Origin of the sequence: Uniformispora flossi (assembly GCF_049534875.1) — a bacterium.
Taxonomy (GTDB): Bacteria; Actinomycetota; Actinomycetes; order Streptomycetales; family Streptomycetaceae; genus Yinghuangia; species Yinghuangia aomiensis.
The window spans coordinates 112,666-336,798 of sequence record NZ_JBMULZ010000002.1; the positions used below are offsets into that span (position 1 = coordinate 112,666).

A 224,133-nucleotide genomic window follows, 5' to 3' on the forward strand; every position below is an offset into this window, starting at 1 on the left:
AGGCGCCGTAGGGGAACGTGGTGTCCGCGACGGTGAAGGTTTCCTTGCTGAAGTCGCCGACGGCGCCGGTGGCGACGCCGATGAGCGGGGTGAGGAACGCGGTGACGAAGCCGGTCACGACGGCGGTGAAGGCGGCGCCGATGACGATGCCGACGGCGAGGTCGACCACGTTGCCGCGCAGGAGGAAGGCGCGGAAACCCTTGAACACCGGGTACTCCAGGGGGGTGTAGTGGGGGGTGTGCGGGCGGGTGGGCCCGGGGCGGCCGTGCGGTAGCCCGGCGGGCCATGCTGCCGATCTCGGCGTCGCGGGTCCATCCGGGTAACCGTTACGAGTGATATGTCGTATTGATCGTTGGGTGTTCGGGGGTGCGGTCGGGCCGGGTCGGCGTGGTGCCGGCCCGGCCCGGTGGGGACGCGGGGTGTGGGTCAGTCCTTGGGGATGTAGGCGTCGCAGGTGGAGAACGCGTTCTGCTGGACGCAGAGGAACAGGGCGTTCCACTTGCTGCCGGTGTCCGCGACGGCCTTGGCGAGGGTGTCGGCGCAGGTCTGGTCGGCCAGGCCCCAGAGCGATCCGTCGGGCCAGCCGGCTTGGGCGGTGCGGCTTTGGATGGTGTCGAGGCATTCGGTCGACGGGTCGTATGTCTTGATCTGGTTGAGGAACTCCAGGTACTGGGGGTTGGTCGGGGCGGCGGCGAGCGCGTTGAGGGTGTTCTGCGCGGCGGCCTTGTCCTGGGGGGACGCGGTGGGGCTGTTGACGGTCTGCAGTGCGGTGGTGGTCTGCTGCATGACCTGCTGGATCTTTTGCTTGTCCTGCGGCTTGACCGGTGCGCTCTTGGGGTCGGCGAGGGCGACGAGGCCGCCGCTGACGATGTTCAGGGCGTTCAGGAGGCGCTGCCGGTCGACGGCGGAGAGCTTGGGGTCTTGGAGTTGGGCGGTGGCTTCGGCGATGCTGCGGCCGACGCCGAGGTAGAACTCGCGGTCGACGGGTGAGGTCTTGGGGTCCTGGGCGAGTTGGAGGGCGGCGCGGGCGCCGTTGACGATCTGCTGGTAGCCGGCGCGGTCGGCGGCTGGGGTGTTGGGGTCGTTGAGGGCTTTCATGGCCGCGTTGACGCCGTCGATGATCTTCTGGTTGGCGATCTTCTCGGCGGCCGGGGTGGTGGGGTTGTTGACCGCGGCGACGGCCTTGTCGAGGGCGTCTTTCAGTTTCTGCTTGTCGGCGGCGGAGATGTTGAGTTTCGCGATGCCGTCGTCGATCTGTTGCTGGGTTTCCGGGGGCACGAGGTTTTTGATGCTGCCGGTGGCGGTGCCGCCGGTGGGTGTCTTGGTGCCGGTGCCGGTGCTGCTGTCGGGGGGCTTGTAGGGGTTGGAGGGGGTGCCGGTTCCGCCGGTGGCGGTGCCGCTGCCTGGGGGCTTGTAGGGGTTGTTGGGGGTGTTGGGTTGGCCGGTGGTGCCGCCTCCCCCGCCTCCGCCTCCGCCGCCTCCGGTGCCGCCTCCTCCGCCGGTGGGCGGTGCGGTGGGGTCGCCTGGTGCGGCGGGCCGGTCCTGGACGGGGGCGCCTACGGCTGCGGCGGCCGCGGCGGGGAGGGCCATGGCTGCGGCGAGGCAGGAGACGCCGATGATGCGGGGGATCCGTTTCCCGGTGGTTTTGGACATGCGTGTTCCAGGTGCGTGCTGGGCGGAGTGTCCCTGTCCGGGTTCACCGCCGCTGCGGGGCGGTGTGGCGGTCACCGGAGGTGTGGGCCTCGAACGGTGCGCGTGGGACAAAACCCACTCTTCGCCTCTGGGAGGGCGGTCGCAACTGCTGGGCTGTTCGGGCTTGGTCGGACACAAGTGCTTGGTGTGTACAGGTTGTCCGCGGGTTCGCCGAGCGCAGTCCGATTAGCGACAAATACCCCCATTTGGTGGCTCCCCAGAGCGTGAGCAATTTGTCACGATAAGACCACTTTCTGTGATGTTCGTGGCGTCGTGTGACCGTCGTCGTCCCCCGCACCAAGTGCACCCCCGCGTGCACCGCCCCCAGGAGTCACCGTGGTTCTGTCCATCTCCGGAGTCCTGCTGCTCGGCGTCATCGCCTTCCTGTTCTTCCGCAAAGACGGAATGAAGGCATCCCACGCCATCGTCTGCGCACTCTTCGGCTTCTACCTGGCCAGCACTGCGATCGCGCCGCACATCAAGGCGAGCGGCAACAGCCTCGCCAGCCTGCTGTCCGGCATCAACTTCTGACGCGCCGCCCCCGGCTCGCTGCCGAAGCGGCACCCCGAACCCTGTCCCCGCCCCGCGGCACCCGCCGGCCGGTCCCCCGGCCCCAGGCCCCGACTCCATGGCGAGCCGGGGCCTGACGGCGTCCCCGCCCCCCGCTTCGCACACCCCTTCGATCGCACATCCGTACCGATGGGAGACCCGCTGTGCCTGCCCCCCTGCCGCCCACCACGCCCGCGCTGTCCCGCCGCATCGCCGACGCCACCCGCACCGGCCTCGGCCACGCCCGCACCGGACTGGCCGCCTCCCGAGCCCACGCCGGACGCGTCCGCGGACACGCCCGCGACATGTTCGCGCCCCTCCTCCATCTCGGCCGCGGCTTCCGCCGCGAAGTCGCCTGGGCCCGCACCTGGTGGAAGGAAGCCACCCCCGACCGCCGCAAAGGGGCCCTCGTCGGCGCCGTCGCCGTCGGCATCCTGCTCTACTTCCTGCCCTACGGCCCCCTCCTCGCCCTCGGCGCCCTCATGGCCGGCGCCGCCTGGCTCGGCCGCGACCGCACCCCGCCCCCGCCGCCCGGCCCCCCGCCCGGCGACAACCGCCTCCAAGCCATCTACAACGGCCTGGTCCCCCACCTCGCCGACACCCACGACCCCGACGCCCGCTTCGAAGCCGGCGCCGCCCACAGCAAGGCCTTCGAACACCACGAATTCGACGGCGACCAGCTCACCCGCCTCGAACTGCGCTACTCCCCCTACTTCGCCGACGACGACCCCGAAGCCCGCCACCGCGTCGAACGCGTGATCGAAGCCAAGGCCGGACGCGCCCGCGAATACCTCTACGGCTGGGACACCGAAGCCAACCGCCTCACCGTCGCCGCCCTCCCCCCGCTCCCCGGCCCCGTGCCCGCCCAGCCCTACGTCACCGCCCCCTGCGAAATCGTCCTCGGCTTCACCGACCCCACCTCCACCAACCGCCTCATCCCCGTCACCACCTCCACCACCGCCGCCGCCGACCCCGACGGCACCCAACTCCCGCCCGTCGTCTGGCGCACCGGAACCCGCACCAACGCACCGCACCTCCTCGCCGTCGGCGGACCCGCCTCCGGCAAGACCACCCTCCTGCGCACCATCGCCGTCCAGACCCTCCGCGACGGCGACGTCCTCGCCGTCGACGCCACCGGCTCCGGCGACTTCGCCTGCCTCGCCGGCCGCGCCGGCGTCCTCCGCGTCGAAACCACCCAGAACGGCGCCCGCGAAGCCCTCACCTGGCTCCGCGAGGAAACCGCCCGCCGCGCCGCCGCCATCGCCGAAGCCAAACGCTCCGGACGCGCCGCACCCGAAGACGCCCGCCGCCCCCTGTGCGTCCTCCTCGACGAACCCGCCGACCTCGCCGACCCGGACGTCCACACCCTCCTCGACCTTCCGCTGCGCCTCGGCCGCACCACCCACATCAGCATCGTGGCGACCGCGCGCCCCGCCCAGCTCGACCGCCTCCACCCCGGCTTGCTGTCCGAGACCCACACCCGCGTCGCCCTCGGTCCCCTCGACGCCGCAACCCGCGCCGCCGCGCTCGGCTCCGCCCCCGGCATCGCCGGCGGCGAGGGCGTCCCCGCCGGCCGCGGCTACGCCCGCGTCGGCGGCGGCCCCGTCATCCGCCTGCAGACCCCGTACACCCCCGACCCCCTCGAAGACGACACCCCGGACGCCGACCGCGCCCGTGTCCTGGCCCTCCTGCCGCCGGTCGCGGCGCAAGGCGTGCTGCCGGCACACGGGACCGAGACGGCAGCCGCGGCGACCGCACCGTCGCTGGTGAAGACGATCTGACGAAGACCCCGGTGCGTCCGCGAGCGCACCCGGGCGACGACACCGTGGAGCCCCTGCCGACCGGACGTGGTCGACAGGGGCTCCACGGTGTCCATGCGGCCCCAGAGCCGACTGGAACCGGCACGCGAACGACGCAGTCCCGACCGGCGCCGGCCCCGCGTTCTGCCGCTGCGCCGTCCGGACCAGTTCAGACGATGAGACCGGTAAGCCAGGGCGGGGACTTCCACCCGCACCCCGCACCGCCACGGCCCGCACGGCGCAGCGGAAGCGCGAACACCCGGCGCGGCGGCGGCCGTTGGATCAGAGCCTGTCCTCGGGACGCAGCAGGGCCGTGAGCACGATGTGTTCGTGTTCGGCCATCTGGTCGAGGAGGTGCAGGGCCCGGCTTCGGACGGGCACGTCGGGCAACGTGCCGCGGAAGTCGTAGTCGGCTTCCCAGCCCGTGTAGTGCTCGACAGCAGCCGCCATGGCCGCGTTGTCGCCGTGGATCATCACGGCAGCGAAGTCGAGGTAGTCGGAGGCGGTGCTGTTCCGCAACCGGTCGGCCAGTGCGCGGACGCGGTGCCCGGCCTCCGGTCCGGCTTCCCGGGGGAACGCGGCCGCGAGTTGGGCCAGGGCGATGCGCACGGCGGTGCATTCGTCGTCCCATCGGGCGAACACGTCCTCGACGACTGCTTCCACCGCTCGGTGTGCGCGGGCTTCGGCGGCGGGGTTCGTGTGCGGGGGTCGGTCGGGCCAACTGGTGGCAGTGTGCCGCTCGCCGACTGTTCCTGTGGCGAACAGGAACTCGACCAAGCCCATCCGATTCCGCGCCGGCACGCGGTCGTCGACGGCCGGCCAGGCCACAATCTCGACACCGTCGGCCGTGGAAGGGCTGCAAGTGTCCTGATGCAGGATCTCGTTGGTGAAGAAGCCGAGGAAGTCGCGGTTGTCGTGGAACGGGCCAAAGGCGGGGTCGTACAGCACCAGTGCGCTTGCGGGGATCGGGCCCGTGCCTATGCGGTCGTCGGCGACCCGGCGGAAGACGCGGCGTATCTCGGGCCCGAGTTCTTGCTCGAGCAGCCAAGCGCGGTCGGCTGGGGAGACGGGTTCGTCGGGCACGGGCGGGAGCGTAGCGGGCGGCCGTGTGTCGGCCGGGGGCCGGGCAACAGGCGTGACTCTTTCGGGGATGGGCTGTACGGGTGATGTCTGGTGGGGTGTGTGCGCCGTGGGGTGCGCCCCGCGTACGCCCATTGGGGCACGAATGAGCCAAACGTCGCGCAAGAGGCCTTGGTGGGGGCCATGATGGTGCCGCACGAGCGGCGGCGCGGCCTGCGGAACGGGGGCGTGTGCGGCTGTGTGGCCCCGCGCGCGGGGGCCGTTGCCTGTCGATTATTTTGAGCCCGACGATCCGCCGGTGCCTGGCGCGCGGTGCGGCGCGTGCGGCCGGCCGGGGGCGGGGCCGGCAGCCGAGGACGTGGCGCCGGTGTTCGACCTCGCGAAGCTCTCCCCCAGCGACGTGGTCGTGTGCGGGTCCGATCTGCGGCAGGCCGCGGCGCGGGCGTCGACCGCGGAGGAGGCCGCGGTGTTGGTGGCCCGCCAGTTGCGTGCGGTGTTTCTGGAACCGCCGGTGGAGGCCCCGGAGTCCGTGCCTGCTGCGCCGGCCGGTTCTGTGCCGGCCTCGGGAGCCGACGCTACGGCGGCGCAGCCGGGGAGTGCGGACAGTGCGCTGCATCCGGCGGTTCCCGCTCCGCCGACGGGGTTAACGGGTGTCGGCGGGGCCGACGTCCTGCCGCGGCCGGTGCCGGGCGGGACCGAGGGCGGGGGCTTGGCAGGCTCTGCCGACGCCGTCGTCGCTGATTCCGCGGGCGTGGCGGTCGCACCCGGGCCGCTCGGTGCGACCGCGCCGGGAAGCCGGCCCCCGTCGGTGCTCCGGGCATCGTCCTGGGATGCTCCCGCGGTGTCGGCTCTGGCCGAGCCGGTGTTCCCTCCTGCACCGTCCGCCGTGCTGCCCACGGTGTTCCCTCCCGTCGCTCCCTCGCTTGGTGCCGGGTCCTTCGCGGGTCCCGTCTCTCACCAGGTCGCCTTGGCCCGCGTCTACACCACCGTTCGCGAGGAGGCGGGTACCCGCGCTCTGGTTCTGCTGGCCGGCGACGGTGGCGCTCCCGAGCCGACGCATCCCGGGTTTCCTGCCCGGATTGCGTTGTCGGGTCCTGGTGCGCCGCAGGCGGTGCATCCGGCGTTGGCGGCGGTGTTGGACCGTCTTGGTGTGGAGGCGTGCGGGGGTGCGGGGTGGGAGGCGGAGCGGTGTGCGATCGCGCATATTCCGGATCCGCATGCGGCGGTGCACGGGGTGCGGACGGTGGTGGGGTTCGGGGGGCCGTTGCCGGACGGCGAGGTGTTCGCGGTGTTGTTGTTCTGCGGGGTGCATGTGCCGGTGGGGGCGGGTGAGGCGTTGCGGGGGTTGGTGCCGGCGGCGCGGTTGGCGTTGATGCCGGCGCCGTGGGCTCCGGTGCCCTCGCCGCGGGGGACGACGGGTGTGGTGGCGGTGGAGTCGGGGGTGACCGGGGCCACGGGGGTGGTGGACGGTTTTGCGGCGGCGGCGCGGCTGGACGCGTTGGAGCAGTTGCTGGCGGTGGCGGAGGACACGACCGTCGAGCAGGCGCGGACGGTGGAGACGTACCGGGGGCGGGTGCGGACGCAGGCGGAGCAGCTGCGGTTGAAGCAGCGTCGTCTGGAGCAGGAGACGCAGATTGTTCGGACGCTGTACCACGTGGGTCAGAAGTTGTCGCGGAAGTTGGATCTGGACGAGTTGGTGCTGGCGGCGACGGAGGCCGCGGTGTCGGTGATCGCGGCGGAGCACGGGTTGCTGCTGTATCGGGATTGCGGTGCGGAGGAGGGGCCGGACGGGGACGACACGATCCGGTATGCGTCGGCGTCGCGGGACGAGCCGGGGGACGGCGGGGTTTTGCATCCGTTGTTGCCGCCTGCGGGCTTGCGGTTGCTGCCGTCGCATTTGCTGACGGATGTGGTGCGGTCGGGGGATGTGGCGGATTTCCCGGGGGTGTTCGCCGGGGAGGGGCATCGGGCGCCGTGGGGGTCGGCGTACGGGGGTGGGGTGCGGTCGTATTTGGCGGTGCCGGTGGTGTCGCGGGAGGGGGATGTGCTGGGGTCGTTCGCGTTTTCGCATGCGAAGCCGGACGTCTTCACGGAGCGGGACGAGCAGTTGGCGTTGGGGATTGCGGCGCAGGCGGCTGCCGCGATCGAGAACGCGCGGCTGTACCGGAACGTGCGGGATATGGCGGTGCGGTTGCAGCGGTCGTTGCTGCCGCCGGAGGTGCCGGATATCGACACGTTGGAGATTGCGTGCCGGTATTTGCCGGGGGCGCGGGGGACGCAGGTGGGGGGTGACTGGTTCGACGTGATTCCGTTGTCGGCGGGGCGGGTGGCGTTGGTGATCGGGGATGTGATGGGCCGCGGGTTGGGGGCGGCGGCGGTGATGGGGCAGTTGCGGACGGCGGTGCGGGCGTATGCGGTGATGGATTTGCCGCCGGCGCAGGTGATGCGGCATTTGAACCGGTTGGTGGCGGGGATGGGGGCCGAGGATCAGATCACGACGTGTGTGTATGCGGTGTACGACCCGGGGGCGGGGTCGATGCGCTGGTCGAATGCGGGGCATCTGCCGCCGGCGTTGGTGAGTGCGGGCGGCGGGGTGCGGTTGTTGGACGACGATCTGGGGGTGCCGTTGGGGGTGGCGGCGGCGTCGGAGGGGACGGCGTTCGACGATGCGGAGGTGTCGTTTGCGGCGTCGGACCGGCTGCTGCTGTACACGGACGGCCTGGTGGAGCGGCACGACGTGTCGTTGACGGATCGGCTGGGGGATTTTGCGGCGCAGATGGGGGGCGCGGCGCGGCGGGTGGACGGTGTGCAGGACACGTGTGACCGGTTGTTGGGCGGGATGCTGACGGGTCGGGAGCACGACGATGTGGCGTTGCTGCTGGTGCGGGCGCGGGAGGGCCGGGACCGGGTGGCGTCGGTGGAGTTGCCGCCGACGGCGAAGGCGGCGCGGGAGGGCCGGGCGTTCGTGCGGTCGGTGATGGCGCGATGGGGGGTCGCGGACCGGGCTGCGGGTGCGGGGCTGTGGGTGGATGCGGCGTGTTCGGTGGCGACGGAGTTGGTGGCGAACGCGGCGGAGCATGCGCGGACGCCGATGGAGTTGGGGCTGCGGCTGCGTCCGGGGTGCCTGGTGGTGCAGGTGGCGGATCAGGACGGGCGGTTGCCGCGGCGGTTGGCGGCGTCGGTGTCGGAGGAGCGGCACCGGGGGTTGGCGATCGTGGGGGCGTTGGCGTCGGACTGGGGGGCGCGGCCGACGGATTCGGGGAAGGTCGTGTGGGCGGAGTTGCCGGAGCCGGGGGTGCGCCGGGCGGGGTGACGGCGGCGGGTCGGGTGGTGGTTTTCGGTGTCGGGGGCGGCGTGGGGGTTTGGTTCGGTTCGTACGGGTGATCGATGAGGGGGCGGTGGGGCGCGCGGTGGTGTGGAGGGGGTGAGGGACGGCGCCGCGGCCGGGCCGGTGGTTTATCCAAAATGTGATGAAAAGCCCGAATTGGGGTAGTACCTGGGCGGTGCAGGCCGGGGTGCCCACCGCGCCGCGAGGACGCGGGGAACACCTCCGGAACATCCCGGGAATCTTCGGGCCCTGCCGCACGTTGATCGAGCGTTATCAGAACCAGGCAGCCTCGGGCTGTCGCAGTGGACTTTCAAGCCCAGGAGGCACGATTTCATGAGTGAACGAGCTCTCCGCGGCACGCGCCTCGGTGCCACCAGCTACGAGACCGACCGTGGAATCGACCTGGCCCCCCGCCGGACCGTGGAGTACGCGTGCCCGCGCGGCCACCGGTTCGAGATGCCGTTCTCCGTCGAGGCGGAGATCCCCTCGGTATGGGAGTGCCGCAGCTGTGGCCTCGTCGCCCAGCTGGTGGACGGCGCCCCGCCGGAGGAGAAGAAGAACAAGCCCGCGCGTACGCACTGGGACATGCTGATGGAGCGGCGCACCCGCGAGGAACTCGAGGAAGTCCTCGCCGAACGCCTCGCCGTACTGCGCTCCGGGGGTATCGACCTGCACCACGACCCGCGCGACAACCGCAAGACGGCCTGACCGCCGGCCGCGCAACGAGCGGTACGCGCAGGCACCGACCACAGACGCACGAACACAACGTCGAACGGCGTGGGCCGCACCCCGGGCAGGGGGTGCGGCCCACGCCGTTTCCGCATGCCGGCAACAGCCCGACAGTTCGACAGCCCGGCTCGGCGGCCAGGCCCGGGCGCAGCGCGTGGGGCGGCACGGCGGGCGGGCGACGCGGCGGCGCTACCATCCGTCGATGGTCCGCCGTGCGAAGAAGCCGCGCCGTCTCACCGTCGGCACCGACACCTACCTGTGGTCCGTACGCCACGCCCACGGCCCGGTGACGCGCGACGCGGCCGGCGCGTTCGTCCGCGTCGGCGAAGACGCCTGCCGCGAGACCCTCGCGCTGCGCCCCCTCGGCCGCGCGGGCGGGCTGCGGATCGAGTTCCGCAACGGCCCGGGACGGCTCGTCCCCGACGGGTGGCTGCCGTCCGGCACGGTCGGCACCGACCTGGACGCGCTGCTCAACCTCCACGAACCCGGCACCGTCCGCGCCCTCCTCGACGAAGCCCTCGCCGACGGCTGGGACCCGGACCACCCGCGCGTGGCGTTCGTCGACGGCTGGACGCTGTTCGACGGCGCCCGCACCCGGCGCAGCGCGGGCGCCGCGGGCTGACACGGGCTTACGCCCGTGCTGCTCCCCCGCCAGGCCGCGGGGCCCCGGGGTTACGGCAGGTAGTGCGGTCCGCCGGTCGGCCCGCCGTGGTTGCCCGGGTCGCGGCGCGGCGTGCCGTCGGGGTCGACGACGTCGCCGTGGACGACCTCGCCGGACACGACCTTCCCGTCCGGGCGGTGCATGCGCATCTGCTCCTGCGCCTGGCGGGCCTGCCCCATCGCGGCGCCGAACCGGGTCCGGCGCGCCACCTGGCTGCCGACCGCCCCGCCGATCAGCTTGCGCACCAGCGGCCGGGTGAACGGCAGGAGGCACAGCAGACCGGCCACGTCCGAGATGAACCCGGGAATGATCAGCAGGATGCCGCCGAGCACGACCAGCCCCGCGTCCGCGGCGGCCCGCCCGGTCCGGGAGGCGTCCACGCCGGGTCCGGCCTGGCCCTGCGCCGCGGCGGATTCCGCGGTGGCGGCGTCGCGCAGCCGGGTCAGCGCCCGGCGGCCTTCGTAGCGGATCGCGAGCGAGCCGGCGATCACACCGGCCAGGAGCAGCAGCACGGTGTCGCCCGCGCCGATCGCGGAGCCGACCCGGCTGATCAGGTAGATCTCGGCGATCGGCCAGGCGATCAGAGGAATCAGGACTGCGGCGCGGCGCATGGGGTGCGGGTTCTCCTTCCGGCCCGGGTCCGGGGCGGGCCGCGCCGTGCGGGGCGCGGACCTACCGGATCGGGCTGCCGCCACGGCGGGCCTTGCACGGTCCGTGTGGCGGGTGATGCGTGGGGGGACGGTGGTGCTGCCGGGACGCCCCGCGTCGTGCCGGCCCGGTGCCGGGTGCGGGATGTCCTTGATGAGAATGACGCCCTGGGAGCGCGGAGTGTTCCCGACACGGCGGGTCGGGCGCTTCCGAGCGCGGCGCCGGGGGCGGTGCGGCACGGGGCGGGTGGGTGCCGGCCGGAGTGTCGGTCGGGGGTGTCAGCCGGTGTCGGAGGCGGCCAGGACGGCCAGGCGGCGTCCGTCCGGGGAGAGTGCGGCCAGGCCGATGTCCCAGGCGACCTGCCAGTACCAGGCGGTGTCGGCGTCGAAGACGAACCAGGTGCAGGCCTGCGCGCGCGTTTCGATGGCGTCGAAGGGGGCGTCGTCGGGGCAGCCGGCGAGTGCGGCGATGGACTGCCACGCGGCGAGGCGGCCGTACGCGCCGTAGACGCCGGAGTTGTAGGCGCCGCCGTTGGCCGCGGCGCCGAACAGGATGCGCCAGGCGTGCGCGGGCGGCTGCGCGGCGATCGCCCAACCGGCGCGGTCGTGGACGCCTTCCAGGCAGGCCAGGCCCAGCGCGGGCAGCACGGCCGGCACCGCGGCGGTGTCCAGCGGGCGGGCGAAGGCGAAGACGCGGGCTTCGGCACCGCCGTTGGACTCGTCGGCCCAGTTCGCCACCGCCGCGGCGATCGCGTCGGCCACGGCAGGGGTCGTGACCTCCGTGGCGGGTGGGGTGTCCGCCGGGGCGGCGGGCGGGCGTTGCGTGTGGGCCGACGGGCCGAAGGCGATCTCGAAGCTCAAGCCGCCGACGCTGTGCACCGGCACGTCCGGCTGAGCCTCCGGCTCCCCCCGGGTCAGCGGCAGCCGGGCCAGCGGGTGGTCGCGCCACTGCGGCGACGTCAGCCACGCGGCGATCCCCGGGGTCCGGGTGACGTCCACGTCCCGCAGCACCAGCTCGTGGACCAGGCACGTGCGCAGTTCGACGGACCCGAGGCCGGGCGTGGGATCCGGCGGGGGGTCGGGGAACACCGCGGCGAGGTCCTCGGGCGGGTGGCCGGAGGCGAGCAGTGAGGCCAGGTAGCGGTCGCCCCGGCGCGGGTCGCCACCACGGCGGGCGGCGGCCAAGCGCAGCAGGAGGGTGACGCTGTCCTGACCCGGGGTGGTGCCGAGGAGGCGGACGACGTGGTCGACCGTGCTCGCGTACTGCCACACCCGCGGCTCGGTGGCGCGGGCGTCGGCCTCGGCGGCGGCCAGGGCCAGGTCCGCGACGAAGCGGACGTCGCCGTCGGAGGCCCGCTCGTTGAGTGCGGTGAGCAGGTCGCCGATGCGGTCGGTGCCCGGCAAGCCCGCCACGATGTCCGCTATCCGCTCCCCCGCCATGGCCCGAGCGTACGCGGGCCGAGGACGCGCGATCACCCGAATATCGCCGGGCGCGGCTACCCGCCGGACAATCCGGACGGGGCCGGCCCGGGGTGGGCGCGGCCCCGTCGGTGAGGCGGGCTGGGTTACGGGCGTTCGGCGGGGCTGTCCGGGCGGGCAGCGGACGCCGTGGCGGCCGATTCGGTGGCGTCGTCGCCGGTGGTACCGGTCGCCTTGGCGTCAGCCTCAGCGTCGGCGTCGGCCTTGGCTTCGGCTTCGGCCGTGGCGGGCTTCGCCGACGCGTCCGCTGGGTCGTCGGCCGGGGCCGGGTCGCCCTGCACGGCGTCGGCGGCGGTGTCCGCCTTGGCCGGATTGGCCGGAGCAGCCGGCTTGGCTGCCTTGGCGTCCTTGGCGGGCTCCTTGACGAGGCCCTGGACCGGCTCGTGCGGTTCGGCCGCGGGTGCGGTCGGCGCGGCGGTCTCGGCGACGGTGTCCGTGCCGGGGAGCGCGGTCGCGGTGTCCGGTCCGGTCGTCTCGTCGTCCGGCGCGTCCGCGTCGTCGGGCTTGCGGCCGCGGACCTTGTCGATGCCGCGGCCCGCACCCCAGGCGGTGACCCGCCACAGGGCTTCGGCGAGGATCGCGCGGCTCATCTTGCTGTTGCCGCGTTCGCGTTCGACGAAGGTGATCGGGACCTCGACCACGCGGAAGCCGTTGCGGACCGCGCGCCAGGCCAGGTCGACCTGGAAGCAGTAGCCCTGCGACGCGACCGAGTCCATGTCGATGCCGAGCAGGGTCTCCTTGCGGAACGCCCGGTAGCCGCCGGTGACGTCGCGAATGTCCAGGCCCAGCATCATCCGCGAGTAGGTGCTGCCGCCGCGGGAGATGAACTTCCGCGACGCGGGCCAGTTCACGATCGCGCCGCCCGGCACCCACCGCGAGCCCAGGACGAGGTCCGCGTCGCGGATGGCCTCCAGCAGCCGGGGCAGCTGCTCGGGCTGGTGCGAGCCGTCCGCGTCCATCTCGACGAGGATGTCGTAGCCGCGGTCGATGCCCCAGTGGAACCCGGCCAGATACGCGGCGCCGAGGCCTTCCTTGCCCTTGCGGTGCATGACCTGCACGTGCGGGTCGTTCTCGGCGATCGCGTCCGCGATGGCGCCGGTGCCGTCGGGGCTGTTGTCGTCCGCGACCAGCACGTCGACACCCGGCGCGGCGGCGCGCACCCGGGCGACGATCCCTTCGACGTTCTCCGACTCGTTGTACGTCGGGATGATGACGAGGACCTTGCCCAGGTCGCCGAACTCGGCCGCGCCGTCGGCCGGGGCTGCGGGCTCGTGGGCGCTCACATCGTCTCCTTCGTCACGCGGCCGGCCGGGACGGTCCCCGAGATACGGCGTACCCGGCCCGGGGCCGGGGCGGAGGCGGCAGGACGGTGCGGGGGCGCTGCTCCCCGTGCGTGCGTCACGTCGTGGTCTTCCTCGTCGTCTTCGTCGCCCCCGTGCCGCGCCGTGCGGCCGCGTCGGAGGCGTGGATCGCGGTGGTGCCCCGCCCCGGACACCGCCGGCCCGCGCCCCGCGGCGAACCCCGGGCACGGCCCGGCGCCGTGCGCGGCGGGAAGGCCTGTCGGCTGTGACGGTACAACGTGCGGGCCCGCCGTGGGGTTTCGCGGTACGCCACGCGCCGCGGCACCGGACCCGCCCGGCCCACCCCGCCGACGGACACGTTGGCCCGTGGAAAGGCGGCATGGTCGGTGGGGCCTTGGCGCGGCGGGAGATTGGGCCGGACCGGGCCCGCGCCGGCGCGGCAGGGCCGGGATTGCGGGCGGTGGCGGCGCAGCGGGGATCGGGCGGGTTTGGGCGGTCCCGGGCGCGACACGCCGCCGTTGCGGTGTTCGCGGCGGATGGGCGAGGTGGGGGCGTGGGGTGCGGGCGGGGTGGCGGGGGCGTGTTCGAGGGCTGGTGTCGGGTGCTCGCGTGGACCGCGCGGATGGGACAAGGCTGTTGCGTAAGTGCGCCCGAATGGAGCAACACGGAGGAGTGGTGGCCGGGTGTGGGTGGTGCGGCGCCGGTGGGGTGCGGTGTGTGCGGCGTGGGTCGGGCTGCCCGCTGTCCACCGCTGCGCCGGGCGGTCCGTCCCGCCGGACGTGGCGGCTGCGGTGCTCGGCCGACGTCGGCGGAGTCTCGGGCTGTCTTGGCGGCGCCGCGGTCGGCCCGGGGCCGGACCCGGGGGAGGTGGTGCCGGGCGGGCGGCGTCGGGATTCCCTCCGACGACCGCAGTTGCGAGGCCTCGTCGGGGGCGTCTACCTCTCCCGCCGGGCGACAGACGGATCCGGCCGGTCGTCGACGGGGCTGCATGGGTCGGCGGGAGACGCCGGAACACCGGTCCTCCGGCCTCGGGCCCCTGCTCCACGCCGCGCGGCCGTCGGCGGCTGTGCACCGGGGCGTGGCGGGCCCGAGGCCATGTGGACGGAGGCGTTCAAGGGGGCGGCGGTGGCGCGGACGACGGTGCCGTCGGCGTACGCCGGTCGTGACGGACGGGCGGGCGGGCGGGCGGGGCGCAGCGTGGACGCGGTGGGTGACGGCTCCGGCCGCCCTTGTCGCGCACGCCCCACCGGCGGCGTGACGGCGGCGCGTGACGGCGACAACCGTGCCGGGCCACGCTCGGGCCTTGCCTCCCGGGGCCTCGGGTGTGGGCCTTCCCTCGGCGGTCTGCGCCTACCGGATGCTCGGCGAATCGACGGGGAAGCAAGCGGAGGTCGGTCGTCTGGTCATCCGTTGCCCGACCGCAGACGGCCCGCAGTCGGGGTTCCGGTGTCGGGGGGGGCTGCCGTTCGGGCTGTGTGTGTGGGGCTCCCCGTGTCGGGGGTGCTGCGAGTGGGTCCCGGCCGTCCTTCGGGCCGGCCCCGGACGCCGCTGGCTGCGGGTCGCGGTGGCCGTTGTCTACTGGGCGGCCGGGTACCCACCCGGGTCGCACCGTCCGCCGGGTTCCGCCGCGCGCGTCGTGCCGGGGCGGGCGCACGGGTGCCGCCCCGGTCCGGCGCGGCCGCGCGGGGCGGCGTCCCGGGCGGTACGCGCGCGGGGCCGGGTCTGGCTGTCGGCGGCAGGTGCCGTCGGGCCCGGTGGTGCGCGTGCCGTCCGGGGGGCGTGGCCCGGTCGGTCGTCCTGCGGTGGACATGAGCGAACGTAGTGGGCCGGGCGGGCGGGGTGTCAACCGTGCCTTGACCTGCGAAGTTGTGGTGTTTCGCCTGGTCAGGCGGGTGAGGGGCGGGGCGTGCGGGTGGTGGGCGGAAGGGCATCCACCCGCCGGTCGGCGTAAGCGCCCACCCGTTCGGGGGCGGGCGGGCTGCGGGACGTGCTGCCTGGGGCGAAAGGCCGCCCGGCCTGCAGGGATCCGGGCACGCTGCCGGGCGACGAATCGGTTGCGCCGACGGGCTCGGTGGTGTTCGCTGACCGCCGACCCGACGGGCCGCCGATGCCATCCGTGTCCGTCGGCCGCCCCGAGAAGGGGTGCCCCTCGGAGCAGCCGACGGCTGTTGTCGGCGGGCCTTCGACCCGCCTGACTTTCGCGCCCTGGGGGCCTCCGTGTGGACGGTCGGGTCAGGCGGCGAGGGGCCGCCCGGCGCGGGGGCCCAATCCCCGTTCGTGCGCGTGTGCTCGTCCTGGGCCCTGCCGCGCGGCAGTAGCTCGTTGCCGCGCGGGGTCCGGTGCGCGCGGCCACAACAGCGACCTGATCGTCCGCTGGTTCGCCGATGCGTTCCGCCCCGCCTGGTCGGAGCTGTCCGCAGGACACCCGCTCGCACGGCCGCCGACCGGTCCGCGGCCGTGCGGTGTCGGTCCTGGCGGGCAGCGGCACGCGCGTCGGTGCGGCGTTCGGCTTGTGGGTTGGTCGTGGCGGGACCGTCGGCGAGGCCTCCGGCCCCGCTGCGCCCCGCCCTTCCACGCCTCCTCAGGCCACGCACCCGGTGAATGCCGGTGTCAGCCCCCCGTCCCCGCGAGCGCGCCCGGTTTCCGCGGCGGCGAGCGTGAGGCGGCGGACGGCTTCGGTGAGGGTCGGGGAGTCGAGGGTGTAGGGCAGGCGGACGTGGCGTTCGAAGGCGCCGGTGGTGCCGAAGAGGGTGCCGGGGGCCAGGCGCAGGCCGTGGCGGGCGGCGGCTTCGGACAGGACGGTGGTGGAGAGGTTGTCGGTGCGTACCCACAGGGACAGGCCGCCGGGCGGGTGGTGGTGGGTCCAGGTGGGCAGGTGGGTGGCGAGTTCGGCGGCGAGGTGGGTGCGGGCGGCGCGGACGGTGGGGATGCGGGCGTCGAGTATGGCGTCTTCGTGGTCGGCCATCAGGTAGTGGACGACGAGTTGGTCGAGGACGGGTGCGGCGACGTCGAGTCCGGCGCGGGTGGCGGTGAAGCGGCGGATGAGTTCGGGGGTGGCGCGGATCCAGCCGATGCGCAGGCCGCCCCAGAAGGACTTGGCGGCGGAGCCGAGGGTGACCACGGTGCCGGCGCGGTCGAATGCGGCGACGGGTGCGGGGTGGTCGGGGTGCGGGGGCCTGGGGGTGTCCAGGGCGAGGTCGGCGCAGGTTTCGTCGACGACGAGGACGGTGCCGGTGGCGCGGGCGGCGTCGACGAGGGCGCGGCGGGTTTCGGCGGTGGCGAGGTGGCCGGTGGGGTTCTGGTAGTCGGCGATGACGTAGGCGAGGCGGGGGCTGGCGGCGCGCAGGGCGTCGCGCCAGGCGGGCAGGTCCCAGCCGTCGTCGGCCATGGGTACCGGGACGGGGCGGCCGCCGCCGGCGCGGACGGCTTCGATGGCGTTGGCGTAGGTGGGTGATTCGACGGCGACGCGGTCGCCGGGGTGGACGAAGGTGCGCAGCAGCAGGACCCACGCGGACAGGGCGCCGGAGGTGACGAGGATCTGGTCGGGGGTGGTGGGGGCGCCGCGGCGGGTGTAGCGGGCGGCGATGGTTTCGCGCAGGAGGGGCAGGCCTGCGGGGTGGTAGCCGTGGGCGGTGGTGTAGGCGGGCAGTGCGTCGGCGGCGTCGGCGACGGCGCGGTGCAGGGGGCGGCCGGGGCCGGGGAGTGCGGCGACGCCGAGGTCGATGATGCCGGTGATGGAGGACGGGACCAGGGCGCGGGTGGGCGGTTCGGGGTGGTGGTTGGGCAGGGCGGTCCAGGAGCCGGAGCCGCGGCGGGAGACCAGGTAGCCGTCCGAGCGCAGGAGGTCGTAGGCGGCGGCGACGGTGGTGCGGGAGACGCCGAGCCGGTCGGCGAGGCCGCGTTCGGCGGGCAGGCGGGCGGTGAGCGGGACCCGGCCGTCCAGGACGAGCGCGCGGATCCGGTCGGCGAGTGCCCGGTAGGCGGGGGTGGCCGGGCCGGACGGGCCTGCCGGTGCCGGGCCGGGCAGGGAGGCGGCCGCGGTGGGGGCGGCGGTGCGCTGCCAGGGGTCGAGGAGGTCGGCGAGGCGGGTGCTGGTCACGGTCAGATGCCGACTGCTCATCAGTCCACTCCTGTGCGATTGGCTCTGGATCGACAATCCAGTTTTCCGGATTCTCGCATCAGTGGCTCTTTTTCGGGAGCCTGTTTCGGGGAGGACACGAACCGGTGGACTGGTTGCTGGCACGCCGCATCGTCCAGCTGTACGCGGGACTGGCCCTGTACGGCTTCAGCATGGCGCTCATGATCCGCGCCGGACTCGGCCTCGACCCGTGGGACGTCTTCCACCAGGGCCTGCAGGAACGCACCCCGCTCAGCTTCGGCATGGTCACCGTCGCCGTCGGCGCCGCGGTCCTGCTGCTGTGGTGGCCGATCCGCCAGCGCCCCGGCCTGGGCACGGTCTCCAACGTCGTCGTCATCGGCCTGGCCGTCGACGCGTCCCTCGCGTTCCTGCCCGACGCGCACGGGATCGGGTGGCAGGCGGTGTTCATGGTCGCGTCCGTCGTCCTGAACGCCGTGGCCGGCGGCGCGTACATCGGGGCGCGCTTCGGCCCCGGCCCCCGCGACGGCCTCATGACCGGCCTGGTCGCCCGCACCGGCCGCTCGGTACGCCTGGTCCGCACCGGCATCGAGCTCGCCGTGCTGGCCGCCGGCGTCCTCCTCGGCGGCTCCGCCGGCATCGGGACCGTCGTGTACGCCCTGGGCATCGGCCCCCTCGTCCAGGTGTTCCTGCCCCTGTTCACCGTCCCGCACGGCGACAAGGAACGCGCACGGGTCGCGCGACGCGGAGACAAACGCGCCACCGGCCCCCGCACACGGCCGCACGAGACCCCGGCGGTGGCGGCAGCCGCGAGCGCAGCCGAGTAGGCGGCGCAGCGAACCGTCCCGTGCGCGCAAGGCCGCAGTCGGCCCGGGCGCCGGGAGAACACGGCAGGGGGCGCGGATGTCCGCGCCCCCTGCCGTGTGGTTGTGCCGTGCGGGTCTACTCCGCGTCGTCCGCCCGATGGATCGTGCGCCCGCGGACGACCGTGTGCAGGCAGACCGGGAGCGGTGCGCCCGGGGTGAGGTCCGGCAGGCCGGGCGTTCCGGAGCTGGGGTCGGTGGACCACGCGGACAGGCGCGAGTCGGGGGCCTGGACGGTCAGTTCGCCGGTACGCCACACCGCGTAGGTGGCGGGGGCGCCGGGGACGAGGACGCCGTCGGCGTCCCGGCCCAGGGCGCGGTGCCCGCCGCGGGTGTGCGCGGTGAACGCGGCACGGACCGAGATCCGCTCGGCCGCGGTCCGGTGGAAGGCCGCGGCGCGGACGGCGGCCCACGGGCCCAGGGGGGTGACCGGCGCGTCCGAGCCGAACGCGAGGGGGACCCCGGCCCGGTTCAACGTGGCGAACGGGTTGAGGGCGGCCGCGCGTTCGGCGCCGAGGCGGCGGGCGTACATGCCGTCCGGGCCGCCCCACGCCGCGTCGAAACCGGGCTGGACCGACGCCACCAGGCCCAGTTCGGCGAAACCGGCCAGGGCGTCGGCCGACACCATCTCCGCGTGCTCGACCCGGTGCCGCAGCGCCCGCACCGCGGCCGCGCCGTGCCGGTCCGCGGCGGCGCGGGCTCCGGCGACCACGGCGTCGACCGCCGCGTCGCCGATGGCGTGGAAACCGGCCTGTACGCCGGCTTCGGTGCACGCGGCCACGTGCACGGCGACCTCGTCCGCGGTCAGGTACGCGCGCCCGGACGTGCCGGGGCGGTCGTCGTAGGGGGCGTGCAGGCAGGCGGTGTGCGAGCCGAGGGCGCCGTCGGCGAACAGGTCCCCGCCCAGGCCCCGGACACACATCGCGGCGGCCAGGTCCCGGGCCTCGCCCGCGGACGTGACGGCCTGGCCCCAGTACGCGTCCACGTCCGGCCCGGCGCCCTCCGCGGCGATCGCCAGCAGACCGGCCAGGTCGTCCGCGCCGGAGATGTCCGGGCCCGCGCACTCGTGCACGCCGCCGATGCCGAGCGCGGCCGCGCGGGCGAGCGCGGCACGCTGCGCCGCATCCCGCTGCGCCGGGGTGACGGCGGCGAACGCGGCGGCCCGCACCGCGTGGTGGGCTTCCCCGGTCAGGGGGCCGTCGGCGTCGAAGCCGGGCAGGCCGGCCACGTCCGGCACGAGGGCGCGCAGCGCGGGCGACGCGAGCGCGGAGTGCACGTCGACGCGCGACAGGTACACCGGGCGGCCGTCGGCGGCGCGGTCCAGTTGCGCGGCGGTCGGCAGGCCGTCGGGGAACTGCGGGTCGTCCCAGCCCTGGCCGAGCACGACCGCGCCCGCGGGCTGTGCCGCGGCGAACGCGGCGACGGCGTCCAGGGCCCGGCCGGGGGCGCAGCCGGACAGGTCGAGTCCGGTCAGGGCCAGGCCGGCGCTGGTGGTGTGGACGTGCGCGTCGACGAACGCCGGGGCGACGAGGGCGCCGCGCAGGTCGACGACCTCGTCCGCGGCGGACAGGTGCGCTTCGGCGGCGCCTTCCGCGCCGATCCAGGCGACGGTGCCGTCTTCGACCACCATGGCGGTGGCGAACGGGTCCGCGGGACTGTAGACGGCGCCGTTGCGCAGGAGGATCACGGTCATGGGGGGTAAGTCTGCCGCGTGTGGCCGCGCGTTCCCGCTACGGCCCTCCGGATCCCCGCGGCGGACGCGGATTCGGGGGGCCGCGCGCCGTCCGGCCGCGGCTACCAGGCCGGGCGTGGGTCGCGCTGGTCCGGCGGGGTCTGCCGGGGCAGCGGTCCGCCCCGGTCGGTGCGCATGAGGTATCCCGGGCTGGGCGGGAATTCGTCGGTGGGCGGGGCCGGGGAATGAAACCGCTCCGTGCCCGGGAGCGGAACTTCCACCAGCTTGCCGTCCTGGAGCATCCACAGCCCGAAGCAGTCGTCTTCCTCGTCGTGGATCAGGACCTGGACACTGCCGGGATACGGCCACGGCAGCGACTCCAGATGCCGCAGCAAACCGGTGCGGTTGCGCATCCGTATGAACTCCGTGGCCCACCCGTAGGCGAACGAGCCGCCGAACTGGCTCGCGATCGGCACGAACCGCCCGTGCCAGGTGCGTTCCTCGTCGTCTCGGGTCAGCGGCTCCATGACCTCGTCGGCATGCAAGGCAAGCACGACGACCTCGGCGATTCTGCTCATGCGGGAGTATCGCCGGGCAGGCGGCCTGCGCCGCAACCGATTTCGCCGACGCAGGGCCCGGACCCTCCGCCGATCCCCTACAGGTTCGGCGGCCGTCCCTCGTACGGTGTGCTCAGCACCACCGTCGTGCGGGTCGACACGTTCGCCGCCGCACGGATCTTCGCCAGGAGCGTCTCCAGGTCGCCCGGGGCGCCGACCCGCACCTTGAGGATGTAGCTCTCCTCGCCCGCCACGCTGTGGCAGGCCTCCACTTCGTCCAGGCCGGCCAGCCGCTCGGGCGCGTCGTCGGGGGCCGCGGGGTCGATGGGTTTGACGGAGATGAACGCCGTCAGCGGCAAGCCGAGCGCCTCCGAATCCACCACGGCCGCGTAGCCGCGGATGACCCCGCGCTGCTCGAGCCTGCGTACCCGCTGGTGCGCCGCGGACGTGGACAGGCCGGTGGCCTTGCCCACATCGGTGTAGCTCATCCGCCCGTCGCGCACCAGCAGCCGGACGATCTGTCGGTCGAGGTCCTCCACGCGCCCCAACCTAGGGCATGACCGGGCCTCTCCACCCGCTCGCCCCCGCCCCGACACCACGACCGGACCACCACCGGCCGCCGGAAACCGCGATCGGCACCGACCAATTCGCGTGTCCCCGGGACCGGCCCGTTATGCGCCACTACGCTGGATGCCCATGACGACCGCAGGCCGCCCGCCCGTGCTCGACCAGCTCGACCGCGCCCTCCAACGCGCGCTCGCCCGCGACGAAACCTCCCCCGCCCGCGCCCGCCAACTGCGCTGGGTCGCCGGCGAACTGCGCCGCGCCCTGGACACCGACGGCTTCCCCGAACAGGCCCGCGACTCCCTCACCGACCTGTTCAAAGCCGGCCCCCTCACCGCGTACGTCACCCTTGCCTCCCGCGGCGACCTGCGCACCCGCGCCGCCCCCGGCAGCCCCGCCTCCACCAACGCCAGCATCCGCATCCGCCTGGACTGCCTCGACATCCTCGCCCGCGCCGGCACCGTCCCCATCGAAGCCCCCGAACGCCCCGCCCTCCCCGAACCCAAAACCCCCGTCGGCCCCCGCCAGCGCTCCCTCCTGCACGGCTGGCTCGAAGCCGGCGCCGACCGACCCGGCGCCGACCCCGGCCGCGTCCGCCTCTTCGCCCTCATCGGCGTCGTCCTCGACACCGGCGCCCGCGCCGGCGAACTGTGCGCCCTGCGCACCCGCGACCTCACCGCGGACCTCGCCACCGTCACCATCGTCCGCAAACCCCAGGCCCGCTCCATCGCCCCACCGGTCACCGAACACCACCACCTGACCGCCCCCACCCGCATCGCCCTGCGCCAATGGCTCACCGTCCGCGAGGACCTCATCCGCGAAGTCCAAGGCACCGCCACCGCCTTGTGGGTCTCCGTACGCGGCAATCACGCCGGCCTCCTCGACGCCGCAGGCCAAGCCCAACTCCGGCCCGCCGGAATGCCGTTGATGCCCCGCGGCCTCGCCCGCGCCTACACCCGCACCGTCGTCCAGGTCAACGCCGACATGCTCGGCCAACCCGGCTGGGAACCCCTCCCCTACCGCCTCGAACAACTCCGCCGCGCCATCGACCCCCACCCCGAACCCGAGACGGAACCCACACCCCCGCCGACCGGAAAGACCCGCAAGACAGCCAAGACCGCCCCCTGACCGAACCCGGCCGCAAGCCCCCTCCCGTCACCGGCCCGCCCGGGCCGACCCACCCGCCGTGCCCGCCGCGCAACTGTCCGCTGTCACCCGCACGTTCGTCCCCGCCAGGGGCTGCACAGCAGCCCACCCCGGGGGCTATGGTCGGCGCAGCGGCACCACCGAGGCCCGCCGGACGAACGGGCCTCCTCCGCGGACGCGACAGGGGGGAACCACCCGCATGAGCAGCATCGCCCTGGACATCCGCGACGCGGCCGACCACCCCGACACCCCGCCCGCCGGCCCGGCCCCCGCACCGGACGACGACGTCACCGCCAGACCCGCCACCCCGGCCGCCCGCACCGCACCTGCCCGGGTCCGCTGCGCCCACTGCGGCACCGTCCTGGCCACCGACCCGGACCGGCCCACGGACGCACGCGAGGCGACGGACACGGCAGGGGACTTCGCCGATCCCGACGTCGAACCCGACGACAACGGCTCCGCGCCGCCCGCCGAAGAAACCTCCGGACGTCGGACGGCCCCAGGGGCACGCGCCGAAGAAGCGGCCCCGACGGCGATCCCCGTCCACGCCCTCGACCCGGCCCCGGCCACCCCCTTCACCGTCATGACCTGCCCCGGCAGCGGCCGCGGCGCCGACCCGCGCACCGGCGACGTCCCCGAGACCACGCCCGACCCGGCCCCGGCACCCGCCACCGCACTGCCGCCCGGACTCCACTGGCGCGGCCAGCCGTTCTCACACCGCGGCTACTGACCGCCCGCGGCGACGGCACCCGGACACGAACCCGCGCCCCCGCACGACCCCGCCGGGCCGGTGCCGCCGCGACGGCTATATTCACCGCGTGGACGCCACCCCCCAGCCCGGCACCGACCTCGACCCCGCCGAGTTCACCGCCGCCATCGAGGACTTCAACCGCGTCTACATCCGCCTGCCCGCACTCGAACAGCATCCGTTCACCACCTTGTCCGTCCTGGACACGCTCGCCACCGCCGAGCGCCCGCTGCGCCTGACCGAACTGCTGCGCACCGAGCAGATGACACAGCCGGGCATCACCCAGCTCGTCACCCGCCTGGAACGCGAAGGGCTCGTGGAGCGCCGCCCGGATCCCACGGACAAACGCGCCGTCCTCGTGCACATCACCGACGCCGGACGCGGCATCGGCCGGTCCCGCACCGCGGACCGCACCCGCCACCTGACCCCGCTGCTGGCCGCACTCACACCCGCGGAACGCGCCGCCCTCGCCGCCGCCTTGCCGGCCCTCACCCGGCTGGCCGCACTCGGCCGGGAACGCGGCTGAACACCGTGCATGCACCCACCCGGCCCGGCACAGCCCCGGCGGCGCAGCCGGGGGTTGGCTAGGGTGCCGGTCCCATGACCACGAACACCGCATCCGGCACCCCACCCCGTGCCGGGACCGACCCGCAGCTGGCCGTCACCGCGGCCCTCGCGGGCGCCGACATCGTCCGGTCGCTGTGCGGCACGCACGTGTCCCGGGTCGACAAGGGCGCCGGAGACTTCGCCACCGCGGCCGACATGGCGGCCGAACGGGCCATCGTCGACCTGCTGCGCAGCGCACGCCCCGACGACGCGGTCACCGGCGAGGAATCCGGCCGCACCGGAGCCGACCGTGCGGAACGCCGCTGGCTCGTCGATCCGCTGTGCGGCACGCTCAACTACGCGGCGGGCAACCTGGCGGTCGCGGTCAACGTCGCACTGCGCACCGGCGACCGCACGACCGCGGCCGCGGTCGCCGACCCGTTCACCGGGGACGTGTTCTGGACGGACGGGACCGGCGCGTACGTCCGCCGCGGCGCAGCGGCGACGTTCGGCACTTCGGCAACTGCGGGCGGCGGCGCTTCCGAGACGGCGGTGCCGTCGCCCGGCACGTGCCTGGTCGATGTGAACCTCGACCCGCCGTTCCCGCACGCCCCCGCGTTCCGCGGCGTCGACCTGCTGGCCGCGCCGGGGTTCGCCGCCCGGTTCCGGCCGCGCGTGGTCTCCACGACGCTGGCGGTGGCATGGGTGGCGTCGGGGCAGCGCGCCGGTTATGTCACCGACGGCGGCGACCTGCGCGGCAGCGTCCACTTCGCTGCGGGGATCGCCATGTGCGAGGCGGCGGGCTGCGTCGTGACCGGTATCGACGGCCGCCCCTTCGGCACGAGCACGGGCGGCCTGATCGCCGCCGCGGACGCCGACACGCACGCCGCGCTCGTCGAGGCCATCCGCAGCGGGGAGCGCCGCCGGTCGGGCGCGTAGAGTCGTCGGCCGGGGAACGCGGGGGCGTGCTACGCCTCGATCATGAGGGCGATGCCGTCTGGCAGCGGCTTGAGACCGAGGGCGAGCAGGCGTCGAAGTCGAGGTCGTAGCCCTCGGGCGGCGGCCACCGGGCGGCGCTCGCCGGGTACGAGGAACGCATGCGGCCCGTCGTCGCCGGCGACCAAGCCCTCGCCACCGAGAACCTCGGCGGGACCGCTGCCGAAGGAACGCGCCACGAGCGTGATCACGCTCGACGACTGAAGCCCCGCGACGGACACCGGCCATGCGGCCGCGCCACCCTGTGGGGGAATGGGCCGTCAGGCGGGCTGCCTGGTGGGTGCCGGCCCGGGGACCGTGCGGGCCGTGCCGGTCTCGCGGAGGATCAGCAGGCCGGTGCCGGTGATCAGCACCGCGGTCAGGCCGTGGATGCCCAATCCGGCGGCGAGCGAACCGTGGTGGGCCAGGACGTTGATCATGTCGCCGAACGGGGCGACCGCCTCCATGAGCAGGACCCAGCCCAGGGCGCGGCGGTGGCCCGTCACCAACAGGATGCCGACGACCAGGCCCATCGCGAGTTCGCGGGTGCCCTTCATGACGAGGTAGCCGTCGCCGCCGCCTCCGGGCCACTTCGGTAGGCCGACGCCCTGCGTGGACGTTTCCGGGGCCAGGATGAAGGACAGCCCGAGATAGAGGGCGAACAGGGCGGTGGCGGTGGCCAGGACGGTGTTGAGGGTCTTCGGCGACATGGTGCTTCTCCTTCGGCGTTCGGACGGGGCAGGGGCGTGCGGAGCGGTGTTCCGTGAGGGTGGCGTCCGCCTCACGATCCGGCGCCGCCCGGGGTGAGGATTTCCATGAGGTGCCCGTCGGGGTCGTGGAAGTACGTGCCCCTGCGGCCTTCGGTGTGGGTGCTGCGGTAGATCCGCCCGATCCCTTGGCAGGCGGGATCGCTGTAGTGGGTGATTCCGCCGCGTCGGAGGCGGGCGAGGGCAGCGTCGAACTCCCGCTCGCCGAGCATGAACGCGTAGTGGTGCGGCTCGAACGCGTCGAGTCGGTCGTAGTCCAGGCTGATGCTGTTGGCCAGCGCGACCGGCGTGAAGTGCGCCATCGGCGGATCGACACGCAGGCCGAGGATGCCGGCCAGGAACCGCGCCGAGGCCTGCGGGTCACGGGCGGGGACGATGGTGTGGTGCAGTGCCACGGCCACGGGGGGCTCCTTGGGATGGGGGGATCAGCTCGAAGTCGGCGCTCCGCGGGCGGTGCGGCGCCGGGCATCGGTCACCGCGGTCGCCATCCATCGGCCGCCAACGACGCCAACAAGCGTTGGCCAACGTTTGTTGGCAAACGTAGGGCGGCGGATCTGGACTGTCAACACCCGTTGGCCTACATTCGTTGGCATGACCGGCAGCACGGAGAACCAGCAGGCCACCCGGCGTTCCGACGCCACCCGCGCCGCGATCCTCGCCGCGGCCCGCGAACGGTTCGCGGCGGACGGCTACGAGAAAGCGACCATCCGAGCCATCGCACGCGACGCAACGATCGACCCGTCGATGGTGATGCGCTACTACGGCAGCAAAGCCGACCTGTTCGTCGCCGCAGTCGCGATCGACCCCCGCCTGCCGAGCCTGCCCGTCGAACCACACGACACGATCGGCCGCACGCTGGCGCGCCACTTCCTCACCCTGTGGGAGGAGAACGAGGAACTCACCGCGCTCATGCGCGTCGGCGTCACCGACCCGACCGCCGCCGACCGCATGCAGAGCGTGCTGCGCGACCAGTTGACCCCCCTGGCCCGGAAGGTCGGCCCTGCGCCGGACCAGGCCTCGGCGCGGGCGGCCCTGTGCGCCTCGGCCGTGCTGGGACTCGCACTGACGCGCTACGTCCTACGGTTCCCTGCCAGCGTCGAACTCGACCGCGAAGAGATCGTGGACTGGCTCGGACCCACGATCCAGCGGTACCTCACCGACCCCACGCCCTGAACAGCGCGCAGCTCCACACCAGCCAACGTGCGGCCGGAAACCCTCGGGATGTTGCGGGGGACGGCCCGGCAGGGACGGCCATGGCCGCCGGCACTCAGGACGGGGCCGACACACCGGCGAGGACGAGCGTCGCGGAGGATCGGTCCAGGTAGGCGGCTGCCCCGTTGGACGACCACTGGGCGGGCGCGGGGACGAGCGCTCGCAACGCGGCAGGCATCTCGAGCAGTTCGGGTGCGCCGGTCGGCTGCCACGGGCCCCAGGCGTCCGCGGCGTCGGGGTCCGCGAGACGGACGACGCCGTAGAACACCCAGTCGTGCGGGCCCGGCACCGACACCCGGGACGTGCCGGGCGTGCCGAGGGCCTGGACGCACCATGTGGCGGACGCCAGCGGCCCCATGGGTCGGACCCGAGCCGCCAAGTCCGATGCGTCGGAACTCAGCGGCGCACAGCGGTGCGCCGCCTGCTCGGCGTCGGCATCCGACGAACCTCCGAAGCTGTCGTACGCGATGAGCACGCCCGCCAGCACGGCGAGCCCTCCCGTGACCGCTGCCGCCTTGCTCCTCCGCCGAGCCACATGCACGCGCCGCCCCGCTCCCACGTCGACACCGACGCCCGAGTCTGTCGCCGGAACTTCCCGCCCACATCCGACTTCGGACGTACTTCCTCCGGCGGGGGCGCAGGAGATGGCGCGGTAAATAAGGAATGGACGCCCCACACCCGAGAGTGCAAATATATGCCGCATGACGCATGATCATGCATCCTCTGGGGAGGCCTCCCCGCCCGGCACGGGCCCGCTGACCTGGCCGACAGGCTTCCGCGCCTACACCGGGCACGGCGGTCTGCGCGCGCACGGCGACGACATCTCGGTCGTCGTCTCCGACCGGCCCGCCGTCAGCGCGGCCGTGTTCACCCAAAGCCTGTTCGCCGGACCCGCCGTCGTCCTCAGCCGCACCCACGCCGCCGGACAGCGCCTGCGCGCGGTCACCACACTCGCACAGAACGCCAACGTCGCCACCGGACGCCAAGGACACGAAAACGCCGCCGAAGTCGTCCGCCGCGTCGCCGCCATCGCCCAGGTCCCCGACGACGAAATCCTCATCGGCTCCACCGGCGTCATCGGACGCCCCCTGCCGATGGACACCATCCGCGCCCACTTCGACACCGCCGCCGCACCCGGCCTCGCCGCCTTCACCGCCGCACCCCTGGACGTGGCCCGCGCGATGATGACCACCGACACCCGACCCAAAACCGCCGAACGCACCGTCGGCCAAGCCCGCATCGTCGGCGTCGCCAAAGGCGTCGGCATGCTCGAACCGAACATGGCGACCATGCTCGCCTACCTCGTCACCGACGCCGAACTGCCGCCCGCCGACCTGGACATGGCGCTGCGCACCGCCGTCGACCGCACGTTCAACTGCCTGAGCGTCGACACCGACACCTCCACATCCGACACAGTGACGGTGATCGCCAACGGCGCCGCCGGCCCCGTCGACCCGGCCGCCTTCGCCGCCGCACTCGCCGACCTGTGCCTGGACCTCACCCTCCAACTCGCCCGCGACGGCGAAGGCGCCACCAAGCTCCTGCGCGTCACCGTCACCGGCGGCCGCGACCACACCCAGGCCAAACGCATCGCCAAGAGCGTGGTGAACTCGCCCCTGGTCAAGACCGCCGTACACGGCGCCGACCCGAACTGGGGCCGCGTGGTCATGGCGATCGGCAAGAACACCGACGACACCGACATCGTGCCGGGCAACGTCACCGTCCGGTTCGGCGACGTCGAGGTATACCCGGAAGAACCGGCACCCGGCACCCTCGACACACTCGCCGCGATCATGCGCCAGCCCCAGGTCGACATCGGCATCACCCTCGGCATCGCAGACGGGGAAGCAACCGTGTACGGCTGCGACTTGTCGGCCGGCTACGTCCGCGTCAACGCGGACTACACGAGCTGACCACGCCCAGCAGTCCACCGGAACACCGGCCGGTCGCCGGGCCGGGCCGGGTCACTTCGGAGCTTTCCTGCGGATCATCGTGCGGACGGATGATCCACACCGCCACCGCCGGCACCGCCGGCGTGCCGTCCGGGACCCGAGAAGTTTCGCGATGGCGGCGATGGCGCGGCCGGGGTCGGGCAGGGTCGCGGACGGCCTGGATGACCTCAGGGGTGGCTACCGTGGGCCGCCCCCCCGGCCCGTCCGCCGGCGCGCGGGCGCGGCTGCCGAATATGTCGCGGCGCCGGTTGCCGTGCTGGTCCCGGCGCCGGCGTCCGTGCCTCTCACCCACGCCGCGGCCCTTCCCTTGGCCGGCCTGACAGCCTGGCAGGCCGTCTTCGAACACGGGAAGGTGACCGCGGGTCAGCGCATGCTCGTCAACGGCGCGGGGGGAGGGGTCGGCAGCTTCGTGGTACAGCTCGCCAAGCATGCCGGCGCCGAGGTGATCGCCACGGCCGGCGCCCGCAGCACCGAAGCGGTTCGGCGCCACGGGGCGGACCACGTGATCGACTACACGGCCAAGCCGGTCGCGGACGCGCTCGACGACCCGGTGGACACTCTGCTCAACCTCGTTCCCCTCAGCCCCCACGACGCCGCGGCATTGGCATCCGCGGTACGGCCGGGCGGGCGGATCGTCTCGATCGCGACCCCCGTCGAACCACCCGCCGAATCCGGGGTGGCGGCGATGCACATGGTCGCGCGCAACGATGTGACACACCTGGCGGCGCTCGTGGCACTTGTCGACGCAGGGAACGTCACCCTAGACATCAGCGCATCCCGCCCGCTGACCGACCTCGCGGATGTCCACCGCCTCAGCGAAGCCGGCCGAGTCCGCGGAAAGGTCCTCATCATCCCCTGAAACCGGCGCCCTTCTGCCGAGACGTCGATGCGCCCGGCCGGCGGGGAAATCCGCATCGTGTCCAGCCGGCGACGGTCCTTCGACCCGACACGAAGATCAAGCCCGGCCGGGTCTCACATGGAGTCGGCGTATGCGGCCTCGGATCCTCGGATCGACGGCCACGGTGACCCGTTGGGCCCCGCGCAGTACGCTCCTTTGATGATCACTCCCCCTGTCCACCCGCGACCGGCCCCCGGGGCAACTTCGAGCCGCGCGGGGCGCTGACATGCCGCCCTTCATCTACCGCATCACCCCGTACGACCCCGCCGACCGCAACCAGCACGGTCGCCCCCGCGAACTCCGCGGGGCCTTTCCCGACCTCGACGCCGCGGTCACCGCCTGCCTCGGTGCGCTGGGTGAGTTCGTCCGCGACATCGGCGCCGACGAACTGACGATCGACAACCCGATGCTGGACGGGTTCGCGTACTTCCACCCGCACAGCGGAACAGAGGACCACGGCCTTGCCGGCCTGTTCCCGGAAGACCATCGCGGCTACCACGACGGTGCCCGTGTCCACAGCGCCGTCGCCATGGGTCTGGTCCGCACCATGTTGCGGCGCATCGGCGCCTGGTGCCGCCTGCACACTGACGACGAATTCTTCGTCCACGTCGGACCCGACCTCGACATGTACATCGGCAGCGACCGCCGCCGCGATGCGGCGGCCGCGCGCGCCCGCGGACTCGGAGTGCGTGTCAGCCACACCGACACGTCGCCATACGACCCGGCAACCGATCAAGCCGACGAACAGCCCGCGGCCGACGACGCGTTCTGGGCCCGACTCACACGCCTTGCCGACGAACACGCAGGGGTGCTGCTGGAAGAGTGCTACGTGCGCAACGCGTCACGCTGGCACCGCCTCACCTCCACCAACATCGAAACCGTGCGGGCGAAGCTCTCCCCGCGCGCACGCCTCGCCGCGTGGCCGGACTTCACCGACGAAACCGGCGCCGCTCGCGCTGTGCCGAGCCGCGCCGGTCGGCTCGAACTCCTCGTCGTGCAGCAGCACAACGGCCGGGTTTTCACCAGGATCGCCGAGCCGTGGATGTTCACCCCGGACAACCGTGCGCGTACGTTTGTGCAAGGGGACCTGTCGACCGTGGTTCCTTTGCTGCCCGCCGAGCGGCATCCGCTGCTCGCAGCTGTGCTGCCCGACGCCGACGGCGTCGTGCGGGCCCGATGGCGGACGAACCCGACGCGCGCCGACGAACGCCGGGCGTACCTGCGGACCCTGCGCCGCGGCGAGATCCGCGCCGGCGTGGTCGCCGCGACGCCGCAGTTCGGGGTGTTCGTCGAGTTGGAGGGCTCGCGAGGCGAACCCATCGGGTTCATCAACATCCCCGAGCTCACCTGGGAGCACATCGACCACCCGTCCCAAGCCGTCCAGGTCGACCAGCAGATCCGCGTCGAAGTGCTGGGAGTGGACCTGGAACGCGAACAAGTCGCGCTCTCCCTCAAAGCGCTGCAACCGGATCCGTGGCAGCTCTGGGCCGACACCATCCGCACAGGACAGGTCATCCCCGGCACCGTCACCAAACTGGTCCCGTTCGGCGTCTTCGTCCGCGTGGCCAGGGGCATCGAAGGGCTGGTCCCCCTCACCGAACTCGCAGCGCACGACGTCGCGTCGCCCGAAGACATCGTCCGACCAGGCGACGAGATCCTCGTCAGGATCACCGAGATCGACCGTCAGCACCGCCGCATCAGCTTGTCACTGCGTCGAGCGGACCCGAGTTTCGAACCGTCGTCTCCGACCCCGACAAGCGATCCTGCACGCCCCAGCGATCCTGCACGCCCCGACACAGCTCAGGTGCGGAGCGGCCCTGCTCCGCGAGGTGCCTGAGACCGGAGTGCCGCAGCTCGTGCCGTGTGCAGCCCGTCCCCCGCCTCCCACCCGGAACCCCATCACGGCCGTACCGCCACAATCCGTTCCGATCCCCCCGCCGGCCGTCTTACCCGCGGTCGACTCCATCCTGGTCAGCCCGCCGCCGCGCACTCCTCCGCCTCCGCCAGATACCGCGCGACCGGGCCCAGGGTGAGCATCCCGCTTGCCGCACCGGCGTCTTCCGCGCGGGCGTCACGCAGGGCAGCGGCCGCCTCGGCGGCGATCCCGGGCTCGCCGAGGCGTACCGCGGCACGGGCGGTCAGACACCACAGCGCCTCCTGCATGTGGTCATGCGGCGGCGCGGGCAGCGCGGCCAACGCGGCCCGGGCTTCCTCCCCGCGGTCCCGGGCGAGCAGGAGGAGAGGCGTTGCCCAGGGCCGGTACGGACCCCAGTCGAGGTACGGGTCCGTCGGCGCGGGCCGGTCGTGCAGCAGGCGAAGTCCCAGGAGCGCAAGCGGGAACAGGCCGCGGTGCAGCCCCGGCATCCCGGCCGCCTGCAGGGCTTCCTCGGCGGTGCGGTACTGCGCGGCCACGGTCGCGGCGGTCGGTCCGCCGGGCTCGGTGCTGCGCGCGGCCGCGGCCCGGGCCCGGAACCACCCGGTCAGGACCGGGACCAACGGTGCCTCGGTGGCCGCGGCGAGCCGGTCGGCGGCATCGGCGTGCGCGGCCGCGGCGTCGAGGTCGCCGACCGCCGACGCGGACTGCAGGCGGATCAGCCGGCCGAGCACGGCGAAGGTCGCCAGCTCGTGCCGGGTGGCCACGTCGAGGATCTCCACGCCGGTTCGGTCCCGTACCGCGGCGAGACCGGGACGGGTGAAGGACTGGAGGAACACCCCGTTGAGGGCGAACGCCAGCAGCGCGGGATCGGCCACCTCCCGCGCCAGCTCCTCGGCCTGACGCGCCGCCTGCCGCGCCCGCACCAACTCGCCCTCCGCGAGATCGGCGGTACGGCTCTCCACGGCGACCGTCGCCAGCAGCCGGGCACGCAGGTCCGCGGGGCCGTCCGGGCCCAGCCCGGCAAGCGTGCGCTCGGCGGCCGTCACCACCGCACGCGACTGCTCGGGATCGTCGGCCCGGCTCCACAGCGCGGGCACGTCGTAGGCACCGATGATCCGCGCGGTCAGGAACAGGTCTCCGGTGCGCTGCGCCGCCCGGATCGCGGCGAGCCGGTCGCGCCGCGAGCGGACCAGCGCGTCGCCGCCCGCCGGTGCGAGGGTGCGGGCCAGATCCACGGTGGTCCGCGGGCCGAGCCGGACACCCGGACCGCCCCACCCGGCCTCCGTCCCTTCGGACGGCACGGACCCGTTGAGGATGTCCGTCTCCAACCGTCGAAGGCCCGCGCCGGGATCGAGTCCGAGCTGGTCGACGAGCATCGTGCGGGCGCGGCGCAGCGTGGCCAGCGCGTCGGCCCGGCGGCCCGCCCGGTACAACGCGCGGGCCAGCAGCTCCCAGGCCGGCTCACGCCACGGGTGCTCGGCGACATGGGCACCCAACTCGGCAACCAGGTCGGCTCCTTCGCCCGCATCGAGGAGGATCCGCGCACGCAGCTCCACCGCCTCCAAGCGCAGCTCCTCGAGCCGGGTCCGCTCGCGCTGCGCCCACACGGAACCGGTCACGTCCGCGTACGCGGGTCCGCGCCATCCGGCGAGTGCCGCGGTGAGGCCGGCCACCGTGTCGGGGCTGCGGCGGGCGCGGGCCAGGGCGTCTTCGAACCGCTGGACGTCCACGTCGTCGCGCGGCAGGCGCAGCGCGTACCCGGGGCCGTCGGTGACGATCAGGCGCGGCGGGGTGCGGGGCGGCCGGTCGGGTTCGAGGGCGCGGCGCAGCGCGGCGACGAACGTCCGCAGCGCGCCCACGGCGCGGGCGGGCGGGTCGGCCCACAGGTCGTCGACGAGGGTGTCGGTGGTGACCGTGCGCCCGTCGGCGGCGACGAGCCGGGCGAGTACCTCGCGGTGGCGGGGCCCGCCCAGGTCGACGGTGCTGCCGTCGTCGCGCAGGGCCCGCACCACACCGAGGACGTCGATTCGCATGCCCCCATCCTCCGTGCCGGGGCCCGGTCGCGCCGCACGGTACTGATCGGCTGCTGATCGCCGTCGCCGACGCTGGTCCGGTCAGCCACTCCCGACCGACAAGGACGGTCCGACATGACGCTCGCTCTTCCCGGCTTCGACCACGTCCGCGTGCCCGGCGCGGACGGTGTGGAGCTGGCTGCCGCCGTCGGCGGCAGCGGCAGCCCGCTCGTTCTCCTGCACGGCTTTCCCCAGACGCACCTGATGTGGCGGCACGTCGCCGAGCGGCTCGCCGGCGAGCACACGGTGATCTGCCCCGACCTGCGCGGCTACGGCGCCAGCGACAAGCCGGCCGCCACGGGTCCCGAGGTGTATGCGAAGCGGACCATGGCCGCGGATGTCGTGGCGCTGGCGGCGGCGCTCGGGCACGAGCGGTTCGCGCTCGTCGGCCACGACCGCGGCGCCCTGGTCGCGTTCCGGGCCGGGCTGGACCATCCCGAGACCGTCACGCACCTGGGCATCCTCGACGTGGTGCCGACGCTCGACATGTGGAACGTCCTGCACGGTGTCTCGGCGGCGGTCGGCTACCACCTGTTCCTCATGGCGCAGCCGCCCGGCGTGCCCGAGGCGATGATCGCCGCCAGTGCGGAGGTGTTCTTCGGCTCGTTCCTCGACGCCTGGGCCGGCGACCCGGCCGCCTTGCCCGAGGACGTGCGCGCCGAGTACCTGCGCGCGAGCGCCGCGGCCGTCCCGTCGATCGTCGCGGACTACCGGGCCTCGGCCGGCATCGACATCGCGCACGACCAGGCGGACCTGGACGCCGGGTCGCAGCTGGCCATGCCCGTCACGGTCCTCCAGCAGGACTGGGGCGCACAGCTGGGCTACGACGCCGCCGGCGTGTGGAAGGCGTGGGCCCCGGACCTCGACCACCGGCTGACCCGGGCGGGCCACTTCATGGCGGAGGAGGCCCCGGACGAGATCGGGGCGGCGATCCGGGACCTGCTGCGCCGCTGACAGGGGCGTGCTGCGGGGGCCGCGGTCGCTCCGTGCGCGTGCGCCTGTGCTTGCGAGGGACGCGTCGAGAGCGTTTCGCGGCCTCCCGCCGCTCGGTGCTCCGCGCGCTGAGCGATTCCTGGAGAACCCCCTACTTACGTAACGCAGATCAGCCATCCATGGATGCTGTTACGAAATACGCAACATAGCGGGAATTATGTTGCACGCCGGCGGAGGGGGGTCAGATAGGTGCTTCGCCCTGATTTGGGGGTTTTCCGGTTCGTTAACGTGTTGTCGTTAACGGTAATTCGATAATTGGGGTGCATGGAGGTCGGGATGAACGCCTCCGCGAGGTTCCGCCTCGCACGCGGTGACGCGGCCCCGGACTGCTATCTCTGTCCTCAGGGGCAAAGTAGCGATCTGTGATGCTCAGTCCGTGGGGTCGGTGACATCGTCCTCGGCGAGGATGCGGTAGACGGTGGCCACCGAGTGGCGTTTGCCCTGGTTCTTGCCCGCGGTGATGACCAGCTTGCGGGCGATCTCGGGGATGGGCACACCGTTGGCCCGCAGACTGCGGGCGTAGGCAGCCATGTCGTTGTCGACGACCTTGGGGCGTCCGCCGTGGCGGCTGCGATCGCGGGCGGATGCCTGGCCTTCGAGGGACTTCTCTCGGATGTACTCGCGTTCGGACTCGGCCATGCCGGCGAAGAACGCGAAGACGGCGGCGCCGCCCCGCCGAGTCGGGGGCGGGACCGCCGGTCGGAGCCCGAGCCCGCTTCCGCTCCGCCCGCGCGGGACGCCGGGCCCCGCCCCGGGCGGCAGCGGCGCGAGGTCCTGGGACACCCTTCCGTCCCAGCTGTGATTCACGTCACTGCCGGCGGCTCGGTGCAGCACCCGGCCCCGTTCCACCGTCATGGGGGCAGTGATCGGGACGGGACGAGGAGAGGAGGTCGGCGGGTGAGGTTTCGCAGGAGCGGTCCGGGCAACGGATTCACGGAGTTCGTCGCACAGCGGTCGGGAGCGTTGTTCCGCACCGCGTATGCGCTGACCGGTGACGTGCACGTGGCCGAGGATCTGGTGCAGGAGGCGCTGGAGCGGGCGTGCCGACAGTGGCGGAAGGTCGCGGTGGCGGACTCGCCGGAGGCGTACGTGCGCAAAGTGCTGGTCAACCTGGCCAACGACCGCTGGCGGCGGCTGTCGCGCCTGGGCGAGCGCCCCGGGCTGTCGGGGGTGCCCGAGACGGCCGACCCCCGGGACCGGTTCGGGCAGGTGGATTTGCGCGCGGAACTGATCGAGGCACTGCTCGGGCTGCCGATGGGCATGCGCAGCGTGGTGGTCCTGTACTACCTGCACGATCTGGACGCCCGGCAGGTCGCCGACGTCCTGGACATCTCTTCGAGTGCGGTGAGGTCCCAACTCGCCCGCGGCCTGGCCAAGCTGCGCGATTCCGTATCGGGCGCCCAGGCGCCGCACACGCCGTCGGCCGCTTTCGGAGGTACGAAGTGAGGACCACGTCGTCCGGACCGGCCCCGTTCGAGCCGGGCCTCGAAGCCGAGCTGCGTGCCGCGGTGGCCTCCTTCGCCGACGGGCCGACGGCGCCGGTCTTCGACGTGGCCGCGATCGAGCGAGTCGCCAGCCGCAGCCGCACCCGCCGGGCGCTCCTCGGCACCGCTGCGGCGTGCTGCGTGCTGGCGGGCGCCACGATGGGGTTCTCCGCGCTGAAGCCCGTGCCGCCCGCGCCCGGCGCCTCCCCGTCCCTGTCCCCACCGGCGAACGGGGCGTGCACCCCGCTCGCCACCGGCACCCCCAAGAGCGGAAGCGCCGATGCGACTCCGACACGGGAGCAGGAGCAGACCGCGGGAGCGGGCATCGCGCTGCCGGACCTGGCCGGCATGCCGGTCGAACAGGCCGGAAGCCTGCTGCGCGGACTCGGACTGAGCTGCACGATCATGCGGCACACGGACTGGAACGCTCCCGCCGGGCAGGTGATCAGCAGTGCCCCCCGGGGCGGCGCAGAACCGGTGGCACCGGGCTCGTCCGTCCTCCTGCTGGTCTCGACGGGCAAACCCGGCAGAACCTGAGCGACCGGGCCCTTCGGCCCGCGCACCGGCGGACGGCGCCCCGTCCTGCCGGGCAGGGGAGCCACCCGGAGTGGGGGAACGGCTGCGGGTGGCGGGCTCCGATGCCGTCAGCCGCGCAGCTCGCTCGGCATCGTCCGGGCCCACCGCTGGTGGGCCCGGCGGCTCGATCTTCCTCGCCCGGCACTCCGCCCGCAGGGCATCGCGCTGCCGGTCCTCCACCAGCTCGACCGGACACACCTCGTCCGCCAACCACATGATCAGCTGGTCCTCATCCGCCCGTGTCGCGGGACGGAACTTCAGCGCCTCCCGGATCTGCTTGCGGTGGTTCTCTGACTATCCGAAAGCTACCCGGTGGTTACTTTTCCCCTGGGGGAGAGGTAGGCCGGGGCCTTCTCCTACGCGCCCGACGGCATCATCCCGGCGACGGCCCAGCCGTTCGCGACGGTCGTCACCAAGGACTCCCCCGGCGACGAGGCATCGCACCTGGACCGGCCGGACACCTTCCGCGTGAACATCGCCGCCGGGAAAGAGGCGTTCATCGAGTGGACCGGCCACGCACCGCGTGAACCGGCGCCCGCCGAGGTCGACGCCGGCGCGACCGACACCGTCATCGCGCACCCCGTCTACGGCAGCCTCGGCTGGCTGGCCGTGGTCAACCCGGGCGCGCGCACCGAAGCGTCCACACGCGAACTGCTGCAAGCAGCCCACCGCCTCGCACGCGTGCGTCATGAGCGACGTGCCGAACCGACCGCATGACGACGGCCGTACGGTCCGCGGCGGAAGCGGACGCAGGCTCATCCGGGTCGCGCCGGCCGGTGTCCGCCAACCTTCCGGGGTGCGTGTCGATGATCGACTTGTAGGTTGATCGCCATGACTTCCGCATGGCCTTCGCACCTGCCCGTCGGTGCGGTCCGCTTCGCCCGGCCCACCGCCCGCTACGACGCCGTCGTCGCCTTCTACGAAGACGCGCTCGGCCTCCCGGTGCTGGGCCGGTGGCGGGGCGACGACGGGCACGCCGGGTACGACGGCGTCCTGATCGGGCTGCCCGGCGCACCGGTCCACCTGGAGATCACCCAGCACGGCAACCCGCCGCGCATCCCCGAACCCCACCCCGAGAACCAGCTCGTCCTGTACCTGGCCGGCGCGGAGGCCGTCGGCGACGTCGCCGCGCGCTTGCGGGAGCACGGGCACGAGCCCGTCGAGGCCGCCAACCCGTACTGGCCGGAACGGGGTTGCGTCTGCTTCACGGACCCCGACGGCTGGGTGGTCGTGCTCGCGCCGTGGGTGTTCGGCGTCGACCCGGTCCCGGCCCCCGTCCCGGCCTCCGCGAGCTGAACCGCCGCTCGCCGGGAGCCGGGACCGCGAGGCTCAACTCCCGGCGAGGGCCTGGCGCCAGACCGGGCCGGCGAAGCAGTGGTTGTCGTACGTCCGCGAGCTGCCCTGGATGTCCCGGACGGTGGCCTCGCCGCGGTTGACAGGGCGCTGCTCGGCGTTCGCCGTCATCGGGGTCTCCGGGGGGATGGCGGACAGGGCTGCCGGAACCGACCGGGCCTCACTGCTGCGTCTCCTTCATCCCTTTCGTCTCCTTCGCTTCCGGCGCGACCTTGGCCGCCACCGCGTCGAGGACCCAGTCCAGGCCGACCGCGAACGACTCGTCGGCTTCGATGTCCGTGCCGTCGTACACCAACTTCGACAGTGCCGGGAAGCGGCCCGTCTCCAGCATCTTCGCCAGGCGCGGTCCGGACGCGCGCTGCCACTCGTGCGTGGACAGGCCTGTTTCCCGTTCGGCCCGCAGGTTCGCGATCTCGCGCCGGATCGCGCCGGTGAAGTACGCGCTCACCGTCTCCACCGCGCGCATCGCGGTGTCGACGTCGGTGAGTCCGTCGAGCGCGGACAGCGTGGACTCGGCCACGGCAAGTCCGTTGGGGCCCAGTGCCGGACGGCCGCCGAGCAGGTCGGCCAGCCACTCGTGGCGCAGCGCGGCCTGCCGGGTGCGGTGGGCGTGCAGCCGCAGTGCTTCGCGCCAGTCGTCGGGCGGGTCGGCGGGGAGGATCTCGGCGTAGACCTCGTCGAGCATGAGGTCGAACAGTTCTTCCTTGGTGGCGATGTAGCCGTACAGGCGCATCGGGCCGACGTCGAGCCGGGCGGCGACCTTGCGCAGCGACACTTCGGCGAGGCCGCCTTCGTCGGCGAGCGCGAGGGCGGCGGCGACGATGCGTTCGCGGTCGAGCGGTGCGGGTCGGGTCGGCGGCTCGGGGCGGTCCCAGACAGTCATGGCCTCACCGTACTGTTGCGATACGTCGTCTCATGAAAATACAGTGTATCGCCATGAGACAGCGCATCGCCGTGGTCGGCGGCGGCCCGGGCGGACTGACCCTCGCCCGCGTCCTGCACCGGCACGGCCACCCCGTCACCGTCCTGGAACGCGACCCCTCCCCCGACGCCCGTCCCCCCGGCGGCACCCTCGACCTCCAGCAAGGCCTCGGCCAACTCGCCCTGGACAAAGCCGGGTTGCTGGCGGACTTCCGAAAGCTGGCGCGGCCCGAGGGGCAGGCCATGCGCATCCTGGACCCGAACGGCACGGTCCTGCGCGACTGGCAGCCCGGTCCCGGCGACCATGCCAACCCCGAGATCGACCGCGGACAGCTGCGCGACCTGCTGCTCGGCCCACTGGAGGTCCGCTGGGGCCACGGCGTGACGCGGGTGGTGCCCGAGGGCGGGGACGGCGTCGCGGTCCACTTCGCTGACGGGCGGCAGGAGACGTTCGACCTCGTCGTCGGCGCGGACGGCGCCCGGTCCCGGGTCCGCCCGGCGGTCTCGCCGGCGCGGCCGGGCTACACCGGCGTCACCTACGTCGAGGCCTCCCTCGACGACGTCGACACCCGCCACCCCGACCTCGCCCGGCTGGTCGGCGACGGCTCGGTGGTGGTGTTCGGCGTGAACAAAGCGCTCGTCGGGCAGCGCAACAGCGGCGGCCACGTCAAGGTGTACGCCCAGTTCCGCGCACCGGCGGACTGGCACGCGGGGCTTGACCTGTCCTCCGCCGAGGCGGTGCGGTCGCGGCTGCTGGCGATGTACGACGGCTGGGCGGACCCCGTCCTCGATCTGCTGCGCCGCGGCACCGGGTTCGTCCACCGCGCGCTGTACGTCCTGCCGGTGTCCCACACCTGGACCCACGTCCCCGGCGTGACGCTCCTCGGCGACGCCGCCCACCTGATGCCCCCGCTCGGCGCGGGCGCGAACCTCGCGATGGTGGAGGGCGCCGAACTCGCCGAGGCCATCGTCACCGGGCCCGGCGACCCGGACGCGGTGGTGCGCGCGTTCGAGGAACGGATGTGGGAGCGTGCCGGGCGGTGGGCGCGGATGACGACGGCCGGCCTGGAACGCCTGGTGGGACCGGACCCGGCGCAGGCCGTCGCGGTTTTCGACGACGTGCACGCGTCCTGAGCTCGTCGACTGCGTCGACCGCGGCGATCAGTCTTCGGCCGGGCGGCTCGTCCCGTGCTGCGCGGCAGGCCCGCGAAACGGCCGCCCGGGTCCGGAAGTCCGGAAGACTGCACGCATGACATCCGCTCCCCTGGAACGCACGGACCACACGGCCGCTTTCGCCGCGGCGTTCCCCCGGTTCCTCGTCGACGACGTGCTCGTGGTCGCGTCGACGATGCCGCCGCACCGGCTCGGCCCTGCGCAGCCGTTCTCGGTCGAGGTCGTCGGCGAGGGCGTGGCGATCCCCGAGCGCGTATACAACGACGAGCCGGACGCTGCGCTGACGGCGTCGTTCTCGGCGCGGCAGCGGACGGTGTTCCACTGTCTCTACTCGCGGCACCACGACGGGCGGGTGCGCCAGCGGCACGTCGAGCAGATCGTCTCGCTGACGGAGCCGTGGGTGGTGCCGTTCGTGGTGCGGCTGGTCGGCGAGTACGTGGCGCAGATCCAGCGCGTCATCTGGGACGGGCTGGTCGACATCGACATCCCCGGGACGGCGCAGCACGACGTGTACGGCGCGTTCCTCGCCGCGAACCCGGCCTTCCTGCAGCGGACGCGGCAGCAGGTGGCCAGCTACTGGGACTGCTACTACCGCAACCGGTGGCCGCGGAAGTACTACCCGGGGACCGTCATCGTGGAATCGCTGCGTGATGCCGCGCTGCATACCGTCGGCCGCGGGGGGCCGGCAGCGGTTCGGTGACGCGACGTTGGGACGGGAGGAGCGCGCTCCGACACGGGGGCACCTGTGCGGTGCGCCGGACCGTGCCGCGTGCGTCGTGATCCCCGAGCGGATGCCGCACGAGGCCGAGGCCGTCGGGGACGCGCGGCCCCGCAGCCCGACGACGTCGACGCCTTCGGCCTTCCGATGCACCGGTTCCACGTCACGGGCCCTGCCGGTCCCGAAGCGGAGCGGCTGAGAGCGCAGCGGGATGCGGCGATTGCCGAGATGCTGCCCAAGCGAGTGTTCCGGAGGGACGGCGACCGGTTGGTCGAATCCGGCGGGGTGGAGCGCGGGGCGTTGCCGAACCGGGGGTCACCGCGGCGGCTCGGCCACCGGGGGCTTGCCGGTCTCGGTGTCCGCGCCGTCCCGCTTGCGCCGGTAGTGGCTGCGGCCCTTGGCCGCGTTGCCGCAAGTGGCCATGTCGCACCAGCGGCGGCGGCCGGCGCGGGAGGTGTCGACGAAGACCCAGCCGCAGCGCAGTCCGGGGCAGACGCGGGTGCGCTCGCGGGGGAGGGCGCGGAGCAGGTCGAGGGCACGCAGCGCGAGGTCGTGGGTGAGGTAGTCCAGTCCGGACGTCGCCACGTCGAGACGGAGGTGCGGGGTTCCGCCGTCGAGGGTGAGGCGGGATCGGGCGGCGGCTTGCTTCCAGTGGTTCTCGACGCGGACAACGGACTCGGCGCCGGGCGGAAGTTCTCGGGGAGCCGGGGCGACGGCCCCCGCTTCGTCTCCGTCGCCGTGGACGACCCCCACCAGCACGTCCCGCACGGCCTCCCGCAGTTCCCGTATCCGCTCCAACGCCCGTGCCGCCGCGCCGGGCTCGGCGTCGGCCCGCGTCCGCAGTTCGGTGAGGACGTCGGGAGCGAACTCCCCGGTCAACGCGGCCCATTCCAGCAGACGCGGGTAGCCGTCCAGCCAGTCGACCGGCTCCGCGTCGCGGGCGGTGACGGTGTTGAGCAGGTCGACGACGACGTGTCCGCCGACCAGGTCGCGGGGCTGGAAGGTGTGCGCCTGGATGGTGCCTGTCACGCGTGACCGCCTCTCGTGCTCTCGTCCGGTCCCATGCTCTCGCGCGCGGGACTGTCGGGCCTTGCCGCGCTTGCGCCCGGCTTTCCAACCGGTGTACTGATGTTATCCGGTTAGATTACACCTGGCCGTGCCGAAAGGACCCCCATGCCCGTCGACCTCATCACCGCCCCCTGGAACCTCGGCCTACGCCCACCCCGCCCCGACCGCCACGAGCCCGGAACCTGGCGCGCCCCGCACACCCTCCGCGCCGCCGGCCTCGACACGCGGCTGCGCCCCGCCCGAGTGGTGGAACTCGACCGACCGCCCTACGCCTTCGACCCGCAGCCCGCGACCCGGATCCGCAACGGGGTGACCCTCCGCGAGCACACGCTGCGCCTCGCCGACGCCGTCCACGCCACGCTGGCCGAGGCCGGCCGGTTCCCCGTCGTGCTCGGCGGGGACTGCAGCATTCTGCTGGGCTGCCTGCTCGGCGCCCGGCACGGCGGACGCTGCGGGCTCGTCCACGTCGACGGCCACAGCGACTTCCGGCACCCCGGCACCTACGACGCGGGCGCAGCGCTCGGTTCGGCGGCGGGCATGGACCTCGCCTTGGCCACCGGGCGCGGCGAACTGCTCCTGACGCACTGGCCGCAGGTCGGCCGGCCGCTGGTCGCGGACGAGGACGTCGTCCAGGTCGGCGACCGCGAGGACGAAGAGGTCCCGCCCGTCACCCGGTTCACCGCGCGGGAGATCCAGCGGATCGGCATCGCCGAGCTGGGCGAGCGCGTCGCCCGCCGCCTGGCCCAGCGCGGGCTGGAGCGTGTGTGGCTGCACGTGGACCTCGACGTCCTCGACGAACGCGTCCTGCCCGCCGTCGACACCCCCGGGCGCCCCGGCCTGGACTACGACCAGCTCGCCCGCCTCGTCGAGACGCTCCTCGGGACCGGCCGCGTGATCGGCCTCGACGTGTCCGTCTACGACCCCGAACTCGACCCGGACGGCACCCACGCCGCCCGCATCGCCGACTGCCTGGCCACCGCACTCGCCCCGATCACCGCCACACCAAGCACCACCACGACCGCTGCAGCGAGCACCGCCGCAGGGAGCACCGCATGAAGACCCTGTTCGCCGACGGCCCCGACCCCCGCTACGCCGCCGAGCTCGACGAGTTCGGGCGCCTGGCCGGGGAGTGGCGGACCCGGATCACCTACCATCCCGCCGACGGCGCCCCGCCGTATTCCGTGAACGGCGCATGGGAGTTCGGCTACGCCCTCGACGGCCGCGCCGTGATCGACGTGTGGCGCCGGCCCGCCCCGAAGACGCCCCCGCCGAAGGCCGCGCCCGACCAGGAGTCCGGGTTGTGCGTCCGCATCTGGGACCCGCGGCTGCAGTTGTGGCGGTTCACCTTCCACGGCACCGCCCACGGCGACGTCGTCCCCATGTACGCGCGCCGCATCGGCGACGAGATCGTCATGGAACGCGCCCACGGCGGCACGCTCGTCCGGTGGACCTTCGCCGATGTCACCGCCGACGCCTTCCACTGGCGCAACGAGCGCTCCACCGACGGGGGACGCACCTGGCACCTCGACCAGGAAGTCCACGCCCGCCGCCGGTGAACAACGCCGCGCCCGCACCGGCAGGCCGACGCGCACCCGCCGTTGAAACGCCTGCGCACCCCGGCTACCTTGAGCCCCCGACACCACATGTCGAATATTCGACATGTAGGGCAATGCGGTCCGCTCGAGACACCACCGGAGCCCCCATGACCACCCCCGCACCCGACCGACTCGCCGACATCGAAGCCCTCAAGCAGCTCAAAGCCCGCTACTTCCGGTACATGGACACCAAGGACTGGGCCGCGCTGCGCACCGTCTTCACCGACGACGCCCACATGGACATCGACGGGTTCGGCAGCGACGGCGGCGACGCGATCATCGCCTTCATGTCCGGCGTCCTCACCCCGCTGCGCACCGTCCACCACGGCCACATGCCGGAGATCACCCTCACCGGCCCCGACACCGCCACCGGCATCTGGGCGATGTTCGACTACGTCCAATTCCCCGCCGACGGCGCACCCCAGGGCTTCCACGGCTACGGCCACTACCACGACGAATACCGCAAGCAGGACGGCACATGGCGCATCGCCTCCACGACCGTCGCCCGCCTGCGCATCGACCCGCTCCCCGGCGGCCTCCCGCAGAACCCGGCCTGAGCACCACAACCGGACCGGGCCTCGGGAAGTCGCCGACGGGGCCACGCGCCCCGCCGGCGACTCCCGGCGTTCGGTCCGGTGCCGGAAACGGCACACCCCACCCGAACCCCCGCCGCTACGCTCCCGCCGGCCACGTCGACAACGCCCGGTGCAGCGCGTCCACCACCTCCGGCCACGACTGCGCCGGACTGCGCGCCGCCAGGAAACCGCCGTGCGACTCCACCAGGACGAACCCGTGGAACGCACTGCGCAGCAGCCGCGCCGCATCGGTCACCGCCGGCTCGGACAGGCCGTAGCCGCGCAACAGGGCGTACGTCGCCTCGATCCCGCGCAGGTCGCCCCCCAACTCCGCCCAGCGCTCCGGCGCCACGGCCAACTGCTGCGCCTGGTAGCGGCCCGGGTACGTGAGCGCGAACGTGCGGTACGCGTCCGCGAACGCCATCAGCGCGTCACGGCCCGAGCAGCCCATCAGCGCGGCGCCCACCCCGTCGGCCAGTTCGCCGGCCGACCGCACCGCGACACGCTCGCGCAGGTCCTGGAGGCTGCGGATGTGCGAGTACAAGCTCGCGTCCTTCACCCCGAACCCGCGCGCCACCGCCGACACCGTCACCCGGTCGAAACCCACCTCGTCCGCCAGGTCCGCGGCCGCCTCGACCACCCGCTCCACCGTCAGCCCCGCACGCGCCAACACCGCCCCCTTCGCCCGCCGGCGCATCCGATCGCCCCGGCCCACCCCAACCTAACCATAAAAGTCATTTGCCTAGGACTCCTAGGAAACTCTAACGTCACCCCATGCAGCCCCTCACCGACCGCGACATCCGCGCCAGCTTCGTCAACTGCACCCAAGGCGAAGCCAAGCGCCTCCACACCCCCCGCGACCTCCCCCAACTCCCCTGGGCAGACCTCGACTTCCTCGGCTGGCGCGACCCCGCAGCCCCCGACCGCGGCTACCTCGTCACCCCCCACCACGACACCACCGTCGGCATCGCGCTACGCGCCACCACCAACACCCGCACCTTCCAACACCGCGGCCTGTGCTCCATCTGCCTCACCACCCACCCCGGCAGCGGCGTCGCCCTCATGACCGCCCGCAAAGCCGGCCGCCCCGGCCGCGAAGGCAACTCCGTCGGCATCTACATGTGCACCGACCTCGCCTGCCCCCTCTACGTCCGCCGCATCAAAACCACCAAAGCCGTCGGCGGCCGCGCCACCGAATCCCTCACCCTCGACGAACAGATCACCCGCACCCGCGACAGACTCGCCGCCTTCGTCAACAAAGTCCTCACCTGACACCCAACCCCCGCCGGCAACCACCCGGGCCTGCCAGCCTGAGGCAATGACCCCCACACCCCCACCCGCCGACCGGGACCTCTTCACCGCCGCGCTGCGCCTCACCCACCACGCCGCCCGCACCGCCGCCACCGCATTCCTCGACGCCGCCTGGGCCGGCAGCCGCAAACCGGACGGCACCGAAGTCACCGACACCGACCGCGCCGTCGAAGAACACCTCCGCCGCGAACTCGCCCGCCTCACCCCCGACGACACCATCCACGGCGAAGAAACCGGCACCACACCCGGCACCAGCGGCCGCCGCTGGACCATCGACCCGATCAACGGCACCGGCTACTTCACCACCATCGCCGCCGCCCGCGGCCACGGCTGCTGGATCCTCGAAGGCCCCGAACCCGACCTCGCCACCGCACGCCCCGCCCGCGTCACCACCCGCACCCGCCTCACCGGAGCCCGCACCCAGGCCCACAACATCGCCGGATGGCCCGAAGCCCTGCTCACCACCCTCCACCACCGCGTCCACCTCACCCACTCCACCGGCATCACCGCCGCCCTCGTCACCGGCCACGCCGACGCGGGCATCATCGCCGGGCCACCCATGGGACCAGAGGACCTCGCACCGATGGCAGTGATCGTTCCCGAGGCGGGCGGACGGATCACCGACCTGGACGGCAGACCCGTCCTTGCGGGAGACACCAGCGTCCTCGCGACCAACGGGCACTTGCACGACGCCTACCTGACACTCCTGCAAGGACTGCCGCCTGCCGAACGCTGCCCGGCACCACGGCGCCCACCGTCGCGGACCAGGAGGCTGAACCAGGAGGCTGAGGAACATCGGAACGAACACCGGCGCTAAGGCGTCCGCGCGTCTGCGCGGGCTTTGACCGGCGGTTCTCGGGCCGCAGCCTTCGGCAGCCGCGTTGGCCGGCCGCGCGGAGGCCCGGGGTTCCGGTGGAGTTCCGACGGATGAGCGCCCGGCGGATGCGCCGGCCGAGGTCGTCGACTACGCCGCCGAACCGCTCGGCACCGGTGACGCGTCGGCGGAGCACCCTGCCCGCGCTGCCGACGACGGTCAGCGCGCAGGGCTGGACCTGTCGTCGGCGGCGTCTGAGGGTGCGCCGGTCTCCGAGTCGGACCGGCCGCGGAGATCGCCGTATGGGCATTGGGCGGCGTGGACATGTCCGCGATACCGCCCGCCCATTGGCGGAGTTGACGCGGGACCGGGTGGACGACCGGAAAGCCTGGTTACTGCGGCGGCACGCCGACGCACGCACCTTCGCAACATTGCTGCCAACCGCGATGTATCCGGCGGAGCGGGCCGTGGACAACGCGCGGGACCTGCTGGACGTGCGGGTGGCGACGAAACCATCGGCGAAAGCCGAGCAGGACAGTTCGCAAACGACGCCGGCGGGGCCAAGGGGCCCTACAGGGCGAAGCAGGAACGGGTCAGGCCATGCCCGGCGCCCCGGCGCCCCGGCGCCCAGGTGGGCGGGTGCTCACGGGGTGACGAGCCCTCTCCGGTAGGCGGCGATGACGAGTTGGGCGCGGTCGCGGGCGGCGAGTTTCGCAAGCAGGTTCCCGATGTGGGTCTTGACCGTCTTGATGGAGATGGTGAGGGTGCCGGCGATCTCGTCGTTGGACAGGCCGTGGGCCACGAGGGTGAGAACCTCCGTCTCCCGTTCCGTGAGCGGAGGCGGGGTGCGCGGCGGACGTACGGCGGGCCGGTCGAGGTAGTGCTCGACGAGGCGAGTGAGGATGCTCGGCGCGAACAGTGATTCCCCGGCATGGGTGCGGCGGACGGCGTCGAGCAGGTCGTCGGGCCGGGCGTCTTTCAGGAGAAAGCCGCTGGCACCGGCCCGTAGTGCGGTGTAGACGTACTCGTCGAGCTCGAACATGCTCAGGACGAGTACTCGCGTGGCGGTGAGGCCGGGCTCGCCAGTGATGCGGCGGGTGGCTTCGATGCCGTCGCCGTCCGGCATGCGAATGTCCATGAGCACGACATCGGGCGCGAGCTCCCGGGCCCGGGCGAACACGTCGTTGCCGCTGGCCGCTTCGCCGACGAGGACCAGGTCGGGAGCAGCATTCACGAGCAGGGACAGGCTGTGACGCATGAGCGGCTGGTCGTCCGCAATGAGCACACGGATTGCGGTCACCGCCGCACCTCGCCCGGCCGCTCCGGCAGCCGGGCGCTGACGACGAACCCGCGGTCCGTACGGCCGGCGTGGAGCGAACCGCCGAGCGCGGTCACCCGCTCACGCAGTCCCACCAGGCCGTACCCCGCACCTGCGGCCGGCTGCCAACCGGGCACAGGGCCTCGGTCCCGAACCGTCACGACAAGCCCGTCACCCGAACCGGTGACGGACACCTCCGCGGTGGTGGGACCGGCGTGACGCAGGCAGTTGTGCAGCGCCTCGCGCACCACCGCACAGACGGCCAGCTGTACACCCGGCGAGACATCGCCGCCCGTGCCGCCGGGGGCGAGTCGGACGTCGAGCCCGGCGTCCCGGGCGCTCTGGACGATCGCGGGAAGGTCGGTCATCGATTCGACCGGGCGCAACGGGACCGACTCCTCGCCGCCCTCGCCTTCGGGACCGCGCAACAGGGTCAGCATGCGGCGCAGCTCCCTGGTGGTCTCCCGGCTGACCTCCTCGATGTCGGTCAGCGCCGCGAGGCTCTCCAACGCGTCGCCGGGCGCGGCCGCCCGGGCGGACGCGGCCCGCACCGTGATGAGTCCGAGGCCATGGGACACCAAGTCGTGCCCCTCGCGTGCGATACGCAGTCGCTCGCCCTGCGCGGCGCGCTGCCCGGCCCAGGACGTCAGACGGCGCTCGAACTCCCGTTGCTGCCGCCGCGCCCGCAGCACCGCCCACACGGACACCGTGACGGCGAGTACGACCACCGCGACGGCGGTGACACCCGCGGCCGGCCCGTTGCCGCCGGACAGGACAAGTGCGACCGCGACGCTGCCGAGAACGGCGGCCACGGTGATGCCGACACGCGAACCGCGCGTCGGCCGGACGATCTCCATCCCCCGGAGTCTAGGGAGGCCGCTCTCCCCCCACATCGGACCCAGGTCCGAGGGACCACGGACCGAACCCGCCCCGTCGAGCCCCGCCTACGGTCCGATGACTCCGCCGCCCGCCGACCGATCGGATAGAGGGCATGCTGTCCGTCGACAACCTCGTGAAGCAGCGCCGGTCCCGGACGATCCTCTCCGGCGTGACCTTCCGCTCCGCACCCGGCAAAGTCACCGCCTTTCTCGGCCCCAACGGCGCCGGCAAGACCTCGACCCTGCGCATCCTCCTGGGACTGGACCACCCCACCTCCGGCACAGCCCTGATCCACGGCCGCCCCTACCGGACCCTCCGCAACCCCCTGCGTACGGTCGGGTCGATGCTGGACGGCTCCGGCGCCCACCGTTCGCGCTCGGCACGAAGCCACCTGTCCTGGCTCGCCCACAGCAACGGCATCCCGCGACGGCGCGTGACCGAGGTGCTCGAACAGGTCGGGCTGGCGGCCCACGGCCGCACCCGGGTCGGGCGGCTCTCCCTCGGCATGAGCCGACGGCTCGACCTGGCCGCGGCGCTGCTCGGCGAACCGGAAACGCTCGTCCTGGACGAGCCGGTCAACGGCCTCGACGCCGGCGGGATCCGCTGGATTCGGCACCTGCTGCGCACCCATGCCGATGCCGGCGGGACCGTCCTGCTGTCCAGCCACCTGATGGGCGAGGTCGCGGAAATCGCCGACGATGTCGTGGTCATCAACGGCGGGCAGGTCGCCGCAGCCGGCCCCCTTCCACACGTCACCGAGGGGTACGCGAACCTGGAGGACGCGTTCTTCGCACTGACCGCGGACCCGCGCAAGGACCGGGCACGATGACGCTCCTTCGTTCGACACGGGCAGAGTTGTACAAACTCGCCTCACAGAAGGCCACCGCGACCGCACTCGTCGTCGCCGTTCTCGGACCGGCCGTCTTCACGCTGCTCAACGCGCTCTCGGCACGGAACACCCCGTCCGCCCCGGCCGACCCCGCGGAAGCGGCGTTCGCAACTGTGCCGCTCGGCACCGTCGGGGCGGTCATCCTCGCAGTGGCGGCGATCAGCAGCGAATACGCCGCGAACCCGTCCGCCGGCGGGCACCAGATCACCGCCTCGCTCACCGCCACGCCCCGCCGGATGTCGCTGTTGGCGGCAAAGGCCCTCACCGTTGTCCTCGTCGTCGCAGCCACGGCAGCCGCGGCGCTCCCCCTTGCCCTCCTCGTGGCACACACGGCCGCCGGGAACACAGAAGCCGCCCCGATGACGACTCGCGAGATACAGAACCGCTGCCTCGGTGCCGCCCTGTATTGGACACTCACCGCACTGATCGCCCTGGCGGTCACCGTGCTCACCCGCACCGGGATCGTCCCGCTGACCGTGCTCGTCACCAACAGCTCGCTGGTCTCCCTCTCGCTCCTGCTCTCCAAGATCACACCTGCCGCAGTGGCGCTGCCGGACTTGGCGGGAACCCGGCTGTTCATGAGCAAGGAGCGCGTCGCCGTGGCGAACCCACTCGATCCGCTTGCCGCAGGCCTGGTCATGAGCGCCTGGGCAGCAGGACTTCTCGCCGTCGCCACGATCGTCTTCTGCCGGCGCGACGCATGACCCCTCCCATATGCCGAGCCGCCAAGGCGGAACTGGCCAAGCTGGCCACCCTGCCCGCCTTCCGGTGCGCCGCACTCGTCATGACCGCCGCAGGGGTGGCCCTGACCACGCTGCACTCCACGGCGCCGACCGGTGAAACAACCGCCGCGGCGGCGGTCGCCCGCGCGGTTCCGTTCCTCCAGGTCGGCCCGATCCTGCTCGGCGTCCTGGCCGCGGCGACCGAGTACGACGGCGGGCAGATCCGCACAACCCTGACCGCCGTCCCGAACCGGACCACAGCCCTGACCGGAAAGGCGGCCGCCTGCCTGGCCGCAGCCGGCGCCACGACCACAGCCACCGCCGCCCTTGCGACGGCACGACTCGCCGCCGATCCCACCGGGCGCGAGCCGACGTCCCTCGGCTCCCCCTGCACGATCGTGGGCATCGTGGCCTACCTCGTGCTGATCAGCCTGCTCGCCCACGGGCTCGCCATCACCTTGCGATCGGCGATCCCGCCCCTGGCCATCATGCTGACCCTCGTCCTCATCGCCTCACCCCTGCTCAGCGAAGTCACCGACTACGCCCGCTGGTTGCCCGATCAGGCCGGGAAACCGCTCTACCAGCCCTCCCCGACCCCCTGCACCCCGTGGAACAGTGCGGTCATTCTCCTCCTCTGGACCACCGCCACCAGCCTCGCCGCCGCCACCACCTTCCTCAAACGCGACGCGTGACGGTCGAGAAACCGCACACAACCATGCGCAGCCGCCCCACGGCACTGCCATGGGGCGGCTCCCGGCCCGGGACACCAGGTCCCGAACCGGCCGCCTCCGCCGCCGGGCCCCATCGCCAACCCCGGCGTCACACCCGACCCCACACGTCCGCGTCACCCACAACCCAACCAACCTCATACGATCAACCCGCCATGACCAACCACCCAGCCCCCACACCCCTCGGGCCCATCCGCACCTACCTCGCCATCGGCGACTCCTTCACCGAAGGCATGTCCGACCCCGATCCCCACAACCCCCACGCCTACCGCGGCTGGGCCGACCTCCTCGCCACCCGCCTCGCCACCACCAACCCCGGCCTCCGCTACGCCAACCTCGCCGTCCGCGGCAAACTCATCCGCCAAATCACCACCGACCAAACCCCCCACGCCGCCACCCTCACCCCCGACCTCACCACCCTCGCCGGCGGACTCAACGACGTCCTCCGCCCCCGCTGCGACCTCCCCGCCGTCAAAGCCACCCTCGAACAAGCCGCCGAAACCCTCGCCGCCCACAGCGGCCACCTCGTCCTGTTCCGCAGCACCGACCCCACCCGGCGCCTCAAATCCAGCGCCCGCCTCATGCCCCGCATCGAACAACTCGTCGACTTCGTCGACGAACTCGGCACCCGCCACCACGCCACCGTCGTCGACCTCTTCACCGCACGCGCCTTCGACGACCCCCGCCTCTGGGCCACCGACCGCCTCCACCTCAGCACCGAAGGCCACCGACGCGTCACCGAAGCCGTCAGCCAAGCCCTCGGACTCCCCCACGACCCCGACTGGGCCACCCCCCTCCCACCCGCACCCCCCGCACCCTGGCTCACCCAACGCAAAGCCGACGCCCAATGGGCCCGCACCCACCTCGGCCCCTGGATCGGACGCCGCCTCACCGGCCGCTCCTCCGGCGACAACCGCCCACCCAAACACCCCCAACCCACCCCCTGGCCCCCCACCCCCGCAAACTGACCGGCAACAACCCGCCCCCACCCGGGTAGACCCCCTAAGAACCACCGTCCGCCACACCCCCGGGGGGCCACCCGTGACCGGACACCACAAACTCCACACCACACCCACCGACGACGACGCCATCGACGTCCCCAGCGACCTCATCGACTTCTACTGGCACCACACCGCACCCCGCGAACGCGCCCACGCCGCCGTCCGCGCCGTCGGCGCACTCGACAACACCGCCGGCGAATTCAGCTGCGCCGCCTGCACCTCCACCCGCGTCCACCGCGACGTCATCGGCGACCTCGTCTGCGCCGAATGCCAAGCCCGCTGGCGCCCACCCACCACCGCCGACAGCCCCACCTGCCCCGCCTGCGGCTCCGGCAAAGTGAACAAAACCGGCTACGGCGACTGGGTCTGCCGCGACTGCTCCCGCCAATGGCGCCCCGACTGACCCGCCCCCAAAGCCGCCGAGCTCTTCTGCTCCACGCACGTCTCCCGAGGCCTCATACAGATACACGTGGTGCCGCCGCCCCGGACACTGCCAGGGCAACGGCACCACGCATCGGGCGCAAGACTCGGAAGGACCCACACGCCGGTCCGTCCCACAGGTCAGGCGTAGACGGCAGCGAACGAGTGCACGAGCTTCTTGCCGTCGCGGACGATGACGGTGTCCGCCGCAAACTTCGCGATACGGCCTGGGTCTCTTCCACGGACATGCGTTCCTCCCGAGGCCCGCGATGGTCTGGCGCGGCGGTGCGGCCCGGGGCCCACGCCGCCGAGGCGAACACAACCGCGGCTCCACGCCTACCGCCCACGGTGGAGCACCGAACGGCGGACAACGCCGCCCCCCTCACCCAGGTGGCCGCCACGTCTCCACGGCCTGGGAATGCCGCGGACGCTCCGACCGTTGTGCTGATCGGTCGGTGAGTCCGGTGTCCCCGGGCCCTACCTATCGCCGCCGAGGAATACCGGTCCGGCCGGAGCCTCGGTGAGCCACTCGCCGAGAGGCGACCCGCTCACCGGCCACCCTTCGTCGTCGGCCCCGCGCAGCACTGCGCGGGGCCGACATGATTCAGCGGCAGCACGCCGCGCCCGCCACACGGTCGACGTAGCCGTGGAATCCCGCGAGGACCGGCAGGGCAAAGCCGGGCCCTCGCCCCCAAACCGCGCGACACGGTTGCGCGGCTCGGAGTCCGTCAGCGGGACAAGGTGCCCGACCCGGCAACTCCTGATGCGTTCACTCTGCTTCTGGTGACAGCGCGGCCATGGCGTTGATGTCGGCTGTGCTCAGCGTCCGGCGGGGTGCTCCGGCGCGGACGGTCCGGATCATCGCTCGTCCGATGCTCGTGCTGCTCGTGATGTGACGCGGGGCGATGCGGCGCAGCAGCGGGGCCGGCGGCGTCAGGACCCGGTAGAGCAGCGTGTACGCCTTGGTCTTCGCCGTCGTGCCGGGCAGCGGCGTGATCAGGCCCGGGCGGAACATACGGGCATGCGGGCTCAGTTCGAGCAGCGCGTTCTCGGTCTCGCCCTTCACCCGCGCCCACATCATGCGGCTCTTGCCGGTGGGATCGGTACCGGCGCCCGACACGTAGCAGAAGGCGGCATCCGGACTCGCCGCCAGCAGCGCGCGAGCGGCGGCCAGGGGGAAGTCGTAGGAGACCACCCGGTAGTCGGCTTCGCCCATGCCCAGGGCCGAGGTGCCCAGGCAGTAGAAGCAGCCGTCGTATCCGGCGAATTGCTCCTGCACCGCGGTGAAGTCGGCGAAGTCCTCGTGACGGACCTCGCGGAGCTTGGCGTGCGGACGGCCGGTCGGGGTGCGGCCGACGACCAGGACGCCGGTGACCGCGTCGTCACGCAGACAAGCGTCCAGTACTCCCTGGCCGACCATGCCGGTGGCGCCGAAGACGATGATGCGCACAGTGCTCCGTTCTGTCGCGGGGCCGGCCGAGTGTGGGTCGGCAGGCGTCTGAGATGCCACGCGGTGGCGCAGCGGCGGTCTCGGAAACGGCCCGGGGACAGCAGACGACCGCATCCCCGGACCCCTCACCTCGCCCGGCCAGTTACTCGGCTTCCAGCGCCCCGTCCACCCGCGCCAAATCCCGCAGCCACGCCTGCGCCGTACCGTCCGACGGCGCCCGCCAGTCACCCCGCGGCGACAACGAACCACCCGCCGACACCTTCGGACCGTTCGGCATCGCCGACCGCTTGAACTGCGAGAACGCAAAGAACCGGCGGCAGAACACCTCCAGCCAACCCCGGATCTCCGCCAAGTCGTACGCCACCCGCTTCTCCACCGGGAACCCCGGCGGCCACGCCCCCGCCCCCGCGTCATGCCACGCATGCCACGCCAAGAACGCGATCTTCGACGGCCGGAACCCGTACCGCAGCACATGGAACAACGTGAAATCGTGCAGCGCATACGGGCCGATCTTCGACTCCGTCGACTGCAACTCCTCCCCCGGCACCAACTCCGGACTGATCTCGGTGTCCAGGATCGCCCCCAACACCCGCGCCGTCTCCGCGTCGAACTCGCCGTTCCCCATCACCCACCGGATCAGGTGCTGAATCAACGTCTTCGGCACACCCGAGTTCACGTTGTAGTGGCTCATCTGGTCACCCACCCCATAGGTGCACCAGCCCAACGCCAACTCCGACAAGTCACCCGTCCCCAACACGATCCCGCCCCGCTGGTTCGCCAACCGGAACAGATAGTCCGTCCGCAAACCCGCCTGCACGTTCTCGAACGTCACGTCGTACACCGGCTCACCCGACGCGAACGGATGCCCCATCTCCTCCAACATCAGCCGCGCCGTCGGCGTGATGTCCAACTCCGCGGCGGTCACCCCCAACGCCGCCATCAACGCGTGCGCATTGCCCTTCGTGTGCTCACCCGTCGCAAACCCCGGCAACGTCCACCCCAGGATGTCGCTCCGCGGCCGCCCCGCCCGGTCCATCGCCCGCGCCGCCACGATCAGCGCATGCGTCGAATCGAGACCGCCCGACACCCCGATCACGACCTTCGGCCCACCGATCGACGCCAACCGCTGCTGCAGACCCGCAACCTGGATGTTGTACGCCTCGTAGCAGTCCAACGCGAGCCGTTCCGCATCCGCCGGCACGAACGGAAAACGCTCCACCCGCCGCCGCAGCCCCAGATCCACCACCGGCGGATCCAACCGGAACCCCACCCGCCGGAAATCCCCCGTCCGCGCCGCATGCGCACGCCGGTTCTCGTCGAACGTGCCCATCCGCTGCCGCTCCTGCCGCAACAGGTCCAAGTCCACATCGGCCACGGCGTACCGGTCCGCCACCGGGAAACGCTCGGTCTCCGCCAGCAGCGCACCGTTCTCGTAGATCATCGTCTGCCCGTCCCAGGACAGATCCGTCGTCGACTCCCCCAACCCCGCCGCCGCATACACATACGCCGCCAGACACCGCACCGACGCCGCCCGGCACAGCAACCGCCGGTCCTCCGCCCGGCCCACCGTGATCGGACTCCCGGACAGGTTCGCCAGCACCGTCGCACCCGCCAACGCCGCCTCCGTACTCGGCGGCACCGGCACCCACATGTCCTCGCAGATCTCCGCGTGCACCACCAGGCCGGGGACGTCGACCGCCTCGAACAGCAGATCCACCCCGAACGGCACCGACTCCCCGAGAACCCGGATCGAACCGCCTCGCTCGTCCTCACCCGACGCGATCTGCCGCCGCTCGTAGAACTCCCGGTAGTTCGGCGGATACGACTTCGGCGCCACCCCCAGCACCCGCCCACGATGCACCGCCACCGCGCAGTTGAACACCCGGTTCCGGTGCCGCAGCGGCGCACCCACGATCAGCACCGGCAGCAGATCCACCGACCCGGCCACGACCGCGGACAGCGCCTCCTCGACATCGTCGAGCAGCGCGTCCTGCAGCAGCAGATCCTCGACCGAGTAGCCCGACAGCCCCAACTCGGGGAACACCGCAACCGCGACGCCCTCCTCCGCACAGCGCCGCGCCTGCCGCAGCACCGCCTCGGCATTGGCCCGCGCATCCGCGATCACGGTGTGACCGGTGCACGCCGCGACACGCGCAAAACCCTGCTGATAGATCGACCAGAAGTTCAACGCGACTTCCCCAAGTGGAACGGACACAGTTCGGTCCCTAGCTTGCCCGGCCGGACCCGGAACGGCGCGACCGGCTCCCGGGTACGGGACGGGTTCCCGCGGCGGGGGCGGTTCACCCCGGGCGGTGGCGGGGGTGACGCGGCAGGCAGCGCGGACGGATCGCCCCGGGCATGCATTGGCTCGGCCTGCCGCCGTAGGCCCGACAGCGTGTCGAACCCGGCCGAAGGCGAACGATCGCAGCGTGCGCACGCGGCGCGAACGCCCGAGACCGCCACGGCGGCGTCCCTCGACATGCCGGGCCTGCTCACCGCCCACCTGACCGGCCGACGACACCGCGATCCGCGCCGTACGCGCCGAAGGCCGAGCATCCGCGGCGGGAGGGCCGCTCCGTTGCGCGTCACTGCGCCGCCCGCGCTGCACCGGGCGGCGCTGAAGCCGTGCGTCGCCGTCGCCGGGGTTGTCGGCACACCGTGTGGGTGCAAGGCGTACCGCGCCTGCCCCCTGCGCCGACCGGATCCCCGCCGCAACACAGCCCACCTGAAGACAATCGGCGGATTACCGCCGACGCCGACCACGGAAGCCCGTTTCGGGCGCACGCCCGGTCGCCCCCTCAACTCCCCAACCCACCACCGAGCGACGGGCTCCCGCGCCCAGGCGCGGGTCCTTTTGGGTAGGTAAGGAGACAGAGAAGCAAGGGCCCGTTATTGATCGATTATCTTGCGATTCGATCATTTATTCGATTCAGCTCATGTCTTCATATGACAGAACGCCGTCATTGCTGACAGACCCGCGCAGCAGGAACGATGGGGGCATGTCCACGACCCGCCGTATTGTCATCGCGGTCTTCCCGGACGTCGACCTCCTCGACGTCACCGGCCCCGCGGAGGTCTTCGCGCTGGCCAACCGGGAGACCGGCGGCCGGGCCGGCTACCGCGTCGAACTCGCGGGCCCCGCGTCCGGCGTCGTCACCACGTCGGCCGGGGTCCGCCTCCTCGCCGACACGGCGTTCGCCGACGTCGACGGCGCCGTCGACACCCTGCTGGTACCCGGTGCGGTCGACATCCTCCCCGACGGCCCCGTCGCCCGCATCGACGAAGACGTGGTGGCCTGGGTCAAGAGTGTCGCGCCGCAGGCCCGCCGGGTGGCGTCGGTCTGCGTGGGCGCGCACCTGCTCGCCGCGGCGGGACTGCTGGACGGACGTACCGCCACCACCCACTGGTCCACCGCCGCGCAGCTCGCCGCCGATCATCCGGCGGTCGTCGTGGACCCGGATCCGATCTTCGTCCGCTCCGGGAACGTGTGGACGGGCGCGGGTATCAGCGCCTGCATGGACCTGGCGCTCGCCCTGGTCGCCGACGACCTGGGCGAGGACGTCGCGCTCGCGGTGGCCCGCCACCTCGTGATGTACCTCAGGCGGCAGGGCGGGCAGAGCCAGTTCTCCGTCCCGCTGAGCCGCCCGGCCTCGTCGCGCCGCGACATCGACGATCTGCGCATGCACATCGCCGACCATCCCGAGGACGACCTGTCCACACCCGCGCTCGCGGCCCGGATGTGCCTGAGCGAACGCCACTTCGCCCGCGTGTTCCGCCAGGAGACCGGCACCACACCGGGCGCGTACGTCGAAGCCGTCCGAGTGGAAGCCGCCCGCCGCCTGCTGGAGAACACCGACCAGCCCCTCGACCACATCGCCGCCGCCTGCGGGCTCGGCTCGGTGGAAACCCTCCACCGGGCACTGCGCAAGCAGATCGGCACCACGCCGGCGGCCTACCGGCGACGCTTCCGCGTCACCGGCTGACAACCGGCGGACAACCAACCCCCTACCGCGCGGTCCGACCACGACACCGGCCGGTCCGGCGCTGCCCCCTGCCCGAAAACCCGGGCGAACCCAACACAAACAACAAGGAACCCCGCATGAGCACCCACGCAACCACCACCCCCTCCCCCACCCTGCGCACCGTCATCGGCCTCGACAACGACCTCCCCCGCCTCGCCGACGCCGCCCTCGTGATGATCGACTTCCAGAACACCTACACCACCGGCGTGATGGCCCTCGAGGGCGCCGAAGCGGCGCTCGACGCCGGGGCGCGGCTCCTCGAGGCCGCCCGTGCGGCGGGCATACCGGTCGTGCACGTGGTCAACGACGGTGGCACGGACACCCCGTACGACATCCGTGCCGAGATCGGTGCCATCCACGACCGGGTCGCTCCCGTCGACGGCGAGCCGGTCGTGGTCAAGCAGGTCCCCAACGCCTTCCACGACACCGACCTGGAGAAGACGCTCCGCGACCTCGGCGCGGGCACCGAACTCGTGCTCGCCGGGTTCATGACCCACATGTGCGTCGCCTTCACCGCACAGGGCGCGTTCCAGCACGGCTATCGTCCGACGGTCGTCGCGGAAGCGTGCGCCACCCGCCCGCTCACCGCGCCCGACGGCTCCGTCGTGCCGGCCGCGGCCCTGCACACCGCCGCACTGACGACGATCGGCGACCTGTTCGGCGTGGTGGCCCCGACCGCGGAGGCGCTCACCGGGCGCTGACGCCGGGACACCGAACGCAGGCCAGAAACGCCGGGGATCAGTGCCACCGCACGAAATGCGCACGGACGGCGTCGAGCAGCAGTTCGACGTCGTCCCGCCGCGGTGCGGGGATGCTCGCGGCGAACGCCGCCGCGAGCCGGTCCGCGCTTGGGAACATCAGCAGGACGCGCTGGAGTTCGCCGCCGAGTTCCGCGAGTTCCTCGCAGTCGGGATGGTTCATCGCGACGAGCGCGTCGCACGCTTCCTCGACCGTGTCTCCCATGACGCCGTCGCGCAGCGACGAGGTGTACGACGCGGTCAAGTCGAACCGCAGCAGCGCCTCCCGCTGCGACATCGGCAGCTCGGCGAGCGTCGGCACGTCGTACGCGTGCTCGCGCAGCAGCGCGGCGAGGGCGTGGAGGAGGTCCGCGGCCGGCTCGTCGCCGGCCGCCCGCGCCGGCTTCGCGCGGTAGGCGGGCGGGCGCGTGGCGAACACCGGGGTCGTGGTCTCGTCGGCGAGGATGTCGAGCAGCGAGGCAGTGGTCATCAGCAGGTTCAACGCCAGGTGCGACCGTGAGCTGTGCATGACGCGCACGAACCGCCGGATCTCGTCCTCCAACGGAGGCAGCTTCGGGTTGTGCGCCCGCACGGCCGAGTCCAGGAGTCGGGTAACGAGCCTGTGGGCGAACAGCTCGTTCGGGCGAGCCATCACGGCGGGCACGGTAATCGCCGGGCGCGGCCCGGCGCACCGGGATTACGCGCAGGGGACACGACCGTGCCCCCACGGCGAGGGCGGTTCCGCACGGTCAACCAACGGAACCGCCCGCGCCTGCGCGGCCGCGGATGCGGACGAGCAGCCGCGTCACGCCCCCACGTACTCCGCCAAGTGCCGTCCCGTCACCGTCGCCCGGCCGGCGACCAGGTCTTCCGGGGTTCCTTCGAACACCACGCGTCCGCCGTCGTGGCCTGCCCCCGGGCCCAGGTCGATGATCCAGTCGGCGTGCGCCATCACCGCTTGGTGGTGTTCGACGACGATCACCGACTTGCCGGAGTCGACGAGGCCGTCGAGCAGACCGAGGAGTTGTTCGACGTCGGCCAGGTGCAGGCCCGCGGTCGGTTCGTCGAGGACGTACACGCCGCCCTTGTCGGCCATGTGGGTGGCGAGCTTGAGGCGTTGGCGTTCGCCGCCGGACAAGGTGGTGAGCGGCTGGCCGATCGTCAGGTAGCCGAGTCCGACGTCGGCGAGCCGGCCGAGGACGGTGTGTGCGGCGGGGGTGCGTGCGTCGCCGGTGCCGAAGAACTCCTCGGCTTCGGTGACCGGCATCGCCAGGACTTCACTGATGTCGCGCCCGCCGAGGCGGTATTGCAGCACCGACGCCTCGAAGCCCTTCCCTTCGCATTCCTCGCACGGTGTCGCGACTCCGGCCATCATCGCCAGGTCGGTGTAGACGACGCCGAGGCCGTTGCAGTTCGGGCACGCGCCCTCGGAGTTCGCGCTGAACAGTGCGGGCTTGACCCCGTTGGCTTTTGCGAACGCCTTCCGGATCGGTTCCAGCAGGCCGGTGTAGGTCGCCGGGTTGCTGCGCCGGGATCCGCGGATGCCGCTCTGGTCGATCGACACGACGCCCGCGCCGACCGGGATCGACCCGTGCACGAGGGAGGATTTGCCCGATCCGGCGACGCCGGTGACCACGACGAGCACGCCGAGGGGGATGTCGACGTCGACATTCTGCAGGTTGTGGGTGTCGGCACCGCGGAGCTCCAGCGTGCCGGTCGGTGTGCGGACTTTGTCCTTGACCTTGGCGCGATCGTCGAGGTGGCGGCCGGTGACGGTGTCGGAGCGGCGCAGCTCGGCGACGGTGCCTTCGAAGCACACCGTGCCGCCGCCGGCGCCCGCGCCGGGGCCGAGGTCGACGACGTGGTCGGCGATGGCGATGAGTTCGGGCTTGTGTTCGACGACGAGGACGGTGTTGCCCTTGTCCCGCAGCTGGAGCAGCAGTTCGTTCATGCGCTGGATGTCGTGCGGGTGCAGGCCGATCGTGGGCTCGTCGAAGACGTAGGTGACGTCGGTCAGCGACGAGCCGAGCTGCCGGATCATCTTGACGCGCTGCGACTCGCCGCCGGACAGGGTCCCGGAGGGCCGGTCGAGGGAGAGATAGCCGAGTCCGATCTCGACGAACGAGTCGAGGTTGTGCCCGAGCGCCGCGAGCAGCGGCGCCACGGACGGGTCGTCGACGCCGCGGACCCAGGCGGCGAGGTCGCTGATCTGCATCGCGCAGGCGTCGGCGATACTGACGCCGTCGATCCGGGACGTGCGGGCGGGCTCGGCGAGCCGGGTGCCGCCGCAGTCGGGGCAGGCGGTGAAGGTGACCGCGCGGTCGACGAACTCGCGGATGTGCGGCTGCATCGCCTCCTTGTCCTTGGCGAGCATCGACTTCTGGATCCGCGGGATCAGACCTTCGTAGGTCATGTTGATGCCCGCGATCTTCATACGGGTCGGCTCGTGGTACAGGAAGTCGTGGAGTTCCCGCTTGGTGAACTTCCCGATCGGCTTGTCCGCCGGGTAGAACCCGGACTCGCTGTAGAGCCGGTAGTTCCAGCCGCCCGCCTTGTAGCCGGGCACCGTCAGGGCGCCTTCGTCGAGGGACTTGGCGGCGTCGTACAGCTGGGTGAGGTCGAGGTCCGTCACCGAACCCATGCCTTCACAGCGTGGGCACATGCCGCCGGCCCGCGAGAAGGACTTCTTGACGGCCTTGGACTTCTCGCCGCGTTCGACGGTGATCGCCCCGCTGGCCCGGACCGACGGCACGTTGAAGGAGAACGCGCTGGGCGGCCCGATGTGCGGGTCGCCGAGCCGGCTGAAGAGGATCCGCAGCATCGCGTGCGCGTCGGTCGCGGTGCCGACGGTGGACCGCGGGTCGGCGCCCAGGCGCTGCTGGTCGACGATGATCGCGGTGGTCAGTCCTTCGAGGACGTCGACCTCGGGGCGCGCGAGCGTCGGCATGAAGCCCTGGACGAACGCGCTGTAGGTCTCGTTGATCAGCCGCCGCGACTCCGCCGCGATGGTGTCGAACACCAGCGAACTCTTGCCCGACCCCGACACTCCCGTGAACACGGTCAGCCGCCGCTTCGGCAGCTCGACGCTGACGTCCTTGAGGTTGTTGACCCGCGCGCCGTGCACGCGGATCAGATCGTGCCGGTCGGCGGCGTCCGGCGTGGAAGCGGCCGTCTTCTTCCTGCTCGCGGTGCTCATCGTCTCTCCCCGACCGCGTCTGCGGTCCTCACGGCTCGGCCCGGCGTGGTCTCGGTCCGGCAGGTCTCGGTCCGGCATGGTCCGGGTCCGGCCCTGCTGCCCGGTTCGGCCCTGCTGCCGGTTTTCAGCTCTGCTGCTGGATGCGGACCAGGTTGCCCGCGGGGTCGCGCACCGCGCAGTCGCGGACGCCGTACGGCTGGTCGGTCGGCTCCTGGACGATCTCCACGTCGGCGGCCTCCAGCCGGGCGAACGCACCGTCGACGTCCGCGGTCGCCATGAGGATCATCGCGAAGGTGCCTTTGGCCATCATCTCCGTGACGGTCCGCCGTTCGTCGTCGGTGATTCCCGGGTCGACGGCGGGCGGGGCCAGGACGATGGACATGCCGGGCTGGTCGGCTGGGCCGACCGTGATCCACCGCATCGCGCCCTGGCCGACGTCCTTGCGGACCTCGAACCCGAGGGCGTCCCGGTAGAAGGCCAGCGAGGCCTCGGGGTCGTCGTGCGGCAGGAAACTCGCGTTGATCGTCACGTCCATGCGGACGAGCCTAGGTGCGCTGCGTGCGGTCTGCTTCTCGATTCCTGACGGGCCGTGTGGCGTGTTTGGTGACGCAGTACGGCATCTCCTCGTTGCCGGTTTTGTCGGCTTCCCGGCGCTGGTAGCTGCTCGGCGGGACACCGACGAGTTCGGTGAAGCGGGTGCTGAAGGTGCCCAGCGACGAGAACCCGACCGCGAAGCACACGTCGGTGACGCTCAGGTCGCCGCGGCGCAGCAGCGCCATGGCGCGTTCGATGCGCCGGGTCATCAGGTAGCGGTACGGCGGTTCGCCGTAGGCGCGGCGGAACTGCCGGCTCAGGTGCCCGGCCGACATGTGCACGCCGCGGGCGAGCGCTTCGACGTCGAGCGGCTGGGCGAACTCGCGGTCGATCCGGTCGCGCACCCGGCGCAGCCGGGCCAGTTCGCGCAGGTGCTCCCGGTTGTCGGCGCCTCCGGGGCTGTCGGGCTTGCTGGTCACGGCCCGATGCTGCCATGCCGCGCCGACGTCCGGCGGCGGCCGCGGGGTGCGGCGCGCCTCGGCGGCGCCGGAGGCCCGGCGGGGTTCCGGTGGGGTCCGGCCGGGGAGTCGGTCCCGGGCCGGTCCGGGGTCCGCTGCGGGGTCCGCTGCGGGGTCAGGCGCGTCGGATCGTGATGTCCCCCAGTGCGGTCCCGGCGCGGACCTCGACGGTGGCGTCGCTCTTGGCGGCGGGGTCGGAGGCGGACAGCATGTTGTGCACGGTGCCGAAGTGCGAGCCGACGTCGAGCCAGGCGGCGGTGCCCTTGCGGATGCCGATCTCGATGTCGCCGCGTGCGGTCTCGAGGACGGCGCTGCCGTGGCCGACGTCGCCGATCCGCACGTCGCCGTTGGAACTCTTCGCGACGACGCTGCTGTCGGCCCGGTCGACGACGATCTCGCCGTTGGACGCCTTGGCCCGCAGTTCGCCGCGCACATGGCCGAGGCGGGTGGCGCCGTTGGCGTTCTTGACGACCGCGTGGCCGTCCACCGCGGCGAGGTCCACGGTGCCGGTCCCGGTGCTGGCGAACGCTTCGCCGGCCACGTGTTCGGCGCTGATGGCGCCGTACGACGATTCCGCGTGCAGCGCGCCGGTCCGGTCGACGCGGACGTCGCCCATGCTGGTCTTGAACCGCACGTCGCCGAGGGTTCCGTCGGCGATCAGGTCGCCCATGCTGGTGTTCCCGACGACGCGGGACCCGGCGGGCAGGTCGATGGTCACCTCGACGACGCCGCTGCGCCGGAAGGAGCGGCGCTGCTTGGGGCATTTGACGGTGAGGGTGCCGTGCGCGAAGTCGACGGTGGTCTGTTCGGCGGCCTTGACGTCGACGTCGCGGGCCGGGTTGGCGGGTCGGATCTCGACGGTGGTGGTGGCGTGACCGTCGTGGGCGACGAGGCGGAGGGTGCCGGCGTCGAAGTCGGCGGCGACGGAGATCGGTTCGGGGGTGTCGAAGCTGGGCATGGCGGTGTCGTCCTCAGGGTCGGCGGCAGCGGTGCTGCCGGGTCGGGTAAGGCATGCGGCATCGGCCGCGAGACGTGCGGGCGGTGGCATCGAGCGTGGCGCCATTGTTGGCGCTAGTTGGCGCCAGTTGGCGCCGTGACGGCGTGCGGTCGGGGTGGGGTCAGCGGACCCAGCCCGTGAAGTGGTCGGCGCCGTAGCGCCGGGAGCGCTGCGGGGTGGCCTGGCGGGCCGGTTCGGCCGGTGCCAGGGCGGCGTTGGCGGCGCGGACGAGCCAGGCGTTGACGGACAGGCCTTCCGCGGCGGCGGCTTCGTCGATACGGCTCTTGAGGGCCGCGGGGACGCGGAAGTTGATGCGGGCGGTGCCGCCGTCGTCGTCCGGCTCGGGCGCGGGCAGCCCGTGGCCCGGTCCCGCGGCCTGGTCGGGGGCCGCGGCCGGACGGCCGGCGGGGCCGGTATGGCCGGTATGGCCGGTCAGGGGGCCGTCGTATTCCACGGCGACGCCGGGGTTGACGACGAACTCGGGGTTGAGTCCGCGCAGGCGGAGGTCGACGGAGCCGGGGGCGAGTTCGCGGGTGATCTCGTCGGCGGCGTCCGACAGGGCGCTGAGCAGGGTGAGGCGGGCGGCCGCCTCGAGCGGCGAGGTGAGTCGTTCGGCCAGCGCACGGGCCTCGTCGCCGCCGGCGTCGGCGGCCACGACGAGTTCGATGCGGAGGTTCTCGACGTAGGGCGAAAGGTCCATGACGCCATCATGGCGCCATTGATGGCGCCACGCAAGAGTTTATGGCGCCATTAATGCAATCGGGTGGCGTCATACCGGCGCCACGATCCCTCGGGTTGCCGGGCCCCGGTTGCGGGCACAGGCTCGTACCGATACGGGCGCGCGCTCCGGCACGCCCGCGCCGTCCCCGAGGCACCGCGGAACCGCCTCGTCCGGCACCCCGCCCCGAACCACCGACGGAGCTTGCACATGACCGACAGCGTGATCCCCCTGTCCGAGCTGACCGGCACGTACACGATCGACCCGACGCACTCGCGGATCGGGTTCTTTGCGCGCCACGCGATGATCACGAAGGTGCGCGGGGCGTTCAACGAGTTCACGGGCACGATCACCCTGGACGGCGACAACCCGGGCAAGTCGTCGGCGCACGTCTCCATCCGGGCGGACAGCATCGACACCCGCAACGACCAGCGCGACGGGCACCTGCGCACGAACGACTTCCTGGACGCGCCGAACTTTCCCACGCTGGAGTTCGTGTCGACCGGCGCCGAGCAGCTGTCCCCGTCGACGTACCGGCTCACCGGCAACCTGACGATCAAGGGCGTCGCGCGGCCGATCAGCCTGGAATTCGAGTACACGGGCGCGGCCCGCGACCCGTACGGCAACCTGCGGGTCGGCTTCGAGGGCACGCAGGTCGTCAGCCGCAAGGACTACGGCATGACGTGGAACGCGACGCTGGAGACCGGCGGCGTCCTGGTCAGCGACAAGGTAACGCTCGAGTTCGAGATCTCCGCGGTGAAGAACCCGTAGCCCTGGCCCACCCGGCGAAGCCCCCCGCACCCGCGGGGGGCTTCGCCGTTTCCGAGGCTTCGCCGAACGCCGACGTTCAGGGCCCGTCCGAACGTCGGACAGGCCCAGGCCCGTCCGACACTTCGCCCCGCCGCCGGCTACGGCGCCGGCACGATGTCGGGCAGCCGGTACGTCCCGTCGAGGAGCGCCGCGCCCGGCTGGTAGAGCCGGATCATCGGACGGAACGCCCCCGAGGGCGTGGGCAGCCAGTTGGCCTCTTCGCCTTCGATCGGCTTGCCGTGCTGGAGGTGGAGGGTGAGCGACCCGTCGTCGCCGTACACCAGGCCTTCGGTGCGGTCGCCGATGGAGTAGCGGTTGATGGCGTTGTCGACCAGGTAGTAGTCGGGGACGCTGTACATCGTCACCGACCAGAACGCTTCGACCGGCGGCGGTTCGCCGAAGGTGAGCGTATAGGCGCGGCTCCCGTCCAGGGTGTCGCCGTTCACGTCGACGAACGTCTGGGCGTAGAGCGCCTCGTAGGCGTGGTTGCCCCACAGGCCCATGCGGGCGGCCGAGGCCCGGTCGAGGTAGGAGTCGGTGCGGTCGGCGATCTTCCACTGGGGACCGTCGACGGTGCCGAGACCCAGGTGGTCGAGGTTGTAGTCGAAGGCGTGCATCGACATGATCCAGCGCGACCCGCTCGGGTCGGACCCGGGATCCTTCCCGTACGCCTCGACCTGGGCTTTGCCGGCGGCCATGCCCGCGCGCAGGGCGTCGGCGAGCCCGTCGGGGGTGTCGCGGTAGGGCGACTCGCCCGAGTGGAGCAGTCCGAGCGGGGCGAAGCGGCGCTGGTAGGCGCGGTCGGGGTCGGCGGGCGGGAACGCGGCCATGAGGACCCGCAGTTGCTCCCAGAACCGGAGGTCTTCGCGGACTTCACGGTCGGGCACGGGCAGTCCGGCGAGGGTGCCGGCGGCGCCGAGAGGGCTGAGGGTGAGCTGTTTTTGCAGGCCGGCGACGCGGGCGGCGTCGTCGGGGCCGTCGCAGGCGAACCGGCCGACGATGCTGACCCGGGTGGTGGGCGCGTTGATGACGGGGGTGGCGTCGGGGACACTGCCGATCCAGTGCGGCGGGGTGATCAGGTAGGTGCTCGCGGCGGTTCCGGTGGCGCGGCGTCCGACGTACGCGAAGTTGTTGGTCCACAGGTCGACGAACTGCAGGACGTAGTAGGCGTCCGCGGTGTCGGGGACGTGGAGGAGCAGCGGGCCGCCGCTGAGGTCGAGCTGGGCGATCGAGTAGAGCGTGTCGTTGTTGATGGACACGAAGTCGTCGCGGGGGGTGGCCGGCTCGGTGGCGTGGCCGAAGGTGTTGGGGGGTGCGGCGGGGATGGAGCCGAAGCCGTCGGCCGTGCAACGCTCCACCATGGCGGTGTCGAAGACGAGGGGGTAGCCGTAGATGTACGCCTCGGCGGCGAGTCGGGCGAGGTCGTCGGAGGCTGCGGGCATGCCGACCGTCCTTTCGGGAACCGTGCACGGATTTGCACCGAATAAGTCGTATTGCCAATAAATGCACGTTTCGATCGCCCGGCAACCGGGGGAACCACTCCCCCATGGCCCGCCATCCCGCGCGGTGGGCCTCGGCACGGCGCGTTCCGCGGAGGGCATCGCGGCCGCGCCGACACGTGGGGAGGCTGCCCGGTGGCAGACGCGGCAACTGCCGGAGTACGCGCGCGCATCCGCACCTGGCGCAAGGTGTGGCGGACGACGTTCCCGGGACGCTGCGTGGGACGCGCCCTCGACATCCAGATCACCGACCGCATGATGGCCCTCGCCGCCCAGGCGTTCCTGGCGCTCATGCCGCTGGTGATCGTCCTCGCGTCGGCCGCGCCCACCGCGGTCGGCGACGGCATGCTCGACTGGATGCGCTCGCGGCTGGGGCTGCGCGGCGAGACCAGGACCAACGTGCAGGACCTCACGGCGGCGACGTCCGAGGCCGGGCTCACCGTCATCGGCTGTCTGCTCGTGCTGCTCAGCGCGACGAGCTTCAGCCGCGCGCTGCAGCGCGTCTACGAGCGGGCGTGGGTGCTGACGCCGGGCGGGCTGCGCAGTGCGTGGCGGCCGCTGGCGTGGATCGTGGGGATCGTCGTCTACTTCGTCGTCATCGGGCTCACGGTGAAGGTGACGCACGGCGGTGCGGCGCTGGGCGTGCTGCGGACGCTGCTGGTGGTGGCCGGGTCGGTGGCGCTGTGGTGGTGGACGCCCTTCGTGCTGCTGTCCGGCCGTGTGCGGTGGCGGGCGCTGGTGCCGACGGCGGTGTTCACGATGGCCGGGACGGTCGCGTTCGGGCAGCTGTCCGCGCGGTACGTGCCGCACCTGTTAACCACGAACGAGCGCCGCTACGGCACGATCGGCGTCGCCTTCTCGATCGAGTCGTGGCTGGTCGCGCTGTTCGCGGTGGTGATTGCGGCGACGGTGCTGGGCGCGGTGGTGGCGCAGTCCGCCGGCCGGGTCGGCACGTGGGCGCGCGGGGTGCCGGAGGCCGACGGGTGGCACCGGACTCCGCGCCGCGGGGTGGACGCGGCGGCGTAGGCCGCCCCCACTCGGCTGAGGGGGCGGCCCGGAGCCGTCAGCCTGCGGCGAGGCGGCGCAGCGCGAGTTCCGCGTAGACGGCGGCGCCGTCGGCGAGGACGGCGTCGTCGAAAGCGGCTTCGGGGGCGTGGTTCGCGGGCGCCTTGGCGAGGTCGCGTTCGGGCGGGCAGGCACCGAGCATGACCATGGCGCCGGGGACGTCTTCGAGGACGAGGGAGAAGTCCTCGGCGCCGGCGCCGGGGCGCGGCTGGGGGAAGAAGCGTTCCTCGCCGAGGACCTCGCGGATGGTGGCGGCGACGTGGTCGACGGCGCCGGTCTCGTTGACGGTGACCGGGTAGGCGGTGCCGTCGAATTCGACGTCGACGGCGAGGCCGTGGGCGGCCGCGATGCCGCGCAGGGTCTGGGCGACCTCGTCCTTGATGCGGGCGTGCGATTCGCGGGTGAAGGAGCGCAGGGTGGCGCCGAAGACGGCTTCGGCGGGGATGACGTTCTCGGCGGTTCCGGCGTGGAAGCTGCCGACGGTCACCACGACCGGGTCGTGGATGTCGAAGCGCCGGGTGACCATCGTCTGCAGGGCGAGGACCATTTCGCAGGCCGCGGGGACGGGGTCCTTCGCGCGGTGCGGCATCGAGCCGTGGCCGCCCGCGCCGCGGACGGTCACGGTGACGCTGTCGGCGGCGGCCATGGCGGTGCCGGCGCGGGCGGTGAACAGGCCGGAGGGGATCATCGCCGAGGTGACGTGCAGGGCGTAGGCGGCGACGGCGCGTTCGCCGCTCGCGTCCAGGACGCCTTCCTCGATCATCAGGCCGGCGCCGCCGGGGCCTTCCTCGCCGGGCTGGAACATGAAGACGACGTTCCCGGCGAGGGCGTCGCGGCGGGCGGCGAGGAGCCGGGCGGCGCCGGTGAGCATGGTGGTGTGCAGGTCGTGGCCGCAGGCGTGCATGCGTCCGGGTTCGGTGCTCGCGTAGGAGACGCCGGAGCGTTCGGTGACCGGGAGGGCGTCCATGTCGCCGCGGAGCAGCACCGTCGGGCCGGGGAGGGCGCCGCGCAGGACGGCGGCGACCGAGCTGAGGGCGCGGCCGGTGGCGATGTCGAGGGGAAGGCCGTCGAGCCCGGCGAGGACGCGCTCTTGCGTGTACGGCAGGTCCAGGCCGATCTCCGGTCGGGAGTGCAGGTCGCGGCGCATGCGGACGAGGTCGCCGTGCAGGGCGCGGGCGTCGTCGAGGACGGTCATCGTGGGATTCCTCTCGTGGGCTTCCGCCAGGGTGGCGCCAGGGTGTGGGATGGCGCTCCGGATGCCGGATGTCCGCAAGGGAGGGGTGCGTGGCGCAGGATTCCGTCGATTCGTCCGCCGGAACGGGACGGGCCGCCGCGGCTGCGGAGCCGTTGGACGAGCTGGACTTGGCGCTCGTGCACGCGTTGCAGGTCGCGCCGCGCGCGCCGTGGTCGGGGCTGGCGCCGGTCCTCGGCGTGGACGCGGTCACGTTGGCGCGGCGGTGGCGCCGCTTGTCCGCGTCGGGGCGCGCATGGGTGACGTGCTACGCGGGCCCGGGACGCGGCACCGGAGGCCCGGGCTGCCTGGCCCTGGTCGAACTGGCGGTCGAACGCGGCGCCTTGGCCGCGGTACGCGACACCCTCACGCGCGACGCGCAGGCCGTCAGCGTCGAACACGTGTCGGATGGCCGGGACCTGCTCCTCACCGTCGGGGCCCCCGACGCGACAGCGCTGTCGGCCTACATGCAGCAGCGCCTGTCCCACGTCCCCGGCGTCGTCTCGGTCCGGCCCCACCTGGTCACCCGGCTCTACCAGGAGGGCGCGGCGTGGCGCCTGCGCGCCCTGGACGCCGGACAGCAACGCACCCTCGGCACCGCCTCCGACGAGACCCCGCGCGACCGCCGCGTCACCGCCGTGGACCGCGCACTCGTCCTCGCCCTGGGCCGCGACGCCCGCGCCCCGGTCAGCGCCCTGGCGCGCGCCGTCGGCGTCAGCCCCGCAACCGCCGCCCGCCGCGTCGCCTGGCTGATCGGCTCCGGCCACGCCCGGCTGCGCTGCGAGGTGGCCCACACGCTGTCCGGCTGGCCGGTCACCGCCTTGTGGTGGCTGCGCGTCCCGCCACCCGATCTCGACGAGGTGGGGCGCCGCCTGGCCGCCCACCCCGACGTCCGCATGTCCGCCGCCGTCACCGGCCCGGCCAACCTCTACGCCGCCATGTGGCTGCGTTCCCTCGCCGACCTCCCCGCGTTCGAAGCCGATTTGATCCGCCGCTACCCCCGCGTGGAAGTCCTCGACCGCACGGTCGTCCTGGAGTCCGCCAAACGCATCGGTCGGATCCTGGCGGCGGACGGTCGGTGCGTGGGGTATGTGCCGATGAAGCTGTGGGAGGGGGAGGACGGGCCTCGGTCAGCGCCCTGATGTGCGGTGGCGCTTGCGGAGGCGGTAGACGACCCATGCGGCCGCGGCGACTTGGGTGGCCACGACGATGGCGACGCCGGCGGCGGCGATGTTGCTGTCGCCGATGCGGATGTCGGCCAGGACGACGAAGCCGACCGCGGCGAGCGGGACTGCGGCGGCGACGAGGGTGCGGATGAAGGTGACGACGCCGATGGGGTCGAAGCCGCGGCCCGCGATGAGGGGAGCGCTGTCGCCGCCGTCGGGGGCCGCGCCGGTGTAGTAGGCGACGGCACGGCGGCCGAGGGCGGGCGTGGCGCGTTTGTAGCCGTAGCCCATGGCGGGGATCCACACGAGGGGGACGACGAAGCCGACGACGATCAGCGCGGCCACGTAGACCCAGCTGAGGATGCGGCGCAGGCGGCCGCGGGGGCCCGGTTCGGGGGTGATCAGGCCGAGGACGGCGGCCATCCGCATGAGGGCGCCGAAGCGTTCGGTGAGGCGGGGTTTGGCGGGCTTGCCGGCCTCTCCGGGTTTGCGGCCCTCTCCGGGTTTGCCGGCCCCTCCGGCCCCTCCGGTTTCCGTGGCGTCCCCGGGTTCCCCCGGCCGTTGGTCGGTCGGTCGGGCGGCCTTCGCGGCCGGTTCCTCCCCAGGCGCATCCCCAGGCTCATCTTCGGGCTCCTCCCCCGCCACCGGGTCGGGCGTGGCCGTGGCCTGGGCGCGGACCGCGGCCAGGGCGGCGCCGGCCTGCAGGGTGTCGGGGTAGGCGCCTTGCAGGACCAGGAGGTCGGCGGCGCGGGCGTCGCTGCGGGTGTCGCGGCCGTGGAGGGCGGCGATTTCGAGGACCATGCGGGCCTGGCCGAGCAGCGCGGCGCAGAAGGCGACGGGGATGAAAACCAGGAACGGGCCGCCGACGAAGGCGCCTTCGGTGACGGTGACCAAGGTGCCGTGGCGCACGGCGTCGTCGTCGAGTTCCGCGTCGGTGCGGCCGTCGCGGCTCTCGAGGCGGGCGTGGGCGGACGCGGCGGCGCCCGCGCCGAGGTGGCGGACCGCGAACAGCGCCATCACTTCGGCCAGCCGTCCCGGCTGCGCCCACACCGCCCGCAGGAGGGCCGGCGGGAGCCAGCCCTCCTGCGAGGTCGGGGTATCGGTCATGCGGGCCCTGTCAGCCGGCTGCCGCCGCCGGGTACTTCAGCAGGAACAGCGCTTCGGCGAGCGCCATGTGCTCGATCTCGCTCGGGTCCACGCTCTCGTTGGGGGCGTGGATGAGGCACTTGGGTTCTTCCACGCCCATGAGGGCGATCTCGGCTTCGGGGAAGACGCGGTGCAGGATCGTGCACAGCGGGATCGAGCCGCCCTGGCCGACGGTCGTCATGGGTTTACCGTACGCCTCTTCGAGCGCCTCCTGGAGGGCGTGGTAGGCGGGCCCGCTCATGACGGCCTTGAACGGCTGCCCCGATTCCTCGGGTTCGAAGGCGAGGCGGACGCCCCACGGCGCGTGGGCCTTGAGGTGGTCGGTGAGCTTCGTCAGCGCCTCGTCGGCGTCGACTCCGGGCGGGACGCGCAGGCTGATCCGGGCGCTGGCCTTGGGCGGCACGGACGCCGACGAGCCGACGACCGGCGGGCAGTCGATGCCGAGGACGGTGACCGCCGGGCGCGCCCACACCAGGTCGGCGACGGTGCCGCCGGGGACGAGGCCGACCCCGTCGAGGACGCCCGCGTCCGACCGGAACTGGGCTTCGTCGTACGGTTCGCCGTCCCACACCTGGTCGTTGGCCAGTCCGTCGATCGCGGTCATGCCGTCGGCGTTGCGCAGCGACGCGAGCATCGCGATGAGCGCGCCGAGGGCGTCGGGGGCGGGTCCGCCGAACATGCCGGAGTGCACCGCGCTCTGCAGCGTCTCGACGTGGACGACGACGTTGGCGATGCCGCGCAGCGTGGTGGTGAGGGTGGGGGTGCCGACGGCGGCGTTGCCGGTGTCGCAGACCAGGATGGCGTCGGCGCGCAGGACGTCGGGGTGCTGCGGGACGTAGTTGTCCAGGCCCGCGGTGCCTTGTTCCTCGGAGCCTTCCGCGACCAGGCGCAGCGTGACGGGGATGTCGTCGCCGAGGGCGCGGAGCGCGGTCAGGTGCATGGCGATGTTGCCCTTGCAGTCGGCGGCGCCGCGCCCGTACCAGCGGCCGTCCTTCTCGGTGAGTTCGAATGGCGGGGTGTGCCAGGCGGCGTCGTCCAGCGGCGGCTGGACGTCGTAGTGGCAGTAGAGCAGGACGGTGGGGGCGCCGGGCGGGCCGGGGCGTTCGCCGACGACGGCTTTGCTGCCGTCGGGGGTGGGGTCGAGGCGGACGTCGGCGAAGCCGACCTCGCGGAACGCGTCGGCGACGAACTGCGCGGTCTTCTCGCACTCTTCCGGCGGGAACTGGCGCGGGTCGGCGACGGATTTGAAGCCGACGAGCGTGGCGAGGTCCTGCTTGGTGCGGGCCATCTGCTCGTGGATGCGGCGGGCCAGGTCCTGGGTGGTGGGGGCCTGCTTGCCGGGCGCGGTGGTCATGCGGGGGGTGGTCCTTCCGGTGCGGGCGGTCGGTGCGGTGGGGGTGCGGGGGCCGACGCAGGCCGCGTCAGGAGTTGGCGACGTCGTCGAACTTGAGGTGGCGGACCTGGTCCTCGAAGTCGTCGACTTTGGAGGGGCAGTAGGTCTGCAGGACGATGCGTTCGGCGTTGACGACGCCCGGGGCGCCGATGGTGGGCCGCTGCCCGGGGCCGGCGGCCCCGTTGGTGAGGCCGACCCGGTCGATCCCGTGGCGCAGCGCGGTGGCGGGGTCCGCGCACACGGCGCCGCCGTCGGTACCGAGGACGCGGACGATCTGGTCCGTGGTCGGGACCGGGAGGCCGGCGGCGGCGAGCGAGTTCTTGAGCTGGTTCGCCTTGTTCGTGGCCTCGTTGGTGGCCTTGATGTTGCTCCACGACACGAGTCCGGCGACGAGGATGCCGACGAGGATGACGATCGCGCCGATGTAGATCCAGCGGCGGCTCATGACGCCGGTGTCGACGTGGCCCGCGTGGTCGACGTCTTCGCCGAGGTGGTGGTGGGTCTTCTCGGGGCTTCCGGTGCTCATGCCTGCGCCTCGCCTTCGGTGACGGTGCCGACGCCGGCCTTCCATTCGGTGTCCGGGCGTTTCCAGCTGGGCTTGCGGAACCTGAGGAACAGGTACGGGATCAGCAGGCCCACGATGACCAGGCCGCCGCCGACGATGAAGAGGTAGGAGATGAGGCTGCCGGAGCCGTACTGGGACGGCGGCACGAACCCGATGATCATGGCGGCGGCCGACGCGACGAAGCCGACGACGCACAGCACCGGCAGCATCGGGGCGCGGAAGCCGCGCGGGTGGTCGGGCTTGTTGCGGCGCAGCCGGAGCGCGGCGACGAACATCAGCAGGTAGACGATGAGGTAGACCTGCGTGGTGATGACGGACAGGATCCAGTAGGCGCTGGACACGTCCGGGATGAACGCGTACAGCAGCGCGATGCCAGTGGTGACGAAGCCCTGGGTGACCAGGATGTTCTGCTGCACGCCGTGCTTGTTGAGCTTCTGGAAGAACGGCGGCAGGTAGCCCTCTTCGCGGCTGATCGCCAGCAGGCCCTTGGACGGGCCGGCCAGCCAGGTCAGCATGCCGCCGAGGGCGGCGGCGATGAGCATCAGGCCGAGGATCGGGGTCAGCCAGGTCACGTTGAAGTAGGCGAAGAACGCGTCGAACGCCTGCATCACGCCTGCGGTCAGCGACAGGCTCGACGACGGCACGACCCAGCTGATCGCGAGCGCCGGGAGGATGAAGATGAGCAGCACCAGGCCGGTGGCCAGGAACATCGCCTTCGGGAACTCCTTGGCGGGCTTGCGCAGCGAGGAGACGTGGACGGCGTTCATCTCCATGCCCGAGTAGCTCAGGAAGTTGTTGACGATGAGCACCAGGCTGGCGAGGCCGGTCCACGGCGGCAGGATGTGGCCCGAATTCATCGGCGCGGCCGACGGGTTGCCCTGGCCGAGGAACACGGCGCCGAGGACGATCAGGATCAGGCCGGGGACGAGCGTGCCGATGACGAGTCCCCAGCTGGACAGGCCGGCGACGGTCTTGGTGCCGCGCGAGGACACGAACACGCCCAGCCAGTACGTGACGACGATGACGATCGCCGTGTAGAGGCCTTGGCTGGCCAGGTCGGGGTTGATGACGTAGGCGAAGGTGCTGGCCACGTAGGCGAGCAGGCTCGGGTAGTAGAAGATCGTCATGGCGAACTGGCACCACACGGCGAGGAACCCGAGCGGCTTCGACAGCCCTTCGGCGACCCACCGGTACACGCCCCCGGACCAGCCGGACGCGAGTTCCGCGGAGACCAGCGAGGTCGGCAGCAGGAACACGATCGCGGGGACGAGGTAGAGGAAGACGCAGGCGAGGCCGTAGACGGCCATCGTCGGCGCGGCGCGCAGGGAGGCCACCGAGCTGGTGGTCATCAGCGCGAGGGCGAGCCAGGAAATGGCGTTGAGCTTCGGACCGGCGTGGGCGGCGGTCTTGCGGCCCGCTGTTCGGCCTGCGGGCGCGTCCATTGATGCCACGAGGGCTCCTTCCGCCTTCACGACTGGGGCAGGGGTCCGGATACGGGCCGGGTGGCCGCGAAACAAGTAGGCGGATATTGCCCTATTTGGCCCGGTTTGTATCCAGGGTTGCATCATTGGGGAGGGTGGGGAAGGACGCAAGTGGAGGGTGAGGAGGGGTGGGTGTCGTAGCTGGGGTCGGTGTTGCTCCTGGGGTTGTGAGGCATTGACGGGGCGTTGAGGACGCGGCGGAAATTCCGGAGGCAGGGGGTGGGGGCCTGGGAGGGTTCGGGGACGGAGTGGGTCGGCTCAGGGCATGGGACGGGGGCGAACCGGTGGGTTTCACGCCGGCGGGGCCGGTGCAGATCGCCAAGGGGCCGGTGCAGATCGCCGAGGGGCGGGGCAGCGGAGCGCGTAGGTGCGGTGAACGCGCAGGCCGGGCTCTGGCATCCGCACGCGCCGTACCGTACGGTCCCGGCGTGATGCAGGGCCGCGCCGTCGCGGTCGGCAGCGCGTCCTTCGCACCAGCAGGAGGCTTCGTGTCCGTCCCGTCCGAGCAGTCCCACGCGGTGATCATCGAGGCCGCCCTCAACGGCATCAACCCGCGTGCGCCACGCGACCCGGACGGCATCGCCCGGGACGCGCTCGCCTGCCTGGAGGCGGGCGCCGCGATCCTGCACAACCACATCGACACGCCCGGCCGCAGCACCGGTGCACCGCCGCCCACCCGCGAAGAAGTCGCCGAGCGCTACCTGCTTGCCTGGCGACAGGTGTTCGCCGAACGCCCGGACACGCTGATCTATCCGACCGTGGGGTACGCCGCGGACGTGGCCGGCTCGTTCGCGCACGTCGAACTCCTCGCCAAGGGCGGCTGGCTGCAGATCGGCATCGTCGACCCCGGTTCGGTCAACCTCGGCGGCTGCGACGCGGACGGCATCCCCACCGGCGGCATCGTCTACAGCAACAGCTACGACGACATCCGCCACCAGATGAACCTGTGCACGCAACTGCGCCTCGGACCCAGCCTGGCCATCTACGAGCCCGGCTTCCTGCGCGCCGTGCTGGCGTGGCACCGTGCCGGGCGCCTCCCGGCCGGCGCCATGGTCAAGCTGTACTTCGGCGGCGAGTACGGCTACCTCGGAAAGACCACCGCAGGCCCGTCTTTCGGCCTCCCGCCCACCGAGCCCGCCCTGCGCGCCTACCTCGACATGCTGGACGGCACCGGTCTGCCCTGGTCGACGGCGGTCATGGGCGGCGACATCTTCGCAACCCCCGTCGCCCGGCTGACCCTCGAACTCGGCGGACACCTGCACGTCGGTCTGGAAGACCACGCCGGCCCCGGACTGCGCGAGGCCACGAACGCGGAACTCGTGCGCGAAGCCGCGGACCTGGCCCGGGCGGCGGGACGGCCGGTCGCCACGACGGCGGATACCCGGGCTTTGCTGGGACTGCCGTCGGCTACGGGCTGAGACCGGGGCGGGCGCCGAGGCGGGATCGGCGTCGAAGGCGTCCGCTCAGGAATCGGACCGGTCGAGTACGGCCGCGGCCAGTGCGGACCAGTCGCCGTCCAAGTAGGGCAGGCGGGGGACTTCACTGCGGGGGCCCGGCGTGTCCTCGGCGCCGGGCAGCGTGAGCAGGTCGGAGAGGATTGCGGCTGCGCGCCGGGTGGTCTCATCCGCGCGCGGTGTCGCGGCGAGGGCGAGGGTAAGGACGAGGGCTGCGGCTCGGGTTGCCGGGTCTCCGACGTCGGCCCTGGCCGTGTCGGCGAGGATGCGGACGGCCCACGGCGCCACGGCTGTTCCGCCGCCCAGGAGGCTCGCGGCGATGGCCGCGGTCGTGGCGGCCGTACCGTCCGGGTCGGCGACGGCACGGGCGGCGAGGAGCGGGATCGTGGGGGCCGCGTCCTCGGGGAACCAGCCGAGGAGGTAGGCGGCCGCGGTGCGCACGGACGCGTCGGGGTCGAGGAGCAGCCGCCGGTAGGTGGGCGCACCGGCGAGGGCCTCGTCGTAGCAGCGGAGCGCCCGGGCCGCTTGGTCGCGTTCGGCGGCGAAGTCGCGGACGTCGAGCAGGTAGGCGCGGTTGGCGCGGATGTCGTCGTTGGGTGCGTCCGCGACCCATGCGGCCATCGCGCGGCGGGCTTCGCCGACGTCACGGGCGGCGATGCGCGCGGATTCCGCGCGCAGGCCGACGGCGTCGAAGCCGCCGGGTATGTGCGCATCGTCGTACCCGACGGCGAGGAGCGCGACGAGGCGCAGGATCCGGTCCCGGTCGGGCGCCTCGGGGTCGTCGGCTGCGGCGATCAGGGGCGGAATGGCCGGCGCGGTCGCGGAGTAGCGGTCGCCTTGGTGGAACACGCTTCCGGCCAGGCGACGGCGTGCGCGACGGCGCACGGCGGCGTCGGGTACGCGGAGCGCGGCCAAGAGGCCGGGCATGTCGTCGGCGGGGCCGTAGGCGTGGGCGAGGGACGGCCAGTCGACGTCCGCGGTGCGGGGCCGGTGGTGGATGTCCCGCTGGGGCGGGGCGGTCGGGGTGCCGGTGCCGCGGTTCGCGGACGCGGGGACGGGCGTCGTGGGCGCGAGATCGCGGATATCCGTTGCGGTTGCGGTGCTCCTGCTGCCGTCCCGGGAGGTCGCCATGACGCGAAAGCTATCCGACTATCGGACATATGTTCGAGTGCGACACGCCGCGAACCCGGTGGGCGGTCACCTCACCCCGGTGGAAGCCGCGGGCCGAGCCTGCGGCGGCGGATCGGTGAGGGCTTCACAGTTCGCGGGTCTTGCGGTGCTCCGGGTCGATGCGCTTACCGCGAAACAAAATGCGGCCTGCGTCGCCGGTCCGGGCACCGTGACACCTCCTCCCCCACGGTTGCAGCCGGCGGTCGTGGGCCTGGCCGGATAGTGCAAAGACCGCGGAGGACGCCGCGCTATGCGCGACGCCGGTGTCCGCGGCACACGGTTGCCGATTCCGGTGTTCGCCTCCGATGTCACAGCGGGCCGGGCTGTCTCGTCTCAAGGAGCGCTGCCGCGGCGCTCGTGCGGCCGCATTCCGGATGATCACGATCGTCGGCGACCCGACAGCGAGCGTATGGAGGAACGGCGTGACGCGCACCGAGGAGTTCGAAGAGCTGCGGCCGCTGCTGTTCTCGATCGCGTACCGGATCCTCGGAAGGGTGACCGAGGCGGAGGACGCGGTCCAGGACACGTGGTTGCGGTGGGAGATGTCACCGACCGAACCGGCCTCGCCGCGGGCGTTCCTGTCGGCGGTGGTCACCCGGATCTCGATCGACGTGCTCGGTTCGGCGCGCGTCCAGCGGGAGCGGTACGTGGGGCCGTGGCTGCCCGAGCCGCTGCTGGACGACCCGTACGAGAACCCGGAGCGTTCGGCCGAGCTGGCCGACTCGCTGTCGATGGCCGCTCTGCTGCTCCTGGAACGGCTGAGCCCGCTCGAACGCGCGGTGTTCGTCCTGCGCGAGGTCTTCGCCTTCGGTTTCCCGGACATCGCGGCGGCCGTCGGGCGGTCGGAGGCGGCGTGCCGCCAGCTCGCGGTACGGGCCCGGCGTCACATGGACGAAGGACGCCCGCGCTTCGAAGCCGACCGCCGGGAACGCGAGGAGCTGGCCGCACGGTTCTTCGACGCCTTCCGCGCGGGCGACGTCGACGGACTGCGCGAACTCCTCGCCGCCGACGTCCGGATGGCCGGCGACAGCGGCGGGAAGGCGCCGCTGCTGGCCAGCCGGGCCGCCGGCTCCGACAACGTGGCGCGGCTGCTGGCGGCGCTGCTGCCGCGGTTCCGCAGCATCGGCGTCGTCCTGGAACCGCACGAGATCAACGGACAACCGGGCGCCGTCCTGCGCGATCGGGACAACAAGGTGTTGAGCACGTTGACGCTCGATATTTTCGACGGGCGGATCCAGACGATCCGCGGCGTCCTCAACCCGGACAAGCTCCAGCACGTGGGGCCTGTGGCGGACGCGTGGGCGATACACCGCAAGGCGTTGGAGACCGAAGGCGGGGCGGTTGATTCGTCCGGGTGAGGTTCGGCCCGGGCGGGGGGGCGTCCGTCTCGGCGGTGTCGTGGAGAAGGAACGTGTGAAGGGTCGTTGGCTGCCGGACGCGGACAACTCCCTCGTCCGTTGGCTCCCGTTGTGCGTGGTCGTCGGATCGGTGGCCGGGCTGGGGGCGGCCGGGTTGCACGGGTTACTGGACGTCTGTACCCGGCATCTGCTCACCGGAGCCTCGGGCTTCCGCCCCGTGGCGGGCGCGGCATCCGGCAGCGTGATGCCGTCGGCGTCCCGGCCTTGGGCGGTGCCGCTGGTCGCCGCCGCCGGGGCGGCGTGCGCGGCGGGTTTGGCGAAGTGGCTGGCCCCGGAGGCCGGCGGGCACGGAACCGACGCGGCCATCCACGCCGCCCACCACGATCCGCTGGGGATGCGGGCACGGGTCCCCGCGGTCAAGGCGGTCGCCTCGGCGCTCACCATCGGGACGGGCGGGTCGGCGGGTACCGAGGGGCCCGCGGCGCAGATGTCCGCCGCGGTCGGCTCCGTCGTCGCGCGCCGGGCCGGGCTTTCGCCGGACCAGGCGCGTACGGCGGTGGTCGTGGGGCTGGGGTCCGGGGTCGGGGCGATCTTCCGGGCGCCGTTGGGCGGTGCGCTGCTGGCGGCGGAAATGCTGTACCGGCGGGGCGCCGATCTCCGCGTGCTGCCTCAGGCACTGGTGTCCGCGGTGTTCGCACAACTGGTCTTCGGCATGTGTGTCGGGTCGGGGACGCTCATAGGGGTCGATCCCCTGCTGGGTGTCCACGGCGTCCGGCACGGCTCGGATTCCGGCGGCATCGGCGGGGTCGGCGCGGTGGTGGCGTTGGCCGTCGTCGGTGTGGCGGCGGGCGCGGCCGGACGGCTCTACGCGGCGTGTTTCTGCGGTGTCCACGACCGCGTCGCGGCGTGGGCCCGGTCCGCACCGCGGCTGATGCTGACCGCGGCGACGGGAGGCCTGCTCGCCGGGGCCCTGGGTCTGCTGATACCCGGGGTGCTCGGCACCGGGTACGGCCTGCTGCCGGCGCTGATGGACCACGACGTGCTGGCCGGTGTGCCGTGGTGGGTGGTGCTCGCGATCCCCGCCGCCAAACTGTGCGCCACCTCGGTCTCCGTCGGATTCGGCGGCTCGGGCGGCGTGTTCGGGCCCGGGCTGGTCATCGGCGGCGGCGTCGGAGCGCTGGCCTGGCGTGTTGCAGAGCCGCTCGGCATGGCACCGCACGATCCGACGGTGTTCGTGGTGGTCGGCATGGCCGCGTGCCTGGGACCGATCGTGCGGGCACCGATTGCGGTCCTGGTGATGGCAGCGGAGACGATCGGCGACGCGGGCATTCTCGGCCCGGGCATCGTCGGCGTACTCGCGGCGGCCGCGGTCGTCGGCGACGCGACGCTGTACCGGAGCCAGCCGGTGGGGCCACCGGCGGCCGGGGCGGACTGAGCCCCGGCGTTGCGCGCCTTGACCGGGATTTCGGTTGCGCGGGGTTCTGCGGATGCGGTCACATCCGCGTCATGAGCAGAGACGCCGAGGTCATCGTGCCGGCGCGCGGCGCGGAGGAGGTCATGGAACCGCTGACGCGCGAGGACGGCGAACATGCGTGGCGCGGCCACTTCGTGCCGATCGAGGGCCAGTGGGGCTTCGATTTCGGATGGGCCTTGGAATTCGAGAAGATGCGTGCCCGCAAGGGGCTGCTCAAGCACCTGGAATCGCTGCCGTGGCCGCGCCCGGAAACGGTGCAGGTGCTGCTCCGCGACCAGGACGACGACGTGTTCGGCCTGTGGATGTTCCAGGACGGCAAGCTCGTGGAGATCGCCCTCCCGGCACCGAGCGCTTCCACGACCCGGCACCGGCCACCGACGAGTTCGAACCCGACCCGGGGCTGCTGCCGCGCACGGACACCGGCCGGAAGCTGCCCGCGCAGACTCCGGAGGAGCTGCGTGATCCGCGGCCGGCTTGGTAGGGCGCCCGTCAGGTCGTCGATCCCGCCGTGTCAGCCGATGCCGAAGGCGCCTCGGGGTGGTGCGGGTGAGCCGATGGCGGTGGTGTCGGTGACGACGGGATGGCCCGCGGCGAAGGCGGTCAGTTCGGGGCCGGTGAGGACTACAGCCGGGTAGGGGTCGGCGGCGGCGAGGGCGGCGAGGGCGTCCGACGGGAGGGGCGCGTCGGAGGCGACGAGGACGGCGTTGGCGAAGCGGGTGCCGTCGAGGTGTTCCGGCTCGGCGACGAGGGCCACGTGGGCGAACACCGCGAGCGCGGTCGCGGTCTGGCCGCGGAGGAACACGAGCGCGCCGCCGTCGGCGAGGTTGGCCGCGTACACGCCGCCCGGGCGCAGCACCCGGGCCGCGTCGGCAAGGAAGCCGATGCTGGTCAGGTGCCGTGGGATGAGCGCTCCGCCGAAGACGTCGGCCACGAGCGCGTCGGCGGAGGCCGCGGGCTGCGCGGCCAGGACCGCGCGCGCGTCCCCGACCTCGACGTCGATCGGCGCGCCGGACGGCAGTGGCAAGTGTTCGGTCACCAGGGCGACGAGGGCGGCGTCCAGTTCGGCGACGTGCTGGCGGGAACCGGGGCGGGTGGCTTCGACGTAGCGCGGGAGGGTGAGGGCGCCGCCGCCGAGGTGCAGTACGTCCAGGGGCCTGCCGGGCCCAGCGGCGAGGTCGAGGACGTGGGCGAGGCGGCGGGCGTATTCGAACTCGACGTACTCGGGCTCGTCGAGGTCCACGTACGACTGCGGCGACCCGTCCAACGTCAGCAGCCAGGCGCGCGGGCGGTCGACGTCGGGGAGCAGGGCCGCCCGGCCGAGGTCGACGGAGCGGGAGACCGGGATGGGGTCCGCCGGGGAATCGGGCTCGTCCGGGTGGCTGTGGTCGCTCATCCGACGATTGTCCCGGCCCGACGAGTGCCCGGGCCGCGCCGCCCCCGCGCCGCGCGAGCGTGCGCCCCGTCGACTCCCGATCCCGCCGCTCCCCCGCCCCACACCCGAACACCGAAATGCCGCCGTACCCCCCGCCACACCCACCCCCCACACCTCCCCAAACCCCCTAATGTGACCATTCCCACGCAACCATCTCGGATGATTTGGACGTTGTTCAGCGATAAAGGGAGAATTACCCGGTTCCCTGACGATGACCGATGAGGTTTCTTTGTGAGTCGCGCCGCCATACCCGGGCCCCGCAAGGGCGTCCGTACTGCCGTTGCCCTGCCTGCCATCGCCGCCGCGTCCGTACTGCTGCTCGCGGCATGCGGCGGGGGCGGATCGTCCGGCAACTCCGCGCAAGGCACGAGCACCCCGCAAAGCACGACCACCCCGCAGGGCACGACCACCCCGCAAGCACCGGCCCCCGCAAGCACACCGGACCCGCAGGACAAGAACACCGAGCAACAGAAGAACCAAACCCCCGAACCCGATGGCGCCCGCGTCACCGTCAACCCGGCGAACAAGGCGACCGGCATCGAGCCCGGCAAAGCGATCACGGTGACCGCCGCCGACGGCGTCCTGACCCGCGTACGCATATCCGACACCGATGGCGAGACGGTGCGCGGGTCGCTGTCGGCGGACGGCCTGACCTGGACGTCCAGCGGCAAGACCGTGCCCGGCACCGTCTACACCGTGTCGGTCGACTCACGGTCCGCGAAGGGCAAGGGCGGGTCGTCGACCAGCACGTTCACCACCGCGAAGGCCGACCGGATCAACAAGCTGGCGATGAAGCCGGCGGACGGCGGCACGTTCGGCGTCGCACAGCCGGTGTCGATCACGTTCGACTACCCCGTCGTCGACAAGGCCGAGGTCGAGCGGCACCTGAACGTGACGGCGTCGGTGCCGACCGAGGGCTCGTGGGGCTGGATCAAGGACATTTCCGGCAAGGACCGGGCGGACTGGCGGCCGAAGGAGTACTGGAAGGCCGGCACGAAGGTGACGCTCAACGCCGACCTCACCGGCGTCAAGAGCGGCAAGGGCACCTACTTCGCCCGCGACTACGCGTCGACGTTCACCGTCGGCACCGGGCGGGTCGTCGAGGTCGACGTCCCGAACCACAAGGTGAAGGTCATCGAGAACGGGGAGACCGTCAAGACGCTGGCCATGTCCGCCGGCTCCGACGAGTTCCCGACGCGCGGCGGCACGCACGTCATCCTCGGCAAGAACGCCACGGAGACCCTCGACTCGCAGACCGTCGGCCTCGGCGACAGCTACAAGCTGCCCGACGTGCCGTGGGTGGTCCACTTCACCTCGTCGGGCACGTTCTTCCACTCGGCCGCGTGGAACACCGCGAACATCGGCGTCAACAACACCAGCCACGGCTGCGTCGGCATGACCGTCGAGGACGCCAAGTGGTTCTACGAGCGCGTCCAGGTCGGCGACCCGGTCGTCGTCAAGGGCTCGAACAGCACCGCCACCACCGATTCCGGCAACGGTTTCGGCGCCTGGCAGCTGAGCTACGCCCAGTGGCAGGCGAAGAGCGCGCTCAAGTAGCGCTCACGTAGCCGAGTCGACGACAGCCCGGCAATGGGGGAAGGGCCCGGCGGCAAGCGGCCGGCCGGCGGCGTGAGTCCGGCAGCCGGCGAACGCCCCGGGGCCCTCACGGCATGACTTCGTCGCGTCCCTCCGCGATCATCGCCGTCCCCACCCGCCGGAACCCGAGTCGCCCGTACACCCGCGCCACGTCCTCGTCGCCCGCGCTGAGGAACACGAGCGCGGCGCCGCCGGCGAGCGCGTCCGCGGCCAGGTGCCAGGTGATCGCGGCGGCCAAGCCGCGGCGGCGGGCGCTGGGGAGGGTGCCGATGGCGACCAGTTCGGTGGCCAGTGCCCCGGCGGGGCCGGGCGTGGTGCGCGGAAGGTGGCTGCCGGTCGCGAGGGGGCCTTTGGCACCGTACGCCGCGTACGTGACCGTCTCGCCCGTGCGCATGCGGGCCCCCAGGTAGCGCAGCAGCTCGACCGGTTGGCCGGGCGCGGCGGCGTCGCGCAGTTCCGGGCCGCCGAGGCCGATGCGGGTGCCGGGCTCGGCGAAGGCGACGGCCGGGACGCTGTGCACGATCGCAAGGTCGAGGGCGTCGTGGGCGATGCGCCGTACGTCGACGTCCGGCGGGGCGGGCACGGGCGCGGCGGCGAAGGCGTCGGGGTCCAGGGCCATGAGCGGGTGGCTGTGGACGTGCATGCCCGCGTGTTCGGCGGCCGCGGCCAGCCCGGGGCTGGTCTCGTGGATCCATTCGAGGGCTTCGGGGACGCCGAGTTCGCGTTGTCTGCGGCGGACGGCGGCGACGTCGGCCGCGGTCGGCGGCGCGGGGTGGCCGGGGGTGGGCCGGGCGTAGTAGGGCCAGCTCCCGTCGTGCGGGAGGAACAGGGTGAGCGGGCCGTGGTCCTCGGGCGGGACGCTGCCGCGGGGTGCGGTGTCGCAGTAGGCGTCGATGCGGGCCAGGAGCGAGCCCGCCTCCGGATCCGCGGCGGGTTGGGGGACGGTGGCCATCAGCGTCCGCCTCCCACCGGGAGGACCGCGCCGATCACGAAGGCGGCCTGGTCGGAGAGCAGCCACAGCACGGCGTCGGCGCAGTCCTGCGGGGTTCCGGCGCGGCCGAGGGGGACCTCGTGGGCTTTGGCGGCGAGCCGGTCGGGTTGTCCGGCGGCGGCGTGCAGGCCGGTGTCGATGAGGCCGGGGGCCACGGCGTTGACGCGGATGCCTTCGCCGGCGACTTCTTTGGCGAGGCCGAGGGTGAGGCTGTCGACGGCGCCTTTGGTGGCGGCGTAGTGGACCCATTCGCCGGGGCTGCCGACCTGGGCGGCGCGGGAGGAGACGTTGACGATGTGGCCGCCGGTTCCGCCGGTGCGGGTGGACATGCGGCGGACCGCTTCGCGGGCACACAGCATCAGGCCGGTGACGTTGATGTCGACGGTGCGCTGGAGGGCGTCGGTGTCGAGGTCGGCGAAGCGGCCGTACCTGCCCACGATGCCGGCGTTGTTGACGAGTGCGGTGACGGGGGCGCCGAGTTTGGCTTCGGCGTCGTCGAACAGGCGCACGACGTCGGCTTCGCGGGAGACGTCGCCGGCGAGGGCGACGCCTCGCCCGCCGTCGGCGTCGATGGCGGCGACGACGCGGGCGGCGCCGGCTTCGTCGGTGGCGTAGTTGACGGCGACGGCCCAGCCGGCCGCGGCGGCGCTGCGGGCGACGGCGGCCCCGATGCCTTTGCTCGCTCCGGTGACGAGCAGAACGCCGGGCTGGGTCATGGCGGTTCCTCCCTGGGCGGGTCCGGCGCCGGGGTACGGCTCCGGGTGCGGGGCGGGGTGGTGTCCCCCGGATGCGGGTTTGGCGGTTCGAAGCTTCGAAGGATCGGCGGTTCGGCGGGGCGTTGCGCGGTGGCGCGGGGCCGGGCCGTCCGCGTCCGATCCAATCACGGGCGGCTGCGTCCAGGTCGAGGGACACCCGTCTGGTGGGGCGGCGGCGGGGCCCGGTAGCGTCCCGGGTCCGGATGGGACCGATGACGGGGAGGGCGGGGTGGCGAAACCTCCGCATGCGGGGCGCCGGCTGCGGTCGGCGACGGTGGCCGCGACGTTGACGCTGACGTTGGCGAGTGCGTTGACGGCGTGCAGTTCGAAGGGTTCGAAGAAGTCCGACTACGCGGAGATCTGCGTCCATCGCGCAACCATGATGCGGGTCGCCGAGTCGCTGTGTCTGACGGACGTGACCGGCGTGTACGGCTGGTACTACCTGCCACGGAAGTCCGGGAAGAGCGAGAACGCGCTTCCGGACAGCGGGAGTTCGGTGAATTCGGGCGGTGGCGGCACGTTCGTGCGGCCCGGTTCGGGCAGCATCAGCCGCGGCGGGTTCGGCGGCGGAGGCGGAACCGGCGGCGGCTGACATGCAGGATCGTTTCGTTGAACGGGTCGCGGCCGATCGTTTCGTCGGCTCGGCCGCGGGCTGCGCCGCGGCCGCCGGAAGGGTGTGACATGGAGCGGATAGGGATCGACCCGCGGCCGGACTTCCGGCACCTGGTCGAGGCACAGGGCATGCTGTATTCGGCGACGAAGCTGGACGACGGCAGCGAGGTGCCGTACTGGTACGAGAACGCGTACTACCGCTTCACCCTCGCCGAGATCGACCGCCTCGAGGAGGTCACGCGCGAACTGCACGAGATGTGCGTGGCGGCGGCCCGGCACGTCCTCGACCGGGGGGACCTGCGCGCGTTCTCGCTGCCGGAGGAGGCACGCGGCTATCTCCGCGCCACGCTCGACCGGCCGAGCCTGTACGGCCGCTTCGACTTCGCGTGGGGCGGCGAGAACGGCGACATCGCCGACGTGAAGATGCTCGAGTACAACGCGGACACGCCGACGACGCTGATCGAAGCGTCGATGATCCAGTGGTACTGGCTGCGCGACCGGTTCCCGCACCGCGACCAGTGGAACAGCCTGCACGAGCGCCTGGTCCGCGCCTGGCAGCGCATGCGACCGCAACTGCGTTCCGACATCGTCCACTTCGCCCACGTCGGCGGCACCGACTTCGACGAGGAATGGCTCACCTCGTCCTACCTGCGCGACACCGCGGCGGAGGCGGGCCTGACCACGATCGGCCTGGAGGTCGCCGACATCGGCTGGCACGACGGCGCACTGCGGTTCGTGGACCTCGACGAACGGGTCGTCGACACGATGTTCGTGCTGTACCCGTGGGAGGACATGCTCTCCGAGCCGTTCGGCGCCCACGTCGTCGAACACCCGGACGCGTGCACGTTCCTGGAGCCGGCGTGGAAGGTGGTGCTGTCGAACAAGGCCATCCTCGCCATCCTGTGGGAGCTGTACCCGGGCCACCCCAACCTGCTCCCGGCCTACCTCGACTCGCCGCGCGACCTGACCTCCTACGTCGCAAAGCCGCTCCACGGCCGCGAGGGCGACTCGGTCCGCATCGTCACGCCCGAGTCGGAGTACGTGCACCCGACCGTCGACTACGACGGCTCCGAAGGCTGGTGCTTCCAGCAGTACGTGCCCCTGCCCGACCTCGACGGCAACCAGGTCGTCCTCGGCTCCTGGATCGTCGACGGCAAGCCCGCCGGCCTGGGCATCCGCGAATCCGACGGCCCGGTCACCGACTTCTACGCCCGCTTCGTCCCCCACATCGTCGACACCCCGGCCCCGTCGGACGAGGAGAAGGCGCGGTGGCTGGAGGAGGACTGATCGTTCCTGCGCGCGGGCACGCCGGGCGGGTCCCCGGCGCGGCCGAGATCGAGGTTGCGGCGGTGGGCCGGCTCGGTTGATCACGTTCTGTGGCTGCGGCGGGAGCCTGACGGGTCCGGCCCGGGCGTTCTTGCCGCAGCGGGTGACCGGGCCTCGCGATGGTTCGCGCGTGTCGATGCGGCGTTCGGGGGGGGTGCGCTGCCTGCACGCCTCGGCGATGCGCACGGGAAGCGGGACGGGCTGACAGAATTCGGATATACGGAGCGGTTGGTGCGATCGACGGATTCGGGGGCAGAGCATGATCCCTGCGGTGTTGGTGATCGTCCTGGCGGCCGTCGTGTTCGGCTGCGTGTGCGTGGTGTGGGCATCGCGCGGCGGGCCGGCGTGGGTGCGGGCGGTGGCGCGGGCGACGACGGCGGCGAGCGGGCTGAGCCGGGATGCGGCGCGGTGGCGGCGCGGGAACCGGCGGAACGGCACGAGCGGGAGCGACTGAGTCCCCCGCGCCCTCCCGCACCGATCCGAGGGATATCCCTCGGTAAAAAGTGATATCACTTTGCTAACTTCGGAATCGTCAGGTCGAGCGTCGCGAGGCTCCCTCCTCCCGGCTCGGCCGGGTCGTCGTCGCGGCGGGTACGGGTTCGGTGTTGGGGGTGGGCACGTGGTGGCAACGGCGGTGCAGACGGCGGCCGTGTGGGCCACCACGGCCGCCGCGGTGGCAACACTGCTGCTCTCGTCGGGACCACCCGGACGCCGGCGCGTCGCGCGGCGCTGGAAGGCGCTGCGCGGCCGGGGGAAAACGCGGGCGGAAGGAATGCCTCATGCGAAGCACACGCCGGAACAATGCCGGGACGACCTCCCGGCCCGAACCCCAGGACCACGCCACCAGCCCGCGGACACCGCGCCGCCCCGCGACACGGACGTCGGCAAGCCCGCGGCCCGATAGCGAACTCACCCTGCCACAGCGCTTGTTCCTGATCGCCTGCCGCCTCGACGGCGGCGTTGCCGGCGGCCCCCACTTCGGCCTCGCCCTCAACGCCGCGGCGTTGCAGTCCTTGCTCGACCAAGGCCTCGTCGCCGACGACAACGGCAAGGTACGGGTGACCGCCCGACCCGCCGCCCCACCCGCGGGCTGGCTCGAGGCCGACCTGCTCGCCCGCATCGCCGACACCGAACGGGCCCGCACGTGGCGCCGCTGGGTCGGCAGCCGCGACCGGACGGCCCGGGGCATCGTGCGCGCCGAACTGGCGGCGCAACGCGTCGTGAAGGTCGACGAGGGCCGCCGACTGGGGCTCTTCCCGTACCACCACGTCACGTTGCGCCGCGCCGACGCCCGGCGTTCCGCGCTGGCCGCCCGCGACGGCGCCCTCACCGGACCGCTGTCGGACGTGTCGCGCGACGGCGCGGCGCTCGCGGTACTCGCCCACCACGGCCGCCTGCCGCGCCTCGCCACCTGGAGCGAACGCCGGGCCGCCAAGAGCCGCATCGGCGAACTCTCCCCCGGCCTCGGCCCGGTACCGGAAGCCCTGCGCAAGCACGTCCGCGACCGCCGCTCGTCGGACGGGTCAGGCGGATGAACCGGACAGCCGAAGCAGCCGGGTAGTCGAATAACCGGACAGTCGAATAGCCGGACAACCGGATACCTCGTGGCAGCCGCCGTCGGACGTGGCCCGGGCCCGTGAAAATCGCGTGTCCGATGCGCCTGCCCGACTGGCAGGATCCTCGGCTAACCACGTGTTGAAGGAGTTGCGCATGGAAACGCGGACGACAGCCGAGCGTCTGCTGCTTGCGACGCGGGTCGGCTGGTTCCGGCTGAACCAGCCCGTGTTCATCGATCGCGGGCAGGCGTACTGGATCGACCACAGCTCCGATGAACTGTGCGTGGACCGCGGCAGCGGCCGAGTGTCGCGGCATCCCGGGTGGACGTGCCGCTGACCGGCACGACTGGACGCGCAAAAGCAGAACAGCGGAACAGCGGAACGACGGGGAACAGGAACGAGCAACGGCCAAGCCGGGACGGGCTGCCCTCCGGGGGACAGCCCGTCCCGGCAACCGGCTACCGCCTACGCCGGCGGGTCCTCCAGGCCGTCGATGCGCGAGCCGTCGAGCGGCACGCGGTACCAGACGTCGTTCGAGCTGCCGTCGCTCCACTGCTGGGTGACGATCACGGTCGCGTGGCCGGCGCCGCTGTCCTCGTAGCTGATCGCGCGGCCGATCGGGACGTTCTGCGCCCGGAAGATCGGGTCGGCGCCGTTTCGTTCGGCCCAGGCGTCGAGTTGGGCGTTGAGGTCCGCGGTGAGGAACTCGTTGCGGACCTCGGTCGGGTTCATGTCCGGGTTGGTGCCCAGGACCGCGGACTTGTACTGGTCCCAGAACGCGGCGACGCGTGCCACGACGTCGACGCGGCGCGTTTCCGATGCGCCGGGCGGCGCATCCGCCCGGTGCGGTACGGCGGCGGTCGCGGGCGTCGTGCACAGCAGCCCGGCGGCCACGGCCGTCGCGGCGGCCGCACCCAACGAGGTGCGCAGCGATGTGCGGAACGGGGCACCGAACGGTGAGCGGCGGGATCGGTTCGACGGGATGGGCGTACGCACGAAGGCCTCCTGCAGACAAGCGGTCCGGAATGGATCCGCACGTCCATCACATGCCGATTCGGTGTGCTCCCGCCGCAGAACACCCGCTTTTTGCCCGAGGGATACACCAATTGGCGTAGCGTCCGCGGCCGATCGGCACCATGGCGGCGCCGATCGGCCGTTGCGGCCCGGCGTTCCTCCGTCGGACGGCGGACCCGTCACGCGGTGGTCAGGGCTTGCGGCCGCTTCCCGCCGCGATCATCTCGCTGGAGGTGTCGAGCGGGACCGCGACCGGTCCGTCCGGCTTCCACAGCGGCATGGCGACGACGCCGGGCTCGTCGAGGACCAGGCCGTCGAAGTAGGCCTCGATCTCGGTCTGCGTGCGGAACCGGCCGCTGCCGAGCATGGTCAGGAACACTTTCTCGAGGTCGTCGCTGACCGGCGGGTTCGCCCGGAAGTGGGTGAGGAACAGACGGCTGCCGGACGGGACGGCGTCCAGGTAGCGCTTGACGATGCCGCCCGGGTCGTCGGCGTCCGCGAAGTGGTGCAGGACGCCGACCATCAAGAGCCCGACCGGCCGGTCGAAGTCGACGAGTGCGCACACCTCGGGATGGTCGAGGACCACGTCGACGTCGCGCAGGTCGGCGGTGACGACCGCGCTGCGCGGGTCGTCCGCGAGCAGCACGCGGCCGCGCGCGAACACCGCCGGATCGTTGTCGACGTACACGACTCGCGCGTCGGGGTTGAGGGCCTGGACGATCTGGTGGGTGTTCTGCACGGTCGGCAGGCCCGACCCCAGGTCGAGGAACTGGTCGATGCCCTCGTTCGCCAGGTGGCGGACACCGCGCGCCAGGAGTTCGCGCTGCCGCCAGGCGTTCTCCTTGCTGATCGGGAGGACGCTCTGAATCTTCGCGGCGACCGCGCGGTCCGCGGGGAAGTTGTCGGTGCCGCCGAGCATCGCGTCGTAGACGCGGGCGATGCTGGGCTGCTCCGGATCCCCGGCGCCGTGCCCGGTCGGGTGTTCGTCAGCCATCGGTGTCCCCCTGAACTCGTGGCGTACGGCGCCGACTTGGCGCCGGTGCGCGGCCCGGCCGCGACTCCGGTGATGCTAGGCCGTCTCCGGCGATCTTGACAGTCGGGATCCCGCCGTAGGCTCGGCGGCATGGTGTGCACGGAATGCGGCGGCGCGATCGACGTCGCCAACTCGGGGCTGGACTCCCCCGCACGGCTGTGGCGCGGCAGGCCCCGCCGATACTGCTCCGACGCGTGCCGGGTACGCGCCTACCGCAAGCGCCGCGCGGCGGACCCCGACGCGCCTCCCCCGCCGCCGGACCCGGACCGCGAAACCGCCCGCGTGGCCCGCACCGCCGCCGCCGACCTTGCCGCCGCCGTCACCGCGATCCGCGCCGCGCTCCCGCCCGAACGCGCGTCCCGCACCCGACGCAGCGAGGGGCTGCGCGAGGCCGCGGTCGAGGCGCAGCGGGCGGCGGTGCTCGCAATGGCGCTCGCCGCGTCGTTGGCCGAGGCGGCGTCGACGTCGGCGTCGGACTCAGACTCGGACTCGGGGACGGCGTCGGCATCCGCGGACAGCGCGGAAGAGGATGCCTCGGACGACGAGACGACGCCCCACCTCGGGCCCGGCGCAGCGGCGTCTCCCACGGGGTATTGGCGCGAGGCGCCGGACCGCCATCCGGCATGATGGCGGTGGGCGGGCAGGACGACCACCACCTCGGCAAGCGCGCGGGCGCCCGTCCGGCTCGCGTACCCGCCGTGAAGGGGACCGATGACCACGCCGAACGCCGCCGACGCCGTACCGACACCGGTCGGCACGGTGAAGGCTGTGAGCAGCAACCCTGAATATTCGTTCGCCAAGCCGAACCGCGGCCGGATCCGGCTCCTCGCCGGGCTCGGCGTCGAAGGCGACGTGCACGCGGGTGTCACGGTGAAGCACCGTTCGCGGGTGGCCCGCGACCCGAGTCAGCCGAATCTGCGGCAGGTCCACCTCATGCACGACGAGCTGCACGAGGAACTCCGCACCGAAGGCCACCCGGTCGAGGCCGGGCAACTCGGCGAGAACATCACGACCCGCGGCGTCGACTTGCTCGGCCTGCCTACCGGCACGCTGCTGCGGATCGGGCCGGAGGCGGTGGTCGAGGTGACCGGCCTGCGCAACCCGTGCGGGCAGATCAACGGCTTCTCGGACGGCCTGCTGAAGCGGCTGACCCCGCGCGACGCGGACGGGAACGTGGTGCGCCTCGGCGGCATCATGGGCATCGTCCGGACCGGCGGCGACATCGCACCGGGCGACCCGATCGTCGTCGAGCTTCCCGCGCTGCCGCACACCCCGCTCGCGCCGGTGTGACCCGGCCCGTCTTCGTCGGCCGGGGGCGTCCGGAAATTCCACGGCTGCGCCGCCATCCCGCGCGCTACGCTGACCCCATGCCCGACCCGCGCGTGTTCCGCACCAGCACCCCGCCGCCGGTCGCCTTCTAGGGCGCCGCGGCTTCGCCTCGTAGGTACCCCGCCGAGTGCGGGGTTCTCTTTGCCGTGCGCCCGTTTCGATGCCGGTTTTTCTCCTCGGTTCGGAATCGGAAGGTCACGGCGTGTCGACACGCGTATCTCCCTCGCTCTCTTCTTCTCTCGAACGTCCCGGCGCCTGGACGGTGTTCGCCCGCGGACCGCTGCCGATCCTGGTGGCGTGCCTGCTGTGGGGCAGCACCGGCACGGTGGCGTCCTTCGCGCCGGACGGCGCGCACCCGGCGGCGGTGGGCTGTGCCGGGCTGGTGTTCGGCGGTCTCCTGCTGGTGCTGACGACGCGCGGCACGCTCGCCGTGGTCCGCGGGTCCTCACGGCGGGCGCGGACGGCGCTCGCGGCGGGTGCGGTCGCGGTGGCCGGGTACCCGCTGACGTTCTATCCGGCGGTGGCGCGCACAGGCGTCGCGGTCGCCACCGTGGTCGCGCTGGGTTCGGCGCCGGTGTTCGCGGGGCTGCTGGAACGCACCGCAACGGGTTGGCGCTGGTGGGCGGCGACCGCGGCCGCGGTCGGCGGCTGCACGCTGCTGGTGCTCGGCCGCCCGGGCGGCGGCGCGGGAGTGGACGCGCTCGGGGTTGGGCTCGCTTTGGCGGCGGGGCTGTCGTACGCGGTGTACGCCACGGTCGGCGCGCGCCTCATCGCCCGCGGCCACCCGGCGCGCCCGGGGCTGGCCGTCATGTTCGGCGGCGCGGCGCTGCTGGTCCTGCCGCTGGTCGTTGCCGACGGCGGCTGGCTCACGACCGGGCGCGGGGTGGCGGTGGCCCTGCATTTGTCGGTACTGACGACGTGCATCGCCTACACCTTGTTCGGCCTCGGCCTGCGCCACACCACGGCGTCGGTCGCCACGGCCCTGACCCTCGCCGAGCCGGCCGCGGCCGCGGTGCTGGGGGTCGTGGTGCTCGGAGAGCAGCTGTCGGTGCTGTCGTGGGGCGGGATGGCAGTGGTCGGGGCGGCGTTGGCGGTCCTGACGCGGGAGTAGAGGAGCCCTCGTTTGCCGGCGCCGTTTTCCCGGACGGGTGACGGCGCCGGTCAGGGGAGCGGGGCGTCCGTCACCTGCCCCGCTCCCGCGCGCGACTCGGCCGCTGCGACGATCTCGGCCGCCAGCTCGGCCAGGGCTTCCGGGGCTCCGGTGACGCCTTGGAAGCCGGGGAAGGCGTTGATGTCGACGATGACCGGGCCGGCGGAGGCGGCAAGCAGGTCGACGCCGTAGACGGACAACCCGAAAGCGTCACCGACGCGGCGGACGAGGCCGGACCAGTCCGGGGGTACGGCGTCCGGCGGGAGTTCCACGGTGCGCTTCGCGGCAGGTGGGTGGCCGACGGGGGGACTGGAGCCGGCGGCGGCGGCCGGGTCGGCAGTTGACGCAAGTCCCGACGCCCCGTGGGCAGTCGGCGCAGCCGGGCGCTCCGAGGCCCCCGCCACGCCCTCCGGCGGCAACCGCAGCCCCGCAAACACGCGGTCACCGATCACCCAGAACTTGTGGTCCCACCCGTCCCCGTCCGCGAAGTCCTGGACGACCAGCGGCTCGTCGGCCCACGCCGCAGCAACGGCGGCAAGCTCGCGGGGCGTGCCGACCACCGGAACGGGGTTGCTCCGACGACTGTGCCGGCTCTTGAGCACGAATCGCCGCGCCTCCCCCGCCCGCTCTCCGGCCCACTCGACCACACCCTGCCGCCCCGCAAACGCCACCGTCACCGGGAACGGCAGCCCCGCACCCCGCGCGACCCTCGCCATGGCCACCCGATCAAGACAGGCCTCGGTAGCCGCCGCCGAGTTGACCACGCGGACACCCTGGGCTTCGGCCCTCCGCGCCAGCCGCAGTGCGTCGGCCTCACGGGACTTGAGGAGATAGAGGACGGCCGCATCGTGCCCCGTGAACGGGTCCCGCGGATGGACGAACTCGACCGCACAGCGCGCCCGTCGACCCGCGTGCGGATCACGGGCGCGGGGAACGGCCGGTCCGGCCGCAACCGGTGGTGAGGCATGGTCGACCGCGTCACCACTCGACAGATCGCGACCTCGCCCGACACAGCGCTCACCCGCGGCGGGGAGCCGCGGCAACGCGTCACCCAGGGGCGCTGCTTGCGGGACACCAGGATGCGGGCGCTCAGCGTCGCCAGGCGCTCCGATCACCGCGTCGGCTCGGGCGATTCCGCGCAGTCCCGTTCCCTGCGGCGACGACGCCGCGGGCGGGTCGACGAGCATGCGGGTCCCAGAGGCATCGGCCGCTCCGGCGCCATCACCGCCCCCACCGAAACCTACCCGGACACCGACACCGACACGACCGGTGCCCGAGGCTGCCTCCCCCGCCACCAGCCGCGCGAACGCCTTCAGGGTGGGGTGGTTCGGCCGGTCACTGATGACACGGACGACGGGGAGGGCGGGGAGGGCGGTCACGCGCACGCCTCGCGGTCGACGGCAACGACGGCGTGCGTCGCGGCCGAGCTTGTGCGGTACGGAAGTTCGGCCGCACGAGAGACGCCGCAACGGCAGACACCGGCGGCATCGGAGACCGCGGGCGAACCCCGCAGGCGGCCGCGGCGGCACGCGCGGCCTCGCCCGGCGACGGCCACAGCCGTCGCCAACAGGCGATACGGGCCCGCCCCGTTCCGCTCTTCGTCCCCACGAACCGCGCCCCCGCCGATTGCCCCCTCCACACCCGCACCGTCTTTCCATCGCCGATCGCGCGACACGAACGCCGCTGCGGCCGGGTTGGTTCGGACAGTGGTGATCACGCGGACGACGGGGACGGCGGTCACCCGCGCCTCGTCACCCGCGCCGACCACCACCCATGCGACCATCGGGGTGCCTGCCCCGGCGGTCGACGGACGGCTGCCGCACGGCAGTTCGGCTGCACGCGAAGCGTCGGCGCAGCGGAGGCCTGCGGCCGCCGTCACGCGAGCACCTCACAGCCTGTGGCCCGTGGCAACGACCGCCCGGCCCACCCTCCGGCCCCGTCGCCATACGCCCCGGCCGACGCCGACCGCCCTCGATCGAGCCGACCGGCAACGTGACGACCGTCGCCGAGCCGACGGACGGCAACCACGCCACCCACCGCTCTCCCGCTCACGCCCGCACCTTGCGCCCCGCCGCCACGGCCGCCCGGACCGTCGCCGCTCCGCCGACCGTGCCCGTTGCCACGCCACTGCCACCGGGCGGCAGTTCGGTGCCCCGGGCGGCATCGGCCAGGCGCAGCACGGTGGATGCCACGCGCGCGACGGCGTCCGGTACGGCGCGGAAGCTGGGGAAGTCGTTGACGTCGACGATGGTCCAGCCGTCGGGGCCTTCGACGGCGTCGACGCCGAAGAGGTCGAGGCCGTAGACCTCGCCGATGCGGGTGACGGCTTGGGCGAGGTCGTCGGGGAGGGGGACTTCGCGGGCGGTGATGCGGCGGTCGGGGTGCAAGGGGGAGGTGCGAACGGTGGCGTGGAGGTCGCCGCCGAGGCTGTACACCTTGTAGTCGACACCAGGGTTGGGGACGTACGGCTGGACGAGGAGGAAGCCTTCGTCGCGCAGTTCGCGGCGGACGGTGTCGAGGTCGCGGGGGTGGCGGACGAGGTGGACGGCTCGGCCGCTGTTACCCGCGACGGGTTTGACGACGAGCGGGCCGCCGGCCGTGTCGAGTTCGCCGAGGAGGTCGGCGGAGGCGGCGAACCGCGTTTCCGGGAACGGGAGTCCGTGGCGGCGAGCGAGGGCCGCGCCGACGGCTTTGTCGCGGACGGTGTGGACGGCACGGGCGTCGTTGATGGTGGTGATGCCAACTGCCGCGGCGGCGTCGAAGAGGCTGAGGCCGGGGCCGCCGGAGACGGTTTTGAGGACCCAGGCGTCGTGGCCGCGGGCAAGGAGGGCGTCGAGGTCGACGATGCCGCGGCCGGGTTCGACGACGTCGATGCGGTGGCCCCAGGTCCGGAGTCTGCGTACGACCGCCAGCGGCATTCCGTCGTGCCGGTACTGGTCCTCGACGAGAAAACAAAGCCTCAACGCGCCCGCCCCTTGTTCACGTTCCGAGCCCCACCCCTGGGTGCTGTCGGAGTCACGTTTTCATGCCTAGGCGGGCTCGCGCACACGCACCCGGCATTTGCTCCGGACGGTGCGCGGACGGGACAGCACCACACGATGCCGACCATGGGCACGATGTCCGTGCACTCCGTCCGCACGGCGCCGACGGTCACCCCCGCCGCGCCGACATCCCCCCTGCCGGACGCGACAGCCACCCGCAGCCCACCAACGAAGTCGACGGCCGATGCGCCCACTTCGGGCGGATACGCGCATCACCGCCCGCCGGCGGACGCTCAGGCGGCGAACCCCAGCAGCTTCGGCAGCTCCCGCATGTCGTGGAACACCGTCGTGTCCGGCCCCACCAGCCGCTCCCCCGGCGTCAGGCCGCCCGCGAAGCCGAACGCCCGCATCCCCGCCGCGCGAGCCGCCTCCACCCCGAACCGGCTGTCCTCGATCACCACACACGCCGCCGGATCGACACCCATCCGCTCCGCCGCGTACAAGAACACGTCCGGCGCCGGCTTGCCGCGCGCCACCTCCGTCGAGCTGAAGATCCGGCCCTCGAACCGCGGCCACAGCCCGGTCACGCCCAACGTGTGCCGCATCTTCACGTGATCCCCGCCCGACGCGATACACGTCGCCACATGCGGCAGGATCCCGTCGAGCGCATCGGCGATCCCCTCCACCAGCGGCAGACCCGCGTCGACCTCCTCGCGGTGCCGCCGATGGAACCACTCGTCCCACCGCGCACCCGCGCCGTCCCCCAACTGCTCCTCGACGATCGCACCGATCGACTGCGCCGAACGCCCGATGAAACGCCGGACGATCTCCCCCTCGTCCAACGGCCACCCCATGCCCGCCAGCACCTCGCGCTGCACCCGCACCGCGATCCGCTCCGAATCGACGAGCACCCCGTCGCAATCGAAGATCACCAGGCGCACCGGGCCGGACGGGGTCATCGCGTCGATCATGGCCCCAGCCTACGAGACCCCCGCACGCCCCCGGACACGGCCAAACCCCGGCCGCCCGTGACGGGCGGCCGGGGCCGGGCACAGCCGCAGACTCACATCGACGACTTCAGCAGCGCGAACACCGCACCCTGCGGGTCCATCACCACCGACATCCGCCCCGCCGGCATGTCGAACGCCGGCTGCAGCAGTGTGCTGCCCGCATGCACCGCCGCCGCCGTCGTGCTGTCCGCATCGTCCACCGCGAAATACGTCAGCCAGTGCGACGGCATCTCGGCCGGCATGTCCGGACCGATCTGCTGCGCACCCGCGCACACCCGGCCGCCCGCGAGCATGCCCTGGTAGCTCGGCATCTCCGGCATCGACTCGAACTTCACGCCGAACACCGCCTCGTAGAACGGCACGGCCTTCGTCAGGTCCCGCGTGTTCAGCTCGTTCCACACCAGCGTGCCCGGCTCGTTCACCCGCGTCGCACCGAAGAACGTCAGGGGCTCCCACGCACCCACGACCGCACCCGACGGGTCCGCGCAGACCAGCATCTTGCCCTTGTCGCCGACCTGCATCGGCGGCATGAACAGCGTGCCGCCGTTCTGCTCCACCTTCGCGGCCGTCTGCTCGATGTCGTCGACCGCCAGATACGTCGTCCACACGGTCGGCGGCGGCGGAGCACCGTCCATCGACATCGCCGGGCCGATACCCGCAACCGCACGGTCGCGCAGCTCGCAGATCGCGTACCCGCCGAACTCCGGCGGACCGACCTCGCCGTGCCAGCCGAGGAGGTCCTCGTAGAAATCGATCGCCGCCTGCTGGTCCGACGCCATCAGGTCGACCCAACACGGGGTGCCCTGCGTGTACCGCTCGTTGATCTCGGCCATGCCGCTCCGCCTCCGGGGATGAGGAGTCCGCCGCGCTGGAAATGCTGACAGACCCACCCAATGTGCCCCGCAGGGTGCGGCCACGCCACTGGACACGCCCGCGCGGGGGACACCAGAACGAGGCACCCGCGCCCGGACGCAGGTCAGGCGCGCGCCTCCCCGCGCGGACGCCGCAACTGATGCCGCACCGCACGCTGCGTCAACGGCCCCATCTTCTCCAGCAGCCCGAACAACGCCCCCAGTTGGTCGAGCGCATCGAACGCCCGGCCGGTGCCCTCCGCATCCACCCCCGCATACAACTCCAGGCCGATGAACGCCGCCGCCACCGCACGCGCCAGCCCGGGCACATCCAGGCTCCCCGCCAGCGGCGTCGACCCCAGCACCCGCGTGAGCACGTCCTCGATCTCCGCCGCCCACAACGCCAGCCCCGCCGCGGTCGCCCGCGCCAGCGCCGGCTCGGTCTGCGCCCCCGCCAGCATGTGCCCCAGCACGACCAGGTCCCCGTGCTGCTCGTCCCGGATCGTCCGGCTCAACGCCAGCAGGTCCGCCATCGTCGCCACCCCGGCGAACCGGTCGCGGTAATGCGCGACGTGCTGCTCGGTCCCATAGGTGCAGGCCGCCGCGAGCAGCTCGTCGAGCGTGCCGAAGTGGTAGAAGATCAGCGCCTGGTTGACGCCCGCGGTCGCCGCGATGCTGCGGGCCGAAGTACCGGACAGGCCGTGGGCGCGGAGCGTGTCCAAGGTGCCTTGCAGCAGTTTGGCCCGGGTGGTGCTCATCGTGGTGACCGGTCTCCGTCCGGGGTCGCGCGATCGTGGGGTCCCAGCAAGCGCCCGCCGCCGACCCGGCCGGACCCGGCCTCGCGGTCAGCTGCGGATTTCCTCGCGCCGGGGCTTCACGTTAGCGGGCACCGGCATGTGCCCGAGGTCCAGGTACGACGCCGCGAACGTGCCCTCGTAGCCGAACAGCGGACCCAGCAGCGGATTGGTGACCCGCACCTTGATCCGGAACCGGCCCGTGGCGTCGTCGAACGACTCCCGCACCAACGCCTGCCCGACCAGCGGACGGGGCAGCCGCATGCCCAGCAGCCCCTCGTACAGGCGGTACGCACCGGAACGGATCTCCAGGCCGCCGGTCGGCGTCGCGGAGAAATGCAGGTCGACGGCCACGTGCTGGTGCGTGCCGAGGTAGTCGACGACACCGCCGCGTTCCTCGCTGTAGACCATCGTCGCGTCGAAGCGGCGCGTGCGGCGCGGCAGGTCGAACGTCCGGACGAACGACACCGACTCGCGGCCGAACCCGTCCGCATACGGATAGTTCTCGATCCGGAACGGCACATCCGTCCCCGCCTCGGCCAGCAGGATGTTCCGCCGGTCGCCCACCGCCAGAAACGGCGCCAGCAGCAGCCGGGTCCGGGGCGTGCCCTGCCAGATCCGGCGCATCGTCCCGGTGCCGACGCACGCCTCCCCCGCGTCCAGGCCGACACCGAATCGGCGCCGCAGCTCCGGATGCAGCCGCCCGAAGTCCCGCCCGAGCGCACGGGCGAACATCGACACGGCCGCCGGACGACGGACGGGAACCGGGGCGCTCACGGAGCCTCCAAACGGGCCAGAGCCGCGGGCGGGGTCGCCGCACGGCGGTCGGGCGGGGTCCGCCGGCACCGGCGCGCCGCCGGAGTACCGGGCAACGCCGTCCCCGCGGCAAGGCCGGTTATCGCCGCGGAACCGGTCAGCCAGGCCATCGCCGCAACACCGGCGACGCGCGCCGCGGCTTCGGCGGCGGCACGGCCGAACAGCCGTTCCGGCGACGCCCCCGTCTCCAGCCAGAGCCGCAGCCGGTCGAACGACCACGCCGTGGCCCAACCCATGAGCGGGCGGACCAGGCGGTCGAGCGCACGGCCGCCGAAGCCGGGCGCGTAGTCGTAGCCGGTGAGGAAGCGGACGCCGCCGGCGGTGGGGATGTACCGCCAGTAGCCCCGGCCTTCGCGGATCGGCGAGAACCGGTGTGCGGACGCGAAGCGCAGCGACGACGCCCCCGTGCCGTCCGGCCGGCGGCGCTCCCCCGTCGTGGTGCCGCGGCCGTCGATCGTCACGCCGGGCCACACCCGGATGGCGTACCGGAAGGACTGGTGGCGGCAGCGCCCGGGCCCGCGTTCGGGGCCCAGTTCGGAGATGGCGGAGAACCGGAGGTCCCAGCGCTGGTGCACGCCGGGTTCCCGGGTGTGGTCCCACACGGCGTCGGGCGTCGCCCGGATGAAGGTCTCGATGTAGAGCGGCGGTGCGGACATGGCGGTCTGTTCCCCCCGAGAGACACGGGTTTGAGCGTTCGCTCAAACATGACGGTAGAGGTTTTTGAGCAGACGCTCAAGTCCGGAGTGCCGGAGGTCGCTGCGAGGGGTTTCGGGGTGGGAATCTTGACGCAAGCAAGGGCTTGTTACCTGTGATTGTCATACCGGGTAGGCGCGCGAAACTACGCGAAATTACTTCAGGGATTTATATAAATAGGTGTTACAGTCGCGCTCGTGGCGGCGCCGCGACCGCGGGCCACCTCCGACCGCGTGCCCCCAGGAGCCCCCGTGCCCGAACGTGTTCCGCCGACCGCGCCCCTCCCCCTCACGCCGACGCCGATCCACGTCCCCGATGCGGTGCTGGCCGACCTGCGCGCCCGCCTCGACCTCACCCGCTGGCCGGACGACGCCGGCAACGCCGACCGGTACTACGGCGTCGACCGGCCCACCCTGCAAGGACTCGTCGACTACTGGCGCGACACGTACGACTGGCGTGCCGCCGAGGCCGCGATCAACCGCTTCGCGCACTACCGCGTCGACATCGGCGGGGTACCGGTGCACTTCATGCACAAGCCCGGCGTCGGCCCGAATCCGGTGCCGTTGATCCTGTCGCACGGCTGGCCGTGGACGTTCTGGCACTGGGCGAAGGTCGTGGACGCGCTCGCGGACCCGGCCGCGCACGGCGGCGACCCGGCCGACGCCTTCGACGTCGTCGTGCCGTCACTGCCGGGCTTCGGCTTCTCCGCACCGCTGCCGGCGCACCCCGACATGAACTTCTGGAAGATCGCCGAGGTCTGGCACACCCTCATGACGGACGTGCTCGGCCACGCGAAGTACGCCGCGGGCGGCTGCGACGTCGGCGCCCTGGTCACCGGCCAGCTCGGCCACAAATACGCGGACGTGCTCTACGGCATCCACATCGGCTCCGGGCAACGGCTCGACTTCTTCAACGGCGACCGCGGCTGGGACCTGTCCGGCGGACGGCCGATCCCCGAGGGCCTGCCCGACACGATCCACCGCCAAGTCGTCGCCACCGAGAAGCGGTTCGCCGTGCACTTGGCCGCGCACACCCTGGCTCCGAGCACGCTCGCGTACGGGCTCGCCGACTCCCCCGCGGGCATGCTCGCCTGGCTGCTCGACCGGTGGACGAACTGGAGCGACTGCCGCGGCGACATCGAAAACGTCTTCACGAAAGACGAGTTGCTGACGCACGCCACCATCTACTGGGCGACCGGCACCATCGGCAGTTCGATACGCACGTACGCGAACAACAACCGGTATCCCTGGACACCGTCGCACGACCGGCAGCCCGCCGTCGAAGCGCCGACCGGCCTCACGTTCGTCGCGTACGAGAACCCGCCGGGCGTCACCACCGGCGGACGGGTCGACAGCTGGCTCGCCACCGACCGCGCGGCCTGGTACCGGCACACCAATCTCACCGCGCACGACCGCGGCGGCCACTTCATCCCGTGGGAGGTCCCCGACCTGTGGGTCGACGACCTGCGCCGCACCTTCCGGCCGCTCCGGCCGTCGTGAGCGGGCGGCGCCGGTCAGCTGCCGGACATGCCGTACACGCGCTCGATCGGCAGACGGACCACCAGGCGCCGTTCGTCGACCATCGCCCGCCGGAACTCGTCCCAGTCGGGATGCTCGCCGCGCACCGCGCGGTAGAGGCCGACGAGTTCCTCGACGGTCGGGTCGCCGGGGTCGGCGGCGACCGGGGTGAGGTCGGCGGTGCCTTCGGCGACCGCGTAGGCCCACATGTCGTTCGTGGTCACGTGGAAGCTCGCGCGCGGGTCGCGGCGGAGGTTACGGGTCTTGGCGCGGTCGTCGGTCACCGAGATGCGGAGCACGCCGAGGTCCGCGTTGGTGGCGTACTCGTAGGCCACGTTGGAGAGTTGGGGGCGTCCGTCGCGCTTGAGCGTGACCAGGACACCGCGCTTGTGCCGGCGGAAAAGGTCGAGAAGTGCGGAGTCGTCTGCCATGCGGCAATAGTGCCACCGCACGGGGGCACGGCGAGGGCTCCGCGCCGGGCGCGGCGGGTGAACCGCCGAGGCCCGGCCCGGGGCCCCGCCGTACGGGCCTGCCGTGTCTGCTGGGCCGACCGTGCCTGCCGGGCCTGGTCTAGAAGTCCTCGTCGAACGCCACGGTCCCGGTGACCGCGACCTGGTACGCCGAGACGCGCCGTTCGAAGAAGTTCGACAGCTCCTGCACGTCCTGGAGCTCCATGAACGCGAACGGGTTCGCCGAGCCGTAGACCGGCGGCATGCCGAGCTGGGCGAGGCGCCGGTCGGCGACGTGCTCCAGGTAGGTGCGCATGTCGGCGACCGTCATCCCGGCCACTCCCCCGCCGAGCAGGTCTTCCGCGAACGCGGTCTCCGCGTCGACGGCTTCGGCGAGCATCCGGCGGACGTCGGCGGCGAGGTCCTCGTCGAACAGGCCGGGTTCTTCGGCGCGGACGGTTTCCACGACCTGGAAGGCGAAGTCCATGTGCGCGGACTCGTCGCGGAAGACCCAGTTGGTGCCGGAGGCGAGCCCGTTGAGGAGGCCGCGGGAGCGCAGGAAGTAGACGTACGCGAAGGCGCCGTAGAAGAAGAGGCCTTCGATGCACGCGGCGAAGCAGATGAGGTTGAGCAGGAACTGCCGGCGCTCGTCGCGGGTGGTGAGCTGTTCGAGGCCCATCGCTGAGTCGATCCGGCGGAAGCAGAACTCCGCCTTCCGGCGGATCGACGGGATGTGCTCGACGGCGGCGAACGCCTTCGCGCGCTCGTCCGGGTCGGGCAGGTACGTGTCCAGCAGGGTCAGGTAGAACTGGACGTGGACGGCTTCCTCGAACAGCTGCCGCGACAGGTACAGGCGCGCCTCGGGCGCGTTGATGTGCCGGTACAGGTTGAGCACGAGGTTGTTGGCGACGATCGTGTCGCCGGTGGCGAAGAACGCGACGAGCCGCTGCACGAGGTGGCGTTCCGCGGGGCCGAGCCGGTCGAGGTCGGGCAGGTCGGAGTGCAGGTCGACTTCTTCGACGGTCCACGTGTTGCGGATCGCGGCCCGGTACTTCTCGTAGAAGTCGGGGTAGCGCATCGGCCGCAGGGTGAGGTTCATCCCCGGGTCGAGGAGCTTGGGGGCCGCCGTAACGGGCGCGGTCGGGGTCACTGGCAGGCCTCGCAGGCTTCGGGGTTTTCCAGGGAGCAGGCGATGACGGCTTCGTCGGCGAGCGGCACGGCGGCCGGGGTCGGGGTCGGGGCCGCGGCGCCGCCGGCGGCCGGCACGGTCGCCTGCTGGATCCGCGTCGCGGGACGGGACCGCAAGTAGTAGGTCGTCTTGAGCCCGGTCGACCAGGCGTACCGGTACATCGACGACAGCTTGCCGATGGTCGGGTCGGCCATGAACAGGTTGAGCGACTGGGACTGGTCGATGTAGGGCGAGCGGGCCGCGGCCAGGTCGATGAGCGCGCGCTGCGGGAGTTCCCACGCGGTGCGGTACAGAGCGCGGATGTCGTCCGGGAGTTCGGTGATGTCCTGGACGGAGCCTTCGGCGCGCTTGATGCGGTCGCGGATCGCGGCGGTCCACAGGCCGCGGGCCTTGAGTTCGCGGACCAGGTACGTGTTGATCTGGAGGAACTCGCCGGACAGGGTCTCGCGCTTGAACAGGTTGGAGACCTGCGGCTCGATGCACTCGTACGCGCCGGCGATCGACGCGATCGTGGCGGTCGGGGCGACGGCGACGAGGAGCGAGTTGCGCAGGCCGTGGGCGGCGACGCGGGTGCGCAGCGCGGCCCAGCGGGCGGTCTGCGCCGGGGTGGCGCCGTCCCACAGGTCGGGCTGGAGGCGGCCGCGGGCGGCGTGCGTCTCGGCGAACGCCGGGTGGGGGCCTGCCGCGGCGGCGAGGTCGCAGGAGGTTTCCAGCGCGGTCAGGTAGATCTCCTCGGCGATGCGCGTGGAGATTTCCCGGGCTTCGGCGGAGTCGAAGGGCAGGCCGAGGCGGAAGAAGACGTCCTGGAGGCCCATGACGCCGAGGCCGACGGGGCGCCAGCGCGGGTTGGACGCGGCGGCCTGCCCGGTCGGGTAGTAGTTGATGTCGATGACGCGGTCGAGGAAGGTGACCGCGGTGCGGACGGTGGCGCGGAGCTTGTCCCAGTCCAGGCCGCCGTCGGCGACGTGCGCGCCGAGCTGGACGGAGCCGAGGTTGCAGACGGCGGTTTCGCCGTCGCTGGTCACCTCGAGGATCTCCGTGCAGAGATTCGACAGGTGGACGACGTTGCCGGGTTCGGCGGCCTGGTTGCAGGTGCGGTTGGCGGCGTCCTTGAAGGTCATCCAGCCGTTGCCGGTCTGCGCGAGGGTGCGCATCATGCGGGCGTACAGCTCGCGGGCCGGGAGTTGGCGGACGTAGCGGCCGTCGCGTTCGGCCCGTTCGTAGACGGCGTCGAAGGCCGGGCCCCACAGGTCGGGGAGTTCGGGCAGCTCGTCCGGGTCGAAGAGCGACCAGACGCCGTCTTCCTCGACGCGGCGCATGAACAGATCGGGGATCCAGTTGGCCAGGTTGAGGTTGTGGGTGCGGCGGGCTTCCTCGCCGGTGTTGTCCCGGAGTTCGAGGAACTCCAGGACGTCGGGGTGCCACGGTTCGAGGTAGACGCACGCGGCGCCCTTGCGACGGCCGCCCTGGTTGACCGCCTGGACGGACGCATCGAGGGTGTTGAGCCACGGGACGATGCCGTTGGAGTGGCCGTTGGTGCCGCGGATGAGCGCGCCGCGGGAGCGGACGCGGGTCCAGGCGACGCCGATGCCGCCGGCGAATTTCGACAGGCGGGCGATGCGGCCATACATGTCGTAGATGGATTCGAGGTTGTCCTGCGGGGAGTCGAGCAGGTAGCAGGACGACATCTGGGTGTGCCGGGTGCCGGAGTTGAACAGCGTCGGCGAGCTGGGCAGGTAGGCCAGCGACGACATGAGGCGGTAGAACGCGATCGCTTCGTCGGCGGTGCGCGAGAGGCCGCAGGCGACGCGCAGGAGGAAGTGCTGCGGGGTCTCCACGACCGTGCGCTGCGCGGGGTGGCGCAGCAGGTAGCGGTCGTAGACGGTGCGCAGGCCGAAGTACTCGAAGCGGCGGTCGGCGCCCTCGGCGTGGGCAGCGTCGACGGCGGCGTCGAGGGCGGCGGCGTTCGCGGCGACGAAGTCGGCGGTGGTGTCGCCGATGAGGCCTTCGCGGTGGCCGAGGACGATGCCTTCGCTGAAGGCGGTGATGCCGTGCGCGGCGGTTTCGGCCGCGATGGTGCGGGCCAGGAGGCGCGCGGCGAGACGCGAGTACTCGGGTTCCTCGGCGATGAGTTCGGCGGCGGTGCGGACCGCGAGGGCGTCGAGGTCGGCGGCGGTGCCGCCCGCGTGGAGGCCGGCGAGGGCCCGGTCGGCGACCCGGGCGGGGTCGGTGTCGGGCAGGTCGGCCGCGAGGGCGCGGACGGCGGCGTGCAGCGCGTCGGCGTTGGGCGCGGCGTCGGGTGCGGCGTCGGGTGCGGTGTCGGTCTGCGGACCGGGGTTGTGCGGCGTGCCGGTTTCGGCCGGGCGAGTCTGGGCGCGCGGAATCGCGCTGTCCATGACGGTCACGGGGCTCTCTCCTCGCGAGCTTGAACGTGCGGTGACCACCGTGCGCGCTCGCGGACAGTGCGGCGCGTACGGGCGGCTGGCAGGTCTTCGGACTTGCGGGCATGCCGGACTGCGGCACACGGAGGTGTGCCGGGGTACGGAGGTCCTAGTGGCCGTCGCTTCCCCCGGGCGCGGGCCCGGAGTGCTTGGTGACGGCGGTCGTTCCCGCTCACCGCTGCGGGGGCAGTCCCGGTTTCGCACCGGGTTCCCTCTTCCCAAGGCGCAAATGCCACCTGACGGGGCATCAGTTCCTTTTCGCCGCCCGCTCCGACTGCTTGGAGCGGGCGAACCAGCTGCGAGCAGGAGCATATATGTAGTGGGTGAGGGCGCGCGCGACCCCTAGTGGTTGTGTCCGGCGTGTCGCGAAGGTCGGCCTCCCGGGAAGGGTCTTCCGCCCGGGACTACTCCCGGGTATGTTACCCGGGGTAACACCCGATGCTCTTCCCTTTCCGCGCCTCACTTTCGTCCCTCACAGCCCGACCCCCGGGAAGGCGGTCCCGCATGGCGACCCCGCTCACGGATGCGCCGGCCGGCACGACCGGCGCCGACATCGACGGCTACCGCGCCGTCCAGCGCCTCGCGTACGACTGCGCCGAAGCGGTCGCGGCCGAACTGCGCCCGGGCACCACCGAGCGCGAGGCCGCGGCGATGATGCGCCGGTGGCTCGCCGACCGCGGCGTCCGCGACTGGCTGCACCTGCCGTTCGCCTGGTTCGGCGACCGCACCGCGTTCACCGGCTTCAAGGTGCCGCTGCAGTTCTTCCCCACGAATCTGCGGCTCACCGAAGGCATGCCGTTCATCCTCGACGCCGCACCCGTCCACAACGGCTACACCGCCGACATCGGGTACGCCAGTTCCCTCGGCCCCAACCCGGTCGTCGACCGGCTCCTCGACGACCTGGCCACCCACCGCGCCTTCATCGTCGAGGCCGTCCGCGCCGGCCGCACCCTGCGCCAGATCTACCTCGATGTCGACGCCCTGATGGCCCGCCAGGGCTACGAGAACCGGCACCGCGCCTACCCGTTCGGCGTCATCGCGCACCGCGTCGGCAAGGTCGCCGACGCCCGGCTGCGCCCGCACGCCTTCGGCTTCGGGCAGAACGCCTTGCGCGGCCTGCTCAAGGACGGCATCCGCGGCCACCGCGAAGGCTGGTCGCCGCTGTGGAACCCGCGCAAAAGCTCCGGCCATCCGGCGACACCCGGCCTCTGGGCGGTCGAACCACACCTCGGATTCCGCGGCGTCGGCGCCAAGTTCGAGGAACTGCTGGTGGTGACCGAGGACGGCGACGCGTACTGGCTCGACGACGACCTCCCGCACGTGCACCGCTGGGCCGACCGCGGCCTGTACGGCGCCGAACTCACCGGCACCGGGGCCGGATTCCCGGCTCCCGCCGACACCGCCGCCGACCTGTCCGCCGTCACCGAGGAGGCCGCCGCGTGAGCACGCTGCACGACCTGCCCGGAGCCCGCCGCTTCGACGTCGAAACCCCCGACGGGGTCCGCCTGGCCGCCGTGGAGGCCGGCCGCGCCGACGGCCCCACCGTCGTCCTGGTGCACGGCTACCCGGACACCAAGGAGATCTGGGGCGACGTCGCCGCCCGCCTCGCCGACCGGTTCCGCATCGTCGCGTACGACGTGCGCGGCGCGGGCGAATCCAGCCGTCCCGACGCCACCTCCGCCTACGTCCTCCAGCGGCTTGCCGACGACTTCGAAGACGTCCTGGACGCGGTCGCCCCCGAAGGCACCGTCCACCTCGTCGGACACGACTGGGGCTCCGTGCAGGCCTGGGAGTTCGTGACCACGCCGCGCATCGCCGGACGCATCGCGTCGTTCACCACGATCTCCGGGCCGAGCCTCGACCACCTGGCCCTGGTCACCCGCGAGGGCCTGGCCAAGCCGACACCGAAGCGACTGTCGCGCAACCTCGAGCAGATGTTCCGCTCCTGGTACGTGTACGCCCTGCACGTCCCCGTCGCCCCCGAACTCGCCTGGCGCGGCATCCTCGGCAAGCACTGGCCCGCGATGATGCGCCGCAACGAGAAGACCCTCGGCGCGCCCGAACCGTCGCTGCCCGAGGACGCCGCATTCGGCGCCAAGCTGTACCGCGCGAACGTGCGCCACCGCATGGCCGCCCCGCGCCGCGACGCCACGACGGACATCCCGGTGCAGCTCGTGGTGCCGGACCGCGACAAGTTCCTCGCCAAGCGCCTCTACGACGAACTCGACCGCTTCGCCCCCAACCTGACGCGCCGCCAGGTCTCCGGCGGGCACTGGGTCCCGCGCACCCGCCCCGACCTGCTCGCCCGGTGGATCGCCGAGTTCGTCGACCGCGTCGACGGCGACCCGGCCGGCCGCGGCGCGGCGCCGCTGCCCGCGACGGTCGCGGTCGCCAAGGGCCGCCGGGCGCGCCGCGCCGCCGCGTACCGCAGCCGGTTCGCCGGCCAGCTCGCCGTCGTGACGGGCGCGGGCAGCGGCATCGGCCGGGCGACCGCGCTGTCGCTTGCCGAAGCCGGCGCGCGGCTGGTGCTGGTGGACCGCGACGCCGCCACCGCCGGACGCACCGCGGACCTGTGCGAGGTGCTCGGCGCCGCCGGGGCGCACCCGGAGGCGGTCGACGTGTCCGACGCCGACGCGATGGCGCAGTTGGCGGAGAAGGTGCGGGCCGTGCACGGGGTGCCGGACCTGGTGGTGAACAACGCCGGTATCGGCATTGCGGGGTCGTTCCTGGACACCACGCCCGAGGAATGGAAGCGCACGCTCGATGTGAACCTGTGGGGCGTGATCCACGGGTGCCGGCTGTTCGGCGCGATGATGGCCGAGCGCGGGCAGGGCGGGCACATCGTGAACACCGCGTCCGCGGCGGCCTTCCAGCCGTCGAAGTCGCTTCCGGCGTACTCGACGTCGAAGGCCGCGGTGCTGATGCTGAGCGAGTGCCTGCGCGCCGAGTTCGCGGCTTACGGCATCGGTGTGACGGCGATCTGCCCGGGGTTCGTGGCGACCGGGATCACCGGGGCGACCCGGTTCGCGGGGACGAGCGCGGAGCAGGAGCGCTCGCTGCGGGAGAAGACCACGAAGGCGTACCAGCGGCGCGGCTATCCGCCGGAGAAGGTCGCCGACGCGATCCTGCGCGCGGTCGCGGAGAACACCGCGGTGCAGCCGGTAACGCCGGAAGCGCATGCGGCGCGTGCCGCGTCCCGGTTCACGCCGCGCGTGCTGCGGGCGCTGGCGCGGGTGGACTTGCCGAAGTGACGTGCCGCCGATCGGGCTTGTGGAGGTTTGCGTAATGAGCACATCGCTGGGCTTGCCGGCATCCGGATCCGCGTCCGCGTCCGATACGCCGATCCGGCCGCGCCGGGTGGCCTTCGACTGGGCGGACACACCCGTCCACTGGATCCCGGGGGACGCGCCGACGACACACCTGATCAACGTCCTGCATCTGCTGCTGCCCGCCGGGGAGAAGTGGTTCGTGCAGGTCTACAAGGAAGCCCTGCCGTTCATCACGGACGAGAAACTGCGCGAGGACGTGCGCGGGTTCATGGGGCAGGAGTCGGTGCACTCCTACTCGCATGCGGCGGTGCTGGACCACCTGCGGGCGCAGGGCATCGAGACGCGCGGGTACACGCGGCGGCTGGAGTGGTTCTTCTTCGACTTCCTGGGCGACAAGCCGTACATGCCGATGCCCAAGCACGAGTGGCTGCGGGTGCGGCTGTCGATCATCGCCGCGATCGAGCACTTCACCGCGCTGCTCGGCAAGTGGGTGCTGGAGGCCGAGGCCTTGGACGCGGTCGGCGCGGACCCGATGATGCTCGACCTGCTGCGCTGGCACGGTGCGGAGGAGGTCGAGCACCGCTCGGTGGCGTTCGACCTGTACCAGCACCTCGGCGGGCCGATGCGGTACGCGCGGCGGGTGGAGGCCATGGCGTTCACGGCGCCGATCCTGCTGGGGCTGTGGCAGATCGGCGCGAGCTACCTGATGCGCAACGACCCGACGATCCCGGACACCCGCTACCGGCTGCGGGACATGGCGCGGGCGTCGGCGGAGGGCGTGGCGCCGAGCTACTGGATGCTGGTGAAGGCCATTCCGCGGTATCTCGTGCCGTCGTACCACCCGGAGGGCGAGGCGTCGACGCAGGCGGCGATCGACTACCTGGCGACCTCGCCTGCCGCGCTGGAGGCGGAACGGCGCGCGGCGGAGCGCCGGGGCCGGTTGAGCGCTTAGTGCACGGTCAGTCGGTGGGCTCCGGTGCGCGGCCGCTCCAGGGCTTGCGGAGCGGGTAGCGGGCCATGCCGACCGATGCGGGGGCGGTTTCGGTGAACCCGTACTTCTCGTACAGGTACTTCGCGTCGCCGTCGGCGATCAGCGAGACGTAAGCCGCGTCGGGGGCGCGGCGGTCGATTTCCTCGCTGAGTGCTTCCATGATGCGTTTGCCCAAGCCGAGGCCTTGGTGCCGGGGCAGCACGCAGATGTCGGTGACCACGAAGAAGCAGCCGTCGTCACCGACGAGGCGCCCCATGCCGACGGGTTCGCCGCGGTGGTAGAGCACGACGCCGTACAGCGTGTTCGGCAGTCCGCGCTCGGCGGCTTCGCGGGACATGCCGCTGAGGCCGCAGGCCGGGCGCAGCGCGAGGTACGTGTCGACGGAGGGCGTTTCGGAGCGGAGGTCGAAGGCGTCGGCCGGGTCTTCCGCCGGCGTCTCGCCGCGGGCGTCGGCGGGGAGGGGCGCGTCGGTCATTCGGCCGAGTGTAGGGCGGCGCGCCGACGTGCCCCCGGGGCGTATCCGCGGGTGACGGTGGTCACTCCTCCGGCGTGTTCGCGTTGCCGATCGGGCGCGGCACGGTGACCATGAGCCAGAGACAGCCGACCATTCGGGGCATCCCCGCCAATCGGCGCAAAGCTGCTGCCGGTCGCGGACGCGTTCCGGTGGACGGCCGGGTATCCGGACGGATGCCGGGCCGGGGCATTCGATCGGGCCAGGAGGACAGTGTGCGCGCGGTAGCCGTCGCAAAGCCTGCGGGCGAACCGGAACTCATGCGGTTGCCGGCGCCGGAGCCCGGTCCCGGCGAGGTGCTGGTGAAGGTGGTCGCGGCGGGGCTCAACCCGCTCGACTGGAAGCTCGCGGACGCGGCCGGGCGCGGCCAGGCCGAGGCGGTGTACCCGCTGATCTACGGCGTGGACTTCGCGGGCAAGGTGGCCGCGCTGGGACCGGGCGTGACGCGGTTCGCGGAAGGCGACGCGGTCTTCGGACAGCCGAAGCAGGGTGCGGTCGGCGCGTACGGCACGTATGCCGAGTACGTGATCGCGGCCGAGGACGGCGTGATCGCGCACGCCCCCGCCGCGCTGCCCCTGCCGCTGGCCGCGGCGCTGCCGACCGCGGGCCAGACGGCGCTGTCGCTGCTGGACGCGGGCGGGGTGGGCCCCGGGCAGACGCTGCTGCTGGTCGGCGCGGCGGGCGGCGTCGGCTCGTTCGTCACCCAGTTGGCGGCGGCGCGGGACGTCCGGGTCGTCGCGGTGACGCGCGGCGTCGGCGAAACCGAAATGGGCGCCCTCGGCGCGGCCGAGACCCTGGACGCGCAGGAGGGCCCGCCGACCGAGCAACTCCGCGAGGCGTTCCCGGACGGCGTCGAAGCCCTGATCGACCTGGCGTCGGGCGCGGAGCAGTTCGCCGAGTACGCGATGCTCGTCGCGGACGGCGGCGTGGCGATCAGCACCGTGCACAGTGCCGACCCGCAGTCGCTGGCCGCCCGGAGCGTGGAGGGCGTGAACTTCGTCGTCGCGCCGGACGCGGACCTGCTGGCCCGGTTGGCCGCGGAGGTGGACGCGGGTCGGGCGACGGTGCGCCTGGACGCGCAGGTCCCGCTGGCGGACGCCCCGGACGCGGTGGCCCGGAATCGGGCGGGCCGGGCTCGGGGGAAGACGGTCATTCTGGTCTGACGGGGTGGGATGGCGCCCGGCTCGCGGGCGCCGTCCACCCGAGCTCTCCCCGCTCCCTGCTGAAGTCTCCCCCCGCATTTGATATGACTCAGTCAAGGACTTTGGCGGCGTGTCGTCGGGATGGCGAGCGGCGGGGGCGGTGGGGCGGCGCCGGGTCGTGCTCGTCGTCCGTCCGTCGTCTTGCGGGGTGCTCATGTCCGAGGTGTCGTCGTCTGCGCAGTCCCCGGGTCCGGCGCCCGGCCCGTCCGCGGCCTCCGGCCCGGCACCCGCCTCGGGCAACCGCGCCGACTGGCAGCCGCTGCTCGACGACCTCACGCGCCGCCGTTCCGCTTCGCGGGCGATGGGCGGCCCGGCCAAGGTCGCGCGTTACTCCGCCGCCGGGCGGCTGCACGCCCGGGCGCGGGTCGACGCGCTCCTCGACCCCGGGTCGTTCACCGAGCTGGGCACTCTGGCCGGCGGTGCCGACGCCCCGTCCGACGCGTTCGTGGCCGGGTCGGGGCGGATCGACGGGCGGCCGGTCTTCGTCGGCGCGGAGGACTTCACCGTGCAGGGCGGGTCGATCGGTCCCGCGGCCGCCGCGAAGCGGGCGCGGCTGGCGCGGCTCGCGGGACAGGAGCGCGCGCCGCTGGTGATGCTCCTCGAAGGTGCCGGGCACCGGGCGACGAACGCGCTGCAAGGCCACACCGCGTCCCCCAACGACCTCCAGGCGCTCGCCGAACTCGCCGGTGTCGTCCCGACCGTCGCGGTGGTGACCGGCCCCTCGGCGGGCCACGGTGCGCTCACCGCGCCGCTGTCCGACTTCGTGGTCATGGTCGAAGGCGCCGGTGCGCTGTTCACCGCCGGTCCCCCGCTGGTCGCCGCGGCGATCGGCGAGCGGGTCGACAAGCTCACCCTCGGCGGCACCGACGTGCACTGCGTGGCCAGCGGGGTCGCGCACAACGCCGCGGCCGACGACCGGGCCGCGCTGCGGCTGGTGCGGCGCTACCTGTCGTACTTGCCGTCGAATGCGTGGCAGCACCCGCCGTTCGCGGGTGCCGGGCAAGGCAATGCCGACACCGGACCGCGCGACACCGACGCGGTCCTGGACCTGATCCCGCCGGACGCGCGGCGCCCCTACGACATGCACGCCGTGCTCGACACCGTGTTCGATGCGCGTTCGGTGCTGGAAATCCAGCCCGCGTACGGGGCTTCGGTGCTGACCGCGTTCGCCCGCCTGGGCGGCCACGCGGTGGCGGTCGTCGCCAACCAGCCCGCGGTGCGGGCCGGGACGATCGACGCGGACGCGGCGAGCAAGGCCGCGCGGTTCGTCGAAGTCTGCGGCGCGTTCCACCTTCCGGTGGTGTTCCTCGCCGACAACCCGGGCGTGCTCGCCGGGACGGTGTCCGAGCGCGCCGGGATTCTGCGCGCGTCGGCACGGCTGTTCGCGGCCCAGCACCGGCTGCAGGTACCGAAGTTGCATGTGACGCTGCGCAAAGCGTTCGGGTTCGGCAGTTCGGTGATGGCGATGAACCCGTTCGACGCGCAGACGATTTCGTATGCGCTTCCGGGCGTGACCCTCGGCGGGATTCCGGCTGCCGCGGGCGCCGCGACGGCCAAGCAGGACGCCGAGACGCGGGACCGGTTGGTGGCGAACGAGTCCTCGGGTCCGTGGCGTTCGGCGAATTCGCTGTCGTACGACGACGTGATCGACCCGCGCGAACTGCGCAACGCGCTGCTCGCCGGCCTCGACCGCGCCGCCGCCCGCACCGCCGAACCGCCGGCCCCTGTCACGCGTGTCGGCTACCTCCCCTGACCGGTGCTGACCGGTGCTGACCTGCGCGGTTGGTTGCCGCGACGCCGACACCTCGTCGGTATCGGCGTCGCGGGCCGGGGTGTCCACCCGTGAGCGGGACGGCTCCCACGGACGTCGGCGGGAACCTCCGCGGGCCCGGTAGCCTGCGGCCGTGAATGCACGTCGGGTGGGGATTGTGGTTGCGGCAAGCGTGTTGGCGGCGTCGGGAGGGGTGGCCTACTGGCAGGCGGATTCCGGCCACCCGCTCGAATCCGCGTCGGAACCTTCGGTGGTGCCCACACTGACGCCGAAGGCCATGCCGGTCCGCCCCGCGGGCGCGCCCTGCACGCTCCCAGCGGGCGCCGCGCACCGCGGCGCGAGTTCGGAGGAACCCGAGAACACCATGGCCGCGTTCACGCGCGCGGTCGCCGAGGGCGCCCCGGCCATCGAACTCGACGTCCAGTGGACACGTGACGGCATCCCCGTGATCATGCACGACGACACCGTCGACCGGACCACGCGCGGGCACGGCACCGTCGCCTCGATGACGGCGGCGGAGGTCGCCAAACTGGACGCCGGTCGAGGTCAGCACGTGCCGACGTTGGAAAGCGTCCTGGCGATGGCCGCCAAGGCGAAGACGCTGGTGCTGGTCGAGCTGAAGACGGTGCCGACGCCGGCACAAGTGCCGAAGCTGCTGGACGTGTTGCGGCGCTCGGGCGCTCCGGTGATCGTGCACTCGTTCCTGCGCAAGGCGCTGCAGACGCTGCACGCGGCGGACGCGTCCGTGCAGGCCGGCCTGACCACCGCGGACGACGTGACGCCCGCGGACGCCGCCGGATTCGGCCACTTCCTCAACATCCGCGCCGACCGGATCACGCCGGACAAGGTCCGGGCGTGGCAGGCGGCCGGCATGAAGGTGTACGCGTGGACCGTCGACGACCGCGACCGCTGGGCATCGCTCGCCGCGGCCGGCGTCGACGGGATCGTGACGAACAAGGTGGGGCCATACGTGGAGTGGCGGCGGGGGCAGTGCGCCGGTGATAAAGCGGGCGCTGCGCCGACGGGGTCAAGCGCTGTGCCGCGTTGACAGGGGCCGATGCGCGGTCGAGCGCTCCGGTGCGCCTTCTCATCTGACGGGCCATCGGGTACGCAAGTGCGCATGCGGAAGACGATCGTGGACGGGCTGTGCTTCGGCGAGGGCCCGCGCTGGCATGACGGCAGGCTGTGGTTCTCCGACTTGCTCGGCCACCAAGTGTGGTCGTCCGACGAGACGGGCTCCGATGCGGCGCCGGTTGCCGAGTACCCGGACGACCAGGTCTCCGGGCTGGGCTTCCTCCCCGACGGCGACGTCCTGGCCGTCGCGATGGCCGAGCGGCGGGTGCTGCGGCTGCACGACGGGGCGTGGTCGACGCACGCGGAACTCGACCGGCTGGGCCGCCACCACGTCAACGACATGGTGGTGCGCGCGGACGGCTTCGCGTACGTCGGGCAGATGGGCTACGACTTCCACAGCCACGGCTCCCGCCCCGAGCCGATGCCGCTGATCGGCGTAGCCCCGGACGGCACGGCCCGCGCGGTCGCCGACGACCTGCACTGCGCGAACGGCATGGCGTTGTCGCCCGACGGTTCGCTGCTGATCGTCGCGGAGAGCGCGGCTCGGCGGCTGACCGCGTTCGATGTCGCGCCCGACGGCTCACTGTCCGGCCGCCGCGTCTACGCGCCGCTCGGTGACGGCGACCACCCCGACGGGATCTGCCTCGACGCGGAAGGCGCGGTCTGGGTCGCGTGCCCCGTCGCGCGCCGCTTCGTCCGGGTCCGCGAAGGCGGCGGCGTCGCCGAGGCCGTCGAACTCGACGGCGAGCGACGCGCGATCGCCTGCGTCCTGGGCGGCGCCGACCGCCGCACGCTGTTCCTGGTCACCGCCGCCACGCTCGGCGACGCGGCCAAGTCCCGCGAACTCCGCGCGGGCCGAGTCGAAGCGGTGCGGGTGGACGTGGCCGGGGCGGGGAGGCCGTAGGAGCCGAACGGCGCTGCGGAGCGCCGGGGTGGCGGTACGTCCGCCGGTCGGCGCCTCACCCCGCCGCCAGCAGCACGGTCCCCGCCAGCGCCAGCCCCGCGCCCACCGCCTGCGCGCGCAGGAGCCGTTCCTTGAGGATTCCGCGCGCGGCGAGCGCCGTGACGACCGGGTAGAGCGAGGCCAACACCGCGGCCACCGTGACCGGCCCGGTCCGGGTGGACAACGCGTAGGTCCCGTTCGCGGCGGTGTCGACCAAGCCGACGACGGCGACGGCGGGAAGGGCGGACCACGCGAGGCCACGCCGGGACGGGCCTGCCCGGTCGGAGAAGTCCCCGGATATCGCCGCCGCGTCCGGCACCGTCCCCGTCGCCAGGGGTGCCGCCGTCCGCCGACGCCCTCGCCTCTCCCCCGCCACCAACACCACTCCCCCCACCGCCACGTTCACCGTGCGCTGCACCAGCAATGCCAGGAACAGCCCCGGGATCGTCACCGACGCCTCCGCGATCAGGGCGAACACCGTGCCGAAGCCGAGCGCCGCGCCCAGCGTCAGCAGAATCGTGGTCCGCTGCACCGGCGCTCCGCCGGTGCGGGGGCCGCCCGCGAGGGCAATGCCCACGATGGCGACGGCGATTCCGGCGTACTGGAGGGCTCCGGGGCGTTCGCCGTTGACCGCGAATCCGATGCCGACGGGGATCGCGACGCCGGCGGTCGCCAGCGGCGAGACCACGCCCATCGGTCCGCGGGCGAGCGCCGAGTAGAAGCACAGCAGTGCGAGCGGGCCGACGCAGCCGGCCGCGAAGGCGTACCAAAGCCGGTGTCCGGCTTCGGTGTACGCGCCGGTCGCCGCCACGACGACGGCGAGGACGAGGGCCGCGGCTCCTTGCGAGCAGACGACGACGCGGGCGGCGGGCATGCGTCGGGAGAGCAGGCCCGCACCGAAGTCGGCGAGTCCCCACAGTCCGCTGGTGAGCAGCGCGAGTGCGATCGTCATAGGTCCAGCCCTCGGTCCAGTACGGTGAACTGATCGGTGCACTGGACAGTAGTGCACTCCACTGGACCATGTCAGCCACAATATTGGACGGTGCCGTGCCCGACCTGGAGCTGGTCACGCAGTCGATCGCGCGCAACACGAAGCGGCTGCGCCAAGCGCGCGACTTCAGCCTCGACATGCTGGCGGCGCGGGCGGGCGTGAGCCGCGGCATGCTCATCCAGATCGAGCAGGCCCGCACGAACCCGAGCATCGGGACGCTGGTGCGGGTCGCCGACGCGCTCGGCGTCAGCATCGCGCAACTGCTGGACTATTCGGACACGCCCGCGGTGCGGATCACGCCCGCGGAGGAGTCCGTCGCGCTGTGGTCGACGGAGGCGGGCAGCGAAGGCCGGCTGCTGGGCGGCACCGAGGCGCCCGGCCCGCTGGAGTTGTGGAGCTGGCGGCTGATGCCGGGCGAAGGCCATGACTCGGAGCCGCATCCGCCGGGCACCGCGGAGCTGGTGCGGGTCGACGAGGGCGAGCTGACGCTGCTGCTGGACGGCCGCGCGTACACCGTCCCGACCGGCGCCACCGCGCACTTCGAGTCGCACGTCGCGCACGGGTACCACAACCGCGGCGGCACGCCGGTGCGGATCACCCTGGTGGTGTCGGTGCCGCCCGCGCAGTAGCGGCTCCACGGCGCCGAGCGCCTCCGCCTCCGACCGCACAAATTTCCGCGCCTCGACGCGTGCATTTATGGCACTGCGTGCCATAGCGTGGTCCCGGCCGACCCCGGCGGCCTTCCACGGCCGTCTCCGGATCTGCCGGTACGTCACCGCGTCGTCAAGGAGCAGCGATCATGAGTGTTTCCCCCGCGTCCGGCCGCACCGTTCTGGTCACCGGCGGCGGCTCCGGCATCGGCCGGGCGATGGCCGCCGCGTTCGCGGCCCAGGGCGACCGCGTGGTCGTGGCCGACCTGTCCGCGGAGACGGCCGGCAAGACGGTCGCCGAGATCGAGGCGGCGGGCGGCACCGCCACGGCCGTGCAGGTCGACGTCGCGGATGAGGCGTCGGTCGCGGCGATGGTCGAGACGGCCGTGAGCACGTACGGCGGTCTGAACGTGCTGTGCAACAACGCCGGCGTCCTCGACTCGATGGGCCTGCTGGAGGACATCTCGCTCGCCGAGTGGCAGCGCACCCTCGGGGTGAACCTGACCGGCGTGTTCCTGGTCGCGCGCGCCGCGCTGCCGCACCTGCTGACGAGCAAGGGCAGCATCATCAACACCGCGTCGGAGGCGGGCATACGCGGCGGTTGCGGCGGGCCGTCGTACACCGCGTCCAAGCACGGCGTGGTGGGTCTGACCCGGAGCATCGCGTACATGTACCGGGAGCAGGGTCTGCGCTGCAACGCGATCTGCCCCGGCGCGGTCAACACGAACATCGTGCAGGGGGCGATGAGCGAGGACGGCTTCGGCCGGCTGTCGGGCGTGCTGATGAACGCGGGCGCGATGGCCGAGCCGGAGCAGATGGCGTCGGTCGCGGTGTTCCTGGCGTCGGATGCCGCTTCGTACGTGAGCGGCGCGATCATGCCGGTCGACGGCGGCTGGTTCGCGGGCTGATCCGCGGCGGGCACGTGCGCGGGCGGTCGGCCCGTCCGCGCACGTGCCGTGCCGGGGCGTCTCCCGGTACGAAAGAATCACCGCATGTTGTTCGGCATTCTCGGCTCGGTCGAGGCACATCACGAGGACGGCACCGCGGTCGCGGTCGGAGGTCCGCGGGTCCGTTCGCTGCTGGCGCTGCTGCTGCTCGATGCGGGGCGGATCGTGCCGACCGAAACGCTGGTCGACGCTCTGTACGGCGACGAGCCGCCCGCGGGTGCGGCCAACGCGCTGCAGTCACAGGTGTCCCGGCTGCGCCGCGGGCTGCGCGACGAGGCCGGCACCGACAAGCTCGTCGAGTTCCACGCCGCCGGATACCGACTGTCGGTGACGCCCGATCAGGTCGACGCGCACCGGTTCACCCGCCTTGCGCGCGACGGGCGGCGGGCGTTGGCGTCCGGCCGGCATGCGGAGGCCTCGGAGCTGCTGGGCAGTGCGCTGGCGTTGTGGCGCGGGCCCGCGTTCGCCGACATCCTGCACGCGCCGTTCGCGCCCGCGCGGTCCGCCGCGTGGGAAGAACTCCGCCTGGACGCGCTCGCCGACCGCATCGAAGCCGACCTGGCCCTCGGCCACCACCAGGACGTGTCGGGCGAACTGCGGCAGCTCGTCGCCGCGCACCCGCTGCGCGAACGGCTCGTCGGGCAGCTCATGCGGGCGCTGTACGGGGCGGGCCGCCAGGCCGACGCGCTCGCCGTCTACGAGGACACCCGGCGGCTGCTCGCCGACGAACTCGGCACCGACCCGTCCGCGGACCTCGCCGCACTCCACCTCGACATCCTCCGCGCGGCACCGTCGCTGACCGCGGCCTCCCCGGCCGCACCGGCGCCGGCCCCGAACCCATCCGCCGCACCGGAGCCGACCACACCTGAAGGCCCCGACCGGCGCGGCCTGCCCGCCGCACTGACGAGCTTCGTCGGCCGCGACGCCGAACTGGCGCGCATCGCCGAGCTGTCCGGCCGGGCCCGGCTGATCACCCTCACCGGGCCGGGCGGCACCGGCAAGACCCGGCTGTCCGTGGAAGCCGGGCGGCGGGCCGAAGGCGACGTGTGCTTCGTCGACTTGGCTCCGGTGCGGCGCGAGGACGAGCTGGCGCAGACCGTGCTGTCCGCGCTCGGGCTGCGCGGCGGCAGCCTGATGCCCGCGGGTCCCGGGCAGTTCGACGACGACACCGAGCGGCTGATCACCGGCCTCGCGACGCGCGAGCTGCTGCTGATCCTGGACAACTGCGAGCAGGTCGTCGCCGACGTGGCGCGGTTGACGCACCGCCTGCTGGCGGCGTGCCCGGGCGTGCGGGTGCTGGCGACGAGCCGCGAGGCGCTGGGGATCACCGGCGAGTCGCTCTGCCCGGTGCCGCGGCTGGCGCTCCCCGCGCCGGACGCCTCGCCCGACGAGGCCCTCGCCTCGCCGGCGGTACGGCTGTTCGCCGACCGGGCCGCCGCCGTGCGCCCCGACTTCATGCTCGACGCCGGCACGGTGCCGATCGTGCAGGCGGTGTGCGACGGGCTCGACGGGCTGCCGCTCGCGATCGAACTGGCCGCCGCCCGGCTGCGCGCGCTGCCGTTGGCGCAGGTCGCGGCGCGGCTGGACGACCGGTTCCGGCTGCTGTCGCGCGGCGACCGGGCCGCGGCGCCGCGGCACCAGACGCTGCGTGCGGTGGTCGAGTGGAGCTGGGAACTCCTCGACGAGGCCGAGCAGACCCTGGCACGGCGGCTGACCGTTTTCCCGGGCGGGGCGACGATCGAGGCGGCCGCGCGGGTGTGCGGGGTCGACGAGGACGAGGTCGTCGACCTGCTGGCGGATCTCGCGGACAAGTCGCTCATCGAGCCGTCCGGGGCGGACGACGCGGGACCGTACCGGTACCGCATGTCCGAGACGATCCGGCTGTACGGCGCGGAACGGCTCGACGAGGCCGGGGAACGCGCCGCGCTGGAGAAGGCGCACGCGGCCTACTTCCTGGAGTTCGCCGACCACGCCGAGCCGTATCTGCGGACCCGCGACCAACTGGAGTGGCTCGCCCGCCTGCGGGCCGAGCACGCGAACCTGCGCGCCGCGGTGCGGTGGGCCGTCGACGCCGACCCGGTGGCCGCGCTGCGGCTCGGCGCGGCGCTGGCCTGGTACTGGTGGCTGCGCGGCGTGCGCCACGAAGCCGCCGTGCCGAACCTCGAACTCATCGGGAAGATCGGGCCGGTGCCGCCGGACGGCATGACCGAGGAGTACCTGATGTGCCTCATGACCGCGATACCCGCGGTCGACCCGGCGACCGGCGCGCACGCCGATCTGCTCGGGCGGGCGCTGCCGCTGATGAACACGCTGCCGCACAAGCCGCGCCGCCCGCAGATGTGGGTCATGGTCGGGATGGCGGTCGGCCCGGACGCGGGCCGCCAGGACCCGGCGTGGGACTTGATGGGCGAGGACCCGTGGTCGCGGGCGATCCTGCACATCGGGCAGGGCTTCATGGCCCTGTACGGCGGCGAGCTCCCGGCGGCTCGTGCCGAGTTCGAGGAATCGCTGGCCCGGTTCCGGGAGATCGGCGACGAGTGGGGCATCGCGAACTCGATCGACCAGCTCGCGGTCCTGGAGGACTGGTCGGGCGACCTGACGGGCGCGCTGGCGCTGACGGACGAGGCACTGGACATGATGGGCCGCCTCGGGATCACCGAGGACATCGACGACCTGCTGGTGCGGCGCGGCGACATGCGGCTGCGGGCCGGCGACCCGGCGGGAGCACGCGCGGATTTCGAGCGCGCCATGCGGTCGGCGCAGCGGACCGGCCGCCCGATGACCGCGGCCGGGGCGCGGTGCGGGCTGGGGGTGCTGGCTCGGCTCGACGGCGATCCGGGCGAGGCACGGCGGCTGCAGGAGCAGGCGTTGGCGGAGTGTCCGTCGAGCACGTTCGGCAGTGAGGAATCGGTCGCGGGCATCCTCACGGACCTGGCGTGGACGGCGTTGGAGCTGGACGAGGACACCCGGACGGCGCGCGGTCTGGCCTGGGCGGCCGTGGAGATGACGTACGCGCGCGGCAATTTCATGTCCGCGGCGTGCGGCATCGAGGCGCTGGCGGGCTCCGCCACGCGCGACGGCGACGCGGCAGGAGCGGCGGCACTGCTCGGGCTCGGCGCGGCGGTGCGCGGCGCGACGATCCCGGGCCAGGCGGACGTCGCGCGGGTGACGGCGGCGGCGCGGACGGCTTTGGGGGCGGCCGAGTTCGAGACGGCGTACACGGCCGGTGCGGCGGTGCCGCGCACCGACGTGATGGAGTTCGCGGCGCGGTTCAGCGCCGGGTAGCGGGGTGCCGGGCGAAGGTGCGGTTAGTCCTCGGTCAGTGCCCGGTTAGTCCCCGGTTGGTCCCCGGACGGTCGCGGTCGTGGCGATTCGCGGCGCCCGGTCAGCGGACGGTCAGTGATCCGTAAGGGCGCGGTAAGCCCGGTGCGGGACGCTCGCGCCATGGACGACAACGCGCAGATCTCCTCCGCCCGCCGGTGGGCGACGGTGGCCGTGGGCTGCCTGGCGAACCTGGTGCTCGGCATCGACATGACCGCGCTGCACCTGGCGATTCCCGGGCTCGTCGAGGACATCGGCCCGTCGGCGAACCAGATCCTGTGGATCGCCGACGCGTACGGCTTCGCGCTGGCCGGGTTCCTCGTCACCATGGGTGTGGTCGGCGACCGGATCGGCCGCAAGCGGCTGTTCCTGCTGGGCACGGTCGCGTTCGCGGCGATATCGCTGCTGACCGCGTACGCGTGGAACGCGGAGACGCTGATCGCGGCGCGGGCGCTGCTCGGGGTCGCGGGCGCGACGATCATGCCGTCCACGCTGTCGATCAGCCGGCAGGTGTTCACCGACCCGGGGGAACGCACGACGGCGGTCGGCGTCGGCATGGGCGTGGGCGCGCTCGGCGTCGGGCTGGGACCGGTGTTCGGCGGTCTGATGCTCGACCACTTCTGGTGGGGTTCGGTTTTCCTCATCAACGTGCCGCTGATGCTGGTCGCGTGCGTGGCAGGGGCGCTGATCCTGCCGGAGTCGCGCGATCCGCGGCCGGGGCGGCTGGACGTGCCGAGTGTGCCGCTGTCGATCCTGGGCGTGGTCGGCGTCGTGTACGCGGTGAAGGAGGCCGCGGCGGACGGCCCGTGGCGCCTCCAGGTCGCGGTCGGGCTGGTCGTCGGGCTGGCGGCGGGCGTGGCGTTCATCCGCCGGCAGAGCCGGGTCGCGTCGCCGCTGATCGACGTGTCGCTGTTCCGCCGCAAGGCCTTCACCGGGTCGGTGCTGGCGAACGGCTTCTCGATGTTCGCGCTGATCGCCCAGTCGCTGCTGTTCGCGCAGTACTTCCAGCTGGTGCTGGGGTGGTCGCCGCTGAAGGCCGGCCTGGCCGGACTGCCCGGCGGCATATGCGCGATGATCGGCGGGGCCGTGGCGGCGCCGCTGATCGGCCGGCTGGGCCGGGCACGCGTGGTCGCGCTGGGGATGGCGGTGTCGGCGACCGGGTTCTCGCTCTACACACTGTCCGGCGCGCATGCCGACTACCTGCTGCTGGTGGCGGGAATGGCCCCGTGCGCGATCGGCATGGGCGTAGCGATGACGGTCACCGGCGACACGATCCTGGCCTCCGTGCCGAAGGACCGCGCGGGTGCCGCCTCGGCGATCTCCGAGACGGCGACCGAACTCGGCGGCGCACTGGGCATGGCGGTGCTGGGCAGCATCCTCAACGGCGTGTACCGCTCGTCGGTGGAAGCGCCCGCGGGCACCCCGGCATCGGCCCGCGGTCCGGTGGAGGACTCCGTCGGCTCGGCCGTGGAAGCGGCGGCATCGCTGCCCGCGGACCTGGCCGGGCGCGTCATATCCGCGGCACGCGGGGCGTATGTGGACGGCATGCACATCGCGCTGCTCACGAGCGCGGGCCTGGCACTGGCGGCCGGAATCGCGGCACTGGTGCTGCTGCGGGACGTGCCGAAGGTGCTGGACGAGGATTCCGCCGCCGCCGTGGGGAGCGGCGTCCCTTCGGCGGCGGCGGGACCCGAGGTCGCGCTACCGGGGGCGGCGGAATCGGAGGCGGCTCCGACCTCCTGACCGGCGACGCGGGTTGGTGGGGGCAGGTTCGCCTGGGCGATCGGGCCTGGTTCGCCCTCAGTAGCCGAGGGTGAACCGGGTCCGGTGGTGCTTCGGGTGTTCGGCTTCGTCGACGAGGGCGACGGCGAGGTCTTCCATGGAGATCGCCGATACGCCGTCCGCGTCGACGACCAGCTCGTCGGCGCCGAGCCGGAACACGCCGGTGCGTGCGCCGGGTTCGAGGATCGCGGCGGGGCTCACGTACGCCCAGTCGACGGTGGGCGGGGCGGTGCGCACCACGGCGAGTTGCGCGGTGCAGGCGCGGGCGATCGGCCGCCAGTCGGCCGGGAAGTCCGGGCCTTCCTCGACGGTGAGACCGTCGGACCCGGGCAGCACGAGGCTGCCCGCACCGCCGACGAGCAGCAGCCGCACACCGGACTGTTCCGCCCCCGCGACCAGCCCTTCGGCGGCGGCCACCAGAGCGTCCTCGTCGCCGAGGGCGGGCCGGGTGGCGCCGACGGCGACGTCGTGTCCGGCGGTGAGGGCGGCGACGTCGGCGGGGTTCGCGGCATCCCCCACCCGGGGTACGGCACCGGGCGGGAGTTCGGGGAAGCGTGCGGCGTCGCGGACCACCGCGGTGACGTGGTGCCCGCGGGACAGGGCCTCGACGACGACCCGGCGCCCGACGTTCCCGGCGGCGCCGAAGACGACGATTTTGAGGGTGGAAGTGGTGGTGGACATGGCTGTTGCTCCTCGGCTGGTGGCGCCCGATGCGAATATCTCTTAGCGCTAAGCAATATTCTCTTAACGTTAAGAGATCTGCCAACCTGACACCGCCGTGAGGTATCTCACTGCTAAGACATCGACTAGCCTGAGGAGGTGCCCGAAGCCGTGGAAGTCCCCGTACCCGACCCTCCCGACGTGCCCGACACGCCTGACCACGTCGACCGGATCCTCGCCCAGTGGGCCCGCGAACGCCCCGACCTCGACGCCTCCCCCATGGCCGTGTTCGGCCGCCTGTCCCGCGCCTCGCTGCTGGCGAGCGGCGAACTGCGCAAGACGTTCGCCGAACACGGCCTCGACGCCGGCTCGTTCGATGTCCTGGCCACGCTGCGGCGGCACGGCGACACGCCCCTCACGCCGTCCGAACTGATGCGCAGCTCGATGGTCACGTCCGGCGCGGTCACCCAGCGCCTGGACCGCCTCGAGTCCGCGGGCCTGCTCGAACGGCGGCGCGGCGCCGGCGACGGACGCACCGTCCACGTCCAACTGACCACCGCAGGACGCACGTTGATCGACCGCGCGGTGGCCGACCACGTTGCCACGGAACACCGCCTGCTGGCCTCCCTGACCGTGGCGCAGCGAGCGGCATTGACGGAGGGGCTGCGGGCGCTGCTGGGGGCGTTGGAGGCGGGGTAAGGATCGGGCCGGCCGCCCGATCCACGTCGGTGTGCCTCGCCGCACGCGACCACGCGGCCCCGGGGCCACCGAGCGAGGCGAACATGTGATGGTGTGACCGCGCGACACCGCGTGACAGTGTGACCGCGTGACTGCGTAACCGTGTGACCACCACAGTCCCGGGGCGCCCATGATTGCGAGAGGCACGACGCCATGACAGGCGAGCAAGGCGGGAACGGCAGCCGATGGCTCACGCGCCGAAACGCGCTGATCCTGGGCGCAGTCGGCGTGACCGGCGCGGCGACCGGCACCGCGGCATTGCTGACGGGCCCGGCCCAGGGTGCCGGCACCACCCCGCGTGACGACGACGGCGGGTCAGGCGGCGACATGTATCCCACGAGTACCGCTTTGTACGCCGATCCCGCGCTGCGCGAGGGACGCGACTGGGCGCGCCGCTACCGCAAGCACGCGGCGTTCGACGACGCGCAAGGTGACAGTCCCGCGTTCGGGGGCACGGCCGTCCTGGCGCCGCACGGCGGCGGTATCGAACGCGGCACGTCCGAACTGTGCCTGGCCGTCGCCGGCTACCGGCCCGCGGACCTGACGCCGCTCGGCGGACCGACGTACGACTACTGGATGTTCGAGGGACTGATGGCCGACCGCAACGCCCGCCTGCACGTGACGTCCACGCACTGCGACGACCCGGTGGCGCTGGCCCTGGCCGGCGGCAGCCGGACGGCCCTGTCGCTGCACGGCTGCACGGCCGGGCAGGCGGGCGCCACGGGCGACGGCCAAGCCGTCGTGGTCGGCGGCCTCGACGCCGAGTTCCGGCGCGTGACCCGGACGGCCCTCCGAGCCGGGGGCTTCCGGGTCGTCGACGGCGCCGACGTCCCGTCCCTCGCCGGCCGGGCTGCCGACAACCTCGTCAACCGCACGCTGTCCGGCGGCGGCGTCCAGCTCGAACTGACCGCCGGACTCCGGGACGCGATGTTCGCCCCGGGCAAGAACACCGTCGCCGAGCGCGCCACGAACACGACCGGGACCTTCGACGCCTTCGTCCGCGCGATCCGCACGGCGATCGCCACCCGCGACCGGGACCCGAACGTGCCCGCCCGCGTTTGAGAACGCGGCGCGACTCAGCCCGCGCCTTCCTCCTCCACGACCGCATCCCGCAGCTTGGCGAACTCCGCCGCCAACGTGTCCACGGTGAAGTGCGCGTTCAACCCGCTCGGGTTCGGCAGCACCCACACGCCGGTCTCGCCCAGCTTGTCCGGCTGGCGGCCGAGCACAGCCTTCGGCTTCCCGAACGCCGTCCGGTACGCACCGATGCCGACCACCGCAAGCCAGGACGGGCGCAGCTCGGCCACCTTGGCCCGCAGCACCTTCCCGCCGTCCCGGTACTCGTCCGCGCTCAGCTCGGCGGCTCCGGCGGTGGCCCGGGCCACGACGTTGGTGATCCCGTAGCCGAGCGCCACGAGTTCCTGCTGCTCGTCGGGGCGGAACAGCCGCGGGGTGAACCCGGCCCGGTGCAGCGCGGGCCAGAACCGGTTGCCCGGCCGCGCGAAGTGATGCCCGGTCACCGCGGACATCAGCCCGGGGTTGATCCCGCAGAACAGCACCCGCAGGTCGGGCCCGATGACATCGGGGATGGTCCGCCCTACGGCGGCGGCAAGTTCGTCACGGGTATAGCGCTGAGTCACACGCCCAGTCTCCCCGACCGGACGCCGGCCCCCGACGGGGCTCCCCCACCGAAAACGCCACCGCGGTCTCGTGCCGCCCGGTCGGGCGATGCCGAACCTCGGCGAGCCGAGCGCCGCGTCCCACCGCCTCCCACCGCGTCCCCCTGCATCGGGATTCTGATGGTTGACTCTCAATTGAGAGTCGACCATCATTTCCTGCGTGCTCCCTCTTCCCTCCTTCCCCGAAGTTCTCGATTCCGCCGCCCCCTTGGGTCTGCGGGATCGCAAGAAGCTCCAGGTGCGCGCGGCGATCGTGGATGCCGCGCTGACGCTCTTCGCCGAAGACGGGTACGACGCGACGACCGTCCCGGACATCGCCGCGCGGGCCGGGGTGTCGTCCGCGACGGTGGCGCGGTACTTCCCGGCGAAGGAAGGGCTGCTGTTTCCCGAGCAGGACGTTCGGATCCCGGCACTGCGCGCCGCCATCGCTGCGCGGCCCGCCGGGGAGGCGCCGCTGAAGGCGATCGCGGCCGCGCTGGCGGCGCAGGCGCCGTTGGATGCGGAGACGCGCCGTCGGCTGGCCCTCGCGCGCAGCGCGCTCGCCGGGTCCGCGGTGCTCCGCGGCCGGGCCGCCGGGCTGCTCGGCCGGTGGCGGGACGGCATCGCCGAGGCGATCGCCGAGCACGCCCGGATGCCGGACGACGACGCCCGCGTACTCGCCACCGCCGTCGTCGCCGTGCTCGACGACGTCGCCGAGCGGTGGGCGGCCGACGGCGCCCGCGGCGACCTGCCCGCGATGGTCCGCCGCGCCCTCGACACCCTCGCCGACGACCGGCCCACACCCGGATCCGCGTAATCGGCACCACGCACACCGAGCAAGGCCCAGCACCACACCTGCACCGCCCCCCGCGAAGGAGATCCGTATGACCACCGGCCCGGCCACCGCAGCGTCCGGCACGACGGCAATACCCGGCACCCCCGGCGGCGCCCCCGTCCCCATCGTCTCCGCCGACTGCCACATCGGTCCCCGGCTCGTCGAAGACCTCCGCCCCTACTGCCCCGCCGGTCTCCTCGACGCATTCGACGCCTATGTGGCCGACCCGAACCGGTCGCGCGGGCGCTATCTCGAACGCAGCGAGGAGATCGACCCGGACGGTCCGTGGCGCAACCGGCTCACCGACGGGCACCACGATCCGGCCGCCCGCCGCCGGGATCTCGACGCCGAAGGCATCGCCGCCGAGGTGATCTTCCACGGCAGCCAGAACGACCAGCCGGTGCCGTTCCAGACGTCGATGCTGGGCGCCAACGACAATCCCGAACTGGCCGCGGAAGGCATCCGGATCTACAACCGGTGGCTGGCCGACGTGTGCCGTGATGCCCCGCACCGGCACGTCGGGCTCGCGCACCTGCCGATGTGGGACATCGACGCCGCGACCGCCGAGTTGCGCCGGGCCCGCGAGGACGGCCTCGGCGGGGTCAACTTCCCGGCTCCGCGGCCGTGGCTGCGGCATTACAACGACCGGTCGTGGGAGCAGTTCTGGGCGGCCGCCGCCGAGTTGCGGATGCCGTTGACGACGCATTCGGGGGCGGGCGACCCGACGCTGTTCGCCGGTCCCGAGCTGGGTGCGCTGCAACAGATCGAGTCCGGCGGCTGGTACAGCCGTCGCGCGCTGCACCACCTCGTCTTCTCGGGGGTGTTCGAGCGGCACCCGGACCTGACGCTGGTGCTGACCGAGCAGCCGGGCGAGTGGTGGCCGTACACCGCCACCGAACTCGACACCGTGCACATGTCCGCCACCCGCGGCAACCACGCCCTGGCCGCACAGGTGCCGGAGCTGCCGAGCCACTACATGCGGCGCAACGTGTACATCGGCGCGAGTTTCCTCTCCCGTTCCGAGGCAGTGGGCGCGGTGCGCGACGGGTACGCCGACCGGGTGATGTGGGGGTCGGATTACCCGCACATGGAGGGCACATACCAGTACGGCGAGCCGGTCGCGCACGGCAAGCTCTCGATCCGCAACACCTTCGCGGGGCTCGACGAGTCCGCGGTCCGCGCCATGCTCGGCGGCACGGCGGCCGCCGTCTACGGCCTCGACACCGGGCAACTCGCCAAGACGGCGCAGGAGATCGGCGCGCCCACGTTCGAGGAGATCAGCGAGCCCCTGGACCGGGTCCCGGCGGGCGCCAGTCCGTTCGCCTTCCGCACGGTCGGCCCCTGGGCGTAAGCCGGGCCGAGGGCGCGGCGGCCACAAAGCGCCGCACCCGCGGAATGGCGTGGACTCCTCCGCCACGGACGATCTAGCGTCGGGAGATCATTCCCGGCGTCGCCCGACGACGCCGGGCCGCGGCACCGGACCACCAGGACTCGGGGAGCACATGACCACGGCACACCACGACGACGCGTCCGCCGACTCCGCCCGCGCGGGGACGGCCCCGGTCACCTTCGTCACCGGCGGGTCGAGCGGCATCGGCGCGGAGACCGTGCGCCGGCTGCTCGCCGCCGGGCACCGGGTCGCGGCGACCGGGCGCAGCGAGGAGAAGCTGGCCGCGTTGGCGGACGAGGCCCGCGCGTCGGGTGCGCCCGGCGCGCTGCTGACGTTCGCGGGGGACGCGGGCGACTGGGGCGAGGTGTCGGCGGCGGTCGAGGAGACCGTGCGGGTGTTCGGACGGCTCGACTACGCGATCGCGAACGCGGGCTACTCGACCGGCGGCAACGTCGAGACGGGTGACCCGGAGGAGTGGCGGGACATGGTCCTGACCAACGTGCTGGGCCCGGCGCTGCTGGTGCGTGCGGCGCTCCCGGCGCTCAAGGAGTCGCAGGGCCGGATCGTGCTGGTCGGCAGTGTCGCCGGGTTCAAGAACACGCCGGGGAACCTCTATTCGATGACGAAGTTCGCGGTGACCGGTTTTGCCGAGAACGTACGGATGCTGGTGACCGGGTACGGCATCGGCACGACGCTGATCGCGCCCGGCCGGGTGCTCACCCCGTTCTGGGACGAGCGCCCGGGCGGCGCGGCGGCGGCAGGTCCGATGATCGGCGCCGACCAGCTCGTGGACGCGATCGTGTGGGCGATCGGCCAGCCCGCGGGCGTGGACGTGAACACCCTGGTCGTCCGGCCGATCGGCCAACCGAACTGACCGCGGACCAAGAGACCATCGGACCGCAGGACCACAGGACCACAGGACCACCGGACCGACGAACCGACGGACCGACGAACTAACCGTCGGCCAACAGCCCGGCCGCATACTCCGCCACCGGTGTCCCCGCGAAGAACTCCGGGTTCATGCGCCCGTGCAGTCGGATCGGGTCGTCGCAGGTGAAGGCGCGGAAGCGGTCCGCGGTCAGGTGTCCGCGTTCGACGAGTTCGTAGGCCTCGTGGACGACGTGGCGCATGTCGGTGACGTCCCAGTGGCCGATGTCCGAGCCGAGGACGGGTTTGAGGGTGATGCCGAGGGGGTTGTCGTACGCCCAGGCGACGAGCGGGTCGTCGGCTTCGCAACCGAAGTAGAAGCCGTCGAACAGCCGGGCGATGTCGGCGGCTTCCCGGATTCCGGAGTCGCGGAAGTCGTCCAGCTCGGGCGGCGGGTTGTCGGCCTGGCCACGCAGCGCCGCGGCGAGGCCGGGTTCGGCGAGGGACGGGCCGCCGTGCCGGGCGAACAGGTCGGCCCACAGGTCGGGGTCGATACGGGCCGGGTCGAGCCCGGCGATGTTCGGGCCGCCGCGTTTGTCGAAGTGTCCGGCGAGGTCGGCGGCGAGTTGGACGCCCCAGGTGGCGCCGCCTTCCAGGAAGGCGAAGTTCAGGCGCGGGAAGCGGTCCGCGACGCCGCCGAACACCAGGGCTTTGGCGAAGGCTTCGCCGCCGGCGGCGAAGGTGCCGATGTGGTTGTAGGCGTAGCGGGTGGAGGAGCCGCGCAGGCCGATGCCCATGGTGGGGGCGTGGACGGCGACGGCGACGCCGAGGTCGGTGCAGCGCTGCCAGACGGGGTCGTAGTCGTGGAGGCTGTCGAGCGCGAGCACGTCGTACCAGGGCTGCGGTTCCGTGCGCGCGACGACGTTGTTGAGGAGCACGGCCTTGAAGCCCAGCGTCCCGACGGCGTGGTCGAGTTCGGCGAGCGCCTCGTCGGGCGTGTGGGTGGGGATGACGGCGGCCGCGGTCATCCGGTCGCCGAGGCCCGCGGTGAGGTCGGCGAGGTACGTGTTGATCCCGCGGCACGCTCCGGTGCGGATGCCCGTGTCGGGATGCCCGGCGGCGACCAGGCCGACGCTCGGGTAGAGCACGGTGAAGTCGAGCCCGATGGCGTCCATGCGGTCGTACAGCAGTCCGGGCAGGAACGCGGTGGCACGGTCGAGGGTGTCGCCGGGCAGCGACCACCAGGGCGCGATCCACGCCCCGAGGCGGCGTTGGTCGCCGGTCAGTGCGGTGAGCCGGTCGGTGCCGCTGCGGGAGGCGTAGGTGGCGGACGAGCCGAGGAAGTGGTCGGCGGCGTGGTCGCCGGCGACTTTGCGGATGACGTCGGTGAGGACGGGCAGCGCTTCGACGATGTGGCCGTCGGCGTCGACGACCGGGTGTGCGAGGCGGGGTGCGGCGGGCTCGGGGGTGGGCACGGTTCCTCCCGGGGCGTCGGTCACAGGTGGGTCGCGGCGAACGCTTCGAGTGCGGAGATCTTGGCGTCGACCGATGCGGTGGCGGGGTCGCCGACCAGCCAGGGCATGGCGGCGGTGGCGGTGACGCCGAGGTCGGCGAGGTGTGTGTAGGTTGCGGGTTCCGGCATCGCGTTGGCGATGGCGAAGACCTCGAAGTCGGGGCGGGTGTCGCCGGCCGCCTTGCGGAGGTCGGCGAGGCGGGCCACGCGTTCTTCGATCTCGTCGAAGCCGTAGTTCATGCCGAGCCAGCCGTCGTGCCGGGCCGCGCGCTCGAGGGCTTTGTCGCTCTTCCCGGCGATCAGCACGGGCAGCGGCGCCGCGGGCGCGGGGAACATGCCGGCGGGGCCGAAGTCGTGGAAGCGGCCGTGGTGTTCGGCGCGGCCGTCGGCCCAGAAGTCGGCGGCGACGGCGAGCATCTCGTCGGTGCGGGCGCCGCGGGTGCGGAAGTCCGCGTCCACGGTGGCGAATTCTTCGGCGAGCCAGCCGACGGCGGCGCCGAGCGCGACCCGGCCGCCGGACAGCACGGAGAGCGTGCCGAACTGCTTGGCGACGGTGAACGGGTCGCGGAGCGGCAGGACGTAGGCGTAGGTCATGAAGCGCAGCCGGGTGGTGACCGCGGCCAGTGACGCGATGACGGCGACCGCGTCGGGGAACTCCGTCTCGTGGGTGAACGGGTTCTCCCCCGACGGGTGGACGGACGCGAACGCTTCCGGAATCGCGAGGTGGTCGGCGACCAGCACCCCTTCGTAGCCGAGCCGTTCGGCGGCGCGGGCGAGGGGCGGGTATTGCTCGGTGGGCAGGCAGATGAGGGGGACCCAGAACTTCACGCGGCGGACCTCCGGGACACGAGCGCGGACGCACCGCGGATCGGCAGCCCGATCATGCGTACCGAAGAACGCACCAAGGAGCAATGGCCGCGCGATCGGTGCGGATGCTTGACAGCCCGCAAATCACCATCGCTAGGATTACAGCTCGCTCGCTAGCATTTCGACATTTCGGGATAGCGAAAATGCGCTCACCGAGACGGCCCCAGCGCATTCCGACAGTCACCGGCAAGACACACGAACCCGGCAAGGGGGCGTACCCGTGACATCGATCGAGGACCGCTGGCTGCGGCTGGCACCTGTGCGGATCGGTTGGCTCGGCATGGAATGGCAACGGTTCGAACGCGAGATCACCATGGCGTTCGACGAAGCCGTCGAACGCGGCGTGCTGGACCGCCGGTACGAGTTCCTGTTCGAAGACGACGCCGGCCTGCCGCAGGGGACCGCGAAAGGCGGTGTCGACGCGTTCCGCCGGCTCGTCGACGCGGGCTGCCTCGCGGTCGCCGGCGCGAACTACACCGACTCGGCGATGGCGCTCGCCGAGCACGCCAACGCGCTGCACGTCCCGCTGATCAGCATGGCGGGGACGGACGCGTTCCACGGCGAATACTGCTTCCGGATGGGCAACGGCGACGTCGGCGGCGACCCGGCGCTGATGGTCAACTGGCTGAAACGCCAAGGCCACCGGCGGGTCGCGGTGCTCGCGCCGTGGTCGCCGATCGGCGAGGAGTACTTCCGCTTCTTCCGCCAGGAATGCCGCCGCCTCGGCGTCTCCGTGGCCGCCGTGGAAACCGTCGACTCGGGCACCACCGCGGACGCCCTCGCCGACAAACTCGCCGTGCTGCGCGCCGCCGACGCCGACGCGCTGGCCTGGCTCGGCTACGGCGGCCTCGTCGTCTCCGGCGCCGTCCGCGCCGCGCTGGAGAAGCTCGCGTGGGATCCGCCGCGCATCATGACGACCGCGTTCATGCAGTACATCTGGGGCTTCGAGCAGTTGGAAGGCTGGGTGGGCATCGACCAGTGGTGCCCGGAGAACCCGCGCATGCACCGCTTCCACGAACGCTTCGTGGCCCGCTACGGCGAGGACCCGTGGATGTGGCCGAACGCCATCCCCGGCCTCGCTTACGACATGGCCGCCGCCGTCGCCGAAGCCCTGCACCGGGCGACCGTCCTGACCGGGCCGGGCGTCAAGGAAGGCCTGGAGCGCATCCGGTTCATGCCCGCGGTCACCGGCGGCCCGAACACGCACATCGCCGGCGGACCGTACGACCACCAGCTGTTCAAGGGCGACTGGCTGCACTACGGGCGGGTCCGCAACGGGGCACTGGAGTTCGCCGGCCTGTTCGCCCCGACGGACGACTACTAGGCCCACCTGCACGCCATGACGACTCCGCCCGCCCGTCCCGCTCTGCCCGCCCGTCCTGCCCGTCCCGCTCTGCCCGCTCTGCCCGCCACCCTCGACTCACCCCGGACCGGCTGTCCGGCGTCCTCCCCTCCCCCTGGCGTCGGGCGTACGTGAAACGGAAACCGGCCCGGCGCGGGGGCCCCTGATCCCCGCGCCGGGCCGGTGCTTTGCCGCCCGATCGGCTCCGCCGCGCTCGGCCCCGGCCCGGCTCGGCTCGGTCCTTCTCCGCTCGGTCCTCGTCGGCGGCGTACCCCCTCAGCCGAACAGCACGGGGATCTCCGTCGCCCCCCGCTCGTACATGCCGATGAACCTCGGCGGTGCCGCGTCCGGGTCGAGGCGCAGGTTCGGCAGCCGGTCGAGCAGGGCGCCGATGCCGACGGCCATTTCGGCGCGGGCGACGTGGGTGCCGAGGCACACATGCGGGCCGCGGCCGAAGCCCAGGTGGGCGCGGGCCGGGCGGGTGGGGTCGTAGTCGTCCGGGGACTCCCAGCGGGCGGGGTCCCGGTTGGCGGCGCCGATGCACAGGTGCAGGACCGCGCCGCGCGGCAGGGACATGCCGTGGAAGTCGATGTCGCGGGCGACGTAGCGGGAGAACATCGGGTCGGTCGGCGTCCAGCGCAGGGATTCCTCGATCGCCGGGCGCAGCAGTGCGCGGTCGGCGCGGACCGCGTCGAGGACTTTCGGGCGGGCGAGCAAGGCCGCGAGGGTGATCCCCATCTGCTTCCAGGTGGTGCCGGATCCGGCGACCAGCAGCAGGTAGGCGAAAGACATGATCTCGGCGTCGGAGAGGCGGTGGTGGACGCCGTCTTCGTCGGTGAGTTCGGCTTCCACGAGCACGCTGAGCAGGTCGTCGCCCGGCTGTTCGCGGCGGGCCGCGACGGCGGGTGCCACGATGCTCGCGAAGACGGCGGTGTCGATGGCGCCGGGGATCATCGAGGCGCGCAGGTCGAGGGCTTGCGCGGCGGGGATGCCGAGGCTGCCGGTGATGGTGAGCGTGGGGATGGCGGCGCAGAAGTCGGTGTTGAGGTCGGCGCGTCCGGCGGCGGCGAAGTTGTCGATCAGGGCGTGGACGGTGGTGGTGATCCAGTTGTCCATCCACCATTTGGCGCGCGGCGGGACGAACGACGGCTGCACGAGGCCGCGGTAGCGGCGGTGCTCTTTGCCGTTCATGTAGAGGATGCTGCTTTGGGGGCCTTCGATGCCGTGTTCGAAGTCGCGGCCGTCGGCGGCGCTTTCCGAGGACACGAACACGGTTTCGTCGCGGAACGCGGCGTCGCAGGCGGCGTAGGAGAAGGCGCTGAAGTGCTCGCGTTCGGGGTGCGGGAGGCCCTGGAAGGCGGCGGGTCCGGCGAAGCCGGTGAGTTCGTGGACGATGCCGCGGTGTACGGGGGCGGCTTCGCGGAGCCGGTGCCAGACGGGATAGGGGTCGTCGTGGTAGGCGGCGCCGCTGTGTTCGTTGACACCGCTGCGCAGGTCGAAGAGTTCCTTGAGGCGCGTCGGGTCGAGGGCGCCGACGTCGGAGGTCATGGTCGCGTGGTCCTTCCGGGTCGGCTATTGGGCGACGAATCCGCCGTCGACGGGCAGCAGGACGCCGGTGATGTTGCGGGCCGCGTCGGAGGCGAGGAACAGCGCGGCGGCGGCGCAGTCTTCGGCGGTGATCGGGCGGCCGAGGGGATGCGCGGAGCCGACGTCGCGGCCGGCTTCTTCGCCGATGCCCTGGGAGCCGTGTGCGGCGTCGGGAACCATGAAATTGGTGGCGGGCATCGCGGCGGGGCAGACGGCGTTGACGCGGATGTCGTCCTTGGCGCATTCCACGGCGACGCCGCGGGTGAGCTGGTTGACGGCGCCCTTGGTGGCGCCGTAGACGGTGCCGCCCCAGCCGACCATGCCGGCGATCGAGCCGGTGTTCACGATGACTCCGCCGCCGCCTTGGGCGCGGAACTGCCGGATGGCGGCCTGGCAGCCGAAGATGATGCCGCGGACGTTGACGGCGAGGAGCTTGTCGATCTGTTCGGCGGTGTGGTCCTCGGTGAGCATGCCGAAGGCGGGGGTGGCGATGCCGGCGTTGTTGACGACGACGTCGAGCCGGCCGCGGCCCGCGACGGCCGCGGCGATGGCGGCGTCGACGTCGGCCTGCACGGTGACGTCGCAGCGCACGGCGGTGCCGCTGCCCGTGGTGTCGGGTTGCTCGCCGATCAGCCGGACCGTTTCCGCGGCCCAGTCCTCGCGCAGGTCGGCTGCCACGACGTGTGCGCCTTCGCGGGCGAACAGGAGCGCGGTGGCCCGTCCGACGCCCGAGCCGGCACCGGTGACGACCACGGATTTGCCGTCCAGCAGCACTTCTTCTCCCCTCGGTCCGGCGGTTGTCCGGATCAGCGCAGGTCTTCGAGCGGGCCGAGCACGAGGTGCTGGACCTCCTGGTATTCGCGCAGTCCCGCGACGCCGCGTTCGCGGCCGATGCCGGACTGCTTGATGCCGCCCATCGGCGTGTAGGCGTTGGCCGCGGGCCGGTTGACCAGCACGGTGCCGGAGCGGATGCGGCGGGCGACGGCGAGTCCGGCGCGGACGTCGGCGCTGTAGACGCCGCCCGACAGGCCGTACTCGCTGTCGTTGGCGATGGCCACGGCCTCGTCGAGGTCGCGGTACGCCTGGATGCTGACGACCGGGCCGAACGCCTCGCGCTGCGCGATGGGGTTGGCGTTGTCGTCGACGGTGAGCACGGCCGGCTCCAGGTAGTGGCCGCGCGCGAGCCCCGCGGGCCGGCTGCCCCCGGCGACCAGGCGGGCTCCCGCGTCGACGGCGTCCGCGATCAGGCCGGTGATGCGGGCGTGCTGCGCCGCGGAGACGACCGGGCCGACCGCCGTGGCGGGGTCCTGCGGGTCGCCGACCGGCATCGCGCGGGCGACCGCGGTTGCTTGGGCGACGGCGTCGTCGAAGGCCTCGGCGGGCACCAGGACGCGGCTCTGCGACGAGCAGGCCTGTCCGGCGTGCGCACCGAACACCGCGGCGACGCCCGCGCCGACGTTGCGCACCGCGTCCGGCAGATACAACTGCACAGATTTGCCGCCGAGTTCGAGGACGAGGCGTTTGACGGTGGGCGCGGCCTGCGCGGCGATCCGGCGGCCGACCGCGGTCGACCCGGTGAACGACACGCAGTCGACGCGCGGATCCGAAGTGAGCAGCTCGGCGCCCGCGGAACCGGGCTCCGGCAGGATGTTGAGCACGCCCGGCGGCAGCCCCGCGCGGTCGGCCGCGGCACCGAACGCGAGCACCGACAGCGGCGCGAGGGGGCTCGGCCGCAGGATCACCGAGCAGCCGGCGGCGAGGGCCGAGAAGACCTTCCAGACGGCGGGCTGGAGGGGGAAGTTGTAGGGGGTGATGGCCGCGACGACGCCGCACGGCTCGTACCGGCGGATGCTCATCAGCACGTCGTGGCCGGCCGGTCCGGCGATGTGCCCGTCGAGCGGGAGTTCGTTGTGCTCCCACTCCGGCAACGTGGCCAGCAGCGCCGGAAGTTGGCGGGCCTGCTGCAAGGCCATGTCGACCTGCAGGAGTCCGGCGATGCGGACCGGCGTGCCGGTTTCGCGGATCACCGTCCGGACCAGGTCGTCGCGCATGCCGTCCAGCACGTCGACCATGGCGGCGAGCACGCGCACGCGTTCGGCAAGCGGGACGGACGCCCACACGCCCGCGTCGAAGCTGCGCCGGGCGGCGGCCACCGCGGTGTCGAACTGCGCCGCGTCGGCGGTCGGGGCGTAGGCGAAATCCTCTTCGGTCGCGGGGTCTTCGACCGCGAATCCGGGGTCGCGGCCGTCCGCGAACCGGCCGTCGAGGTACAGCTGTGCGGCGTCGAGCAGGTCCGCCACGTTCGGCCTCCGGGGGGTCGTCGCGGGCGCCGGGGACGCGCGGGGCCGGTCCCGGGCGGCGGCCAAGGGGTTGGCCAGGACGAGGGCTGTGGGGAGTGGCTGTGCGGGGTGGCGCCGTACGGAGACCGCGGACGGAGGATCATCGGGGTCGAAACGATCCGACCCGACTAGCCCAACCCGAGCGGCGGCTAATAGTATATTAGCAATGCTGCTGCGATCCTAGCGGCATTCGATCGCTGGTTGTCAAGGAGCCGACATGCCATTGGTGGCGTCGCCCGCGGTGCTCCGCGCCGTGGACATCCTGGAAACGCTGGCCGCCGACCCGGCCGAGGCCATGACGGTCAGCGAGGTCGCGCGCATTCTCGACATGCCGCGCGCCAGCTGCCACACCGTGCTCCTCGCGCTGGCCGAACGCGGCTACGCGGTACGCGGCGAGGGCGACTTGCGCTACCGCCTAGGCCCCGCGTGCATCGCGGTCGGCGACGCCGCCCGCAGCATCAACTCGGCGCTCGCCGTCACCGGAAACGAAGCCGAGGCGCTCGCCCGGCAGACCGGGACGTGCGTGGGCGTATCCGTGCGCACCGGCGACGAGATCCGGGTCGTGGAAGTCTTCGACCACGGCGCCCCGTTCGCGGTACGCGGGCACGTGGGCCAAGCGATCCGCCTGGCCCCGCCGTTCGGCACGGGCCTCGTCGCGTGGGCCGACGAGGCGGGCGTGGACGCGTGGCTGGACGCCGCAGCCGTCCCCCTCGGCGAGGCGGCCCGCGCCCGCTACCGCGCCGCGCTCGCCGCCATCCGCACCCGCGGCTACAGCGTCACCGTGGCGACCCCCCGCAACCCGGAACTCGCCGACGCCCTCGCCACCCTGGCCGACACCCCGGACGCGGAGGAAGCCCGCCGGGTCCGCGACGACGTGGTCCTCGAACTCACCCACAGCGAGTACCTGCCGACCGACCTGGACGCCGACCGCCCGGTGCGCATGCTGCAGTGCTCCGCCCCGGTCTTCGACGTGCTCGGCAACGTCGTCGCCACGATCATGGTCTTCGGCCCGAACTACGACCTGACCCCGGACGAGGTCGCCCGGCTCGGCGAACTCCTCAAGGAGGCAACGGAACGAGCCACCCGCCACATCGGCGGCAAGGCACGGGCACTCGAACCCCGCTGACCCGGGCGGCCCGACCGAAACCCGCGGGCAACCGGCCGTTCGGCGCGGACGGGTGGACGGGGCTCCGGCGGTGCCCGACGATGCTTCCCGTCGGGCCATACGGCCCGATATGCGTCCGTCAGCGGGGGATCTCGCACCGTGCACCAAGCCCACTTCCGTTTTGCCGGTGCCCGCCTCCTCCTGGCCCCTTCGTGGACCCCGTGAATGCCGTCATCCCGGTCGACGCCGACGAGCGCGCCGCGGCGATGGAGCCGCGGCTGCGCGTGATCTTCCACGGCTCCGAAACGGGAGGCCGGTCGGTGTACGAGGCGGCCGCCCAGGTCCGGGCCATCGGGGTCGCGCCGGCCGCCGGCGGGGCGGCAGCCGACGAACTGCCCGCGGATTTCCGGAGCCTGGCGGCCCGCTCCGGAACGGGCGGCCGACCCGACGTGTTCTTCGACATCGCGGACTACGTCGACACCTGGCAGACCGGCGTCTACGCCAAGCTCGCCGGGTCGGTCCCCACCGCGTGGGAGCTGGGTCAGCGGTTGGGACACCTGCGGGGCATGCTCGACATGTACTTCGGTCAGGACGGCGTCGCCCTCGAAGACGAGGACGTGACCGACGCCGAAAGGATCGGCGTTTACGTGGCGGACAACCACCGACGAGGGCTCTGCACCTGGGCCCTGCCGACCGTGGTCGGCGAGTGCGCGCAGGCCCGTGCGCTGTTCCACGGCGACGATGCCCTGCGTGGCTTCTTCGCCGAGACCCACGGACACGGCTCCTGCGGGCACACTTCCTGGACGGTGTGGCTCGACCTGATCTCCCGGGTCCTGACCGACCACCTCCGCGACGAGCACGGGTCCGTCCACTATCAGCGGCGGTGAGCCGGACCCGTCGCCCGTGGACGGGCGCTCAGGAACGGGTGCCGATGTGCCCGTCCGGGCGGATCACCACCGTCGTGCCGTCCCCGGCGTCGTACGCGGCGCGGTCCGGCTGCCGGGTGCTCGCGCCGCGCGTCTTCGGCCTTGGCCTTGTGCCGTTGCGGCAGTCGGCGGAGACCCGGAGGACCCGTTCGGCGGTCGGCCGCGCTTCGTTTCGCTGCCCGAAGTGACCTGTCCGCCTACGCCGGGTGGACCGGTACGTCGATGCCGTGCGCGGCCACCGTGCGGACGCCGCCCTCGGCGAGCTTGTACGACAGGCCGACGAGGGCCGTATGCCCCGCCTCGACCCGCTCGGCGAGGACACGCGAGCGGTCCAGGAGCAGGTTCACGGTATGCCGGATGTGCTCGTCGACGATGTCGTCCGGGTCCTCGAGGCCGGCCGCGTGGGCGGCGAGGACGCTCGGGGTGACGCGTTCGACGACGTCGCGGACGTAGCCGGTGGGCGTCAGGCCGTCCTGGAGCGCCTGCGTGGTCGCCGCGACCGCGCCGCACGAGTCGTGGCCGAGGACGGCGACGAGGCGGCAGTCGAGCATGCTGATGCCGTACTCGATGCTGCCGAGCACCTCGGGGCCGAGCACGTGCCCCGCGGTGCGCACGACGAACAGGTCGCCGATGCCGCGGTCGAAGATGATCTCCGCGGCGAGGCGCGAGTCGGCGCAGCCGAAGAGCACCGCGAACGGCGTCTGGGCCGGGGCTTGCGCGGCGCGGCGGTAGGCGTCCTGGTTGGGGTGCGCGGGAGTGCCCGCCACAAACCGCTGATTGCCTTCGAGGAGCACCTCGAAAGCGTGGGCCGGGTCCGATATGGGCGCGTCGATCATGGGCGGGATCTTATGGCGCGACCGGCCCGCGAGCACATGGGGTGACCGCCATGCGGACCGCTTCCTGCTTGTCCGACCTGGAGGTTTACGCGGGTCATCGGCCCGCTGCGCTGGGCGGACGGGGCGCGGCGCCCGACGGGGTGTGCGCAAGGTCTCATGCCTGGTAGGGGGCTTGCGGGGCCCGAAGGGCGGGGCCTCCGGTGCGGCGGATCGTTCCTGCGCAAAGCGGGGTCGCGCGCACGCCCACGCCGCGTCCGGAAGACGATCAAGGAAGGCAGGCAACACGCCGAGGATCCCCCGCGCGGGGTATCCCGCTGCGCCGTTCCGGTGACCCCGTCGCGCGCCCTGTGGACCGGCGCCTCTCCGGCCTGCGGTAGTGGTGGCCGGACTTTGTCTCCTCGGCTTCGGGAGGGCCGCCGATGCCGGACCAGTCTCCGCCTCCGCCCCCGCCTTCGACTCCGCCCCCGCCGTCCCTCGCGTGGCGGTGGTTCACGGGGTTGGCATGGGCGCTCGTCCCGGCGGCGGTGACCGGGGGCCTGGTGTGGTTCGGCCGCGCCTATACCCCGGACTACGCGGCGAGCTTCTTCGGCAGCCGCTTCGCGGACGCGCAGCACCTCAAAGCCGACCTCGGCACCGCGCTGCTGGGCCTGGCCGTGCTGCAACTCCTTCTCGCGCTGGCGGTGTACGGGGTGCTGCCGGTCCCGCAAGCCGCCCGGCACCGCCTGGCGACGGGGCACCGGGTGGGCGGCCTTGCCGCGTTCCTGGTGTCGCTGCCGATTGCGGTGCACTGCATCCGGGCTTACGGGGTGGCCACGTACGACACCCGGGTCACCGTCCACTCGCTTACCGGCTGCTTCCTGTACGGCGCGTTCGCCGCCAAGGTCATCGTGGTCCGCAACCGCCGTGTCCCCGGCTGGGCGATCCCGATCGTGGGCGGCGTCCTCGTCGTGGCGATCGCCCTGCTCTGGTACACGGCGGCGCTGTGGGACTTCAACGAGCAGCAGGTGCCGGGCTTCTGACGCGGCGGGTCACGTGCCGAGGGCTTGGTCCACCTGGGCGCGGAACGCGTCCGGGGAGACGGCGTCGCCGCTGCGGTCGAGCACGGTCACCGGGCGCCCGTCGAGCAGCACGGTCGGGGTGCCGCCGATGTCCTTGGCCTCGAAGTCGGCTTCGACGGCTTTGACCCAGGGGGCGAACGTGCTGTCGTTCACGCAGGCTTCGAACGCCGGGGTGCGCAGGCCGTCGACCTTGCCGGCAAGGTCGAGGAGGCGGGAGCGCTTGCCGAACGCGTCGTCGTCCTCGTCCGGCTGGTTGGCGAACAGCACCTCGTGGTAGTCCCGGAACTTGCCGGCCTGCTGCGCGCACGCGGCGGCGTTCGCGGCCCGGCGCGAACCGTTGCCGCCGAGCCGGTCGTCGAGGAACGATGCGATGTGGTACTCGACGCGGAACCGCCCGGCGTCGGCGAGCTGCCGGATCGTCGGCCCGAGGGTCTTCTCGACGCGGTCGCAGAACGGACAGCGGAAGTCCTCGTAGACGGTCAGCACCGCGGGCGCATCGGCCTTGCCGTCGGGGATGACGGTCTGTCCGGGACCGGCCGCGCCGGGCGGCGGGGTGACCGGGCGGCCGCGCACGTCGTCGGTGCCGCCGCCGGAGCTGTTGCCGACGACGATGCCGACGGTCGCCGCGATGGCGAGGACCGCGACGACGGCCCCGCCGACGATCAGCCCGCGCCGGCGCTTCTCCGCGGCGGCTCGGCGCTGCCGTTCCGCGGCCATGCGTTCGCGCGCCGATATGCGCTGTTCGGCCTTCTTGCTCGGCTTGGTCGTGCCCAAGGTGTCCATCCCCTTGTCGTGTGCCGAAGCCGGGGCAGGTGCCGCCGACCCGAGGCGTCCGGCGGTCTGCGGACGGCCCTCCGAGGTAGTCGGATGCGCGCGGCGCGGAGTTCCGGGGACTTTCCGGGACCTGCCGTGACTGGGTGCGGCAGGCGAAGTCGTAGGCGCCCATGGGCGCGTACGAAATCGTCGACGTGGCGCTGACGCACGGCGCGGCGCTCGGCAGTCTGCTGGTCTCCTTCCTGACGTGGCGCGGCACCCGGAGTACGCAGCCGCCGATCACCATCAGCGTCGACGCACGCCCGGTCACGCTCCCCGACGGGACACCGTCGGAGGTCCAGGCCCTGCTGGCGGCGTTGGCGCCGCCGCCCGCGCAGCCGGACGGCACCGGCACCGGCACCGGCACCGGCACCGACACCGACACCGACACCGCGGCCGCATCCGACGAGGACACCGGGGCACCCGCCTGAACCAGCCCCCGAGCGCATTGTTATAGTTCCCCTAGAACAACTAGGGGTTCCCATGCAGCCTGCGCCCACCACGCCGCTTCAACCGACCGACCGTCGCCGCATCACCGTCGCCGCCGTCGCGGCGGTGGCCGGATTCGCCGTCACCGCTGCCGTCTTCGTCGCCTGGCGCGGCCGGCTCCCCGACCCGATCGCCACCCACATGGGCTCCGGCGGCGCCCCGGACGGCTACACCTCCCGGGACGCGTTCCTCCCCATCACCGCCGCGCTCCAGCTCGGCACCGGCGCCCTGCTCGCCGCCACCGTGTGGTGGACGCGCGGCACGTCCGGGGGGCAGCGCGCCACCACGGCGACCGCGACCGGGATGGCAGGGTTCCTCACCTACGTCGACGTCATGCTGCTCGCCGCGAACCACGGCGTCGAGGACGCGCACGACGTGCGGTTCGCCTTGTGGCACCTCGGGGCGGCCGCCGGATGCGCGGCCGTCACCGCCGCCCTGGGCTGGTTCGCCGCCGGGGCCTCCCCCGCCGACGACGCCACCGCCCGCACCGCACCGCCGCCCGACGCCGGGTACGTGGCCGATGCGGACGGCTCCGAACGGCTGGTCTGGACGCGCCGGGTGGCCTCCCCCACCCTGGCCAGGCTCTCGATCCTGCTCGTCGCCGCCGGTCTGGCGCTCGGGATCGCGTCGAGTTGGCCCGCCGGGCTGCTGCTCGGCGCGTCCGGCCTGCTCACCGGTGCGTTCACCGCCGTGCGGGTGACCGTGGACGCGTCGGGGTTGACCGTGGGATACGGCCGGATCGCCCGCACGCGGGTCCCCCTCGACCGGATCGCCGAGGCCGGCACCCGCAACGTCCGGGCGCTCGGCGACTTCGGCGGGTGGGGATACCGCGTGCGGCCGAACACGCACGGGGTGATCCTCCGTTCGGGTGAGGCTCTGGAACTCCGGCTCGCCGGCGGGGACACGTTCGTCGTCACCACCCCGGACGCGCGCACCGCCGCCGACGTGGTCAACACCCTGGCCGCCCGCACCCGCCCCCGGACGCCCTGAATGCTCTTCCGCATCGACCCCGCGTCGCCGCGCCCGCTCGGCGACCAGATCGCCGCGTCGGTACGCCGCGCGTTGGCGGACGGCAGCGTCCACCCGGGTGAAAAGCTGCCCCCGGCCCGCGAGCTGGCCGCCTCCCTCGCCGTCAACGTGCACACCGTGCTGCGCGGCTACCAGCAGCTCCGCGACGAAGGCCTCATCGAACTGCGCCGAGGGCGCGGCGCGGTGGTGGCCGCGTCCCTCGACCCGGAGCGCTTCCGACTGTCCGAACAGGTGTCCGAACTGGTCGAACAGGCACGCTCGCTCGGTGTGCCGGACGACGAGCTGATCGCCTTGGTGCGCACCGCGCTCGGCTGAGCGGACGCAGGGACCGGCGCCCCGCGGCGGCGCCTCAGCGCCGCCGCAGCCGCGCGTCCAGCAGGGACGGCGGGGTGTCGACCTTCTCCTCCGGCGCGAGGTCGACGCCCGGCGGCACGATCGCGTCGATGGCGTCCAGGACGTCGCCGCTCAGGACGGTGTCGGCGGCGGCGAGCTGGGTGTGCAGGTGGTCGAGGGTGCGGGGGCCGATGATGGCGGCGGTCACCGCCGGGTGCGCGGTGACGAAGCCCAAGGCGAGCTGGATCAGTGTCAGGCCGGCCTCGTCGGCGACGGCGGCGAGCTTTTCGACGGCGTCCAGCTTGGCCCGGTTGACCGGGAGGCCGGTGTCGAAGCGGTCCGGCATCAGCGCGGCGCGGCTGGTGGCGATGTCGCGGCCTTCGCGGATCGCGCCGGACAGCCAGCCCGACGCGAGCGGGCTCCAGGCCAGCACGCCCAGCCCGTACTCCTCGGCGACCGGCAGCACGTGGGCCTCGATCGCGCGCTGGAGGATGGAGTAGCCGGGCTGTTCCGCGACATACCGGCCCAGGTGGTGCTCGCGGGCGGCCCACTGGGCCTGCACGATGCGGTGGGCGGGGAAGGTCGAGGAGCCGAAGTAGCGGATCTTTCCTGCGCGTTGCAGGTCGGTGAGAGCGCCGAGGGTTTCTTCGTCGCTGGTCGCGGGGTCCCAGCGGTGGATTTGGTAGAGGTCGACGTGGTCGACGCCGAGGCGCCGGAGGCTGTTGTCCAGCGCGGTGGTCAGCCAGCGGCGCGACGCCCCGCGGTGATTGCGCTCGTCGCTCATCGGGAGCACGGCCTTCGTGGCCAGCACGATGTCGTCGCGGCGGCCGGCGATGGCCTTGCCGACCATTTCCTCCGACTCGCCGCGGCCGTACATGTCGGCGGTGTCGATGATGTTGATGCCGCTTTCCAGTGCGGCGTCGACGATCGCGGTCGCCTCCTCCTGGCCGGTGCGCCCGATGGCGCCGAAATTCATCGCGCCGAGCGCGAGGGTGCTGACCTGGACGCCGGTGCGGCCCAAGGTGCGGTACTGCATAACGGTGATCTCCCCTGTGCCGTGGGTGTGACGGGGGCGTGCGCGGACGACGGTCCGCCCGGCTCCCGATCTGCCACAATGAACAAACGGAACATCGTCCCGCTTCTATCCCGACGATACGGAACATTGTCCCGTTTATCAATCCCGCCCCCGGAAGGACCGACACGTGACCGACGGCGAGCAGCACGCCGCCCCCCGCCCCAAGCGGGCGGACGCGCGGCGCAACGCGGAAACCCTGCTCGACGCGGCGGCCGCCGTCTTCGTCGCGTCCGGCGTCGACGCGCCGGTGCGCGACATCGCCGCCGCGGCCGGCGTCGGCACGGCGACCATCTACCGGCACTTCCCGACCCGGGCGGACCTGATCGTCGCCGTGTACCGGCACCAGGTGGAGGCGTGCGCCGAAGCCGGGCCCGCACTGCTCGCCGAGGCGCCCACCGCGCACGAGGCACTGCGGCGCTGGATGGACCTGTTCGTGGACTTCCTGGTCACCAAGCACGGGCTCGCCGCGGTCCTGCAGTCCGACGATCCGGGCTTCGCACCGCTGCACGCGTACTTCCTCGACCGGCTCGTACCGGTGTGCACCGAACTGCTCGGCGCCGCGGCCGCAGCAGGCGAGATCCGGTCCGACATCACCGCGTACGAGCTGATGCGCGGCGCCGGAAACCTGTGCATCGGCGCCGAGGACAACCCCCGCTACGACGCGCGCCGCCTGGTCGGCCTGCTCGTCACGGGACTGGGCACGCCGAACTGACCCGCACACCTCACCCATTCGCCGCACCGCCCCGCCCCGCCCCGCGGGAATGTTCAGTTTCGTCGCGAATCACCGACATTCCCCGGAAAGGCGGACATCATGGTGGAAACGGCGGCCCCGCAGCAGGTTGCGGGCATGCGGCTGCGCGAACTGGCGTTCGGCGCGGTGACGGCCGCGGGCGTGCGGGCCGCGCTCCGGCTGGGCATCCCGGACGCGCTCGGCACCAACCCCGAGACCCCGGACACTCTTGCCGAGCGCACCGAAGTCGACCCGCGCGCGCTGCGCCGGCTGATGCGTGCGCTGGCATCGCACGGCATCTTCACGGAGCAGCCGGACGGACGCTTCGCACACAACGACGCGTCGCGCCTGCTGCGCTCGGACACGCCGAGCAGCATGCGTCACGTGACGCTGTGGGCGACCGAGCCGTGGACGTGGCAGGTATGGCCGAAGCTCGACGAAGCGGTGCGGGAGGGCCGCAGCGTGTTCGCGGACGTGCACGGCAAGGAGTTCTTCGACTACCTGCACGCGGACGCGCCCGAGTCCGCCGAGGTGTTCAACCAGGCGATGACGCAGTCCAGCCGGCAGGCCGCGGAGGACGTCGCGGACGTGCTGGACCTGGGCGACGCCCGCACCGTCGCGGACGTCGGCGGCGGCCAGGGCATGATGCTCGCCACGCTGCTGGAGCGGAACTCCGACCTGCGCGGCTACCTGCTCGACCTGCCCGCGGTCGTGGCCGAGTCGGACCCGCGGCTGCGGGCGGGCGGCGCGTTCGCGGACCGGGCCACGCTCGTGGCGGGCGACGTGCGCGACGACGTGCCGGTCGCCGCGGACGTCTACATCGTCAAGAACCTCCTCGAATGGGACGAGGACAGCACGCGCCGCACGCTGGCGAACATCATCTCGGCCGCCGAGCCGGGTGCCCGGGTCGTGGTCATCGAGAACCTCGTGGACGAGACCTCGTCGCCGAAGTTCACCACCGCGATGGACCTGCTCCTGCTGCTGAACGTCGGCGGCGCGAAGCACACGCGGGACAGCCTGGTCACCGCGATGGGCCGGGCGGGCCTGGTGACCGGGGAGATCACGTCGATCAACCCGTCGCTGCACATGTTCGACAGCGTCGTGCCGGACGAGTGACCTTGCCGCCGCGGCGAGGTGACCGCGCCGCTTTCCGCGATGCACCTCGCCGCGGCGCCGAACTGGCTTTTCCCGCACGGTTGTCCGAGGCGGTCGGGGCGCTTCGGACGGGCCCGTTCGCGTGACGCGGGACCGGGTTCCTTCCGCTGAACGAGCGGCACTCTTGCCCCGAATGCACCAAAACGCGGCAACTGCGGTCGCGGGCCCGTGCGGCGCGACGGACCGTGGAAGAGGCGCACCGCCGATCCCCAAGTGCTGATGACCCGTCAGCAGTCTTGCGGGCGCCGAAAGGAACGCATCATGCGTCGTGTACGCACCCTCGTTGCCGGTACCGCTCTCGGCTTCGCCGCGCTGACCATGGCCGTCCCGGCCGCCTACGCGGATGCCGGCCCGAGCGCCGCGGACAGCGGCAAGTCCTGGTCGTCGGGCGAAGAGCACAAGTCCGGTGGCATGGAGAAGGACAGCGGCGAGCAGAAGGGCCGCCCGCACGGCGGTCCGCACGCCGGCGTCGGAATCCTCGACGACGGTGCCGGTCTCGCGACCGGCGCGGTCCTGATTGCCGGTGGTCTCGGCCTGGGAGCGTACGCCCTGCGCCGCCGCACCTCCTCGGGCACGGCCGCGGCCTGACCCGAAGCAGCACCGATTCGCGTGCCGTGGCATCCGTCCCCCGGACGGGTGCCACGGCACGTTCCGTTGGAGGCCCCGCCGCGGGCCCGACAGCCGGCCCCCGCCGGCGGAAAGGCGGACTCGTGTCCGACGCACAGCCCAAGCGCACGGGGCGGACCAAAATGGTGGCGGTCGCAGCCGGGGCGGTGTTCCTCGGCGTGTGCGCGATCCAGAACGACCTGAAGAGCGAGAGCGGCCCGCCGCAGCCCGCGGCGGCGCAGGCGTCCCCGTCGGCTTCCGCTTCGCCCGCGGCCTCGGCCGCGGCGAGCGCCAAGCCCAGCGCGTCGCCGTCCCCGACCAAGCCGGCCTCCCTCGGCTCCTCGCCGCCCCTGCGGATCCGCATCGGGACGATCGGCGTGGACGCCCCCTTCGTCGGCCTCGGCCTGAACGCCAACGGCATCCTCGACGTCCCGAGCGCGACCAACCGCAATCTGGCGGGCTGGTACGAGGACGGCGTCACCCCGGGCGCCCGCGGCAACGCCATCGTCCTCGGCCACGTGGACACCAAACTCGGCCCGGCGGTGTTCTGGGGCCTCGGCAGCCTGAAGGCCGGCGACGAGGTCGCCATCGACCGCGCGGACGGCAAAACGGCCAAGTTCAGCGTCGATTCGGTCGAGTCGTTCCCGAAGAACGCGTTCCCGGACGACCGGGTGTACGGGAAGACACCGGACGCCCAACTGCGCCTGATCACATGCGGCGGCGTCTACGACAAGAAGCGGAAGGACTACCTGGACAACGTGGTGGTGTTCGCGCACTACACCGGGGCGTCCTGACCGGTTCCCCGCGCGCCCTCCCGGACGGCCGATGCCGGGAGGGCCTGCGCGGTCGGGCGAGACCGCCCTTTGACGCTACTCGCCCGGGTGCTTGCCGTAGTAACGACGGACCACCTTCGCCAGCTTCCGCTGGATCGAGCGCAGGGTCCGGATCGTCGCCTCGTCCGTGAGGCCTGTGGTCGTGGGCCAGTCGACGCCGGAACCGGCCAGGTCGCTGACGAAAACGATCTCGGCGGCCAAAAGCGTCCGCGCCCAGTCGGCCGGGGCGAGGGGAACGTCGTCGCGGAGGGCGGCTTGAAGCCTGCGGCTCCGGTCGAGCAGGTCGTTCATGTCCGCGAACCCCATGCCGACAGCGAGCTGGTCACTGCACCGGGCCGGACCGCCCCACTCGGCGAGCGACCGTCGCAGCAGCGCGATCTCGCTCGGGGCGAGAAGCGCGCTTGGCGCAACCGCGTGTTCCGGCACCGGCTCAGTCCCCTCGGACTCCGAGTGACACGACGCGGATCACGCTACCTGCCGGCCATGTCGCCGCCGGAGGCGGTCGGGGCACCGAAGCACACGACGGCGGGCGGGCCGTAAAGCCCGCCCGCCGTTCGCCAGCCCTCACTCGCGCCCGACGTTCACCGCCAACTCATCCAACACGCGTGCGAGTTCCTTCTCCTCATCACCCACCGCCCCCTCCACTCGCCAAGCCACGTACCCGTCCGGCCGTACCAGCACTGCCCCCTCCGCCGTAACCCCGTGCAGCGTGGCCCAGTCCACGTCGCCCTCGGTGGCCAAGCCGTCCGGTGCCCCGTCCGCGACCGCGCCCACCGCGAAAACCTCCACCGGCCCTCCGACCGTCTCGGCGGCCCGGCGCCATGCCTCCCCGGCCTCGCCCGCGCCGGTCAGCAGCACGAACCGCGACTCGTACAAGTCGAGCAGCGACACCCGGGCCCCGTCCGATCCGCGCACCACCCACGCGTGCGGTGCGCGGGTTCCCGGCTCCCCGTTCGGCGGACGGAACGCCTCCGGCACCACCGGGGCGTCCTCGGCGGCGCCGACCACCGCACCCGCCGGATACCGGTAGCCCAGCACGACCCCCAGCACCCCGGGCTGACGCCCCGCAGGCGGCCCACCGGCCGGCGGCCCACCCGCACCCGGGCCCGCACCCGGACCCGCAGGCGGTCCACCCGCGGGGGGTCCACCCGACCCACCCGGCACCACCCCGGCCGCCGCATACCCCGGATGGCTGTGTTCCACCGACCGCGCCGACGCCCGCGCCGCCGTGGCCACCGCCACCGGGCGCCGCTCCGCTTCGTAGCTGTCCAGCAACCGCGGAGACGCCTGCCCCCGCAACACCGCCGCCAGCTTCCAGGCCAGGTTGTGCGCGTCCTGGATGCCGGTGTTGGAGCCGAACGCGCCGGTCGGCGACATCTCGTGGGCCGAGTCGCCGGCCAGGAACACCCGGCCGTCCCGGTAGCGTTCCGCCACCCGCTCGGCGGCATGCCATGCCGCCTTTCCGGTGATCTGCACGTCGAGGTCGTGGACGCCCATCGCCGCGCGGATGTGCGTGATGCAGCGTTCGTCGGTGAACGCCTCCAGCGGTTCGCCGTCCTCCGGGTGCCACGGCGCGTGGAACACCCAGCGTTCGACGTTGTCCACCGGCAGCAGTGCCCCGTCGCCCGCCGGGTTCGTCAAGTAGCACACGATGAACCGGCGTTCGCCGACGTAGTCGGCGAGCCGCTTCGACGTGAACGTGATGCTTACGTTGTGGAACAGGTCGCCCGGCCCGGACGTCTTGATCCCGAGCCGTTCGCGCACCGGGCTGCGCGGGCCGTCGGCGGCGATCACATAATCCGCCCGAACGGTCGAGCGCGCGCCGCTCTCGCGCGCCTCGAGAACCGCCGTCACCCCGTCCTCGTCCTGCTCGAACGACACCAGTTCGGTCCCGAACCGTACGGCGCCGCCGAGGTCGGCGGCGTACCGGGCGAGCACCGGCTCCAGGTCGTTCTGGCTGCACAGGCACCACGAGCTGGGCGAGAACTTGGCGAGGCCGCCGCCCGGGTCGATGTCCTTGAACAGCCATTCCTGGTCGGGCCCGGCCATCGTCCGCGCCTGCAGGATGCCGTGGTTGTCGGCCAGCACCGCGGACGCGGCGCGGATGCCCTGCTCGATGCCCGCGGTCCGGTAAAGCTCCATGGTGCGGACGTTGTTGCCGCGTCCGCGCGGGTGATGCGACGTCGCGGCGTGGCGTTCCACCAGCAGGTGCCGGATGCCGAGTCGGCCGAGGAAAACCGACGCGGACAGACCGACCAGCGATCCCCCGACGATCAAAACGGGCACCCGTTCCTCCGCCGGCCCTCCGCCCGCGGACGGGTCGCCGGGTCGCGGCCGGGATCTCTCAGGTCGTGCCATGGGTCTCTCCACCTTCACGGAGCGCGCCGAAGCTGACGTCTGCGTGTGCCCCCAATCCCCCGGCCATTCCATCGTTTTGTCTATTTGTCACTCATATGCCCTGGAAAAGGTGCCTGTTCCGCAACTTGTGTCCACGCTCGAACTCGGGGCTCACCAACGAAGGATGGACATGGACACCACGGTCCGAAGCCAGACCGACCGACCCGTCGACCGCTCCGCACCGCGCTCGCCCGCGGCCGGCCCGAAGCCCGGCCCGGCGGCCGACGGGCTGGTCCGCGGCGACGACGGCGCCAAGCTGCGCGTGCTGCTGATGCTGGAGATCCACGAAGGCTCGCAGGAGCGATTCCTGGACGCGTACGAGAGCATCCGCGCGCAGGTCGCCGCGGTGCCCGGGCATCTGCGCGACCAGCTGTGCCAGTCGATCGAGGACCCGACGCAGTGGCTCATCACGAGCGAGTGGGCGGGCAGCGACGAGTACCTCGAATGGGTGGACAGCGCCGAGCACCAGGAAATGGTGAAGCCGCTGCACGGCTGCGTCCGCGGCACCCGGTCGCTGCGCTTCGCCGTGGCCCGGGAAACCAGCCATTCGGAGCACGAGGCCCCGGCCGGCCGGACGCAGCAGAAGCCGCAGAAGCCGAACCGGCCCGCCGGCCCGCAGAAGTCCGCCGACGGAATCACCCGTGCGGCCCTCAGCTTCGCGGTGAAGCCGGGCAGCGAATCGAAGGTCGCGGAGATCCTCGCGGCCTACGACCCGCCGGACCCGCACGTGGACGCGTCCACGACGCTGCACCGGACGTCGGTGTTCCTGCACGGCACCCAGGTCGTGCGCGCCATCGAGATCCAGGGCGACATGCGCGCCGCACTCGCGCACGTCGCCCGGCAGCCGCAGGTCCGGGCCGCCGAGGAGGCGCTCAACCCGTTCCTCGTCGAGGCCCGCGACCTGGACGACCCCGAGGCCGCACGGCAGTTCTTCATGAGCGCCGCGCTCGCCGAGGCGTTCCGCGGGGCCTCCCCCGACGCGGCGAAGGCCGGCACGATGCACCGTGCCGCCTTCCGCTACCCGGTCCGCCGGGGTGCCGCCGAGGAGGCCGCGAAGCTGTTGGCCGAGCACGACAAGGCGGCGCTCGCCGAGCCCAACGGGCTGCTGCTCGCGAGTTCGATCTACGTGCGGCAGGACATCCTGGTGCGCGTCGTGGACCTGCGCGAGCCGGTGGACGCCGACCCGGCCATCGCGCTGGGTGTGGACCGCAGCGGCCCTGCGCCGCTGGCGCGTCTGCTCGACTTCGATTTCGACGCCGGTCCGGCGGGCGACGCGGGACTCGCGCGCCTTCGGGCGGCCTGCACGATGACGCCGGTCACCGACCGGCGTGCCGCGGACGCGCGCTAGCGCATCCGGGTGCTTTGCCCGCGCCCGTTCGGTGCGCGGGTTCGTCCCCCTTCCGGCGGCGTGCCCCCGGGCACGCCGCCTCGCCCCCTTGGAGGCGGCAGCCATGACCGCACAGCCCACCCGTGCCCCCGAACACCCGATGCCGGAGCCGATCGAGTATGCGATGCCGCCGCGCGTCGTGACCCTCGACGAGGTTCCGGCGAACCGGCGCCGCGGCGGCGACCTGCGGGTCACTCTCAGCCCCACGACCGTCGGTTCGACGTGCGGGTTCATGGGGCTGGCGATCGTCGCGCCCGGCGAGACGATCACCGAGCACTACCACCCGTATTCCGAGGAGTTCGTGCACCTCGTGAGCGGGACCCTCGAGGTCGACCTCGACGGTGTGACGCACGAACTGCACGCGGAGCAGAGCCTGATGGTCCCGCGGTTCATGCGGCACCGGTTCCGCAACAGCGGCCGGGTCGAGGCGCGCATGGTGTTCCAGCTGGCGCCGCTCGCGCCGCGTCCGGAGCTGGGGCACGTGGACACCGAGGCGCCGGTGGCGCCGCACGATTCCCATCCGGACGTGGGCGGCGCGCAGTGACGCGCCGCGTCGCGGTCACCGGGGTCGGTGTGGTGGCCCCGGGCGGCATCGGCGTTCCGGCGTTCTGGGACCTGCTGACCGCGGGGCGTACCGCGACCCGCGGGATCACGTTCTTCGACGCGGCGCCGTTCCGGTCGCGGATCGCCGCGGAGTGCGATTTCGATGCGGCGGCGCACGGCCTGTCGGCCGAGCAGACCGCGCGGGCCGACCGCTACGTGCAGTTCGCGCTGGTCGCGGCCGCCGAGGCGGTCGCCGACGCGGCGCTGGACGTGGATGCCGAGGACCCGTGGCGCATGGGCGTCTCGCTGGGCACCGCGGTCGGCGGCACCACCCGGCTGGAGCACGACTATGTGGCGGTGAGCGGACGCGGTGCCCGCTGGGGTGTCGATCCGGAGGCCGCCGAGCCGTTCCTGCACCGGGCGTTCTCGCCGGCCGCGCTGGCCTCCGAGGTCGCCGAGGAATTCGGCGCGCGGGGTCCGGTGCAGACGGTGTCGACGGGCTGCACGTCGGGTCTGGACGCGATCGGCTATGCGGCGCATGCGGTGGCCGACGGCCGGGCGGACGTCTACATCGCGGGCGCGTCGGATTCGCCGATCTCGCCGATCACCGTGGCGTGTTTCGACGCGATCAAGGCGACGTCCACGCGGAACGACGACCCGGCGCACGCGTCGCGGCCGTTCGACGCGGGGCGCGACGGGTTCGTGCTCGGCGAGGGCTGCGCGGTGCTGGTGCTGGAGGAGTTGGGCCGGGCGCGGGCGCGCGGGGCGCGGATCTACTGCGAGATCGGCGGGTTCGCGACGCGCGGAAACGCGTACCACATGACGGGTCTGACCCGGGAGGGCCTGGAGATGGCCGAGGCGATCCGCCTGGCTCTCGACGAGGCCCAGGTCGAGCCGACCGATGTGGACTACGTGAACGCGCACGGTTCGGGCACCAAGCAGAACGACCGGCACGAGACGGCCGCGGTGAAGCTGGCGCTCGGCGAGCACGCCCGGACGATCCCGATGAGTTCGATCAAGTCGATGGTCGGGCATTCGCTCGGCGCGATCGGGGCGATCGAAGTCGCGGCGTGCGCGCTGGCGATGGCGCACGGTGTGGTGCCGCCGACGGCGAACTACGAGACGCCCGACCCGGAATGCGACCTCGACTACGTGGGGCGCATGTCCCGCGAAGCCGAGTTGGACACCGTTCTGTCGGTCGGCAGCGGCTTCGGCGGCTTCCAGTCCGCGGTGGTGATGGTGCGCCGCGACGACGAGGTGCCGGGCGGTGCGGCCGACAGGCGCCGGCGGAGCGAGGTGGCGTCATGAGCGTCGCACCTGTGGCGATCACCGGGGTCGGCGTGGTCGCGCCGAACGGTCATTCGACGGACGTGTACTGGAAGGCGACCCGGGAGGGCACGCTGCACCTGGAGCGGATCTCCCGCGAGGGGTGCGCCGACATGCCGCTCGCGGTGGCGGGCCTGGTGCGGGACTTCGATCCGGGCCTCACGGTCGAGGAGAAGTTCCTCGTGCAGACCGACCGGTTCACGCACTTCGCGCTGGCCGCCGCGGACCAGGCGCTGTCCGATGCGGCGCTGCCGGACCTGCCGGAGTTCGCGGTGGGTGTGGCGACCGCGAGCGGCTCGGGCGGCGGCGAGTTCGGGCAGCGGGAGCTGCAGAACTTGTGGGGGCGGGGACCCGGGTTCGTCGGCCCGTACCAGTCGATCGCGTGGTTCTATGCCGCGAGCACCGGCCAGGTGTCGATCCGCGGCGGGTTCAAGGGCCCGTGCGCGGTGCTCGCGGACGACGAGGCGGGCGGGCTGGACGCGATCGCGCACGGCGCCCGGTCGATCCGGCGCGGGGCCACGGCGATGGTGGTGGGGGCGGCGGAAGCGCCGATCGCGCCGTACTCGATGGTGTGCCAGCTGGGATACCGCGAGCTGAGTCTGGCGGCCGATCCGGCGCGTGCGTACCTGCCGTTCGACTCCGAGGCGTGCGGGTTCGCGCCGGCGGAGGGCGGCGCGATGCTCGTGCTGGAGAACGCCGAGGCGGCGCGGGCGCGCGGCGCCACCGTGCGCGGCCTGGTGGCCGGGCACGGGCAGACGTTCACCGGCACGCGGAGCTGGGCGGAGTCCCGGCACGGGCTGGCGGCGGCGATCCGCATCGCGTTGTCGGAGGCGGGCGCGGCGCCCGAGGAGGTCGACGTGGTGTTCGCCGACGCGCTGGCGGTGCCGGAGGCCGACCACGCCGAAGTGCTGGCGATCGCCGACGCCTTGGGCCCGCATGCCGGCGCGGTGCCGGTGACCGCGCCGAAGTCCGGGATCGGCCGCGCCTATTGCGGCGGTCCGGTGCTGGACGTCGCGTCCGCGGTGCTGGCCATGGAACACGGGGTGGTGCCGCCGACGCCGGGCGTGTTCGCGGCGTCGCACGACATCGACCTCGTCACCGGCGGGGCGCGGCGTGCCGAGCCGCGTACCGCACTCGTCCTGAGCCGCGGCCTCATGGGCTGCAATTCCGCGCTGGTGATCCGGCGCGGCGAGGACCGCGGCTGATCCGGCGACCGCCGGACAACCGGGAGTCCTTCCGCCACTTCAGAAAGGAAACGCCGTGAACGGCCCCTTCACCTACAGCGAGCTGGCCGACCTGATGAAGGCGTCCGCGGGCATCTCCGCGGACCCGATGGAGATGGAAATCCGCCCCGAGGCGGAGTTCGGCGAGTTCGGCCTGGACTCGCTCGGCCTCATCGCCGTCGTCTCCGAGCTGGAGCAGCGCTACGGCCTGCCGCTCGGTCAGGACGCCGAGGCCTGCAAGTCCCCGGCGCAGCTCGTCGAGTTCGTCAATGCGCAGATCACGTCTGGAGTCTGATCCGATGGCCGGTCACACCGAGAACGACATCATCATCAACGCCCCGTTCGACCTCGTCTGGGACATCACCAACGACGTCGACAACTGGACCGACCTGTTCACCGAGTACGCGAAGGTCGAGGTGCTGGAGCGGGAAGGCGCGAAGGTCACCTTCCGGCTGACGATGCACCCGGACAGCGACGGCAAGGTCTGGAGCTGGATCTCCGAGCGGGAGCCCGACCGGGCGATGCGCACCGTGTGGGCGCAGCGCGTGGAGACCGGGCCGTTCGCGTTCATGCACATCCGGTGGGAGTACCACGAGGAGCCGGACGGGATCCGGATGCACTGGGTGCAGGACTTCGCGATGAAGCCCGAGGCCCCGGTGGACGACGCGTGGATGACGGACAACATCAACCGCAATTCGCGGGTCCAGATGGAGATCATCCGGGACAAGATCCAGCAGCGCGCGAAGGACCTGGGCCTGGCGGCCCCGGCGTCGGCGGTCTGATCCGCGGCCCGGTTCCGGCCGTCCGCGCTGCGCGGGCGGCCGGAACCGCCGCCTCCCCGGCCCTCCCTCTTTCGCACCGCAGATTCTCCGCAGGTTTTCCGCAGGTTTTCCGCAGATGTGGCTGCTCCGGCGGTGCGCCGCCGGTCTCTCGAAGGATTCGTTGTGAACGCACCCGTGTACCGCAGTCTGATCGTCGCCCGCATGCGTCCCGATTCGGCGGACGACATCGCGGACATCTTCGCCGCGTCCGACCGCGGCGAGCTGCCGCACCTGGTCGGGGTGACCGGGCGGAGCCTGTTCCGGTTCGGCGACGGCCTGTACTTCCACCTGATCGAGGCGGACCGGCCGCCGGGGCCCGCGGTCGCCGAGGTGGCCGGGCATCCGGAGTTCCGGGCGGTCAGCGACCGGCTGTCGGCGCATGTGAGCGCGTACGACCCGGCGACGTGGCGGAGCCCGAAGGACGCGATGGCGGACGAGTTCTACCGATGGGAGCGATCTCCCCGCGGCTGACGGGCCGCGCCGTGGCACGTTCCGAACGCCGGAGGACAGGATGGCCGACGACACGATCGCCGAGAACGACAACGGGCCCGTACCGGACGGTGCGGCGCCCGCCGAGTGGGTGCAGTGCGGGCATTGCGCCCGGCTGGTGTACGGGAAGCGTTTCGCCCGCGCGCTGCAGGTGTGCCCGGAGTGCGGCGGCCATGCCCGGCTGACCGCGCGGGAGCGGCTGGCGCAGCTGGCGGACCCCGGTTCGGAGGCGCCGCTGGAGGCGGAGGCCGCGGAGCCGGACCCGCTCGGGTTCGTCGACGAGCGGCCGTACCGCGGCCGGCTGGCCGAGGCGCGCGAGCGGACCGGGATGGCGGACGCGGCGCTCGCGGTGCGGGCGCGCGTGCACGGGCATCCGGTGGTGCTGGCGGTGATGGACTTCCGCTTCCTGGGCGGGAGCCTGGGCTGCGCGGTGGGGGCGCTCGTGGAGCGGGCCGCGCAGGAGAGCCTGCGGGAGGGGGTGCCGCTGGTGGTGGTGACCGCGTCGGGCGGGGCCCGCATGCAGGAGGGCGCGCTGTCGCTGATGCAGATGGCGAAGACCGCGCAGGCGCTGGCCGAGCTGGACGAGGCGGGCGTGCTGACGGTGTCGGTGGTCACGGATCCGACGTACGGGGGTGTCGCGGCGTCGTTCGCGACGCTGGCCGACGTGATCCTGATCGAGCCGGGCGCGCGGATGGGCTTCGCCGGGCCGCGCGTGATCGAGCAGACGACCGGGGAGCGGCTGCCGGACGGGTTCCAGACCGCGGAATTCCTGCTCGCGCACGGCATGGTCGACGCGATCGTGCCGCGCGCCGAACTCCGCGACATGCTGGGCCATCTGCTGCGGGTCGGTTTGACCGCGCGGAACGGCGTGGAGCCGCTTCCGGCGGAGACCGAGGATCCGTGTGCGGTGTACGGCGCCGTGGCGACCCCGGGCGACGGGGCCGCGGCACCGGCGTCGGGCGTGTGGGACACCGTGCGTATGGCGCGCAATCCCGGGCGGCCGACGACGCTCGACTATGCGGGCCGCATGCTGGACAACTTCCGCGAGCTGCACGGCGACCGGATCGGCGCGGACTGCCCGGCCCTGGTAGGCGGCGTCGGGTTCCTGCACGGCCGCCCGGTCATGCTGATGGGCCACCAGAAGGGCGGCGCCGATCCCGCGGAACGCGCGCGGCGGCTGCACGGCATGGCGACTCCGTCCGGGTTCCGCAAGTCCGCGCGGTTGATGCGGCTCGCGGCCAAGCTCGGGCTGCCGGTGGTCACCCTCGTCGACACGCCGGGCGCCAACCCGGGGTCGGATGCGGAACGCGGCGGCCAGGCGGTCGCGATCGCGGAGAACCTGAAGCTGATGTCCGGGCTGCGCGTGCCGATCGTCGCGGTGGTGACGGGCGAAGGCGGCAGCGGCGGGGCGCTCGCGCTGGCCGTCGCGGACCGGGTGCTGATCAGCGAACGCGGCGTGTACTCGGTGATCAGTCCGGAAGGCTGCGCGGCGATCCTGTGGAAGGACCCGTCGGCCGCGCCGACGGCCGCCGCGGCGCTGCGCATCGGTGCCGCGGAGCTGCGCGAACTGGGCGTGGTCGACGACATCGTGCCCGAGCCGCCGGGCGGCGCGCACACCGATCCGGGCGCTGCGGCAGCGCTGCTGGCGGAGGCGCTGCGGCCGACGCTGGCCGGGCTCGCGGAGCGGTCCGGGGAGCAGTTGGTGCGTGAGCGGCGGCGCCGGTTCGCGCGGTTCGGTGCGGCGTGGACCGAGGCGGGCCCGAGCCCGTGGCGCGACCTGCGCGCCAAGCGGGACCGGGGCCGCCATTCGCAGCCCGCTGCGCACACGTTGGTGCGGGCCCACGAAGGAGCGACGACATGAGCGCGAACAACGGCACGAGCGAGGCGCATGCCGGGGTGGGGCAATCCGCCGCGGGGCAGGCGGCGGGCGCACACCCGCCGAGTGCCGCGCACCCGTCGGGGCACGGGTCGGGGCACGCGTCGGGGCATGCCGCCGGGCACACTCCCGGGCATGCCGCCGCGCACGGGCATCCGCCGGGCCATGCGCCGGGGCAGGGCCCGAGCGGGCATCCGGGCAAGCGGACGCTGCACCACTCCCCCGGCGCGGTCGCCGCGTCGGAGCCCGCCGTCGCGCATCCGGCCGAGCCGGGCGAGGCGCGGATGCCGGTGCGGTTCCGGCTGGCGGCCGGGGACACCGTCATCGAGATCGAGTGGTCGGCCGCGCCCGCCCCCGCGGCGGCTCCGGCCGCGGCAGCGGCGGCCCCGGTGGAGGTCGCCCGGGCGGCGGAGGCCGCGCCGGTGCGGGAAGCCGCCGGTGCGGTGGAATCCGTGTCCGATGGGCTGCAGTTCGTGCGGGCGCCGATGGTCGGCACGTTCTACCACGCGGCCGATCCGGGCGCGCAGCCATTCGTGCGGGTCGGCGACGAGGTCCGGCCGGGGCAGACGATCGGGATCCTCGAAGTGATGAAGATGATGAACCCGATCACCGCGGACGTCGCCGGGCGGGTCGTGGAGTTCGCGGCCAAGGACGGGCAGTCGGTGGAGTTCGAGCAGCCGCTGGTCGCCGTGCTGCCCGGCGCGGACGGGGGCTGATCGGGGTGCTGTCGACCGTACTCGTCGCCAATCGGGGTGAGATCGCGCTGCGGGTGGTGCGGGCGTGCCGGGAGGCCGGGATCCGCAGTGTCGCGGTGTATTCGACCGCGGACCGGGACTCGGCGGCCGTGCGGCTGGCCGATCAGGCGGTGCACATCGGGCCGCCGCCCCCGAAGGCGAGCTACCTCAACATTCCGGCGATCGTCGAGGCGGCCCGGGCGACCGGCGCGGACGCGATCCACCCGGGGTACGGGTTCCTCTCCGAGGACCCGGACTTCGCGGAGGTGTGCGCGGCGCACGGCATCGTGTTCATCGGCCCGCCGCCGCAGGTCATGCAGCGGCTCGGCGACAAAGCCGAGGCGCGGGCGGCGATGGCCGAGGCCGGGCTGCCGGTGCTGCCGGGCAGTTCGGGTGCGCTGTCGTCCGCGGCGGAGGCCGCCGCGGTGGCCGAGCTGGTCGGCTATCCGGTGATCCTCAAAGCGGTCGCGGGCGGCGGCGGGCGCGGCATGGCCGTGGTGCGCGACCCCGACCGGCTGGTGTGGGCCTACAACGAGACCCGGGCGCATGCGCGGGCCGTGTTCGGCGACGAACGCCTGTATCTGGAGCGGTACGTCGACGACGCCCGGCACGTCGAAGTGCAAGTGCTGTGCGACACCCACGGCACCGCGCTGCACCTGGGCGTCCGGGACTGCTCGGTGCAGCGGCGCCACCAGAAGCTCATCGAGGAGGCGCCCGCGCCCGGGCTGCCGCACGAGGTGCGCGACGCGATGTGCGAGGCGGCCGTCCGCGGCGCCCGCGCGGTCGGCTACGTCGGCGCCGGCACGTTCGAGTTCGTGGTCTCCCCCGCCTGGGAGTTCCACCTGATGGAGATCAACTGCCGGCTCCAGGTCGAGCACCCGGTGACCGAGATGGTGACCGGGGTCGACCTGGTGCGCGAGCAGCTGCGCATCGCGGCGGGCGAGCCGCTCGGGCTGAGCCAGGACGACATCGTGGTGCGCGGCGTCGCGGTGGAGTGCCGGGTGAACGCCGAGGACCCGGACCGCGAGTTCGCGCCGACGCCCGGCACCCTCGACGAGTTCGTGCCGCCGGGCGGGCCGTTCGTGCGGATCGACACGCACGCCTTCCCGGGCTGGACGGTCGGCCCGCACTACGACTCGCTGCTCGCCAAGGCCGTCGTCTGGGCGCCGGACCGCGCCGAGGCGCTGGCCCGCGCGGACCGGACGCTCGCCGAGTTCCGCATCGGCGGACGCGGCATGCGCACCACCGCCGGATTCCTCCGCCGCACGCTCGCCCACCCGGACTTCCGGGCCGGTGCGCACACCACCGGGCTGGTCGACGCGATGACCGCGGAAGCGGCCGAACGGCGGCCCGACACGCCGGTGGTTTCCGCAGAACCCGTTTGAGACGCGCGGTACGTGCAATGCGCACGGGGCGTGCCGACGGCACGCCCCGTGTCCCTTCCTGCCGTCCGTACCCGCTGTGTCACCTGTTTCGACTCTCGACGAAGAGGCTTTGCGATGTTCCCCTTTCGTGTCCGCACCACCGGAATCCTGTTTGCCGGGGCCGCGTTGGCCGGTTCCGGCGTGCTCGCCGCGCCGTCCGCCCAGGCGGTCTCCGGAGTCCGTTACGTCACCCCGGGGCAGTCGGTGCAGGCCGCGGTCGACGCGGCCGGTTCCGGCGGCACCGTGGTCCTCGCCCCGGGCACGTATCCGGGCGACGTGTCGATCACCCGGTCGGGTGTCCGGCTGATCGGGCCCCGTACCGGGCGTGCGGAGATCGTCCCGGGCACCAATGCGTCCTGCGGCGGCTACGGCATCTGCGTGTTCGGCAGCTCCGGCAACCTGCTCACGAACGTGCGGATCGACGGCGTGACCGTCACCGGGTTCGCCAAGACCGGCGTCATGGGGCGCTACACCGACGGCTTCACGGTCACGGGTGTGCGGTCGCGCGGCAACGGCGAGCACGGCATCGGCGAAGAGTTCTCGGTGCGCGGCGTGTTCACCGGGAACACCGCGCAGGACAACGCGCAGTCGGGCCTGTTCGTCGGCGACGCGACCGCGGCGAAGGGCACGAAGGTTGCCGGGAACAGCGCCAGCGGGAACCGTATCGGCGTGCACATCCGGCGCGGCCGGGACCTCGGCGTCACCGCGAACACGCTGACCGGGAACTGCGCGGGCGTCTTCGTGGTCGGCGACAGCAGCAGCCCGGTCGCCGGCGACCTCGACATCACCGGCAACCGCATCGTGGAGAACAACCGCTACTGCCCGCCGAACCCGCGCATCGCCTACATCCAGGGCTCCGGAATCGTGCTGACCGGGGCGCAGCAGGTGCGGATCACCGGCAACACGATCACCGGCAACCAGGGTGCGTCGCCGATGTCGGGCGGCATCGTGATGGCGCCGAGCATCAGCGGGGCGCCGACGTCGTTCCAGACGGTGGTCGGCAACACCGTGCGCAACAACGCGCCGGCCGACCTCGCGGAGCGGGACCCGCGCGGCTCGGGCAACCGGTACCTGGGGAACTCGTGCGCGCGGTCGGAGCCGGCCGTCACCTGCTGACGAATCGTCCGCATCCTGGACGGCCCGGTCACCCGAATCCCTGTTGTATCTATGTTGTGCGCATGACATCCGGCTCAGCCTCTCCGCCGTCCCCCTCGTCACCACGTGTGAAGCAGCCGCCCGCGGCCGAGCGCGTGTACCAGCACGTCAAGGACGGCGTGCTGGAACGCCGTTACGAGGGCGGCTCGCTGCTCACCGAGGGCGAGCTGGCCGAGGCCGTCGGCGTGTCCCGCACGCCGGTGCGGGAAGGGCTGCTGCGGCTGGAGGCCGAGGGGCTGATCCGGCTGTACCCGAAGAAGGGCGCGCTGGTGCTGCCGGTCTCCGCGCAGGAGATCGCCGACGTCGCGGAGACCCGGCAGCTCGTCGAGGCGCACGCGGCGCGCAAGGCGGTGCCCGCGTCGCCGCAGCTGATCGCCCGGTTGGCGGAACTGCTGGAGCAGCAGCACCGCCAGGTCGCGGACGGCGACTTCGGCGCGGCCTCGGTGACCGACCGGTGCTTCCACGCGACGATCGTGCGCAGCGGCGGCAACGAGATCCTCGCCAAGCTGTACGACCAGCTCCGCGACCGGCAGCTCCGTATGGGCGTCGCGGTCATGTACGCGGGCCCGGAGCGGGTCGCGAAGTCGCTGGCGGAGCACGCCGAGATCCTGGACGCGCTGCGCGACGGGGACGCGGAGCGGGCCGTCTCGGCGATCCGCAGGCACGTCGAATGGGCCGCGGATCTCGCGCGCGGCGAGGTGCGCTGACCATGAGCGCTTCGCTTCCGAAGCCGGGCACTCCCCTGCCCGCATCCGCCCTTCCCGTGGATCCGCCCGGTGGGCGCCGGGCGATCGCGGTGTGGTCGGTGGGCGTGTCGGTGTACTTCGTCGCGGTCATCTTCCGCACGTCGCTGGGCGTGGCCGGGCTGGATGCCGCCGAGCGCTACGACATCGGCTCGTCCGCGCTGTCCACGTTCTCGATCCTGCAGCTGCTGGTGTACGCGGGCATGCAGATACCCGTCGGCCTGCTGGTCGACCGGTTCGGCACCAAGCGGGTGCTGAGCATGGGCGCGGTCCTGTTCACCGCGGGCCAGCTGGGCTTCGCCTTCGCGCCCTCGTTCGGTACGGCGCTCGCCTCGCGGGCGCTGCTGGGCTGCGGCGACGCGATGACGTTCATCAGCGTGCTGCGCCTGGGCACGCGCTGGTTCCCGCCGCGCAAGGGCGCGGTCATCGCCCAGTTGGCGGGCCTGCTCGGGCAGGCCGGGAACCTGGTGTCGACGCTGGTCCTGTCGCAGCTGCTGCACGGACTCGGCTGGACGAAGGCGTTCGCGGGCAGTGCGGCGGCCGGTGTGGTCGTCCTGGTGCTGGTGCAGCTGTTCCTGAAGGACCACCCGGAAGGGCAGGCCCCGGCGCCCGCGCGGCATCCCGGCGGCGCTTACGTGCGCAGGCAGATCGCCGAGTCGTGGCGCGAACCGGGCACCCGGCTCGGACTGTGGACGCACTTCACGACCCAGTTCCCCGCAATGATGTTCCTGCTGCTGTGGGGCATGCCGTTCCTCGTCGAGGCGCAGGGCCTGTCGCGGGGCACGGCGAGCTGGCTGCTGACCCTCGTCGTCGGGGCCAGCCTCCTGTTCGGTCTGGTGTTCGGGCAAGTCATCGGCCGCAACCCGGCGTTCCGGCTGCGGCTGGCCCTCGGCACGGTCGGGGGCGTCCTCGTGGTGTGGACCGCGACGCTGGCGTGGCCGGCCGACCACGCGCCGATGTGGCTGCTGGTAACGCTGTGCGCGATGCTCGGCGCGTGCGGCCCGGCCTCGCTGATCGGCTTGGACTTCTCGCGGCCGGTGAACCCGCCGGAACGGCAGGGCACCGCGTCGGGAATCGTCAACATGGGCGGGTTCGTCGCGTCGATGCTCACGCTGCTGCTGGTGGGAGTGCTGCTCGACGCGACGGGCGACAACTACCGGGCGGCGTTCTCCGTGGTGTACGTCTTGGCCGCGGTGGGGCTGTCGCAGATTCTGCGGCTGCGCAAGAAGGCCCTGCTGCGCGAACGCGAGCAGGCGCGGACCGCGATGGCGGCGGTCGTGACCTCGTCGAGTGCCGCGGTGCCCGGCCCCCGACACGGCGACCAGGCCGCAGACGGGCCGGTCACCACCGCCCGGTAGGCCGTTCGGCATTCTCGTGACCTGCGGGGGCGTGCGCTGCGGCGCACGCCCCCGCTTCGCCGTTGCTACACCTCGTACCCCAGGAGCGACATCATCCCAGTTTCCGCGTGGTAGACGTTGTGGCAGTGGATCATCCACAGGCCCGGGTTGTCCGCGTCGAAGTCGGCGAACAGGGTCTGGCCGGGGAGGATCGCCGCGGTGTCCTTGCGGGCGCCGCCCATGCCCGGGTTGGCCATCGCGAAGCTGTGGCCGTGCAGGTGCATGGGGTGCCACATCGCGGTCTTGTTGACGAACTCCAGGCGCACCCGCTCGCCTGCCCGCACCAGGTCGCGGTAGGCGGGGTCGTAGCGGCGGCCGTTGATGCCCCAGTCGTACTTCGCCATGCCGCCGGTGAGTTCGAGGCGCACTGTGCGGTCGATCTCCTTCGCGGGCAGGGCGACGTGCTCGGCGGGGGCGAGGCGGGCGGCGACCAGCGGCTGCCCGTCGAGTTCCGCGGGCCGCACGTCGGGGTCCGGCGCGGTACCGGGGGCGGTGCGGACGAGCGCGCGGGCCAGCGCGTTCTTGCCTTCCGCGGACGCGGTGAAGGGGAAGACGCCGGAGCCGAGGGTCACCAGGACGTCGTACCGCTCCCCCATGCCGAGCAGCAGCGACTTCGCGTCGGCCTGGCGCACCGGGAGACCGTCGGCGTGGGTGACGGTCATGGTGTGGCCGCCGAGCGCGACGCGGAACGCGGTGTCGCCGCCCGCGTTGAGGATCCGGATGCGGACGCGCTGGCCGGGCTTGCCGTGGAACACGTCCGGGTCGGCGGGGACGCGGCCGTTGACGAGGTAGTGCGTGTACGCGACGTCACCGGGGTCGCCGCCGAGCGCTTTGCTCGTCGCGCCCCTGAGCATGCGGGACTCCGCACCGTTGCCATGGCCGCTGCCGCCGCCGGGCATGGCGCCCGTCGAGCCGTGGTCCATGCCGCCCATGCCGCCGCTGAGGCGGGCGAGGACGTCGTCGGGGGTGGTGCCGGTGCCGTCGAGCCAGTCGTCGAGGACGACGGTCCATTCGGCGTCGTAGGACAGCGGTTCGCGGGGATCGTCGACGATCAGCGGCGCGTAGAGGCCGCGGTCCTGCTGGACGCCGGTGTGCGGGTGGATCCAGTACGTGCCGGGGTCCGGCACGGTGAAGCGGTAGCGGAACCGGCCGCCGGGGGCGATCGGGTCCTGGGTGACGCCGGGCACGCCGTCCATGTCGTTGCGCAGCCGCAGGCCGTGCCAGTGGATCGTGGTGGACTGCGGGAGCTGGTTCACCACGGTGGCCTCGAGGACCTCCCCGGCGGTGACGCGGATCGGCCGGCCGGGGAGCGCGCCGCCGTACGTCCACGTCGACACGACGGTGCCGGCGCCGAGGTCGGCGGCCGTCTCGACGGCGGCGAGCGTCACGGACCGCACGGCCCCGCCCCCGCGCGCCTGTTCGGCCGCGAGCACCTCGGGCCCGCTCGGGCTGAGGTAGGCGGCCCCGGTCTGCGCGACGGGATGCACGGCGGAACCGGACGAGGAGCACGCGGCGAGGGCTCCGGTACCGGCCAGGGCGAGGCCGGAGAACATGAAGGTACGGCGGGAAACGGACATGCGGACGCCTTCCTGAGGCGGTACGGCCGCGACCGACCACGGCAACGCGGCACGACGGAACGAGAACCGGCACGACGGACGCGGACAGCGGCCGCCGGGGGCGGGGCTATGTCCGCGGGACGAGCGGCGGGGGTATCAGGAAGGCGCCCGGAAAGAGGGCGGGGGCGGGGCCGCGGCGCCGGGCCGATCCGGCCGCGCCGTCGGCGACGAGGACCGCGCACAGGACCGGCAGCCGCGCGAGGACGCGGGCTGACCGCCGGGGGGCGGCTTCCTGTCGGGCGGCCATGCGCTCCTGTTTCGTCGCGTACCGCCGCGGGACGCCCGCGCCGGCATTACTACGACTCATAATAACTATCGGTGCGGCCCGTCTTCGGGCGGCACGCGCCGCGGATATCGTGTCCGGACCGAGGCCGGGCCGGCCCCGGTCCGGCCGCGGCGCCGCGGTTGCGCAGGCGGCGACGAGCACGGAAAGGGGCGCGGCGTGCGCGAGCTGGGGAGCCTGGAGCGCGAGGCCATGGAGGTGGTCTGGGGCGCCGAGGAACCGGTGGTCGTGCACGACGTGGTGACCGCGCTCAACGCCCGGCGCGCGCAACCCCTCGCCTACACGACCGTCATGACGGTGATGAACAACCTGGTCGCCAAGGAGTGGCTGGCCCGCCACCGGGTCGGCCGGGCGTTCGCCTACCGCGCGGTGCAGGACAAGGACTCCCGCACGGCCCGCGCGATGGCCGAGGCGTTGGCGGAGTCCGCGGACCGCCGCGCCGCGCTGGCCGGCTTCGTCGGCCGACTCGACGCCGCCGACGCGGCGGCGCTGCGGGCGGCGTTGGAGGGCGGGGAGTAGGGGTCGAACGGCCGACCACTACCCCCCGAACACCGGCAGCCCTCGCAGCCGGCCCGTCAGCGGGCTTCGAGCGCCGCGTTGAACCCGTCGCGGAGGTAGTTGTACGCCTGCGCGATCGTGTAGGCGGCGTCCTGGCACGCTTTACGGGTCGTGTCCGCCTTCGGGTCGCTCGCGCACCCGTTCGTCCGGTACGCGCCCGCGGCCTTGGTCACCTTGGCAGCGTTCGCGCGCAGGGTCGTGAACGTCGCCGCGGGCTCGTTCTTGATCCACTCCAGCGACTGCTTCGCGGCGGCTTCGGCTTTGGTCGCGCCGAGCGTGCACTGGTCGGTCCACATGGTCGGACGGTCCGGCCAGCACTTGGCGCCGTGTTGGGAGCCGTAGGTCGTCTCCATGCGGTTGAGCATGTCGTTGGCCTTCGTGTGGATCTCCTCGGCGTCGGCGGCGTACGCACCCTTGGGCTTGTCCCGCCACGCGAGGCGGTCCGGCGGCAGGTCGGGCCACGTCGAGGTCGGTGCGGGCTCGGCGCGGTCGGCCGCTGTCGTGGCGGCGGCGGACGGGGTGGGCGAGCCTGCCGAAGGCGACAGCGACGGTTGAGGGGACACCCCCGGGCCGCCGGCCCCGGACGGCTCCGCCGACGGGCTCGCGGCCGAGCCGCCCGAGCCCCCGGAGCCGCCCGACGTACAGGCCGCGGCGGAGAGTATGGCGGTGGTGCAGACGGCGGCCATGGCCCCGCGTGCCAGCCTGCCGGACGGTGCGAACACGGTCTTCCCCCTGGAATACAGCTGGTGTTCCCGCCCGTTGGCCGGCGGGGGCGGTGACTTTACAGCACCGCCCAACCGGTCGCCTGCAGGCCCCGGGCCGGCCTCACCCCAGGCCCCGCGCCAGCGCCTTCCCCGCAGCCCGCCCCCCGAAGATGCACCCGCCGAGGAACGTCCCCTCCAGCGCGTTGTACCCGTGCACTCCCCCGCCGCCGAAGCCGGCGACCTCGCCCGCCGCGTACAGGCCTTCCAAGACGTTCCCGTCCGGGCGCACCACCTGGGAGTCCAGGTTGGTTTCGAGGCCGCCGAGGGTCTTTCGGGTGAGGATGTTCAGGCGCACAGCGATCAGCGGGCCGTGTTCCGGGTCCAGGAACCGGTGCGGCTTGGCGACGCGGGTGATCTTGTCGGGCAGGTAGGCACGGGCGTTGCGCACGGCCATCAGCTGCAGGTCCTTGCTGTACGGGTTCGCCACCTCGCGGTCGTGGGCGGTGACTTCGCGTTCGACGTCGGCGTAGTCCACCGGCGTGTCCGGGGTCAGCGCGTTCATGCCCTCGACGAGCGAGCGCAGGTCGCGGCGGACCACGAAGTCCTCGCCGTGGTCGAGGAAAGCCTGGACCGGGCCCGGGGCGCCCTTCTTGACGCGGGACAGCGTCAGCTTGATGTCCTTGCCGGTGATGTCGGGGTTCTGCTCCGAGCCCGACAGGGCGAATTCCTTCTCGACGATCGACCGCGTCAGCAGGAACCACGTGTGGTGGTGTCCGGTGCCGCCGATGTGCCGGAGGGTGGCGAGGGTGTCGTGGCCGGGGAAGAGCGGCGCGGGGAGGCGTTTGCCGGTGGCGTCGAGCCAGAGCGACGACGGGCCGGGGATGATCCGGATGGCGTGGCCGGGCCAGACCGGGTCCCAGTTCGTGATGCCTTCGGTGTAGTGCCACATCCGGTCGCGGTTGACCAGCGATGCCCCGGCGCGTTCCGTCACCTCGAGCATCCGGCCGTCGACGTAGGCCGGTACGCCCGTCACCATCGACGCGGGTGCCGGTCCGAGCCGCTCGGCCGGCCAGAACTCCCGGACCAGGTCGTGGTTGCCGCCGATCCCGCCGGACGTCACCACGACGGCCTGGGCGCGCAGCGCGAAGTCGCCGACGGCCTTGCGGGACGACGCGACTCCGCGCGCTCCCGCGTCCGGCGCCAGGACGATGCCGGAGATCCCCACCACCGCACCGTTCTCGACGGTGAGTTCGTCGACCCGGTGGCGGAACTTGAAGGTCACCAGGCCGCGTTCGGCCGCGGCCAGCACCGGTTCGCGGAAGACCCGCACGACCTCGGGGCCGGTGCCCCACGTCAGGTGGAACCGCGGCACCGAGTTCCCGTGCCCGGTGGCGGTGCCGCCGCCGCGTTCGGCCCAGCCGACCGTCGGGGTGAAGCGCAGGCCGAGGCCGTGCAGGTAGGCGCGCTTCTCGCCGGCCGCGAAGTCGACGTACGCCTCCGCCCAGCGGCGCGGCCACAGGTCTTCCCGCGCCCGGTCGAACGCCGCCGAGCCGTGCCAGTCGGCGAGGGCGAGTTCGCGGGAGTCCTTGATGCCGAGGCGGCGCTGTTCGGGGCTGTCCACGAGGAACAGGCCGCCGAGCGACCAGAACGCCTGGCCGCCGAGGTTGGCCTCGTTCTCCTGGTCGACGACCAGCACGCGGCGTCCCGCGCGGGCGAGTTCGTACGTGGCGACCAGGCCGGCCAGGCCCGCTCCCACGACGATGACGTCGGCGTCGTGACTCACGGCAGCTCCTCGGACTCGCGATCGGGGGACGACGGGGTGCTGTAGGCGTTCAGCACCACGAAGAACAGGTTTTCCCGGCGCGCCCGCACCGCCGGATCGCCGGGGTCGAGCAGGATCTGGGCGGACGTCCCGTCGTGCACCGCGACGAGCGCCTGCCCGAGCGCGGTCTCGTCGGGGACGCGCCGCCCGCCGCGGGCGAGCGCGGCGACCACGGCGGGCAGCACCGCGTCGAGGATCGCCTGCTCGCGGGCCGCCATGACGCGGCGCAGCGCCGGGGTGCGCAGCGCGTGGGCGGTGAATTCGGCGGTGATGCGGAACCAGGCGTCGTCGACGGGGATGGCGTGGAAGGCGGCGCGGAGTGCGGCGTCGGGGTCGGCGTCGGCGACTCCGCCGAGTGCCGCGCGGACGTCGTCGAGCATGGCCGCGGAGCGTTCTTCCCACATGGCGAGGAAGAGTTCGTCGAGGGAGGAGAAGTTGGAGTAGAAGGCGCCGCGGGTGAATCCGGCGTGGTCGCAGACTTGTTCGACGGTGGTGCGGCCGAAGCCTTCGGCGGCGAACACGTCGAGGGCGGCGTCGAGGAGCCGTCTGCGGGTTTCGGCCCGCCGCACGGTCACGCGTTTGGCCGCGATCATCGCACGCACCTCCGTTTCGGCCGGAACCGGTCCGTTTCGATACACGAACGTATCCGATACGTTTGTGTATCGACAAGGGTGCGGGCGGGTATCCGCAGCGCCGGGCGAGGGAAGTCCGGCGCGCCCCGCGGCGCGGCTGCTTCCGCGCCAACCAGCCTGGCAGCACAGTGGGTTCATGACTCTCACCCCTCCCCCGCACACGGCGGCGGACCTCATCCCCACGCTCGATCTCGCCGCCTGGGACCGGGGCGGGCCGGACGAGCGGCTGCGCATCGCCGAGGCCGTCGATGCGGGGCTCCGCCACACCGGGTTCTTCCTCGTGAGCGGGCACGGCATCGATCCGGCGGAGCGCGCGGCGATCCGCGCCGCCGCGCGGGAATTCTTCGTGCTGCCGGACGACGCGAAGCACCGGTACGCGGTCCGGGTCGGCGACCGCGGCTGGCTGGGCCCCGGCGCCGAGGCGAACGCGTACGCGGAGGGCGCGGCCTCGCCGCCGGACATGAAGGAGTCGCTGTCGTTCGCCGCCGACAAGCCGACCGGCGATCCGAAGGTCGACGCCGAATGGTTCCTGCCGAACACCTGGCCGGGCGAGGTCCCGGAGCTGCGCCCGCGCGTCGAGGCGTATCTGACGCGGATGCGGGCGCTGTCCGACCGCCTGCTGGCGCTGCTCGGCGACGTGCTGCGCGGCGATCCCGGCTACTTCGCGCGGCATGCGGCGCATCCGACGTGGGGGTTCAACATCAACTGGTACCCGCCGATCACCCGGGTCGGCCCGCCCGCGCCGGGTCAGCTGCGGATCGGCGCGCACACGGATTTCGGGACGGTGACGGTGCTCGACCGCGAACCGGGCAGCGGCGGGCTGCAAGTGTTCACCGAGGAGACGGGCTGGTCGGACGCGCCGTACGATCCGGACGCGTTCACCGTCAACGTCGGCGACCTCATGGCGCGCTGGACGGACGGCCGCTGGAAGGCGGGCCGCCACCGGGTCCTCGCGCCGCCCGCCGAGGTGCCGGACGAAGAGCTGATCTCCCTCGTCTACTTCTACGAATGCGATCCGGGCACCGACGTCCGGGGCGTGGACTCGCACGCCTACCTGCGCGGCCGACTCGACGCGATCCGCGCCGACTCGGCGCCCTGACCTGCGGAATCATCACCATGCGCGATCCCGCGGACCGGGCGGCGGCATAGCCGACGAGGCAACCGCCACCCGCCATTTTCCAGAGTGCCGCAAGCGCCATATTTTTGGGCGAATAACCCGGAATGCGACGTATTCTGTTTGGTACGCGCCCTTTCGCTGACCCGAAGCTCGGGGGTGGGCGCCAGAACTCCGCACATGGGAGTACGCCCAGCGATGACTGCCCCCGTCGAATTCCCCGAATCCGCCGAACAGGCGCAACCGGAATCGGTCCTGTCCGGCGTCCCCGCGACGGCCGTCGAAGGCCGCTCGCTGGGCCGGATCGCCTGGATGCGGTTCAAGCGCGACAAGGTGGCGGTCGCGGGCGGCATCGTCGCCGCCTGCCTGGTCCTCATGGCGGTGCTCGCCAAACCGATCGAGAAGGTCTTCAGCCTCGACCCCAACGCGTTCCACCAGAACCTCATCAACCCGGAGCTGCTGCGCCCGATCGGCCCGCTCGGCGGAATCAGCTGGGCGCATCCGCTCGGGGTGGAGCCGCAGTTCGGCCGGGATCTGCTGGCGCGCATCATCGAGGGGTCGTGGGTGTCCCTCGCGGTCGCGTTCGGCGCGACGTTCCTGTCGATCACCATCGGCGTGGTGCTCGGGGTGGCGGCGGGCTACTACGGCGGCTGGGTGGACTCGTTCATCAGCCGCCTGATGGACATCTTCCTCGCGTTCCCGCTCCTGCTGTTCGCCATCGCGCTGTCCGCCACGCTGCAGGGCGGCGCGTTCGGCTTCCACGGCCTGACGCTGCACATCGGCGTGCTGATCTTCGTCATCGGGTTCTTCTCCTGGCCCTACATGGGCCGGATCATCCGCGGGCAGACGCTGTCGCTGCGGTCCCGGGAGTTCGTCGACGCGGCCCGCAGCATGGGCGCGCGCGGCCCGTACATCCTGTTCCGGGAGCTGCTGCCGAACCTCGTCGCGCCGATCATCGTGTACGCGACGCTGCTGATTCCGACGAACATCCTGTTCGAGGCCGGTCTGAGCTTCCTGGGCGTCGGCATCCAGCCGCCGCAGGCGTCGTGGGGCGGGATGCTCAATCAGGCCGTCACCCTCTACCAGGCCGACCCCGAGTTCATGGTCGTGCCGGGCCTGGCCATCTTCGTCACCGTGCTGGCGTTCAACCTGCTCGGCGACGGACTGCGCGATGCCCTCGACCCGCGGAGCACGTAATGCGCACCGCAGGGCCGGAACTTCCCCGATCCCTTTTTCCGAGGTGAATCCGCCATGTCCAACAGGACGAGACATGTGGCAAACCACGCGGCGCGACGCCGGACGAAGGCCTTCGCCGTCGTTTCCGCGGCCGCCGCGGGCGCGCTCGTGGTGACCTCGTGCGGCTCCTCCGGCGGCGCGAAGAGCACCAGTCCGGCGGCGGGCGCGTCGGGGTCGTCCGTCGCGGCCGCCTACAACGCCGGCAACACCGGCATCGTCAACGAGTCGACGCACGCCGGCGGCACGGTGACCTACCAACTGTCCAGCACACCGGACTCGATGGACCCGGGCAACACCTACTACGCGTTCATGTGGGACTTCTCCCGCCTGTACGCGCGGCCGCTGACCACGTTCACACCCGCCCCGGGCCAGGCCGGCCTCAAGCTGGCCCCGGACCTCGCCACGGGCCTCGGCCAGTCGAGCGACGGCGGCAAGACGTGGACCTACCACATCCGGCCGGGCCTGAGGTTCTCCGACGGCACGCCGATCACCACCGCGGACGTCAAGTACGCGGTCGAACGCAGCAACTTCGCCCCCGACGTGCTGTCGAACGGGCCGACCTACTTCAACAAGTACCTGGTGGACAACGCCACCAAGTACGCGGGCCCGTACCAGGACAAGGCGGGCGGTCTGAACTCCATCGAGACACCTGACCCGACCACGATCGTCTTCCACCTGAACCAGCCGTTCGCGGACTTCGACTACCTGGTGAGCAGCCCGGAGACCGCACCGGTTCCGCAGGCGAAGGACAACGGCGCCGACTACGTGAAGAACGTCGTGTCGTCCGGCGCCTACATGTTCTCCTCGTACCAGGACGGCGTCGGCGCCACCCTGGTGAAGAACCCCAACTGGGACCCGGGCAGCGACGCGCTCCGCAAGCAGTACCCGGACAAGATCAACGTCCAGTTCAACGTCGCGCAGACCACGGTCGACAACAACCTGATCGCCGGCAACGCCACCCTGGACCTCGCCGGTGCGGGCATGGCCGCGGCGACCCAGGCGACCGCGCTGAGCAACCCGGCGCAGAAGGCGCACATCGACGACGCCATCAGCGGCGCGCTCGCCTACGTGGCGATCTCCAGCAATGTCGCCCCGTTCGACAACGTGCACTGCCGCCAGGCGGTCGAGTACGCGATCGACAAGACGTCGGTGCAGACCGCGACCGGCGGCCCGGTCCACGGCGACATCGCCTCGACGGTGCTGCCGCCGACGGTCAGCGGCTACCAGCCGTACAACATGTACCCGACGACCGACAACAAGGGCGCGAACTCCGCGGACGGTCTGGCGAAGGCCAAGGACCAGCTCGCCCAGTGCGGCAAGCCCGGCGGGTTCAGCACCAACATCTCGGCCCGGTCCGACCGGCCGAACGAAATCGCGATGGCGCAGGCCGTGCAGGCCTCGCTCAAGCCGGTGGGCATCAACGTCAACATCCAGCAGTACCCGTCCGGCAAGTACTTCACCGACAACGCGGGAGCCCCGGCGTTCGTCCACCAGAACGACCTCGGCCTCATGATGATGGCCTGGGCCGCCGACTGGCCGACCGGCTACGGCTTCCTGGAGCAGATCCTGGACGGCCAGGCGATCAAGGCCTCCGGGAACAGCAACCTGTCCGAGCTGAACGACCCGAACGTCAACCAGATGCTCGCGGCCGCGATCTCCAACCCCGACGCCGCGGCCCGCACCGCCGCGTGGGGCACCATCGACAAGGCGGCGATGCAGCAGGCCGCGATCGTGCCGCTGCTGTACCGCAAGGACCTGCTGTACCGGCCGGAAGCCGCGACCAACGTGTTCGTGACCCCGGCGTACGGCATGTACGACTACCTGCTCGTCGGCACCAAGTAACGAAACCGCCGATCAGGTCCTGAAGGCCGGGTGAAAGGCCGTGGCCGCATACGTCATACGACGCGTATTCGCGGCGATCCTGCTGCTCGCGGTCGTGAGCGCCATCACGTTCGCGATCTTCTTCCTGGTGCCGCGCCTCGCCGGAGAAGACAGCACGCAGCTCGCCGCGCAATACGTCGGCCGCGACCCCAGCCCGGAGGCGCTCGCCGCGGTCAAGAAGAACCTCGGATTCGACCAGCCGCTCTACACCCAGTACTGGCAGTTCATCCACGGCATCTTCTTCGGCCGCACCTTCCACTACGGGCCCGACGCCTCGCACTGCGACGTGCCGTGCTTCGGCTACTCGTTCAAGACCCATCTCCCGGTATGGCCGCAGATCACCCAGCGCCTCCCGGTCACCATCTCGCTGGCCGTGGGCGCCGCGGTGATCTGGCTCGTCACCGGCGTCGGCATCGGCGTGCTGTCGGCACTACGCCGCGGTTCGCTGTTCGACCGGTTCTCGATGACCATCGCCCTCGCCGGAGTGTCCCTGCCGATCTTCTTCACCGCGCTCGTATCGCTGGCACTGTTCAGCTACAAGTGGGCGATCTTCCCCAACCTGCACTACGTGCCCCTGACCGAAGACCCGGTGGCGTGGGCGAAGAACCTCGTCCTGCCCTGGGTGACCCTTGCCTTCCTCTATTCGGCGCTCTACGCACGGCTGACCCGTGCCGGAATGCTGGAGACGATGGGCGAGGACTACATCCGCACCGCCCGCGCCAAGGGACTGCGCGAACGCCGCGTCGTCGTCCGGCACGGGCTGCGCTCCGCACTCACCCCCATCGTCACGATCTTCGGCCTCGACGTCGGGCTGCTCCTCGGCGGCGCGGTCCTCACCGAAACCGCCTTCTCGCTACCGGGAGTGGGCCAGTACGCCGTGCAGGCGATCAACGAGAACGACCTGCCCAAGATCATGGCGGTCACCACGCTGGCCGCGTTCTTCATCGTCGTGGCGAACCTGCTGGTCGACATCCTCTACGTGGCCCTCGACCCGCGCGTCCGCTACAAGTAGCCGCCCACCCGACCGGAAGACCCGGTGCACCATGAGCTTCCTCGAAGTCGACGACCTGAAGGTGACGTTCACGACCGAAGACGGCGTGGTCCGGGCGGTGGACGGCCTGTCGTTCGCCGTCGAGCAGGGCCGCACGCTCGGCATCGTCGGCGAGTCCGGCTCCGGGAAATCCGTCACCTCGCTGGCCGTGATGGGCCTGCACCGCACCTCGCACGCCGACGTCACCGGCCGCATCGTCCTCGACGGACAGGACCTGGTGGCCGCCGACCCGGACGTCGTGCGGCGGCTGCGCGGGCGGCGCATGGCGATGATCTTCCAGGACCCGCTGACGTCCCTGCACCCCTTCTACACGGTCGGCTGGCAGATCGACGAGGCGTACCACGTCCACCACCCCAAAGCCGGCCGCCGCGAAGCGCGCACCCGCACCGTGGAGATGCTGCGCCGGGTCGGTATTCCGCAGCCCGACCAGCGCGCCGACGACTATCCGCACCAGTTCTCCGGCGGCATGCGGCAACGCGTGATGATCGCGATGGCGCTGGTCAACGACCCCGACCTGCTGATCGCCGACGAACCGACGACCGCGCTGGACGTGACCGTGCAGGCGCAGATCCTCGACCTGATCCGGGACCTCCAGCAGGAGTTCGGCTCGGCGGTCATCATCATCACCCACGACCTGGGCGTGGTCGCCGAACTCGCCGACGACGTCCTGGTCATGTACGCCGGCAAGTGCGTCGAGAACGGCCCCGCCCGCGCGGTCTTCGACTCCCCCCAGCACCCCTACACCTGGGGCCTCCTCGGCTCCGTGCCGCGCATGGACCGGGAGATCCAGGACCGGCTGATGCCGATCGCCGGGGCGCCGCCGAGCCTCATCCGGCTGCCGCGCGGCTGCGCGTTCCACCCCCGCTGCCCGTTCGCCCGGCTGAACGGGACCCGCTCCTACGAGGACGTCCCGGAACTCCGCGACACCGGCCAACCCGACCACCGCGTGGCCTGCCACCTGGACGCGGAAACCCGCGCCCGGCTGTTCCGCGAGGAGGTGGCACCGAAACTGTGAAGAGCCTGCGCTCGTCCCCCGAACCCGCTCCCGCCGCCCACGGAGACGGAGACGGCCCGCTGCTGCGCGTCTCCGAACTCGTCAAGCACTTCCCGATCCGGCACGGCGTCCTGCAGCGCCAGATCGCCGCGGTGCGCGCCGTCGACGGCATCGACTTCGAAGTCGCCCCCGGCCAGACCCTCGGCATCGTCGGCGAATCCGGCTGCGGCAAATCCACCACCGCCCGCCTGATCATGCGCCTCGACGAGCCCACCGCGGGCCGCATCGAGTTCGAGGGCCACGACATCACCCACTTGAGCCGCGGCGCGATACGGCCGCTGCGCCGCGACCTGCAGATGGTGTTCCAGGACCCGTACTCGTCACTCAACCCGCGGCACACCGTCGGCGCGATCGTCGGCGCCCCGTTCCGCCTGCAGAAGGTGAAGACGGAGAACGGCGTCAAGCGCGCCGTGCAGGACTTGCTGGAGCTGTGCGGGCTCAACCCCGAGCACTACAACCGCTATCCGCACGAGTTCTCCGGCGGCCAGCGGCAGCGCATCGGGGTGGCGCGGGCGCTGGCACTGCGGCCGAAGATGATCGTCGCGGACGAGCCGGTGTCCGCGCTCGACGTGTCGATCCAGGCCCAGATCGTCAACCTGCTCGACGACCTGCAGGAGGAGCTGGGGCTGACCTACGTGATCATCGCGCACGACCTGGCCGTCGTACGGCACGTGTCGGACCGGGTCGCCGTGATGTACCTCGGCAAGATCGTGGAGGTCGGCGGACGGAATTCGCTGTACGGCGCGCCGATGCACCCGTACACCGTCGCGCTGATGTCCGCGGTCCCGGTGCCGGAGCCGGGCGGGCGGGACCGCGCCAAGCGGATCCTGCTGAGCGGCGACGTGCCGTCGCCGGTGAACCCGCCGCCCGCGTGCCGGTTCCACACGCGCTGCTGGAAAGCGCGGGAGATCTGCCGCCGCGAGGAGCCGCCGCTGCGGGAGCTGCGACCCGGGCACATGGTGGCGTGCCATTTCCCCGAGCACGCGCCCGACGAGGCGCAGGTGCCGGGGACGGTGGCGGCTCCGCCCGGATGACCTCCGGGAGGCGGCAGGACGGCGGGGCCGGCAGGTTGGGCCGGCCCCGCCGCCGTGGCTCGTGACAGCCTCGCGGCTTACTCCTGCGGGAGCAGGCCGAGGGATTCGGCCCGCTTGCCCAGGGCGCCGCCGTTGAACCGGGTCCACTGCTCGCGCAGCACGCCGGGCCCGTACTCCTGGGAGCCGCCGAGGGATTCGGCGAGGATCTGGAGCTGGGCGCCTTCCTCGAGGAGCACGATGTACTCGACGGTGGCGAGGAAGCCGCGGCTGCCCCACACGGTCGCGCCGCCGTTGGCTTCGAGGATGGCGGGCGGCGGGATCTCCTCGGTCAGCCGTTCGAGGATGAAGTCGACCTGCGAGCCGCGCCGGTCGATGTACGTGGGGATCTCGCGGGCGAGCGTGTCGCGCTGCACGGGCACGTACCGGATCGGCAGCGGCCGGTGGCTCTGCGACCAGGCGCCGAGGTACGGCGAGTGCACGTGGATCACCGTGGTGATGTCCGGGTGCGCGGCGAGGACGCGCTGGAATCCGAAGCCGCGGGCGGCGTTGGCGTCGCCGAGGTGCACGGTGCCGTCGAAGCCGACCACCGACGGGGTGACGCTCTGGTCGACGGCGAACGGCCCCGGGTACGTCAGGGTCACGAAGAGGTCGTGCCCGGGGATCCGCTCGACGCCGCTGACGGTGCCGTTGGCGGTGATGGTGCCTATGCGGCGGAGGACCTCGAAGGCGTGCTCGGCCTGAGCCTTGGCGTTGGCGACGAACTCCAGCACGTCGGCCGAGAGTTCGGTGGTGGTCTGCGGGGCGGTGATGGTCACGGGGGATGCCTTTCCTGAACGGAGGGGGTGGTCAGACCGCGGACAGCGCCGCGGGCGCGTCGGGGGCGGTGAGGTCGTGCGGGCCGCGGAGCAGCGGGAGGACTTCCTCGCCGATCCGGTAGGCCTCTTCGAGGTGCGGGGTGGCGGCGAGGATGAACGCGTCGACGCCGAGCGCGATGAGGTCGTCGAGACGTTCGGCGACATGCTGGTAGCTGCCGACCAGGCCGAACGCCGGGCCGGGGCGCAGCAGGCTGAAGCCGCCCCACACGCCGGGCGCGACGGTGAATCCGGCGGGGTCGCGCAAGGACGCGCCGGCCAGGAAGCCGCCGGTGCGGGCGGCGCCGACGGAGTCGCCTTCGCGGCCGCGGAGGAAGCCGTCGGCGGCCGCGTCGTCGACGTTCTCCCAGCCGCGCCGGACCTCGCGCCACGCGGCGGCTTCGGTCTCCCGGGCGAGGACGTCGACGCGGACCGCGAACTTGGGCGGCGGGCTGCCGGTCTTCGCGCAGTGCTCGCGGACCGCGTCGAATTTGCGGGCGAGCTGGTCGAACGGTTCGAGCCAGGACAGGTAGTAGTCGGCGTGCCGTCCGGCGGCGTCGATGGCGGCGGCGGACGAGCCGGAGAAGTAGATCTCCGGGAAGTCCTGGGCGGCCAGCGGGGAGGGCAGGCCGCCGCCTTCGACCCGGTAGAAGCGGCCGTCGAAGTCGAACGGGCCGCCGTCCCACACGCCGCGCAGCACGTCGAGGAACTCGGAGGTGCGGGCGTACCGGTCGTCGTGGGCGACCTTGTCGCCCCACCACAGTTGCGCGGGTCCGCCGCCGCCGGTGATGACGTTGAAGACGGTGCGGCCGCCGGTGGCGCGCTGCAGCGACGCGGACATGCGGGCGGCGTGCACGGGGTTCAGGAACCCGGGCTGGAAGGCGATCATGAACCGCCAGGTGCGGGTCTCGCGGGCCAGCGCGGCGGCGCTCGCCCACGGGTCGTCGGTCATCGGGAAGGACGGCAGGAGTCCGCCGTAGAACCCGGCCTGTTCGGCGGCACGGGCGACGTCGGCCATGTGGTCGAGGTAGGTGAAGCCGTCGGGTGCGCCGCGCCGGAGGCCGGGGGCGATGCTGCCGGGGCGGACGCGGTCCCAGTCACCGCGGGTCTTGTCGGGGTGGCGCAGCGACTCCTTGTCGCCGCCCATGCCGATACGCCAGTAGATGTCGATGCTCATGCGCTCGCCTTCGCGGGGGTGGGCGCGGCCGCGTGCAGGCGCGGCAGCAGGTGTTCGCCGATGCGGTAGGCCTCTTCGGCGGCGGGCCGGGCGGCGAGGAAGAAGCGGGTGATGCCGAGGGTTTCCCGGTACTCGGCGAGGCGGGCCGCGACGCCGTCGTACGAGCCGACGAGCCCGGCCGTGTCGCGGTGTCCGAACGCGTCGAAGCCGTGCCACACGACCGCGTTGTCCGCGGCACTGAGCCCCGCGCCGGTGCCCGCGCCCGTCCCCGCGCGCCGGGTCAGCGCCTCGGCGGCCTCGTTGGCGTCCTCCCGGACCAGCAGCGGCACGCGCAGCCCGATGCCGATGCCGTCGCGGCGCGCGCCGGCCGCGGCACGCAGCCGGGCGATGTGGCCGGCCAGCACGGCGGGGTCCGCGTCCAACGCGAACACGTGGACGTCGGCGTGTTTGGCGGACAGCGCGAGCGCCGCATCGCTGGTGCCGGTCAGGTGCACGCGCGGGAACGGCACGCCGGACAGCGGGCCGAAGAACCCGCCGGCGACGACCTGGTGGAACCGGCCTTCGTAGCTGAACGCCCGCTCGTGCCACACGCCGCGCGCGACGGTCAGGAACTCGTCCGCGCGGGCGTACCGGTCGTCGCCGGTCACGAAGTCGCCGAGCGCCCGCTGCGCCGTCTCGTCCGCGTCGACGACGACGTGCCAGTCGAGGCGCGCGTCGGTGAAGCGCTGCAGGGTGACGGACAGCTTGGCGGCATAGACCGGAGTGGCGAACCCGGGATGGAATTCGGCGCCGACGCGCAGCCACCGCGACTCGCGCAGGAGGGTCCCTGCGGTGATCCAGGAATCCTCGCCCGCCGGGTCGTACGGAACCGTGACGCCGTCGAACCCGGCGACGTCGGCAGCCCGGCCGACCGCGGACAGGTAGTCGAACGCGCCGAACCGGTCGCCGCGTTCGTCGCGGAACGCGGGCCGGAAGGTGCGCTGTTCGGCCGGGTTCCAGCCGCCGCGCGGCCAGTGCGCCGGGTTCGTCTCGCGGCCGTCGCCCGCGACGGGCACCGTCCAGTGGTACTCGGGTTCGTGGTGGGTGCGGGTCATGCGGTCAGCTCCCCGGCGTGTTCGGCGGCGACGATCTCGCGGGCCCGGGCGAGCGGCTCGTCCGCGGTCCACGCGGCGAGGTCGACATCGGCCGCGAGGAAGCCGTGTGTGAGCAGGAAGTCCTTTTGGATGCGCAGCAGTTCGCGGCGCTCCTCGGACAGGTCGGGGTGCAGTGCGGTGTGGAAGCCGGGCCGGTAGGCGCGATCGACGCCGTCGCTGCCGGAACCGGTCTCGGCGGCGAGGACGCCGCGGACGTCTTCCGGGTTGGCGGCCGCCCAGTCCGCGGCGCGGAGGGTCTGGACGAGGAAGCGGACCACGAGGTCTTCGCGTTCGGCGAGGAGGTCTTCGTGGACGGTGATGGGGCGGGGCGTGCCGTTGTTGACCCGGAAGCGCCGGTCGGCCGCGGCGTCGAGGTCGACGGCGACGACGGCGCCGATCCGGGCGGCGTCCTCGGCGGACCGGGCGCCCTTGACATACACGGCGTCCACCTCGCCCGCGGCCAGCGCGTCGAGCCCCGGCCAGGGCTCCCCGGTGCCGGGCCGGGCGGGCCACCGGGCGGTGGTCGGGCCGCTGCGGGTACCGCTCGCGACCTCGACGAACCGCACGTCGGCCAAGCCGAGCCCGGCGGTGGCGAGCGCCCCGGCGAAGCCGTGCAGGGCCATCGCGCGGGGGAAGCTGCCGGCGCGGGAGTCCGCCCACGCGGGCAGGGCGACGCGGGCGCCCTTCAGTCCGGCGGCGTCGGTGATGCCGGAGTCGGGACGGACCAGGATCGACTGCCACTCGTCGATCCACGTCAGCCCGATCAGCCGGCTCGGGGCGCCCTCGGAGCGGGCGGCGAGCGCCGGCACGTTTCCGCCTTCCCGGAACAGGCCGACGAGCTGGTGGTCGAAGTGGTGCCGGGCGAGTTCCGCGGGCCCGTCCTGCAGCACTCCGAACGCGAGCCCGTCGCCGGTGAACTCGGCGGCGAGCGTGCCGCGGTGCAGGGCCAGGCCGCTCGCGGTGGGGACGGGGCAACGGGTGTACCAGACGGTGTCGAGGGACTGCGTGGTCATCGGGACTCCTTCGGGTCGGGTGCGGCCGGTGCCTGCGATGCCGGCGGGGCCGGGTCGTGGACGCCGAGTTCGGCGAGCAGGCGGCGGCGCAGCGCGGTGAACGCCGGGTCGTCGGTGCGCCGGGGCCTGGGGAGGTCGACGCGGACGTCGACGGCGAAGCGGCCGTCGCGGAGCACGGCGATGCGGTCGGCCAGGCGTACCGCTTCGTCGACGTCGTGGGTGACGAGCAGCACGGCGGGGCGGTGCCGGGCGTACAGGTCGCCGACGAGGTCTTGCATGTGCAGCCGGGTCAGTGCGTCGAGCGCCGCGAACGGTTCGTCGAGGAGCAGGAGTTCGGGCTGCCGGACGAGCGCCCGGGCGAGCGCGACGCGCTGCGCTTCGCCGCCGGACAGCGTGGCGGGCCAACTGCGTTCCTTGTCGGCGAGGCCGACTTCGGCGAGCGCGGTGCGGCCTGCGTCGCGGGTTGCGTCGCCGCGGCGCTGCCCCAGCGTGACGTTGGGCAGCACGCGCAGCGTCTGGACCAGCCGCGGCTCCTGGTAGACGATCGTGCGCCGCGGCGGCACGAGGACGGAGCCCGCGTCGGGGGTCTCCAGGCCGGCGAGCAGGCGTAGCAGGGTCGTCTTGCCGGTGCCGCTGGGGCCGAGGAGGACGACGAACTCGCCGGGGCGGATGTCGAGGTCGACGGCGTCGAGGACGCGTTTGGCAGGGGTCTTCTTGGTGCCGCCGTAGGTCTTGCCGACCCCGCGGAGCCGGACGGCGACGGGGCTCGTGGCCGGGGAGCCGGCGGGGGCGGTCAGCGCATCGTGAGGTGCCGCTGCCATGGCATGGCCGTCCTTTCCACGAGGCGGATCAGGGAGTCGACGGCGAGGCCGAGGAGGGCGTACAGGACGATGCACAGGACCATGTAGTCCGGGCGGTAGTACTGCTGGGCGAGGGACACCAGGTAGCCGATGCCTTCGGTGGTGCCGACCTGTTCGGCGGCGATCAGCGCGGTCAGGCTGATGCCGAGGGAGATGCGCAGGCCCATGAGGATGTTCGGCAGTGCGCCGGGCAGCACGACGGTGAGCGCGAGGCGCGGGCCGGTGAGGCCGAACCCGCGGGCGGCTTCGACGACTTTGCGGTCGACACCGCGGACGCCGAGGTAGGTGTACGCGTACATCGGCGCGGACGCGGACACCGCGATCAGCACGATCTTGAACGTCTCGTCGACGCCGAACCACGAGATGAACAGCGGCACCAGCGCCAGGAACGGCACGACCCGCTTCATCTGCATCGTGGTGTCAATCAGTTCCTCGCCGAGCCGGGAGAACCCGCTGACCAGCCCGAGCAGCAGTCCCGAGCCCGCCCCGAACAGCACGCCCAGACCCACGCGTTTCGCGGACGCCTCGGTGTAGTCGGCGAGCTGCCCCGTCTCCCACAGTTCGCGGAACGCCGTCACCACCGACCCCGGCGATGCCAGGACGTTTTTGTCGACGCGGCCGGACGCGGACAGCCACCACCACAGCGCCAGCAGCCCCACCGGGAGCAAGGCGCGCACCGCGAGGGACGTCCAGCGGCTGCGGGGCCGGTCGCCCAGGAACCGGGGGGTGACGAGGCCGGACGTGTCCTCCGCGCCGGTGCCGGGACGTTCCTTCGCTGGCCGGGGGCTCGTCACGACGCTCATGCCGGGACCTTCGACCAGTCGAAGACGACGGCGGCAGGGTCGACCGGGTTGGGCAGCACGTTGTACTTCTTGAACAGCGCGGCGACCTTCTCGATGCTCGCGTTGTCCTCGGCCTTGGGCAGCCGCGGCGGGTTGGTGTAGCGGGCGGTCTCGACGTTGTCCTGGAGCCGGGCGCCGGACGCCGCGCGCGGGCCCTTGTCCTCGAACACGTTCTGGAACTTCTCGGGGTTGGCCCGCAGTTCGGCGGTGAGGTCCTGCACGACCTTCAGGTAGGTCTGGATGGCCTTGGGGTTCTCGGCGAGGACCTTGTTCGACGCGACGGTGATGCCGAGGTCGTCCGACGGCAGGTCGCGGCCGCGGAAGATCGGCCGTGCGCCCTGCGCGAGCGCCTCGGGGAACGCGTCGACGATCGCGACCCACGCGTCGACCTTGCCCGCGGCGAACGCGCCCGCGGCCTGGTCGGGCTGCATGTAGACGCGCTCCACCTTGTCGACCGGCACGCCGGCTTGTTCCAGCGCGAGCAGCAGCAGGTACTCGCCGTGCCCGGCGCGGTTCACCGCGACCCGCTTGCCGACGAGGTCCTGCACGTTCTTGATCGGGCTGTCCGGCTTGACGACCAACCCGTCTCCGGCGCCCGCACGTTGGTCGGTCACCGGGTCGCCGAACGAGAAGATCTTGATGTCGGGTGTGGACGACAGGTAGCCGAGCGCGGGCGAGATCGCGCCGCTCTGCACGTTGACCGCGCCGGCCCGGATCGCCTCGGTCGCCGCGGTGAACGAGGCGTAGTGGCCGCCCCATTCGACGCGGGCGTTGACCTTGCGGAGTTCCCGGTCGAGGATGCCGGTCTTCTTCGCGTACGCGAGGACGCCGGCGTTGCCCGGGTCGATGAGCTTGAGGACGGTCTGCGCGCTGCCGTTGTCCGTCGCCTCCGAATCCCCGCCGCAGGCGGTCGCGGTGAAGGCGAGCGCGGCCGCGGCGACCGCGGCTCCGGCGCGTCGGAACCAGCGCAACTTCGTCGTGGACATGGGGAATTCTCCTCGGAAACGAAATACGGGTGCGGCGGGGCACGGGCAGGTATGCGGGCGCGCCGGGTCGGCCCCACGGGCACGGGAAGCCCGGCGGGCGGAATCGGTTGCTGCGAAAAGCCGTCGGCGGGAATAGGTGTCCGCGCGGACGGGGGAGAGAAAAGCCGTGGCTGCGGCGGGGGCCAGCGCCCCTGCCGGATCAGCACCGGATCACGGCCGGATCAAGGCCGGTTCAACGCCGGTTCAACACGGACAGAGTGCGCTACGACACGGAGCCATCGGGGAGGGGCCGGTCAGCGGGTTCTTCGACACCCGTTGAACTTAACAAGCCGCGCCGCGGCACCACAACGGAATCCGGGGCTCCGGATCCGTTTTCCCGAATCCGGAAACAACTCGGCAATACGGGGTTATCAGGCGGCGCGAAAAGCGGTTCGGGGCAGGGGATTCGCGTCCCACGAGGCCGCGCGAAACCGCAGGGGGCGGGGTTCCGGACGGCGCGTGCGGGCGGCACGGGCTGCGGGCCGGGGCGGTGGTGGGCAGGGGCGGGGCGCGGGCGCGGGCGGGGGTGACGGGGCGCGGGGGCCGCGGGCGCAGGCCGAGGCGGGCTCGGGCCAAAGCGGTCGCGGGCACGGACACGGGCATGGACAGGGGCACGGGCGCTAGCCGCAGACTCAGGCCGACGCTGCCTCACGCCAACACAGGCGGAGCGGGAGGCGAAACGCGTCGAGCGGATCGGGGACGGGGCGGGCTGGGGCGCGGGCGGGTGCCCTGGTCGGCTGCCAGGCGGCGGTCGGGGCGGCGCTGCGCCGCAACGCCCGTCCGCCGTGCGGGGATCGGTGTCCGCCGCGTCCCTCTCGGTCGGCCGGCACAAACCGGCCGCAACGCCCGTCCGTCGTGCGCGGAGCGGCGTCCGCCGCGTCCCTCGCGGTCGGCTCGGCACAAACCTCCGGCCAGGTCGCGGGGGGTCGACCTGGCCGGAGGGGCCTGGGGGTCGTGCGGTGGATCAGGTGGCGCGGTGGGTGTTGCGTTCGCGGCGCGCGAGGTTGCGTTGGCGGCGGGAGCGGAGGAGCTCGAAGGCGAGCGGCAGCAGGGAGACGACCACGACGACGGCGACCAGCGGGAGGAGGTAGCGGTCGACGTTGGGGATCGACTTGCCGAGCCCGTAGCCCGCCAGGACCAGGCCGACCGCCCAGACCACGCCGCCGGCGACCTGCCACACGGTGAAGGTGCGGACCGGGACGCCGAGCACGCCCGCGAGCGGGTTGAGCACGGTGCGGACCACCGGGACGAAACGCGCCAGCACGATGGCTTTCGCGTGGCCGTACTTGCCGAGGATCTCTTCGGCCCGGCCGACACCCTCGTGCAGGCGCGGGTTCTTGTACCGGTCGAGCAGCGCGCGGCCGCCGCGGCGGCCCAGCAGATAGCCCGCCTGCGCCCCGAGCAGCGCGCCGCCGACCGCCGCGACCAGCACCTGCCACAGCGAGAGGTGGACGTTCCCGGACGCCCCCGGCACGCACAGCAGGCCCGCGGTGAACAGCAGCGAGTCGCCCGGCAGGAAGAACCCGACCAGCAGGCCGGTCTCCGCGAACAGCACCACGGCGATGCCGAGCGCGCCGAACGCGGACAGCAGCGAACCCGCGTCCAGGACATTGACGGCAAGTCCCGCGGCAGACGGCGGCATGGAGGGGTTCCCTTCGGGGGTACGGCGAGGCATCCGGCCGCGGCAACGCGGTCGACACACCACACACCATGCCCACAGGCCGCTGAGAATCCGCTGAGAGAGAACCCGACGCGGCGCTCCCCCGCACCCGGGCCCGCCGGTGGCACGCTGGGGGCCGCCGGAGATCCGGCCCGACCACGGTCAAGCCATTCGGAGGAAAGGACACGCCATGGCGGACACACCCGAGGTGACCGACGTCCCCGACAAGAAGCGGTACGAGGCACGGTTGGACGGCGCCCTCGCCGGCTTCGCCGACTACCTGCGCACGCCCGACGTGATCGCCTTCGTGCACACCGAGGTCGACCCCGCGTTCGAAGGCCGCGGCGTCGGCAGCGCCCTCGTCCGCGCCTCGCTCGACGACGCCCGCCGCGCCGGCACCAAGATCCTGCCGGTCTGCCCGTTCTACTCGGGCTGGATCGCCAAGCATCCCGAGTACCAGGACCTCGTCTACCAGAGCACCAGCACGGTCAAGGACTAGCAGTACCAGGCCGTGTCCGGGCCGGACTCGGCCTGACGGGGCCCGGCTGCGCGGTACGCGCGCCGGTGCCATGCTGGGCGGATGGGCCTCGGCGCACCGCGCCGCCGCCCACCGCCCGGGGACTCGGGGCAGGGCATGCGGCGGCCCACACGGCCGCCGACGTCAGCAACCGGCCGCGGACGCACCCGCGGCACCGATGGTCGATCGGAACGCCCCCCATGAGTCCGACGCGAACCCTGGCAGCACTCCCGTGCGGCCGCCGCAGCAAGTGGGCGGTCGTCGTCCTGTGGCTCCTCCTCGTGGTGGTCGCGGGCCCGCTCGCCGGCAAACTGTCCGGCGCCGAGGACAACCAGGCGTCCAGCTGGCTGCCCGGCAACGCCGAGTCGACGAAAGTCCTCGACGAACAGAAGTCCTTCCAGCCGGTCACGACCCTCGACGCCGTCGTCGTCTACCAGCGGCCGTCCGGCATCACCCCGCAGGACCAGGCCGAGGCGCAGCGCGACGCGGCCGCGTTCGCGACCGCCCCGCACGTCGTCGGGCCCGTCGTCGGACCGGTCGTCTCGCGGGACGGCCAGGCGATGCAGACCGTCGTCCCGATCGAGATCGGCACCAGCGGCTGGAACAACCTCTCCCCCGCCGTCGACCGACTGCGGTCCGTCGCCAACACCGGCGACCTCGGCATGGCCACCCACGTCACCGGCCCCGGCGGCGTCGGCGCCGACCAGTCCAAGGCGTTCGAAGGCATCGACAGCACCCTGCTGACCGCCACCGTCGCCGTCGTGGTGATCCTGCTCCTGCTCACCTACCGCAGCCCCGTGCTGTGGATCTTCCCGCTGCTGTCCGCGGGCGTCTCGCTCGCCGTCTCGCAGGCCGTCATCTACCTGCTCGCCAAGCACGCCGGGCTGACCGTCAACGCGCAGAGCGCCGGCATCCTCATCGTGCTCGTTCTCGGCGCGGGCACCGACTACGCGCTGCTGCTCACCGCCCGCTACCGGGAAGAACTCCGCCGCCACGAGGACCGGCACGAGGCGATGGCGCAAGCCCTGCACCGTGCGGGCCCGGCCATCCTCGCCAGCAGCGCCACCGTCATCGTGTCGATGCTGTGCCTGACCGTCGCGGAGATGAACTCGACGAGCGGCCTCGGCCCGGTCTGCGCGATCGGCGTCCTCGTCGCCCTCGCCGCGATGCTCACCCTGCTGCCCGCCCTGCTGGTGGTCATGGGCCGCTGGGTCTTCTGGCCGGTCAAGCCCGCCTACGGCACCCCCGAGCCGACCCGCACCGGGCGCTGGGCGCACATCGGCGCGTCGATCGCCCGCCGTCCGCGCCGCATCTGGATCACCACCGGACTCGCGCTCGGCGTGTGCGCGCTCGGCCTGACGTCGCTCAACGCCAATGGCCTCACCGTCGCGGGCAGCTTCACCGGAAAGCCGGACTCGGTCGTCGGCCAGCAGGTCCTCGCCGACCACTTCCCGGCCGGCACCGGCGACCCGCTGTCCGTCATCGGCAACGCCGGGCAGATCCCCGCGGTCGAAGCCGCGGTCCGCGGCACCCCCGGCATCTCCGCGACCACGCCGCCCGCGTTCGCGAACGGCCGCGCGTTCTTCCAGGCGGTCTCCACCGACCGGCCGGACAGCCAGGCCGCCAAGGACACCGTCGACCGGGTCCGCGACGCGGCCCACGCGGTCCCGAACGCGGACGCCAAGGTCGGCGGCGGCGCCGCGATCAACCTGGACGCGGGCCGCGCCGCGGCTCACGACAACCGGGTGATCATCCCGCTGGTGCTCGGCGTCGTCCTGATCATCCTCGGCCTGCTGCTGCGCGCGATCGTCGCACCGCTCGTGCTGATCGCGACGGTGGTGCTGTCGTACGCGGCCGCCCTCGGCATCAGCGCGTTCGTCTTCGCGCACATCTTCCACTTCAGCGGCCAGGACCAGGCGTTCCCGCTGTTCGTGTTCGTGTTCCTGGTCGCGCTCGGCATCGACTACAACATCTTCCTGATGACGCGCGTCCGCGAGGAGACCGCGAGACGCGGCACCCGCGACGGCGCGGTCACCGGATTGGCCGCGACCGGCGGGGTCATCACGTCGGCGGGCCTGATCCTCGCCAGCACGTTCGCGGTGCTCGGCACGCTGCCGGCCACCGGGTTCGCCGAGATCGGGTTCGCGGTCGCGCTGGGCGTGCTGCTCGACACGCTGGTGGTCCGGTCGATCCTGGTCACGGCGATCACCGTCGACCTCGACCGGCACATGTGGTGGCCGAGCCGGCTGTCGAAGGAGCCGACGTGGACGGCGGTGGGGTCGCCGGACTCCAGTCGGGTGCGGTAGCGGGCACACGCGCCGGCATGCGGCCCGATCCGCGGTTGGCGGCCGACGGCCGGGGAACCACGAGAGGATTCCCCAACGAAAGGACATGCGCATGCGTGTCGTCATCGCCGGCGGCCACGGAAAGATCGCCCTCCTGCTCGCCCGCGTGCTCGCCGACCGCGGCGACGAAGTCCTCAGCCTGATCCGCAAACCCGAGCAGTCGGGCGACATCGAGGCGGCGGGCGCCACGCCGGTGGTCCTGGACTTGGAAACCGCGTCGCGCGCGGCGGTCGCGGAGGCCCTGGCAGGTGCCGACGCGGCGGTGTTCGCCGCGGGGGCGGGGCCGGGCAGCACGATCGACCGCAAGTACACCGTCGACAAGGGCGGCTCGGTGCTGCTCGCGGACGCGTGCGAAGAAGCGGGGACCGGCCGCTTCGTGCAGATCTCCTCCATGGGCGCCGGTGCCCCCGCGGCCCCGGGCGGCGATCCCGTCTGGGCGGCCTACATCGACGCGAAGACGCAGGCCGAGGACGACCTCAAGGCGCGCGGCGGCCTGGCCTGGACCATCCTGCGTCCCGGCGGACTCACCGACGACGCGGGCACCGGCACGGTGACCCTCGCGGCGCCGCCCGTACCGCGCGCCTCGGTGCCGCGCGCGGACGTCGCCGGGGTCATCGCCGAACTGCTGACCGCGCCGGGCACCGCCGGGCTGACGCTCGAACTCCGCTCGGGACCGATGCCGATCCGCGACGCGGTCGCGGCGGTGGCACGCAACTGACGCTCGCGGACCGGGCTGCCGGCCCGGGGTGGCCTTCCGCGCCCCGGGCCGGACCCGCTCACACCGGCTCGTGCTCGTGCACGTAGGACGCCGCCTCCGCCGCCGCGACGTCCGCGTCACCCGCCCGGATGGCCTCGACCAGCCGCGTGTGGTCCATCAGCTCGCCCGGCACCAGGTCGGCGCCGACGTCGACGCGGAGCCAGTCGCGCAGCAGCTCGCCCAGGTCGGCGTACAGCTCGGTCAGGACGTCGTTGTGCGCGGCCGCGACGACCGTCATGTGCAGGCTCGCGTCCGCCGTGACGAACGCCTCCGCGTCGCCGCTCTCCCACGCCTCGTCGCGCCGGGCCAGCGCGGTGTCCAGCAGACGCAGGTCCTTCGCGGTACGCCGGGTCGCGGCAAGCCGGGCCGCCGACGACTCCAGCATCGACCGGACCTCGGCGATGTGCCCGGCGTCCGCGCCCGCGAACCGGCGGTGCATCACCCCCGACAGCTCGCTCGTCGCCACGACGTACGTGCCGGACCCCTGCCGGATGTCCAGCAGCCCGTTGTGCGCCAGCGCGCGCACCGCCTCGCGGACCGTATTGCGGGCCACCCCCAGTTGCTCGACCAGCTCCGGCTCGGTCGGGATACGCGAGCCCACCGGCCACTCCCCCGACATGATCTGCGCACGCAGCTGCGCGGCGACCTGTTCGGAGAGCGCGGCACGGCGCGGTGCGGACAAAGGCATGGCGCTCCTAGCGGACATCGCCGCCGGCCGCGGACCGACCGGAACGAAGTGGACAACCAATCATCCCATGATTCTATGATGGACGGCATGTCCCCGCACGAGACCTCCGCGATACGCCGCGAAGCGGCGCCGCAGAACCCGGAAGAAGCCCCCGGCCCCCGACGCCAGGCCACCGGAGCGGACGCCCGCCCCGGACCGCCGGACGCCGGACCGGCAGCCGCGTCCGGCCTGCCGCGCTGGTTCACCCCGGTGCTCACCGTCGCGATCGTGCTGGCCGCGCTGAACCTGCGACCCGCGGTCACCAGCCTCGGCGCGCTCATGGAGGAGACCCGCGACGGGCTCGGCATGAGCGGCACCGTCGCCGGCGTCCTCACCTCCGTCCCCCCGCTGTGCTTCGCCGTGTTCGGCATTGCCGCGCCGCGGCTGGCCCGCCGGTTCGGCCTGGCCGCGGTGGTGTGCGCGGGCATGGCGGCGATCACCTCCGGGCTGGTGCTGCGCCCGTTCGCGGGCAACACGGCGGCGTTCCTCGCCGCGAGCGCGCTGTCGCTGGCCGGTATCGCGCTGACGAACGTGCTGCTGCCGGTGATCATCAAGCGCTGGTATCCGGACCGGATCGGCAGCATGACCGGCCTGTACTCGATGGCGATGGCCATCGGCACCTCGCTGGCCGCCGCGGTCACCGTGCCGATGACCGATGCCGTGGGCGGCGGTTGGCGGGTCGGCCTCGGCCTGTGGGCGATCGTCGCGATCATCGCCGTGGTGCCCTGGCTGCCCCTGGCCCGCGCGGCCCGCGGCACCGCGGCCGCCGACCGGGGAAAGACCGACGCCATGGCCGCTGCCGGGCCGAGCATGCTGCGCAGCCGTACCGCGTGGGCGCTGGCCTGCTACTTCGGGTTCCAGGCCACCGCCGCCTACATCACGATGGGCTGGATGCCGCAGATCTTCCGCGACGCGGGAGTGTCGGCGGGCCAGGCGGGCCTGCTCCTCGCGGTGACGATGTTCATGGGCGTGCCGCTCGCGTTCGTGATCCCGCGCGTCGCGAGCCGGATGCCGAACCAGGGCCCGATGGTCGTGCTGCTCGGCGCGTTCGGCCTGGCCGGCTACGCGGGCCTGTACTTCGCCCCGGCGGGCGGCGCGTGGGCCTGGGCCCTGCTGCTGGGCATCTCGAACTGCGCGTTCCCGCTGGCGATCACCATGATCGGGCTGCGCGCCCGGTCGGCCGCGGGCATCGTCAAACTGTCCGCGTTCGCCCAGAGCACCGGCTACCTGATCTCCATCCCGGGCCCGCTGCTCATCGGCGTGCTCTACCAGAAGACCGACGACTGGGGCCTTCCGATCGCGCTGATGGCGGCCCTGATGGTGCCGCAGATCCTGATCGGCGTCGCCGCGGGCCGGAACCGGCAGATCGAGGACGAGGGCCCGGACGGGGCGTCCTACGGCTCGACCAAGCCGGCCCGGATCGCATAGCGGGTGAGTTCGAGCCGGTCGCGCAGGCCGAGCTTCTGCAGGATGTTCGCCCGGTGCCGTTCGACCGTCTTGGCGCTGATCACCAGCATCGCGGCGATCTCGCGTGACGTGTGGCCCTCGGCGACGAGCTTGAGGACTTCCTCTTCCCGCGGGGTCACCGCGCGGTCGGGCGGCGGATGCCCCTCGCGGACCCGGTCGAGGTGGGTGCGGATGAGCGTGCTCACCACCCCGGGGTAGACGAACGGTTCGTCGCGCATCGCGGCGCGGCACGCTTCCACCAGGTCGCGGTCGGCGACGGACTTGGGCACATAGCCGTTTGCGCCGACGCGCAGTGCCTCGAAGAAGTACTGCTCGTTGTCGTACATGGTGAGCATCAAAATGCGCAGGTCGGGCAGGTCGCGGGAGAGTTCCCGGGCGGCTTGCAGCCCCGTCGTGCGCGGCATCGCGATGTCGAGGACGGCGAGGTCGATCCCGCCGCGCCGGGCCTGCGCGACGGCATCCGCCCCGTTCTCGGCCTCGGCGACGACGGTGAGGTCGGGTTCGCCGTCGAGGATCAGCCGGACGCCGCGGCGGACGAGGGCGTGGTCGTCGGCCAGCAGAATGCGGGTGGGGCGGACGGCGGGGTCGGCCGGGGTCACGAGGCGGCTCCTTTCGCGGTGTGGGGGGTCGGGGGCTGCTTTTGGGCTTGGGCTTGGGCTTGGGCCTGGTACCGGGCCTGGGTCTGCTTGTGGGCTTCGGACTGCTTTCGGGCTTGCGGCTGTGTACGGGCTGGGCGAGCTTCGGGGTCGGGTCGCGGGTCGGCTTGCGTGGGGGCCGGGTCGCGGGGGGCGGCGGTGAGGCGTAGGCGGATCTCGGTGCCGCCGTCGGGGAGCGCGGTGACGGTGAGGCGTGCGCCGGCCAGCAGGGCGCGTTCGCGCATGCCGCGGATTCCGGCGCCTTCGGGGGCGGTGCCGATGCCGGTGCCGTTGTCGCGGACGCACAGTTCGACGGTCGTGCCGTGCGCTTCGGCGTTGGCGGTGCCGCCCTTTGCGGTGCTGTCCTTTGCGGTGCCGACTGCAGTGCCGACTGCGGTGGCGGCGGTGTGGAGGCGGACGACGGCGCGGTCGGCGCCGGAGTGCCGGACCGTGTTGGTGAGGGCTTCCTGCGCGACCCGGTACACGGCGAGTTCGGCGTCCGGTCCGAGCGGCGGCAGCTGCGGTTCGATGGCGTGGCTCACGGTGAGCGCGGACGTGCCGAACTCGTGGGCGAGGGCGCGCAGGGCGCTGCCGAGTCCGAGGTCTTCCAGGACGCCGGGGCGCAGGTGCCGGGCGATGCGGCGTATCTCGTCGAGGCTCTCCCGGGTGATCTCCTGCGCCGAGGCTATTTCCGCGCGCAGGTCGGCCGGGGCGGCCGCGGACACGTGCTTGAGCTGGAGCAGCACGACGGTGAGGGCCTGGCCGACCTCGTCGTGCAGTTCGCGGGCGACGCGGCGGCGTTCTTCCTCCTGGGCGGAGACGACGCGGGCGCTACTGGTCGCACGTTCGGCTTCGAGGCGGTCGAGCATCGCGTTGAACGCGCCGACGAGCGCGGCCATTTCGCTGGATCCGCCGAGCGCGGTGCGGGCCCCGGGACGCAGCAGGTCGGTCGTGCTCATCGCGCCGGTGAGGCGGCGCAGCGGGGCCAGCGCGTACCGCAGGATCAGGGCGTTGACGACGAGCATCGCGGCGAGTCCGGAGACGACGACGAGGGCTTGCCCGGGGAGGACCGGGCTGGAGACCGTGACCGGGCCGAGGAGCAGCAGCGCGGCGGTGACGAGGACCGCGGCGTTGAGCAGGAAGATCCGCCAGAAGAGGGTCACGCGTCGGGCCTTTCGGGTGGTGCGTGTGCGCACCGTCGTCCTCCGTGTCCTCCCCGTGGTGCGGCGGCTGCCGCTGTGGTGTGCGCCGCGGCGCGGTGGGCCGCTGTGCGGTCGGGCCCGGGCGGTGGTCGTGCGGGACCGGTCCGGGCCTGTGGATGTCCATCGTGCCAGGCAGTCTTCCGCGGGCCGCGGGGTGGTGTCTATGCATGCTGACACCCATATACCCGCAGGTGGGAGGGCTGGCAGAGTGTCGGGCGAGCCGGTGCCTGGCCGGTGTTCGGCGGGTCCGCGTCCGGCGGGTGTGTGACGCGCGGGCGGTCGGTGCGGTGCCGCCGGGGACTCGGGGCAGGGCGGGTGCGGCGGCCGGCCGGTGCCGCTGCCGCGACTGCCGCTGGGAGTGCCGCGTACTGCCGCGCGGCGTGAGAATGCGACTTTTTCGTCGCCCGTGACGATTCCGGGAGCTGTTCCGCTGTGCCTGCGATCGATGTGCCGTGTGTCCGACGTGGGGTTGCGGGGTGTTCGTGCCGGTGCCGGTGAGCGGGGTTCGGGTGGGGCCGGGGGCGGCGTCGGGTACCGGTGCGGGCGCGGCTGCGGGTGCGGCTTCGGGGCGGCGGCTGAGTTGGGACGTGGTGCGGGTCGCGGCGCTGCTGCTCGTCGTGTGGTTCCACAGCACGTGGCAGGCGCCGTTGTGGCATGCGGAGTTGGCGCCGCGGACGTTCGCGCTCGGGTATCCGGTGGGGGCGAGCCTGCTGCTGGTCGTATCGGGGTACTTCGCCGCGGCGGCGGTGCGGCGGCAGGAGCCGTGGCGGTGGTGGTGGGGGCGGTTGTTCCGGTTGCTGCCGGCGTTCTGGGCGGCGGTGCTGCTGACGGCCTTCCTGTCGTGGCAGGCGGCGCCGGTCGGGTGGTGGGTGCCCGCGTGGTCGGACGTGGGAGCGAATGTGCTGATGCTGTGGCAGTGGAAACCGCAGCTCTATCCGTACGTGGATGCGTCGCATTGGACGGTCCCGATCCAGCTTGTGGCGTTCACGGGTGTGCTGGCGGTGTGCCGGAGGCCGTGGCGGCGGGTGCCCGGGGTGGCGCTGCTGTGGGCCGCGCTGGTGTTCGAGGTGGCGCTGTGGCCCGAACGCGTGTACAGCGGGTCGGAGCCTTTTCGGATGTTCTACGACGGCCTCGGCTGGTACCGCATGCATTTGTTCGTCGCGGGGGTGGCGGTGTACGCGGCGGCGTCGGGGCGGATCGGGCGGGCGCACGGGGCGTTGCTGCTGGTGGCGTGCGTGGCGGCGCACCAGTTGCAGGTGCTGGACGTGACGACGACGGTCGGCGTGGCGCTGGGGTTGCTGGTGATCGTGGCGGCGGCGGTGGGGCCGGACTGGGACGGGGTGGTGCCGTCGGCGGCGCAGCCGGTGATCCGGTGGCTGGCGGGGATTTCGTACGGGGTGTACCTGACGCATCAGACGTTGGGGGACATCGTGATGCGGCATATGCAGGACGCGGGGTTCGGTCCGTTCGCGCAGACGGCGGGGATGCTGGCGACGGGACTGCTGTTCGGCTGGCTGGTGACGGTGACGGTGGAACGACCGGCGTATCGGGCGTTGTGCCGGTTGCGGGACCGTCGGACGGGGACGGTACGGAGGCTCGAGCCTGCGGGCCCGGCCGTGACGCTGGTCAAGCCGGTGCGGCTGGTCAAGCCGGTGCGGCTGGTCAAGTCCGTGGAGCTGGTCAAGCCTGCGAGGTCGCCGGAGTCCGTCCGGCTCTTGGAGCTGTCAGGTCGGCGGGAGAGCCCCTGAGTCGTCGTGAGTGCTTGTCCTGGTGTGCCCACCGAGGACATGGACGCTGTTGCACTCGGTGCTCGCAGGCGATCGGTCAGTGCCAGCCTCGGGTGTCCCAGACGGTGAGGCCTCGGTGGGGGGCGGTTGGGGTGATCAGGCGGGTGCCGTCGGGGGTGAAGGCGGTGGTGGGAGGGCCGTCCAGGCCTTCGGTGAGGATCCGGAGTTGCCGGTGGGCGGCGGTGTGCCACAGGCGGACGGTGCCGTCTTCGGCGGCGGTGGCGAGGAGGGCGCCGGCGGCGCCGAAGGAGACGGCGGTGACCGGCGCGGTGTGGCCGGTCAGGGCGGTGATGCGGGCGCGGCGGAGGACGTCCCACAGCAGGACGGTGCCGTCGCGGCCGGCGGTGGCGAGCATTTCGCCGTCGGGGGTGAAGGCGAGGGCGTCGACGCAGTCGGTGTGGCCGGTCAGGGGGGCAAGGTAGCGGAAGCGGCCGCGGGTGCGGATCCAGAGGTGGGCGTGGTGGTCCATCGAGCCCGCGGCGAGGAGGCGGCCGTCGGGGCTGAAGGCGACCGCGCCGACGGACTGGCGGGGGCCGGTGAGGGCGGTGACGGCGGGGCGGTCGCGGGTGAGGTCCCAGACGTAGACCTTGCGGTCGGTGGCCGCGGCGGCGAGGAAGCGGCCGTCGGGGCTGTAGGCCAGGGACCGGACGTGGGGGTCGTGGCCGCGGGCCCGGCGGGGCACGAAGGGCACGTGGAGGCGGCCGGTGCGCTGGCCGGTGTGCGCGTCCCACAGGTCGACGAGGCAGGGGTCGGAGCCGGTCTCGGGGGGTTCGGCGGGGGCGGGGGCGTCGGAGGCGACGGACTGGCCGTCGGGGCTCAGTGCGGCGACGTGGGCCTGGTCGGGGTCGTCGACGGTGAAGCGGGGGCGGGACTGGCCGAGTGTCCAGACGCGGACGGAGCCGGGGTCGAACGCGTCGAGTTCGGTGCGGCGGAGGTGGCTGGTGCTCATCGCGGTGCCGTCCGCGCTGAAGGAGATCGACGAGACCGAGGCGAAGCCGCGAAGGAGGACGGGGGGCGGGAGTTCGGGGAGGTCGCCGTCGTCCAGCCAGACGGGTTCGGGGACCTGCGGTCCACCGTTGGCTCGGAACCCGAAGTACGCCAGTACGCCCATCGTGCCCGCCCCCCGGCCGCTGGTTGTGCGTTGGCCCCGATGCTGTGCCGTGCGTGTGTCGTCGCACGGGCGTCGGTTCTTGCCGTCGTCGGCGCTCGCGACGAACGCCATTGTGCGGGGGGATGATCGGATAGGGGAAGAGCGGGGACGAGCAATCCGGTTTGGGCACAAGGAAGTTCGGCGGGCGGGGATGGCCTGATTCAGGCCTTGCCGCGGGCGCACCGGTAGTGGGCGGTGCGCCCGCGGGCTTGGCTTTGCCGTTCGTGAATTCGCTTTGCGGAAAGCTGTTTTCACCAAGGGATGACCGGCCCCGCGCCCACCCGTCCCGTCGGTCTTCGCGTCCCGTCAGCCTTCCAGGTGCAGTTTGAGGGCTTCCAGGGTCGCGCGCATCGTCCGTTCGTTGTGGTCCGCGCGCGGCCCGGTGCGGAGGGCCGCTTCGGTGAGGACGCGGGCGGCGGCGCCGAGCGGGCCCACGCGCTGGTCGCGCCACGAGTGTTCGAGGTAGGTGCCCTTGTCGGTGGGGGTGAGCGTGAACGACCAGCGGGCGATCGGGAGGCCGGCGTCGACGCGCCAGGCGAGAGCGCGGGCAGGACGGGCCTCGGTGATCGTGCAGCGGGTCGACCACACCGCGGGGCCACGGCGGTTCGTGCCGACGAAGCGCGCGCCGGCGACCGGTTCGCGCAGGCGCCCGATCCAGCGGCCGCCCGTGCACTCGGGGCTCCACTCCCCCATTCGCGTCACGTCGGACAGGACGGCCCACACCTCGTCGGGCGCGGCCGCGATCTCCAGGCCGACCGTGACATCCCGCCGCTTGGTCCCCACGTTTCCCGTACCCACGCTTTCCGTCCGCCCTTCGTCGTGCTGCCCGTCCGCTTGTCCGGCATCGTCGCGCGGATGGGCCACCACCTGGGCGAGTTTCGCCGGAACCAGCGTGACATGCCGCAGCATCTGCTTCTCCGGCGCCGGGTCCGGCGCGGTCAGATCGACGCGCGCCAGCACCTCGCGGATGATCACCTTCATTTCCAGGACGGCGAACTGCGCCCCCACGCAGTAGCGCCGGCCGCCGCCGAACGGCATCCACGCCTTCTGCGCGCGGGCGGCGTCCGGGCCGAGGAAGCGTTCGGGGCGGAACTCGGCCGGGTCCGGGAACACGTCCGGGTCCTGGTGGATCAGGTTGATGTGCGGCGCGACGAACCAGCCCGCCGGTATCTCGTGCTCGCCGAGGCGCAGCGGCGCGTCGAGCAGGCGCGGGGCCTCGTACACGACCGGGCGCGAGCGGAGCGCTTCCTTCACCACCGCTTCCAGGTACGCCTCACCCTCCCCGGCGGCCAGCTCGGCGCGCAGTTCGCCGAGGACGCGCGGGGTACGGACCAGGCGCTCGAAGGTCCACGCGAGCGCGGTCGCGGTGGTTTCGTGTCCGGCGCTGAGCATGGTGACGAGTTCGTCGCGCAGTTCGGTGTCGGTGAGCGGGTTGCCGTCCTCGTCGCGGGCTTCGAGAAGACGGGACAGGACGTCGGTCGCGCCCGGTTCGGGATGCGCGCGGCGGCGGGCGATCTCGTCGTACAGGATCGCGTCGACGTCGGCGCGGGCGCGCTGGAAGCGGGTGGTGGGCAGGAAGCCCATGCGATTGAGCGGCGCGCGTTCGGTCCAGGCGCGGGCGGCGGGCGGGAGCATGAGGAGGGCGATCGCGCCGCCGACTTCGATGAGGTTGGGGATGGCGACGCGCAGCCGGGCGAGGCGCTCGTTGTCCCGGATGCCGAAGACGAGCCGGAGGATGACGTCGAGTGTGATGTCCTGCATGCGGTCGCGGAGGGCGAACGGTCGGCCGTGCGGCCAGTCGGCGATCGAGGCGGCGGCGATGGCGGCGATCTCGTCGCCGTACCCGGCGATGGCTTTGCCGTGCAGGGGCGGGCTCAGCAGGCGGCGGTGCCGCCACCACGGCTCGCCGTCGAGGCTCAGCAGCGAGTTCGCGCCGACCAGGCCCTCGAGGAAGCCGCGGCGGACTTCGCCCGCGCGGCCGGTGCCGGCCACGTCCACCGCGTAGACGAGCTGGGCGAGTTCCGGGTCGACGACGAACGCCTCCGGCGGGAAGCCGAGGAACCGGGTGTGGAACACCGGCCCGAACCGGCGCCGTGCGGCTCGCAGCGCCGGGGCGGGAGCGGCGAGGAATACGGCGGTCTGCAGCCAGGCGGGCAGCCGCGGACCGGGCGGCGGCGGGGCGGACACCATCGCGTTGCTCCTGTCACGAGGGTCACGAGTCCGATCGCGAGTCCGATCGCGGGTCGGATCGCGGGTCGGATCGCGGGTCCGATCACAGTCGGCCTGCGGTCGGCTTGTTTGGTGCGAACAGCCTTTTCCCACAGCCACCTTGGCACCCGCACGGGCCTGTGTACACCCTGCGGCGATGGGCGCGCGACGCTCTGGACGGGACGCGGCTACCGGCGCGTAAGGTGGCCCGACCACCCCGGCGCCACCGCCGGTCCCGAGCGACCGCACGAAAGGCCTGCCATGCCCGACTCCGTCGACCGCCCCACCTCCAGCCCGGCCGCGCGCCGGACGGCGCTCGTCACCGGGGCGTCGTCCGGCATCGGCGCGGCCGTGGCGGCGGCCTTGGTCCGGCGCGGCTATCGGGTGCTCGGCACGACGCGGCACCCCGAGGCGGTGGCCGCACCGATCGACGGGGTCGAGTACCTGGCGCTGGACCTGACCGACGACGACGGCATCACGGCGTGCGCGGCGGCCGCGGGCGACGTCGACGTGCTCGTCAACAACGCGGGCGAGAGCCAGAGCGGGCCGCTCGAGGAACTGCCGATGGCGGCGGTGCGGCGGTTGTTCCAGACCAACGTCTTCGGCGCGGTGCAGCTCACGCAGCTGGTCCTGCCCGGCATGCGGGCGCGCGGGTACGGGCGGGTGGTGATGGTCGGGTCGATGCTGGCGAGCTTTCCGCTGGCTTACCGGTCGTCGTACGTGGCGTCCAAGGCGGCGCTGAAGGGGTTCACGACGGCGGCTCGGCGCGAGGTGGCGCCGTACGGGGTGGCTCTCACCACGGTCGAGCCCGGTTCGATCAACACGGGGATCAGTGAGCGCCGCACGCAGTACCTCGCCGACGACTCGCCGTTCGGCGAGGAGTACCGCACGATGCTGAGCGCGTTGAACGCGAACGAGGCCGCGGGAGTGTCGGCGGATGCGGTGGCCGCGGTGGTGGTGAAGGCGATCGAGGCGCCGCGGCCGAAGTCGCTGTACGCGGTGGGGAGCAAGGCGCCGGTGGTGTTCCCGCTGCGGCGGGTGCTGCCGCGCGGGGTGGTCGAGCGCATGACCGCCCGCCGCCACGGCCTCCGCTGACCCCCCTCCGGGTGAACCCCCACCACGATGCGTGGTCATACATAGACACCTTTATGTCCAAAATGTTAGAAATGGCTGGTGATAGGGCGCTCCCGGCAACCGCGCGCCCCGCGGTCCCGTCACCCCCGCAGCATCGCGGGGCAGGTTTTTCTGCTCCAAGCGGTCGTGGTCGTGCTGCTGGTGGCCGGAGCCGCCGTGGCGCTGGTTCTGCAGGCCCTGCGGGACAGCGACCGCGATGCCCGGCACCGCACCCTCGCCGCCGCCGAATCGTTCGCCAACGCGCCCGGCACCGCCGCCGCCCTGGCCGACCCCGACCCGTCCGCGACCCTGCAGCCCGCGGCCGAAGCCGCCCGGCAAGGCGCCGACATCGACTTCATGGTGGTGCTCGACAAGGACGGCACCCGCCTCACCCATCCCGACCCGCGGCTCATCGGCCAACGGTCGCTGGATCCCCACCTCCAGGGGACGCTGGCCCGCGGACAAACGGTCACCACGACCTACCCCACCGACCGCGGCCGCGCCGTGGTCACGAGCGTCCCCCTGCACGACGCGCAAGGAAACCCCCTCGGTCTGGTCGCCGCCGGCCTCACCGTGGAGCGCGTCAACGGCATGTTCACGGACCGGCTGCCGCTCGTCCTCGGCGGCGCCGCCGCCGCGCTGGCCCTCACCGCCAGCGGCACCGCGCTGGTCAGCCGCCGCCTTCGGCGCCAGACCCGCGGCCTCGGCCCCGCCGAGATCACCCGCATGTACGAGCACCACGACGCGGTCCTGCACGCCGTCCGCGAAGGCATCCTCATCATCGGCGACGACGGCACCATCCTGCTGAGCAACGACGAGGCCCGCCGCCTCCTCGGCGTCCCCGAACTCGACGGCCGCGCCGTCGCCGAACTCGGGCTCGACCCGGGCCTGGCCTCCCTGCTGCAATCCGACCGCCCCGCCAGCGACGAAGTGCACACCGCGGGCGAACGGCTGCTCGCCGTCAACAAGCGCCCGACCGCACCGTACGGGTCCGCGGGCAGCGTCGTGACCGTCCGCGACTCCACCGAGCTGCAGGCGCTGGCCGGGCGCGCCGAGATCACCCGCGGGCGGCTCAACCTGCTGTACGAAGCCGGTCTGCGCATCGGCACGACCCTCGACATCGCCCGCACGGCCGACGAACTCGCCGAAGTCGGCACGCCGCGGTTCGCCGACATCGTCACCGTGGACCTCCTCGACGCCGTCCTCACCGGCGAGGAGCCCACCCGCAACCGCACCCGCATGCGGCGCGTCGCCGCGCGCTGGGCGCCGGGCATGGACGCCCCGCCGCTGCACCCCACCGGCGACATGATCGAGTTCGGTCCGACCACGCCGATGGCGACCGCGCTCACCTCCGGCCGCGCGGTGCGCCGGGCGGACCTGACCGCGGGCGACGACTGGCGGGCCCAGGACCCCGACCGGGCGCGCGGGCTGCTCTCCGCCGGCGTGCACTCGCTGATCTCCGTGCCGCTGCAGGCCCGCGGCGTCGTCCTGGGGCTGGCGTCGTTCTGGCGCGGCCCGGAGTCGCCGCCGTTCGAGGAAGAGGACGTGTCGTTCGCGGAGGAACTCGCGGCGCGCGCCGCCGTCGCGATCGACAACGCCCGCCGCTACACCCGCGAGCACACCATGGCGGTCACGCTGCAGCGCAGTCTGCTGCCGGGCGGGCTGCCGGAGCAGGGCGCGCTGGAAGCGGCCTACCGGTACCTGCCGGCGCAGGCCGGGGTCGGCGGCGACTGGTTCGACGTGATCGCGCTGCCCGGGGCGCGGGTGGCGCTGGTGGTCGGCGACGTCGTCGGGCACGGCCTGTACGCGGCCGCGACGATGGGGCGGCTGCGCACCGCCGTGCACAACTTCTCCGGGCTCGATCTGCCGCCCGACGAGATGCTGGGCCACCTGGACGATCTGGTGAGCAGCATCGACCGCGACCGGTCCGCCCACGACGACGACCCGGATCCCGCGCAGATCACCGGCGCGACGTGCCTGTACGCGGTGTACGACCCGGTGTCCGGCCGCGTCACGATGGCCCGTGCCGGGCATCTCGGTCCGGCGCTGGTGACCCCGGACGGCAATGTGTCGTTCCCGGACGTGCCGGTGTCGCTGCCGCTCGGGCTCAACGGCAGTCTCCCGATCGAGTCCGTCGACCTGGTCCTGCCGGAGGGCTCGCGGCTGGTGTTCTACACCGACGGCCTGGTCGAGGACCGCAGCCGGGACCTGGACGCCGGACTGCGCATGCTGGCGTCGGCGCTGTTCGCCGCGGGGCCGGATGCGGATCCCGAGCACACGTGCGAGACGGTCATCGACGCGATGGTCGGCCCGACGTCCAGCGACGACATCGCGCTGCTCGTGGCCCGCACGCACGTGGTCGACGCCGACCGGGTCGCGGTGTGGGACGTGCCGCCGGACCCGGCCGCGGTGGCGGCCGTCCGCGCCCGGTCCGCACGCCGGCTGGCGGAGTGGGGGCTGACCGACATCGCGTTCAACGCGGAGCTGATCCTGAGCGAGCTGGTCACGAACGCGATCCGCTACGGCAGCGCGCCGATCCAGGTGCGCCTGATCCACGACCGCCGGCTGATCTGCGAGGTGTTCGACGCGGGCAGCACCGCCCCGCACCTGCGGCGCGCGGCGACGACCGACGAAGGCGGGCGCGGACTGTTCCTGGTCGCGAAATTCGCCGCCCGCTGGGGCACCCGGTACACCGCGCAGGGCAAGGTGATCTGGGCGGAACTCCCCCTCCAGGAGGGTTCCGGCCCGTCCGGCGAGGACATCGCGGACGCGCTGCTCGACCAGTGGGACGACGCCGAGGCCTGGTAGCGGCGCGCCTGCTTACCAACCGCTGTACCGGCATGACCGGCATACCGACTGCTTGCCGAGCGACGGCTGATGGCCGGGGCGCCTGCCCGGCCACCAGGCGGCCACCACGCGGCCGCCTTACCGCTCGCTTACCGACCGCCGCGCCGCCGACGCCGCGAGCACCGCGTCCCACGACGCCATCGCCAAGGCGACGGTCGCCCGCAGCTCCTCCTCCGTCGCGCCGTCGAGTGCGCGGACCGTGAGGCCGTACAGCACGGCCGTGTAGTACGCCGCGATGGCGTGCGGGTCGGCGTCCGCCGGGAGTTCGCCGTCGCGGATGCCCTGGGCGAGCCGTCCGGCCACCAGGCCGGCGTGGTTGCGGCGGGATTCCTCGAGCAGCTCGCGCACCGGCGAGTTGGCGTCCGAGCAGTTGATCGCGGAGACCACGAACATGCAGCCGACGGGTTCGCCGGCGGCCGTCCGGGGCCGCACGTTGGCCTCGAGGACGGCCTGGATCGCGCCGTATGCGGTGGGCGCGTTGAGGCCGTCGATGCCGGGGGCGCCGTCGGTGGCCTCGTAAAGGCCGAGGGCTTCGCGGAAGAGTCGTTCCTTCGAGCCGAACGCCGCGTAGAGGCTCGGCGAGGCGATGCCCATGGCGGTCGTGAGGTCGGTCATCGAGGTGGCTTCGTAGCCGCGCTGCCAGAAGACCCGCATCGCGCAGCGCAGCGCGGCGTCTCGGTCGAAGGCGCGTGGGCGTCCGGGTCCGGCCATCGCGGCCTCTCCTTCCGGTCGTTCCCCCCTCGCTGTCCCGCCGTCGCGGACCGGTCGCCCGGTCCGTGCCGTGCCCCCCACGGCTTTCTGTATCGATCCCTAAATATATGCCTTGACGGGCGCGTTTCCAGCACGAGAAGGTTTCTGTGCCGACCGACACAGAATTCGGTCCGGCGGCATACGGGCATGTGCGCGACCGCGCCGCGCCCGCGAACGGAAGGGCACCCTCATGAGCGAGCTGGACGGCAAGGCGGCGTTCGTCACCGGCGGCAGCCGCGGCATCGGCGCGGCGATCGTGCGACGGCTGGCGGCGGACGGCGCGGATGTGGCGTTCACCTACGTCAGCGACGCGGGCGCGGAGCAGGCGGAGAAGGTCCTGGCGGACGTCGCCGCGGCCGGGCGGCGCGGCATCGCGATCCGGTCGGATGCCGCCGATGCGGCGTCGGCGGTCGATGCGGTGGCGCGGGCCGCGGAGGCGCTCGGCCGGCTGGACATCGTGGTGCACAACGCCGGGGTGTTCCCGTTCGGCCCGGTCGAGGACGTCACCCTCGCCGAACTCGACCGCACCCTGGCGATCCACGCCCGTGCGGCGTTCCTCACCGTGCAGGCGTCGCTCGCGCACCTGCCCGACGGCGGGCGGATCGTCGCGATAGGCAGCTCGCTCGCCGAGCGGGCGGCGTTCCCGGGAGTGACGCTCTACAGCATGAGCAAGGCCGCGCTGTCCGGCCTGGTCCGCGGGTTGGCGCGGGACCTGGGGCCGCGCGGCATCACCGCCAACGTCGTGCATCCGGGGTCGACGGACACGGACATGAACCCGGCGAACGCGGACCACGCGCAGGCGCAGCGCGACCTCTCGGCGATGGGGACGTTCATGAACGCCGACGACATCGCCGCGACGGTGGCGCACCTGGCGGGCCCGGGCGGCCGCTACATCACGGGTACGGCGATCACCGTGGACGCCGGAACCACCGCCTGACCCGCGGCACGGACCCGGCCGCGGGTGCGCGGGCCGGAACCGGGGTCAGCCGTCCACCGGTTCGAGCCGCACCGCGGCCGGGTCCAGGCCGCGGGATTCGAGGTAGACGCTCAAGTACGCCTCGGTGGACTTGCGCGGGTCGGCGCCGGGCCGCCACAGGGACTCGCATTCGGGGCACATCCAGAACACTTCGCCGTCCCCGCCCGGGACGCGGTAGCGCCGCACGTGGTCCTCGCCGCACAGCACGCACTCGATGTCGCCACCCGCGCCGACCGCGCCATTCATGCCACCCATGCCGTCCACCGGCAGCACTCCCCTCGGGCAAATCACCCTGTCGATCCCGGTTCCTTGCGATTCATTACGGGTTGCCCCGATGCTGTCCGGGCATGCTGGTCACGACGAAGCGGCGCGCCCCCGGCACGACGCCTTCCGGACCGACCAGGACGGCAAGGAGCATCATGGCCCTGTTCGCTGACGACAGCGAGGAAGCCGCGGCGTACCACGCCTGCCGGATCGCCCCGATCGGGACGCCGATCCCGGTCGAGCAGTTGGCCCGGGGCGGGGCGTATGCGTCGTCGCTGGCCTGGAGCGGGCATCTGGCCCGGCACGGCAAGCCCGCGACGATGGAGAAGGCCTGCCATGTCGTGTCGGATGCGGCCGACGCCTTCATCGACCACACGGCGCAGAGCCACGCGATGGACGCCGACGCGGTGGATGCCGCCAAGCACCAGGCCACGGACCAATACTCGGCGGCGCTGCGGGAGCTGTACGGCTGACCCGACCAGCCCCGCCCACACTCCCGACCCTGCCCTCCGACCAGGCCCGCCGGCGCGCCCGGCGGGCCTACGTCGCGTCCGATGACGGCGGTGCCGCGGACGCGCGTTTGCGGGCGCGGTGCGCGGCGACGTTCGCGCGGTTGGCGCAGGTGTCGGAGCAGAAGCGGCGTCGGCCGTTGCGGGATGTGTCGGCGTACACGCGTTCGCAGCGTTCTTCCGCGCAGACGCCAGAGCGTTCGATGCCGTGTTCGGCGAGCAGCGCGGCAAGGCCGATGGCGGTGTTGATGCGGACACGGTCCACGAAGGCGGCGCCGGGCAGCGCGTAGTGGACGTGCAGGCCGTAGCCGTGGTCGACGAGGCGGGGGCGGACCGACACCCGGTCGAGCAGGCCGTTGACCAGGTCGACGGCGTCTTCGAGCCGTTCGGCTTCGAACACCCGGCGGAGTTCGGCCGACCAATCGGCGAGGGGGCCGAGGTCGGCGGCGCGCGCGTCGCGGACGAGGAACGAGTACGGCGCCAGCATCGCCCGGGCCGCGTCGACGGTGGGCGGTGCGGCGCCCTCGTCGGCCGTCCAGAAATTGACCATGGCGACGGCGGCGCCGACCCCGTCGCTGCGGTAACCGTTGACGTCCATTGAACCCTTACATACGCTCATCGGAGGTAAGGACCGAACCACCGGCAAGTATTACCGATCAGGGAAGGGGTGGCCCGTGTCGGAGCATTGTGACGCCTGCGGCCGCATCGAGGGCCCTTGGCACCGGACCATCTCCCGGCATACGACCTCGGAAGGCGAGATCCGCTACACGCGCTGCCTGTGCGGCAGCGTCGCCGTTCGCCTGGTCCCCGTCCCGGAGCCCGCCGCCGCCGCGGTCCTGGCCCGGACGGGGCCGGACGCGGCGGTGGCGGGCCTGCTCCGGGGCGACTGAACCTCCGCGGCTCCCCGCGGGGGCGGCCTGGATCAGCCGAACTGGCCCGGCTGGTACGAGCCCGCGGGCGTCCGCGCGATGACGTTCATCCGGTTGTACGCGTTGATCAGCGCGATCAGCGAGACGAGCGCGGCGAGCTGGTCCTCGTCGAAGTGCTTCGTCGCGTCGGCCCACGCCTCGTCGGTGACGCCGCCCGCGGCGTCCGCTATGCGCGTGCCCTGCTCGGCGAGTTCGAGCGCGGCGCGCTCGGCCTCGGTGAACACGGTGGCCTCGCGCCAGGCCGCGACCAGGTTCAGGCGCGGCCACTCGTCGCCGTGGTGGACGGCGTCCTTGGCGTGCATGTCGGTGCAGAAGCCGCACCCGTTGATCTGGCTGGCGCGAAGCAGTACCAGGTGCTGGATCGCGGTCGGCAGGGTCGAGTCCTGGACGACCTTGCCCGCCGAGTTGATGTAGCGCTGGAACTTCGCCGCGACGGGGTTGGCGTAGTAGTTGATGCGGGGTTCCATGGCGGACTCCTCGGTGCGGTGCGTGGGGGCCGGTTCGGCCGGTACACCGCACTGACGGAGCGTTCGGCGGGGGTGTGACAGCCCGGATGCCGTGACCTGGGACACACCGGCCCGGGGTCATGCCCAGGTGTAGTGGAGGGCGCGTTCGAAGGTGACGTAGCCCGCGCGGCGGAAGGCCGCGGCCATGGGTGTGTTGGTGAGGTCCGTGGCGGCGCGGATGCGCGGGATGTCGGGCTGCGCCGAGAGGACGCGGGTGCCTTCGGCGAGCAGGTCGTCGACATAGCCGTGTCCGCGGTGGGCGGGCACGACGCCGGCGTAGGCGATGATCGGGTGGTAGTTGTTGCGCGCGGGGATGACGAAGCCGACGGGCTCGCCGTCGGGCAGCGTGCCGATGCGCCACCAGTCGCGCGGGGTGCGGAACCGGGCGAGTTCCCCGGCGAAGTGCTCTTCCGCGGCGGCGCGCGGGCTCAGGCCGGAGGCCAGGTCGGCGAGCGTGTACGCGTCAAGGGTGCCGCCGATGACGGCGGCCATCAGGCCGATCAGTTCCTCCTCGTCGCGGAGCGGACGGAAGAGCAGGCGGCCGGTCGGTGCCGGGATCGGCGTGCCGGGACGCCATTCGAGGCGCAGGCGTTCGATCTTGAGCCGGGCTCCGGCGCCTTCGACGACGGCGACGCGGTCCTCGACGGCGCGGCGGTCCGCCGGGTCGTCGCGCCACTCCCCCGGCACGAACCGCATGAACTCCGGCGGGGTGCCAGGCACGTCCGCGAGGACGGCGGCGGACGCGGCGCGGTGCAGCGCCGCACCGATCGCGACCCGGTCGTCGGCGGTGTCGTCGAGGTCGAGGATGTCCAGCAGTTCGGGTGCGCGTCCGGCTTCCGGCGCCCACCAGGCGATCCGCGCCCGCACCCGCCCGCCGGCGAGCGCGACCCACATCCACTCCGGACGGCGGCGCCCGGCGGCGAGGTCGTCGGCGAGTTCGTGGTTCAGGGTGTAGGGCAATGTGGTGAACAGCGCCAGTTCGTCGGCGTCGGCCAAAGGCCGCAGGACGAGGTCGTCGGGCAGTGCCGCAGGGGTGGTCATGTGCTCCCGGCCGGGTCGTGCAGCGGATGTCGTGCAGCGGATGGTGTGCCGCGACGCGGCGACCGGAGGCCGGCGAGCGTCGCGGGCCCCTCACCCTAGACGCCGCACTCCGGCCGTCCGGCACACCGCCCGGCATACCGTCAGGCCAGCACCTTGTGCTTCGCCCGCTGGTAGTCCTCCTCGGTGATGTCGCCGTTGTTCTTCAGCGCGGCGAGCTTGGCGAGTTCGTCGGACGTGCTGCTGCCGGGGGCGGCGGCCACGTCGCGGATGTAGGTCTGGAACTGCTGCTCGTTCTGGTTCATCCGGGCTTCCATCCGCGCGCCCATGCCGCGCCCGCGCGCGATCAGGTACACGAACACGCCGAGGAACGGCAGGATCACCACGAAGATCAGCCACCCGGCTTTGCCCCAGCCGCCGAGGGTGTCGTCACGGAAGATGTCGCCGATGATCCGGAACAGCAGCACGAACCACAGCACCCACAGGAAGAACATGCACATGGTCCAGAACGCGTTGAGGAGCGGGTAGTCCATTGCCGGGCCTCCAGGCTCACGGGACCCCCGAGCGGCCGCGGGACGGCCGTCCACTACCAGCATGGCGCAGCGCGGCGCACCTTGCCCGGGTGCGCCGCGACGGAGTGCGAACAGGCGCCGATCAGTGCGGCAGGCGCCCGCGGAGGGCCTCGACGGTGGCGGCGTCGATGCCGTGCGGGGCGAGGAGTTCGCGGGCGCCGCCGCCCCACCCCCGTCGGGCTCCCCCATCCGCCCCGTGCTTGACTGCCCCTGAGGGGCTCGCCAGCTCACCACCCCCGCGGGCAGCCCGATGGCGTACGCCACCGAGGAGGCCGGACCCCATGCCGAGCACGCACCACGGTCGCAAGCAGATCGAACTGTCCGCCGGACCCGTCGAATACGAGGACACCGGGGAAGGCCCCGCGCTCGTCCTGCTGCACGGCGCGCTGATGGATCCGTCCCTGTGGGCGGACGTCGTCGCCGACCTCTCCGCCGACTACCGCTGCATCGTCCCGGCCCTCCCGCTGGGCGCCCACACCCTCCCGGTCCACCCCGACGCCGACCTGTCCGTCAACGGACTCGCCACTCTCACAAGCGAGTTCCTCGCCGCCCTCGACCTCCGCGACGTCACCCTCGCCGGCAACGACACCGGCGGCGCCATCGTCCAAGCGGTCCTCGCGTCAGGCGAGGAACGGGTCGGACAAGCCGTCCTCGTCTCCTGCGACGCGTTCGACAACTTCCCGCCCGGCCTGACCGGCAAGGTCGTCGTCTTCACGGGCAAGCTGCCGCCGCGCCTGTTCGGCCTCTTCATGCAGCAAATGCGGCTGCGTGCCCTGCGCCGCCTGCCCATCGCCTTCGGCTGGCTCACCAAACGCGGCGACGCGGCAACGGCCCGCTGGATCCGCCCGGTGCTCGGCGACCAGGCGATCCGCCGGGACGCGGTCCGCATGCTCCGCGCCATGGGCGCGAACAAAAACGTCCTCACCGACCTGACCGAGAACCTCGCCGCGTTCGACCGCCCCGTCCTGGTCGCCTGGGCCGCGGAAGACCGCGTCATGCCGCCCGAGCACGGCCGCCGCCTGGCCGCCCTGCTCCCGAAGGCGCAGCTCGTCGAGATCCCCGACAGCTACACCCTCATCCCGCTCGACCAACCGGCCGAACTCGCCCGCGCGATGCGTGAGTTCCTCGCGCAAACCGGACAAGGCGCGGACGGCGGCAACTGAGCGGCTAACCCGCCCCGAGGAACTGCCTGAGCACCGCCAGCTGGGTTTCGCGCGCTTCGGCCTGGAGCGCGCGCCCCTGCTCGGTCGCGGTGACGTTCACCCCGCGCCGGTCGGTCACGCACATCGACCGGGCGACCAGCCCGCACTTCTCCATGCGCGCCACCGCACGCGACAGCGCGCTCTGGCTCAGGTGCAGGTCGGCGAGGATGTCCGCGGCGCGGGCCTTGCAGTCGTCGGAGGCGACGATGCGGTCGAGGACTTCGTAGTCGCTCATGGTGAGGCCGTGCTTCGCCTGAAGGGCGCGGTCCAGCTCGTGGGCGACCTTGCTGTATCGAGACAGCAGGTCCCGCCATTGCGCGACGAGCAGGGCATCGGTGGTCACGGGGCGAACCTAGCGCATCCCTCTCTTATCATGCAAGTGAATTTTTTGCACACGCATTTTATGCATGGACATTCAATGCGCATGCATATAAGTTCTTGGCCATGGCCCACTCTGTCGAGACTCTCGCGGGCCCCAACGTCCGCGAGCACGCCACCCTGTCCCCTGCCTCCCCCACCGCCGCACCCGACGTGCGGTGGACGCCCAAACTCTGGGGCGTCCTCGCGGTGCTCTGCCTTGTCCTGTTCCTCGACGGCCTCGACGTGTCGATGGTCGGCGTCGCCCTGCCGTCCATCGGCCACGAACTCGGCATGTCGGCCACGTCCCTGCAATGGATCGTCAACGGCTACGTCCTTGGCTACGGCGGCCTGATGATGCTCGGCGGGCGCACCGCCGACCTCCTCGGCCGGCGCCGGGTCTTCCTCATCGCCCTCGGGGTGTTCGCCGCCGCTTCGCTGCTCGGCGGACTCGTCGACAGCGGCCCGCTGCTCATCGCCAGCCGCTTCGTCAAGGGCCTCGCGGCCGCGTTCACCGCGCCGACCGCGCTGTCCATCCTCACCACGACGTTCCCGGAAGGCCCGGCACGGAACCGGGCGCTGTCGGTGTTCTCCGTGTTCGGCGCCAGCGGCTACTCGTCCGGGCTCATCCTCGGCGGCCTGCTCACCGGCATCGGCTGGCGCTGGACGTTCCTCACCCCCGTGCCGCTGGCCGTCCTCGCGCTGGTCGCCGGCTACTTCCTGATCCCCCGCGACAAGCCCGCCGACGAAGGCGGCCACGACCTGGTCGGCGCCGTCACGCTCAGCGGCGGCATGCTGCTCGCGGTCTACACCGTGGTCTCCGCCCCCGACCGGGGCTGGACCGCACCGCTCACGCTCGGCTCCGTCGTGCTCGCCGCCGCGCTCCTGACCACCTTCGTGATCGTGGAACGCCGCGTCCCGCACCCGCTCGTCCGCTTCGGCATCCTTCGCAACGGCGGTGTCGTCCGGGCCAACCTCAGCATCGTCGCCCTCATGGGCTCCTACATGAGCTTCCAGTTCATGATGACGCTCTACCTCCAGGACGGGCTCGGCTGGTCCGCGCTCCGCATGGCGCTCGGCCTGCTCCCCGCGGGCCTGGTCGTGGCGTTCGGCTCGCCGTTCACCGGCAAGCTCATCAACCGGTACGGCACCGCGCCGTTCCTCGCCGCGTCGATGGCGTCGCTCAGCCTCGGCTACCTGTGGTTCCTGGCCACCGCCGGCACCACGCCGAACTACGCGTTCAGCATCCTCCCGTCGATGCTGCTCCTCGGCGGCGGCTTCGCGTTCGGCTTCGCGTCGATCATGTCGCAGGCCACCGAAGGCATCGACGACTCGGAGCAGGGCCTGGCCTCCGGGCTCGTCCAGACGTCCGGACAGGTCGGCGCGGCACTCGTGCTCGCCGTCGTGACCGCCCTGACCTCGGGGGCGACCCCGGGCGACACCGACTTCGGCTCCTACCGGCCGGGCGCCAACCTGGTCACCGGGGTGGCGGTCGCCGGTCTCCTGCTCAACCTCGTGCCGATGCTGCTGTCCCGCCGCGGACGCCGCGACGCACTCCGGTAGGCGCCCGCAGGCGGAAACAGCACGGTTGGTTGCAGATAAGCGGACGGTAGGCCGCCGTAAGCGGTGTGCCGGATGCGGGCGCAGCGGGCTCAAACTGCCCGAGATCTCGCTCGGCCTGTGGCAGAACTTCGGCGACGAGAAGCCGCTGCAGAACTCGCGCGCCATCCTGCGGCGCGCGTTCGACCTCGGCATCACGCACTTCGACCTGGCCAACAACTACGGCAAGCCGTACGGCTCCGCCGAGAGCAACTTCGGCCGGATCCTGCGCGAGGACTTCGCCGCGCACCGCGACGAGCTCGTCATCTCCAGCAAGGCCGGCTGGGACATGTGGCCGGGCCCTTACGGCGAGTTCGGCTCCCGCAAGTACCTCACCGCGAGCCTCGACCAGAGCCTGCGCCGCATGGGCCTCGACTACGTCGACATCTTCTACTCGCACCGCCCCGACCCGGAGACTCCGTTCGAGGAGACGATGGGGGCGCTCGACAACGCGGTGCGCCAGGGCAAGGCGCTGTATGTCGGCATCTCGTCGTACGACGCCGCGTCCACCCGCGAGTGCGTGCGGATCCTGCGCGAGCTGGGCACGCCGCTGCTGATCCACCAGCCCGCGTACTCGATGCTGAACCGGTGGATCGAGCCGGACCTGCTGGACGTGCTCGGCGAGGAAGGCGTCGGCTGCATCAGCTTCTCGCCGCTCGCCCAGGGCCTGCTGACCGGCCGCTACCTCGACGGCATCCCGGCGGGCTCGCGCGCCACGCAAGGGTATTCGCTGTCCTCGGACCGCATCACCGACGACCTCCTCGCCAAGCTGCGGGCGCTCAACGCGATCGCCGCGAAGCGCGGGCAGACGCTCGCGCAGCTCGCGCTGGCGTGGGTGCTGCGCGACGCGCGGATGACGTCGGCGCTGATCGGCGCGAGCAGTGTCGCCCAGTTGGAGGAGAACCTGGCCGCGCGCGGCAACCTGGCCTTCGAGGCTGCGGAACTCGCGGAGATCGACCGGCTGTTGGGCTGATCGTCGGAACCCGGGGCGCCCTGGGTCCCCGGGGTCAGGCTGCGGCAGTGGCGGCCCGGCCGGTGCGGTCGTCGGCGCCGGCGTTGGTGCCCGTGTCGGTGCCGGTGTCGTGGAGCAGCTTGGTGATGTCGTGGACGGCCGCCCGCCCGGCCCGGTTGGCGCCGATGGTGCTGGCCGACGGCCCGTAGCCGACCAGGTGGATGCGCGGGTCGGCGGCGGTGCGGGTGCCGTCCATGCGGATACCGCCGCCGGGTTCGCGCAAGCCGAGGGGCGCGAGGTGGTCGAGGGCGGCGCGGAAGCCGGTCGCCCACAGGACCGCGTCGGCGTGCACGGTGCGGGGGCCGTCGGGGGTGTCCCAGGCGACGCCGTCGGGAGTGAGCCGGTCGAACATCGGCGTGCGGTCGAGGAGGCCGCGTTCCCGGGCGTCGCGGACCGCCGCGGTGGGCGGGAGCCCGGTGACGGTGACGACGCTCTGCGGCGGCAGGCCCTGCCGGACGCGTTCCTCGACGCGCGCGACCGCGGCCCGGCCCAGTTCGGGAGTGAACTCGTCGTCGCGGAACTGCGGCGGCCGCCGGGTCACCCACGTCGTGGTGCCGCCCGCGGCGTTGATCTCGGCGAGGAAGTGGATGGCGGACGTGCCGCCGCCGACGACCACGACGTGCTTGCCGCGGAACTCGTCGGGGCCCGCGTAGTCGACGGTGTGGAGTTGGCGGCCGCGGAAGTCGGCGGCGCCCGGGTAGTAGGGCAGGAACGGCCGCCGCCAGGTGCCGGTGGCGTTGATCAGCGTGCGGGTCGTCCACGTGCCGGCGTCGGTGTCGACGGCCAGCAGCCCCTCCCCCGCCTCGCGGACGGCGGCGACCTTGACCGGGCGCACCACCGGCAGGTCCATCGCCTGTTCGTACGCGGCGAAGTAGGCGGGGACGGCCACCCGTGCCTGCGCGGTCGGCTCGATCGGCGGGACGGGCATGCCCGGCAGCTCGTGCACGCCGTGCACCGACTCCATGAGCAGCGTCGGCCACCGGTGCCGCCAGGCGCCGCCCGGTCCGGCGTCGGCGTCGAGCACGGCGAAGTCCAGGCCCGCGCGGCGCAGGAAGTAGGCGGCGGACAGGCCGGCCTGTCCGGCGCCGATCACGACGGCGTCGAGCGGGGCGGGCACAGGCTCCGAAGCGTCCATGCCCGGTGAACACCGCGAAGCCCGCCGGACTTCCCGGCGCCGTCGGTCAGTCGTCCGCCGCGCCGGGCAGCCGCACGACCACGACGAGTCCGCCTTCGCCGCGGGCTTCGGCCTCGACGGTCCCGCCGTGCGAGTCGACGACGGCCCGGACGATGGACAGGCCGAGTCCGGATCCGGTGGTGTCGCCGGATCCGGCGAGGCGGGCGGCGTCGCCGCGGTGGAAGGGTTCGAACAGGGCCTCGACGTCGGCGGCGGCGATGACCGCGCCGGAGTTGGCGACCCGGAGTTCCGCGCCGCGGCCGGGGGTGGCCGCGGTGGTGACGCGCATGAGGCCGCGGCCTTCCGGTCCGGGTTCGGGGCGGTTGTGCCGGACGGCGTTCTGGATGAGGTTCGCGGCGACGTGTTCGAGCAGCACCGGGTCGCCGGACGTGGGCGCCGGGCCGAGGTCGCGGGTGAGGACGATGCCCGCCGCGGCGGCCTGCGCGTGGTAGGTGTCGATGGCTTCCGCGGTCAGGTCGGCGAGGTCGACGTCCTGGTAGCTTTCCGGGCCCTGCCGGCCCTTGGCGAGCAGCAGCAGGCTCCCGACGAGGCGTTCGCTGCGGGCGGTGGCGCGCAGGGCGCGTTCCACGGACGGTTTGAGGTCGTCGGGCACGCGGCCTTGGGCGAGGGGGATTTCCAGCGCGGTGCGCTGCACGGCGAGCGGGGTGCGGAGTTCGTGGGACGCGTTGGCCGCGAAGCGGCGGTTGGCGGCGAAAGCCCGGTCGAGGCGGCCGAGCATGGCGTCGAAGGTGTCGCCGAGTTCCTTGATCTCGTCGGACGGGCCGACGAGGGCGAGCCGGTCGTCGAGGTTGCGTTCGGAGATGTGGCGGGCGGCGGCGGTCACGGTGTGCAGGCGGGCGAGGGAGCGTCCGGCCGTCCACCAGCCGAGTGCGGCGGCCACCACCGTGAGCACGCCGAGGGTGATGAGCGATTGGCCAACCAGGGCGTCGAGGACGACGGATTTGAAGTCGACGAAGCGGGCGAGGGCGACGGCCTGTGTGGTGGCTGCCGCGGTCGGGCCGTCGGCCGGGTACGAGGGCAGGAGCGGCTGTGCGGGCACGGCCTCGGTTGCGGCGGATGCGGGCGCGGACGTGACGACGCTGCTGTGGTCGCCGAGGATGCGGTTGACCGCGAGGTACTGCACGAGCAGCAGCACGCCGCCGCAGGCCACGAACAGCACGGCGTGCAGGGCGGCCAGCCGGGTGCGGATCCGCCAATTGGGGCGCGGGAGCCCGCGCAGCCGCCCTCTCACAGCCGGTAGCCGATCCCCGGGACCGCTTCGATGAGCGGCGGGTCGCCCAGTTTGCGGCGCAGCCCGTGCATGGCGACCTTGACCACGCCGGTGCGCGGGTCGACGGCGTCTTCCCAGGCCTCGTCGAGGAGTTCGCCGTGCGTGACGACGCCGCCGTCGGCGGTGAGGAGGAGTTCGAGGATGACCATTTCCTTGGGGCTGAGGCGGAGCAGGCGTCCGTCCCGTTCGGCGAGGCGCCGCTGCGGGTCGAGGACGACGCCGAGGCGTTCCAGCACGCCGCCGCTGGTGCTGCCGCCGCCGCGGCGGGCGAGGGCGTGGATGCGGGCCACGAGTTCGGTGTAGGCGAACGGTTTGGCGAGGTAGTCGTCGGCGCCGAGGTTGAGTCCGTCGACGCGGTCGGCGAGTGCGCCGGACGCGGTGAGCATGAGGATGCGGGCCGGGTTGCGGGTGGCGACGAGCGTGCGGCACACGGCGTCGCCGTGCAGCACGGGCAGGTCGCGGTCGAGAAGGATCACGTCGTACGCGGAGGCCGCGGCGCGTTCCAGCGCGCGGGCGCCGTCGCGGGCCACGTCGACGCCGAAGCCCTGGCCGCGCAGGCCCTCGGCGAGCAGCTCGGCCAGGTCTTCGTCGTCCTCGACGACGAGCAGTTTCATCCGTGTTTCTCCGCTTCCGGGCATCCGTCCCATGATCACATCCCGCGGCCGGGACCCGGCCCCACCCGGGTCCCGGCACGGCGTCGGTGCCGATCGGACCGGTGACCGAGCCTGCCCCGGGGCCGGTTAGCGGGCGGTTAGGCCGGGAGGCGGCCGCCCGCGACTCGATGGGGCGAGTGGGGTTTGTGTGACTGATGTGACATAAGCGCAACCCGAAGCGGCAATGGCGCCGGAACCGACTCCGATACCGCGGGGGCGGCGGCAACAGCCGGGATCGCCTGCCCGGCGCGCGGATAATCCCGCGGAAAGTCCGCAGGGCCCCTCACAGCACCGGAAGGCGGCGGTATGGCGACGTACAGCGAGATCCGTGAAGCGACGCTGGCAAGGACGGAGGAGACTCGCGAGTTCCGCGAGGATCTGGCGCGGCACCCGGAGCTGGCGTGGAAGGAGCACCGGACCACCGAGAAGATCGAGGCGGAGCTGGCCTCGATCGGCTTCAGCCCGGTCCGGGGAAGTCGCGGCACGGGTGTCATCGCGGAGGTCGGACCGCAGGACGGTCAGGTCATCGTGCTGAGCGCCGATATCGACGCCCTGAAGATGCCCGACAAGCGCAACGTCGAGTACCGGTCTCGGCGCAAAAACGCCCATCACGGCTGCGGCCACGACGTCACGACGGCGGGATTGGTCGGCGCGGCGCATGTCCTCAAGGGCCTTGACGACCGCGGGGAATTGGCGAACCGTGTCCGGTTCGTCTTCCGGCCGGCCGAAGAAGACGGCAAAGGCGCCGCCGTGATGGTTCGGGAAGACGCGGTCTTGGAGCATGCGGTGGCGGCCTACGGCCTGCACTGCTGGCCGACGATCCGGATCGGCCAGTACGGCGTCCGCCAGGGGCCGACGCAATACAGCACGCACCGGGTGGAATTGGAGCTGACCGGCCCGGGTGGCCACACCGCTCGCCCGGAAGAGAGCGAGAACCCGGTCGAGGTCGGAGCCGATCTCATCGTCGGCATGCGGAACGGGCTGCGGAAGCTCTACGCCAACGTGCCCGAAGGCGACCGTCCGGTCTTGGCCTTCGGCTCCTTCAACGCCGGGACGACGATGAACGTCATCCCGGATCACGGAGAGGGCTTGGCCACGCTGCGTTCCCCGACCATGAAGACGTACCAGGCCGCGCCGCAGGAACTCATGAAGATCGCCGCGAAGGTCCTGCGGAAGAACGGCTACGCCGGAGCCAAGGTCAGCCTGATCGACCTGCTGCCGCCGGTGATCAACACCGCGGAGCCCGAGGTCCGCGCGATCCTCGGCGCGGTGGTGGGCGAGGAGAACGTGGTGCGGTTCGACGGGTCCCGCGGCGGCGACGACTTCTCGTTCTTCGGCGCGGGGGTCCCGAAGGAAAAGGGCCGGGAGGCCATTCCGGGCGTGGACATGATCCACTACACGCAACTGGGGGTCGTCCCCATGGGCATGCCTCTCGTCGACAGCCGACGAAAACTGCACACTCCGACGTTCGATACCGACCGCCGAGCACCCGTCATGGCGGCAGTGCAGTTCGCCGCACTCGGCGCCACTCCGGTCCGGCCGCGGGAACGGATCGGCGAGCGGGCGCTCTTGCTCGCACGCTGACTCCGGCCGGCGTCGTCCCGCGCCCGCGGACGGGCGGCGGTCCCGTTGCGCGGACACCCCCACCGCGCCGCCGGTTAGCGCGCGGTTAGCGCGCCGCGAACCGGCGGCGAACCGGCTGCTCCGTAGAACCGGTAGCGGGTCGGACGGCAGCGTGCCGTCCGCCGGCGAAGGGACTCTCGGATGCGCAATCTCCCCACGCGGCACCGCACGCGCCTGCACCGGACGACGGCCGGGGCGGGCGCGGCGGTGCTCGCGTCGCTGCTGGTCCTGGCGGCGTGTTCGTCGGGCGGGTCGGACGACGGCAAGGACGGTGTCGCGTCGCTCGGCGACCAGGGCAAGGGCTCGTCCGCGCCGCCGAAGGCCGCCGCGGGTGAGAAGGGCGACATGGTGAAGTACGCCGGGTGCATGCGCGAGCACGGCATCGACATGCCCGACCCGAACGGCGACGGAAGCATGGCCGCGATGGCGATGCCGGCGGCCGACGGGGCGGACTCGGCGGAGATGAAGAAGATGGAGGACGCCTCCAACGCCTGCCGCCAGTGGCTGCCGAACGGCGGCGAAGTGTCCGAGAAGGACAAGGCGGCGCAGCGGGAGAACGATCTGAAGCTCGCCAAGTGCCTGCGCGAGCACGGCATGGACGTGCCGGACCCGCAGCCGGGCCAGAACGGGTTGACGATCGCCCAGGACGCGAGCGACCCGAACAAGTCGGATGCGGCGTTCAAGGCCTGCATACCCGGCTCGGGCGACGCGCCGAGCGTGACGGTTCCGAAGTGACGGGGCTCGGGCCGGGCGGGATCCTGGATCCGGCGCCCGGGTCGGACGATACCGCCGAGTACGCGCCGGCCCGGTCGCGGCGTTCCGCCGTCCGGACACGTACGTTCGCGATCGCCGGTGTCGCCGCCGTGCTGGCGCTCGGGGTGGGCGGCGCGGTGGTGTTCGCGCCGGACGGCGGCGGTGGCGGCAAGACGCAGAACCAGTCGCAGTCGACGAAGGCGAAGGCGCCGGTGGTCCGCGGCGATCTGACGGTCAGCGAGGAACTCGGCGGCGTGCTGGGCTTCGCCGGAACGGGCACGGTGTACGCGCAGCAGCCCGAGTCGGGCGGCGGCACTCCCCCGGGTTCGGGTGACAGCGGCAGCGCGAGTGCGCCGCCGGGTGGCGGTACCGCGTCGTCGCCGCCACCGTCGCGGACTCCGGACACCAAGCAGCCGGGTACCGGCCGTCCCGACGACGAGGGGCTGTCCGGTCCGCGGATCTTCACCGAGCTGCCGAAGGTGGGCGACGTCGTGCGGCAGGGCGAGACGGTCTACCGGGTGAACGGCCGTCCGGTGCCGCTGTTCGTCGGCGACGCGCCGCTGTGGCGGGCGCTCGGCAAGGGCGTGGCGAACGGCAGCGACGTGCGGATCCTGGAACGCAATCTCGTCGCGCTCGGCTACGGCAAGGACCTGCAGGTCGACGACAAGTTCACGGACGCGACCGCGGCGGCCGTCCAGCGCTGGCAGAAGGCGCTCGGTGTGCCGCAGACCGGCCGGGTCGATCCGTCGGCGGTCGTGGTGCAGCCCGGCGCGGTCCGGGTGACCGCGCTCAAGGCGTCGGTCGGCGCGCCCGCGCAAGGCGAGGTGGCGGCGGTCTCCGGCACGAACCGGCAGGTGACCGTGCCGCTGCCGGTGGACAAGCAGGCGCTGGCCCGCAAGAGCGCCAAGGTCTCGGTGCGCCTGCCGGACGGCCGCACGACCCCGGGCACGGTTGCGGAGATCGGCACCGTCGCGACGAAGAACGAGGGCGACGGCGGTGGCGGCCCGCCCGGTGGCGGCAGCGGCAAGCCGGTGATCCAGGTGACGGTGACTCTCGACAAGCCCGACGAAGCCGGGGCACTCGACGGTGCGCCGGTCAACGTCGGGTTCACCAGCCAGAGCCGGACAAACGTGCTGTCCGTCCCGGTCAACGCCCTCGTCGCGCTCGCCGAAGGCGGCTACGCCGTCGAGGTCGTCGAGCCGTCCTCCGGAACCTCCCGCCTGGTGGGGGTGACCCCCGGGCTGTTCGCGAACGGCCGGGTCGAGGTGTCCGGCGACGGGCTGACCGCCGGGCAGAACGTACGGGTGCCGTCGTGACGCGGGCCGCGGGCCGGTTCCGCCGCACAGCCCGCCGCACCGCCCGGCGCGCGGAGGAGCCGGGTTTCGGGGAGCCGGACCCGGCGCACGGCAAGCATCTGGCGCCCGAGGTGATCACCCTGCGTGCGGCGACCAAGACGTACGCGGGTGGCCTCACCGCCCTGGACCATGCGGATCTCACCATCCGGCAGGGCGAGTTGCTGGCGATCGTCGGCCCGTCCGGGTCGGGCAAGTCGACGCTGCTCAATCTGATGGGCACGCTCGACCGGCCGACGTCGGGCCGGGTGGAGGTCCTCGGGCACGATGTGGCCGCGTTGTCCGACCGGCGGCTGTCCGCGGTGCGGGCGCGCTGGATCGGCTTCGTGTTCCAGCAGTTCTTCCTCGCCCCGCACCTGACGGCGTTGGAGAACGTCGCGAACGGGCTGCTCTACCACGGCATCGGGCACTCGGGACGGCGCGACCGTGCGGCGGAGGCGTTGCGGCGCGTGAGCCTGGGGCATCGGCTCGACCACCGTCCGCACGAACTGTCCGGCGGCGAACGGCAGCGCACCGCGATCGCACGCGCGGTCGTGGCGCGGCCCCGCATCGTCCTCGCCGACGAGCCCACCGGCGCGCTCGACTCGGCGTCCGGCGCGGCCGTCGTCGACCTGCTCCGCGACTTGAACGCGCAGGGCACGACGATCGCGGTCATCACCCACGACCAGGCGCTGGCCGCGGCCTTGCCCCGGCGGGTGCGAATCCTGGACGGGCAGATCCGCGAGGACGGACGGCCGGTGCTCTCCGCGGCGCAGCCGGCCGGCCCGGGTCCGGAGGCGGCGTCGTGACCGGTCCCTTCGAAGCCCTCCCCTCCCCCGCACGACTGGGCCCGAGGGACGTCCTCGTCGTCGGCCTGTCCGGCCTCCGCGGCCGCAAACTGCGCGCGGCGTTGTCCGCCCTGGGCATCGCCATCGGTGTCGCGGCGATGGTCGCGGTCGTCGGTATCGGCACGTCCAGTCAGGCGGAACTAGAGCAGCGCATCGCGAAGTTGGGGACGAACCTGCTCACCGTCGCGCCCGGCAGCAGCTTCTCGGGCGGCCAGGTCGACCTGCCGGTGGACGCCGACGCGATGGTCCGCCGCATCGGCCCGGTCGAATCCGCGACCGCCACCGGGGCCACCAAAGCCGCGGTGCGCCGCAACGACCGGATCGACCCGAAAATCACCGGCGGCATCCAGATCGCCGCGGCCCGCGAGGACCTCTTGGCGACCGTCGGCGGGCAGCTCCGCAGCGGCCGCTTCCTCGACCCGGCCACGTCGGGATACCCCACGGTGGTCCTGGGCGCGAAGGCAGCGGACCGCTTGGGCGTCGACGCGCCCGGCGGGCAAGTGTGGCTGGGCGACCAGTGGTTCACGGTCATCGGCATCCTCGACCCGGTGCCGCTCGCGCCCGAACTGGACACGAGCGCCTTGGTCGGCTGGCAGGCCGCGACCCGCTACCTCGGGTTCGACGGCCATCCGACGACCGTCTACACCCGGACGGCGGACTCCGCGGTCGAACGAGTCCGCGACGTCCTCGCGCCGACCGTCAACCCGAAGAGCCCCAACGAGGTCCGCGTCAGCCGCCCGAGCGACGCCCTGGCCGCACAGCTCGCGGCGAAGGACACGTTCAACGCGCTGCTCCTCGGACTCGGCGCGGTCGCCTTGCTGGTCGGCGGGGTGGGCGTGGCGAACACGATGGTGATTGCGGTGCTGGAACGCCGCCAGGAGATCGGCCTCCGCCGCGCGCTGGGTGCGCATCGCGGCCAGATCCGCACGCAGTTCCTGACCGAGGCGGTGACGCTGTCGGGCCTGGGCGGCATTGCGGGCGCCGTGCTGGGCGGCGCAGCGACGTATGCATATGCGGCCGCCAAGGACTGGCCGTTCAGCATCCCCGCGGGAGCGCTGGCGGCGGCTGTCGGGGCGTCGGCGCTGGTCGGGGCGATTGCCGGCCTGTATCCGGCGGGACGGGCGGCCCGGCTGACGCCTACGGAGGCGCTGGCGGTGGGGTGAGGGAGGGACGGGGCTGCGGTCGGCCGTGGTGCGGCCCGCCCCGCCTCCCTACGCGTCCCCCTTGATCCTCGCGTTGCCCGCATTGCCCGCATTGGTCGCATTGCCCGCATTGCCGCGCACCAGCGTTTCCGCGAGCCGGGTCGCCGCGCCCGGGGTCAACTCGGTGTGTCCCACCAGCAGCCGGTACCAGAGCACCCCGAAGACCTGGTCCACCATCAGGCCGAGGTCGGCGTCGGCCGCGAGTTCGCCCCGGTCGCGGCCGCGGCGCAGCAGCGCCAGCAGCGCGTTGCGGCGCGCCTCGGTGAATTCGGCCATCATGGCCGCCAGATGCGCGTCGTGGGCGGCTTCGCGGGCCAGCTTCGCGAGGACGGGCGCGGTGTCGTTGGCCGCCGCGCCCGCGAAGCTCGCGGTGACGAAGGCGGTGAGGTCGGTGCGCACGTTCCCGACGTCGGTCTCCGGCACGACGTCGTCGGCGTGGCTGGTCAGGGCTTCGAGCAGCACCGCGCCCTTGGACGGCCACCACCGGTAGATCGTCTGCTTGCCCACCCCGGCCTCGCGCGCGATGGCGTCCACGGTCACCGGTCCGGCGGCCTCGCCGCCGCCGCGTAGCAGCCGCATGGCCGCGGCCAGGATCGCCCGCCGGACGTCGTCGTTGCGGCGGCGCCCGGTGTGCGGGCGGGGCTGCGCCGGGTCGGTACCAGGCCGGGGTTCGGAGTCGTCGGTGCGCATGCCTGGACTATATCGCTTGACGAGACTCACAGTCTCGACAACACTCAAGGCATGCCGAGACCGCGAGTCTCGACAAACCGCACCTCCAGGCATAAGGAGCACAGCCATGTCCTTCACCGGTCAGCACGTCGTGGTCATGGGCGGCACCTCGGGCATCGGCGAGGCGGCCGCGGCCCGGTTCGCCGCGGACGGCGCCGAGGTCGTCGTCACCGGCCGCGACCGGGCCCGCCTCGACGCCGCCGTCGAGCGCATCGGCGGCAAGGTCGAAGGCCACGTGCTCGACGGCACCGACCCCGAACAGATCGCCGCGTTCTTCGCCGGACACGGCCCCATCGACCACGTGGTCCTCGCCTTGAGCGGATCCTCCGGCGCGGGTCCGCTCGCCGGCCTGGACCTGGGCGCGGAGGGCGATTTGGCAGCCGGCTTCGCGGGCAAGTTCTGGCCGTTCGTCCGCATCCTCCAGGCCGCCCTGCCCACGCTGCGCCGCGACGGATCGGTCACCTTCGTCACCGCCGCGTCGGCCCGCGCCGCCTTCCCCGGCACGTCCGGCCTGGCCGCGATCAACGGCGCGCTGGAAGCGATGGTCCCGCCGCTCGCCGTCGAACTCGCGCCGCTGCGTGTCAACGCGGTCTCCCCGGGCGTGGTCGACACCCCGTGGTGGCACGGCATGCCCGACGACGCGCGGGCCACGTTCTTCGACGGCATGGCCGCCGCCACCCCGGTCGGCCGGGTCGGCCGGCCCGGCGAAATAGCCGACGCCATCGCCATGCTCGCCGGCAACGGCTTCGTCACCGGTGTGGTCTTCGACTGCACGGGCGGAGCGAACCTGGCGACGGGGCGGTAGCGCGAGCGGGGCCGCTTCCGGGCAGCTCTCGCCGAGGGGCGGGCCGGGGCGGCGGGCCCGGCCCGCGCCCCCGGCCGGGTTCGGAATCGGGTCCGAGCCGAGGCCACGGCTGAGCGGCGGCCCGGGGCCGGACACCCCCCGCCGCGCCGCACCGGGCCGGGCCTCGGATCACGGCCCACGACGCGGGGCCGCGCCGGGTCTGCTCCCCCGGCTCCTCCGGCAACGCGTCGGCAACCGCGATCGTCCGACCCGACGTCAGGCACCGTGCTTGGCAGGCACCGCGCTCCGCCGGATCAGCCGTGTCACTCCGAGGGGCGGCCCAGTTCCTCCCACCGCCACTGCAAGACGTCGACGGTCGCGTGGATCCCGGGTGTCGGCGCGCCGGCGGCTCCACGCATCAACGCCGCGGCTTGGATTCTGCGCCCCGCCAGGATCAGGCGATCCACCTCGGCCCGCGCGTCGCCGGAAAGCCGCCCCCACACGGTGTCGTCCACGGCTCCATGAAACCGCACACGACCGGTCGGCCGCCGCACGGATGATCACCGCCGCTCGGCGCTGTCCACGATGCGCGGCAACGGGACGCTGTGGCAGGCCGGTTCGCTACAGTCGGGCGGCAACCGGACTGTTCGGACGAGCGATGGGTCATCACATGTCGGGTACTTCGGTCGGTGGGGCTCCGCATCCGGACGTGCTGCGGGAGTTCGTTCGTCTGGGCGGGTCCGTGGACGCGGACTTCGAACCGGAGGTCTGGATCGAGGACACTCCCCTCGGGCCGCGGCCCGTTCCACCCGCGTTGCAGGCGATCCTGGCGGTCCGCTGGCCGGACGGGCACGTCCTGCGTACCGAGGAGGACGGCTACCTGATGACGTTCCCCCAGCTCGTCGACACGGACCCCATGCTGGAAGACCGCGCCCTGTTCGTGATCGCGTTCAGCCAGACGACACAGTACTACTGGGTCGTCGACCTCGACGACGAGCGCCCCGACGATCCGATGGTGCACGACATCGACCACGGGGACGCCGACGAGGGGGACTTCGACCAGCCGCAACGCCTGTCGGCGCTGCTCGCGACGCTGGTGTCGGACTGATCCACGCCAGGGCGGGCTCGGCACGCCGAGCCCGCCCACCGCGCCCCGCCGTCAGCGCTGCGGCACCCCCGCCATCACCTGGCCGAACCGCGCCGAGCCGTTCACGTGGGCCTGCTGCCCGTGCCACTGGACGTCGAGGGGCTCCGCGACGCCCTCGTGCCACCAATAGGCGCGGGGGCTCAGTGGCGGCATGCCGCGGGTGAGTTCGTGGCCGGTGGCGAACATCGCGGACACCGTCTCGGGAATGCGCTGATTGCGGATCGGGACGCTGATCAGCGTGTTGTCGTCGGGGAACGCGACGAGGGCGCCCGCGGGCAGATCCGCGCCGAGGGCCTCGCCGAGGCGGGTCAGCTGGGCGGTGGCCGGCCAGCCCTGGCCGACGAACGCGTACATGTCCGCGCCGCCGGGGGCGTCGAACTCGCTGCGTGCGAAGTGCTCGCCGCGCAGGTTCGTCGCGGACTGCAGCCACACGTCTTCCGCGCCCAAGCCCCAGGCCTGCGCCATGGGGACCTCGGCGGTGACGATCTGCCCGTCCGGCAGCTTGACGCACGCCACGGCGACCAGCTCGTCGCCCAGCGGCCACACCATCGCGGGCGGCGCCAGGTGCGGGCCGGGCCGCGTCACGACCAGCCGCAGGTCCAGGCGGACGCGATCCACGGGCGCGCCCGCGAGCATCTGCCGCAGGTCGCCGCCGGGCCCGCTCGCCGGCCCGCCGGGACCCGCCGCACCCCCGACGGCACCGGGCGGCACGCCCGGCCCGCTGCCGGGTCCTCCGCCGACCGCGACCGGCTGCCCGGTCGGCGGGCCGTACTGGGCGGGCTGCCCCGCGGCGGGCGGGCGGTTGCGGCGGAACATCGCCATGGATCGGATCCTCTGGGGGCCGGCCGCCGCACACGGGGGCGTGCGGCGAGGTGCGGGTGTGACCCCTTGTGTCTACCCGGGCCACGTCCCGCCGTGCAAGCATGCTCCGCACCGCGGCGCGGAGACCCGCGTCCCCGGCGCTGTCACGCCGCCCCGGCCACGGCGTCGAAGACCCGGCGCAGCTCCTCCAGCGCCTCGCGCTGCGCCCGCTCCGGGTCCTCCGCGCGCCCTATGGTCTTCGCGGACTCGCTGAGTCCGCCGAAGAGCAGCCGGGCCAGCGGCTCGACCGGCCGCGGCGCGATCCGCCCGCCCGCGATCGCGCGCTTGACCCCGACGTACATCTGCTTCACGCACTGCTCGGTCACCTCGTCGACCGCTTCCACCCCGAGCGCCCCCGGCGCGTCCAGCAGGGTGATCCGCTGCACGCCCGGGTCGAGGCTCATCCGCAGGTATGCCTTGCAGCCCTCGTAGACCGCGTCCCACAGGTCCTCGTCGGCCTTCGCCAGGTACGCGGCCGCGACCTGTTCGGCGATCTTCCCTTCCTCCGCCACATACACCCCGAGGAACAGGTCCTCCTTGTTGCGGAAGTGGTGGTACAGCGCACCCTTGCTGACGCCCGCCCGCGTGCAGACCGCGTCGAGCGACGTTCCCCCGTAGCCCTCGGCCGCGAACAGGTCGCGGGCCGCCGCCAGGAGATCCGCGGTGGTCGCGTCGGAACGCTGCCGCTGCGTGCGGCGGGTGCGG

At 72.8% G+C, this 224,133-nt stretch carries 212 protein-coding genes, 2 pseudogenes and 1 riboswitch (2 of these 215 cut by a window edge); of the genes and pseudogenes, 116 read left to right on the plus strand and 98 right to left on the minus strand.

Annotated features, from left to right (window positions below; all coding sequences use genetic code 11):
* Together mscL and ACPA54_RS04770 are read right to left on the minus strand one after the other, a co-directional pair.
* On the minus strand, positions 1-208 hold the start of the coding sequence (gene mscL, locus ACPA54_RS04765) for a large conductance mechanosensitive channel protein MscL (RefSeq protein ID WP_423527082.1). The gene continues 254 nt to the left of window position 1, outside the view; 208 of the gene's 462 nt are visible here — the first part of the coding sequence; the start codon lies at positions 206-208; its stop codon lies off the left edge, out of view.
* A gap of 218 nt (positions 209-426) precedes the next feature.
* Complete coding sequence (locus tag ACPA54_RS04770; protein ID WP_423527084.1) at positions 427-1,653, minus strand: hypothetical protein; 1,227 nt, start codon at positions 1,651-1,653, stop codon at positions 427-429.
* A gap of 375 nt (positions 1,654-2,028) precedes the next feature.
* Here ACPA54_RS04770 and ACPA54_RS04775 point away from each other — a divergent pair, with 375 nt between their 5' ends.
* Positions 2,029-2,223 carry a hypothetical protein gene (locus ACPA54_RS04775; RefSeq protein WP_345677535.1) on the plus strand — a complete coding sequence of 65 codons (195 nt, stop codon included), beginning with the start codon at positions 2,029-2,031 and terminating at the stop codon, positions 2,221-2,223.
* Between the two features lie 182 nt (positions 2,224-2,405).
* Positions 2,406-4,022 (plus strand): ATP-binding protein, encoded by a 1,617-nt coding sequence (locus ACPA54_RS04780; protein ID WP_423527086.1) that lies wholly within the window; start codon positions 2,406-2,408, stop codon positions 4,020-4,022.
* Positions 4,023-4,322: 300 nt separating this feature from the next.
* On the opposite strand, the gene ACPA54_RS04785 is transcribed toward ACPA54_RS04780, so the two are convergent.
* Positions 4,323-5,123 (minus strand): hypothetical protein, encoded by an 801-nt coding sequence (locus tag ACPA54_RS04785; protein WP_423527087.1) that lies wholly within the window; start codon positions 5,121-5,123, stop codon positions 4,323-4,325.
* A 364-nt stretch (positions 5,124-5,487) separates the two neighbouring features.
* Here ACPA54_RS04785 and ACPA54_RS04790 point away from each other — a divergent pair, with 364 nt between their 5' ends.
* From ACPA54_RS04790 to ACPA54_RS04800, 3 genes are all read left to right on the plus strand, one after another.
* Entirely contained in the window at positions 5,488-8,433 is a 2,946-nt protein-coding gene (locus ACPA54_RS04790) for an ATP-binding SpoIIE family protein phosphatase (RefSeq protein ID WP_423527089.1), read from the plus strand.
* Positions 8,434-8,781: 348 nt separating this feature from the next.
* The gene (locus tag ACPA54_RS04795; RefSeq protein ID WP_345677532.1) at positions 8,782-9,156 is read left to right on the plus strand and encodes an RNA polymerase-binding protein RbpA; all 375 of its coding nucleotides are present in this window, start codon (positions 8,782-8,784) and stop codon (positions 9,154-9,156) included.
* Positions 9,157-9,379: 223 nt separating this feature from the next.
* A complete protein-coding gene (locus ACPA54_RS04800) occupies positions 9,380-9,799 on the plus strand; it encodes a hypothetical protein (protein WP_423527091.1) in 420 nt (139 codons plus the stop codon).
* Positions 9,800-9,849: 50 nt separating this feature from the next.
* On the opposite strand, the gene ACPA54_RS04805 is transcribed toward ACPA54_RS04800, so the two are convergent.
* The 4 genes and pseudogenes from ACPA54_RS04805 to yczR form a co-directional block, all read right to left on the minus strand.
* A complete protein-coding gene (locus ACPA54_RS04805; protein ID WP_423527092.1) occupies positions 9,850-10,449 on the minus strand; it encodes an FxsA family protein in 600 nt (199 codons plus the stop codon).
* Between the two features lie 315 nt (positions 10,450-10,764).
* Positions 10,765-11,925, minus strand: coding sequence for a DUF6183 family protein (locus ACPA54_RS04810; RefSeq protein ID WP_423527094.1), 1,161 nt, complete (start codon positions 11,923-11,925; stop codon positions 10,765-10,767).
* A 545-nt stretch (positions 11,926-12,470) separates the two neighbouring features.
* Positions 12,471-13,247, minus strand: a pseudogene (locus ACPA54_RS04815) (polyprenol monophosphomannose synthase); the annotation flags it as partial.
* Positions 13,248-15,846: 2,599 nt separating this feature from the next.
* On the minus strand, positions 15,847-17,385 hold the full coding sequence (gene yczR, locus ACPA54_RS04820) for a MocR-like transcription factor YczR (RefSeq protein WP_423527096.1): 1,539 nt from the start codon (positions 17,383-17,385) through the stop codon (positions 15,847-15,849).
* 170 nt (positions 17,386-17,555) lie between these two features.
* Between yczR and yczE the strand changes: the two genes are divergently transcribed.
* Positions 17,556-18,188, plus strand: a complete 633-nt coding sequence (gene yczE / locus ACPA54_RS04825) for a membrane protein YczE (RefSeq protein WP_423527821.1) — start codon at positions 17,556-17,558, stop codon at positions 18,186-18,188.
* A 115-nt stretch (positions 18,189-18,303) separates the two neighbouring features.
* Here yczE and ACPA54_RS04830 read toward each other — a convergent pair whose 3' ends face one another.
* From ACPA54_RS04830 to ACPA54_RS04840, 3 genes are all read right to left on the minus strand, one after another.
* The gene (locus ACPA54_RS04830) at positions 18,304-19,917 is read right to left on the minus strand and encodes an amidohydrolase (protein ID WP_423527098.1); all 1,614 of its coding nucleotides are present in this window, start codon (positions 19,915-19,917) and stop codon (positions 18,304-18,306) included.
* Positions 19,918-20,018: 101 nt separating this feature from the next.
* Positions 20,019-20,474 (minus strand): hypothetical protein, encoded by a 456-nt coding sequence (locus ACPA54_RS04835; protein WP_423527100.1) that lies wholly within the window; start codon positions 20,472-20,474, stop codon positions 20,019-20,021.
* A 77-nt stretch (positions 20,475-20,551) separates the two neighbouring features.
* Positions 20,552-20,992, minus strand: a complete 441-nt coding sequence (locus ACPA54_RS04840; protein WP_423527102.1) for an Lrp/AsnC family transcriptional regulator — start codon at positions 20,990-20,992, stop codon at positions 20,552-20,554.
* 157 nt (positions 20,993-21,149) lie between these two features.
* Here ACPA54_RS04840 and ACPA54_RS04845 point away from each other — a divergent pair, with 157 nt between their 5' ends.
* The 4 genes from ACPA54_RS04845 (at position 21,150) to ACPA54_RS04860 (ending at position 24,396) form a co-directional block, all read left to right on the plus strand.
* The gene (locus ACPA54_RS04845) at positions 21,150-22,145 is read left to right on the plus strand and encodes a hypothetical protein (RefSeq protein WP_423527104.1); all 996 of its coding nucleotides are present in this window, start codon (positions 21,150-21,152) and stop codon (positions 22,143-22,145) included.
* A 217-nt stretch (positions 22,146-22,362) separates the two neighbouring features.
* A complete protein-coding gene (locus ACPA54_RS04850) occupies positions 22,363-22,893 on the plus strand; it encodes a hypothetical protein (protein ID WP_423527106.1) in 531 nt (176 codons plus the stop codon).
* An 88-nt stretch (positions 22,894-22,981) separates the two neighbouring features.
* Positions 22,982-23,437 carry a MarR family winged helix-turn-helix transcriptional regulator gene (locus tag ACPA54_RS04855; RefSeq protein WP_423527107.1) on the plus strand — a complete coding sequence of 152 codons (456 nt, stop codon included), beginning with the start codon at positions 22,982-22,984 and terminating at the stop codon, positions 23,435-23,437.
* A 74-nt stretch (positions 23,438-23,511) separates the two neighbouring features.
* Positions 23,512-24,396, plus strand: coding sequence for an inositol monophosphatase family protein (locus ACPA54_RS04860; RefSeq protein ID WP_423527109.1), 885 nt, complete (start codon positions 23,512-23,514; stop codon positions 24,394-24,396).
* A 29-nt stretch (positions 24,397-24,425) separates the two neighbouring features.
* Here the strand turns inward: ACPA54_RS04860 and ACPA54_RS04865 are convergent, their stop codons facing one another.
* The 3 genes from ACPA54_RS04865 to ACPA54_RS04875 form a co-directional block, all read right to left on the minus strand.
* Positions 24,426-24,644: a hypothetical protein gene (locus ACPA54_RS04865; protein ID WP_423527111.1), complete on the minus strand. Its 219-nt coding sequence runs from the start codon at positions 24,642-24,644 to the stop codon at positions 24,426-24,428.
* 69 nt (positions 24,645-24,713) lie between these two features.
* Positions 24,714-25,142: a DUF4267 domain-containing protein gene (locus ACPA54_RS04870; protein WP_423527112.1), complete on the minus strand. Its 429-nt coding sequence runs from the start codon at positions 25,140-25,142 to the stop codon at positions 24,714-24,716.
* A gap of 71 nt (positions 25,143-25,213) precedes the next feature.
* A complete protein-coding gene (locus ACPA54_RS04875) occupies positions 25,214-25,600 on the minus strand; it encodes a VOC family protein (protein ID WP_423527114.1) in 387 nt (128 codons plus the stop codon).
* Between the two features lie 190 nt (positions 25,601-25,790).
* Here ACPA54_RS04875 and ACPA54_RS04880 point away from each other — a divergent pair, with 190 nt between their 5' ends.
* The gene (locus tag ACPA54_RS04880; RefSeq protein ID WP_423527116.1) at positions 25,791-26,372 is read left to right on the plus strand and encodes a TetR/AcrR family transcriptional regulator; all 582 of its coding nucleotides are present in this window, start codon (positions 25,791-25,793) and stop codon (positions 26,370-26,372) included.
* Between the two features lie 94 nt (positions 26,373-26,466).
* Here ACPA54_RS04880 and ACPA54_RS04885 read toward each other — a convergent pair whose 3' ends face one another.
* Complete coding sequence (locus ACPA54_RS04885) at positions 26,467-26,898, minus strand: hypothetical protein (protein ID WP_423527117.1); 432 nt, start codon at positions 26,896-26,898, stop codon at positions 26,467-26,469.
* 214 nt (positions 26,899-27,112) lie between these two features.
* Between ACPA54_RS04885 and argJ the strand changes: the two genes are divergently transcribed.
* From argJ to ACPA54_RS04900, 3 genes are all read left to right on the plus strand, one after another.
* Positions 27,113-28,324, plus strand: coding sequence for a bifunctional glutamate N-acetyltransferase/amino-acid acetyltransferase ArgJ (gene argJ, locus ACPA54_RS04890; RefSeq protein WP_423527119.1), 1,212 nt, complete (start codon positions 27,113-27,115; stop codon positions 28,322-28,324).
* Between the two features lie 151 nt (positions 28,325-28,475).
* Positions 28,476-29,222, plus strand: a complete 747-nt coding sequence (locus ACPA54_RS04895) for an NADP-dependent oxidoreductase (protein WP_423527121.1) — start codon at positions 28,476-28,478, stop codon at positions 29,220-29,222.
* A gap of 265 nt (positions 29,223-29,487) precedes the next feature.
* Positions 29,488-31,098 carry a S1 RNA-binding domain-containing protein gene (locus ACPA54_RS04900; RefSeq protein WP_423527123.1) on the plus strand — a complete coding sequence of 537 codons (1,611 nt, stop codon included), beginning with the start codon at positions 29,488-29,490 and terminating at the stop codon, positions 31,096-31,098.
* A gap of 134 nt (positions 31,099-31,232) precedes the next feature.
* On the opposite strand, the gene ACPA54_RS04905 is transcribed toward ACPA54_RS04900, so the two are convergent.
* A complete protein-coding gene (locus ACPA54_RS04905; RefSeq protein WP_423527124.1) occupies positions 31,233-33,170 on the minus strand; it encodes an AfsR/SARP family transcriptional regulator in 1,938 nt (645 codons plus the stop codon).
* 114 nt (positions 33,171-33,284) lie between these two features.
* Here ACPA54_RS04905 and ACPA54_RS04910 point away from each other — a divergent pair, with 114 nt between their 5' ends.
* Positions 33,285-34,163 carry an alpha/beta fold hydrolase gene (locus ACPA54_RS04910; protein WP_423527126.1) on the plus strand — a complete coding sequence of 293 codons (879 nt, stop codon included), beginning with the start codon at positions 33,285-33,287 and terminating at the stop codon, positions 34,161-34,163.
* A gap of 408 nt (positions 34,164-34,571) precedes the next feature.
* Here ACPA54_RS04910 and ACPA54_RS04915 read toward each other — a convergent pair whose 3' ends face one another.
* Positions 34,572-34,841, minus strand: coding sequence for a hypothetical protein (locus tag ACPA54_RS04915; RefSeq protein ID WP_423527128.1), 270 nt, complete (start codon positions 34,839-34,841; stop codon positions 34,572-34,574).
* A 258-nt stretch (positions 34,842-35,099) separates the two neighbouring features.
* Between ACPA54_RS04915 and ACPA54_RS04920 the strand changes: the two genes are divergently transcribed.
* The 4 genes and pseudogenes from ACPA54_RS04920 to ACPA54_RS04935 all read left to right on the plus strand — a co-directional run bounded on the left by ACPA54_RS04920 (position 35,100) and on the right by ACPA54_RS04935 (position 37,558).
* Positions 35,100-35,648: a SigE family RNA polymerase sigma factor gene (locus tag ACPA54_RS04920; protein ID WP_100584537.1), complete on the plus strand. Its 549-nt coding sequence runs from the start codon at positions 35,100-35,102 to the stop codon at positions 35,646-35,648.
* Entirely contained in the window at positions 35,645-36,223 is a 579-nt protein-coding gene (locus tag ACPA54_RS04925) for a PASTA domain-containing protein (protein ID WP_423527130.1), read from the plus strand. The genes ACPA54_RS04920 and ACPA54_RS04925 overlap by 4 nt, the downstream gene beginning before the upstream one ends.
* Positions 36,224-36,622: 399 nt before the next feature.
* A pseudogene (locus tag ACPA54_RS04930) lies at positions 36,623-36,979 on the plus strand (DUF6194 family protein); the annotation flags it as partial.
* A 114-nt stretch (positions 36,980-37,093) separates the two neighbouring features.
* Positions 37,094-37,558, plus strand: a complete 465-nt coding sequence (locus tag ACPA54_RS04935) for a VOC family protein (protein ID WP_423527132.1) — start codon at positions 37,094-37,096, stop codon at positions 37,556-37,558.
* Positions 37,559-37,591: 33 nt separating this feature from the next.
* Here ACPA54_RS04935 and ACPA54_RS04940 read toward each other — a convergent pair whose 3' ends face one another.
* The gene (locus ACPA54_RS04940; RefSeq protein WP_423527134.1) at positions 37,592-37,726 is read right to left on the minus strand and encodes a hypothetical protein; all 135 of its coding nucleotides are present in this window, start codon (positions 37,724-37,726) and stop codon (positions 37,592-37,594) included.
* Positions 37,727-37,775: 49 nt separating this feature from the next.
* Positions 37,776-38,498, minus strand: a complete 723-nt coding sequence (locus ACPA54_RS04945) for a TetR/AcrR family transcriptional regulator (protein ID WP_423527136.1) — start codon at positions 38,496-38,498, stop codon at positions 37,776-37,778.
* Between the two features lie 53 nt (positions 38,499-38,551).
* Between ACPA54_RS04945 and ACPA54_RS04950 the strand changes: the two genes are divergently transcribed.
* Positions 38,552-39,670 (plus strand): FAD-dependent oxidoreductase, encoded by a 1,119-nt coding sequence (locus tag ACPA54_RS04950; protein WP_423527138.1) that lies wholly within the window; start codon positions 38,552-38,554, stop codon positions 39,668-39,670.
* A 115-nt stretch (positions 39,671-39,785) separates the two neighbouring features.
* Positions 39,786-40,409, plus strand: a complete 624-nt coding sequence (locus tag ACPA54_RS04955) for a hypothetical protein (protein ID WP_423527140.1) — start codon at positions 39,786-39,788, stop codon at positions 40,407-40,409.
* Between the two features lie 333 nt (positions 40,410-40,742).
* Here ACPA54_RS04955 and ACPA54_RS04960 read toward each other — a convergent pair whose 3' ends face one another.
* Entirely contained in the window at positions 40,743-41,456 is a 714-nt protein-coding gene (locus tag ACPA54_RS04960; protein ID WP_423527141.1) for a CGNR zinc finger domain-containing protein, read from the minus strand.
* Between the two features lie 144 nt (positions 41,457-41,600).
* Here ACPA54_RS04960 and ACPA54_RS04965 point away from each other — a divergent pair, with 144 nt between their 5' ends.
* From ACPA54_RS04965 to ACPA54_RS04975, 3 genes are all read left to right on the plus strand, one after another.
* Entirely contained in the window at positions 41,601-42,551 is a 951-nt protein-coding gene (locus ACPA54_RS04965; RefSeq protein WP_423527143.1) for an arginase family protein, read from the plus strand.
* Positions 42,548-43,051 (plus strand): hypothetical protein, encoded by a 504-nt coding sequence (locus tag ACPA54_RS04970; protein WP_423527145.1) that lies wholly within the window; start codon positions 42,548-42,550, stop codon positions 43,049-43,051. Before ACPA54_RS04965 ends, ACPA54_RS04970 begins: the two co-directional genes overlap by 4 nt.
* A 146-nt stretch (positions 43,052-43,197) precedes the next feature.
* On the plus strand, positions 43,198-43,647 hold the full coding sequence (locus ACPA54_RS04975; RefSeq protein WP_423527147.1) for a nuclear transport factor 2 family protein: 450 nt from the start codon (positions 43,198-43,200) through the stop codon (positions 43,645-43,647).
* A gap of 115 nt (positions 43,648-43,762) precedes the next feature.
* On the opposite strand, the gene ACPA54_RS04980 is transcribed toward ACPA54_RS04975, so the two are convergent.
* Positions 43,763-44,338 (minus strand): TetR/AcrR family transcriptional regulator, encoded by a 576-nt coding sequence (locus ACPA54_RS04980; protein WP_423527149.1) that lies wholly within the window; start codon positions 44,336-44,338, stop codon positions 43,763-43,765.
* A 101-nt stretch (positions 44,339-44,439) separates the two neighbouring features.
* Between ACPA54_RS04980 and ACPA54_RS04985 the strand changes: the two genes are divergently transcribed.
* On the plus strand, positions 44,440-44,937 hold the full coding sequence (locus ACPA54_RS04985) for an FBP domain-containing protein (RefSeq protein ID WP_423527151.1): 498 nt from the start codon (positions 44,440-44,442) through the stop codon (positions 44,935-44,937).
* Between the two features lie 46 nt (positions 44,938-44,983).
* Complete coding sequence (locus ACPA54_RS04990; protein ID WP_423527153.1) at positions 44,984-45,793, plus strand: inositol monophosphatase family protein; 810 nt, start codon at positions 44,984-44,986, stop codon at positions 45,791-45,793.
* A 640-nt stretch (positions 45,794-46,433) separates the two neighbouring features.
* Here the strand turns inward: ACPA54_RS04990 and ACPA54_RS04995 are convergent.
* A complete protein-coding gene (locus tag ACPA54_RS04995; RefSeq protein ID WP_423527155.1) occupies positions 46,434-47,090 on the minus strand; it encodes a response regulator in 657 nt (218 codons plus the stop codon).
* Complete coding sequence (locus tag ACPA54_RS05000) at positions 47,087-47,965, minus strand: sensor histidine kinase (RefSeq protein WP_423527157.1); 879 nt, start codon at positions 47,963-47,965, stop codon at positions 47,087-47,089. Before ACPA54_RS05000 ends, ACPA54_RS04995 begins: the two co-directional genes overlap by 4 nt.
* A 134-nt stretch (positions 47,966-48,099) precedes the next feature.
* On the opposite strand from ACPA54_RS05000, the gene ACPA54_RS05005 reads away from it, so the two are divergent.
* The 5 genes from ACPA54_RS05005 (at position 48,100) to ACPA54_RS05025 (ending at position 51,730) form a co-directional block, all read left to right on the plus strand.
* Positions 48,100-48,816: an ABC transporter ATP-binding protein gene (locus ACPA54_RS05005; protein WP_423527159.1), complete on the plus strand. Its 717-nt coding sequence runs from the start codon at positions 48,100-48,102 to the stop codon at positions 48,814-48,816.
* Entirely contained in the window at positions 48,813-49,580 is a 768-nt protein-coding gene (locus ACPA54_RS05010; RefSeq protein WP_423527161.1) for a hypothetical protein, read from the plus strand. The genes ACPA54_RS05005 and ACPA54_RS05010 overlap by 4 nt, the downstream gene beginning before the upstream one ends.
* Positions 49,577-50,290, plus strand: a complete 714-nt coding sequence (locus tag ACPA54_RS05015; RefSeq protein ID WP_423527163.1) for a hypothetical protein — start codon at positions 49,577-49,579, stop codon at positions 50,288-50,290. Before ACPA54_RS05010 ends, ACPA54_RS05015 begins: the two co-directional genes overlap by 4 nt.
* A 191-nt stretch (positions 50,291-50,481) precedes the next feature.
* Complete coding sequence (locus ACPA54_RS05020) at positions 50,482-51,294, plus strand: SGNH/GDSL hydrolase family protein (protein WP_423527165.1); 813 nt, start codon at positions 50,482-50,484, stop codon at positions 51,292-51,294.
* Between the two features lie 73 nt (positions 51,295-51,367).
* Positions 51,368-51,730, plus strand: coding sequence for an eL43 family ribosomal protein (locus ACPA54_RS05025; protein WP_423527167.1), 363 nt, complete (start codon positions 51,368-51,370; stop codon positions 51,728-51,730).
* Positions 51,731-52,516: 786 nt separating this feature from the next.
* Here the strand turns inward: ACPA54_RS05025 and ACPA54_RS05030 are convergent.
* Both ACPA54_RS05030 and ACPA54_RS05035 read right to left on the minus strand, forming a co-directional pair.
* A complete protein-coding gene (locus ACPA54_RS05030) occupies positions 52,517-53,197 on the minus strand; it encodes a Rossmann-fold NAD(P)-binding domain-containing protein (RefSeq protein ID WP_423527169.1) in 681 nt (226 codons plus the stop codon).
* Positions 53,198-53,339: 142 nt separating this feature from the next.
* Positions 53,340-55,385: an NAD(+) synthase gene (locus ACPA54_RS05035; protein WP_423527822.1), complete on the minus strand. Its 2,046-nt coding sequence runs from the start codon at positions 55,383-55,385 to the stop codon at positions 53,340-53,342.
* An 811-nt stretch (positions 55,386-56,196) separates the two neighbouring features.
* Here ACPA54_RS05035 and ACPA54_RS05040 point away from each other — a divergent pair.
* Both ACPA54_RS05040 and ACPA54_RS05045 read left to right on the plus strand, forming a co-directional pair.
* Positions 56,197-57,180 carry a GlxA family transcriptional regulator gene (locus tag ACPA54_RS05040; RefSeq protein ID WP_423527171.1) on the plus strand — a complete coding sequence of 328 codons (984 nt, stop codon included), beginning with the start codon at positions 56,197-56,199 and terminating at the stop codon, positions 57,178-57,180.
* Positions 57,181-57,296: 116 nt separating this feature from the next.
* The gene (locus tag ACPA54_RS05045; RefSeq protein ID WP_423527173.1) at positions 57,297-57,920 is read left to right on the plus strand and encodes an isochorismatase family protein; all 624 of its coding nucleotides are present in this window, start codon (positions 57,297-57,299) and stop codon (positions 57,918-57,920) included.
* A gap of 37 nt (positions 57,921-57,957) precedes the next feature.
* On the opposite strand, the gene ACPA54_RS05050 is transcribed toward ACPA54_RS05045, so the two are convergent.
* The 6 genes from ACPA54_RS05050 to ACPA54_RS05075 all read right to left on the minus strand — a co-directional run bounded on the left by ACPA54_RS05050 (position 57,958) and on the right by ACPA54_RS05075 (position 63,901).
* The gene (locus tag ACPA54_RS05050; RefSeq protein WP_423527175.1) at positions 57,958-58,611 is read right to left on the minus strand and encodes a hypothetical protein; all 654 of its coding nucleotides are present in this window, start codon (positions 58,609-58,611) and stop codon (positions 57,958-57,960) included.
* A gap of 150 nt (positions 58,612-58,761) precedes the next feature.
* A complete protein-coding gene (locus tag ACPA54_RS05055) occupies positions 58,762-61,152 on the minus strand; it encodes an ATP-binding cassette domain-containing protein (RefSeq protein ID WP_423527177.1) in 2,391 nt (796 codons plus the stop codon).
* Positions 61,153-61,276: 124 nt separating this feature from the next.
* Positions 61,277-61,687 carry a VOC family protein gene (locus tag ACPA54_RS05060; RefSeq protein WP_345677484.1) on the minus strand — a complete coding sequence of 137 codons (411 nt, stop codon included), beginning with the start codon at positions 61,685-61,687 and terminating at the stop codon, positions 61,277-61,279.
* A 10-nt stretch (positions 61,688-61,697) separates the two neighbouring features.
* Positions 61,698-62,165 carry a helix-turn-helix transcriptional regulator gene (locus ACPA54_RS05065; RefSeq protein WP_423527180.1) on the minus strand — a complete coding sequence of 156 codons (468 nt, stop codon included), beginning with the start codon at positions 62,163-62,165 and terminating at the stop codon, positions 61,698-61,700.
* A gap of 154 nt (positions 62,166-62,319) precedes the next feature.
* On the minus strand, positions 62,320-63,162 hold the full coding sequence (locus ACPA54_RS05070) for a DUF4097 family beta strand repeat-containing protein (protein ID WP_423527182.1): 843 nt from the start codon (positions 63,160-63,162) through the stop codon (positions 62,320-62,322).
* Between the two features lie 160 nt (positions 63,163-63,322).
* Entirely contained in the window at positions 63,323-63,901 is a 579-nt protein-coding gene (locus ACPA54_RS05075) for a toxin-antitoxin system HicB family antitoxin (RefSeq protein ID WP_423527184.1), read from the minus strand.
* A gap of 228 nt (positions 63,902-64,129) precedes the next feature.
* Here ACPA54_RS05075 and ACPA54_RS05080 point away from each other — a divergent pair, with 228 nt between their 5' ends.
* Positions 64,130-64,690, plus strand: coding sequence for a YceI family protein (locus ACPA54_RS05080; RefSeq protein ID WP_423527186.1), 561 nt, complete (start codon positions 64,130-64,132; stop codon positions 64,688-64,690).
* Positions 64,691-64,827: 137 nt separating this feature from the next.
* Here ACPA54_RS05080 and ACPA54_RS05085 read toward each other — a convergent pair whose 3' ends face one another.
* Positions 64,828-66,171 carry a DUF1254 domain-containing protein gene (locus ACPA54_RS05085; RefSeq protein WP_423527188.1) on the minus strand — a complete coding sequence of 448 codons (1,344 nt, stop codon included), beginning with the start codon at positions 66,169-66,171 and terminating at the stop codon, positions 64,828-64,830.
* A gap of 192 nt (positions 66,172-66,363) precedes the next feature.
* Here ACPA54_RS05085 and ACPA54_RS05090 point away from each other — a divergent pair, with 192 nt between their 5' ends.
* Positions 66,364-67,254, plus strand: a complete 891-nt coding sequence (locus ACPA54_RS05090) for a YhjD/YihY/BrkB family envelope integrity protein (protein ID WP_423527190.1) — start codon at positions 66,364-66,366, stop codon at positions 67,252-67,254.
* A 37-nt stretch (positions 67,255-67,291) separates the two neighbouring features.
* Here the strand turns inward: ACPA54_RS05090 and ACPA54_RS05095 are convergent, their stop codons facing one another.
* Positions 67,292-68,488, minus strand: coding sequence for a M20 metallopeptidase family protein (locus ACPA54_RS05095; RefSeq protein ID WP_423527192.1), 1,197 nt, complete (start codon positions 68,486-68,488; stop codon positions 67,292-67,294).
* 89 nt (positions 68,489-68,577) lie between these two features.
* Here ACPA54_RS05095 and ACPA54_RS05100 point away from each other — a divergent pair, with 89 nt between their 5' ends.
* Entirely contained in the window at positions 68,578-69,666 is a 1,089-nt protein-coding gene (locus ACPA54_RS05100) for an Lrp/AsnC family transcriptional regulator (RefSeq protein WP_423527194.1), read from the plus strand.
* On the opposite strand, the gene ACPA54_RS05105 is transcribed toward ACPA54_RS05100, so the two are convergent.
* From ACPA54_RS05105 to gadC, 4 genes are all read right to left on the minus strand, one after another.
* A complete protein-coding gene (locus tag ACPA54_RS05105; protein WP_423527196.1) occupies positions 69,655-70,797 on the minus strand; it encodes a hypothetical protein in 1,143 nt (380 codons plus the stop codon). The genes ACPA54_RS05100 and ACPA54_RS05105 overlap by 12 nt on opposite strands.
* Positions 70,798-70,807: 10 nt before the next feature.
* Positions 70,808-72,190: a dipeptidase gene (locus tag ACPA54_RS05110; RefSeq protein WP_423527198.1), complete on the minus strand. Its 1,383-nt coding sequence runs from the start codon at positions 72,188-72,190 to the stop codon at positions 70,808-70,810.
* A gap of 67 nt (positions 72,191-72,257) precedes the next feature.
* Entirely contained in the window at positions 72,258-72,755 is a 498-nt protein-coding gene (locus ACPA54_RS05115) for a hypothetical protein (RefSeq protein ID WP_423527200.1), read from the minus strand.
* Complete coding sequence (gene gadC / locus ACPA54_RS05120; protein WP_423527823.1) at positions 72,752-74,236, minus strand: glutamate/gamma-aminobutyrate antiporter GadC; 1,485 nt, start codon at positions 74,234-74,236, stop codon at positions 72,752-72,754. The genes ACPA54_RS05115 and gadC overlap by 4 nt, the downstream gene beginning before the upstream one ends.
* A 470-nt stretch (positions 74,237-74,706) precedes the next feature.
* On the opposite strand from gadC, the gene ACPA54_RS05125 reads away from it, so the two are divergent.
* A complete protein-coding gene (locus ACPA54_RS05125; protein ID WP_423527824.1) occupies positions 74,707-75,693 on the plus strand; it encodes a beta-keto acid cleavage family enzyme in 987 nt (328 codons plus the stop codon).
* Positions 75,694-75,738: 45 nt separating this feature from the next.
* Here ACPA54_RS05125 and ACPA54_RS05130 read toward each other — a convergent pair whose 3' ends face one another.
* A complete protein-coding gene (locus ACPA54_RS05130; protein ID WP_423527202.1) occupies positions 75,739-76,860 on the minus strand; it encodes a hypothetical protein in 1,122 nt (373 codons plus the stop codon).
* 461 nt (positions 76,861-77,321) lie between these two features.
* Between ACPA54_RS05130 and ACPA54_RS05135 the strand changes: the two genes are divergently transcribed.
* Both ACPA54_RS05135 and ACPA54_RS05140 read left to right on the plus strand, forming a co-directional pair.
* The gene (locus tag ACPA54_RS05135; protein WP_423527204.1) at positions 77,322-78,257 is read left to right on the plus strand and encodes an RNA polymerase sigma-70 factor; all 936 of its coding nucleotides are present in this window, start codon (positions 77,322-77,324) and stop codon (positions 78,255-78,257) included.
* 55 nt (positions 78,258-78,312) lie between these two features.
* Positions 78,313-79,692, plus strand: coding sequence for a chloride channel protein (locus ACPA54_RS05140; RefSeq protein ID WP_423527206.1), 1,380 nt, complete (start codon positions 78,313-78,315; stop codon positions 79,690-79,692).
* 550 nt (positions 79,693-80,242) lie between these two features.
* Here the strand turns inward: ACPA54_RS05140 and ACPA54_RS05145 are convergent.
* On the minus strand, positions 80,243-81,124 hold the full coding sequence (locus tag ACPA54_RS05145; protein WP_423527208.1) for a spermidine synthase: 882 nt from the start codon (positions 81,122-81,124) through the stop codon (positions 80,243-80,245).
* Between the two features lie 270 nt (positions 81,125-81,394).
* Here ACPA54_RS05145 and ACPA54_RS05150 point away from each other — a divergent pair, with 270 nt between their 5' ends.
* Positions 81,395-82,720: a L,D-transpeptidase gene (locus ACPA54_RS05150; protein ID WP_423527210.1), complete on the plus strand. Its 1,326-nt coding sequence runs from the start codon at positions 81,395-81,397 to the stop codon at positions 82,718-82,720.
* A gap of 106 nt (positions 82,721-82,826) precedes the next feature.
* Here the strand turns inward: ACPA54_RS05150 and ACPA54_RS05155 are convergent, their stop codons facing one another.
* Together ACPA54_RS05155 and ACPA54_RS05160 are read right to left on the minus strand one after the other, a co-directional pair.
* Positions 82,827-83,711 carry a GNAT family N-acetyltransferase gene (locus ACPA54_RS05155; protein WP_423527212.1) on the minus strand — a complete coding sequence of 295 codons (885 nt, stop codon included), beginning with the start codon at positions 83,709-83,711 and terminating at the stop codon, positions 82,827-82,829.
* Positions 83,711-84,466 carry an SDR family oxidoreductase gene (locus ACPA54_RS05160; RefSeq protein ID WP_423527214.1) on the minus strand — a complete coding sequence of 252 codons (756 nt, stop codon included), beginning with the start codon at positions 84,464-84,466 and terminating at the stop codon, positions 83,711-83,713. Before ACPA54_RS05160 ends, ACPA54_RS05155 begins: the two co-directional genes overlap by 1 nt.
* A gap of 268 nt (positions 84,467-84,734) precedes the next feature.
* On the opposite strand from ACPA54_RS05160, the gene ACPA54_RS05165 reads away from it, so the two are divergent.
* From ACPA54_RS05165 to ACPA54_RS05185, 5 genes are all read left to right on the plus strand, one after another.
* Positions 84,735-85,097 (plus strand): hypothetical protein, encoded by a 363-nt coding sequence (locus tag ACPA54_RS05165; protein ID WP_423527216.1) that lies wholly within the window; start codon positions 84,735-84,737, stop codon positions 85,095-85,097.
* 89 nt (positions 85,098-85,186) lie between these two features.
* Positions 85,187-86,404 carry a glutathionylspermidine synthase family protein gene (locus tag ACPA54_RS05170; RefSeq protein ID WP_423527218.1) on the plus strand — a complete coding sequence of 406 codons (1,218 nt, stop codon included), beginning with the start codon at positions 85,187-85,189 and terminating at the stop codon, positions 86,402-86,404.
* Between the two features lie 298 nt (positions 86,405-86,702).
* The gene (locus ACPA54_RS05175) at positions 86,703-86,897 is read left to right on the plus strand and encodes a hypothetical protein (protein ID WP_423527220.1); all 195 of its coding nucleotides are present in this window, start codon (positions 86,703-86,705) and stop codon (positions 86,895-86,897) included.
* A 325-nt stretch (positions 86,898-87,222) separates the two neighbouring features.
* Positions 87,223-87,978 (plus strand): GOLPH3/VPS74 family protein, encoded by a 756-nt coding sequence (locus tag ACPA54_RS05180; RefSeq protein WP_423527222.1) that lies wholly within the window; start codon positions 87,223-87,225, stop codon positions 87,976-87,978.
* Between the two features lie 175 nt (positions 87,979-88,153).
* Positions 88,154-88,336 carry a hypothetical protein gene (locus ACPA54_RS05185; RefSeq protein ID WP_423527224.1) on the plus strand — a complete coding sequence of 61 codons (183 nt, stop codon included), beginning with the start codon at positions 88,154-88,156 and terminating at the stop codon, positions 88,334-88,336.
* A 128-nt stretch (positions 88,337-88,464) separates the two neighbouring features.
* Here the strand turns inward: ACPA54_RS05185 and ACPA54_RS05190 are convergent, their stop codons facing one another.
* Positions 88,465-88,995, minus strand: coding sequence for a hypothetical protein (locus tag ACPA54_RS05190; protein WP_423527226.1), 531 nt, complete (start codon positions 88,993-88,995; stop codon positions 88,465-88,467).
* A gap of 208 nt (positions 88,996-89,203) precedes the next feature.
* Positions 89,204-90,007 (minus strand): SAM-dependent methyltransferase, encoded by an 804-nt coding sequence (locus ACPA54_RS05195; protein ID WP_423527228.1) that lies wholly within the window; start codon positions 90,005-90,007, stop codon positions 89,204-89,206.
* A gap of 129 nt (positions 90,008-90,136) precedes the next feature.
* On the opposite strand from ACPA54_RS05195, the gene ACPA54_RS05200 reads away from it, so the two are divergent.
* The 3 genes from ACPA54_RS05200 (at position 90,137) to ACPA54_RS05210 (ending at position 92,486) form a co-directional block, all read left to right on the plus strand.
* Positions 90,137-90,673: a hypothetical protein gene (locus ACPA54_RS05200; protein ID WP_423527230.1), complete on the plus strand. Its 537-nt coding sequence runs from the start codon at positions 90,137-90,139 to the stop codon at positions 90,671-90,673.
* Positions 90,674-90,757: 84 nt separating this feature from the next.
* The gene (locus tag ACPA54_RS05205) at positions 90,758-91,336 is read left to right on the plus strand and encodes an MOSC domain-containing protein (protein WP_423527232.1); all 579 of its coding nucleotides are present in this window, start codon (positions 90,758-90,760) and stop codon (positions 91,334-91,336) included.
* A gap of 241 nt (positions 91,337-91,577) precedes the next feature.
* Entirely contained in the window at positions 91,578-92,486 is a 909-nt protein-coding gene (locus tag ACPA54_RS05210; RefSeq protein ID WP_423527234.1) for an EamA family transporter, read from the plus strand.
* Between the two features lie 50 nt (positions 92,487-92,536).
* Here ACPA54_RS05210 and ACPA54_RS05215 read toward each other — a convergent pair whose 3' ends face one another.
* From ACPA54_RS05215 to ACPA54_RS05245, 7 genes are all read right to left on the minus strand, one after another.
* A complete protein-coding gene (locus ACPA54_RS05215) occupies positions 92,537-93,241 on the minus strand; it encodes an ATP-grasp domain-containing protein (protein ID WP_423527236.1) in 705 nt (234 codons plus the stop codon).
* Between the two features lie 1,332 nt (positions 93,242-94,573).
* The gene (locus tag ACPA54_RS05220; protein ID WP_423527238.1) at positions 94,574-95,488 is read right to left on the minus strand and encodes an ATP-grasp domain-containing protein; all 915 of its coding nucleotides are present in this window, start codon (positions 95,486-95,488) and stop codon (positions 94,574-94,576) included.
* Between the two features lie 311 nt (positions 95,489-95,799).
* Entirely contained in the window at positions 95,800-96,477 is a 678-nt protein-coding gene (locus ACPA54_RS05225; RefSeq protein WP_423527240.1) for an HAD family hydrolase, read from the minus strand.
* A 92-nt stretch (positions 96,478-96,569) separates the two neighbouring features.
* On the minus strand, positions 96,570-97,349 hold the full coding sequence (locus tag ACPA54_RS05230) for a VOC family protein (RefSeq protein ID WP_423527242.1): 780 nt from the start codon (positions 97,347-97,349) through the stop codon (positions 96,570-96,572).
* 143 nt (positions 97,350-97,492) lie between these two features.
* Positions 97,493-98,125, minus strand: coding sequence for a TetR/AcrR family transcriptional regulator (locus ACPA54_RS05235; RefSeq protein WP_423527244.1), 633 nt, complete (start codon positions 98,123-98,125; stop codon positions 97,493-97,495).
* Between the two features lie 87 nt (positions 98,126-98,212).
* Positions 98,213-98,896 carry a DUF4166 domain-containing protein gene (locus ACPA54_RS05240; RefSeq protein ID WP_423527825.1) on the minus strand — a complete coding sequence of 228 codons (684 nt, stop codon included), beginning with the start codon at positions 98,894-98,896 and terminating at the stop codon, positions 98,213-98,215.
* A 38-nt stretch (positions 98,897-98,934) separates the two neighbouring features.
* Complete coding sequence (locus ACPA54_RS05245) at positions 98,935-99,633, minus strand: SRPBCC family protein (protein WP_423527246.1); 699 nt, start codon at positions 99,631-99,633, stop codon at positions 98,935-98,937.
* 288 nt (positions 99,634-99,921) lie between these two features.
* Here ACPA54_RS05245 and ACPA54_RS05250 point away from each other — a divergent pair, with 288 nt between their 5' ends.
* Entirely contained in the window at positions 99,922-101,169 is a 1,248-nt protein-coding gene (locus ACPA54_RS05250) for an epoxide hydrolase family protein (RefSeq protein ID WP_423527248.1), read from the plus strand.
* A 14-nt stretch (positions 101,170-101,183) separates the two neighbouring features.
* Here the strand turns inward: ACPA54_RS05250 and ACPA54_RS05255 are convergent, their stop codons facing one another.
* The 3 genes from ACPA54_RS05255 to ACPA54_RS05265 form a co-directional block, all read right to left on the minus strand.
* Positions 101,184-101,618 carry a PPOX class F420-dependent oxidoreductase gene (locus ACPA54_RS05255; RefSeq protein ID WP_423527251.1) on the minus strand — a complete coding sequence of 145 codons (435 nt, stop codon included), beginning with the start codon at positions 101,616-101,618 and terminating at the stop codon, positions 101,184-101,186.
* Positions 101,619-101,757: 139 nt separating this feature from the next.
* Positions 101,758-102,735: a ribonucleotide-diphosphate reductase subunit beta gene (locus ACPA54_RS05260; protein WP_423527826.1), complete on the minus strand. Its 978-nt coding sequence runs from the start codon at positions 102,733-102,735 to the stop codon at positions 101,758-101,760.
* Positions 102,736-102,782: 47 nt separating this feature from the next.
* Positions 102,783-105,221 (minus strand): ribonucleoside-diphosphate reductase subunit alpha, encoded by a 2,439-nt coding sequence (locus ACPA54_RS05265; RefSeq protein ID WP_423527827.1) that lies wholly within the window; start codon positions 105,219-105,221, stop codon positions 102,783-102,785.
* Between the two features lie 70 nt (positions 105,222-105,291).
* Positions 105,292-105,521, minus strand: a riboswitch (cobalamin riboswitch).
* Positions 105,522-105,770: 249 nt separating this feature from the next.
* On the opposite strand from ACPA54_RS05265, the gene ACPA54_RS05270 reads away from it, so the two are divergent.
* From ACPA54_RS05270 to ACPA54_RS05280, 3 genes are read left to right on the plus strand one after another with little or no spacing between them, the layout of a single operon-like run.
* Positions 105,771-106,709, plus strand: a complete 939-nt coding sequence (locus ACPA54_RS05270; RefSeq protein WP_423527253.1) for a M24 family metallopeptidase — start codon at positions 105,771-105,773, stop codon at positions 106,707-106,709.
* Positions 106,706-108,517, plus strand: coding sequence for an SDR family oxidoreductase (locus ACPA54_RS05275; RefSeq protein WP_423527255.1), 1,812 nt, complete (start codon positions 106,706-106,708; stop codon positions 108,515-108,517). Before ACPA54_RS05270 ends, ACPA54_RS05275 begins: the two co-directional genes overlap by 4 nt.
* 34 nt (positions 108,518-108,551) lie before the next feature.
* The gene (locus ACPA54_RS05280) at positions 108,552-109,487 is read left to right on the plus strand and encodes a metal-dependent hydrolase (protein WP_423527257.1); all 936 of its coding nucleotides are present in this window, start codon (positions 108,552-108,554) and stop codon (positions 109,485-109,487) included.
* Positions 109,488-109,494: 7 nt separating this feature from the next.
* Here ACPA54_RS05280 and ACPA54_RS05285 read toward each other — a convergent pair whose 3' ends face one another.
* Positions 109,495-110,001 (minus strand): GNAT family N-acetyltransferase, encoded by a 507-nt coding sequence (locus ACPA54_RS05285; RefSeq protein WP_423527259.1) that lies wholly within the window; start codon positions 109,999-110,001, stop codon positions 109,495-109,497.
* Positions 110,002-110,252: 251 nt separating this feature from the next.
* Between ACPA54_RS05285 and ACPA54_RS05290 the strand changes: the two genes are divergently transcribed.
* From ACPA54_RS05290 to ACPA54_RS05305, 4 genes are all read left to right on the plus strand, one after another.
* A complete protein-coding gene (locus ACPA54_RS05290; RefSeq protein WP_423527262.1) occupies positions 110,253-111,200 on the plus strand; it encodes an NADP-dependent oxidoreductase in 948 nt (315 codons plus the stop codon).
* 193 nt (positions 111,201-111,393) lie between these two features.
* Positions 111,394-112,992, plus strand: a complete 1,599-nt coding sequence (locus ACPA54_RS05295; protein WP_423527264.1) for an acyl-CoA carboxylase subunit beta — start codon at positions 111,394-111,396, stop codon at positions 112,990-112,992.
* 151 nt (positions 112,993-113,143) lie between these two features.
* Complete coding sequence (locus ACPA54_RS05300) at positions 113,144-114,058, plus strand: glycerophosphodiester phosphodiesterase (RefSeq protein WP_423527266.1); 915 nt, start codon at positions 113,144-113,146, stop codon at positions 114,056-114,058.
* Positions 114,059-114,130: 72 nt separating this feature from the next.
* Positions 114,131-114,988: an SMP-30/gluconolactonase/LRE family protein gene (locus tag ACPA54_RS05305; protein ID WP_423527268.1), complete on the plus strand. Its 858-nt coding sequence runs from the start codon at positions 114,131-114,133 to the stop codon at positions 114,986-114,988.
* Between the two features lie 55 nt (positions 114,989-115,043).
* On the opposite strand, the gene ACPA54_RS05310 is transcribed toward ACPA54_RS05305, so the two are convergent.
* Positions 115,044-115,979: an EamA family transporter gene (locus tag ACPA54_RS05310; RefSeq protein ID WP_423527270.1), complete on the minus strand. Its 936-nt coding sequence runs from the start codon at positions 115,977-115,979 to the stop codon at positions 115,044-115,046.
* 95 nt (positions 115,980-116,074) lie between these two features.
* Here ACPA54_RS05310 and ACPA54_RS05315 point away from each other — a divergent pair, with 95 nt between their 5' ends.
* The 4 genes from ACPA54_RS05315 to ACPA54_RS05330 all read left to right on the plus strand — a co-directional run bounded on the left by ACPA54_RS05315 (position 116,075) and on the right by ACPA54_RS05330 (position 122,679).
* Entirely contained in the window at positions 116,075-116,647 is a 573-nt protein-coding gene (locus tag ACPA54_RS05315) for a helix-turn-helix domain-containing protein (protein WP_423527828.1), read from the plus strand.
* A gap of 170 nt (positions 116,648-116,817) precedes the next feature.
* Positions 116,818-117,576, plus strand: coding sequence for an SDR family NAD(P)-dependent oxidoreductase (locus tag ACPA54_RS05320; protein WP_423527272.1), 759 nt, complete (start codon positions 116,818-116,820; stop codon positions 117,574-117,576).
* Between the two features lie 84 nt (positions 117,577-117,660).
* Complete coding sequence (locus tag ACPA54_RS05325) at positions 117,661-120,900, plus strand: AfsR/SARP family transcriptional regulator (RefSeq protein ID WP_423527274.1); 3,240 nt, start codon at positions 117,661-117,663, stop codon at positions 120,898-120,900.
* Positions 120,901-121,059: 159 nt separating this feature from the next.
* The gene (locus ACPA54_RS05330) at positions 121,060-122,679 is read left to right on the plus strand and encodes an MFS transporter (RefSeq protein WP_423527276.1); all 1,620 of its coding nucleotides are present in this window, start codon (positions 121,060-121,062) and stop codon (positions 122,677-122,679) included.
* Between the two features lie 57 nt (positions 122,680-122,736).
* Here the strand turns inward: ACPA54_RS05330 and ACPA54_RS05335 are convergent, their stop codons facing one another.
* On the minus strand, positions 122,737-123,399 hold the full coding sequence (locus tag ACPA54_RS05335; RefSeq protein WP_423527278.1) for an NAD(P)-dependent oxidoreductase: 663 nt from the start codon (positions 123,397-123,399) through the stop codon (positions 122,737-122,739).
* A 180-nt stretch (positions 123,400-123,579) separates the two neighbouring features.
* On the opposite strand from ACPA54_RS05335, the gene ACPA54_RS05340 reads away from it, so the two are divergent.
* The gene (locus ACPA54_RS05340; RefSeq protein WP_423527280.1) at positions 123,580-124,077 is read left to right on the plus strand and encodes a MarR family winged helix-turn-helix transcriptional regulator; all 498 of its coding nucleotides are present in this window, start codon (positions 123,580-123,582) and stop codon (positions 124,075-124,077) included.
* A gap of 192 nt (positions 124,078-124,269) precedes the next feature.
* A complete protein-coding gene (locus ACPA54_RS05345; protein ID WP_423527282.1) occupies positions 124,270-125,178 on the plus strand; it encodes a poly-gamma-glutamate hydrolase family protein in 909 nt (302 codons plus the stop codon).
* A 14-nt stretch (positions 125,179-125,192) separates the two neighbouring features.
* Here the strand turns inward: ACPA54_RS05345 and mug are convergent, their stop codons facing one another.
* Positions 125,193-125,756, minus strand: coding sequence for a G/U mismatch-specific DNA glycosylase (gene mug / locus ACPA54_RS05350; protein WP_423527284.1), 564 nt, complete (start codon positions 125,754-125,756; stop codon positions 125,193-125,195).
* 199 nt (positions 125,757-125,955) lie between these two features.
* On the opposite strand from mug, the gene ACPA54_RS05355 reads away from it, so the two are divergent.
* The 3 genes from ACPA54_RS05355 to ACPA54_RS05365 all read left to right on the plus strand — a co-directional run bounded on the left by ACPA54_RS05355 (position 125,956) and on the right by ACPA54_RS05365 (position 128,873).
* Positions 125,956-126,591: a TetR/AcrR family transcriptional regulator gene (locus ACPA54_RS05355; protein ID WP_423527286.1), complete on the plus strand. Its 636-nt coding sequence runs from the start codon at positions 125,956-125,958 to the stop codon at positions 126,589-126,591.
* Between the two features lie 67 nt (positions 126,592-126,658).
* Positions 126,659-127,960, plus strand: coding sequence for an amidohydrolase family protein (locus tag ACPA54_RS05360; RefSeq protein WP_423527288.1), 1,302 nt, complete (start codon positions 126,659-126,661; stop codon positions 127,958-127,960).
* Between the two features lie 151 nt (positions 127,961-128,111).
* The gene (locus ACPA54_RS05365) at positions 128,112-128,873 is read left to right on the plus strand and encodes an SDR family oxidoreductase (protein WP_423527290.1); all 762 of its coding nucleotides are present in this window, start codon (positions 128,112-128,114) and stop codon (positions 128,871-128,873) included.
* Between the two features lie 79 nt (positions 128,874-128,952).
* Here the strand turns inward: ACPA54_RS05365 and ACPA54_RS05370 are convergent, their stop codons facing one another.
* Positions 128,953-130,341, minus strand: a complete 1,389-nt coding sequence (locus ACPA54_RS05370) for an amidohydrolase family protein (RefSeq protein ID WP_423527292.1) — start codon at positions 130,339-130,341, stop codon at positions 128,953-128,955.
* Between the two features lie 20 nt (positions 130,342-130,361).
* On the minus strand, positions 130,362-131,207 hold the full coding sequence (locus ACPA54_RS05375; RefSeq protein ID WP_423527294.1) for a TIGR03619 family F420-dependent LLM class oxidoreductase: 846 nt from the start codon (positions 131,205-131,207) through the stop codon (positions 130,362-130,364).
* 259 nt (positions 131,208-131,466) lie between these two features.
* Between ACPA54_RS05375 and ACPA54_RS05380 the strand changes: the two genes are divergently transcribed.
* Complete coding sequence (locus ACPA54_RS05380; protein WP_345677424.1) at positions 131,467-132,570, plus strand: ABC transporter substrate-binding protein; 1,104 nt, start codon at positions 131,467-131,469, stop codon at positions 132,568-132,570.
* Positions 132,571-132,864: 294 nt separating this feature from the next.
* On the opposite strand, the gene ACPA54_RS05385 is transcribed toward ACPA54_RS05380, so the two are convergent.
* The 3 genes from ACPA54_RS05385 to ACPA54_RS05395 are packed head-to-tail and all read right to left on the minus strand — an operon-like array spanning position 132,865 to position 136,475.
* A complete protein-coding gene (locus ACPA54_RS05385) occupies positions 132,865-134,136 on the minus strand; it encodes a cytochrome P450 (protein ID WP_423527297.1) in 1,272 nt (423 codons plus the stop codon).
* Positions 134,137-134,160: 24 nt separating this feature from the next.
* Complete coding sequence (locus ACPA54_RS05390) at positions 134,161-134,949, minus strand: SDR family NAD(P)-dependent oxidoreductase (protein ID WP_423527299.1); 789 nt, start codon at positions 134,947-134,949, stop codon at positions 134,161-134,163.
* Positions 134,950-134,981: 32 nt separating this feature from the next.
* Positions 134,982-136,475 carry an aldehyde dehydrogenase family protein gene (locus ACPA54_RS05395; protein ID WP_423527301.1) on the minus strand — a complete coding sequence of 498 codons (1,494 nt, stop codon included), beginning with the start codon at positions 136,473-136,475 and terminating at the stop codon, positions 134,982-134,984.
* A 256-nt stretch (positions 136,476-136,731) separates the two neighbouring features.
* Here ACPA54_RS05395 and ACPA54_RS05400 point away from each other — a divergent pair, with 256 nt between their 5' ends.
* Positions 136,732-137,640 (plus strand): IclR family transcriptional regulator, encoded by a 909-nt coding sequence (locus ACPA54_RS05400; protein ID WP_423527303.1) that lies wholly within the window; start codon positions 136,732-136,734, stop codon positions 137,638-137,640.
* A 200-nt stretch (positions 137,641-137,840) separates the two neighbouring features.
* Positions 137,841-138,506, plus strand: a complete 666-nt coding sequence (locus tag ACPA54_RS05405) for a hypothetical protein (protein WP_423527305.1) — start codon at positions 137,841-137,843, stop codon at positions 138,504-138,506.
* A gap of 236 nt (positions 138,507-138,742) precedes the next feature.
* Here ACPA54_RS05405 and ACPA54_RS05410 read toward each other — a convergent pair whose 3' ends face one another.
* Positions 138,743-139,381: a carbonic anhydrase gene (locus ACPA54_RS05410; protein WP_423527307.1), complete on the minus strand. Its 639-nt coding sequence runs from the start codon at positions 139,379-139,381 to the stop codon at positions 138,743-138,745.
* A 419-nt stretch (positions 139,382-139,800) separates the two neighbouring features.
* Between ACPA54_RS05410 and ACPA54_RS05415 the strand changes: the two genes are divergently transcribed.
* The gene (locus tag ACPA54_RS05415) at positions 139,801-140,400 is read left to right on the plus strand and encodes a DUF6529 family protein (protein WP_423527309.1); all 600 of its coding nucleotides are present in this window, start codon (positions 139,801-139,803) and stop codon (positions 140,398-140,400) included.
* A 9-nt stretch (positions 140,401-140,409) separates the two neighbouring features.
* Here the strand turns inward: ACPA54_RS05415 and ACPA54_RS05420 are convergent, their stop codons facing one another.
* Positions 140,410-141,222 (minus strand): DsbA family protein, encoded by an 813-nt coding sequence (locus tag ACPA54_RS05420; RefSeq protein WP_423527311.1) that lies wholly within the window; start codon positions 141,220-141,222, stop codon positions 140,410-140,412.
* A 161-nt stretch (positions 141,223-141,383) separates the two neighbouring features.
* On the opposite strand from ACPA54_RS05420, the gene ACPA54_RS05425 reads away from it, so the two are divergent.
* Genes ACPA54_RS05425 through ACPA54_RS05435 form a run of 3 tightly spaced genes read left to right on the plus strand, consistent with a single transcriptional unit; the run spans position 141,384 to position 143,085 of the window.
* Positions 141,384-141,683: an effector-associated constant component EACC1 gene (locus ACPA54_RS05425; RefSeq protein WP_423527313.1), complete on the plus strand. Its 300-nt coding sequence runs from the start codon at positions 141,384-141,386 to the stop codon at positions 141,681-141,683.
* 52 nt (positions 141,684-141,735) lie between these two features.
* Positions 141,736-142,731: a DUF1648 domain-containing protein gene (locus tag ACPA54_RS05430; RefSeq protein ID WP_423527315.1), complete on the plus strand. Its 996-nt coding sequence runs from the start codon at positions 141,736-141,738 to the stop codon at positions 142,729-142,731.
* On the plus strand, positions 142,732-143,085 hold the full coding sequence (locus ACPA54_RS05435; RefSeq protein WP_423527317.1) for a GntR family transcriptional regulator: 354 nt from the start codon (positions 142,732-142,734) through the stop codon (positions 143,083-143,085). It begins immediately after the preceding gene.
* A gap of 34 nt (positions 143,086-143,119) precedes the next feature.
* Here the strand turns inward: ACPA54_RS05435 and ACPA54_RS05440 are convergent, their stop codons facing one another.
* The gene (locus ACPA54_RS05440; RefSeq protein WP_423527319.1) at positions 143,120-144,139 is read right to left on the minus strand and encodes an aldo/keto reductase; all 1,020 of its coding nucleotides are present in this window, start codon (positions 144,137-144,139) and stop codon (positions 143,120-143,122) included.
* A gap of 166 nt (positions 144,140-144,305) precedes the next feature.
* Between ACPA54_RS05440 and ACPA54_RS05445 the strand changes: the two genes are divergently transcribed.
* From ACPA54_RS05445 to ACPA54_RS05460, 4 genes are all read left to right on the plus strand, one after another.
* Positions 144,306-144,890, plus strand: a complete 585-nt coding sequence (locus tag ACPA54_RS05445) for a TetR/AcrR family transcriptional regulator (RefSeq protein WP_423527321.1) — start codon at positions 144,306-144,308, stop codon at positions 144,888-144,890.
* A 99-nt stretch (positions 144,891-144,989) separates the two neighbouring features.
* Positions 144,990-146,024, plus strand: coding sequence for a methyltransferase (locus ACPA54_RS05450; protein WP_423527323.1), 1,035 nt, complete (start codon positions 144,990-144,992; stop codon positions 146,022-146,024).
* A 300-nt stretch (positions 146,025-146,324) separates the two neighbouring features.
* Positions 146,325-146,651, plus strand: a complete 327-nt coding sequence (locus tag ACPA54_RS05455; RefSeq protein WP_423527325.1) for a hypothetical protein — start codon at positions 146,325-146,327, stop codon at positions 146,649-146,651.
* 122 nt (positions 146,652-146,773) lie between these two features.
* Positions 146,774-147,463, plus strand: coding sequence for a class F sortase (locus ACPA54_RS05460; RefSeq protein ID WP_423527327.1), 690 nt, complete (start codon positions 146,774-146,776; stop codon positions 147,461-147,463).
* A gap of 75 nt (positions 147,464-147,538) precedes the next feature.
* On the opposite strand, the gene ACPA54_RS05465 is transcribed toward ACPA54_RS05460, so the two are convergent.
* Positions 147,539-147,928: a hypothetical protein gene (locus ACPA54_RS05465; protein WP_423527329.1), complete on the minus strand. Its 390-nt coding sequence runs from the start codon at positions 147,926-147,928 to the stop codon at positions 147,539-147,541.
* A 138-nt stretch (positions 147,929-148,066) separates the two neighbouring features.
* Positions 148,067-149,860, minus strand: coding sequence for an FAD-dependent oxidoreductase (locus tag ACPA54_RS05470; protein ID WP_423527331.1), 1,794 nt, complete (start codon positions 149,858-149,860; stop codon positions 148,067-148,069).
* A 169-nt stretch (positions 149,861-150,029) separates the two neighbouring features.
* On the opposite strand from ACPA54_RS05470, the gene ACPA54_RS05475 reads away from it, so the two are divergent.
* From ACPA54_RS05475 to ACPA54_RS05535, 13 genes are all read left to right on the plus strand, one after another.
* On the plus strand, positions 150,030-151,247 hold the full coding sequence (locus ACPA54_RS05475; protein WP_423527333.1) for a SchA/CurD-like domain-containing protein: 1,218 nt from the start codon (positions 150,030-150,032) through the stop codon (positions 151,245-151,247).
* Positions 151,248-151,410: 163 nt separating this feature from the next.
* Positions 151,411-151,830, plus strand: coding sequence for a cupin domain-containing protein (locus ACPA54_RS05480; protein WP_345676767.1), 420 nt, complete (start codon positions 151,411-151,413; stop codon positions 151,828-151,830).
* The gene (locus ACPA54_RS05485; RefSeq protein WP_423527335.1) at positions 151,827-153,137 is read left to right on the plus strand and encodes a beta-ketoacyl-[acyl-carrier-protein] synthase family protein; all 1,311 of its coding nucleotides are present in this window, start codon (positions 151,827-151,829) and stop codon (positions 153,135-153,137) included. Before ACPA54_RS05480 ends, ACPA54_RS05485 begins: the two co-directional genes overlap by 4 nt.
* Positions 153,134-154,360: a beta-ketoacyl synthase N-terminal-like domain-containing protein gene (locus ACPA54_RS05490; RefSeq protein WP_423527337.1), complete on the plus strand. Its 1,227-nt coding sequence runs from the start codon at positions 153,134-153,136 to the stop codon at positions 154,358-154,360. Before ACPA54_RS05485 ends, ACPA54_RS05490 begins: the two co-directional genes overlap by 4 nt.
* Before the next feature lie 55 nt (positions 154,361-154,415).
* The gene (locus ACPA54_RS05495) at positions 154,416-154,673 is read left to right on the plus strand and encodes an acyl carrier protein (RefSeq protein WP_345676564.1); all 258 of its coding nucleotides are present in this window, start codon (positions 154,416-154,418) and stop codon (positions 154,671-154,673) included.
* Positions 154,674-154,677: 4 nt separating this feature from the next.
* A complete protein-coding gene (locus tag ACPA54_RS05500) occupies positions 154,678-155,160 on the plus strand; it encodes an SRPBCC family protein (protein WP_423527340.1) in 483 nt (160 codons plus the stop codon).
* A gap of 174 nt (positions 155,161-155,334) precedes the next feature.
* A complete protein-coding gene (locus ACPA54_RS05505) occupies positions 155,335-155,670 on the plus strand; it encodes a TcmI family type II polyketide cyclase (protein WP_423527829.1) in 336 nt (111 codons plus the stop codon).
* Between the two features lie 40 nt (positions 155,671-155,710).
* Positions 155,711-157,549, plus strand: coding sequence for an acetyl-CoA carboxylase, carboxyltransferase subunit beta (gene accD, locus ACPA54_RS05510; RefSeq protein WP_423527342.1), 1,839 nt, complete (start codon positions 155,711-155,713; stop codon positions 157,547-157,549).
* Entirely contained in the window at positions 157,546-158,280 is a 735-nt protein-coding gene (locus ACPA54_RS05515) for an acetyl-CoA carboxylase biotin carboxyl carrier protein (RefSeq protein WP_423527344.1), read from the plus strand. Before accD ends, ACPA54_RS05515 begins: the two co-directional genes overlap by 4 nt.
* 5 nt (positions 158,281-158,285) lie before the next feature.
* A complete protein-coding gene (locus ACPA54_RS05520; RefSeq protein ID WP_423527346.1) occupies positions 158,286-159,683 on the plus strand; it encodes an acetyl-CoA carboxylase biotin carboxylase subunit in 1,398 nt (465 codons plus the stop codon).
* Positions 159,684-159,797: 114 nt separating this feature from the next.
* On the plus strand, positions 159,798-160,838 hold the full coding sequence (locus ACPA54_RS05525) for a right-handed parallel beta-helix repeat-containing protein (RefSeq protein WP_423527348.1): 1,041 nt from the start codon (positions 159,798-159,800) through the stop codon (positions 160,836-160,838).
* A 62-nt stretch (positions 160,839-160,900) separates the two neighbouring features.
* The gene (locus ACPA54_RS05530; RefSeq protein WP_423527350.1) at positions 160,901-161,584 is read left to right on the plus strand and encodes a GntR family transcriptional regulator; all 684 of its coding nucleotides are present in this window, start codon (positions 160,901-160,903) and stop codon (positions 161,582-161,584) included.
* A 2-nt stretch (positions 161,585-161,586) separates the two neighbouring features.
* Positions 161,587-162,978 carry an MFS transporter gene (locus ACPA54_RS05535; protein WP_423527352.1) on the plus strand — a complete coding sequence of 464 codons (1,392 nt, stop codon included), beginning with the start codon at positions 161,587-161,589 and terminating at the stop codon, positions 162,976-162,978.
* A gap of 65 nt (positions 162,979-163,043) precedes the next feature.
* On the opposite strand, the gene ACPA54_RS05540 is transcribed toward ACPA54_RS05535, so the two are convergent.
* Together ACPA54_RS05540 and ACPA54_RS05545 are read right to left on the minus strand one after the other, a co-directional pair.
* Positions 163,044-164,594 (minus strand): multicopper oxidase family protein, encoded by a 1,551-nt coding sequence (locus ACPA54_RS05540; protein ID WP_423527354.1) that lies wholly within the window; start codon positions 164,592-164,594, stop codon positions 163,044-163,046.
* Positions 164,595-164,700: 106 nt separating this feature from the next.
* Entirely contained in the window at positions 164,701-164,880 is a 180-nt protein-coding gene (locus ACPA54_RS05545; protein WP_423527356.1) for a hypothetical protein, read from the minus strand.
* A gap of 195 nt (positions 164,881-165,075) precedes the next feature.
* Here ACPA54_RS05545 and ACPA54_RS05550 point away from each other — a divergent pair, with 195 nt between their 5' ends.
* Positions 165,076-165,435, plus strand: coding sequence for a BlaI/MecI/CopY family transcriptional regulator (locus tag ACPA54_RS05550; RefSeq protein WP_423527358.1), 360 nt, complete (start codon positions 165,076-165,078; stop codon positions 165,433-165,435).
* Between the two features lie 56 nt (positions 165,436-165,491).
* On the opposite strand, the gene ACPA54_RS05555 is transcribed toward ACPA54_RS05550, so the two are convergent.
* From ACPA54_RS05555 to ACPA54_RS05565, 3 genes are all read right to left on the minus strand, one after another.
* The gene (locus ACPA54_RS05555) at positions 165,492-166,196 is read right to left on the minus strand and encodes a hypothetical protein (protein WP_423527359.1); all 705 of its coding nucleotides are present in this window, start codon (positions 166,194-166,196) and stop codon (positions 165,492-165,494) included.
* A gap of 103 nt (positions 166,197-166,299) precedes the next feature.
* Positions 166,300-167,961, minus strand: a complete 1,662-nt coding sequence (locus ACPA54_RS05560; protein ID WP_423527361.1) for an FAD-binding dehydrogenase — start codon at positions 167,959-167,961, stop codon at positions 166,300-166,302.
* Positions 167,958-168,593: a TetR/AcrR family transcriptional regulator gene (locus ACPA54_RS05565; RefSeq protein WP_423527363.1), complete on the minus strand. Its 636-nt coding sequence runs from the start codon at positions 168,591-168,593 to the stop codon at positions 167,958-167,960. The genes ACPA54_RS05560 and ACPA54_RS05565 overlap by 4 nt, the downstream gene beginning before the upstream one ends.
* Positions 168,594-168,768: 175 nt before the next feature.
* On the opposite strand from ACPA54_RS05565, the gene ACPA54_RS05570 reads away from it, so the two are divergent.
* The 6 genes from ACPA54_RS05570 to ACPA54_RS05595 all read left to right on the plus strand — a co-directional run bounded on the left by ACPA54_RS05570 (position 168,769) and on the right by ACPA54_RS05595 (position 176,002).
* Positions 168,769-169,731, plus strand: coding sequence for an isopenicillin N synthase family dioxygenase (locus ACPA54_RS05570; RefSeq protein ID WP_423527365.1), 963 nt, complete (start codon positions 168,769-168,771; stop codon positions 169,729-169,731).
* 213 nt (positions 169,732-169,944) lie between these two features.
* Positions 169,945-170,943 carry an ABC transporter permease gene (locus tag ACPA54_RS05575; RefSeq protein ID WP_423527367.1) on the plus strand — a complete coding sequence of 333 codons (999 nt, stop codon included), beginning with the start codon at positions 169,945-169,947 and terminating at the stop codon, positions 170,941-170,943.
* Between the two features lie 75 nt (positions 170,944-171,018).
* Entirely contained in the window at positions 171,019-172,824 is a 1,806-nt protein-coding gene (locus tag ACPA54_RS05580) for an ABC transporter substrate-binding protein (protein ID WP_423527369.1), read from the plus strand.
* A gap of 40 nt (positions 172,825-172,864) precedes the next feature.
* On the plus strand, positions 172,865-173,875 hold the full coding sequence (locus ACPA54_RS05585; protein WP_423527371.1) for an ABC transporter permease: 1,011 nt from the start codon (positions 172,865-172,867) through the stop codon (positions 173,873-173,875).
* A gap of 31 nt (positions 173,876-173,906) precedes the next feature.
* Positions 173,907-174,929 (plus strand): ABC transporter ATP-binding protein, encoded by a 1,023-nt coding sequence (locus tag ACPA54_RS05590; protein ID WP_345676579.1) that lies wholly within the window; start codon positions 173,907-173,909, stop codon positions 174,927-174,929.
* The gene (locus ACPA54_RS05595; protein ID WP_423527373.1) at positions 174,926-176,002 is read left to right on the plus strand and encodes an ABC transporter ATP-binding protein; all 1,077 of its coding nucleotides are present in this window, start codon (positions 174,926-174,928) and stop codon (positions 176,000-176,002) included. The genes ACPA54_RS05590 and ACPA54_RS05595 overlap by 4 nt, the downstream gene beginning before the upstream one ends.
* A 77-nt stretch (positions 176,003-176,079) precedes the next feature.
* On the opposite strand, the gene ACPA54_RS05600 is transcribed toward ACPA54_RS05595, so the two are convergent.
* The 8 genes from ACPA54_RS05600 to ACPA54_RS05635 all read right to left on the minus strand — a co-directional run bounded on the left by ACPA54_RS05600 (position 176,080) and on the right by ACPA54_RS05635 (position 184,545).
* Positions 176,080-176,817, minus strand: coding sequence for a class II aldolase/adducin family protein (locus tag ACPA54_RS05600; RefSeq protein WP_423527375.1), 738 nt, complete (start codon positions 176,815-176,817; stop codon positions 176,080-176,082).
* 31 nt (positions 176,818-176,848) lie between these two features.
* On the minus strand, positions 176,849-178,030 hold the full coding sequence (locus ACPA54_RS05605; protein WP_423527377.1) for an LLM class flavin-dependent oxidoreductase: 1,182 nt from the start codon (positions 178,028-178,030) through the stop codon (positions 176,849-176,851).
* Positions 178,027-179,124, minus strand: a complete 1,098-nt coding sequence (locus ACPA54_RS05610; RefSeq protein WP_423527379.1) for an LLM class flavin-dependent oxidoreductase — start codon at positions 179,122-179,124, stop codon at positions 178,027-178,029. Before ACPA54_RS05610 ends, ACPA54_RS05605 begins: the two co-directional genes overlap by 4 nt.
* Positions 179,121-180,176, minus strand: coding sequence for an ABC transporter substrate-binding protein (locus tag ACPA54_RS05615; RefSeq protein WP_423527381.1), 1,056 nt, complete (start codon positions 180,174-180,176; stop codon positions 179,121-179,123). Before ACPA54_RS05615 ends, ACPA54_RS05610 begins: the two co-directional genes overlap by 4 nt.
* Positions 180,173-180,997, minus strand: coding sequence for an ABC transporter ATP-binding protein (locus ACPA54_RS05620; RefSeq protein ID WP_423527383.1), 825 nt, complete (start codon positions 180,995-180,997; stop codon positions 180,173-180,175). The genes ACPA54_RS05615 and ACPA54_RS05620 overlap by 4 nt, the downstream gene beginning before the upstream one ends.
* Positions 180,970-181,839, minus strand: a complete 870-nt coding sequence (locus ACPA54_RS05625; RefSeq protein WP_423527385.1) for an ABC transporter permease — start codon at positions 181,837-181,839, stop codon at positions 180,970-180,972. The genes ACPA54_RS05620 and ACPA54_RS05625 overlap by 28 nt, the downstream gene beginning before the upstream one ends.
* Positions 181,836-182,864 (minus strand): NrtA/SsuA/CpmA family ABC transporter substrate-binding protein, encoded by a 1,029-nt coding sequence (locus ACPA54_RS05630; protein WP_423527386.1) that lies wholly within the window; start codon positions 182,862-182,864, stop codon positions 181,836-181,838. Before ACPA54_RS05630 ends, ACPA54_RS05625 begins: the two co-directional genes overlap by 4 nt.
* A 1,003-nt stretch (positions 182,865-183,867) precedes the next feature.
* A complete protein-coding gene (locus tag ACPA54_RS05635; RefSeq protein ID WP_423527389.1) occupies positions 183,868-184,545 on the minus strand; it encodes a DedA family protein in 678 nt (225 codons plus the stop codon).
* 208 nt (positions 184,546-184,753) lie between these two features.
* On the opposite strand from ACPA54_RS05635, the gene ACPA54_RS05640 reads away from it, so the two are divergent.
* The 3 genes from ACPA54_RS05640 to ACPA54_RS05650 all read left to right on the plus strand — a co-directional run bounded on the left by ACPA54_RS05640 (position 184,754) and on the right by ACPA54_RS05650 (position 188,143).
* On the plus strand, positions 184,754-185,062 hold the full coding sequence (locus ACPA54_RS05640) for a GNAT family N-acetyltransferase (RefSeq protein WP_423527391.1): 309 nt from the start codon (positions 184,754-184,756) through the stop codon (positions 185,060-185,062).
* A gap of 218 nt (positions 185,063-185,280) precedes the next feature.
* Positions 185,281-187,386, plus strand: coding sequence for an MMPL family transporter (locus ACPA54_RS05645; RefSeq protein ID WP_423527392.1), 2,106 nt, complete (start codon positions 185,281-185,283; stop codon positions 187,384-187,386).
* 91 nt (positions 187,387-187,477) lie between these two features.
* Positions 187,478-188,143: an NAD(P)H-binding protein gene (locus ACPA54_RS05650; protein ID WP_423527393.1), complete on the plus strand. Its 666-nt coding sequence runs from the start codon at positions 187,478-187,480 to the stop codon at positions 188,141-188,143.
* A gap of 58 nt (positions 188,144-188,201) precedes the next feature.
* Here the strand turns inward: ACPA54_RS05650 and ACPA54_RS05655 are convergent, their stop codons facing one another.
* Positions 188,202-188,870 carry a FadR/GntR family transcriptional regulator gene (locus ACPA54_RS05655; RefSeq protein WP_423527395.1) on the minus strand — a complete coding sequence of 223 codons (669 nt, stop codon included), beginning with the start codon at positions 188,868-188,870 and terminating at the stop codon, positions 188,202-188,204.
* An 87-nt stretch (positions 188,871-188,957) separates the two neighbouring features.
* Here ACPA54_RS05655 and ACPA54_RS05660 point away from each other — a divergent pair, with 87 nt between their 5' ends.
* Positions 188,958-190,337 (plus strand): CynX/NimT family MFS transporter, encoded by a 1,380-nt coding sequence (locus tag ACPA54_RS05660; RefSeq protein WP_423527397.1) that lies wholly within the window; start codon positions 188,958-188,960, stop codon positions 190,335-190,337.
* On the opposite strand, the gene ACPA54_RS05665 is transcribed toward ACPA54_RS05660, so the two are convergent.
* Together ACPA54_RS05665 and ACPA54_RS05670 are read right to left on the minus strand one after the other, a co-directional pair.
* A complete protein-coding gene (locus tag ACPA54_RS05665; RefSeq protein WP_423527399.1) occupies positions 190,304-190,975 on the minus strand; it encodes a response regulator in 672 nt (223 codons plus the stop codon). The two genes, ACPA54_RS05660 and ACPA54_RS05665, sit on opposite strands and share 34 nt — an antisense overlap.
* A complete protein-coding gene (locus ACPA54_RS05670) occupies positions 190,972-192,174 on the minus strand; it encodes a sensor histidine kinase (protein ID WP_423527401.1) in 1,203 nt (400 codons plus the stop codon). The genes ACPA54_RS05665 and ACPA54_RS05670 overlap by 4 nt, the downstream gene beginning before the upstream one ends.
* A gap of 515 nt (positions 192,175-192,689) precedes the next feature.
* Here ACPA54_RS05670 and ACPA54_RS05675 point away from each other — a divergent pair.
* Entirely contained in the window at positions 192,690-193,961 is a 1,272-nt protein-coding gene (locus ACPA54_RS05675) for an acyltransferase family protein (RefSeq protein WP_423527403.1), read from the plus strand.
* Positions 193,962-194,037: 76 nt separating this feature from the next.
* On the opposite strand, the gene ACPA54_RS05680 is transcribed toward ACPA54_RS05675, so the two are convergent.
* Complete coding sequence (locus ACPA54_RS05680) at positions 194,038-195,111, minus strand: WD40 repeat domain-containing protein (RefSeq protein ID WP_423527405.1); 1,074 nt, start codon at positions 195,109-195,111, stop codon at positions 194,038-194,040.
* A 345-nt stretch (positions 195,112-195,456) separates the two neighbouring features.
* The gene (locus tag ACPA54_RS05685; protein ID WP_423527406.1) at positions 195,457-197,340 is read right to left on the minus strand and encodes a cytochrome P450; all 1,884 of its coding nucleotides are present in this window, start codon (positions 197,338-197,340) and stop codon (positions 195,457-195,459) included.
* Between the two features lie 279 nt (positions 197,341-197,619).
* On the opposite strand from ACPA54_RS05685, the gene ACPA54_RS05690 reads away from it, so the two are divergent.
* Positions 197,620-198,453 (plus strand): SDR family NAD(P)-dependent oxidoreductase, encoded by an 834-nt coding sequence (locus ACPA54_RS05690; RefSeq protein ID WP_423527407.1) that lies wholly within the window; start codon positions 197,620-197,622, stop codon positions 198,451-198,453.
* A 78-nt stretch (positions 198,454-198,531) separates the two neighbouring features.
* Positions 198,532-201,279 (plus strand): SpoIIE family protein phosphatase, encoded by a 2,748-nt coding sequence (locus tag ACPA54_RS05695; RefSeq protein ID WP_423527409.1) that lies wholly within the window; start codon positions 198,532-198,534, stop codon positions 201,277-201,279.
* Between the two features lie 117 nt (positions 201,280-201,396).
* Here ACPA54_RS05695 and ACPA54_RS05700 read toward each other — a convergent pair whose 3' ends face one another.
* Positions 201,397-202,029: a TetR/AcrR family transcriptional regulator gene (locus ACPA54_RS05700; protein ID WP_423527411.1), complete on the minus strand. Its 633-nt coding sequence runs from the start codon at positions 202,027-202,029 to the stop codon at positions 201,397-201,399.
* 229 nt (positions 202,030-202,258) lie between these two features.
* On the opposite strand from ACPA54_RS05700, the gene ACPA54_RS05705 reads away from it, so the two are divergent.
* Positions 202,259-203,005, plus strand: coding sequence for an SDR family NAD(P)-dependent oxidoreductase (locus tag ACPA54_RS05705; protein WP_423527413.1), 747 nt, complete (start codon positions 202,259-202,261; stop codon positions 203,003-203,005).
* Positions 203,006-203,050: 45 nt separating this feature from the next.
* On the opposite strand, the gene ACPA54_RS05710 is transcribed toward ACPA54_RS05705, so the two are convergent.
* Positions 203,051-203,299: a hypothetical protein gene (locus ACPA54_RS05710; protein ID WP_423527415.1), complete on the minus strand. Its 249-nt coding sequence runs from the start codon at positions 203,297-203,299 to the stop codon at positions 203,051-203,053.
* Positions 203,300-203,463: 164 nt separating this feature from the next.
* Between ACPA54_RS05710 and ACPA54_RS05715 the strand changes: the two genes are divergently transcribed.
* Positions 203,464-203,781, plus strand: coding sequence for a DUF3759 domain-containing protein (locus tag ACPA54_RS05715; protein WP_423527417.1), 318 nt, complete (start codon positions 203,464-203,466; stop codon positions 203,779-203,781).
* Positions 203,782-203,848: 67 nt separating this feature from the next.
* On the opposite strand, the gene ACPA54_RS05720 is transcribed toward ACPA54_RS05715, so the two are convergent.
* Positions 203,849-204,415, minus strand: a complete 567-nt coding sequence (locus tag ACPA54_RS05720) for a CGNR zinc finger domain-containing protein (RefSeq protein WP_423527418.1) — start codon at positions 204,413-204,415, stop codon at positions 203,849-203,851.
* 76 nt (positions 204,416-204,491) lie between these two features.
* Here ACPA54_RS05720 and ACPA54_RS05725 point away from each other — a divergent pair, with 76 nt between their 5' ends.
* The gene (locus tag ACPA54_RS05725) at positions 204,492-204,707 is read left to right on the plus strand and encodes a hypothetical protein (protein WP_345676604.1); all 216 of its coding nucleotides are present in this window, start codon (positions 204,492-204,494) and stop codon (positions 204,705-204,707) included.
* 32 nt (positions 204,708-204,739) lie between these two features.
* On the opposite strand, the gene ACPA54_RS05730 is transcribed toward ACPA54_RS05725, so the two are convergent.
* The 3 genes from ACPA54_RS05730 to ACPA54_RS05740 form a co-directional block, all read right to left on the minus strand.
* On the minus strand, positions 204,740-205,213 hold the full coding sequence (locus ACPA54_RS05730) for a carboxymuconolactone decarboxylase family protein (protein WP_345676605.1): 474 nt from the start codon (positions 205,211-205,213) through the stop codon (positions 204,740-204,742).
* 117 nt (positions 205,214-205,330) lie between these two features.
* Complete coding sequence (locus ACPA54_RS05735) at positions 205,331-206,293, minus strand: GNAT family N-acetyltransferase (RefSeq protein WP_423527420.1); 963 nt, start codon at positions 206,291-206,293, stop codon at positions 205,331-205,333.
* Between the two features lie 140 nt (positions 206,294-206,433).
* On the minus strand, positions 206,434-206,823 hold the full coding sequence (locus tag ACPA54_RS05740; RefSeq protein ID WP_423527422.1) for an SHOCT domain-containing protein: 390 nt from the start codon (positions 206,821-206,823) through the stop codon (positions 206,434-206,436).
* A 320-nt stretch (positions 206,824-207,143) separates the two neighbouring features.
* On the opposite strand from ACPA54_RS05740, the gene ACPA54_RS05745 reads away from it, so the two are divergent.
* Positions 207,144-208,025 (plus strand): alpha/beta fold hydrolase, encoded by an 882-nt coding sequence (locus ACPA54_RS05745; protein ID WP_423527424.1) that lies wholly within the window; start codon positions 207,144-207,146, stop codon positions 208,023-208,025.
* Between the two features lie 4 nt (positions 208,026-208,029).
* On the opposite strand, the gene ACPA54_RS05750 is transcribed toward ACPA54_RS05745, so the two are convergent.
* Positions 208,030-208,407 carry a MarR family winged helix-turn-helix transcriptional regulator gene (locus ACPA54_RS05750; RefSeq protein WP_423527426.1) on the minus strand — a complete coding sequence of 126 codons (378 nt, stop codon included), beginning with the start codon at positions 208,405-208,407 and terminating at the stop codon, positions 208,030-208,032.
* Between the two features lie 101 nt (positions 208,408-208,508).
* Here ACPA54_RS05750 and ACPA54_RS05755 point away from each other — a divergent pair, with 101 nt between their 5' ends.
* Together ACPA54_RS05755 and mgrA are read left to right on the plus strand one after the other, a co-directional pair.
* Positions 208,509-209,984 (plus strand): MFS transporter, encoded by a 1,476-nt coding sequence (locus ACPA54_RS05755; RefSeq protein ID WP_345676611.1) that lies wholly within the window; start codon positions 208,509-208,511, stop codon positions 209,982-209,984.
* Positions 209,985-210,009: 25 nt separating this feature from the next.
* Positions 210,010-210,993, plus strand: a complete 984-nt coding sequence (gene mgrA, locus ACPA54_RS05760; RefSeq protein ID WP_423527428.1) for an L-glyceraldehyde 3-phosphate reductase — start codon at positions 210,010-210,012, stop codon at positions 210,991-210,993.
* 34 nt (positions 210,994-211,027) lie between these two features.
* Here mgrA and ACPA54_RS05765 read toward each other — a convergent pair whose 3' ends face one another.
* Genes ACPA54_RS05765 through ACPA54_RS05775 form a run of 3 tightly spaced genes read right to left on the minus strand, consistent with a single transcriptional unit; the run spans position 211,028 to position 214,111 of the window.
* Positions 211,028-212,167 (minus strand): FAD-dependent oxidoreductase, encoded by a 1,140-nt coding sequence (locus tag ACPA54_RS05765; RefSeq protein WP_423527430.1) that lies wholly within the window; start codon positions 212,165-212,167, stop codon positions 211,028-211,030.
* Between the two features lie 46 nt (positions 212,168-212,213).
* On the minus strand, positions 212,214-213,458 hold the full coding sequence (locus ACPA54_RS05770; RefSeq protein WP_423527432.1) for a HAMP domain-containing sensor histidine kinase: 1,245 nt from the start codon (positions 213,456-213,458) through the stop codon (positions 212,214-212,216).
* The gene (locus ACPA54_RS05775; RefSeq protein ID WP_423527434.1) at positions 213,455-214,111 is read right to left on the minus strand and encodes a response regulator transcription factor; all 657 of its coding nucleotides are present in this window, start codon (positions 214,109-214,111) and stop codon (positions 213,455-213,457) included. The genes ACPA54_RS05770 and ACPA54_RS05775 overlap by 4 nt, the downstream gene beginning before the upstream one ends.
* A gap of 345 nt (positions 214,112-214,456) precedes the next feature.
* Here ACPA54_RS05775 and ACPA54_RS05780 point away from each other — a divergent pair, with 345 nt between their 5' ends.
* From ACPA54_RS05780 to ACPA54_RS05800, 5 genes are all read left to right on the plus strand, one after another.
* On the plus strand, positions 214,457-215,734 hold the full coding sequence (locus ACPA54_RS05780; RefSeq protein WP_423527436.1) for a M20 metallopeptidase family protein: 1,278 nt from the start codon (positions 214,457-214,459) through the stop codon (positions 215,732-215,734).
* Positions 215,735-215,914: 180 nt separating this feature from the next.
* Positions 215,915-216,508: a hypothetical protein gene (locus tag ACPA54_RS05785; protein WP_423527438.1), complete on the plus strand. Its 594-nt coding sequence runs from the start codon at positions 215,915-215,917 to the stop codon at positions 216,506-216,508.
* Entirely contained in the window at positions 216,505-217,842 is a 1,338-nt protein-coding gene (locus ACPA54_RS05790; protein WP_423527440.1) for a peptidoglycan-binding protein, read from the plus strand. Before ACPA54_RS05785 ends, ACPA54_RS05790 begins: the two co-directional genes overlap by 4 nt.
* A gap of 98 nt (positions 217,843-217,940) precedes the next feature.
* Complete coding sequence (locus tag ACPA54_RS05795) at positions 217,941-218,666, plus strand: ABC transporter ATP-binding protein (RefSeq protein WP_423527830.1); 726 nt, start codon at positions 217,941-217,943, stop codon at positions 218,664-218,666.
* Positions 218,663-219,868 carry an ABC transporter permease gene (locus tag ACPA54_RS05800; RefSeq protein ID WP_423527442.1) on the plus strand — a complete coding sequence of 402 codons (1,206 nt, stop codon included), beginning with the start codon at positions 218,663-218,665 and terminating at the stop codon, positions 219,866-219,868. Before ACPA54_RS05795 ends, ACPA54_RS05800 begins: the two co-directional genes overlap by 4 nt.
* Positions 219,869-219,916: 48 nt before the next feature.
* On the opposite strand, the gene ACPA54_RS05805 is transcribed toward ACPA54_RS05800, so the two are convergent.
* The gene (locus tag ACPA54_RS05805; RefSeq protein WP_423527444.1) at positions 219,917-220,597 is read right to left on the minus strand and encodes a TetR/AcrR family transcriptional regulator; all 681 of its coding nucleotides are present in this window, start codon (positions 220,595-220,597) and stop codon (positions 219,917-219,919) included.
* Positions 220,598-220,703: 106 nt separating this feature from the next.
* Here ACPA54_RS05805 and ACPA54_RS05810 point away from each other — a divergent pair, with 106 nt between their 5' ends.
* Positions 220,704-221,441 (plus strand): SDR family oxidoreductase, encoded by a 738-nt coding sequence (locus tag ACPA54_RS05810; RefSeq protein WP_423527446.1) that lies wholly within the window; start codon positions 220,704-220,706, stop codon positions 221,439-221,441.
* A gap of 302 nt (positions 221,442-221,743) precedes the next feature.
* Here ACPA54_RS05810 and ACPA54_RS05815 read toward each other — a convergent pair whose 3' ends face one another.
* Entirely contained in the window at positions 221,744-221,935 is a 192-nt protein-coding gene (locus ACPA54_RS05815) for a hypothetical protein (protein ID WP_423527448.1), read from the minus strand.
* A 155-nt stretch (positions 221,936-222,090) separates the two neighbouring features.
* On the opposite strand from ACPA54_RS05815, the gene ACPA54_RS05820 reads away from it, so the two are divergent.
* On the plus strand, positions 222,091-222,528 hold the full coding sequence (locus ACPA54_RS05820) for a hypothetical protein (RefSeq protein WP_423527450.1): 438 nt from the start codon (positions 222,091-222,093) through the stop codon (positions 222,526-222,528).
* 51 nt (positions 222,529-222,579) lie between these two features.
* Here ACPA54_RS05820 and ACPA54_RS05825 read toward each other — a convergent pair whose 3' ends face one another.
* Both ACPA54_RS05825 and ACPA54_RS05830 read right to left on the minus strand, forming a co-directional pair.
* The gene (locus tag ACPA54_RS05825) at positions 222,580-223,389 is read right to left on the minus strand and encodes a DUF1444 domain-containing protein (RefSeq protein ID WP_423527452.1); all 810 of its coding nucleotides are present in this window, start codon (positions 223,387-223,389) and stop codon (positions 222,580-222,582) included.
* Between the two features lie 143 nt (positions 223,390-223,532).
* Positions 223,533-224,133: the 3' portion of a TetR/AcrR family transcriptional regulator gene (locus tag ACPA54_RS05830; protein WP_423527453.1), read on the minus strand. Its footprint extends 20 nt past the window's final position; only the last 601 of its 621 coding nucleotides appear in the window; its start codon lies off the right edge, out of view — the gene reads right to left on this strand; its stop codon occupies positions 223,533-223,535.

What these genes read in the sequence shown, in the direction of transcription:
- ACPA54_RS04905 (WP_423527124.1), bottom strand. Translation starts at nt 33,170, where the DNA reads ATGCGAATCGACGTCCTCGGTGTGGTGCGGGCCCTGCGCGACGACGGC.
- ACPA54_RS05420 (WP_423527311.1), bottom strand. Translation starts at nt 141,222, where the DNA reads ATGGACACCTTGGGCACGACCAAGCCGAGCAAGAAGGCCGAACAGCGC.
- ACPA54_RS05430 (WP_423527315.1), top strand. Translation starts at nt 141,736, where the DNA reads ATGCAGCCTGCGCCCACCACGCCGCTTCAACCGACCGACCGTCGCCGC.
- ACPA54_RS04970 (WP_423527145.1), top strand. Translation starts at nt 42,548, where the DNA reads ATGAAGACCCTGTTCGCCGACGGCCCCGACCCCCGCTACGCCGCCGAG.
- gadC (WP_423527823.1), bottom strand. Translation starts at nt 74,236, where the DNA reads ATGGACGCGCCCGCAGGCCGAACAGCGGGCCGCAAGACCGCCGCCCAC.
- ACPA54_RS05720 (WP_423527418.1), bottom strand. Translation starts at nt 204,415, where the DNA reads ATGGACGTCAACGGTTACCGCAGCGACGGGGTCGGCGCCGCCGTCGCC.
- ACPA54_RS05435 (WP_423527317.1), top strand. Translation starts at nt 142,732, where the DNA reads ATGCTCTTCCGCATCGACCCCGCGTCGCCGCGCCCGCTCGGCGACCAG.
- ACPA54_RS05755 (WP_345676611.1), top strand. Translation starts at nt 208,509, where the DNA reads ATGGCCCACTCTGTCGAGACTCTCGCGGGCCCCAACGTCCGCGAGCAC.
- ACPA54_RS04895 (WP_423527121.1), top strand. Translation starts at nt 28,476, where the DNA reads ATGGCGGCGATGGCGCGGCCGGGGTCGGGCAGGGTCGCGGACGGCCTG.
- ACPA54_RS05270 (WP_423527253.1), top strand. Translation starts at nt 105,771, where the DNA reads ATGGCGACCCCGCTCACGGATGCGCCGGCCGGCACGACCGGCGCCGAC.
- ACPA54_RS05710 (WP_423527415.1), bottom strand. Translation starts at nt 203,299, where the DNA reads ATGGGTGGCATGAATGGCGCGGTCGGCGCGGGTGGCGACATCGAGTGC.
- ACPA54_RS05730 (WP_345676605.1), bottom strand. Translation starts at nt 205,213, where the DNA reads ATGGAACCCCGCATCAACTACTACGCCAACCCCGTCGCGGCGAAGTTC.
- ACPA54_RS05615 (WP_423527381.1), bottom strand. Translation starts at nt 180,176, where the DNA reads ATGACCACGCAGTCCCTCGACACCGTCTGGTACACCCGTTGCCCCGTC.
- ACPA54_RS05765 (WP_423527430.1), bottom strand. Translation starts at nt 212,167, where the DNA reads ATGGACGCTTCGGAGCCTGTGCCCGCCCCGCTCGACGCCGTCGTGATC.
- ACPA54_RS05775 (WP_423527434.1), bottom strand. Translation starts at nt 214,111, where the DNA reads ATGAAACTGCTCGTCGTCGAGGACGACGAAGACCTGGCCGAGCTGCTC.
- ACPA54_RS05110 (WP_423527198.1), bottom strand. Translation starts at nt 72,190, where the DNA reads ATGACCACCGCGCCCGGCAAGCAGGCCCCCACCACCCAGGACCTGGCC.
- ACPA54_RS05645 (WP_423527392.1), top strand. Translation starts at nt 185,281, where the DNA reads ATGAGTCCGACGCGAACCCTGGCAGCACTCCCGTGCGGCCGCCGCAGC.
- ACPA54_RS05610 (WP_423527379.1), bottom strand. Translation starts at nt 179,124, where the DNA reads ATGACCCGCACCCACCACGAACCCGAGTACCACTGGACGGTGCCCGTC.
- ACPA54_RS05230 (WP_423527242.1), bottom strand. Translation starts at nt 97,349, where the DNA reads ATGGCCGAGATCAACGAGCGGTACACGCAGGGCACCCCGTGTTGGGTC.
- ACPA54_RS05620 (WP_423527383.1), bottom strand. Translation starts at nt 180,997, where the DNA reads ATGGCAGCGGCACCTCACGATGCGCTGACCGCCCCCGCCGGCTCCCCG.
- ACPA54_RS05475 (WP_423527333.1), top strand. Translation starts at nt 150,030, where the DNA reads ATGGACACCACGGTCCGAAGCCAGACCGACCGACCCGTCGACCGCTCC.
- ACPA54_RS05075 (WP_423527184.1), bottom strand. Translation starts at nt 63,901, where the DNA reads ATGGACCTTTCGCCCTACGTCGAGAACCTCCGCATCGAACTCGTCGTG.
- ACPA54_RS04945 (WP_423527136.1), bottom strand. Translation starts at nt 38,498, where the DNA reads ATGACTGTCTGGGACCGCCCCGAGCCGCCGACCCGACCCGCACCGCTC.
- ACPA54_RS05045 (WP_423527173.1), top strand. Translation starts at nt 57,297, where the DNA reads ATGAGCACCCACGCAACCACCACCCCCTCCCCCACCCTGCGCACCGTC.
- ACPA54_RS05440 (WP_423527319.1), bottom strand. Translation starts at nt 144,139, where the DNA reads ATGCAGTACCGCACCTTGGGCCGCACCGGCGTCCAGGTCAGCACCCTC.
- ACPA54_RS04860 (WP_423527109.1), top strand. Translation starts at nt 23,512, where the DNA reads ATGACCACGAACACCGCATCCGGCACCCCACCCCGTGCCGGGACCGAC.
- ACPA54_RS05285 (WP_423527259.1), bottom strand. Translation starts at nt 110,001, where the DNA reads ATGACCGACGCGCCCCTCCCCGCCGACGCCCGCGGCGAGACGCCGGCG.
- ACPA54_RS05545 (WP_423527356.1), bottom strand. Translation starts at nt 164,880, where the DNA reads ATGGCCGCCCGACAGGAAGCCGCCCCCCGGCGGTCAGCCCGCGTCCTC.
- ACPA54_RS05630 (WP_423527386.1), bottom strand. Translation starts at nt 182,864, where the DNA reads ATGTCCACGACGAAGTTGCGCTGGTTCCGACGCGCCGGAGCCGCGGTC.
- ACPA54_RS04835 (WP_423527100.1), bottom strand. Translation starts at nt 20,474, where the DNA reads ATGAGCAGAATCGCCGAGGTCGTCGTGCTTGCCTTGCATGCCGACGAG.
- ACPA54_RS05680 (WP_423527405.1), bottom strand. Translation starts at nt 195,111, where the DNA reads ATGGGCGTACTGGCGTACTTCGGGTTCCGAGCCAACGGTGGACCGCAG.
- ACPA54_RS05130 (WP_423527202.1), bottom strand. Translation starts at nt 76,860, where the DNA reads ATGGCGACCTCCCGGGACGGCAGCAGGAGCACCGCAACCGCAACGGAT.
- ACPA54_RS04900 (WP_423527123.1), top strand. Translation starts at nt 29,488, where the DNA reads ATGCCGCCCTTCATCTACCGCATCACCCCGTACGACCCCGCCGACCGC.
- ACPA54_RS05170 (WP_423527218.1), top strand. Translation starts at nt 85,187, where the DNA reads ATGGAGCGGATAGGGATCGACCCGCGGCCGGACTTCCGGCACCTGGTC.
- ACPA54_RS05345 (WP_423527282.1), top strand. Translation starts at nt 124,270, where the DNA reads ATGACAGGCGAGCAAGGCGGGAACGGCAGCCGATGGCTCACGCGCCGA.
- ACPA54_RS05625 (WP_423527385.1), bottom strand. Translation starts at nt 181,839, where the DNA reads ATGAGCGTCGTGACGAGCCCCCGGCCAGCGAAGGAACGTCCCGGCACC.
- ACPA54_RS05685 (WP_423527406.1), bottom strand. Translation starts at nt 197,340, where the DNA reads ATGGTGTCCGCCCCGCCGCCGCCCGGTCCGCGGCTGCCCGCCTGGCTG.
- ACPA54_RS04830 (WP_423527098.1), bottom strand. Translation starts at nt 19,917, where the DNA reads ATGACCGTGATCCTCCTGCGCAACGGCGCCGTCTACAGTCCCGCGGAC.
- ACPA54_RS05060 (WP_345677484.1), bottom strand. Translation starts at nt 61,687, where the DNA reads ATGGACGTGACGATCAACGCGAGTTTCCTGCCGCACGACGACCCCGAG.
- ACPA54_RS05735 (WP_423527420.1), bottom strand. Translation starts at nt 206,293, where the DNA reads ATGACCACCCCTGCGGCACTGCCCGACGACCTCGTCCTGCGGCCTTTG.
- ACPA54_RS05020 (WP_423527165.1), top strand. Translation starts at nt 50,482, where the DNA reads ATGACCAACCACCCAGCCCCCACACCCCTCGGGCCCATCCGCACCTAC.
- ACPA54_RS05010 (WP_423527161.1), top strand. Translation starts at nt 48,813, where the DNA reads ATGACGCTCCTTCGTTCGACACGGGCAGAGTTGTACAAACTCGCCTCA.
- ACPA54_RS05500 (WP_423527340.1), top strand. Translation starts at nt 154,678, where the DNA reads ATGGCCGGTCACACCGAGAACGACATCATCATCAACGCCCCGTTCGAC.
- ACPA54_RS05055 (WP_423527177.1), bottom strand. Translation starts at nt 61,152, where the DNA reads ATGAGCACCGCGAGCAGGAAGAAGACGGCCGCTTCCACGCCGGACGCC.
- ACPA54_RS04850 (WP_423527106.1), top strand. Translation starts at nt 22,363, where the DNA reads ATGAGCAGCATCGCCCTGGACATCCGCGACGCGGCCGACCACCCCGAC.
- ACPA54_RS05820 (WP_423527450.1), top strand. Translation starts at nt 222,091, where the DNA reads ATGTCGGGTACTTCGGTCGGTGGGGCTCCGCATCCGGACGTGCTGCGG.
- ACPA54_RS05085 (WP_423527188.1), bottom strand. Translation starts at nt 66,171, where the DNA reads ATGCCCGCAGCCTCCGACGACCTCGCCCGACTCGCCGCCGAGGCGTAC.
- ACPA54_RS04915 (WP_423527128.1), bottom strand. Translation starts at nt 34,841, where the DNA reads ATGGCCGAGTCCGAACGCGAGTACATCCGAGAGAAGTCCCTCGAAGGC.
- ACPA54_RS05295 (WP_423527264.1), top strand. Translation starts at nt 111,394, where the DNA reads ATGTCCGAGGTGTCGTCGTCTGCGCAGTCCCCGGGTCCGGCGCCCGGC.
- ACPA54_RS05365 (WP_423527290.1), top strand. Translation starts at nt 128,112, where the DNA reads ATGACCACGGCACACCACGACGACGCGTCCGCCGACTCCGCCCGCGCG.
- ACPA54_RS05115 (WP_423527200.1), bottom strand. Translation starts at nt 72,755, where the DNA reads ATGAGCACCGGAAGCCCCGAGAAGACCCACCACCACCTCGGCGAAGAC.
- ACPA54_RS04910 (WP_423527126.1), top strand. Translation starts at nt 33,285, where the DNA reads ATGACGCTCGCTCTTCCCGGCTTCGACCACGTCCGCGTGCCCGGCGCG.
- ACPA54_RS05490 (WP_423527337.1), top strand. Translation starts at nt 153,134, where the DNA reads ATGAGCGTCGCACCTGTGGCGATCACCGGGGTCGGCGTGGTCGCGCCG.
- ACPA54_RS05660 (WP_423527397.1), top strand. Translation starts at nt 188,958, where the DNA reads ATGTCCCCGCACGAGACCTCCGCGATACGCCGCGAAGCGGCGCCGCAG.
- ACPA54_RS05825 (WP_423527452.1), bottom strand. Translation starts at nt 223,389, where the DNA reads ATGGCGATGTTCCGCCGCAACCGCCCGCCCGCCGCGGGGCAGCCCGCC.
- ACPA54_RS05705 (WP_423527413.1), top strand. Translation starts at nt 202,259, where the DNA reads ATGAGCGAGCTGGACGGCAAGGCGGCGTTCGTCACCGGCGGCAGCCGC.
- ACPA54_RS05480 (WP_345676767.1), top strand. Translation starts at nt 151,411, where the DNA reads ATGCCGCCGCGCGTCGTGACCCTCGACGAGGTTCCGGCGAACCGGCGC.
- ACPA54_RS04985 (WP_423527151.1), top strand. Translation starts at nt 44,440, where the DNA reads ATGCAGCCCCTCACCGACCGCGACATCCGCGCCAGCTTCGTCAACTGC.
- ACPA54_RS05655 (WP_423527395.1), bottom strand. Translation starts at nt 188,870, where the DNA reads ATGCCTTTGTCCGCACCGCGCCGTGCCGCGCTCTCCGAACAGGTCGCC.
- ACPA54_RS04880 (WP_423527116.1), top strand. Translation starts at nt 25,791, where the DNA reads ATGACCGGCAGCACGGAGAACCAGCAGGCCACCCGGCGTTCCGACGCC.
- argJ (WP_423527119.1), top strand. Translation starts at nt 27,113, where the DNA reads ATGACGCATGATCATGCATCCTCTGGGGAGGCCTCCCCGCCCGGCACG.
- ACPA54_RS05195 (WP_423527228.1), bottom strand. Translation starts at nt 90,007, where the DNA reads ATGGCTGACGAACACCCGACCGGGCACGGCGCCGGGGATCCGGAGCAG.
- ACPA54_RS05640 (WP_423527391.1), top strand. Translation starts at nt 184,754, where the DNA reads ATGGCGGACACACCCGAGGTGACCGACGTCCCCGACAAGAAGCGGTAC.
- ACPA54_RS05200 (WP_423527230.1), top strand. Translation starts at nt 90,137, where the DNA reads ATGGTGTGCACGGAATGCGGCGGCGCGATCGACGTCGCCAACTCGGGG.
- ACPA54_RS05095 (WP_423527192.1), bottom strand. Translation starts at nt 68,488, where the DNA reads ATGACCGTCCTCGACGACGCCCGCGCCCTGCACGGCGACCTCGTCCGC.
- ACPA54_RS05160 (WP_423527214.1), bottom strand. Translation starts at nt 84,466, where the DNA reads ATGACCCAGCCCGGCGTTCTGCTCGTCACCGGAGCGAGCAAAGGCATC.
- ACPA54_RS05450 (WP_423527323.1), top strand. Translation starts at nt 144,990, where the DNA reads ATGGTGGAAACGGCGGCCCCGCAGCAGGTTGCGGGCATGCGGCTGCGC.
- ACPA54_RS04935 (WP_423527132.1), top strand. Translation starts at nt 37,094, where the DNA reads ATGACTTCCGCATGGCCTTCGCACCTGCCCGTCGGTGCGGTCCGCTTC.
- ACPA54_RS05690 (WP_423527407.1), top strand. Translation starts at nt 197,620, where the DNA reads ATGCCCGACTCCGTCGACCGCCCCACCTCCAGCCCGGCCGCGCGCCGG.
- ACPA54_RS05780 (WP_423527436.1), top strand. Translation starts at nt 214,457, where the DNA reads ATGGCGACGTACAGCGAGATCCGTGAAGCGACGCTGGCAAGGACGGAG.
- ACPA54_RS04965 (WP_423527143.1), top strand. Translation starts at nt 41,601, where the DNA reads ATGCCCGTCGACCTCATCACCGCCCCCTGGAACCTCGGCCTACGCCCA.
- ACPA54_RS05080 (WP_423527186.1), top strand. Translation starts at nt 64,130, where the DNA reads ATGACCGACAGCGTGATCCCCCTGTCCGAGCTGACCGGCACGTACACG.
- ACPA54_RS05810 (WP_423527446.1), top strand. Translation starts at nt 220,704, where the DNA reads ATGTCCTTCACCGGTCAGCACGTCGTGGTCATGGGCGGCACCTCGGGC.
- ACPA54_RS05470 (WP_423527331.1), bottom strand. Translation starts at nt 149,860, where the DNA reads ATGGCACGACCTGAGAGATCCCGGCCGCGACCCGGCGACCCGTCCGCG.
- ACPA54_RS05400 (WP_423527303.1), top strand. Translation starts at nt 136,732, where the DNA reads ATGCCATTGGTGGCGTCGCCCGCGGTGCTCCGCGCCGTGGACATCCTG.
- ACPA54_RS04800 (WP_423527091.1), top strand. Translation starts at nt 9,380, where the DNA reads ATGGTCCGCCGTGCGAAGAAGCCGCGCCGTCTCACCGTCGGCACCGAC.
- ACPA54_RS04770 (WP_423527084.1), bottom strand. Translation starts at nt 1,653, where the DNA reads ATGTCCAAAACCACCGGGAAACGGATCCCCCGCATCATCGGCGTCTCC.
- ACPA54_RS05540 (WP_423527354.1), bottom strand. Translation starts at nt 164,594, where the DNA reads ATGTCCGTTTCCCGCCGTACCTTCATGTTCTCCGGCCTCGCCCTGGCC.
- ACPA54_RS04810 (WP_423527094.1), bottom strand. Translation starts at nt 11,925, where the DNA reads ATGGCGGGGGAGCGGATAGCGGACATCGTGGCGGGCTTGCCGGGCACC.
- ACPA54_RS05700 (WP_423527411.1), bottom strand. Translation starts at nt 202,029, where the DNA reads ATGGCCGGACCCGGACGCCCACGCGCCTTCGACCGAGACGCCGCGCTG.
- ACPA54_RS05325 (WP_423527274.1), top strand. Translation starts at nt 117,661, where the DNA reads ATGTTGTTCGGCATTCTCGGCTCGGTCGAGGCACATCACGAGGACGGC.
- ACPA54_RS05005 (WP_423527159.1), top strand. Translation starts at nt 48,100, where the DNA reads ATGCTGTCCGTCGACAACCTCGTGAAGCAGCGCCGGTCCCGGACGATC.
- ACPA54_RS05265 (WP_423527827.1), bottom strand. Translation starts at nt 105,221, where the DNA reads ATGGACAGCGCGATTCCGCGCGCCCAGACTCGCCCGGCCGAAACCGGC.
- ACPA54_RS05225 (WP_423527240.1), bottom strand. Translation starts at nt 96,477, where the DNA reads ATGATCGACGCGATGACCCCGTCCGGCCCGGTGCGCCTGGTGATCTTC.
- yczR (WP_423527096.1), bottom strand. Translation starts at nt 17,385, where the DNA reads ATGAGCAGTCGGCATCTGACCGTGACCAGCACCCGCCTCGCCGACCTC.
- ACPA54_RS05280 (WP_423527257.1), top strand. Translation starts at nt 108,552, where the DNA reads ATGAGCACATCGCTGGGCTTGCCGGCATCCGGATCCGCGTCCGCGTCC.
- ACPA54_RS05570 (WP_423527365.1), top strand. Translation starts at nt 168,769, where the DNA reads ATGACTCTCACCCCTCCCCCGCACACGGCGGCGGACCTCATCCCCACG.
- ACPA54_RS05530 (WP_423527350.1), top strand. Translation starts at nt 160,901, where the DNA reads ATGACATCCGGCTCAGCCTCTCCGCCGTCCCCCTCGTCACCACGTGTG.
- ACPA54_RS05425 (WP_423527313.1), top strand. Translation starts at nt 141,384, where the DNA reads ATGGGCGCGTACGAAATCGTCGACGTGGCGCTGACGCACGGCGCGGCG.
- ACPA54_RS05185 (WP_423527224.1), top strand. Translation starts at nt 88,154, where the DNA reads ATGGAAACGCGGACGACAGCCGAGCGTCTGCTGCTTGCGACGCGGGTC.
- accD (WP_423527342.1), top strand. Translation starts at nt 155,711, where the DNA reads ATGGCCGACGACACGATCGCCGAGAACGACAACGGGCCCGTACCGGAC.
- ACPA54_RS05255 (WP_423527251.1), bottom strand. Translation starts at nt 101,618, where the DNA reads ATGGCAGACGACTCCGCACTTCTCGACCTTTTCCGCCGGCACAAGCGC.
- ACPA54_RS05605 (WP_423527377.1), bottom strand. Translation starts at nt 178,030, where the DNA reads ATGAGCATCGACATCTACTGGCGTATCGGCATGGGCGGCGACAAGGAG.
- ACPA54_RS04990 (WP_423527153.1), top strand. Translation starts at nt 44,984, where the DNA reads ATGACCCCCACACCCCCACCCGCCGACCGGGACCTCTTCACCGCCGCG.
- ACPA54_RS05175 (WP_423527220.1), top strand. Translation starts at nt 86,703, where the DNA reads ATGATCCCTGCGGTGTTGGTGATCGTCCTGGCGGCCGTCGTGTTCGGC.
- ACPA54_RS05310 (WP_423527270.1), bottom strand. Translation starts at nt 115,979, where the DNA reads ATGACGATCGCACTCGCGCTGCTCACCAGCGGACTGTGGGGACTCGCC.
- ACPA54_RS05635 (WP_423527389.1), bottom strand. Translation starts at nt 184,545, where the DNA reads ATGCCGCCGTCTGCCGCGGGACTTGCCGTCAATGTCCTGGACGCGGGT.
- ACPA54_RS05330 (WP_423527276.1), top strand. Translation starts at nt 121,060, where the DNA reads ATGGACGACAACGCGCAGATCTCCTCCGCCCGCCGGTGGGCGACGGTG.
- ACPA54_RS05745 (WP_423527424.1), top strand. Translation starts at nt 207,144, where the DNA reads ATGCCGAGCACGCACCACGGTCGCAAGCAGATCGAACTGTCCGCCGGA.
- ACPA54_RS05535 (WP_423527352.1), top strand. Translation starts at nt 161,587, where the DNA reads ATGAGCGCTTCGCTTCCGAAGCCGGGCACTCCCCTGCCCGCATCCGCC.
- ACPA54_RS05040 (WP_423527171.1), top strand. Translation starts at nt 56,197, where the DNA reads ATGTCCACGACCCGCCGTATTGTCATCGCGGTCTTCCCGGACGTCGAC.
- ACPA54_RS04975 (WP_423527147.1), top strand. Translation starts at nt 43,198, where the DNA reads ATGACCACCCCCGCACCCGACCGACTCGCCGACATCGAAGCCCTCAAG.
- ACPA54_RS05385 (WP_423527297.1), bottom strand. Translation starts at nt 134,136, where the DNA reads ATGACCTCCGACGTCGGCGCCCTCGACCCGACGCGCCTCAAGGAACTC.
- ACPA54_RS05805 (WP_423527444.1), bottom strand. Translation starts at nt 220,597, where the DNA reads ATGCGCACCGACGACTCCGAACCCCGGCCTGGTACCGACCCGGCGCAG.
- ACPA54_RS05245 (WP_423527246.1), bottom strand. Translation starts at nt 99,633, where the DNA reads ATGTCCGCACCGCCGCTCTACATCGAGACCTTCATCCGGGCGACGCCC.
- ACPA54_RS05525 (WP_423527348.1), top strand. Translation starts at nt 159,798, where the DNA reads ATGTTCCCCTTTCGTGTCCGCACCACCGGAATCCTGTTTGCCGGGGCC.
- yczE (WP_423527821.1), top strand. Translation starts at nt 17,556, where the DNA reads ATGGCGCTCATGATCCGCGCCGGACTCGGCCTCGACCCGTGGGACGTC.
- ACPA54_RS05260 (WP_423527826.1), bottom strand. Translation starts at nt 102,735, where the DNA reads ATGAACCTCACCCTGCGGCCGATGCGCTACCCCGACTTCTACGAGAAG.
- ACPA54_RS05650 (WP_423527393.1), top strand. Translation starts at nt 187,478, where the DNA reads ATGCGTGTCGTCATCGCCGGCGGCCACGGAAAGATCGCCCTCCTGCTC.
- ACPA54_RS05575 (WP_423527367.1), top strand. Translation starts at nt 169,945, where the DNA reads ATGACTGCCCCCGTCGAATTCCCCGAATCCGCCGAACAGGCGCAACCG.
- ACPA54_RS05415 (WP_423527309.1), top strand. Translation starts at nt 139,801, where the DNA reads ATGCCGGACCAGTCTCCGCCTCCGCCCCCGCCTTCGACTCCGCCCCCG.
- ACPA54_RS05180 (WP_423527222.1), top strand. Translation starts at nt 87,223, where the DNA reads ATGCGAAGCACACGCCGGAACAATGCCGGGACGACCTCCCGGCCCGAA.
- ACPA54_RS05240 (WP_423527825.1), bottom strand. Translation starts at nt 98,896, where the DNA reads ATGTTCGCCCGTGCGCTCGGGCGGGACTTCGGGCGGCTGCATCCGGAG.
- ACPA54_RS05590 (WP_345676579.1), top strand. Translation starts at nt 173,907, where the DNA reads ATGAGCTTCCTCGAAGTCGACGACCTGAAGGTGACGTTCACGACCGAA.
- ACPA54_RS04795 (WP_345677532.1), top strand. Translation starts at nt 8,782, where the DNA reads ATGAGTGAACGAGCTCTCCGCGGCACGCGCCTCGGTGCCACCAGCTAC.
- ACPA54_RS05305 (WP_423527268.1), top strand. Translation starts at nt 114,131, where the DNA reads ATGCGGAAGACGATCGTGGACGGGCTGTGCTTCGGCGAGGGCCCGCGC.
- ACPA54_RS05000 (WP_423527157.1), bottom strand. Translation starts at nt 47,965, where the DNA reads ATGGAGATCGTCCGGCCGACGCGCGGTTCGCGTGTCGGCATCACCGTG.
- ACPA54_RS05740 (WP_423527422.1), bottom strand. Translation starts at nt 206,823, where the DNA reads ATGGACTACCCGCTCCTCAACGCGTTCTGGACCATGTGCATGTTCTTC.
- ACPA54_RS04805 (WP_423527092.1), bottom strand. Translation starts at nt 10,449, where the DNA reads ATGCGCCGCGCCGCAGTCCTGATTCCTCTGATCGCCTGGCCGATCGCC.
- ACPA54_RS05320 (WP_423527272.1), top strand. Translation starts at nt 116,818, where the DNA reads ATGAGTGTTTCCCCCGCGTCCGGCCGCACCGTTCTGGTCACCGGCGGC.
- ACPA54_RS05565 (WP_423527363.1), bottom strand. Translation starts at nt 168,593, where the DNA reads ATGATCGCGGCCAAACGCGTGACCGTGCGGCGGGCCGAAACCCGCAGA.
- ACPA54_RS05785 (WP_423527438.1), top strand. Translation starts at nt 215,915, where the DNA reads ATGCGCAATCTCCCCACGCGGCACCGCACGCGCCTGCACCGGACGACG.
- ACPA54_RS04940 (WP_423527134.1), bottom strand. Translation starts at nt 37,726, where the DNA reads ATGACGGCGAACGCCGAGCAGCGCCCTGTCAACCGCGGCGAGGCCACC.
- ACPA54_RS05455 (WP_423527325.1), top strand. Translation starts at nt 146,325, where the DNA reads ATGCGTCGTGTACGCACCCTCGTTGCCGGTACCGCTCTCGGCTTCGCC.
- ACPA54_RS05715 (WP_423527417.1), top strand. Translation starts at nt 203,464, where the DNA reads ATGGCCCTGTTCGCTGACGACAGCGAGGAAGCCGCGGCGTACCACGCC.
- ACPA54_RS05335 (WP_423527278.1), bottom strand. Translation starts at nt 123,399, where the DNA reads ATGTCCACCACCACTTCCACCCTCAAAATCGTCGTCTTCGGCGCCGCC.
- ACPA54_RS05015 (WP_423527163.1), top strand. Translation starts at nt 49,577, where the DNA reads ATGACCCCTCCCATATGCCGAGCCGCCAAGGCGGAACTGGCCAAGCTG.
- ACPA54_RS05515 (WP_423527344.1), top strand. Translation starts at nt 157,546, where the DNA reads ATGAGCGCGAACAACGGCACGAGCGAGGCGCATGCCGGGGTGGGGCAA.
- ACPA54_RS05410 (WP_423527307.1), bottom strand. Translation starts at nt 139,381, where the DNA reads ATGATCGACGCGCCCATATCGGACCCGGCCCACGCTTTCGAGGTGCTC.
- ACPA54_RS05205 (WP_423527232.1), top strand. Translation starts at nt 90,758, where the DNA reads ATGACCACGCCGAACGCCGCCGACGCCGTACCGACACCGGTCGGCACG.
- ACPA54_RS04950 (WP_423527138.1), top strand. Translation starts at nt 38,552, where the DNA reads ATGAGACAGCGCATCGCCGTGGTCGGCGGCGGCCCGGGCGGACTGACC.
- ACPA54_RS05125 (WP_423527824.1), top strand. Translation starts at nt 74,707, where the DNA reads ATGCAGGGCCGCGCCGTCGCGGTCGGCAGCGCGTCCTTCGCACCAGCA.
- ACPA54_RS05070 (WP_423527182.1), bottom strand. Translation starts at nt 63,162, where the DNA reads ATGCCCAGCTTCGACACCCCCGAACCGATCTCCGTCGCCGCCGACTTC.
- ACPA54_RS05360 (WP_423527288.1), top strand. Translation starts at nt 126,659, where the DNA reads ATGACCACCGGCCCGGCCACCGCAGCGTCCGGCACGACGGCAATACCC.
- ACPA54_RS05145 (WP_423527208.1), bottom strand. Translation starts at nt 81,124, where the DNA reads ATGAGCGACCACAGCCACCCGGACGAGCCCGATTCCCCGGCGGACCCC.
- ACPA54_RS05215 (WP_423527236.1), bottom strand. Translation starts at nt 93,241, where the DNA reads ATGGCGAGGGTCGCGCGGGGTGCGGGGCTGCCGTTCCCGGTGACGGTG.
- ACPA54_RS05155 (WP_423527212.1), bottom strand. Translation starts at nt 83,711, where the DNA reads ATGGCCACCGTCCCCCAACCCGCCGCGGATCCGGAGGCGGGCTCGCTC.
- ACPA54_RS04870 (WP_423527112.1), bottom strand. Translation starts at nt 25,142, where the DNA reads ATGTCGCCGAAGACCCTCAACACCGTCCTGGCCACCGCCACCGCCCTG.
- ACPA54_RS05235 (WP_423527244.1), bottom strand. Translation starts at nt 98,125, where the DNA reads ATGAGCACCACCCGGGCCAAACTGCTGCAAGGCACCTTGGACACGCTC.
- ACPA54_RS04955 (WP_423527140.1), top strand. Translation starts at nt 39,786, where the DNA reads ATGACATCCGCTCCCCTGGAACGCACGGACCACACGGCCGCTTTCGCC.
- ACPA54_RS04845 (WP_423527104.1), top strand. Translation starts at nt 21,150, where the DNA reads ATGACGACCGCAGGCCGCCCGCCCGTGCTCGACCAGCTCGACCGCGCC.
- ACPA54_RS05105 (WP_423527196.1), bottom strand. Translation starts at nt 70,797, where the DNA reads ATGACCGATACCCCGACCTCGCAGGAGGGCTGGCTCCCGCCGGCCCTC.